We start from the raw sequence: 230,686 nt of genomic DNA, 5'->3' as shown, positions 1-230,686 counted from the left end.
ATAGATTTTATCCAGCTGATGGGAGTAGAAAAAATTGGTTATCATGGCCAACTATTTAATTCTCAAGTTTTAGAGAGGATAAAAACCTTACGTGAAATGTCACCAAATGCTACAATACAGATTGACGGTGGAGTGACGATGGAGACAGGGAAACAATGTCTCGAGGCTGGTGCGGATATTTTAGTGGTTGGTTCTGGTATCTGGCAAGCCCAAGATCACACTGGTGCTTTGCAAGAGTTTTTGAAGTTATAATTTCGAATTTAGCTCCTTTCGCAAAACACACATAAATTTCTGCTGAAATTTTGTTATGCTCGGCCCGTCGGCCTTGCGCAATATTTTGCTCAAGGACTAAATTCTTCATATTTAAAGTGGAACATTTTCACGAAGACAAAATAAAAATCCTAGAGGAAAAGGCGAACTTAATTCGTCGCTCTATTATTGAGATGTTGATGGTGGCCGGTTCTGGCCATACCGCTGGACCTTTGGGGATGGCGGATATTTTTACTGCTTTATATTTTCATATTCTAAAACACGATCCCAAGAATCCGACCTGGGCTGATCGAGATCGTTTGGTTTTATCTAATGGTCATATCTGTCCGGTTCTCTATGCCACCATGGCCCATGCTGGCTATTTTCCACTGGAAGAATTGAAAACTCTGCGTAAGTTCGGCTCCCGACTCCAAGGTCACCCCCATCGAGAGTATTTGCCAGGTATTGAGACCAGCTCTGGTCCGCTTGGTTCTGGGCTATCGCAAACAGTCGGTATGGCTTTGGCGGATAAAATAGACAAAGGCACAGCCAGTGATCGATTTTTTTATTGTTTGATGTCCGATGGGGAACTAGACTGTGGTAACACTTGGGAAGCGGCGATGCTGGCTGGTAAACATGGTTTTCATAATCTCATTGCCATTATCGATCGAAATAATATTCAGATTGATGGTTTTACGGAAGATATTATGCCGGTGGAACCATTGGCTGATAAATGGCGGGCGTTCAATTGGCATGTGATCGAAATTGATGGTCATAACTTTGAAGAAATTGTTGATGCGGTGGGGCAAGCGAAAGCGGTGTTTGGTAAGCCGACGATGATTATTGCACACACGATTCCTGGTAAAGGGGTAGCCGAATTTGAGCGTCGCTACGAATGGCATGGTAAACCACCAAATAAAGAAGAAGGGGAGAAGGCGTTAAAAGAATTGAGAACTCTGTGGGGAAAAATTAAAAGCGAACATGAATAACGCTCGCTTACTGAAAAATGCACACAGACAATATAAAAAAATATTATAGTTTAGTAGATCAAAATAAATTTGAAGAATTAACAGATCTATTTAGTGATGATATTGTCTATAATCGAGCGGGATTGGTTATTAAAGGAAAAAAAGAGTTTTTAAATTTCTACGCTAATACAAGAACTATTAAAGGTAGTCATACGATAAACAAAATTCTTGGTAATTCTGAAGTAGTGGTTGTCCAAGGAGATTTCAATTTTATAGATTATCGGATAACTTCTTTTGTAGATATTTTTTCTTTTGATCATCATGGTAAAATAAAAGAACGAGAAACATACTTATTATCTGGTAGTGAGGACATACAATGATTAACAACTTGCAAAAACTAAATCCGAAATTATTTGACCTGGCCGTGGAACAATCACCGGTGCGCAAAGGCTATGGCGAAGGTTTGTTGGAGGCGGGGAAGTTGGATAAACGAATAGTGGCTTTGTGTGCCGATCTAACTGAATCAACGCAAACACATTTATTTGCCAAAGAATTTCCAACTAGATTTGTAGAGATGGGAGTAGCTGAGCAAAATCTCGCTGCCGTGGCTTCTGGTATGGCCGCTATGGGTAAAATCCCTTTTATCACTTCTTATGCCATGTTTTCTCCTGGGCGCAATTGGGAGCAGATTCGAACGACGATTGCTTACAATAATCAACCGGTAAAAATAGTTGGTTCTCACGCTGGAGTGTCAGTTGGTCCTGATGGAGGGACTCACCAAGCGATCGAGGATATCGCTATTATGCGGGTTGTTCCTAATATGGATGTGGTAGTGCCTTGTGATGCTATTGAAGCCAAGAAAGCCACTCTAGCGATCGCTCAAACTACTAGACCAGCCTACTTACGTTTAGCGCGCGAAAAGACGCCGGTTATCACTACCGAAGCCACGCCGTTTGTGCTCGGTAAAGCCAACATGTTGTGGCGCGGTGATAGTGCTCAGGTAGCGATCATGGCCTGTGGGCCGATGGTATTTAATGCTCTGGCGGCGGCTAAAAAATTGGCCGAACAGAAAATATCTGTGACTGTGACCAATGTCCACACAATCAAACCATTAGATGAAGAAACTATTTTACGTGTCGCGACCGAAGCCGGAAAAGTGGTGACAGTCGAAGAGCATCAAATTGCTGGCGGTCTAGGTAGTGCGGTAGCTGAACTATTGTCCGAGAAAAAACCAATGACAGTTGTTCGTTTGGGTGTTCATGATCAATTTGGGCAATCCGGTACTCAGCCAGAACTAATCGATCACTATGGTATGAGTGTTGATGATATTGTTGAAGCGGTCAAAAAAGTTTGCAGAAAATAAGATTTTTGTAAAATTGTCTAACAAAAAATACCCAACTGCTTGGGTATTTTTTGTTAGATTATTTGCGCTTTATAGTCAGCTGGAGCTTTGGTAAGCCAATCTTGAATTTGTTCCATTGTTAGTAAACCAGCTTGAGCGCCGACATGCTGAACGACATTCATGGAGTTGATCGGCGCCAGAGTGAGAGCTTCTTCAACTGATTTGCCCAAAGCGATCATGGCGGTGAAAGTGCTAGCGAAAGAGTCGCCGGCGCCAGTTCGTTCGAGAGGTGGTTTTGGATCGGGATAAATAGGCATAAACAATTTAGTGGTACCATCGAAACAGTAAGCTCCTTTGGGTCCGTCGGTAATGACTACAATTTTTGGCCCTAGTTCGTGAACTTTTGATAGTAAATCAGCTACAGTATCTTCCGGGGCGTCGATAATTCTTCTGGCCTCCTCAACGTTGCAGAAAAATATTTCCGTTACTGCATAAATATCTTTCAAAGTTTCCGCTCCCAGTTTTATCTGAAAAGTACCTGGCTGAAAAACTAGTTTAGTCTCTGGGTGATTTTTTATGTATTCGGCAATAGTGTGATGGAAAGGGAGAGAATTTTCACCTAACGAACTGAGATAAATAAAACGAGGTGGCTCAAAGGTTGGTAATTCGTAATCAAATTCTTCGTGCTTGATCAAAATAGTGCGGTCATCTTCGTACCAGAGAACGTAATGATAGTTAGAACTTTTTCCAGGATTTACTTTTACTAACGAAGTTTCGACCCCATTTTTTTTCAAAGTAGCTAGGTCTTCTCGGCCGTGCTCATCTTCACCAATGTTGGTCACCACAGCTGAAGATAAGCCTAGTCGAGTGGCTGAGACGGTAGCATTAGGACTATTACCCACCGCTGATACCACTGTGGCCGACTCATAAGGTATTTTATCGCCAAAACGCATACAAATCTGGCAATTTTGACGGTCTATTTGGCAGTTAACGTGAGCTTCTTTAATTCTGATAAAGACGTCGGTGGTAATGTCGCCGATAGCTATAAAATCAAATTTAGACATGGTAGAATTGTAGCATGAAAACTTTACGCGAGGTAATTGGCGAGGCGCAGGCTCAAAAAGTAGCGATTGGACACTTTAATATTTCTAATACAGAGGGTTTGTGGGGGGTTTTTAGAGCGGCTCAGGCCCTAAATGTTCCGGTCATTATTGGGGTATCCGAAGGGGAACGAGATTTTATTGGTGTTAAGCAAGTGAAAGCTTTGGTTGATACTTTAAAACAAGAGTTTAACTACCCGGTTTTCTTAAATGCCGATCATACTTATACTTTTGAGCGAGTTCAAGAAGTGGTGGATGCTGGCTATGACGCAGTGACTATTGATGGCAGTAAAATGTCTTTTGAAGAAAATGTGGCCTTCACCAAAAAATGTGTAGAGTACGCCAAAAGTAAAAATCCAAACATGATTGTTGAGGGAGAACTTGGTTATATCGGCACATCTTCCAAGTTGCTGGACGAGATTCCTGAGGATGTAGTCACTTCGGGGGAAGGTTTGACCACACCAGAACAGGCTCAAGAGTTTGTCGAGAAAACTGGAGTAGATCTTCTTGCTCCGGCGGTGGGAAATGTTCATGGAATGTTAAAAGCTACCCATGATCCTCGGCTGGATATTGACCGAGTGAGTAAAATTTATCAATCAACCAATGTTCCACTGGTACTTCATGGCGGATCAGGGACTGTTAATGAAGATTTTACCAATGCCATTAAGGCGGGAGTGGCGATTGTTCACATTAATACTGAAGTACGCGTGGCGTATCGTGATGCGCTTAGATTGTCATTGCAAGAATTTCCAGATGAAGTGGCTCCATACAAAATATTAAAACCAGCTGTCCAAGCAATTGAAAAAGTGACCAGCGAAAGATTAAAACTTTTTAACCAATAATTTTTTATGCCAATTGTTTTTGTAACCAGACAAATTCCAGCCAAAGGAATCGATTTATTGAGAAGTAAGGGATATGAAGTTGATGTCAGCTCTAAGGAAGGGGTTTTAACTAGAGAGGAATTATTGACCGTTCTAAAAAATAAACCATATGATGCGGTCCTGTCTCTTTTGACAGACAAGATAGATAAAGAGGTGTTTGAAGCAGTACCAACAGCTAAAATTTTTGCCAATTATGCAGTTGGTTTTGATAATGTCGTTTTAGCTGACGCCAAGGAAAAAGGGGTGGTGATCACAAATACTCCTGGAGTTTTGACTGATGCAGTAGCCGAGTTTGCTATGGCGCTAATCTTCTCTACTACCAAAAGACTAGTTGAGGCAGATGATTTTGTGCGGGCGGGTCAGTACACAGGTTGGGCCCCAATGCTTTTATTAGGCACAGAACTTAAAGGTAAAACGTTAGGGATTGTTGGGACTGGTCGGATTGGTTCAAGGGTGGTTCATCACGCGGTCAAAGGATTTGATATGAAGGTGGCCTACTATGACGTGGCTCGAAATGAAGAGTTAGAAAAAAATTATGGTGCTGTTTTTTATCAAACTGTCGACGAGGTGATGAAAATTTCCGATGTGGTTAGTGTTCATGTACCACTGTTAGATTCCACTAAACATTTGATTAACGCTGAAAGATTGGCTCTTATGAAGTCGACAGCTGTTTTGGTTAATACTTCACGCGGTCCAGTGATTGATGAGCAAGCTTTGGTGACCACCTTAAAAGCCGGCCAGATTCGGGGGGCGGGATTGGACGTATTTGAATTTGAGCCTGAACTTGTTCAAGGTCTTAAAGATTTACCTAATGTCGTTTTAACTCCCCACATTGCTTCGGCCACTGAAGAAGCTCGTGATGCTATGTCGGAAATTGCAGCCAACAATATTATTGAAGTATTAGAGGGTCGAACTGCTCTCAACCCGGTGGTTTAATTGTTTAATCTGTTATGCAGGTAGTTATTTTGGCCGCGGGGCGGGGAATACGGATGGGTGATTTGACTGATATGATACCCAAACCGATGCTTAAGTTCGGTGACAAAAATTTAATTGAACATAAACTAGAGTCTTTGCCACCAGAAGTGGATGAAGTAATTTTGGTGGTTGGTTATTTAGCTGATGTAATTAAAAACTATTTTGGTGATCATTTTGCCGGCCGAAGAATTAAATACGTTTATCAGGAAAAATTAATGGGCACCGCTCACTCGTTGTGGCAGGCTAAACACTTACTACAGGGGCGATTTTTAGTTTTGGCTGGCGATGATATTTACGATACCCAAGATGTGGTAAGGGTGTTGGAGGCCACTGATTGGGTTATGATGTTTGCTCAAGTTCCCAGCCTCTATTGTGGCGGTAAAGCGATAATTGATAACGATGGTCACCTGGTCGATATTATTGAAGGCACCAATCATGGCGGTGAGCCAGGGCTTGTTTATACCAGTTTGTGTTTGTTGACGACGGATATTTTCCAGGCTGATCCCGTTAAACTGTCAGGTAAGGAAGAATATGGCCTACCTCAGACAATCTTAACCTTTAAGGAAACTAGACCAATTAAAGCTGTTTTAGCCACTAAATGGCGCCAAATTACCTCACCTGAAGACTTGCAAATCTCTTAATTTGTTATATACTCTATCACCATGACTATCACCCTTAAAGCGGAGTCCCGGACCATCTTTGGTAAGGCTCTCAAAGGACCAAAAGAAGCTGGTAAATTGCCAGTGGTTATTTATGGTCCTAAAGAATCACCTCAAAACTTTTTTGTAGAAACTAAAGAATTTAAAAAAGTATTTCGTAATGCTGGTGAATCTTCGGTTGTTACTTTAGATACACCAGAGGGAGAAAAAGATACTCTTATTAAAGACGTAGCAATGCATCCAGTTTCTGGCGAGCCTGTTCATGTTGATTTTTATGTCATCGAAAAAGGTAAGAAAGTGGAAGTGGCGGTGCCTCTAGTGTTTGTAGGTGAATCTCCAGCTGTAAAAAACCTTAACGGTACTCTAGTTAAAGTTATTCACGAGTTAGAGATTGAAGCGATGCCTAAAGATCTGCCTCACGAAATTGAAGTTGATATTTCTAGTCTAGTTGATTTCGATAGTCGAATTTTGGTTAAAGATCTAAAAATTCCTCAGGGGGTTGAAGTAATGGTTGACGGTGAAGAGACTGTGGCTTTAGCTGGTGAGGCTGGTGAAGAAGTGTTAGAAACGGCTGAGCCGGTTGATTTATCGGCTATTGAGTTGACTGAGAAAAAAGGTAAGAAGGATGAAGAAGGGGAAGAAGGAGCTGAATAATCACTCTAAAATTTAAATATATAGCAAAAACCACTGGTCAATTTTCAGGACCGGTGGTTTTTGCTATAATAAAGGTTCATGATTTTAAATTTAAAAAACCAAACCTGTTTGTTTAGCTTACTTGTGGGACTGTTATTATTTGGTATTTACACACCAGCTAATGCTCAACTAACCCCTGAACGGAAAGCTCAACTAGAAGCTCAGTTGGTCCAGGTGGAAAAAGATATCGCAGCTAATCAGTCATTGTTGTCTAGTAAGCAAAAAGAAGCTTCAAGTATTAGTCGTGATATTGATATTTTAACTTATAAAATTAATCAAGCTAAATTAAATATCAAAGCCAAGCAGTTGGAAATTCAACGTTTGGGTGGTGACATCAATAAAAAGTCACAGGTGATTACTTCTTTAAGTCAGAAAATTGATGCTGAGAAATTATCTCTAGCTGAGTTACTTCGTAAAACCAGAGAATTAGATAGGGCTTCTGTAACAGAAGTTGTTTTAGGAAATAATAATGTGTCAGACATTTTTGCCGACTTAGATTCGTTCAACTTTGTCCAAGAGACAATGCATCAGTCATTTGCGGCTATTAGAAATAATCAAAATCAAACCACGAAAGAAAAAGTTGGTTTAGAAAAAAAACGTGACGCTGAACTGGATGCTAAACAAGTAATTGAACAAGAAAAGAGAAATATTGAACAAGCAGAAAAAGAAAAACAACGACTATTGTCAGTTAGTAAAAGTGAGGCTAAAGTTTATCAATCTGTTTTGGCTAGTAAAGAAGCAGAGAGGGCTAGTATTAGAAGTGCTTTGTTTAATCTTCGTGATAGTGGGCAGATCCAGTTCGGTCAAGCTTTAGAGTACGCAAACGTGGCATCAAAGGGGACAGGGGTTAGAGCGGCTTTTATTTTGGCTATCATCACTCAAGAGTCAAATCTTGGCCAAAATGTAGGCACCTGTAACCGGCCAGGTGACCCGGAGAGTAAAAATTACAAAAATGTAATGCATCCGACCAGAGATATTGCTCCATTCTTGGCCATCACTAAAGAGTTAGGAATTGATCCATCCACTCAGCCAGTTTCTTGTCCATTTGGCGGAGGTTATGGTGGAGCAATGGGGCCATCACAATTTATTCCTTCAACCTGGATAATGTATAAAGACAAGATTGGAGCTATTACGGGTAATAAGCCACCTAGTCCTTGGAATGCTAGAGATGCCTTCACAGCTACTTCATTGTTGGTCCGTGACTTAGGGGCAGCCACTCAAAACTATTCTGATGAACGACGAGCTGCTCTTCGTTATTACGCTGGAGGTAATTGGGCTAATCCTAAAAACGCCTTTTATGGTAACTCGGTGATGCAAATTGCTACCAAATACCAGGCTCAGATTAATGTTCTGCAGGGGAGCTAGGCCGGATTAAACTGATAAGCTAAATTCTTGCCAAAAATAGCCTTGTTTGCTATAGTTCCATCTATGCAAAAGGAAATACATCCAACCTATTTCATTAATTCTAAGGTCACCTGCGCTTGTGGGGCCTCTTTCACTGTCGGTTCTACTAAGGAGACAATTCAAGTGGAAATCTGCTCTAACTGCCATCCTTTCTTTACTGGTAATGATAAAGTTATCGACACTGCTGGCCGCGTTGAGAAATTCAAGGCTCGCCGAGAAAAAGCTGTCGCTCCCACTGTTAAGAAGCCTAAAACTAAGAAAGTCGAAGCTTAACTACTTAGAACACCCCAATTTTTCCTAAGGAAAAATTGGGGTGTTCTGCCTATTCTTATGGACCTCGACGCTTATCGTCAAAACCCAAAAACTACTTATTTGATGGCCGAATACGATCGGTTGGTTCTTAAAGTTGCTGAGGTGGAAAGTCTAGCTCAGGCTGATGAATCTTTTAAAGAACTGGCTGTAGAGGAACTACAAACTCTTAATCAGGCTAAAGATGAGATGTTAAAACAGGTAGAAGAAATTGCCAACAAGAAAAAAGAAAGCACTGGCACTGATGGGGCCGATGACATGATTATGGAAATCAGAGCTGGGGCTGGTGGTGATGAAGCTTCGCTATTTGCGGCTACTTTGACTGAGATGTATGCTCGTTATTGTGAAGGTAAGGGTTGGTCTTTTTCTATTGTCGACGAATCTAAGAGTGCGGTTGAAGGCTATAAAGAGGTATCAATCGAAATTTCAGGTAAAAATGTTTATGATGAGTTTCGTTATGAGACGGGAGTACACCGGATTCAGAGAATACCCTCAACAGAAAAACAAGGCCGGGTTCATACCTCGACAGCGTCAGTGGCGGTTATGCCAATCAAAGAGTCGGCTGATATCTTTTTAAATCCATCTGATCTAGAGATTGATTTTTCGCGAGCGGGTGGGGCTGGTGGTCAAAATGTTAACAAAGTAGAAACAGCGGTGCGAGTTCTCCATAAACCAAGTGGGATCGTGGTTCGCTCTCAAGCAGAACGTTCTCAAGGTCGAAACAAAGAGAAGGCCTTGGCGATCTTGCTCAGTAAGTTGATTGCTTTAAACGAACAAGAGGCCGCGAAATCAGAGGCGGCTAACCGCAAAGCTCAAATTGGAACGGGGGATCGCTCTGAGAAAATTAGAACCTATAACGTTCTTCAGGACCGAGTTACCGATCATCGGATTAAAGAGTCTTGGCATGGGATTGAGAGGATCTTTGAGGGTCAAATCGGTCCTATTCTAGAAGCTTTAAAAAGTGCTTCCACCGAGCTGGAAAATCAAGGATAATACTATTGTCAAAGCCATATTTGTTTGCTACAATACCCCCCATGCCTCAAAACACTAAAGAGAGTAAAGAATCTATCATTCGCGAGCTTTTTAAAGTTGGCGCTCACTTTGGATTCTCTCGTAAACGCCGCCACCCTTCAGTGGAGCCGTTTATTTTTGGTTTTAAAAACAAAACCGCTGTTATTAACTTAGAAGAAACTGTTAAATCTCTAGATCAAGCTAGTGAATTTATTACCAAATTGGCTAGTGAGGGTAAAAAAGTTCTTTTCGTTGGTAATAAAAACGAAGCTCGAGATATCATCAAGCGCTACGCCGAAACAGTAGACATGCCTTATGTGGCTGAACGTTGGATTGGTGGTACTTTTACTAACTTTCCTGAAATCAAGAAACGAGTTAAAAGACTGGCCGATATTACTGAACAAGATAAAAAGGGTGAGTTAGCAAAATATACTAAAAAAGAACGAGGAGTAATTGCTCTAGAAAAGAAAAACCTAGAACGTTATTTTGCTGGGATTGCTGATATGGATAAGTTGCCGGCTGCGATTGTTGTGATTGACCCTCAAGCTGAAAGTATTGCTGTGGCTGAAGCTAAACAAACTCGAGTACCAATAGTGGCTTTATGTGGTTCTGATTGTGATATCAACAACATTGCTTACCCAGTAGTAGCTAACGACTCTCAAGTGGCTAGTATTACTTTTTTCATTAAGGCTTTGATCGAAGCCTACAAGGAAGGTAAAAAATTAGTGAAAGCTCCAGCTCCTATTGTGGAAGAAGGGGCAGCTAGTCAGGCAGTTTAATGCTATTATTAGTGTAACTTTATTTTTATGGTTACTACGGAACAAATAAAAGCTCTTCGAGAAAAAACAGGAATTTCTATTTCTGAATGTAAAAAAGCCCTTGAAGAAGCTCAAGGTGATGAAGCAAAAGCGTTAGAAATTTTGAAAGCTCGAAGTGAAATAATTGCTGACAAAAAAGCCGATCGAGAATTTGGGGCTGGGGTAATCTCAGCTTACATTCATGGTGGAACAGTGGGTAGTTTGGTTGATGTTCGTTGTGAGACTGATTTTGTGGCCAAGAATCCAGAATTTAAGGCTATAGTTGATGATGTGGCTATGCAGATTGCAGCTATGGCGCCAACCTCTCCAGAGGAATTAATGACCCAGCCTTTCATTAAGAATCCAGATCAAACAATTGGAGATTTATTTAAGGGGGCTAGTCAAAAATTTGGTGAACGAGTGGAATTGATTAAATTTGTTCGTTTTGATGTGGCTGAGTAGTAGTTTTTCTTTCTATGTCTTTAACATTATTATGGATTAGTGTCGCTTGTTATGCGATAGTCGCTGGTTCTTTGATGTTTAAAGTCTTAACCATGAGACGTCGACGAGTGTCTGTTTTGGTCGAAACGTCGGTTAGACAGGTGATTGATTACAAGGTTGACTCCTTGGCTTTTCATTTAACAGTGATTGGTCGAGATTTGGCTCACCACGCTTACTTGTATTTTTTGGTGATGGGTCAAAAGACAGCTTTGATTGTTAAGTACCTTGCTCACAAATTAGAGAAAAGATTTGGTCGGGTGATTAATTCAGTTAAAGGGAAGCAGGAGTTGTCTAAACAAGGAGATGCCTCTCATTTTTTACGAGAAATAAAAAATCACCAAGACCGGATTCGTTCGCAATCAGTAATGTAATTTGGTTTTTTGAGATTTTTGTGTAGAATATCTAGGTGAGTTTTAACCAACATGTTTGCCACCTTAGCTCAGTTGGTAGAGCTCCCGTTTTGTAAACGGGTGGTCGTCAGTTCGAGTCTGACAGGTGGCTCTGGAAGAAGAGGGTGTGAAGGGGCCGACATTTCCCTTATAAATTTGTTATACTGTAGTTTAATATGTCTAAACATAAATTAACTTGGAGGTACTTAACTAGCAATATGAGTATTGCGATTGGTTTGGTTCTGATTTGGCGAGGGATCTGGTATGTCTTGGATGGGGTTGATAAGCTGTTTTTTAGTGGTAGTCCGATTATTACGGCTTTAGGTGGTATTGTGGTGGGGTTAGCTATACTTTATTGGCCAGACCATGATTTAAAAGAGTTGCAGAAGCTGTAAAAACAAAATCCGCCGATCTGGCGGATTTTGTTTTTACAATCAGACTTTTTTCAGTATACTAAACCAGATGGAACGATACCCAGACCAGAAGCTTGGACATCTACATCCTTTGTCCAAAATTATTACCGAGTCAGCGGCTATTTTTGCTGAACTTGGCTTCAATGTAGCCGATGGCCCTGAATTAGAAACCCCTTTTCATAACTTCGACGCTTTAAACATTCCAGAAGGTCATCCGGCCCGAGCCATGCATGATACTTTTTGGATTGACCCGGAAAGATTACTACGGACCCATACTTCACCAGTTCAGATCCGTTATATGCAGTCTAATAAGCCACCACTTAGAATTATTGTGCCTGGTAAGGTATTTCGTAATGAAGCAACTGATGCTACTCATGGTGCTCAATTTTATCAACTTGAAGGTTTGTATATTGATAAACAAGTCAGTCTTGGTCATTTGAAAGGTACGTTGCAAACTTTTTTTAGTCGACTGTTTGGTAGAGAATTGGCCATTAGGTTTCGACCTAGCTTCTTTCCATTTGTGGAGCCTGGAGTAGAGGTTGATGTTAAATGTTTTAAGTGTGCTGGACCCGGTGCAACCTGCTCGGTTTGTAAAGGGACTGGTTGGATTGAAATTTTAGGGGCTGGTCTGGTGCACCCTCATGTTTTAAAATCAGTTGGTCTAGAGAGTAATCAGTGGCAAGGCTACGCTTTTGGTGTTGGTTTAGATCGTCTGGCAATGCTTAAATACGGCATCGATGATGTGCGACTATTGTATAGTGGTGATTTAAGATTCATAAACCAATTTTAGTTATGAAAGTTTCCTATAATAAACTCCAAACTTTTTTTGACCAACCACTGCCTAAAGTGGAGGATTTGGCGCAGGGAATTATTTTTCACGCGTTTGAGGTGGAAGAGTTAATTAATAGTGGGGAAGACACTATTTTAGATCTGAAGGTTTTACCTGATCGCACTTTTGATTGTGCTGATGAGTTCGGGATTGCTAAAGAAGTCAGTGCTATTTTTAAGCTACCACTTAAGACAGAGTTTGGGGTGGTTTCAACGGGTGGCACCAGAGAAGTGACTGTTAGTCTGCAGTTAATAAATGAGCGATTGGGGGTGGAGGTGCCGGAAGGAGTTGTGGTGGAGATCTTAACTAGTCTCAATTTAAAACCACAAGTCGGTAGTGGGGTGGTAACTTGTGTTGTTCCAGCTACTCGTCCAGATATTGTTTTGCCTGAAAATTTAATCAAAGAAGTGGGGAGGATTTATGGTTACGATAAAATAGTGGTCACTAATTTACCTGAGACTAATAGAGTCACGGATGCTGACAATTTTTTGCGCACCCAGATTGTTCGGGCTAAGTTGGTGAAATTAGGTTTTACTGAAATCTATGGTTACTCTTTTGCCGAGACGGGAGATCTGCAGGTCTTAAAACCATTACAACAAGATAAGCCGTTTTTGCGGACAAATCTAATTGATGGGTTAAAAGAAAAAATCGAATTAAATCTAAAAAATATTTTATTTGATAGTGAGTTAGTTAAAGTGTTTGATATTGGTAGTGTTTTTCCTGGCAGTGGAGAAGAGGTGAGGGTGGTAATTGGTGTTGGTTTTAGTAAGGCTAAATTTAACAAGTCTGATTTTTTAACTGAAGCTCTAGCCAAATTGGGTGTGAATAATATTTCGCCGATTACATCTGAAACGACGGCTATAATTGAGTTTCCGTTAACCTTAATTACAGTTGATCAAAAAGATCTGGAATTATTAAAAAATTATTGTCAGTCGGTAATCTACAAAAAATTCTCGGCTTTCCCGAGGATTACACGTGACATAGCATTGTTTGTTCCAGAGGGTACTGGTCCAGAAAGTGTAGCCGAAATGATTAAAAGCCAGGCTGGCGATCTATTGGTTAGGGGACCAGTCTTGTTTGACGAATTTCACAAAGACGGCCGGGTATCATTAGCTTTCCGTTTGGTCTTTCAATCACCAGAGCGAACATTGTCCGACGGAGAGATTAAAGAGGTGATGGATAAGGTAGAATCCGAGCTTAAAAACCAGGGTGGTTTTGAGGTCAGAAGTTAACTTTTTAAGCTTTCTTCTTAACCAGAAATATGCTAAAATCAGAGGAATAACCTAGCTTGTCTAGTGTAGATTTTTATGGCTAAAAAAGAGGAAAAACAACCAAAATACGGAGCGGACCAGATCGTGGTTCTTGAGGGTCTCGAGGCGGTCCGGAAGCGTCCGGGTATGTATATTGGGTCTACTGGTCCTGACGGTCTTCAGCACTTGTTGATTGAGATTTTTGATAACTCTCGTGATGAAGCGATGAACGGTCGTTGTGATGAGATCGAAATTGCTATTTTGCCTGGCAACATTATACGAGTGGCGGACAATGGTGTTGGTATTCCGGTTGATATGCACAGCAAGACAAAAGTGTCAGCGTTGGAGACAGTTATGACCGTCCTTCACGCCGGCGGTAAGTTTGAAGGTGATTCATATAAAATTTCTGGTGGTTTGCACGGAGTAGGAGCGTCGGTGGTGAATGCTTTATCAACCGATCTACAAGCGGTGGTTCACCGTGATGGCGGAAAATATGTTCAAGAGTATTCTCGGGGCAAGAAAAAAGCACCAGTAAAGAAAGTGGGGCCATCAAAATTGCACGGAACCATCATCACTTTTAAACCAGATGCCGAGATTTTCTCTGAGACTGTCTATGATTGGGACCGAGTAGTCAACCACATGCGAGGTCAAGCTTACCTAGTTAAGCAGCTAAGAATTCGAGTGATCGATGCTCGAGAGCACACAGGTAAGATTGATCCTGACAAGGCTTTTTTCTTAACAGAATTAAACCTAGAAGTACCAACCGAATCTTTCTATTTTGAAGGTGGTCTTTTGTCACTAGTTAAATTCTATAACCAAAAACAAGCCACTGTTCACAAAAATATTTTTTATGTCGAAAAAGAAGCGAACAATATTAATGTTGAAGTGTCGTTACAATACATTGATGACATTGTGGCTAAGGAAATTAGTTTTACCAACAACACCCAAACTCCAGAAGGTGGTACTCACTTAACTGGTTTCCGGACCGCTCTAACTCGTAGTCTAAACGATTATGCTCGTAAGAATGGTTTCCTAAAAGACAATGATGATAACTTTACTGGTGATGACGTGCGAGAAGGTATTACTTCAGTCGTGTCAGTTAAACTACGTGATCCACAATTCGAAGGTCAGACTAAAGCGAAGCTTGGTACAGTGGAAGCTCGAGGAGCGGTAGAAACGGTCTTTGGGGAAGCGTTTGGGATGTTCTTGGAAGAGAATCCAGATGATGCTAAAGGGATCATTAACAAAGTTATTTTAGCTCTTAAGGCCCGTAAAGCAGCTAAGGCGGCTAAAGATTCAGTTCTTCGTAAGGGCGCTTTGGAAGGTATGACTTTGCCGGGTAAATTGGCCGACTGTCAGACCAAAGACGCGTCTGAATCAGAACTCTTTATTGTGGAGGGAGACTCGGCGGGTGGTTCCGGTAAACAAGGGCGTGATCGTCGTACTCAAGCGGTTTTACCTTTGAAAGGTAAAATTTTAAATGTGGAACGAGCACGCTTGGACAAGATGCTTGATTCTAAAGAAGTGAAGTCGTTGGTGATTGCTCTCGGTACAGCCATTGGCGATGTGTTTGATATTAACCGTCTTCGCTACCACAAGATTATCATTGCGACGGATGCCGATGTGGATGGGGCTCACATTCGTACTTTGTTATTAACTTTATTCTATCGCTATTTCAAACCCTTGATTGAAGCTGGTCATATTTATATTGCTCAACCACCTTTGTATAAAATTAAAAAAGGGAAAGACGTTCAGTATGCTTATTCTGATGAAGAAAAAGCCAAAGTTATTTCTAAAATGGGTGGCGTAGTTGAAGAAGCTGCACCTGACGAAGTGGCGGAAGTAGAAAATGAAGAAGAGGAAGAAGTGGCCACTGCGAAACGCGCTCAAAAGATTTCGATTCAACGGTACAAAGGTCTTGGAGAAATGAACCCAGAAGAATTGTGGGAGACGACCATGAACCCTGTCACTCGTATTTTGAAACAAGTGGGGATTGAGGATGCGTCTGAAGCAGATAAAACTTTTGTTACTTTAATGGGTAGTGAAGTAGAACCTCGCCGTATCTTTATCCAAACTCACGCCAAAATGGCCAATTTGGATATTTAACATATTGCCCACAAAAAATTGATTATATATCAGAAATGTGGGAGTCTTTTATATAGGAGTTTTAGAAGTGGTTTTCTGAGACAAAAGTACAAGGAAAGGATTTGGTTGTGGATTATCTTGGTGTTAATCGTGTTGTTCGAAAGAAGGGGGACGGAGGAATTCAATATGTGGTAGTCTCTAGGACAAATCGCATGGCGACAATCCAAACGCTTGATGGAGGAGTTACAAAGAAATGTCGAGTCACGAGCCTTCGTGTCTGGACGAACAAGTGATTTTTTACCGCCACTTAACTGGAAAAACCGCGTTGAGGAGGCGGTTTTTCTTTATACTCTAACTTTTATTTCCGTTTCTAATTTTGTAATCAAGTCTTCAAGACTTAGTTCTAATTTTTCACCACTGCGCCCCTCGAGAGTTAAATTGCCAGAGTCTTTTTCTTTGTCACCGATGACGATGAAGTAAGGTGTCTTTTTGACTTTGGCTTCCCGGATTCGTTTACCGAGACTATCGTTACCGCTTAGAAGTTCGACGCGGATATCTTTTTCTTTCAAAGTTTTTACTACTTGTTCAGCATACTCTTCTTGAGCGGAACTGACCGGTAAAACGCTAACCTGAACTGGGGAGAGCCATAAAGGAAAGGCACCGCCGTAATGTTCAATTAAGAAAGCCATAAAGCGTTCATGGGTGGACATTGGAGCACGGTGGATGACGAACACTTCATTATTTTCCTTACCTTCACTGTCGGTATATGTTAAACCAAATCGTTCGCGGGCGATAAAGTCTAACTGAACAGTAGACATTGTTTCTTCACGTCCGATGGCTGATTTGAATTGGACATCGACTTTCGGTCCGTAAAAAGCCGCTTCATCATCAGCTTCTTTAAATGGTACGCCAAGTTCTTCTAATACTTCACGAATTACACCCTCAGTATATTTCCAGTTATCTGGTTGGTTAACATATTTATCTAAATGGTTAGGATCCCATTTTGAGAGGCGGAACCAATAGTCAGACAAATTAAAGATTTTGAAATAGTCTTGGATCATCGACAAAACAGCTTTAAACTCATCTTTGATTTGATCTTTACGGCAGTAGATGTGAGCGTCGTTCATAGCTAAGCCTCGTACTCGCAACAGGCCAGCCAGGGTGCCAGATAGCTCGTTGCGGTAAACGGTTCCGTATTCAGCAATACGCAAAGGTAGTTCACGGTAACTGTGAGGCTTGTGAACATAGATGCGGTGGTGGTGGGGACAGTTCATGGCTCGTAGGTAGTAGGTGGCGTCGTCCATTTCCATACCAGGGTACATCCCATCTTTGTAGTACGGTAAGTGACCAGAGGTGAGGAATAATTCTTCGCGAGCAATGTGGGGAGTAGTCACTCGGACATAACCACCAGCGGCTTCTTTTTCTTTGGCTAGTTTTTCAATTTCTTCCCGCATAATGTTACCGTTTGGCAACCACATCACCAAACCTTTACCCACCATATCGTCGATAAAGAATAAATCTAGTTCCTTACCAAGCTTACGGTGATCTCGTTTTTCCGCTTCTTCACGTTGTAGTAGACAATTTTCTAACTCTTCCTTGGTGTCAAAAGCTAAACCATAAATTCTGGTTAAGGTTGGGTTTTTCTCACTACCGCGCCAGTAAGCACCAGCTACCCGGTCGAGCTTGAAACTGTCGGGTGCGATATCTGAGGCTGGATTATCACTATGTCCACCTCGGCATAGGTCAGTAAAGTTTCCTGAAGTGTACAAGGTGATCACTTCACCCTTATCAGCTATTTCGTTTACTAGCTCTAACTTAAATTGATTGTTAGTATATTTAGCTTTTGCTTTATCGGCAGATACTTCAACGTGACTGAATGAGGTCCAGGTTGGTAAGAGTTCTTTCATCTTGGCTTCAATTTTAGCTAAATCTTTATCAGAGATAGGGGAAGTAAACTTAATATCATAGTAGAAACCATTATCGATCGCTGGCCCGATAGTAGTTAGAGCGTCTGGATAAAATTCCAAAACGGCGGCGGCTAGTAAGTGAGCTAAAGTATGTCGTTTGTGTTCAAGATTGGCCATAAATTTATAAATTACTGGATAAAAGTTATTAATCTTATCTTAGCTTCCTCGGCTCGGAAATAGAAAGGATTACTTTTCCATTTCGCTCGCTCTACGTCGCTAATAAAAAAATCTCTCGTCCTAAAAAAGCAAAAAATTGCTTTCTTGGGACGAGAGACATCTCTCGCGGTTCCACCCAAGTTTTCGCCAACTGGCGAACCCTTCGTTTGTGTCGAGCTTAGCACAGAGTCTGTGATCCAAGGAGGATGAGTGCTTGGTAGGCACTCCAATTACTGACTTAGCTAGTATAATCTCGTTTGTGCTCCAAGTAAAGAAGTGATCAAAGTTCTTTGATGGCTTCGACTAGGAGGCTGGGTTCATTGTTGCGGTAAGAGATTTTACCTCGGACGGCCACACATTTGTCGACTTCGAGGAGATTTTTATATTGTTCGTATGGTTTGGAAAAGACAACCACTTCTAGCGAGTCAGTTAGATCGGCCAAGCGAACGAAAGCCATCTGGTCGCCTTTTTTGGTGAAGATTTTTTTCACTTCTTCGATGATGCCGCCAACAGTGGTGGTGGTACCATCAGCTAAATGTTTATTATGGCGAATACTGTTTTCCAGCTTGGTAAATTTATCAGCGTAAGCTTCGAGGGGATGACCGGAAATATATAAACCTAACAATTCTTTTTCCCAAGTCAAAATATCTTTTTGGTCAACTGGAGGAACTTCTTTTAGTTTGAGTGATGGGACGGTTGATTTGTCTTCCATGATACCAAAAAGGGAAGCCTGCTCTTTTTCACTTTTTTGCATATCACGATTATGGCCCAAAGCCTCCTCAATATTGCCGAGCATGGTCGAACGGTTAAAACCAAGATCGTCTAGAGCGCCAGATTTAATAAGAGCTTCTAATGATTTTCGGTTTACATTTTTATGAATAATTCGTTCGAGGAAATTGGTGTAGGAAGTAAAAGGTCCACGCGTTTTACGTTCGGCGATGATGGCGTCAGAAATGTCGGTGCCCAGGTTTTTGATAGTGTATAAACCGAATCTAATAAACCGACTATCAGCAACCGATTTGCCTGGTTCGGCTACAGCGGTAAAGCCGCCAAAACTGTCGTTTACATGTGGGGGCAGAACTTTGATGTTCATCCGCTTAGCTTCGTTGACGTAAACAGCAATCTGTTCCACATCTCCAGATTCAGCGGTCAGACAGGCAGACATGTAGGCTACTGGATAATTGGCTTTCATATAAGCAGTTTGATAAGCGACCCGGCCATAAGAAGCTGAGTGAGCTTTGTTGAAACCGTAAGCGGCAAAAGGCTCAATCCAAGTCCAGATTTCAGTCGCTTTTTCCTTGCTCCAACCGGTGTGCTTAATACAACCGCCTATAAACTTTTCTTTTTGAGCCAACATTTCTTCTGGAATTTTTTTACCAACCGCTTTACGAAATTTGTCGACTTCGCCCCAAGTATATCCAGCCAAGTCGTGGGCCATAATCAAAAGATCGTCTTGATAAACGAGAACCCCATAAGTTTGGACGAGAATGTGTTCTAGAGATGGGTCCAAATAAGAAATTAATTTTGGATTATGTTTTCGAGCAATGTAATCAGGGATAAATTGCATTGGGCCGGGTCGATACAAAGCCACCATTGCGTTAATATCGTGGATAGTACTTGGTCTTAGTTCTTTTAACCACTTAGTCATGCCGGCGCCGTTTAACTGGAATAGGCCTTCAGTCTCACCGCGAGCCAGCATTTCAAAAGTTTTTTTATCATCCATGGGGATCGTGTCCAGATCTACTTTTTGATTGTGGATTTTTTCAACCAACTTTATAACGTCAGCCAAAATCGCTAGGTTGCGTAAACCTAAGAAATCAAATTTAGTTAAACCAACTCCATCTTCACCAACACTGTACATGTCATATTGAGTAATCAGACTCTCGCCTTTAGGGTCATATTGTAGGGGGGTGTAATCAGTCAGAGGAGCGGGAGAAATAACCACTCCGGCGGCGTGAACAGAAATGTGTCTAGCCCCACCTTCTATTTTTTTGGATAGGTCAATGATTTGTTGAGTGTCACGCTCAGTGTCGTAAGCCTCCTTTAATTCCGGTACTAATTCTAAAGCGCGATCAATGGTCATTGGGAAGCCTTGAGAGCCCATGGGGATCATTTTGGATAGCCTGTCGCCGATGCCATAAGGATAGCCTAAAGCTCGGGCGACATCCCGAACCGAACCACGGGCAGCCATGGTACCAAAAGTTCCGATTTGAGCTACTTTGTCGGCGCCATATTTTCGTTTAGCGTATTCAATAATCTCATCCCGCCTATTGTCGGCGAAGTCCATATCGATATCGGGTGCCGACGGTCGTTCAGGGTTAAGAAAACGCTCGAAGGGAATTTTATAATCAAGTGGGTCGATTTTGGTAATATCCAAAACATAGGTTGTAATTGATCCAGCCACTGATCCTCGAATATTGTAATAAATACCATTTTCCCGAGCGTAACGAATAAGATCTTCCACCACTAAAAAGTAGGAAGCATAACCTTTCATTTTGATAATATCGAGTTCGTATAGGAGGCGTTCATTAGCTGCTGGGCTATCAGCTAGGCCTCTTTTGGCGAGACCGGCTTTACCTAGATCTAATAGTATTTCATCAGCGGTCGTGCCTTCTGGGATAGCAAAATTAGGAAAAACAAATTTACCAATCGTTAGTTCTAAGTTACAACGTTCGGCTATTTTTAGAGTGTTGGCGACAGCGCCAGGAATATCTTGAAAAATTTTCTCGGCCTCAGCTGGACTGATAAAAGAGTAGTTTCCACCTTTCATCGACAAGCTGGCTTTACCGACTTCAGCTCCAGTGTTAATAGCGATTAGAGTATCTTGAGCCTCGTTATCATCAGGATGTAAATAGTGGGAATCCCAAGTGCCTACGATCGGTAAATCAAACTCTTTGGCCATAAGCTGAATATTTTTGACAACGTTAGCATTACCTTCTACTTCCTCATGCTTCATTACTTCTAGGAAATAGTTATCTTTACCAAAGATATCAATAAATTCAGAAATGATATGTCGACTACGGTCTAAGTCTGAGACTGCTAAGGCTTGGGCTAGTTCACCAGCTGGGCAACCGGATAAACAAATAATTCCTTCGTGGTGTTTTCTTAAAAGTTCTTTATCAATTCTAGGTTTATAGTAGTAACCTTCAAGATAAGAGGCGGTAATCAGTTTAAGTAAATTTTGGTAACCAGTAAAATTTTCGGCCAGCAGTGTCAGGTGGTAGCGCTTACTATCAACACCAGCGTCTTTATCAAATCGAGAGCGTAGGGCGACATAAGCTTCAACCCCAATAATCGGTTTTATTTCCGCTTTTTTACAAGCTTTATAAAATTCGATCGCTCCATATAAGTTTCCGTGATCAGTGACCGCTAGGGCCGACATACCGAAAGCTTTCGCTTGTTTGACTAATTCATCAGTCTTGGAGAGACCGTCTAGTAAACTGTAATGAGAGTGGGTGTGTAGGTGAACAAATGACATGAATGGTTAGAGTATAACAGAACTCTGGCCAGTGGTGGAGTTTGACCTGATGCCTAATTTCGGTTATAAATTACTCTCGGAACGTTGATCTTAGTGCGAGGCGGTAGCTCAGTCCGGATAGAGCGCTAACTTTAGCAAGTTGGGGGTCAGAGGTTCAAATCCTTTCCGCTTCGCCATTTTAAAACACGGAGTCCCTGGAAATATCTGGGGACTTTTCTTTTGTTATACTTAAATTATGACACCAAAATGGTTGATTGGAATAGATGAGGCTGGTCGTGGGCCAGTAGCTGGTCCGGTGGCTGTCGGAGTGGTGGTGATAAAAGGTGAGTTGCCGGAAGATTTAAAACTAACCAAAGACTCTAAAAAATTAACTTCCAAAGCTCGGTCAAAATGGTATGGGAAAATAAAATTGGCGGCCAAAGATAACTTATTACAGTTTGCTTGTGTCTTAGTGTCAGCTCAAGTTATCGACCGATCTGGAATTGTGGCTGCTATTAATCAATCACTTAAGTCTGGGTTAGAAAAAACCGAACATGAACCAACTGATAGTTTGGTTTTGTTGGATGGGGGACTGAAAGCTCCCAGCTACTACCCACAACAGAAAACTATTATTAAAGGTGATGAGAAGGAGTCTATTATTGCCCTGGCTTCTGTAGTGGCCAAAGTCAGTCGTGACTTTTATATGACCAAAATTAACCAAGAGTATCCACACTATGGTTTTGCTAAACATAAGGGGTATGGAACCAAAGACCATTATTTAGCCATCAAAAAAAACGGCTTAAGTCTATATCATCGCCAAACCTTCTTGAGAAGGGTCCTTGACTAGAGTTGGTTTTTATGTAATACTCTAAGGTAGACCCCCGGGCGTCTTACCCTCCCTCCCAAAGCCTCCAGGCGCGCTCCCTCCGTGCGCCTGGAGGCCAGGGAAGGAAAGGACTCCCTATCTGCTCTTCTCCCCACCCTTTTTATCGGGGTGTTGCGAATAGGATCGGACGGTAAGCTTGCTTACTGGACCGATCTATTTTTTTACCCCAGATTTTTCTTGCCTTTTTTAGATAAATAAGTTATATTTACACCCATGTCAGTACGAATGCGACACACCAGAGCCCATACGGGCAACCGCCGTTCTCACCACGCGCTTACCGCTCCACGTCTTTCGGCGTGCGCGAAGTGTGGTGTCCCTCACTTACGTCACCGTATGTGTGAAAACTGTGGTACTTACCGTGGTAAGGAATTGGTGGATGTGGTAGCTAAAGCCGAAAAGAAAGACAAAAAGGCTAAAGCTAAAAATACCGTTCGTTAAAATTCTCAGTTTTTTCGTTTAGGTTGCGGGCGTTTTTTATAAAAAGATCTTTCATTATCTCAATATGGCTAATCGGCACTTATCTCGAAGTCTTGCGATGCAGTCGCTTTTTGAGTGGGATTTTTATGATGATAAACATCCAGATATTACGGAAGTCTTAGAACGAGACGCTGAAGAATTTGCGCCTGGTTTAGAGGAAATTATTTTTGCCAAAAAATTAGCGGAAGGAGTAGTGTCTCGATTGGAAAAATTAGATTCTATTATCGAAAAAGCCGCTCCGGATTGGCCGATTGATCAGATTGCGGCTGTGGATCGAAATGTCCTACGTCTTGGATTATTTGAATTATTGTTTGGTGATAAAAATGAAGTGCCGGCTCGAGTGGCGATTAATGAGTCTATTGAATTAGCTAAAACTTTTGGTGGAGAAAACTCTGGCCGGTTTGTGAATGGAGTGTTGGGAGCGGTGTATAAAGAAATGGGTGAACCGGGTAAACATGACGTTCCAGCTAAGAAGCGACGATTTAAAGATGTGTCATATGAAGAGATGCCAATTCAAAAATTAGGTGGAGCGGTAGTCTATCACCAAACTGGTCAGCAAATTAAAATTGCCTTAGTGCATGATATTTTTGGTTATTGGACTTTATCAAAAGGGAAAATAGAACCAGGAGAAAAAGTGGAGGATGGAACCGTTAGAGAGATAAAAGAAGAAATGGCTTTAGATATTACAATAGGTGAAACTTTAGGCACTAACGAATACATTGCTTCCAATCCAGAGTTAGGTAAAGTGCGTAAACAAGTGTCTTATTTCCTTGCTGTAGCCAGCAATCCGGAGGAGATAAAACTCGAGGAAGGTAAGGGTGGGTTAACCGACGCCCGCTGGTTTCTGTTGTCAGAAGTGCTGGATCTGAAAATGTATGACGATGTGGTGCCGTTGGTAACCAAAGCGATTAAGGTGTTGTTGTCAAACAAGGCTTCTTAATGCTAGTAATGTTCAGAATATGTCTTTAGACCCCAATCAATTTGCTAAACGTATCGGCCTGACTTTTAATGACAAAGACTTGCTCAAACAAGCCTTTATTCATCGTTCTTATCTTAATGAGCATCGAGATGTGACTTTGCCTCATAACGAACGGCTAGAATTTTTGGGTGATGCGGTGTTGGAATTGGTGGTAACTGACTTTTTATATAAACGCTATTCGACTAAACCAGAAGGAGAGTTGACCGCTTTGCGAGCTGCTTTGGTTAATACCAACTCTTTATCTGACGTGGCTACGGAACTTGGTTTGAATGATTATTTGCTTCTATCTAGGGGAGAAGCCAAAGATACCGGCCGAGCTCGTCAATATATTTTAGCCAATACTTTTGAATCGGTGGTGGGGGCTATCTATTTGGATCAAGGTTATGAGGTGGCAGCCAAATTTATTGCTGATAATCTTTTTAATAAAACCGATAAAATTGTCGAAGGGGAATTATGGCAAGACTCAAAAAGTTATTTTCAAGAAAAAGCCCAAGAGCACTTTAGTGTGACCCCTGCTTACCAAGTCTTAGCTGAAGTTGGTCCGGATCATAATAAAAAATTTACCGTCGGTTTGTTTATTGGTGAAGAGCAGGTGACGACTGGTGAAGGTCACTCTAAACAAGAAGCGGAGCAGGATGCGGCAGATAAGGGGTTGAAGGAGAAGGGGTGGGATTAAAAATCGTTCACCCCTGCTTTTTGGGAGTACGGATATTTTTCTGCTGAAAAATTCCTCAAGTCTCGACTACCCGTCTTGCGAAGCCTCCCAAAAAGCAGGGGTTCACTTGGCCCAAAAATGCAAAAACCGGCTAGTCGACTGTTGTGCGAGCCTTTGTCTGAGAACTTGTTTCGCTTACTTCAAAAACCCAATTCCTTGACAGAAAGACTATTTGGGTGTATAATTAATTACAGAATAAATGGGTTTAGTTGGCCTTATGGTCTGCTTTGTGGCAGTTTATGGTCAGTCTAAATTCTAACAAGGAGTAGAAAAAATGTCTTCTGTAGCCAGTTGGGTCACAAAAAAACATCCAACCAGAGTACTTTGGTTGGTAGGCTCGGCCAAGACCTTGCCTGGGACTGTGGCCGTCACAACCCAAGAGTTGATGGATTTGGCGAAGACCGCTTTGCCATCCGAAGTGGCAGCTGGTTGTGATTCGTGGAGTGGTACAGCGTTTGTCTGTCGTGAGCAGTTGCGGCCGGTTCTTCTGGAATTGTTCCCGGATTTGGCCACGATTGATTACAAAGGTGCCATTTCGCGTTTTGGCGAAGTCATGGACGTACCTGTCCACCAAGACTAAATCAGATTTCACACCCGCCCCGACAATGAACACGTCGCGAGGCGGGTTCATTGTTTCTAGGGAAGATAAGCTTATGGTATTATTTACCCATGCGTCTCACCAGGCTAGAAATAAATGGTTTTAAGTCTTTTGGTAAAAAAACGACCTTGTCTTTTGACGCGCCGGTTACATCTATTGTCGGTCCTAATGGCTCTGGTAAATCAAACGTGGCCGAAGCCTTTCGTTGGGTGCTCGGTGAGCAGTCTCTCAAATCTCTGCGTGGTAAACGTGGAGAAGACTTAATTTTCAACGGCACTAGTTCCAGTGGTCGGCTCAATCGAGCCTCAGTCTCGGTCGCTTTTGATAATACATCGAAGCGTTTCAATATTGATTATGATGAAGTAGTTATCACCCGTACTGTCCATCGCGATGGTTCCAACGAGTACGCGATCAATGGTTCAGCTGTGCGATTGAAAGATATTATTGAGCTACTTGGTTCAGTCTCGCTTGGTTCGACCGGTCATCATATTATTTCTCAAGGCGAAGCTGATCGAATTTTAAATTCCAGTATTAAAGATCGGCAAGAAATGATTGAAGAGGCTTTAGGTTTGAAAGTGTATCAATGGAAAATTACCGAAAGTGAAAAGAAATTAGATAAGACCGAGCAAAATGTTAAAGAAATAGAATCACTCCGTCGCGAGATTGCGCCGCATATTCGGTTTTTGAAAAAGCAGGTCGAGAAAGTGGAGAAGGCTGACGAAATGCGTCGGGAACTCAAGAAATTATATTTTGAATATTTAAAACGCGAATCAGTTTATTTAATTGAAACCGCCAATAGCTTGACTCACAAAAAGTCTGGACCGCAAGCGGAACTAACAGCTGTTTTGGCTCGTTTAGCTGATGCGGAACAGGCACTTAAGCGCGATATTAGTGAATCAGCGGCCAGTGGAGAATTGGCGGTGCTGGAGCGCCTCCTTCGCGATATTCGCACCAAGAAAGACGATATTGCTCGGCAACTTGGTCGTCTAGAAGGTTTGATTGAAATAAAGACGGAACAATTGGCGGAAATAAAAACCGAAGAAGATGCCTCGGTGCCGATGTCAGAGTTGAAATCAGTCTTGGCTAATATTGAAGCGCATATTGATAGTCGGGCTCAGCTTGATAATATCTCAGTCTTACGCTCGGCCTTGATTGAAGTCAAAAGTTTACTGAGAAATTTTGTTGATAAATTTAAACACCAGATTAAGAGAGAGGATAATAAAGAAGAAGTTTTAGCTTCACTGAAAAATCAGAAAGTAGAACTTGATCAGGAACTGGCTCAATTGATTGCCGACGAAGAGAAAAACTTGGGTCGTCAGTTAGAACTTAAACAAGCGATAGAAAAAGAGCGCGAAGCGACTCGCGGCGCCGAGCGAGAAGTGTTTGAATTACGCTCTAAGAAAATGGAGTTATCTTCTATTCTTGATGCCACTGAAGCGGAATCTAGGACTTTGGCGGTTCTTCAAGAAAACTTCAAACGAGAGCTAGATGAGGCGGTGACTTTAGTGGATCGGGAAGTGCTGGAGTACGATCGCTTTATGGCTTCTTTTGTGCCAGATAATGAACCTCGCGATAAACAAGAAGACCGTCGTCGCACGATCGAGCGCATTAAGATTCGCTTGGAAGATATGGGTATGGAAGGGACTGATGTACTGACTGAATACAAAGAGGTGACTGAGCGTGATGAATATTTAGCCAAAGAATTGGAAGATTTGTTGACCGCCTCTGAAAGTTTGAAGAATGTGATGAAAGAATTGCGCGAAAAGCTGTCACACGAATTTGCTGAAGGTATTGGAAAAATTAACAAAGAATTTAATAACTTCTTTGTGCTGATGTTCGACGGGGGATCGGCTTCGCTAGAGTTAGTTCAAGAAGTGAAGCGCAAGCGTAGCGTCTTCTCTGATGATAGTGGAGAAGAGATGGAGGGTGATATAACTGAAGGCGATAAAGAAGTGGAAACGGGGATTGATATTAATGTGAACTTACCACGGAAGAAAATAAAAGGTCTCCAGATGCTCTCTGGTGGTGAGCGCGCTCTGACTTCTATCGCTTTACTCTTTGCGATGTCGCAAGTTAATCCGCCACCATTTTTGATTCTTGATGAAACTGACGCGGCCCTTGATGAAGCCAACTCTCGCAAATACGGTGAAATGGTGACCGCTCTCGCCAAACACTCTCAACTAATCGTCATCACTCACAATAGGGAAACAATGTCTCGAGCCAGTATCCTTTATGGTGTGACCATGGGTTCTGATGGGGTATCTAAACTTCTATCAATTAGATTTGATGAGGCAGCTGGATTTGCTAAGTAAGAATCCAGAATCACTTAGATCCGTAAGTATTGATAATCATTGCTATTTTTAAATTTGTGTGGTATGAAATGGTCTGGTTGTGGGTTAATTATGTGGTTAACCTATGACGTGGACTTTAAAAAGGAGCTTCTTAATCGTGAAAAACAATGTACAGAGAGTGGGCGTTGTCCCACCCGGTGATCCAGCTGGACTTCTTTCTGGGCCGAATAGTAAGTTGCCCGGACTGATATCTGGGCCGGTCTTTCGGGTCAGGTACCCAATTCCCAGTCCCGAGGACTATGAACAGTTGGCCGATTTGGTCAAAGAGATGGGGCTAAACCTCTGTTTCAGCGACTTATGGCACATACCTCTTCGCTTTAGACGGGGAGATGGTGGTGGTCACCATCGCTTGTATTCGCACAGTCACCAAGCTCGGGGGGCGGAAGGGATTATTGCCCAGTTGCTACTTCAGCCACAAGGCGATGTCTTTGATATGACTTTTGTCGAGGTATCTCTTGAAGACCTTGGTTTTGACAAGGACGACAAGTCGATGTCTCTGCAGGATGTCTATTCGCGGGGTTTGGAAATGGGGCTACTGGAGTGCCCCTACACGATCATCCCGATTCTGGGAATCTGTGGCTATCAGACCACTTATCACCAACCGGTGCTGGTGGCAACGGAGGGGGTCGTTACTAACTGGTACGGAGAACATCACTTCTATGTACTTGAACATTGGAGTAAAGATCGCGGCATCAGCGGAAAGACAAGGGTCTGTTACTCTAGTGTGGAGCCTGAAATGTCTGTGAAGGAGGAACTGCTCTACTGCTGTCATTCGGAGGAGATTTGTTGGAAGGTCCTCTTCCGCTTGCCTGAAGGACAGCCAGCGAACGGGAGATCTTTGACTGCTGTAGACTTAGAGCGGCAGAGCTTGCCAGCCAAGCTGGATCTTTCACTGACTCAGCTTCAATTCACCAGCCAGGCGGGCGGAGATCTCCTGTCCCATCTATTTGGTGGAAAAAGGGAGGCGTTCCCGTGTTTGAGATAAAAGAGGGGATGATTCTTCGTCCAGATTGTGTCACCCTGGTCCCACCAGAAAGCGGGCTGGCGATATCCTCAGGCTTCGCTGTTTATCGAGCAATGGGCGATGGCAGTTTTCTGGACCTCTTTGGTTCGGTGGGGATTAGCTTGGAGAAGCTCTGTCTATCTGGGTCCTTGATCGATCTCTTCTGGCGGGAACAGAGAGGATTACCTGCTGGCAAAAAGGTCTTCCTGTTCAACTATGAAGGACGGCCGGCTGTTGATACCAACAGTGGTGTTGCTTATGACTTCTGGGATGATTATGTGTGGAGCGCCAGCGGCGGACTCTACCTGTTCACACCAGTGGTTACTATCTAGCGACTTCTATCAGCTTGGGATTTTGACTTTCGAGAGGAAGACAAAATTTTATTTCTAAACCCCCCGATCAATTATCAATTAAGTTTGATGAATGATCCGGGGGTTTTCTTTTATTTAACTATTTCAAAATCAAGTTGGCGTTTTGGAACGTCGGCTTTGAGGAGTTTGATTTTAATTTTGTCGCCCAGGCGAATTCGGTTTTGGGAGGCGCGGCCAACTAGACTGAGAGTAGCTTCGTTGAATTCATAATAATCATCAAGAGTTGAGAGACGGACCATTCCTTCTGATTTAGAATACTCATCTTCAACAAACAGACCAAACTCGGTGACACCAGCCACAATACCAGCGAAGGTCTGACCGATTTTGGTCGACATATATTCCACTTGCTTGAATTTAATTGATTCACGCTCAGCATCCGCGGCGCGGATTTCCATGTCAGTCGAGTGAACAACTTGGCGGCTAATATCGGTAATCATTTTTTCGGTTGGAGTCCCGCCAGCTAAATATATTTCTAATAAGCGGTGCACCATTAAGTCGGGGTAGCGACGGATCGGGGAAGTGAAGTGAGTGTAGTAATCAAAAGCGAGGCCCCAGTGACCAATGTTGCGAGTCGAGTAGACCGCTTTAGCCATCGCTCGGACCGTGGCCCGGTTAATGATGTGACTTTCGGCAGCGGCTTCGGCTTTGGCGAGTAGTTTATTTAAATCGAGCGAGGAAATGGTGTCGTTGTCGATTTGGAGATCATAACCAAGTGGTTTGAGGAAAACGGCTAAACTTTGTAATTTCTCTATATTTGGTGTGTCGTGGATACGGTAGACGAAAGAATGATCTTTGCCATTATTTTTATTATGAGCATACTCAGCCACTTTACGGTTGGCGAGAAGCATAAAGTCCTCAATCAGGAGATTGGTGTCAGTACGGACTTTTTTGATGACATCGATTGGTTTATTATTGGCATCGAGTTTGAATTTGACTTCACTATCTTCAAAAGAAATAGCGCCAGCGGCTTTGTTTTGGGCGCGCAAAATCTTAGCTAGACGATTCATGGTATTGAGCTCGTCTATATGGAGACCTTTTCCGTCAGTTAAAATTTGTTGAGCTTCTTCGTAGGTAAAGCGTTTGTCGGAATAGATAATTGTTTTACCGTACCATTCATTTTTGATGTCACCTTCGTCAGTAATTTCAAAAACCGCGGAAAAAGCCAGGCGGTCTTCGTGAGGCTTTAGACTACAAATTTCATTCGATAGCACTTCGGGCAACATGGGGATGGTTCGATCGACGAGGTAGATCGAAGTGGCTCTTTTAGATGATTCGCCGTCGAGAATAGTGCCAGGGCGGACATAGTGCGATACGTCGGCAATGTGAACACCGATTTCCCAATTACCATTTGCTAATTTTTGAATAGAGAGGGCGTCGTCAAAATCTTTGGCGTCAGCTGGGTCGATAGTGAAAGTGAGAATTTTTCTAAAATCACGACGAGTTAGAGCTTCCCGAGCCATATCTTCTTTCCAGGTTTCGGCGATTTTGGACGCTTCAGCGTCAACTTCAGGTGGAAAGTCGACGGGTAGTCCGCGTTCGGCAACGATGGATTGGATTTCAACTTCGTGTTCACCCTGCTTACCAAGATCTTTAATAATTGTAGCCTCTGGTAAATCTAATGGATCTAGCCATTGATCAAAATTAATGATTACTTTCTCGCCAGGTTTGATGTCGGTTGGGGGTGTCTTGATCCAAAAAGGAGCGTAACATTTGCGGTCATCGGGGATAACAGTTAAACGGCCGTCATCGCGACGATAAACTAGGCCCACAAATTGAGTCTTAGCTCTATTCACGATAGAGATTACTTTATTATCTGCCACCTCAACAGTGTCGTTGTGCATGGCAGTGCCTAGGTTTTCCACTTCTATTTCAATAATTGTTTCTGGGTCGTTTTCTAAGGTAACGAACCCTCGGCCTTTATAGCCTATTTTGAGGGTACCTGTTTGTTTAGTGTCAGACATGGTGCGAGTATAGCACTTCAGGTGGGCACTAGAGAAGGGTACAGATTTTTTGAAGCTTAAAAAATCCTGAAGTTGCCTCGTCGCCACTCGGCAAACCCCCTTCCTTAGTGCCCACCTTCCGTTTGACGGCGTTTAGAAGTGTTTCTACTTGCCTTTAGCCGGCCTTTTATGTTACTATCTCGTGGTCATGTTAATGATCCGATTACAACGTGTTGGCCGCAAAAATGACCCGTCTTTCCGGGTGGTTGTGACCGACTCTAAAAATGGTCCACAAAGTGGCAAGTTTTTGGAAGTACTTGGATCTTACAATGCTCGTTTTGGTAAACCACAACTAAATGCTGACCGTATCAAACACTGGTTGGCTATGGGGGCTGGTATTTCTGATACAGTTCACAACATGTTGGTTAAATTTAAGGTGGTAGCTGGTAAGACAGTTAATGTGCTTGGTCAAAAGCCAGTTAAACCAGAAGAACCTAAAGTAGAAGAAAAAGCTCCAGAAGCACCAGTAGTGGAGAAGGTAGAAGAAGTGAAGGTTGAGGAGGAGGTGGCTACTGAGACTCCAGTAGTAGAAGAAGCGCCTGTTGAAGCTCCAGTTGAAACCACTCCAGAACCAGAAGTAGTAGCTGAAACTCCTGCTGAAGAAAAAACCGCTTAAATATTTTTTAAATTTTAAAAAATAAAATCCCTTTGATAAAAAAATCGAAGGGATTTTATTTTGACAAAGGTATTGGCCTCGTCTACAATTAACTGGTCGGCAGATATTCTGCCTGGTCATTTATAAGCCTTAGTTTATAGATTTTATAATGGACGCTCACAAAGATCAGGAATTCTTAGAAATGCTTGTTAAGGCCCTAGTCGATCATCCAGAAGAGGTTAAGGTTGGTCGCAAGGTAGATGAAATGGGAGTATTGATTAGTCTTGATGTTCATCCGGAAGATATGGGTAAAATTATCGGTCGCCAAGGCAATACTGCTAAAGCCATCCGTACTTTACTCCGAGTGGTGGGAATGAAAAATAATGCTCGCGTAAACCTAAAAATAAACGAACCAGAAGGTAGTACTCGGGCTCCCGCTCCAATGTCAGCTTCTCGATCTGTGGATCAAGCGATGGAGGATTTGAAATTTTAAAAAACGTTCACTATCTCCATCTTAGGAGCACGGATATTTTCTTGCTAGAAAATTCCTCAAGTCTCGATCCGTCGATCTTGCGAAGTCTCCTAAAATGGAATAGTTCGCTCTACTGGAACTCAGTTTCAAAAAAACACCTTACATAAGGGTGTTTTTTTGTTGATTTGCAAAACAATTAGGCTCACTTGGCTTGTGAGTGCTTGGCCTTGCATTTTTACTGGTTATATGCTATAATAATAATTAGAACAGGGTACTTGGCATTTCGCTAATCTACTGCTGTGGCACCTCGAAAAGATAAAAGAAAGGAAGGCTGACCATGTCAAACATGCTCGGCAGCCCAAGAGCGAACCTCTTCGGCCTCGGTCTTGATTTCATGAACAAGTTGAATACTGCGGCTATCACCCCATTACAAGCCAGGCGGTTTCTCAGGCGGGAAGATCCATGGGTCTACCCAATGGATACTGATTCTCAGCTCAACCGGGTTTGTTCGGTGTATGCTGATTTTGGAGTGAAGATTAAACCTTCTTCTGTGATTGTTCCAGAAAGGAAGTCGGGTTTCGAGCGGCTTCTCGTGTTGCCAGGAGGCCTGTTGGAAGAAAATCTCATCGTGATATTGCGACAAATGTTCAGCGTCACTATCATTAGCGCCGATAATGAACGCCCGCTTCCGCCGGTGGCGAAGAATAATCGTACAGCGGAGGAAACTTATGGAGTTTGGGTTCGTGATAGTATCGAAGCTGACCCCTTGTTGGCAGGTCTTCCAATTAAAGAATTAAAAGAAAGAGGTGTTAACGGAATGACTTTGCGGGAGCGTCTTGTCTACGAACTAGTATATTTTTCGGAGACAGGGCAACATCTCGATGTTAAAACCAAAACACTTTGTTCAGGTTCATACCACAGAGACCACAGAGAGGACAGTGACTACTCCATGTTCTATTCAGCTGAATGGTGTGAGAAAAAGAAGACTTCCCAAAGCAGTTTACTGATAGAGCTGTGGGGTGCTCGGGACTATGGTCATCTTTGTCGTGGTCGTGAAGTGGTAGAGTGAATATGTGAGGTGAATTCCATCTTTTAACTTTTTTGAAACCTGTCGCCGCTAGAATTTTCTGGCGGCGATTTCTTTTTAAGTTTTTTAATGCTAGGATTTGGCCAATGGTTACATTTCATATCGTTACAATTTTCCCGGAGATGTTTACCGGCTACCTGGGCGAGTCGATGATCGCTCGGGCTGTGAAGGGTAAAAAAATTGCGGTCAAGATTTATAATCTGCGCGATTTTACTGTCGATAAACATCAACACGTTGATTTCAAACCATATGGCGGGGGACCAGGGATGGTTTTCAAACCAGAACCACTAATTAAAGCCATTGATAAAATAATTAAAAACAAAAAGAAGGTGAAAGTCGTTTTGTTCGCTCCAGGAGGAAAATCTTTCACGAATCCGTTAGCTAAAACTTATGCTCAAAAATTTGATCATATTGTCTTGGTGGCTGGACGATACGAGGGGATTGATGCTCGAATTAAAAAAATATTTAAAGCGGAAGAATTATCTATTGGTCCGTATATTCTAACTGGTGGGGAACTACCGGCCATGATTGTGGTAGATGCGGTAGCTCGTCAAATCAAAGGCGTGTTGGGGAAAGAGGAATCACTCGAAGAAGGGCGCCCAGCTGGGACTGAAATCTATACTAGACCAGAAATAGTGGCTTATAAAGGTAAAAAATACAAAGTTCCACCAATCCTTTTGTCGGGCGATCATAAAAAAATAGAAGAGTGGAAAGTGGCTCAAATAGCCAAAACCACCAAAACCATTAAAAAGACAGTCTAAAACCAACTACACAGGGCATTGTTTTTTTAGTTCCATGATCTTATAATCGAATTAGTATTCTCAAAACAATAGGGTTTTGAGTTTTTGGAGGTATTTGATCATGTATATGGATCCGTTTGGCCGAAGACTTAATAATGGTTGGGTGCGTCCTGATCCAGCACCACCCCAGACAGTCTCGATTTTGACGGGTCGGGGCAATCTCGGTTATCCGGGCCAAGGCTTGCTGAAGCCGGAGGACAAGAAAGACTGATTCTACCCTTTGGGCCAAGTTATCGTTTAAAGCGCTCTTTATGGGCGCTTTAATTATTTGACAGGGTTTAGATCTTGGATTATAGTACTTAGCGACATACAGCCTGATTGAGTTACGATTGATTGTCCAGGCCCTAGTTTTAGTTTGGTTTTAAGATCCTCACGATCCAATAGTGGACGCGGGGTTTTCTCGTGTTGGATGGTCCCCAGCCGAGATTTTTAATAATCGATAAGTCATCAATACCCATGGCTATCACCCAAAAACGTTTTGCTCGCTATAAAGAGCCGTTCGCTGAAATTCCGGATTTAGTGGAGTTGCAAACCAATTCTTATAATTGGTTGATCAAAGAAGGAATCAAAGATTTGTTTAAAGAGTTTTCGCCGATCAGAGATTATTCAGAAAAGAAATTTGAATTAGAATTTCTTGGTTTTCAACTAGACGAGCCTAAATATGATGAGCACTATGCTAAGGAAAATAAACTATCCTATGATGCTCCTTTGCGAGTTCGAGTTAAATTAAACAACAAGACTCTCAATCAGGAAAAAGAACAAGAAATTTTCTTGTCTGATTTTCCATTGATGACTGCTCACGGTACTTTTATTATTAGTGGTATTGAGCGTGTTATTGTGCCACAACTAGCTCGTAGTTTCGGCGTTTTCTTCACTGCTAACGATATTCGAGGGATCAAACACTTCGGCGCTAAGATTATTCCAGCTCGTGGGGTATGGGTGGAAATCGAAACTGAAGTAGATGGCGCTCTGTATGTTCGCATTGACCGTAAGCGAAAATTCCCAGCCTCTGCTTTATTGAGGGTATTTGCCGATTTGGCTGGTAAACAACTAACTGATGAGCAAATCTTAGATATTTTTGAAAAGAAGGGAGTATCAACTATGTACATCAAGCAAACTTTGGCTAAGGACCAAGCCAAAACCGCTGATGAGGCTTATCTTGAAATTTATAAACGTCTTCGTGACTCAGACTTGGCAACAGCGGCCAACTCTCGTGAGTTTGTGTCTGGTTTGTTTGGTAAAGAAAAATATGACTTTTCCGTTGTCGGCCGCCTTCGTTTTAATGAACGATTTGGAGGCTCTTTGGATGCCAAGGCTCGTGAGAATCGCTTGGTGAGTTTTGACGACTTGGTCACTATTATTGTTAATATCATCAACCTTAATACCACCAAAGGAGCTAAAGAGGATGATATTGACCACTTAGGTTTCCGTCGTGTGCGTTGTGTGGGTGAAATGTTACAACAAAAATTGAAAGTGGGTATGACTCAGATGAAGCGCAACATTCAAGATCGAATGTCGACGGTTGATTCAGTAACAATGTTGCCGATTCAATTGATCAGTCCGCGTCCACTACAAGCTCGTATTAAAGAATTTTTTACAACCAACCAATTGTCCCAATTTATGTCTCAGGAGAACATTCTCCAAGAGGTGGAACACTTGCGAACTTTGTCTGCTCTCGGACCTGGTGGTCTAACTCGCGAACGAGCTGGTCTAGAAGTGCGTGATGTACACACTTCTCACTATGCCCGTGTTTGTCCAATTCACACACCAGAAGGACCAAACATTGGTTTGATTTTACGTCTATCTAGTTACGCGAGAATTAATGAGTTTGGTATTATCGAAGCGCCATATCGCAAAGTAGTAAAAGGTAAAATTACTTCCGAGTTGGTGTACATGAACGCCCTCGAAGAAGAAAAATATCATATCGCTCACGCTGGAGTTGCTTATGACAGTAACCACAATTTGGTGGAAGATTTGATTGAAGCTAGAACTGCCGGCAAACCAGGTTTGGTGCCAAAAAATGACATCTCTTTCATTGACGTAGCTCCTAACCAGGCTTACTCAGTAGCGACTTCTATGATTCCATTTTTGGAACACGATGATGCTAACCGTGCGTTGATGGGTTCGAACATGCAGAAACAGGCGGTGCCTTGTATTGTGCCAGAAGCACCACTAGTAGCGACAGGCATCGAAGGTAAAATTGCGATGGACTCTGGTCGTTTGATTTTGGCTCGAACTGCCGGAACAATCACTCAAGTTGATGGGTCTAAAATTGTGATCAAGACCGACGCTGGAAAAGAAGATAATTATTCTCTTATTTCTTTCTCTAAAACTAACGACAACACTTGTTTCCACCAACGACCAGTGGTTAATCCTGGTGATAAAGTGAAGAAAGGTGATTTGTTGGCCGATGCTTCTTCAACTGTTGAGGGTCAAGCAGCGGTTGGTCAAAATGCACTCGTCGCTTTCATGTCATGGCACGGAGCTAACTATGAAGATGCGATTATTTTGTCAGAACGACTGGTTAAGAACAGTAAGTTTTCTAGTATCTATATTGAAGAGTTTGAATGTAATGTCCGCGACACTAAACTAGGACCAGAAGTAACAACTCATGATATTCCAAATGTTGGTGAGACCAAACTGCGAAACTTGGATGTTGACGGTATTGTTAGAATTGGTGCTGAAGTTAGTCCAAACGATATTTTGGTGGGTAAGATTACCCCGAAAGGTGAAACAGAATTAACTCCAGAAGAAAGATTGTTACGATCTATTTTCGGTGAGAAAGCACGTGATGTTAAAGATTCATCACTTCGTGTACCACACGGTAAGAAAGGCCGAGTAATTGGCGTGAAAGTTTTCTCTCGCGATCATGGAGATAAATTAGAATCAGGTATTATTAAGAGAATTTATATTCAAGTAGCTCAATTGCGTAACGTGTCAGTAGGTGACAAGTTGGCTGGTCGTCACGGTAACAAGGGTGTTATTTCAAAAGTGTTACCAGAAGAAGATATGCCATACATGGCAGATGGTACACCGGTGGATGTTATTTTGACACCGTTGGGCGTGCCGTCTCGTATGAACCTAGGTCAAATTTTTGAAATGCACCTTGGTTTAGCGGCTCACACGTTGAACTATCAAGCGATCACTCCAACGTTTATGGGTGTTGGTGCTGACGAAATTAAACAAGAGTTGGTGACTGCTGGTTTCCCGTCAGATGGTAAGGTTAATTTGTTTGATGGCCAGACTGGAGATAAGTTTGAACAACCAGTCGCGATTGGCTACATGTATATCTTGAAGTTGGCCCACATGGTAGAAGACAAGATTCACATGCGTTCAATTGGACCGTACTCACTTATTACTCAACAACCACTCGGTGGTCGTTCCCAAGGAGGAGGTCAGCGTTTTGGAGAAATGGAAGTCTGGGCTCTCGAAGGTTATGGTGCGGCCTACACTTTGCGTGAAATGTTAACTATTAAATCGGACGATATTGTCGGTCGTTCGCAAGCGTTTGATTCGTTAGTGAAAGGCGAGCACATCAAGCATCCAAATATTCCAGCTTCGTTCAACGTGATGCTTAATGAATTGCGTGGTCTGTCATTAGATGTCGAACTTAAGAAAGAAGACTAATCAAATAACGATCATGAATATCATACCTAAAAAACAAGCACCAATTGCTGACTTCAATACCATCTCACTTCGTCTGGCTTCACCAGAGCGAATCTTGGAATGGTCTTATGGCGAAGTAACAAAGCCAGAAACTATCAACTACCGCAGTGGCCGCTCAGAGCGTGGCGGTTTGTTTGATGAACGAATTTTCGGACCAGAAAAAGATTTTGAATGTTACTGTGGTAAGTACAAGCGCATTCGTTACAAAGATATTGTTTGTGAGAAGTGTGGAGTGGAAGTTACTCGATCTATTGTTCGTCGTGAACGCATGGGTCACATTGAGTTAGCTAGTCCAGTAGCTCATATTTGGTTCTTACGTAATATTCCATCACGAATGGGAACTTTGTTAGACTTGTCTATTTCTGACTTGGAGAAAGTTATTTATTTTGCTGGCTATATTGTGACCGCTGTTCACGAAGACGAAAAAAATAGTATTCTCAAAAAACTAGATGAAGAATTTAAATCTAAAATTAAAAATCTAGAAACTGAAGAGGATAAAGATAAACTTAAAGAATCTTTACTAGAAGCAAAACGCCAACTGGAATCTATTACCAAATGGCGAGTGATTGATGAAATGTCTTATCACCGCTTGTCGTTGAAATTCGGTACTGCCTTCGAGGCTGGTATCGGAGCTGAAGCTATCTGCCAGATTTTCTCCTCGATTGATCTCGATGGAATGTTGGTTGACCTGGAAACTTTGATGGAGAAAGCTAGTTCGGTTGAAAAACAACGCTTACAACGACGACACAACTTAGTTAAATCACTTAAGCGTTCTCGAGTTCGTCCAGAGTGGATGTTTATGAAATATGTACCAGTTATCCCTCCAGCTCTTCGTCCAATGGTGGCTCTTGATGGTGGTCGTCACGCTACTTCAGATGTGAACGATCTTTATCGTCGAGTGATCAATCGTAATAATCGATTGCGAAAACTAGTAGACTTGAATGCTCCGGATGTTATCTTGCGTAACGAAAAGCGTATTTTACAAGAAGCAGTTGATGCTTTGATTGATAACTCTATTCGCCAAAGTGGTAACGATAGTGTTATGAACCAAGCTCAACGTCGTCCACTTAAATCTCTAGCCGACTCTCTTCGTGGTAAACAAGGACGCTTCCGTCAAAACTTACTTGGTAAGCGAGTAGACTATTCTGGCCGTTCAGTGATTGTTGTTGGTCCGCACTTAAAATTATCTCAATGTGGTTTGCCTAAACATATGGCTTTGGAATTATTCCGACCATTTGTGATTGCTAAGATTTTGGAACAAGAATTAGCTTTCAATATCCGTGGCGCTGGACGCTTAATTGATGAAGGTATTCCTGAGGTATGGGCTATTTTGGAAGATGTGATTAAAGATAAACATGTTCTTTTGAACCGCGCACCAACTCTACACCGTCTTGGTATTCAGGCTTTTCAACCGTTATTGATCGAAGGTAACGCGATTCAAGTTCACCCGTTAGTATGTACTGCTTTCAACGCTGACTTCGATGGTGACCAAATGGCTGTCCACGTACCACTATCAGCAGCGGCTCAAAAAGAAGCTCGCGAGTTGATTGCTTCTCGTAAAAACTTAATGAAACCAGGTTCGGGAGATCCAATTGTGAACATGCGTATGGATATTGTGTTGGGTGTATATTGGATGACTAAAATAATCGCTGGCGCTAAAGGGGAAGGTAAGATCTTTTCTAGTCCAAACTCGGCGATCATGGCTTACGATTTTGGTTATGTTGACTTGCAGGCTCAAATTAAAGTGAAGGCAGGTAAACCAGAAAAATACAAAGAAGCTTCCGGTACTATTATTGAGACAACCGTTGGACGTATTTTGTTCAACATCAACTTGCCAAGTGATTTTCCTTTTATCAACAAAGAAGTGACCAACAAAGAGATTGGTCGTTTGGTGGAGGATATGATCAATATTTATGGAGTTGATCGAGTGCCAGACATTCTTGATAACGTTAAATCTTTTGGTTTCAAATATGCGACTAAGTCAGGTATTACCTGGGGTATTGATGACGTTGAAGTACCGGAAGGTAAAAAAGATATCATTACCGAGGCTCGTAAGGAGGCAGTTCGAATTGAAACTGAATTTAGCGAAGGTTTATTGTCTGAAGGTGAACGTTATCGTATGTTGATCGAAATCTGGACTAGAGCTAAGAGTCGAATTGAAAAAATTATTCCAGCTAGTTTACCAAAAGGTGGTTCAGTGACTGATATGTTGGTCTCTGGGGCCCGCGGTTCGACTAGTCAGGTGACTCAGATGGTTGGTATGAAAGGTTTGATTGTTAACCCAGCTGGTCGTCAAATTGAATTTCCTATCATTCCTTCATACAAAGAAGGTCTATCTCCACTAGAATATTTCATTACTACTCACGGTTCTCGTAAAGGTTTGGCGGACACGGCTTTGAACACCGCTCAAGCTGGTTATCTAACTCGTAAGTTGGTGGACGTAGCTCAAGATATGGTAACCAATGAAGAAGATTGTGAAGATACTCAAGGTAAGGTGATGACGAAAGAGCACATTCTTGGTTTCGATAATGGTATCGGCAATTCAGTTCGAGGCCGTATTCTATTGAAAGGAATTAAAGATGCTGATGGTAAAGTTTTGTTTGATAAGGGTCACATGATTACTCGAGCGGACGCTCGTCAGATTGAAGAATTGGGTTTGACCGATATTCACGTTCGAACTCCATTGACCTGTAAATCAGTGAAGGGTGTTTGTCGAGCTTGTTATGGTGAGGATCCGGGTCGTGGTGGTATGGTTAAACTTGGTGAGCCGGTTGGTATTGTAGCGGCTCAAGCGATCGGTGAACCTGGTACTCAGTTGACTATGCGTACGAAGCACGCGGGAGGTGTCGGTTCAGGAGCGGGTGACATCGTCGGTGGTTTGCCTCGAGTTACAGAAATTTTCGAACGACGCAGTCCAAAAAACCCAGCCATTGTTTGTGAAATTGATGGCGAAGTATTGGATGTTAAAAGTGATGCCAAAGGCCACACTATCACTATTTTGGTTGATATTGAGAGTAAAAAGAAAGGAGCTAAAGCGGGTGGATCGATTGACTACGCTGTGCCAGCCTTTAGAAATATCTTAGTGAAAAAAGGTGAACGAGTTAGTCGAGGTCAAATAATCACTGATGGTTCAGTAGATTTGGTAGATCTTCATAAGTTGGCTGGTCAAGAAAAAACTGAAGATTATATCATCAAGGAAATTAACTCTATTTACGAATTACAAGGTGTATCGATTGCTCGTAAACACATTGAGTTGATTATTCGTCAAATGTTCTTCCGTCGTAAGATTAAGACACCTGGTAGTACAACCTTCACTGTTGGTGAAATTGTGGAGTGGGTAGAAATGGTTGAGGAAAACAAACGAGTAGCAGAGAAGGGAACTGAGGAATCAAAGGGCGATCCTGTCTTGTTGGGTATTTCTGAAGTAGCTTTGTCTACCTCAAGTTTCTTATCTGCTGTTTCCTTCCAGCACTCAACTCGAGTACTTATCGATACTGCTGTTAAGGGTGGTGAAGACAAACTGCGTGGTTTGAAGGAGAATGTTATTATTGGCCGGTTGATTCCAGCTGGTACTGGTTTGATTCCTGGTTATAGTGATACCGCCATTGCCGAAAGCAACTAGTTTTAGTTTGTAAATTAGTAGCATGAGTTTTGGTCTGTCGGTTGAACGATAGGTCAAGCTTATAATCTATTTACTATGGCAACACCCGTCGAACAAATCAAAGATCGTTTAAGTATTGTAGACGTGGTTTCTGGTTACGTGAAATTAGACAAAGCTGGTTCCAATTTTCGGGGCCGTTGTCCTTTCCACAACGAAAAAACGCCTAGTTTTTTTGTGTCGCCTGGTCGTCAAAGTTTTCATTGTTTTGGTTGTAATAAAGGGGGAGATATTTTTACCTTCACTCAAGAGATTGAAGGTTTGGATTTTCCAGAAGCGTTAAAGATTTTGGCTAACAGAGCTAACGTTAAATTAGAATCTCGGTCTGGTGAAGTTCGTGATAACAACCAAGGTGAAAAAGAATATTTACGTCGGGTGTTGGAGGTGGCTACTCGTTACTTTGAAAAACGGTTATCTGAATCAAGAGAAGTGACCGCTTATCTTAAAAAACGAGGCTTAACCGACGAAACGATTAAAAAATTTAGACTTGGTCTTGCCCCTGATGGTTGGCGGAATTTAACTCAGTTTTGTTTAGAGCAAAATATTCGTAAGGATATGTTAGAGAAAGCTGGTTTGGTTATTCCGAGTCCTAAGAACCCGGCTGAACATTACGATCGGTTTCGCGGACGAGTGATGTTTCCAATTATGGATAGGGAAGGGGTGGTAATTGGTTTTTCGGGTCGAGTGTTTGATCCGGAAGGGTTACGTGATAAAGAGGCTAAGTATGTTAATAGTCCTCAGACTCCACTGTATGACAAGTCTCAAGCTCTTTATGGTTATCATCTAGCCAAGACAGCTATTCGATCTAAAGACCGCTGTGTGTTGGTTGAAGGTCAGATGGATTTGGTTATGTCTCATCAAGCTGGTCTAGTTGAAGCGGTGGCTGTTTCTGGTACCGCCCTGACGCAGTGGCACCTAACCATTATTAAGAGGATTGCTTCTAAACTGGTGATGGCTTTTGATGCTGATGCTGCGGGGATCAATGCCTCTAGACGAGCCCTACAGTTGGCTTTAGCTTTGGGTTTTGAGGTAAGAATTGCTAAATTACCTAACGGTCAAGATCCAGCTGATTTAGCCCTGGCTGATCCGTTGGCCTGGTCTAAGGCGGTAGACGAAGCGGTTCACGCTATCGATTTTTATTTGGAAGTGATTAAGAATAAGTTTCCTGGTGATGTTCGAGCTCAAGGTAAAGCGATGCGCGAGGAAATTTATCCACTAGTATCAGTCTTAGCTCACAAAATAGATCAAGCCTATTTTATTAGTAAGATTAGTGAAATGCTGGGTTTAATGGAAGATATTATTTGGCAGGATGTTCGAGCGACCGCTTTACTCGACAACAAATTACCAGACGCTCCAAGTATTATTAAAAGTATTAATCTACTACCAGAAGTTTTACCGTCCAGTCGTTTGGATAAAATAGAGGAAAGACTGATTGGGCTTTTGTGGTGGCTAGCTGAAAAACCAGAATCATTAACGGCTGTAAAAAATTGTCGTGATAAATTAGAGCAAATGGAAGAAGGTGAATATTTGTCTAATTTAGAACAGAGGCTAAGTGGCAAAAAAGATTCTCTGTTACTGGAAGTTGATATTTTATACGAGGGCAAGGAAGTTTTGATAGAATTTGATCATTTATTAACCCAACTAGAAGAGTCCTTATTACGCAAAAAATTAGCGGATCTGACTCGAGATTTGAAACAGGCCGAAGTTGATCAAAATCTAGAACTCGTAGACAAATATATCAAAAAATGCCAAGATATTTCACAACAGATTAGAGACTTAACTAATAAAAAACACTATGCCAATTAAGAAAAAAAAGACAACCAAGAAACCAGCTCCTAAAAAGAAACCAGTGGTTAAAGCTAAGGTGAAAAAGACAGTTAAAGCAAAACCAGTCAAAGCTAAAAAGGTGGTGACCAAGAAACCAGTCCCTAAAAAGAAGGTAGTGATTAAAAGTAAAAAGATGGTCAAGCCGGGAATTAAGACTGTTACTGGTGAAAAATCTAGTCCAGAAATTTTAGCCCAAAAGGTTAAAAGTTTAATTAGTCGTGGCCGACAACGAGGATTTATTACCTTCTCGGAACTTCTGAAAGAATTCCCGTCCATTGAGTACGATGTTATTTTCTTAGAAAGTTTATATGTTCAGTTAGAGGATGGTGGGGTAGATATCTTAGAAGAGGGTAGTTTGCTTGATGATAATAAAGAAGTGTTGGCGAAAGCTAAACCTGGTCGCTCATCTGATTCAGCTCTAGATTCAGTTCAAATGTATTTGAAAGAAATTGGTAAACATAAACTATTAAACGGAGCGGAGGAAAAAGATATTGCTCGAAAAATTTTGGAAGGAGATGATGATGCTCGGAAAGCTTTGGCTAATGCCAACCTACGTTTAGTGGTCTCGATTGCTAAAAAATATATTGGTCGGTCATCTGACTTAACACTACTTGACTTGATTCAAGAGGGAAACCTGGGTCTCTTTAAAGCCGTCGAAAAGTTCGACTGGCGTAAAGGTTATAAATTCTCAACCTATGCTACTTGGTGGATTCGTCAGGCGGTCACCCGTGCTTTAGCTGACCAATCACGGACGATCCGTATTCCAGTGCACATGGTAGAAACGATCGCTAAATACAAACAAGTAGTTCGTCGCTTGTCGCAAGACTTAGGTCGTGAACCATTACCTCAAGAGATAGCCACAGAGATGGGCTTGGAGGTAGACAAAATTCACACCATTGAAAAAATTGACCAAAGTACCGCTTCACTTGATCGGCCGACTGACGACGACGATGAAAAATCATCATTAGGTGAATTTATTGCGGATGATAAAATTCCACCGCCAGACCAAGAAGTATCACGTCGAATTTTACGTGATCAGATTGAAGAAATCTTGAGTGACTTAACTTTGAAAGAAAGGAAGATTTTGGAGATGCGTCATGGTTTGGAAGATGGAGTGATGAGAACCCTGGAAGAAGTGGGTAAAGAATTTGGAGTGACTCGTGAACGTATTCGTCAGATTGAAGCTAAAGCTCATGAAAAGATTCGGTTGCATGATAAGGCGAAGAGGTTGATGGGGTACTAACAAAAAAACCGCCAGTTATACTGGCGGTTTTTTTGTTAACCAATTAATTTCCTTTAACAATCTTTTCGTACTCGGCGTATAGATCAACCACGAAGGCTTTAGCTTCTGGGGATATCTGAGCTGTGTCAGGGTTAAAATTTGATTCGAAAATGGCATGAGCTCGGCCGTCGGTGTCGATCAAAATTGGGTAAGGGGTACCACTAACATCTATCTCTTGGCCGGTAGCATAATCAGCGTCAACTATTTTTTTACCATCACCGTTTTTGACGCAGTTTTCTAAATCAGTTTTATTGATACCTATTTTTTCAGCTAAAATTGGTAGTTGGGCTGGGTCTAAACCATCATTAGAAGGAGTGACGGTAAAAATGCTGTCGATGTAGGCCCAAAACTTATCGTTACCAGCTAATTTACCAACACAGGCTGAGTACTCAGCTTCGTTGCGGGCTTTGGCGTGAAGAGAGTCTAATGGGAAATGTCGGTAAACCCAAGCGACAGTTTGATTGTTGGCTAGAGAGTTTTTCATTGCTTGGTGAAAAACCTGACAGAAAGGACATTCTAGGTCGGAATACTCAACGACAGTAATAGTTGGATTTTCAGCGCCGGTAATATAATCAGAAGCTGAAACAGGGGTCAGATTGGTAACCAAGGTTGAAGTAGTATCTGTTTGGTCTGTGTCAGTCAACTTAAATAAAGATCGGTCACTGTTACCGCCAAACAAGACAGCGCCAGCGATTAAAAGACCCGCTACGACTATAGCGATAGGAACAGCATAATTATTTTTTTCCATAAGGGTTAATTAAAAAAAGATTAAATTTGTAATGGATACATTTTACCATACAGGTCGGTATCTGCTAGTCAGGGGTTATTTCTTGATTACAACTGGGATAGATAGCTCGTCATCGTGTTCTGGTAAGCCTGAGGGGTTATCTTTTCGAAAGATCAAAGTGCCGGTTGTATCTGCTGCTACCTTAAAATTAAGAGTAGCTTCGAAAGGAACAAAATCGGTCGTCATCCAATCACCTTGAGCCTGAGCGATGACGATAGTCACATCTTGGCCGTCTTGGTCTTTTAGGAAAATAGGGAAACTACTTTCGAAAAACCAGTTACCCTTGGCTTGGCCAGTGATTTTTAAAGGACTAGTAATAGCAGCTCCGGGTTTTAATTTATCAATGATTATTTTATTGCTTTGGAGAGAGGTGGTTGAAGTATTTTGAGTATTAGTTGTATCAGGTTTAATACTTGTTTTGATGAAATTTCGGTTGTCCGATGTTTGGCAGTAGCTTTCGCCTTGATCAGATTTTAATACTGGATAGCCGATTTTAACGCATTCTTCAAAATTGGTGACAGTTGGTGGTTGAGTGGTTATATAAATCCAGCCAAATAATAGAAGGACTACCACCCCAAATGAACCGCCAAGGATAATATTAGCTTTAGTCATTATTATTGGATGTTAGCACCAGGTAGAGAATCGTGTTCAGTGGTAATAATAATTGGACCAGCCTCACTGTTGGCAGCTAGGAGCATTCCTTGGCTTTCTAAGCCCATTAACTTTCTTGGTTCTAGATTGGCCACAATAATAATTTGTTTACCAATTAAAGTTTCTGGTTCATAAGCTTTGCCAATACCGGCAATAATCTGACGGTCTAGAGCTTGGCCGGCTTCATCTTGGTCGCCGGCGTCAACAATTAGTTGTAATAACTTGTCTGAGCCATCAACCCGGGTGGCACTTTTAATTTGGGCTACTTTTAATTCAGTTTTTTTAAACTCGTCGTAATTAATAGTCATAAGATTATAGTTGGGTAATAAAAGGTGTTAAACCTTTTCTTAGTCTCCTCGGCTTGGAAATAAAAAAGAGTGCTTTTCTATTTTTCTCGCTCTACGTCGCTAATAATAACTTGACCTTGTCTTTTTATCATAAACTGTCCGTTTTCAATTGCAACTAAGGTTGATGGTTCTCCAATCAGGGTGTCTTCGCTAGGAAAATAATAGTCTACCTGGTCACCAAAATATTTTTTAGCTTGGTCTATTGTTTGAGCTGGTGGTTGCCCTTCTGGGTTGGCGCTGGGTGCGATCAGGGGTCCTACCTTAGCTAGAAATTGTTGCAAGTCTGGTTTCGCCGGCCAGCGGAAAGCGAGGGTGTTAGTGTCTCGGTGGAGGTAGTTTAGTTCTTGATTAGGGCAGGACAAGATGACACTAACTGGTCCTGGCCAAACTCGGCTTAAGAGATTTTTGGTTGGATCGTCGAGATTAATATCAAATAGTCTGAGTTGTTCCAGATCAGCAATTAAAACGATAAATGGTTTAATAGGGTTACGACCTTTGATTTGATAAATTTTTTCTACAGTTAATTTATTGTCGGCTTTAGCGACTAAACCATAAATAGTATCTGTCGGAATGATGGCTACTCCACCGGTTTGGATGGTGAAAATAAGTTGAGAGTCCTGATCTAGAGTCATTATCTAATTTTGAGTTACGGATGGTTATTTCTAAATTTCTTTGAGTTGATTATACGTAGGGGATTGTACCAAAAAACAAAAGCCCCGACCAGCCTCGTGGTAGGTGGTCAGGGCTTCAAGGACTGTTTAAGGTCCCGGTCTTTTTTTAGCTCATCCAACGCTATCGAATAGCAGTTTGGACAGTAGGTGTGGGTTATGGGTAATCCTTCAACGAAGGATTCGGTGCAAGGTGTAACCCATCTTCCCTCGAGCTCGACTTTTTTGCAATCACAGCACTGTCTAATCATGACAAGGTCTCCTTCTATTCACTATTCTAACACTTTTTTAACTTTTTGGCAAGTTTTTCTGTCTCGGCTAGTAAATCCCGGATTTCTTTGACCCCACTGGTCCAGAAATCAGTCTTGGTAATATCGATGCCAATATTTTTGAAAATATTTTTTGGAGAATTGGAAGTGCCGGCGGAGAGGAAGTACTTTACCTTCTCGACAAATTTTTTATCTGCCTTCACTTCGGCTTGTAAAGCTTTAGAGATAATCAAACCTGAAGCGTAAGAATATACATAAAAGAAATTACGAATGTGACTCCAATACACCCACCAATTTTCTGAGCCTGGATCTTGAGAGACACTTGGGCCCATGTAAGCTTTCATGTGTTTTTGGAAAATCTGCCCGATCTTTTCTTTGGGTAAAAAGCCCTCCTGTCGAAAAGTCTCGTGCAACTCTTGCTCAAATTTATAACAAGCCACTTGGCGGAAAATAGTGGAGATGTCATCGTTTAGTTTGGTCATCATTAAACCTAAACGTAGTTCATCATTAGCTTCTTTGGCTATTTCTTGGAGAACAAAATCTTCCATAAAAGTACTAGCTACCTCAGCGGTCGAGAGAGGGGTGCTGTAATAAAGAGAGTGTTGTTTTGGTTTGATTAGTTCATTGTTGATACCGTGACCAGCTTCATGGGCTAAAGTTAAAGTATCGCGCAATTTGTCGGTATGATTGAGAAGAATGTAAGTAGGTAGACTCGGTAGTTCGCCAGTGCCAGCACAGAAAGCCCCGTCAGAGCGGTTTTGTTTAGGGTAGACATCTATTTGACCATTAGTAGCGAAACGGTCAAAAATGGTGCCAAATTCCGAATCTAGGTTGTGTAGAGATCGACTAACTAGATCAACAGATTCCGAATAGGTGATTTTTTTATCGGTTTGTCCGTAAGCTAAGTTGCGTTCGTGATAGGCGAGTTTTGGTAGCTTGGCTAGCTTGGCTTTCAATTTATAAAATTTGTGAGCAATATCAAAGTTGTCACTAACAGCCTTGATCATGGCATCGACTACCTCGGTATCAATGTCATCAGATAGGTGGCGACTCTGATCTGGTCTGGAGAATCCTCGCAACTGATCATTTATTTTCTTGTCCTCCAAAATAGCGTTTATTTCGTGTTCAGCAATCCGGGCGTAAGTTTTCATTAATTGGTGGACTGCTTTAGCTGCTTCGTCGCGGACAGATTTTTTGGCACTAGAAGACAAGTTTAAGGCTTCACTAAAAGGTCGAGATCGTCTAACTCCTTGTTCGTCTTTGACGGTGAGCATTTCCTCAGCCATCAAGTTAGAGCGCATTTCCGTCCAGTAGCCATGAGCCGGAGCACTCTTAAGATTCATAATCTTTTCTTCTGGTTCGGATAGAATATATTTGGCGTGTTCGAAAAGCTTTTTTAGAAAATAGTGATAAGGAGCTAAGTTTTTATCAACCAAGAATTTTTGTTGAATACTAGTTGGTACTTTGGCTAAGCGGATAGTGAAAAATTCGATTTCGTTAGCCAGACCAATCGCATGATCTTTTAATTTGCTAGCCGCAGCTTTTAGTTTGGGATTGTTTTCTTCTTGAGCTAAACGTAGAGACAGGTAATAACCGTAACCACTAGATAGGCCGGTAGTTCGTTCGAGTTCCTCGTACTCATCCAGGGCTTGTTTGAGTCTGGTTGGGTTTGATAAGTAAGATTCATCAGCTTGCCAGGTCTTAACAAAGATTCGAACCCTGTCCGCGGAGCGTTTGAGATCCTGGGCAATTTTGGGGTCAGTGTCACTTTTGTAAAAAGGGGAGAGGTCCCAGGTGGTTGGTAATTTATGTCTCATGGTGAGGCTAGTATAGCACTGAGGAGGGGATTTTTAGAAGGATTAGACCTTTTGCTTTTTTCTCTATTTTTGGTATGATTTTGCTGTTGTCTGGAAGGCAATATATTCCGCGATAGCTCAGTCGGTAGAGCGCCTCGCTGTTAACGAGGATGTCCCAGGTTCGAGCCCTGGTCGCGGAGCTTTTGTAAAGCAAAGTAAAGTTGTTGCGTTATGTCAGTATTGACTGATACCTATATCCGTGTTAGTAATTAAATCAGAAAAACTATTCAACTGAAACCAAAACCCTACGAAAGGAGGGAGGTCAAATGGCGAATGTGAGAGATTGTGCTAGTCCTGGTGACGAAAGAATGGATCCGTCTCGGACTCATAAGCACAAATGTCCAAAGTGCGGAAACATTTGGGAACATAGTGATAATTGTGTAAACAACACCGAAGCACACACGTGTTCTGAATGTGGTACCGAACAATGGGGAATATTTGGAAGCATCTGGTGTCTCCTGTTATTTTAATCCCGCCCCGACAACGAACCTGAATCGTCGTCGCGAGGCGGGTTTGTTGTTTTATATAAAACTAAATTTTTCTGTATCTAACTTAACCTTCCTCCAGTCCACTGTTCTAAACCTATCCAACCAGGGGAGCTTTTGTAAAGCAAAGTAAAGTATTCAGACTTAGATTTGATAATTTTTTGCGCTTGCTTTTATTCCATAAATCTGGCAGTTTTTAATGCAGAGCCGAATTTCTCAGCTCATTGACGCAACTACTTAACAGTATCAAGGGAGGGTTCTGGCTTATGGCCAAACCAAAACAAGTTGGTGTGATCTGGGAGATTGATCCAAGTGTGATCGATCACTTCCCCGATCAACCTCGGAAACACTTCGGCCTTGTGGCACTCCAAAATCTCGGTAATTCAATGAAGACGGATGGACAGAAAGATCCCATCATTGTCTGTGCCGCCTACGGAAAGAGGAACAAAGGCATCGAGTATTTTCTGGTTGACGGAGAGCGTCGTTGGAAGTCTGCTAAAGAGGTCAAGATTTTGCTCAAAGCAATAGTGATCTCTGTCAAGGATGCCAAGGAACACTACCTGGCCTCTGCGACCGCTAACTTCCACCGCGAACCCCATACGGAAATGGAAATTGCCAAGGTTGTACAACGGTTCCTCACCGAATACGACATGAAGTGGCCAGAAATCGTGCGACGGTTGGGGATCGGCGAACAAACGCTCAAGAAATATCTCGAACTGCTTGACTTACCGTACGAACTCCAGCAGAAATTCCAGCCCAACACTCCGCGGGATCAACGTTTGCCGATCTCGGTGGCCTCTGAGTTGTCTCGTCTCCCTAAAGAGGAACAACTCAGCTTGGTGCCGAGAATCAAGGGAAAGCGAGCTGATGAAGCCAGGGAAATCATTCGTCGCTCCTACACGGAAGTCGAGGCCCGCGGCGGAGAAGTAAAGAGGGCTGCACGGGGGCGAGATCGTCGGCCATCGGACGACATTGAACTGGTTACGACCCGTATTGCTCGGATTATTGCGGACATGAAGTTCCTCACAGAACAGATTGCTCCTGAACGTCTGAGAAAGGCTCTTGCGGGTCGGAACCTCGGAAACAACGTTGGCCTTGTCAGTGAGTTGGGAGACATCTGTACGGGTGCTGCCACGTTACGGACAAAAGTTCGCGCCGCCATGCCCGATGATGTTAAGCAGAGGTTGCCGAAGTGAAGTTGGATTCAATGTTGTGCCGCCAGGCCAGAAGACTGCCCAATGCAGTTTCAGGTTGGGCGGTTTTTCTTTTTATACAAAACTAAATCTATTTAATTCATTTTCAACTTCTTTCCAATTCACTGTTCTGAACCTATCCAACCAGGGGAGCTTTTGTAAAGCAAAGTAAAGTGTTTTTTTTGTTCCGGTAAGCTATACTTGACGAATACATAAATTTGTGTTAGTAATCAGTACAGAAAAAGCCATACAACCATGGCTAAAAGGAGGTCCCTTGCCGAGTGATCATAAGCCTTTCCACGAGTCTATCGTGGATGCAATCAACAGTGCTTCATCGGTTGGTGAAATGATAGTTCTTGGGCAGCTCATCGAGGCAACCAAGGTGCCGAAGGGGCATCAGGCTATTATCGAGGCCTGGACAGCGAAGTCTGTTGCGTTCGGGATCGATCAGCAGTGCCGTGTTGCCAAGAGTGTCCAGCTCCAGATCACAGACCAGGAGCCAGCGGAAGTCGCAGCGACCGTCACGAACTGAACCTTTTTCATTCAATCGCTACACGTACCGCCCCTCAACAAGGAAACCCGCGTTGAGGAGGCGGTTTTTCTTTTACCTGAATTTCTGTTAGTAATATGTTCAGAACAACAACCTTCGGAAAGGAGGTGGAATATGCCCGTAGCGTTTGTTACCAGAGATCCGTCAAAAATCAGCGATGGACTACTGCTGCTTCTCCGTCAGAAGTTACCAGTCATTATCGCCCAACATCTTTCGGTTCCTGAGGGTGCTCTTACTCCGGAAGATATTGAACTTCGCTTCATGGACATTGGCCGTTTTGATGTTGTGAAGCGACCTTTGGAAATTCTGATCTTCGCCAATGATTATCCAACACGTCGCGAATCTCTGGAAAAGCGTAGCCAGGCGATTACCGATGATGTCTCTGAAATGGCGCCAGGCAGACTGACAAATTTCTGGGTCTGGATCTTGCTCGGCCAGGGAGGGTTTTCTAAACTTGAGAAGTAATTTGCCGTCCACCACGGAAACCGTTGGGGGGCGGTTTTTGTTTTTATACTAAACTAAATTTGACAATGTCTCTTCCTTAAGACTATTCTGAAATATAGAAAGGCCCTTAACTTAAAGGAGGTTTGGCCATGAGCGAGCGAGAAGTCCTGATTCTCAGCCAGATCGACTTTGTGCGGTCTCTGGCTCTTAAAGTGTGTGAAAAGTTGCCACTTCATCTGCGGTTTGAAGATTTCTATTCAGCTGGGCTTGAAGCCCTGATTGAATCAGCGGATTGTTTTGATAGTAAAAAATCGAAGGCTACTTTCAAAACTTTTTGCTATCGGCATGTTCTGGGGGCTATGTACGACTGTTTACGACCAGGTTTGGTGTTAAGTATGCGCACTCAGCGTAGTCACAGGAAAGATCTGGATAAGGTAGAAGTTCAGCTCAGCCATAAATTATTGAGGCGTCCAACGCTCAATGAAATGGCTGAAGCGATGGGTCTAACCCTGGAGCGGGTAGAGGAAAAGATAGGGAAATCCCATGTCGGAATTCTGTCTCTAAATGCACACTTAGGCGGAAAACAACACGAAGAAGAGTTGTCGCCTCTGTCTGAAGTTGTAAAAGATGATCAGACGCATGATCCCATAGCCCAAATATTAAGGGAAGAAAGGAGGGATATCGTCAGGCGAGCCTTAGAAGATTTAAAACCGATTCATCGACAATTGCTGGTTTGGTACTATCTCGAGGGTTTGAATCAGGAACAGATCGTTGCTATGTATGGCCGATCATCCTCATCGGCTGTTAGTCAGCAACTTAAAACAGCGAGAGGAAGACTTAAACAAAGTTTGCAAAAATACAAGAAACAAGATGTGCTCTAAGCAACTCCGCGCCCCTGAGGGTACGGAGTTTTTTCTACCAAACTCAAAATACTTAATTCTTCCTCAATCTTCGTCCAGTTTATTGTTCTAAACCTATCCAACCAGGGGAGCTTTTGTAAAGCAAAGTAAAGTATTAGAATTATACAGTTTTCTTTTTCTTAAATTTTCTGCTAGAAATACTATTAGTGTAGTACATAATTGAAACCGAAACCTTAGTCCTACGAAAGGGGTAAATCATGCCAAATGTGAGAGCAATATATGTTGCCTCTGATAAAGGGCAACCAATGGTATCTGTGCAAGCAGTTAATGCCATTACGGGTCGCGGGTTGGAGGGCGATCGGTACAAAGACGGAAGGGGAGCTTTCTCAAAACACAGAGTAGGCGAAACCTTTCGTGATGTTTCTCTGATAGCTGTCGAGGCAATTGCAGAAGCAAACAAGGAAGTCGAGATTCCTTTTTCTCCAGAAGATACCCGTCGCAATATTCTAACCGAAAGGGTTGATCTAAACACTCTGGTCGGCCAAGAGTTCTCGGTCGGAGATGTCAGGATGCTCGGAGTAGAACTCTGCACTCCGTGCAATCGACCTTCAGCTTTGGCGAAGAAGCCTGGATTCGAAACTGCTTTCCAGGGCAGAGGGGGTCTTCGGGCCCGCATTCTGACCGATGGTGTAATCATCGTCGGAGATGTTATCAGTTTCTAAGTTTGAGGTATGTCCGTCCACGAAAGTCTCCCGACTCGTTGGGCGGCTTTTGTTTTTATAAGTAACTAAATTTTAACTATTTTGTGCTAGAATTATTTATATGAAAGAAAACTATGAACAGGGAAGTCTAGAATCCATTCCAAACCAAGATGAAATATCAGCTGTTTTTGGAAGACATATAGAGGGAGAGTATAAAACTACTCGTTGTCTTGAAGATGAACAAGGTATTTATCTGTGGGAAGTTGAAGTACCTGGGGCATCAGATGGAGAAGTAACAGAATATAGGTATACCAGAAAAGGTCAGTACCAAGAAGCTTCCAGTTTGGTTACAACCATCCAGGTAGCTTATTATGAAAATGGCGACTGTGTTGGAGGAACTTCCGTAGTCAATTTTTTAGATGGACAATGGGTAGAGTGTTAAATTTAGACAAGTTAATTCATTTTTAACCCTCATTCAATCCAAAGTTCTAAACCTATCCAACCAGGGGAGCAATACTTTACTTTGCTTTACAAAGAGCAATAAAATTAAATCTGTGATAATCTTCGGGATTTTCTTTTCTTTCTTCCATATCAAATATATCCGTATATATCTGACCAAACATTTTTTCTATAACAAAACTTTTTGACAATATATCCCTAAAACTCTCTAAAGAAAATTCTACGGTGTGGTATGGACTTCCATGTGGTTTTCGAGGGGTAGAAATGATTAAGTACCCATCTTTATTTATAAGTTTAGAAGCGCTACTTAAAAATTTAGTTTGGTCTTTTATATGTTCAATTCCTTCAAAACTAACAATTAGATTAAATTTTTTACTGTCTGGAAAATGAATTTCTAGATTTTGCATATCAGCCACAAAAAAATCTATTTTATCATTGTGAAAAAACTCTTTAGCGTGTTGAATTGCTCCAGGATGAATATCTATTCCCGTAACCATTTTTGCTTTAGTGGATAATAAATTTGAACCGTAACCACTTCCGCATGGAGTATCTAATATAATGTCTTCATTTTTTATAAATTTTAGCGCAAATTGATAGCGGGCTAAATGAGAAGGTTCCGCTTCTAAAGTTTTAGTTGGAGCTTGTCGTTCTTTGTCCGAAGTTATCATTAATAGTAGATATTAATTCAAATTAGGTAAATGTAAAGATATATTATTTAGATTTTTTTAATTACTGACCACTCCACTGTTCTAAACCTATCCAACCAGGGGAGTGAGTAGAAAAAATCACCCAAGTTTTTGGTGATTTTTTTGTATTAGAGGCTTAGTTATAATTTTTATTATTGATCTATATTTAAAAAATTCAACCCCGCCACTTCTGAATGAAGCGGCGGGGTAAGGTGTGTTATAGCGATTTTGACTGTTACTTGTACAGCCAGCTACCGGTTCCGGTAGAGACCAAGGCCTGTGTCTGGTTCAGGCTCAAGAACGTGTTCTCGGGCCGGATGTCGACAAAGTGCTGATAGGTGTCTGGCAGATCTGACCTCTTTACCGCCAACTGAAAACTGACCGTTGTGCCTGTCGGCAGATTAGTGAAGTCAATGTTCGTAGCCGGCTGGCCCGAACAATCAAGCACCCCTTCGCCGTCGAAACTCACGACGTTGGCCTCGTAAATCCCGGTCAGCAGTGGTTGGTAATTGAATACCCCCACATCCGTGAAGCACTTGTCACCAACCTCAATAATGACTTTGAGGCCGATTACCACTTCGCCATCTTGAAGTGGGGAAGCCAGTAACTGGCCAAGGCTCAACCCGTTTAGGCTGAAGGCTACCGCGAGCCAGGGACCGTTGTTGGGGTAGGCGATCAACTGTAAGTCGGCCACCCCAGTGACCTTAACGAAGAAATACTCACCACTGGTTGACCGGTAGAAGTACGCTCCAGTGTTTACCGGAGTACAATTGGTAAGTGTCAGACTCGGGGTTTGGCTAGAAATCCAGTAGCCAAAACCCAAGGCTGCGTACCAGTTGTAGGGCTGTACCGTAGCACCCACCGTTGTTGGGTTGAGGGTGACCGAGCCGCCGTACGGCACCGTGATCGAATTATAGCCTTGGTCGCATTCGCCAGGAGCAAAACCGTCTTCGGTGCCGACCTTGGTGTGGTAGGCACTCCCTTGGCTGTTGTAGATCTGGATGACCCGTAACACTTCTGGCAAGTTGATCCGGCGGTCGCCGTTGGTGTCGGCCGAGTGACTTCCGCCAAACAAGCAATCGTCGGCTGGAGCCACTCCCGATAGACAGATAAGACACATAACAAAGAGCTTGCGGAACATGGGAACGTCCTTTCTTGGGCTTAGCCCGGTGTGACCTATTGCTAGGTCGGTTTTTATTCCTGATTAACTATATCATATTTAGTCTTAGTTGTAAAGGGTAAGTGTAACCGACCTTGTTAAATAGGATTGACTTTTTTATTTCAATTATTTACACTCAAAATATGAATTATACATACAAGAAAAATACTTTTTGGTGGACTGCTTGGCGTAATAGGCGGTTATTTTCTAATGTGTAAGTAAAAACTTATCTCTGACATTAATAAAAAAACTGCCTGTGGGCAGTTTTTTTATTAAAAATTAAAATCATTAATTAAAATAATATGGAAAAAATTAAAACAACAGATATTGTTATTGTGGGTGCTGGGTTTTCTGGTCTTTATTTGGCTCACCATCTTATTGTGGGTGGTAAACATGATTTTCTAATTGTTGCCCCTGATATGAAAACGGTTAGTGATAAATCCTACTTTAATATCAGGTCACGAGGAGTAAAACAGACGTCATTAAAAGAATCGATGAGTTTGGCTAGTTACGGCAAAAGTAACAAGCAATTAGTTAGTATATTTGTAAACAATATTGATGACGAACTTACTTATTTGAGTCACCTAACAAAAATGGAACCTTCTTATCTGGGTGCAAAGGTTAGCAACCCCAAGTTACTGCTTAATAAAATAAAAAAAGAGTCTGATTTCAGTCGAATTTATGCCGAGGTTATTTCCGTTAAAAAAAGTCGTAAGTATGTAGAAGTTGTGACATCTCAGGGTGTTATTCATTGCCAGAAAATTGTTTTTTGTTTTGGTGGGCTAAGAGCAAGATTATCAGATAAATTTGTTGATGAAAGAGTGCAAAACAATATGTTTGAGATTGTTAGGGCGGCTGGGTGTACTGTTATGTATCAAGATTTAGTAATGAGGCACCCGTTTTACTCTAAAGGGGTATGCATCCCTAGTGATAATTTGTATAGTTTTGATTTTATTGATGAGAAAAATAAAAGACTTAAACTAACGCACGACTTAGTGAGGGCTCATAACGCTCACCATCGGTTCGACGATATTTGTAAAGAATATCAAAAAACAGCCAAGAGGTATGCCGTAAATGGAAAACAGAGAATAGAACTTGATATTGAACCCCATTTTGTTCTAGGGGGTATCCGTATAAATAAACGAGGAGAAACGAAAGTAAAAAATATGTACGCCCTCGGTGAATGTGCTTATGGTATGCATGGAAAGGGCCGTTTAGGAGGAGGTTCAATAGGAGAAATACTGGTTATGTCTAGGGTTATCGCAAAACAAATTATAGGATAAGTTCTTCAACTTCTCTTTTAACCCTCATCCAATCCAAAGTTCTGAACCTATCCAACCAGGGGTAAATAGAAACCACTTTATTAAATGAAAGTAATTTGATAGCCTTAAAGTATGACAACAATAAATCCTTGGATTAACTTCAATGGCAACGCCGAAGAAGCTTTTACCTTTTACAAATCAGTCTTTGGTGGAGAATTTACCAAAATTGTTCGTTTCAAAGATTTGGCGAGTGCTGAGTTCCCTGTACCGGAAAACGAGGAAAATAAAATTATGTATATTGCCTTACCTATCAGTACGGGCAATGTGTTGGTTGGAAATGACGTTCCAGATTTTATGGGGAAAGTAAATGAACGGGAAAACCGAAGTAAAATTGTTATAAGTGCAGAAAGTAAAGAAGAAGCGGGGAGATTATTCGACGGTCTATCTATTGGAGGAGAAATAGAAGGACCTATGGGAGATAGTCCTTGGGGATCATATGCGGGTATGTTCAGAGATAAATATGGTATTGAGTGGCTAATTGAATTTTCTCCTAGTGAATAGGATTCTCTTTCGAGTATTATTCCAAGCTAAAGATTTTTATTAGACTAATCTGTTCAAAATTAATTGCCGTAACCAGGTGGAGGTAAGAGATGAAGGGTGGTAGCCAGAATAAGGTAAAAAGAAAAGTGGATTACATAGTTATAAACAAATCCACCCCTGACTCGTATTAATAAGTAAGGGAAAAATAATCCAGAAACTATAGAACCTAGGGTCATAAATATGGCGTAGGGAGTGGGGGAGCTGTTGAGAATAAATAAAATAATATGAGCGCCACCAAAAATGAGAATATAACCCACTGCTACTTTTTTAAGACACTCGAACCGGAAATGAAAAGCCAGTATTAGAGCGGTGATGAGTACTTGTTGAAGTAAGATGTCGGTTGCTTTAGGAAGAAAGTACCAAGGTGTAGCAAATAAAATATCTGTATAGGGAGGAAATCTAAAACCTTGTAAGACGGGCAAAAAAGAAAATCCGTATAAAAGAACTGAAATGGTGGCGCTAAAACCGAGACTTAATAGTATGTATAGCCAGATGTGATAGTCGGGTTCGACCCAACTACTAAATAAATCCCAAAAAAGAAAGATACTAATCACGGCGAAGATGAGGAAGTATAAGGCTATTATTATGGGGGTGGAGTTGTAGCTCAACTGATAACCAAAGAGAGGCAGAAGCCAGTAATAACCAATATTAGCGCCGGACCAGAGGATGGTTATTTGACCAAGGACTTTATAGAGTGGCCAATTAGGAAGGCTGGTGATTTTGTCTTGGGTCATATTTATTCAATACGACCTTGCCAGTTTTCTATAAACTCAAAGTGATGGATAAAGTTAATAATATTAAGAGTGAGACCGTCTCGAATAAAGTAGCCAGTAAAAATTTCCATAATTAGAGCCAGAGTAACAGTGACTCGGACAGGTAATCGCCAAGCTAAAACAAAGCCAGTTATCATGGCTAAGGTGTCACTGACTGAGTTAATAATACTGTCGCCCATATAACCTTGAGCCAATGCTTGCTCACGATACAGATTGATTACCCATGGGGTGTTCTCTAGTATTTCCCAGCCAATTTCCAAGCCGATGGCCAGCAGTAGTCTTTGTGGCGCGGCCATCCGAGGAAACAAAATCCAAAAGAACAGGTAAAAAATAAAACCGTGAATAATATGAGAAAAGGTATACCAGTCGGTTATTTGCTGAGAGTTGCCGATAGAGTAGACTGCTCCTTCCCACAACTTCAAACCACATGAGCACAGAAAAGGTTGACCTAGGATAATTAGAGTTATGATTTGGACGCCAATAAATAGCACAGCCAAAGCAATATAGATGGATAAAGGGGTTTGAATAAGTCTCCTAAGCATGTATTACTAGTCATGGTAGCACCCTTTGTTTAATATAGAGAATAGCTCTGGGAGTTGATGTATTCTGAATGGGGTCGTTTTTAAGTTAAGAGACGAGATGCTTTTATTGGTATTCCTAATAAATCTAAGGTGATAGAATGGGATTGTTGGTTTTTATCATTAACAAAAAAAATAACATAGTATTAAGTAGCTAATTTAAAATTATGAAAAAAGATAAAATAATTTTTTGGGTGACGACGGGGGCGATATTTTTGTTTGAAGGGGTGATGACAGCCCTGACCTCACAAAGTGAGATGGCAGTTCAAGGGATTACCCATCTTGGTTATCCGGTTTATTTTGGAACAATGTTGGCGGTCTTTAAAGTTCTAGGGTCTTTGGCTTTAATCATTCCCCAAATACCAAAACGGGTGAAAGAGTGGGCTTATGCTGGTTTTGCTTTTGATTTTATTGCTGCTTTTGTTAGTCTCGCGGTGGTGGATGGATTTACTGGAATAACCTTCTTCCCATTGGGAGTCTTGGCGGTTTTAGCAGTATCGTACATTTATTATCACAAACTGAACGACTAATTGTTCCTAAGTTTAATGATTAGACTGGGGGAGTTTGTCTAATAGTTTTTTGTGCTACAATCATGTCCATGAAAGATATTCTAGATGAATTGAAAACGGGCAGTTTCTGGTTCACTTTGATCTCAATGATAGTGGTCGGAGGAGTTTTTGCTTATGGGTCTTATCAATATCTTTTGTTGGATAAACAAAACGTTCTCCAGAGACAAGTGATCAATCGATTAGAGTTATCTTTGGCAACCACCACTGACAGTAACTATAAATTAGGAGAAGCTTTACGGACAGCTCAAGTGACGGTCGAAGATTTTGGTAAAAAGGTTAGTGATATTAGTAGTACGGTTGGTACCCTGGAAAAACTAAGCCAAACAGATAAGCAGTTACTAGAAAAGTATTCAAAAGTTTATTTCTTGAATGAACACTATGTTCCAGCTAATTTGGTTGATATAGATGAAGATTATCTATTAAATAAAAAAACTCCACTTCAAATTCAAACTCAAGTAGCTTCATATTTGAATCGTTTACTAGAGTCAGCTGAAGATGATGGTGTAAAACTACAAATTGTTTCTGCTTATCGATCTTTTGCCACCCAGGCTTCTTTGAAGTCTCAATATAAAATAATTTATGGAGCGGGGACAGCTAACCAGTTTTCGGCCGACCAGGGTTACTCGGAGCATCAACTAGGAACGACGGTTGATTTTACGACAATCAAAACTGGTCCTGGTTTGGTTGGTTTTGAAAAAGATTCAGCTTATATCTGGTTGGTTGAAAACGCTCACAAGTATGGTTTTGTTCTGTCTTATCCTAAAGGTAATACTTATTATAAATACGAACCATGGCACTGGCGGTTTGTGGGAGTTGATTTGGCGAGGATGTTGTATTCGGAAAAGAAAAATTTCTATGATTTAGATCAGCGAGAGATTGATAAATACTTGATTAGCTTGTTCGATTAAAATTATTTTGGAGTAAAAAATAAAGCCAGGGCGCGGACACTGTGGTCCGGCTCCTGGCTATAAGGGTCGAGAGGGTCTGTGGGGGTTCTAGACACCCACCGTTTCTGCCTCTTCTGCCGCTCCTGGCATTTGCAGTGGGGTTTTCCTGGTATGGATCCTCTCCCTGCAGTCCGGGCAGGCATAGACGGGGTACAAGATCCGGCTGATCCGCTCTGCAGCATCAAGTACTCGCCAGACCTCGTCTGCCACCTCTACCTTGCTACACGTGAAGCATTTCTTGTGCAGAGTGTGATCGGGTTTGGGCCAGGGCTCGCCAAGGGACTCGGCGTGTGATTGGGCCACTTCACCGCATTCTCGGCAAAGCTGAGGCACATCCGGATGATTTCCAGCTTCTGAGTATGTCCGGTTACAGCCGGGACATTTTGTCTCAAAGATACCCATGTAAAACTCTCTCCCTGTTTTTCCTGGGTGATTCCAGGAAGTTAATATTGTAGAACAAATCCCACCCCCTCGGCAAGAGGGGGTGGGATTTAAGTTTTTATTTGTAGTTGTTATTGAATTTTAACTCCGAATTGTTTTAAGGCTTGTTCAGTTTTTTCGAACACTAGGCCAGCCTGAGTTAAGCGAGAGAAATGTTCAGAACCTTCAGCTAATAACTTGGCTACAAAATTGTTGGCGCCGGTGATAGCTACTTGTTTACCTTTTTGCTCGATTAACTCTATTAAGTCATCAATAGCGTCCACGCCATCGATGTCGATAAAATTTAATTCTCGGAGACGAAGAATGACAGCTTGATAACCATTTAAACCATTTTGGAAACGTGATAAGTGGGCTTGGCTATTGATATAAGCTAGCTGACCTTTGATAGAGTAAACCAAAACATGATTGGTCTCACCCAAGCTTTCTTCTTTGGTTAATTGTTCACCAGAGACCGAAGAAACTAGACCATCGGCCGGGGTATTAACTTTCAGATCAAATTGTCCTCGAGACAACTTTTCAACTAATAATAAGAGGGAGATGGTGGTTCCGAATAATAGACCAAAAGTTGGATCTTTGTAAACAGTAATAGCGGCTACTGCCATAGCGATCCAGAAACCTCTACGATCGTGACGGTAAAAACGAACAAAGTGCTCACTTTCCACCATTCGAATAGCGGAGAAGATTAGCATGGCTCCGATCACGGCCATTGGTAGGAACTTGAAGTAAGGGAACAAGATCAAGGAAATCAGACCAACAAAAATAGCATTTAAACCTTGAGAAGTTTTATGATTGGCGCCAGCTTTAATGTTGATAGCCGTTCTGACTAAAACACCAGTTGCTGGTAGTCCACCAGTGACACCAGAAGCGATGTTGGCCAAACCAAGGCCCACCATTTCCTTACGGTCGTTGTAAGTGGTCTTGGTCATACCATCGGCGATTTTGGCTGAGAGCATAGTTTCTAAAATAGCTACAAAAGCGACAGCGCCAGCACTAATCAAGATGGTGGAATTGAATGATAAGTCTGGAAGGGAGATTAAAGTGGCTTTAATATCGCCGAACTTACTACCAATAGTTTCAAGAGGAATATCGATTATTCCAATCGTAGTTAAATAGCCAAATAAAATACCTAAAGGGGCCACAGTCAAAGCCCCAGGAATTTTCGGGGTTAGTTTTAGAAGTAAGAAGAGGGCAATAAAAAACAAAGCAAAAACGCCGTAGGTGGGCAGAGATGACTGACCAAGATGAGTTAATGTTTCCCAGACGTTTTTAATAAATTCTTCATGTTTAGGTAAACCAGATAAACCAAAAGCAAAGTTTAGTTGGTTGAGGGCAATAATAATACCAACCCCTAAAGTGAAGCCGTGGATAGTACTACCAGGTACAAAAGCGATAAAACGCTCTAGTCTAAAAGCGTAGGCGATTAAAATCATAACTCCAGCGGCGATGGCCACTAACGGTAAAGTGGTGTAGCCATGGACTAGAGCATAAGCGGCTAAAATACCAGACAGGGCACCAGCTGGACCAACAATATTAAAATTACTGCCACCAAAAAAAGAGGCAATGAGTCCCGCCCAAACAGCGGTGATAATACCCATGATCGGAGTAGCTCCAGAGGCGATGGCTAAGGAGATAGATAGGGGGATTGAGACTAGAGCGACAGTCAAACCAGATTTCCAATTGCTTTGAAAACGACGGAGAAAAACAGACATAGTTGTTGACATAAAGTTAGTTTAGTTGGTTAAGTGAGCATTCCAGATTGTACTCCTGTTTACTTTTTTGGTAAAGTGAAGGGCGTCACATATTTAATCAAAAAATTATCAAAATAAAAAATACAAACCTATGCCTACCATCACTAAAATTAAAGCCCGTGAAATATTAGACTCTCGTGGTAACCCGACCGTTGAAGTTGATTTAACTTTAGCTGATGGTTCTTTTGGCCGAGCCGCGGTACCGTCTGGAGCCTCAACCGGGAGTCATGAGGCGGTGGAGTTGCGAGATGCTGGAACTCGTTATGGTGGTAAGGGGGTAGAGCAAGCAGTAGGTAATGTTAATAATGAATTAGCTACTAATCTGGTTGGTAAAGAATTTGATCAAAAAAGTTTAGACGACGCCATGATCGCTCTAGATGGTACGGCGAACAAAGGACGTCTAGGTGCTAATGCTATTTTAGGTATTTCATTAGCTTTTTCTCATGCCAAAGCTAAAAGTGAAGGGAAACCCCTCTATCAATATTTTGCTGATATTGCTGGTAATACTGACATCAAGTTACCGGTCCCAATGATGAATATTTTAAACGGTGGCAAACACGCCGAGAATTCAACTGATTTACAAGAGTTTATGATTATGCCGTTGGGAGCCCCGTCATTTAAAGAAGCGCTACGCTATGGGGCGGAAGTTTTTCATGCTTTGAAGAAAATTTTGATTGCTAAAAAATTAAATACTTCAGTCGGCGATGAAGGTGGTTATGCACCAAGTTTGCCTAGTAACGAAGCGGCGATTGAAATTATTTTGGAGGCGATCATGAAAGCGGGTTATACCCCTGGTCACGACATTTCGTTGGCGATCGATGGAGCCGCGTCAGAACTTTATGAAGATGGAAAATATAATTTGAAAACTGAAGGTCGAATTTTGACTTCAGAAGAGATGGTGGATTGGTATGCTGGCTGGGTAGCTAAGTATCCAATTGTTTCAATCGAAGATGGTTTACATGAAGATGATTGGGAAGGTTATAAACTTAAGACAGCTAAATTGGGTGATAAATTACAGATTGTCGGCGATGACTTGTTTGTGACCAATATCGAACGTTTGAAAAAGGGAATAGATGAAAAAGCTGGTAATTCAATTTTGATTAAACTAAACCAGATTGGGACCGTGTCTGAAACCATTGATGCGATCAATATGGCGAAAGCGGCCGGCTTTACCGCGGTCGTATCTCACCGCTCTGGTGAGACTGAAGACACAACTATCTCTGATTTTGTGGTGGGCTTGGGTACTGGCCAGATCAAGACTGGGTCACTGTGCCGTAGTGAACGAACAGCTAAGTACAACCAACTGCTTAGAATTGAGGAAGAGTTGGGTGGCAAGGCCGTGTTCCCAGGGAAAGGAGCTCTTAACTAATTAAATTTGAAACCACAGAAAACCCCTCCAGTGAGGGGTTTTCTTATCTCTGGTGTCTGTAGTACAATATTTGAATTATGGAATCACTAAATACTAAAAAACCAGTAGTCTTGATCGTCCTTGATGGTTGGGGTTACAGAGAGGAATTAAAAGATAACGCGATTGCCGAAGCCAAGACGCCTAATTTTGACGCTTATTGGGATAAATACCCACACACCTTGTTGTGTGCGTCTGGTGAAGCAGTGGGACTACCTGAGGGGCAAATGGGTAACTCCGAAGTGGGTCACATGACGATCGGCGCTGGGGCGGTGATGGATACTGACTTGGTTAAGATTAAAAAAGCGATTCAGTCTGGCGAGTTTGGTAAAAATCCAGCTTTCCGGGCCCTTTTTGATCACGTCAAAAAAAATAACTCCGTTTTACATATTCAAGGCTTGGTGTCTGACGGGGGAGTGCATAGTCACAAAGACCACTTGATTGCTTTTCTGCAAGCCGCCAAAGAAGCAGGGGTCCAAAATGTAGCGATCCATGTTTTTACTGATGGACGAGATACAGCTCCGCAATCAGCGGCTAAATATTTAAAAGAACTTGAGGAGGTGATTGCTTATACGGGGGTCGGTTTTATTGCCACTTTGTCTGGTCGGTTGTACGCCATGGACCGTGATAACAATTGGGACCGAGTCGAGAAGGCAACAGATGCTATTTTTGAGTGTAAAGGTAATATTTGTCATTTGAAACAACCGTCAATTTATTTGGAAGAGCTCTATAGTCAGGGTTTGGTGGATGAAAAGTTGGAGCCGATTGTTTTTACCGACGAGAAAGGAGAAATGCATAAACTGAAAGAAAATGACGGTGTTTTCTTTTTCAACTTCCGACCTGATCGGGCTCGGATGATTTCTCATAAAATTGCGGAAAAAGCACTCCAAGCTAATATTTTGTTTGTGACTATGACGGAGTATGAACCAACCCTTGTTTGTCAGGTGGCTTTCAGGCAATCTAACATTGAAACAACAATGGCCGAGCAAATTTCGAAAGCGGGTTTGACTCAAGCTCATATTGCTGAAACCGAAAAATTCCCCCACGCGACTTACTTTTTAAACGGCGGTAAAAATGATCCCTATCAAGGCGAGGAAGATATTATGTTACCTAGTCGCAAAGATGTTTTAACTCACGACTTGGCACCCAAAATGCAAGCGGAGGGGATTGCTAATAAAGCGATTGAACAAATAAATAAAGGAACGGATTTTATTTTCATCAACATTGCTAATCCGGATATGGTGGGTCATACCGCTAACGTGCCAGCGATTGTGGAAGCGGTGGAGGAAACAGACAAACAGTTGGGGCGAATTATTGAGGCTTTAGATCAAAAAGGTGGGGTAGCTTTTATCACCGCTGATCACGGTAACGCGGAAGTAAATATTGATGAACAAACCGGTGAACGCCACACTTCCCATACCTGTAATCCAGTGCCAGTAATTATAACTGACACTAATATTAAATTTATCTTGGCGGAAAATGAAGGGTCGCTCGCGGATATTGCTCCGACTATTTTAAGACTACTCAACATTACTCAACCAGTTCAAATGACTGGTCGGGTTTTAGTTCAATAATTTAAAAACAACAAACCCGCCTCGTGACAGACTAAGCGAGTTAGTTTTCAGTGGGCGGGAATTAATCTTTGAAGCCAATGTTTATTTTTTCGTTGCGACATTCTTGGGCAATGTGCAGTTTGGCTAACTGTAAATCGCTCGAGTAGATAATGACTTCTTGGTGAGAGGTATTGTCCCTGATAGACAATAACACCCCCCCCATTTTTGTCGGTGATCTTGACCCGCCTTTGGCCGTTGACTGAACGTAGGCCAGCCTTCAGAAAACCGGGGGATATTTTGGTTACGACATCACACTTGTTGGCGATATCACAAACCGTGGCGGCAAGAGGGCTTAAGGTCGTGTGGTTGCCGGTGTATTTTCCACCCGACCGGGAATATTTGTCGCTCATAGTTATTGGGTTCCTTTCTACCTCTAATAATAACATATTTGTCTATTTAAGTCAAGTGTATTGAAATGGCTCAAAATAAGCATTTCTGATACAATCTGATTAATGCTTCAACGCTTCAATCATTTTTTTATATCAGTCCGAGTTGGTTGGTTTTTAGCTATACGACAGCTTAAGCGTTCCAGTAAGTGGACGACAGTGTTGATTACGTTTGTGATGACGCTGACTTTTCTTAATTTGGTAGTAGTGACTGGTATTTTGGTTGGTTTGATAGAAGGTTCTAGTCGGGCTTTTCGAGCTCAATACTCAGGTGATATTTTAATTATTAGTAACGAAGACAAGGACTATATTGAGCGTAGTACAGACTTTATCAATCGAGCGAAGAGTTTACCTCAAGTTGAATCTCTGACAGCTCGTTATTTGAAGGGTGGGACGGTTGAAGCCAACTATCAGACTAAGAGTCGCGAGATAGATGCGGTGGATAATACTGGTTCTAATATCACGGGTATCAACCCAACAATGGAAGATGAGACTACGAACTTAAAATCGTTGTTGGTGGAAGGAGAGTATTTAACTGATCAAGATTTCGATCAGGTGTTGGTTGGTTCGCGGTTATTAGCCAAGTATTTTACGGGGCCTGAATTTTTGAGTCTATCTAATGTTGGTCTTGGTGATAAGATTAGAATTAAGGTTAATGGTCAGACTAGAGAAGTGACGATTAAAGGAGTGGTCAAAAGCAAGATTGATGATGTGGGTGGCCGAGTTTATTTTGTTGATAGTCAATTGCGGGGGATGCTTGGGCGGACTGATTACAATGTGGGAGAGATCGCGATCAAATTGAAACCCAATGTCGACCCTCTGGAAGTAAAAGTTATTTTACAACAAGGTGGTTTGGGAGAATTTGCTAGAGTTCAAACTTGGCAAGAATCCCAAGGTGAATTTTTCCGTCAGATATCCAGTACTTTTCAGTTATTAGGCAATTTCCTCGGTTCAATTAGCTTGGTGGTGGCTTCAATTACTATTTTTATTGTTATTTTTGTTAACGCGATTACCCGGCGAAAATATATTGGGATTATGAAGGGGATTGGGATTTCTAGTCAGGCAATTGAGATCTCTTATATTTTGCAATCAATTTTCTATGCTGTGGTTGGGTCAGCTGTTGGCTTAGTTATTTTGTATGGTTTATTACAACCATTTGTAGCAGCTCATCCGATTAACTTCCCATTTTCTGATGGAATTTTAGTTGCCCCACTAGGTGGTACCTCGATTAGAGTGTTGTTGTTGTTAGTGACGACAGTCATTGCCGGTTTTATTCCAGCGCGGATGATTATTAGACGCAATACCCTTGATGCGATTTTAGGTAGATAAAATAATATGTCTATGATTAAAGCAGAAAAATTAGTAAAAAGTTATCACAACGGTGAAGCTGATTTCAAAGTGCTCAAAGGATTAGATTTTGAAGTTAGTGAGGGTGAGTTTGTGACTATTACCGGCCGATCTGGTTCTGGTAAGAGTACTTTACTGTATCAGTTGGGATTGTTGGATCATCCTACTTCTGGGGCGGTTTTCTTGGATGGAATAAACACTGCCGAACTTGATCGAGTAGAGAGGATTCAATTTAGATTGAATAAGTTGGGTTATATTTTTCAAGACTATGCTATTTTACCTGACTTGTCAGCGGTAGAAAATGTCATGTTGCCTTTGCTTATGCAAGGCCTCGACCAATTTCAAGCTCATGCTAAAGCGGCGGTGGCTCTTGAGCGAGTCCAAATGGGCCATCGGTTGGATAATTTGCCTAGCCAAATGTCTGGTGGTGAGCAACAAAGAGTATCAATTGCTCGAGCCTTAGCTCATGCTCCTAAGATCATGTTTGCTGATGAGCCGACCGCCAACCTAGACTCGGAAACGTCGGAAGTGATCATGCAAACTTTCATAGATTTAAACAAAGCTGGTCAGACTATTGTGATGGTGACCCACGAACCAGAATATGCGGAGATTGGTCACCGAACTATTACGTTATCGGATGGAGTTATAGTAGATACTGACGTCAATAAAATAATCTAAAATAAAAATACCCCTGATTCAATCAGGGGTATTTTTATAAGGGTTGTTAACCGTTATTATTTCCTTATCTTTTTATAAATTAGCAGGCTGGCTTTGTATAGACCTAGAATGATAAGGCCGAAAGTGGTTAACCAAATAATAAGGACTGGTAAGTAAAGAATCACCCGAATAATGGTTTCTAGGTAGTTAATAATCCCTGCCACCATATCGCGTAAAGCCTGTTTGACAATGATAAGAGGTTTCCAAGTTAGACCAAAAACTTGAACGTCGGCAACTGCTTTAAGATCGACAGAAATAGTAGCCATATCAGTGGACTGGCTCAAATATTTAAGTTGAGTCTCCAGGCTTTCGATTTGTTGGCGAACAATGTTTAGTTGATTGGTAACCTGAAGGATATCTTCAATCTTGGTGGCTTTCTTGAGAATGTCGCGGTACTGGGTTTCCAAAGCTTCTAAATTTTTAATACGGGTGTCAGTATCAAAAACTTGATCAGTCACATCATCACTGCCAGTTGATTCACGCTCGATTTTTACTGCCAACTCTTTGATCTCCATTACAGTGACGTCAAACTGATCAACTGGAATTCTAACTGTAATAGAGCCAACAATCGTGTGATTGTCAGATTCATAAATACTAGACTGACTGGTAAAACCGTTAGAAGTGTCGGCGATAGTTTTAATGTTGTCGATAGTTGATTCAACGTTGTCGACAAAGAGTGATAGTGAACCGTTAATAATTTTTTGTCGAGGGAGAGTAGAGCCCATCTCTGGACTGGTTATCACTGAATCAGCTGCCATGCTAGGGGATGAAGATAAGTCCATCATGATTCCTTTGGAAGAGACAGTTGATTCACCTCTAAAGCCGGGGGTGCTGATCATAGAACCACCAGAGAGAGTGCTAAGAGCTTTGACGCTGATCAATAAAACTAAAAAAATAACTATCAGTAAAATAATAGGAGCTATTTTTTTGAGAGGTAATTTAACTGGAGAAACTTTTTTTGGGCGAGACATAGTAATATTTTTTTAATTAATAAAATTTATTTAAGCAAAGTTCTAAAACTTTTTATTACTCATTATTATATTCTTGTTTGAGGTAAAAGTCTGCAAAGTTATACACAAATTTTTTTAAAAAGTAAAAAATTTATAAAGGAATAATTTATTGTGACTGCTTTTACGGTTTTAGTAGTGATAGTTATCTTAAAAAGTCGTTATGATATAATGGAGTTATTAGAATATTAACCACCTTTGTAAGATTATGATGTTAAACGAATTTTCAGCCAAAAAACTAGGTGAGGTCCTCGCTTTTTCAAGGGTAGGGATAGAAACCTTAGTTAAAGGCCGTAATGCCTTGAGTCCGATCTTAGAAGTAGGAAAGACGATTACTACTTTGGAAGAAGATGAAAAGAAAGTTTTAGCTCTGGCGGATGCTTACGCTGTGACGGAAATTGTGACCACTAAAGCTGAAAGTACTGGTCAAAAACTAAGGGCGATGAGAGATCTATATGTAGCTGAACAGTGGGACAATCAATCAGAACTACTGGAATGGTTTGGTTTTTTTCAAGGAGCGGCGATCGTTCATTGGGGTTTGGTGTTAGGGGTTGGTGAGGGTAAGACAGACGAAGTGATCCGTGATCTAGCTTCTCAGGCCTTGCGGGTGCATGAAGAATTGTTAGAAAAAGTCAAAACCGAATTGGGTAAAATTGGAAAAACTAAGGCAGTAGTTTAGACAGTATGAAATTACATCGGTTTATTGTTGGTAGTTTAAGTTCTGGTCAAGTTAAGTTGGATGATTTGGAACTGTACAATCAATGGAAAAATGTTTTAAGACTAGAAGTTGGAGCGCTAATTTTACTGACTGATGGACAAGGTCAAGAAGCTCAAGCAACCATTGTGTCTTATCAAGGTAATAAAATATTAGTTGAGGTTGGAGAAGTGAAGACAGTTGATTCTGGTGATAGCAATCAGGTGTTTTTGTGTTGTGCGGTCTTGAAAAAAGAAAACTTCGAATTAGTTTGTCAAAAGGCGACTGAAATAGGTGTTAGTCAAATTATTCCGGTCTTAACCACCAGGACAGTCAAGCTTGGTTTAAATGAGGAAAGATTGAATAAAATTATTAAAGAAGCAGCTGAACAATCTGGACGAGTGGTAGTCCCAACTTTAAACTCGATCACCACTTGGTCTGAAGTTCTTTCCGTGTCTAGTTTTGATCACAAGATAATATTTGATAAACAAGGCGATAGTTCAGAAATAAGAGCTGGAGATAAAAATAAAAAAATAGCTATTTTAGTTGGTCCGGAGGGTGGTTTTACTAATGAAGAGATAATAGAAGCCAGGCAGGCTGGTTGGGAAATAAAATCACTAGGTCAAAATATTCTAAGAGGGGAAACCGCAGCGATTGTCGCTACTTACTTAGCTGTCAATAATTTGATTTGATTTTTTCTATTTTAAAATCTGATTGATTTCGCCATTCAGTCCAGTTGCCTCACCTTCAACACCGGTAGCATTACCTTCAAGGCCAGAGACATCACCGATCAAACCAGAGACATTACCAATTAAACGACTAACATTGCCGCGTAAGTTACTGACGTTGCCGGAGATATTAGTTACTTCACCTTTAATGTTGGAAACGTCGCCGATTAAATCTGTCACTTGGCCATTTAAATCAGACACGTTGCCGCGAATGTTTGTGACGTCGCCTCTAAGTCGGCTAACATTACCGATTACGCTAGAAGCATCTCCTGATATGTTGGAAACATCACCCTGTAGATTTGTTACGTCACCACGGATGTTTGATAAGTCGCCTAATATTTTGTCAGTCTGACCAAAAACACCAGCAATACTGCCACTGATCCGGCTGGTATCACCTGAGATGCGGTGGAGACTGACGTCACCGTAAATTTTGGCTACACTGCCTTTGAGGTTAGTAAAATCACCCCAAATATTAGGGTGGAGGTTGGTGACGTTTTGGGTATTTAATTGTTCGTGGGTACTAGTTCTTTGAAGGGTCATAAAGGTTAGTTAATTATACCACAAGATATGCCCAGTTTGCATATTGCCTAGCTGAAAAGGGGTTGATATACTCCTGGCACCAAGGTCGTCCAATATTATTTAAACTTATAAAATATCAAAACCATGGACGAAATCGATGAAGTAAAAGAGGTGGATGAAAACGGTGATCCAGTTGAAGTGGAAACTGATACTGATGCTGAAGAGTCTGCAGACGAAGAAGGAACAATGTAGTTAGTTTTAAATTTGATTTTCAAAAGATACACTCGCGGTCTCTGACTGGGGGTGTATTTTTTTCTGCTTGAGGTTGTGAATTATTTCTGCAATTAAGCTATAAACTAAAGGTAATAAGAGAATCAAAAAGTTAAGATAAAAGAAAAAAAGAAGGAGCCAGGTTTTGGTAGATAGGACGATTGAGTTATGTTTGGTAAGGAAAATAAGTAAGCAGAAAAGAGGGCTAATCATTATTAAGCCGACTACAGCTGATTCGATATAGACCAAACTAGGTAGTTTTTTATAAAAGTTGAGCATATTTAAAAACAATCAAAGTGTTGGCTAAGATTAAGATAATTAGAAGGACTAAAGATAGAATTTCTAAATGAGTGATAGGTTGTTGGTTATAAATTTTTAGTCGATGGCGCCAAATAAAAACAAGAGCTAGGAGTGAGATGATGCCGACGGTAATAAGAGTTCGCCATAAAAAGGAGGCGGTGACTAGGAGGCTTAGAATATTTAATCCTTCAAGATTGATCATGATGGCAAGTATAGCAAATTTAATTAGTGGAAAAAATACGGGTGTCGTCGCCTAAGGCGACGACACCCGTACTGGGTTTGGTGACAAGTCATTGGCTGTCACCCTTCTTAGTTCGACCCTTTTGACGCCCGAGACGGTCGTACTGGCCGTCATTGGGTGGGTTAGTTCCAAGAATTTCAACAACCGGCCTTATCCTCTTTGGAGTAACTGGTCTCAGTCTTTTTTCGTCAGAAACAAGACCGCGTGGTGGTGGAGGAATCATACTGATTCCAGTCAAAATAATGGCAAATAGGCTGATCTCTTTCATAGTTTTGCCCCCCTTCTATATTACAAATTATCACATCAAATACTAAAGGCAAGGTTTCTGAAATTGGTGGGTTCCTAATTTAAATAACCGGATTGATTGTTCTTTTACTCAGAGCTTTGTATTATAGTTAGGTTAATTCAGTCAATGGTTAATAATTAATTTCTTAGTCTTATTGCTTATGATTTCTTTAACTAGTTCCGTTTTTAATCATACCGGTCTGATCCCATTACGTTATACTTGTGACGGGTCCGATAGTAGTCCTGCCCTAGTAATAGCTAATGTACCGGCGAATACTAGAAGTTTAGCATTGGTGGTGGATGATCCAGATTCGCCAACAAAAAATTTTGTTCATTGGTTAGTTTGGAACATTAAACCTGTTGATCAAATCATTGAGGAGGGGAAAGTGCCTGAAGGAGCTGTTCAGGGTAAAAATAGTTTTGGAAAAGTTGGCTATGGTGGACCGTGCCCTCAGTCAGGAGCCCATCGCTATTTTTTCAAGTTGTTGGCTTTAGATGTGTCTGATTTAAATTTACCAATAGGTGTGAGTATTAATGATTTTAACAAAGCTGCTGAAGGTCACGTTCTCGATTATGCTGTGTTGATTGGTTTGTATAGTCGTTAGATTAGTATTTATAATTTGTTATACTTAAGTCACCTATGAAAATTTTTACTAACTGGTTGATATCAGCACTGGCAATCGTGGTGACAGCTTATGTTTTACAAGGAGTGTCTGTGGCTAATTTTTGGGTAGCTCTAGTTTTGGTGGTGGTGTTAGGGGTGATAAATGTTTTTGTTAGGCCGGTTTTGCTAATTTTAACTTTACCTATTAATCTAATCACTTTGGGTTTATTTACTTTTGTTTTGAATGCCTTACTGATCATGTTTGCTGGTGTTATTGTACCTGGCTTTACGGTGACCAACTTCTGGTGGGCTTTAGCCTTTAGTTTGGTCTTGTCTTTAGTTAACGTCTTTTTAGGTCGTTTGGCTAAATAAAATATGAATTTTCTTAAACATTTATCATTAAGACACAGGTGGTCATTGTTAGGGTTTGTTTTTTTGATGGTAATTATTGTGTCTTATTTATTGATACCAAGTAGTAATCAAATAGACTTTACAGATGAGAGGGTTGTTTATCTGAGAAGTATTGATAGAGAAAATTTAACTTATTACGCAGTTGTTGATGAGGTTAGTGCTTCCCTTGATGAGTCAATAGACGATCAGTCTGGAGCTAGGGATTTTTCATCAATCCAGAGAATAAATTTGTCGACTGATGCAGAGGTGTCCCTTATTGATCAACCTGAAGTTAAGTCAGTATCGGATCTGCAGTCTTTATTGGTTGATCAGCCGGTTTATACCGGTAAGGTCTTCACTATTAAACTGGTTGATGGTCAGATTACTAATTTAATAGAAGAAAATTTAGAATAAAATATGACTTTAGCAACTCATGGTGTGGTTGGTTCTTTAGTGGCTCAAAGCTTGGCTTGGAATCCTTTTTTGGCTATACCAATTGCTTTTCTAAGCCATTTTGTTTTAGATGCTATTCCACATTGGGACTATCAACTTCACTCTGTTAGTGGTGATTATAATGATTCGATGACTTGGAAGTTTTCGTATGGGGTTAGTTTTATTAGTGATTGTTTGAAGGTGGGAATTGATTTTATTATTGGGGTAGGATTGAGTCTGGTGGCCTTTAAGATTTTAGGACAGGAGTTGTCTTGGGTTGGCTGGTTAGGTTTATTGGTGGCTGTGTTCCCAGATTTTTTTCACTTTATTTATAGTCATTTTCCAAACAAGGCAATTAACTTGTTACAACGGTTTCATAAATTTGTTCACTCTAAACGTCGGATTGAAGGTTCACCGGTTTTTGGAATAAGTTTGCAGGGACTACTAATCTTTGGTTTTGTTGTAGTTTTCAGTTTTATCTTGTAAATTGACTTATAACTATGAGTAACAAGGCGATTATTGTAATTATTGTTTTTCTAGTTTTGGCTAGTTTACTCTGGTTTTCTTTTGCGTTGTATACTTGGTTTTCTAAAACTCAAACTAATTATCGTATTTCATCAACTGGTAAAATTGAATTGGTGGCAACTTCAACAGATGGTGAGCTTGTGACGGAGGGTCTTTTGAAGTCTGATTTCTTCAGTCAACCAATCTCTAGTTCTTCTACTTCGGTGAAAATTGATCAACTAACAGTTAAAGCTCAGGGCTTGGTTGGGCCAAAAGGGGTGGCTGTTATACCTGATGGGCGGTTGCTTATTATTGAGAAAAGAGGAGTTGTTAAGTTGGTTGGTTTGGATGATAAAGTGAATGATATTTTTACCCTAACCGATGTTGACTCGGTGGGTGAGGCAGGATTGTTGGGAATAGCTTTAGATCCTGATTTTGTTACTAACCGTAAAATTTATCTTTTCTATACCTATCATAGTCAAGGTGGTGAATTATTTAACAAAGTAGTTAGTTATGATTTAGTGTCTGAAATAGATCGGGTGGCTAGTTCCAGTGCAGCCACCTCTACTAAGTTAGATAAAATTTTTACTCCATTAGTTTTTGTTAATGACCAAATTGTAATTGATCGTATACCAGCTGGTTATACGAATAACGGCGGCACGATCGCGTTCGGTCCAGATAATAACTTATGGGTTTTAGTCGGTGATGTCGGTAGAGCTATTTTAGCTCAAGATAATCAATCCTTAGCTGGGAAAATTTTACGAGTAACCAACAAAGGTCAGGTACCCGCCGATAATCCAAACAAAGGATCCTTTATTTATGCTTCTGGTCTGCGTCAGCCGACCGGCATAACTTGGACTAAAACAAATCAATCTGTTACTGGCTTAGTTTCTGAGGTTGGCACTAATAACAACGACGAGGTTAACCGGCTGACTCCTGGGTCTAATTACGGTTGGCCGGTTGCTGGTGGTTGCTTGTCGGGCGACGGTCGTTTTAGTGATCCAATCATTTGTAGTGGAACCAAAACTTGGGGTCCAACTGGTTTAGGGGTGATCTCCGCGAGCTCAGCTTCTAGTTCGTTGGTAATGTCGATGGCCGCTGGACGAGCATTGATTGCTTTCGACTTGAACCGGTATCTTTCCGCCACTTCGTCGCCGGTTGATTTTGGTACTGTTCTTAGTGGTTATGGTCGTTGGGGAGGAATGCTTAGTTTGGGTGATATTTTGTATGCTTGGACTAATAATCGTGACGGTCAGAACACTTTCAAGACTAACGATGATCAAGTTATTAGGATTGATTTAAAATAAAAATGACTTTTGTTGATGCTTTTATTTTAGCGGTTGTGGAAGGTTTAACTGAATTTATCCCAGTGTCTTCGACTGGGCACTTACTGGTGGCGAGTAAGATTCTTAATCTAGAGTGGTCAGCTTTTTTATCGAGTTTTGTTATTACTATTCAACTAGGGGCTATTTTAGCGATCGTCTGTTTGTATGCTCGCAGACTGATTTTGCAACCCGCTATTATTTATAAAGTTATTGCCGCTTTTATTCCGACAGCGATCATTGGTTTCTTGGGTTATTCTTTATTTAAACAATTTTTAACTGATGGACTATTGATAGTTGGTTGGTCGCTCTTTATTGGTGGTGTTGTAATTTTATTATTCGAAGCTTGGTATGAAGAAAGAGGGACTGATACCAAACAAGTTGAAGATATTTCTTTTAAGCAAGCTGTCATTTTGGGTGCTTGTCAGGCTTTAGCTATGATTCCAGGGGTGTCACGATCGGGGGCGACTATTATTAGTGGTATGTCGTTGCGTTTATCTCGTCAAACAATAATGGAATTTTCTTTTCTTTTAGCTATTCCGACCATGATGTCAGCGACAGCTTATGACTTACTAAAATCTGGTGAGGGGTTTTCGGTTGGGGAGTGGGAAGTGTTACTTTTTGGTTTTATAGCTTCCTTTGTGGTGAGTATTGCGTCAGTAAAGTGGTTTCTTAATTTTGTGGGGCGACATAGTTTTTCTTGGTTTGGTTGGTACCGGATTGCTGTTGGTTTGATTATATTGTGGTTTGTGGTCTAATCTTACACCCTGGTCTTTAGGGTCAATTTAAGCTAATATAGACAAATATTAGCTTAATAAATACTATTAATTACATGGTCTACTCACAAGAACAGTTGAAGAAAGTTTTTACAGTTGTCAGTATTTTAGCGCTCGTGGTGGGGGCTTATGCGGTACTTATTTATGCTCGAGCTTACTCGTCATCTGTTGGTCCGACTTCTTATCGTAGTTTTGGGGTGACGGGTGAAGGTAAGGTGGTGGTGGTGCCCGATGTGGCTAACTTTAGTTTTGGTTTGATTACCCAAGGAGGTAAAGATGTCGCTAAATTGCAGGCTGACAACTCGACTAAAGTAAATAAAGCTATTGATTTTTTGAAAGAATCGGGTGTTGATGAAAAAGATATTAAAACCACTAATTACTCCATCAACCCTCGTTACCAAGGCTATAATTGTGGAATGGGGGAGCTGTGTCCGCCAGCACAGATTATTGGTTATGAAATTAATCAAACTATCGAAGTCAAAGTTCGGAAGTTTGATAAAGTGGGCGATATTTTGGCTGGAGTAGTAACTCAGGGCGCTAACTCTGTTTCTGGTTTGCAATTTACTGTTGATGATATTAAAAAATTAGAAAGCGAGGCTCGTGGTTTAGCTATTAAAGAAGCTGGAACTCAGGCTAAGTTGGTAGCCGAAGCGGGTGGTTTTGGTTTGGGTTCACTTTTGTCTGTTGATGAAATGACTAATAGCCCTTATCCATATGCTATGGGTTCCGCCATGTCAGAGGCTAAGGTGATGAACATTCAAGCGCCATCGATCCAAGCTGGCTCTCAAGAAATAGTGGTTAGGGTGAATGCTCGCTATCAGATCAGATAAATCTCCAAAACTTAACTTCAAGTTTTAAAACAAAGACCGCTCCTAATTATCTAGAGAGCGGTCTTTGTTGTTTAGATTGTAATTTATAAGCTTATTCTGTATAATCACTTTCATTAACAACTGCCTTTAGGCAATATTTTTTTGTTCAAATATATCTATGTTTACTAAAAAAACTAAAATTGTAGCAACGATTGGTCCGGTGACTTCTAATGAGAAGGTTATGACTGAATTGGTGAAAGCTGGTTTGAATGTGGCTCGGTTAAACTTTTCTCACGGTGATTTTGCTGAACACGAGCCTAAAGTTAAAATAGTTCGCAAGGTGTCTGATAAGTTGGGTATGCCGGTAGCGATTCTTCAAGACTTGGGTGGTCCCAAGATTAGAATTGGAGAATTTGATACCGAGTCTATTAATCTAAAGCCTGGGCAAACTTTCACTTTAACGACTGACAAGATTGTTGGTAATGATAAAAAGGTGTATGTAAATTATCCACTTTTACCTAAAGAGGTGAAAGTTGGAGGGATGATTTTACTGCATGATGGTAAGAAAAAACTACAAATTACAGACATTAAGGGTAATGATATTATTTGTAAAGTGCTAGTAGGTGGCGACATGAAGGCTCGTCGGGGGGTAAACTTACCGGGAGCTTATTTGTCGATAAGTTCAATTACTGAGAAAGATCGAAAAGATTTAGAGTTTGGTATTAAACATAAGGTTGATTTTATTGCTTTGTCTTTCGTGCGTCGTCCGGCTGACATTACTGAATTGAGAAATATTCTAAACAAGCGAAAGTGTGACGCCAAAATCATTGCTAAGATTGAAACACCAGAAGCTCTGGAAAATATAGACGAAATTATTCGGTTGGCTGATGGGGTGATGGTCGCTCGGGGTGACCTAGCAATTGAGATTCCAGCTGAGGACGTACCTTTGGCTCAAAAAATGATGATCCGTAAATGTCATGAAGCGGGTAAACCAGTTATAACAGCTACTCAAATGTTGGAGTCAATGATTAAATCACCAATCCCAACTAGAGCAGAAGTGTCAGACGTGGCTAATGCTATCTTTGATGGCACTGATGCGATTATGTTGTCTGAAGAAACCACGCTAGGTGATTACCCTGTTGAATCAGTGGCGATGATGGCTACTATTGCCAAGAGAATAGAACCGGAGTTGGATGGTGGACGTTTCGCTAATGATATTGATCATGGGGTAACTGACATTGTCTCTGATGCCGTAGTTGAAGCTGCTTATCATGCTAAAGCTAAGTTTATTGTGGCTTTGACTAACTCCGGCTTCACCGCTCGGATGATTTCTCGTCATCGACCAAGTCATAATATTTTAGCTCTTAGTCCTAATGCTCGACCCCTGAACCAGTTGTCATTATCTTACGGAGTGGTGCCGGTAGTTATTCCTAAATTCAAAAACTTGGATGAAGTACTTAAGTTTGTGCGTACTTTTGCTCTAAAATATAAAATTGCCTCGAAAGGGGATGCAATTGTTATAGCGGGCGGTATGCCTTTCGCTAAAGCCATCGGTACTAACATGATGGTGATTGAAACTATCTAACACTTTGTTTGTTAAGGTTAAAGTTATACCAGGGTCTCATCGACAAAAACTAGCTATCCTCCAACCGGATAGTCTAGTTTTGTCGGTTAAAGAGCCAGCTGAAAATAACCTAGCCAACCTAAGAGTTGTGGTTATGGTGGCTGAGTACTATCAAGTTTTACCGAAACAAGTCAAAATCATCTCTGGTCACCATAGACCAAATAAGATGTTAGAGGTCAAGGTTTGAAACTGACTAAGTCGGGGTTATAATGTAAGAGAGAAATAAAAAGTCGTTATTTATTAGCCTAATTAATATCTTATTATGCGTTTAAATATCAAGGCGACAGGAATGGAGTTGACTGGGGCTTTACGTCAGTATGTGGAAAATAAAGTGGGCTATTTAGAAAAGTTTGTTAATCCTAATGATGCTAGCGCGATTGCCGAGGTGGAGATTAGCAAGGTCTCCAACCACCATAAATCAGGTGATATTTTCCGAGCTGAAATAAATCTCACTAGAGCTGGTACTAAACTGGTACGAGAAGAGGTGACTGATGAAGATATGTATGCCGCGATCGATATGGTTAAAGACGCCTTGATTGAGACTCTAAGCAGTGAGGCTAATAAAAAGATTACTTTGTTTCGTAAGGGCGGGCGGGCTATTAAGAATTTAATTAAAGGTTGGAAATCTAATTAGACATGAATAATTATACTCTTTGGGCGATTGTCGCCACAGTCCTAGTGGTGCTTGGTTTGGGTGTTTTTATAACTCAAACTAAACCGGTTACTATTAATACTATAGCTACTTCAACTATTAACATGACAGATTTATTTTCATCATCAACACCGAGTGTGCCTGATAATCAGAGTCAAACAATGTCGGCGGGTGCTCAAACTAATTCTCAACCAGTGGTGACTATGACCACAAGTGTGGGAGTAATAAAATTGGAATTATTTGCCGACAAAACTCCAAATACAGTAGCTAATTTTTTGAAGCTAGCCCAAGCTGGTTTTTATGATGGCACACTATTTCACCGAGTGATCCCTAACTTTATGGTCCAGGGTGGGGATCCGTTGACCAAAGCCGAGCCAAAGAATTGGGGTATCCATGGCACTGGTGGTCCAGGTTACAAATTTGCTGACGAGATTGGACCAACGAATAGTAATGCGATAGGAACGATCTCTATGGCTAATGCTGGACCAAATACCAATGGTTCTCAGTTCTTTATAAACGTGGCCGATAATAGTTTTTTGAATCCTAAACACACCGTGTTTGGCAAAGTTGTTGCCGGTATGGATGTCGTTAATAAAATTATTGCTGTCAAAACTAATGAAAATGATCATCCGCTTGAGGATGTGAAGATTGAAAAGATTGAGATAAAGTAAAACTTCGTCTCGCCAATAATTTTGGAATGCGCATATTTGCTTGTTTGTAAATTGCCATGCTCGGCTGACCGTCTGCACAATATTACAAAATTACTGGCGAGACTTTGTTTTTCTTCCACACAGGAAAGTTCTGTGTATAAAAATGCCCAGGTGCCACATCTCTGTGACTCCTGGACAAACCAACCTTTTTCGGCAACGTTGATCTCTAGATGCCGATACTCTCAGATACTAGAAGGCTTTTGCTTCGGCGCCAATCATGTGCGCAACGAGAGGTTATACCTCTAGCACAGAGAGAAAGACTTTCTCTCTCGATACTAACTGCTCTGGCGGCTGGGAACCAAAGGTAAATTAATTCTTGCTTTTTGGTTGATTAAAGTCAAGTTTTCAGCTTTTCCAATTCATCTCGGATTTACCTTCAGGTACAACCCGGTCAACGACTAAGGACTCACCATCGAGGTGGGCCTTTTTGATTATAGTACGAACATTTTTTCCATCTCTAGTATCAAAGAAATAAGCACTCGGCCACGGAGTGAAAGCGCGAATTTTGTGGAAGTTTGTAATTGGGTCATCATTCAAATTGATCAGCCCGTCTTCTTTGGTGATTTTTTTGGTGAAAGTTGCTTGAGTGTGATCTTGATCGGTAGGAATAATTTGGCCAGTTATAAAATCAGGCAAAATATTAGCCACTAGATTGGCACCAGTTTCAGCCAATTCATCCCGGAGTTCTACATAAAATTTATTAGATAATAGAGTTTTAGTTTGAGCGACAATGGGTCCATGGTCCATTTCGGCATCTAGAATGATAATGGTTACACCGGTTTCCGTGTCGTCAGATAAAATAGCTGATTCCAAGGGCGTAGCCCCGCGAAACTTAGGTAGAAGTGAGGGGTGGATATTGAGTGTCCCAAATTTAGGAGTATCTAAAATAGTTTGGGGAATAATTTTGCCATAAGAAGCTACGATGAAGACATCCCAATCACCATTAGGGAATTGGAAATCTTTTAATTTAGGTGGCTGCATAAAATCAATATTATTTTCGGAGGCCCACACTTTAACCGGCGGGGGAGTTAAAACCATTTTTCGCCCTTGTGGTTTGTCTGGTGTAGTTATGATTAGACTCGGCAAAAAGCCACGCTGTTTCAATGTGTTTAAAGCTTTAACGCTAAATTCGTCAGTTCCAAAAAAGGTGAAGTTCATATTGTAAAATATAGCATTTTAAGTAGTCTTTCAGCACTACTTGACAAACTTACCTAGTAGGTGTATAATATAGATATAAGGTGGTTCTTTGATAGTATCAATACTTGCATGTAGTCATAGCGAAAAGTGGCTTATGGGAATAAGTCATTTCTCGCTGTGACTACTATTGTAGTGGTCAATCAGCAACCAAAAACTTAAGTTGTCCTGAAAAAGAATCAACAATAACGGAAGGGTTACTGACATGACTAATGCTAATGAAAACACGATTGTGGCTCCCGAAGGTGCTCGTATCGTTAACCTTCATTGTCGTGTTAATCACGGGCGTGACTGGAAGGAAGCGATCAGTGCTGGTTTTTTACCCCACAAACGGATTAACGGTGAAGTTCAAAAGGTTGGTGACCTCTATTTACCTACCAGTACAGAAGAAATCCAAGGGGACTATATCATCTTGAACTTCCTGCCAGGTTGTGGTAGCTGGGACAGAGCTTTGGTCTGGGCCCAGAGCGTCGGCCTGAAGATGACGGTTCCGCGCGAAGTTTTCGCGATTGGCGAGCAGTACCCTGGCCTCGAGCGGACGCTGGGCCAGAATCCTTTATACTTGGTGGCTACAACTGACTGCATCTTCGGAGGCAGGCGTAAGGCTTGCTTTGTCTGGTGGGGTAGATATCGTTTCTTTTTCTGGTCCATCGGGCGTCGCGTAGTGGGTCTGCGCCCGACGATTGACTTCGACCACAACTGCGCTTGGTTTCTGTTCCGCAAGTAGGACACAATTTCAGCCCCACATGAAAGCTCCGCTTTCATGTGGGGCTTTCTGTTTTTTTATATTTATAAGTTCTCTGGTTTTATTTCCTCGACATCGGTGGCATGGTCAATAAAAAGAATACCATCAAGGTGGTCTATTTCATGTTGGTAGATTTGAGCAAAGAAACTACCGCCTCCCATAGTGAACTTTTTACCAGTTTCATCATAAGCCTCCACTGTTGCTTTTTCGGCGCGTTTTGTTTTGCCATATAACCAGCGGACAGACAGACAGCCTTCATCCCTGATTAATTTTTTTCGAGAAACTTTTGTTAGTTTGGGATTGATAAAAACTTTGTCATTAGGGAGTGGGTCGCTATCTTTTTTGCGTAGAATCTTGCCAGCGATAATAAAAATTCTTAAGGAGATATCAATTTGAGGGGCTGCTAGAGCGACACCGTCATCACAAGTGGCTAAAGCCTGACTCATATCAGCTAAAATCTTTTTCAATTTTGGGGTACCAAATAGAGACTCGTCCACTGGTTGGGCGATCTGGCGTAAGGTTTTATGGCCGGTTTGGATAATGGGTAACATGAGATTTATCTTATTATTATACTACAAGATTGACTCAGGGTCAACGTCAATTAACCAGGCTGGTGGTAAACTGCTTAATATATTTAGTAAGTCAGGATCTAATGGCGTCATCGGTAACTTTAGAATTAACGAAGCTCGGTAGTGAGAGTGGTGGGCTTCTAAATTAGGGATCACCAGGGGTTTATATTTTTTTAAGTCAGTCGCTAGATGATTTATCGAATTTAGGACGGTTTGTTTGGAGCCACTACAACTAACTTTAATGAGCTTGCTGAAGGGGGGATAGTTTAAAAGTTGACGTTCTTCTAGCTCGTTGCGGAAAAAGTCTGAGAGATTACCGGTCAAAGCTTGGTTAAATAATTGATGGTCAATCAGTCTCGTTTGGATAATAAAATGTTTGGTGGCTAACTTGTGGGTTTCGATGACTAAATTTAAAATCTTCTCATTGATTCTAAAATCAGGAATAGCGAACAAAGAGTCGATTGATAAAAGGGCGCTGTATTCCAAGGGTTCTTTAAGATAGTGGAGAATCATTTCAGTTCCTATTAAAACTGAGCCTTTGGTGGCTAGAAACTTTTTGATTTCTTCCTTGGCTTTTTTCGGGGTGACGCTATCACTATCAACTTTAAACATAGGTGTAGCTGGAAAGAGGTGGTTGATAGTTTCGGCGATTTTTTCAGTTCCTGTACCCAAAAGAGCTAAACGCCAGCCACCACAATAAATACATTTATCCTCAGCGGGCTTAATACTGCCACAACGGTGACACATGAAAGCAGCCCCCTCATCGGTTTTATGGATAGAGACAGGGTTGGTACATTGGTCGCAGGTGACGACGGTGCCGCAATCATTACAGATAGTAATAGGGTAGAGACCGCGTCGACCACTAATAATTACCAATCTGTTGTTATTGGCGATACTGTAGTCAATCATTGATAATAATTCTTCACTAAAAATATTAGCTGTTGGATCAGTATTGTTTTTTTTAGGTGGAACAATCACCAAACTTTCAGCTTGGCCTTTATTTCGTTGTTTAATAATACTGGTTGGTAAATATGTATGCTCGTTAATTTTGTGAATTGTTTCGGTCCGGAGGAGGGAGTCGCCTAATATTAATTTACCGTTGGTCGCTTCAGCTAAGTGTTCAATAAATACCCGAGCGTCGATAAAAGGTCGTTGGAGGTGTTTGTAGTAAGGAGATCTTTCTTGGTCAATAATAAAAATTTTGATATCCGCTCGGGGGAGAGCTAAGAATAAAGAGGTGCCTAAAATCACGATCGGTTTCTGATTGGCCAGGGCTTTATTCCAATTAGCTATCAGGTCGGTTTGGGTTAGTTTGTTGTGGAGAGTAAAAGTGTGATCTTCTATTCCTTTTGATAATTCAGACTTTATTTGGTCTATATCTAAAGACGAAGGAAAACAAATAAAAACAGATTTTTTTTGAGCAAACGCTTCTCTAATAGTTCGTTTGTAAAAGCCTAAACGCTCATTATTGTCATCTTGAAGAGCATATTTTTCAGTAATAATATTTGAATTGTTTGGAAGATTGTTTGACTTGGCGAATACGGGCTGGCTGTGAATCAAACTATAATTTTCCAAGATTATTTTTGGAGTAAATTCTTTTATGATATGACCAGTCGGAGCTAAAAAATAACTAGCACTTTTTTGACAGGCTTTAATAAAGTCTGGTTGGAAAAAATGGTCTTGTTTAATTTGGGTGATTTTTTTGAGGCTAAAATCTTCTTTTTTTAAAGAAGATTTGACGCTAGAAGCGTCTTTGACTTCGACGACCAGGGCATCCGTTTCTCCTTGTCTAACTGGCACAGTAACTAAAGCGCCCGGGGTTAAGTTGGCGGTAGTAAAATAGGTGAGGTGATCTCGAAAAACACCCTTTGATAATGGAATAACAGTGACGACTTTCATCTTGTTAAGCAGTATACCGAAAATAGCGTTTTATGCACTTCTTGATTTAAGGTTTTTTTTGTATACTAATCTTATCTTGTTTATAACTAAATATGGTATCTAATTTTTCTCCTAATCCTCAAAATGACATTTGGACTCAAGCACTGTTTAACAAACAAGTAGGGTCTTCTGACACTCAGACAACAACGCCAGCCGACGCTAATAGTTTGCCTGTCTTAAAGGAGTCAGGAATTGTAAATAGAGTATCCTTAATCCCGGTGGACTATAAATCCAAACTACCGGCCTCGCATGCTGTTAATGTTTTGGTACCGCTAGCTGGACTATTTTTAGCTTTTGGTATTTTGGGTGTAGGACAGTATTTAATACCATCTTTTCGTTATGTTTACATTGCTCCAGATGATTTTATTCGTGACCGAGCTTATTCATTGATAACGGTGCCGGTTAGCTTTTTGGTGGATGAAACAAAAATGGCCTCTAGTTTAGTGGGTGATAATGCTTTGTCTGTTTTAGCGATAGCCTCTATTTTCCCCGGAAAAGTGGTAGAAGCTGTTGGTGAGGCTTTTGGAACTATGTCGACTGATACCTTTAACCAGCCCAAAATTTTAGCCTCTGGTTTGGCTGATAGTTTTACTAGTCTGTTAAATAAACCAGTGGTTGATCAAATTTATCCCACCGAGATAACTTCTGAGGTAGTAAATAATCCAATTGAATATAATCAAGTAGCGGCCATTGGCAGTCTGACTGGGTTGGCTACTGGTTTTGATGATTTTATTACAATGATTAAGTCTTGGTCGGTAGGGGTACTTGATTTTGTAATTTACTATGTCGACCTGATCTCTAACAACTGGTATAACTTTTTCTTTGGTCCAGACGAAAAAGTAACCGCCAATCCGATTATTGATGAAGTGGCTTTGCGGGAACAAATTAAAGCCGAAGTGTTGGCGGATCTCAAAGGGACTCTGGCAGAAGCCTTTAAATCAACGGGTGGTGGACAACCTGTTTTAATTCAAGATTCTGGTGGTCAAGGGGTGGTGGTGGTTCCATCGTCAGCCTCAACTACTGATGAAGCCATCAAGAATCAAATTAAAAATCTTTTTTCTGATCCAGTGTTAGTTGATTTTGATAAATCACGACAATCTGGGATTATTACTCCAGTTTTTAATAACACCACCGGTGAAAATTATATTTTCGTTTTGACGCCAGTTAAATCGAATTAAAACATGATTAAAAAAATACTCATTACAACTTGGTTGGTGGTTGTTTTTTTCATACCAAACACCTCTCAGGCGGTTGAACCGTCGCTAACTTTAGGTCCAGGAAAAATAGAAGTAGAATTAATTCCAGGCGGTCAGATTAGTAAAGATATTTTTATTGTTAACAATTTAGGGCGAGAGAGTGTTTTTGATATTTCATTTGAAGATGTTGAAGCCTCTCCAGCCGAAGAAGGGGGAGTTAGATTTTTAGGTAGACTGACTAGTCGGTTTTCTCTAAAAAATTATTTTTCTGTACCGGAGCAGTCTTTTGTTTTAGCTGAAGGTGAAGAAAAGACTATCCCAGTAACGATTACTTTACCTGACCAGGCGCCTGTTGGTAGTTTACATGCAGCGGTTTTGGTTACACCTAGGTTAGAAACGGTAACTGCTAGTCCCCAGACTAAACCCCGATTAGGTTTGTTGGTTTTTGTTAAGGTGGCAGGTGAAAAACAAGAGTCTGGTTTTTTGGCCAGTTTAAATCAGGGCAGATACGTTAACTTTGGTTCGCAGGCTATTAAATTTTCGATGTTGTTTAATAATAAGGGTAATACTTATTTGAATCCGTATGGTTTATTGTCTATTAAACCTTTGTTCGGCGGGCAGTCAAAAGAGATAGTGATCAAGCCTTGGTTTGTTTTGCCTCAGTCAGCTAGACAGAAAATAGTCTTGGCGCCTGAGTTGAAAACTGGTATTTACCAAGCGGAACTGCAATTAAATAGAGGTTATGAAAATATAATAGACAAAAAAACAGTCTGGTTTATAGTGCTTGGTTGGCTAACGGGTTTAATCATTGGAGGGATAATTATATTGTTAATTGGCGGTTTGATTTATCGTTTTATGATAAAATTAAAAACATGAGAGTTGTTATTTTTTATTCAACCTATCTTATAGTTTGCTTGGTTTTAGCTGGTCCGGCCTGGGCTTATGTAGCGAGTAGTACTAATTACAAACTAGAAAAAGATAGTATTAATTTTGCTGGAGCTCGATCTGTTTCTGGTACTTACATAATAGAGGATACTTTAGGTGAAATTAGTACAGGAACGAGTACGAGTTCATCTTATAATCTCAATGCTGGGTATCAAGCCATGGAATCTAGTGGGGTAACTATTAGTTTAAATTTGAGCTCACCTAGTGATGTGTCGATGTCGCCAGCTATTGTTGGTGCTAGTGGTGGTACCTCTGATGGTTCAGCTAGTTGGACGGTGGTGACCAATAATCCAAGTGGTTATAGTTTGTCGGTGGCAGCTGATACGAATCCAGCTTTGAAATCAGGGGCTAATAGTTTTGATGATTATACTCCAGCTGGCCTCGCACCCGATTTTTCTTTTTCAGTTGGTACATCTGAGGCTAAATTCGGTTTTAGTCCTGAAGGGGTCGATATCATTAATCGTTTCTTAGACGACGGGTCATCTGTTTGTGATAGTGGATCGTCAGACACTAGTGGTAGTTGTTGGGATGGTTTTGATACTCTTGGTAAAACGATTGCAGCTAGCGCTTCAGCTAATAATCCAGCTGGGTCTGCGACGGTATTGAGATTAAAAGCGGTAGTGGGAGCAACTAAAAATCTAGCGACTGGATCATATGGGGCCATTATTACAGCAACAGCGGTAACTCTTTAGATTTTTTAATGAAAATATTTCTTTCTTTGATAAAGATCAAACTAAATATTTTTTTGCTAGTTTGTTTTTTATTGCTGGGGATCGGTAGTTCTGTCTTAGCTGTCACGGACACAGATTCTTTAAATGTGACTTTAGATGTGACTAGCGCTAGTACAACTGATGGTGGCGGTGGTGGTACTGACCCAATCAATGGTTGTATGGATCCAGTAGCTGTTAATTTTAATGCCTCATCTACTGTAGATGATGGTAGTTGTACTTATTTATCTGTCTCAGTACCAAATGTGACGAATTTTATTTCTAATTACTATGATACAGCCCCTAAAAGGGTCGTTTTAACTTGGACTAACCCAACTTTTACCGACTTTCAAGCGGTTAGATTGGTTCGTAAACTGAACTCGATTGCGGTATCTCCAAACGAGGGGACGCTTTTGTACGACGGGGTTAATCAATCTTTTACGGACACTAATGTCGCTCAGGGTGCTACTTACTACTATAGTATTTTTGTGCGTAGTGCCTCTGGTGATTATTCTTCTGGGGTGATTACGTTTGAGGTCTTGCCTGGTACTGGGATTGATAATAATCCACCAGTAATCGGTTGTCTTGATGTGCTGGCTAGTAACTATAATCCGCTAGCGACCGTTAGTAACGGTAGTTGTACCTATGCCACTTCGACTCCTCCTGTTGTTGGTTGTCTTGACCCAGAGGCTAATAACTATGATCCGGTTGCTACTATTAGTAGCGGTGCTTGTACTTACGGTGAAGACGAATTACCAGAAGAAGAATCACCGGTAGATCCTTTTAGTCAATTTCCTTCGACTGACACGGAAGATCCAGCTCTAGTAAACTTATCATTAGGAGATTTTGTTTTTATTCAAGATGGTGAAGCACGACAATTTTTTACTTTTGGAACAACTGTAGTGGTTAATGGCAAAAAAGACCTCACTGTCTACTTACCAGCCGATCGAGTACCGGGAGTTTTAAAGGCGATTGGTGTAACTGTGGCAGACCCAACTGATCCTAATAAGACATTTTCTTTCTTGCTAAGACTAAATACTGAAAGAACAGCATATACGGCTAGTATCGGTTCTCTAGGTAAAGATGGTTTATATCCAATTTTTGTCTACATTATTAATTATAAAGATCAGACTATTAAAAGAATTGTTGGTTCTTTGAAAGTTACTGGGGTTACTCCGGTTAATAAGGTTAATCCTCTGGATTTGCTTTTAAATAGTTTGGTGCCTGTGTCGGTGGGGACCGGTTTGTTGGTGGGAGTGGCTCAGACAGTGGCGATTGCTAGTCAGGTGACTTCTTTTGTTGATCTCTATCTCTTGATTCTGCGTTGGTTTGGTTCATTTTTGGGTTATTTTGGTTTTCGTCGCAAAAATAAACCTTGGGGTACTGTTTATGATGCAGTGACCAAAAGACCAATTGATCCAGCTTATGTTAGTGTTTATCGTTACCTAGATCCTGCAACAGAAGTATCCTCAGCGATTACGGATATCGACGGTCGCTACGGCCTCTTTCTTCCATCGGATACTTATACCTTAAAAGCCGGTAAGACTCACTATGCTTTCCCATCAAAATTGTTAGCTGGTAAACAAGTAGATGAGCTTTATGATAACTTGTATTTTGGTGATCCGTTTATTACCTCTGGTAATGAAGTGGTTAATTTAAATATTCCATTAGACCCAGTTGGTTTTGATTGGAATGAATTCGTGAAAGGGCAAACAGAATTCTTCAAAGTTTATTCTGCTCGAGAAGCAAAGAGAGTTAAAATAGTTCAGCTTATTGTTTGGGTTGGTTTAATTTTTTCAAGTATTTCTACTTTTGTTAGTCCAAGTTGGAGTAATATCGGTATTTTGATTTGTTACGGTTTAATTTTTGCTAGTCGAGGTGTTTATAATTATCGTCACCGTCTAGTGGTGGTCAAAAGGCGTGATAATAATGAGCCAATTCCGTTTGCTATTGTTCGAGCTTTCTATGCTGATATTAATCAAGAGGTTAAACATGTGGTGACTGACGTTGTTGGTCGTTTTTACATGCTCGTTCGACCAGGGGTTTACTACTTTACAGTTGAACATCGCCAACCTGATGGAGCTTACGCTAAGGTCTACCAAAGTGAACCAATCAATTTAACAAAAGGGGTCTTGTCTGAGGATATTTTGATCTAAACATATACACAGTTTGCTCAAAAACAGGTCAGGCCCTACAATAGGGTTCTATGGCTAATGAGCAAGACTATTTTGAGATTAAAGGTTTGTCTGGTCAAAGAACCTTGGCTGGTTCTATTAAGGTTGGTGGAGCTAAAAACGCTGTTCTGAAGGTGTTAGCGGCTTCTTTGTTGTTTAAAAACGAAGTGACTATTTCCAATGTGCCGGACATTGAAGATGTGAAGAGAATCTTGGAATTGTTAGAAGATTTAGGGGTGGTAGTTGAAAAGATAAGTGATGATACTTATCGGTTGTTTACCCAAGATGTTAAAACTCATGTTATATCGCCAGATATCGCAAAAAGGATTAGAGCTTCAATCGCTTTAACTGGGCCACTGTTGGCTCGGTTAGGTAAAGTTTCTTTTCCTCATCCTGGTGGTTGTGTGATAGGTAAACGGCCAATTGATATTTTCCTGAAAGGTTTTACTGATATGGGGGCGGTCTTTAGTGAAAAAGAAAAAGAATACATTTTTAAGGTTAAAAATAAAAATAAGCGTTTGCATGGGGCGGAGATTTTTTTGCGTGTGGCTAGTGTGGGTAGTACGGAAGCCTTGATGATGGCCTCTGTTCTGGCTTCCGGGGTGACAGTTATAAAAAATGCTGCCCTAGAACCAGAGATTCAAAGTTTAGGAGAATTTTTAAATCAGTGTGGCGCTAAAATTTACGGTTTAGGGACACCAACTTTAACAATTGAAGGTGGTGGTTTATTGGATGGTTCCGGACAAGTTTATCAAACTATTCCCGATCGAATTGAAGCTGGTAGTTTTATTATCTTGGGGGCACTAGCTGGTAAAGATTTAAAAATAACTAATTGTGAACCAGATCATCTAGATTCATTATTATTGTCTTTAAGATCGGCGGGAGTAAAATTAATTGTTGGTGAAGATTTTGTGCAAGTTAAAGGGGTGCAACCTAAAAAATTTAAAGCCTTGGATATAAAAACTCATGAATACCCAGGCTTCCCAACTGACTTGCAAGCACCATTAGCTGTCTTTTTGACGCAGACTGAGGGACAAAGTTTTATGTTTGAAACTATTTTTGAAGGTCGGCTGCAATATTTAGAAACATTAAACCGAATGGGGGCTAATGCTCGCATTCTTGATTCTCATCGAGCGATTATTGAGGGCCAAACTAAATTATTTGGTAAACATGTGGAGAGTCCTGACCTGAGAGCGGGTTTGGCTTACGTTTTGGCTGGTATTATTGCTAAAGGGGAAACTGTGGTCCATAATGTCCACTATATTGATCGTGGTTACGAAAATATAGTTGAACGACTAAAAAAGGTGGGTGTCAATATTACCCGCCAACACTAACTCTTTATTATCATGGCTTTTTTTACCAGAAAACTCGGTATCGATCTCGGTACCGCTAATACTTTAGTTTTTCTACCTGGCAAGGGGATTGTATTAAACGAACCATCAGTAGTGGCGGTGTCACAGATTGATAATAAGGTGGTGGCAGTGGGCGTGGAGGCCAAGGATATGATTGGCAAAACACCCGATAATATTATTGCTTATCGGCCTATGAAGGATGGGGTGATTGCTGACTATCGAGTAACCGAAGCCATGCTTAAATATTATATTAGTAAAGCTTTAGGAAAGTGGAGTATTTGGAAACCAGACGTCATGGTGTCGGTGCCGGCGGGAGTTACTTCAACGGAAAGGCGGGCGGTGATTGAGGCGGCGATGAAAGCTGGGGCTCGTAATGCTTATGTAGTAAAGGAGCCAATTTTAGCCGCTATTGGAGCTGGTATCCCGATTTATGAAGCTAAGGGTCATATGGTAGTAGATATTGGTGGAGGGACCACTGATGTGGCTGTCATCTCTCTGGGCGGTATTGTAGCTTCGACTTCGGTGAAGCATGCGGGTAATAAAATTGACCAGGCGATTGCTGACTATATTAAGAAAACTTTTAATTTGGGTGTCGGTGATAAGACAGCAGAAGAAGTGAAGATTGCGATTGGGTCAGCGGTGCCGATGGAAGAAGAGTTGGTTCATCAGATCAAAGGGCGAGATTTTATGACCGGCTTACCACGTGGAGTTGAAATAAAGACTAACGAAATAGTAAAAGCGATTGATGTAGAGTTAAGGGAAATAGTAAAAGCAATTAAGGCTGTCTTTCAGGATACACCACCAGAACTGGCTTCTGATATTATTGACCAGGGAATTATTATGACTGGTGGATCGTCTCAGTTACGAAATTTGCCTGAGTTGATTTATCGTCGAACCGGGGTTAAGGCTTATTTGGCCGACGAAGCTTTATTTTGTGTGGCGAAAGGGACTGGTATTGCGTTGGAACACTTGGAAACTTATAAGAAGAGTGTGATTGCTAAGCATTAAAATTTCGAAATTATCACTACTCGTTCAACGCGCGTAAAATTTTGCTAAATTTTCGCTATGCTCGGTCCGCCGACCTGCGCAATGTTGATCTCGTACTATAATTTCTTCATACTCAAAGTATATGGATATTTCTTTATTACAAAAAATCTTAAATTCCAATCACCATGCTTTTGCGGTAGTGGGGGAGCCGAGTCAGCTAATAGTTGAATTTAAGGCCTTATTACCGGTTAACTCAGCTGATGTCTGGTGTGAATTATTTGATAACTTTAGTGTGGACGATAGTCATAAAGTAAAAACTTGGCAGTCAACACGGCCTTTGGGTGGAAAAATAAAATACGCAGTTTGGGGAATTGTTAGTGCAAATCTTGAAGCCCAGAATTCTTTGTTAAAGAGTTTAGAAGAACCAGCTACAGACGTTAAGATTATTTTAGTTATCGCGCATGAGGGAATTTTGTTGCCAACAGTATTATCTAGATTGCTAGTTTTAAAATCTGAGACAAATTTCCAAAAAATTGAAGATAAATCACTGGCCAGTAATTTTTTAAATGCCGATCCTCACCAACGCCTAGAATTGATCGAGTCTAATTTTAACTACAAAGAAGATGGAGTTAAAGGTCAATTAATGAAATTTTTAACGGATTGCGAGGCGGTGGTTCAAGATGGATTCAATCAAAATAGATTACCAAAGGTTGAGGTTATAGAAATAATAAAAGCTAAGCGAAACTTATCTGATCGTTCGGCGGTGCCTCGTTTGGTGATGGAAAATTTAGCCACTATTCTTTAGATATTGACTTTAGTTGTATTTGTTGTATTATCTTGAGTGGATATTTTGATAAATTCTCCCAACTAAAAACTAACCGCAACCTTGGGGTTGATAAACAAGAATTGGAGGTGTGTTTTGACTAAGGAACAGATTGGGCTCTTGTCTGGAGTTCTGGTGGCCATGAGCGTCATGCCTTATATCTATCGGGTGTGGCGTGAGGAAATCCATCCTAACGTAACTGGGTGGATTCTTTGGTCGGTGATTGGCCTGTCCCTGCTTTTGACTTACCGTTCTTCGGGGGCCGAAGCTAATGCCTGGCCGGCTTTGTTTGGGTTCATCAATCCAAGCGTGGTCACCATCTTAGTGATATGGCGACACGGCAAACTGAGTTGGCCTGACAAGGTAGAGTGGGTCTGTATCATTCTCTGCGTCTTGTCTCTGGTTCTCTGGTGGTATGTCCGGTCTGATAAAACCTTGGCCCAATACGCTTTGTATATTTCCTTGGTCGCTGATTTGTTTGCTGTTTGGCCAACAATTAGGTGGGTATGGGAAGATCCAGAGAGGGACAGACCGTTTGCCTGGGTAGCCTTTTCGTTGGCGTATCTTTTGGGTATCTTTGCGATCCCAGAAAATACCTTGGCTAACTGGGCTTTACCTATCTATATGGGTATCGCTGGTACCGGTATTGCTATACCTTTGTTGTATCGGCGAATAGTTCGTCGTGCGCCTTGGTACGAATGGATTTAACAGGGGGATGAAAAGTTTCTAATAGGCAGGTGACTCATGGTCACCTGCCTATTTTCTTTTTTTATAATGACCAAATAAAGAAAACATGTTAGGATAATCTTCGTATGGCTTACAATTTTTCACCCTTTAAAACTCAAATTGAAGAAATTAAAACCTGGTTACTAGGCGAATTTGCGATGTTAAGGACGGGACGGGCAACTCCGACCCTGCTCGACTCGGTGATGATTGACTCCTATGGCAGTAAAATGCCGATTAAACACGTAGCCAATATTAGCTCTGAAGATCCTAAGACTCTTCGCATTACGCCGTGGGATGCTAGTCAAATTAAGGCGATTGAGACGGGGATTGCGGCTAGTAATATTGGAGTGTCTACTTCACCAGACTCCACCAGTATTCGAGTAATTTTTCCTGATTTGACCGAGGAACGTCGAAAAATGCTGGTTAAGTTGGTAGGTGAAAAATTGGAGGATGCCCGGGTTTCTCTCCGTAAAGAACGAGAAAAAGTGACTAACGATCTTAATAATCAGAAAAAAGAGGGTGAAATTAGTGAGGATGATTTACACCGATCAAAAGAAGAACTTCAAAAATTAGTTGATGAAGCAAATCGGGGTTTAGAAGGTCTGGCTGATAAGAAAGAGGTAGAAATAATGGAGATCTAATGACAATTGTAATTTTTATTTTAATTTTAGCTCTTCTGATCTTCGTTCACGAACTTGGTCATTTTTTGGTGGCCAAAATATCTGGGGTACGAGTGGATGAGTTTGCTATTGGTTTTCCACCTAAATTATTTTCTTATAAGTATGGTGAGACAATTTATGCCCTTAATCTAATTCCGTTTGGTGGTTATGTAAAAATTTTTGGAGAAGATCCAAACCAAGATTCATTAACTGGTCCAGATAAAAATCGTAGTTTGGCTAGTCAGTCAAAAAAAATACAAGCTAGTGTTTTGGTGGCTGGGGTGACTTTTAACTTAATTTTAGCTTGGGTTTTGTTTAGTCTGGCTTTTGTTTTAGGTTTTCCGGTGTCAGGTGATTTAGCTACCAAATTTCCTGTTACTGACGCTAGAACTGTCATCTCAGGAGTTCTGCCTGACTCACCAGCTCAGCAAGCTGAATTAAAAACGGGAGACATTGTTGCTTATGTCCGCAACTTGAGCGGGGATAAAATTACAGTCAGAACCGTAGATGACTTAAAAACAATTATTAATCGTTTGGCTTCCCGACCCTTGGTTGTTGGGGTAGAAAAAGAGGATGGTCAGATAAAAGAAGTTAAAATTTTAGCTTCTCAAGATATTATTCCTGGTCAGTGGGCTATTGGTCTGGGCTTTGAGCAGGTTGCTATTGTGGATAGTCGTTGGTATCAGGCGCCTTGGTTCGGTGCTCAGATGACTTATGAAACAGTGGTGTCCATGGTGGGTGGTTTAAGTGATTTGGTTGTTAAAATTGCTCAAGGTCTACCCATTAAGGAGGCTGTGGTTGGACCAGTAGGAATTGCTGGAATGGTGGGTGATGCTCGTGCTTTAGGTTTGGTTTATTTAGTTACTTTCACTGCCTTTATCTCGATTAATCTAGCGGTTATAAACTTGGTACCATTTCCTGCTCTTGATGGTGGCCGCCTGTTCTTCTTGATAGTTGAAGCCATTAAAGGTTCGCCGCTTAATCCTAAAATAGCCAACACTCTCAATTTGATTGGTTTTGTTATCCTTATTTCTTTTATGCTCTACGTGACGTGGGGTGATGTCATTAAGCTCTTGTAAGGCGTTTTAAATTTCAAGACAGTATCTACCTTAAGTCAAATTAAGTAGTTAATACGTAATTTTGACCCCAAGTCACTTATCGTTTATGATTGGGTGATCTATGCGTCAATCACAACTCTTTACTAAAACTCGCCGGGAAGACCCAAAAGATGAAGTATCAAAAAATGCCAAGCTTTTGATTAGAGCTGGGTTTATTCATAAAGAAATGGCGGGTGTCTATTCTTATTTACCATTAGGTCTTCTATCATTAAAAAAGATTGAAAATATAATTCGTGCCGAGATGAATAAGCTTAGTGGTCAGGAAGTAGAATTGACTGCTTTGCAAAATACTGAAGTCTGGCAAAAAAGTGGACGTTGGGCTGATGAGGTGATTGATGTTTGGTTTAAAACTAATTTACAAAGTGGGGGTGAGATAGGTTTAGCTACTACTCATGAAGAGCCATTATCTTCTATTATGGCTGAGTATATTCAGTCGTATCGAGATTTACCTCGAAGAGTGTATCAATTCCAAACTAAGTTTCGTAATGAACTACGAGCCAAAAGTGGTATTATGCGTGGCCGTGAATTTTTAATGAAAGATTTATACTCTTTTGATACTGACCAAGAAGCTTTAGATGGTTTTTATGAAGAGGTGGCAGATAGTTATAAACGTATTTTTGAAGCGGTTGGTATTGGGCATTTAACCTATAAAACTTTTGCTTCAGGCGGTTCTTTCTCTAAATATAGTCATGAATTTCAGACTCTTAGTGAGGCGGGGGAGGATAAAATTTATATCTCTGACAAAAAAGGTATTGCTATCAATGAAGAGGTTTTTACGGACGAAATACTGGCTGAACTGGGTATTAATAAAGAAGAGTGCTACGAAGCCAAGTCAATTGAGGTGGGTAATATTTTTAAATTGGGAACCAAGTATTCAGCGCCAATGAATTTAATGTATAAAGACGAAGCTGGAGCTTCTTATCCTGTAGTGATGGGTTCTTATGGAATTGGTCTGGGTCGTTTGTTGGGAACGGTAGTGGAAGTCTTGGCCGATGATAAAGGGATGAGATTACCAAAAAGTATTGCGCCGTTTACTGTCCATCTCGTTTCTTTAGGTGGTAGTGATAATGTTAAACAAGAAGCCGAAAGACTTTACAAACATATTTCCGATCAAGGTGTAGACGTTCTTTACGATGACAGAGATCTTGGTGCTGGTGAAAAATTAGGCGATGCTGATTTGTTGGGCTTACCAACTCGAGTGGTGGTGAGTGAAAAAACGATTACAGCTGGTAGTTTAGAGGTTAAAGATAGGATGACGGGGGAGGTCAAAAACTTATCCGAGGCTGATTTGTTGGCTAGTCTGAAATAATTTTTCATGTTTAAAAAACTCTATGAAATGTTTTCGAGTGATATTGGTATTGATTTGGGTACTTCTAGCACCTTGGTTTATGTTAGCGGTCAAGGGATAGTCCTTAACGAGCCTTCTATTGTGGCAGTTAATCAAAAAACGGGTCGAGTGGTGGCGGTTGGGAATGATGCCAGTATGATGATTGGACGGACTCCGGCTCACATTACCGCGATTAGGCCACTTGAAAATGGGGTGATCTCTAACTTCGAAGTAGCTGAAGAGATGCTGGCTTATTTTATGAAAAAAGCTACCGCTTTGACTCCTAAGCGATTACTGGGACCGAGAGTGGTGATTGGTGTACCGTCAGGAGTTACTAACGTGGAGCGTCGGGCGGTTCGTGATGCGGCTCGTAATGCTGGAGCTCGGGAAGTTCATGTGGTAGAAGAACCTATGGCTGCAGCGATTGGTATTAGAATTCCTGTCTACGAACCAGTTGGTAGTATGATTGTGGATGTTGGTGGTGGAACAACTGATATTGCGGTTATTTCTTTAGGTGGAGTAGTAAAATCTAAAAATTTACATATTGCCGGTGAAAAGTTAAATCAGGATATTAGTGCTTATGTGAGAGATGAGTTTAAAATTTTATTAGGTGAGAAAACCGCTGAGGAAGTTAAAAAAGCAATTGGTTCAGTTATCAAACAAGTTGAACCAATGGAAGCAACGATCAGAGGTCGTGATTTAATCACTGGGTTGCCTCGAGAGGTGGTTATCACTGATAGTGATATCAGAGAAGCGATTATGCCGGCGATCGACCTGTTGGTTGATTCTATTAAAGAGGTTTTAGAGTCGACCCCACCAGAAGTAGTTTCAGATATTATGAGGCAAGGAATTGTGTTGGTTGGTGGAGGGGCAGAAATGATAGGTCTGGCTAAATTATTTGAAAAGGAATTAAAATTACCAATTCACATGGTTGAAGAACCTCATACTGCAGTGGTCAGGGGGGCGGGAATTGTCTTGGAGAATCTAGACTTGTATCAAGACTTATTAATCGACAACGATGATGAATTACCTCCTCGATAAAAATACTGTTTTTAAAAATCAAAATCGTCCACGACGGAGTAACAAAATTATGATTACTCTGGTTTTGATAGTCGGTTTGTATATTATGGGTCCACTAATTTACCGTGGTTTGTCTGGGGTGGCTGTAATTGTGGTTCGACCAGTTTTTGTGGCTAGTGAAAAAAGCCAAGGATTATTATTTAGAACAGTTAATTTTTTTAGAACTCAGAGGTCTTTGGTTTTACAGGTAGAAAATTTAAAAAAAACAGTTGAAATACAGAGTGAGCAACTCAGAGCTAATAAATTACAATTAGCAGAGTTGGCTGTTTTACAAAAAGTAGCTAGTCGTTACGAAAATAAAGAAGCACCGGTGGTGGCTCGGGTTTTTGATCGACCACCACGGACTATGTATGATACTTTTTTAGTCGATATTGGTCGTAACCAGTCAGATAGTATTAGGTTGGGCGATAAGGTAGTCGTTCAAGAAAATTTATTGTTAGGCGAAGTGGTTCAGATTTTTAGTAATACCACTAAAATAAAGTTTTATTCATCACCTAGGACAGATATGAATGTGGTGATTGGACCTAATAGTGTTCCAGCTGTTGTCAGCGGGGCTGGAAATGGAAATTTTACTACCAAGTTGCCTCGAGGGTTGAAGATTGAAAAAGGGGATCAGGTAATAGTTCAAAACCCAGAATCATATTTGATCGGATTGGTTGGTGGGGTAGACAATGACCCTCGTAATCCACTGCAAACCATTTACATTGCCTCACCAATTAATATTTATGAATTATCTTGGATTGAAATTATTCACTAAAGGAATAGATCGTCTAATTTTCGGTCTACTATTAATATTGACGGCTTATTTTTTGCCTACATATCTATTAATAGTGGTGGGTGGTCTAGGGCTTATCATCTTTTCTTATTATTACGAAATAGCTATAGTTTTTTTTGTTATGGAGTTAGTTTTTGGGATACCGGTTTTGGGCTGGTCTCCTTATTATTTTGCGGGGACAATAGGTATGTTGTTGGGGATAGTGGTTGTCGAAGAAATCAAAGTTCGTGTTATGGTGTAAATTCTTATGTGGTCAATCTTTAGATTATTTAGACGCCAAAAAAAGAGTCATTATATTGATCCGGATGAAATATTTTTGGATTCGCGTAATTTGCCGTCTTTTAACACGCAACAATTTGAGGGTCGGATTGAATCACCGATTAGTAAACGAGCGATATATTTTTTAGGATTATTTTTTTTGGTAGTTGGTCTAATTTTTACTTATAGAGTAGGAGTGATTCAGGTGGTAAGAGGTCAAGAGTTTGCTAAAAGAAGCGATGATAATAAATTAAATCATACTCCTATTTTCCCTGATCGCGGAATTGTTTATGATCGTAAAGGGGTCGAATTGATTTGGAATGATAATGGTCGTAAATATTTACCTAAAGAAGGATTTGGTCATTTACTTGGTTTTGTTGGTTACCCCACTGATAATCAAATAAAAGAATTCAAATATAATCCTAAACAACCAGTTGGTCGTGATGGGGTTGAAGAGTTTTTTAATAATGACCTCTCTGGTGAACCAGGCCTAAAAATTGAAGAAGTTGATGCCAAGGGGCAGATAGAATCAGATCATGTTGTTAAAGAATCCTTACCAGGCAGGAGTATTAACTTGTCGGTTGATGCTGTGGTCCAAGAAGGTCTGTATAAATCGATTAAAGATTTGGCCATCGCTCAAAATTTTAAAGGTGGGGCTGGGGTGATTATGGATTTAAAAACCGGTGAAGTTTTGGCTTTGACCAGCTATCCTGAATATGAGCCTAACATTATTGTGGAAGGTAAGGATGAGGCGAAAATAAGAGGTTATGGGATAGATCCTGGTAATCCTTTTCTAAATCGAGCTATTTCTGGCCGTTATACTCCAGGTTCAACGGTTAAGCCTATCTTGGCCATGGGTGCTTTGGCAGAAAAAATTGTTAGCCCAAATAAATTTTTTCAAACTAACGGTAAGTTAACCCTGCCAAACCCGTATGACCCAGAGCGTCCGACTATTTTCCCAGATAACGCTGACCACGGGTCGGTTGATATGCGTAAAGCTATCGCCGTGTCGTCTAACGTTTATTTTTATATCATTGGTGGTGGGTTTAGGGATCAGAAAGGTTTGGGTATTTATAATATTGAAAAATATATGCGTTTGTTTGGTTTAGGAGAGAAGACCGGAATTAACTTAGGTGGTGAGGTGGATGGAATTATCCCTAACCCAGAATGGAAGGAGGAAACCTTCAAAGGCGAACAATGGCGGATCGGAGATACTTATCATACTGCTATTGGTCAATATGGAGTTCAGGTGACTTTACTTCAAGTCTTAAGAGCTTTTGCGACTATTGCTACCAACGGTGACGTGATAGTGCCGACTGTTTTAAAACAACAAGACAACTATACCACTAGACCAATTCGCCAACTTGGTTTAGAAGAGAAAGATTTTAAGGTGGTACATGAGGGGATGAGAATGACGGTGACTGATGGGACAGCTCAGATTTTAAAAGACTCGGAGATAAAGCTAGCAGTCAAAAGTGGAAGTGCTGAAATTGATGCCGGTAAAAAATATGTTAACTCCTGGTTGAGTGGCTATTGGCCTTATGATAATCCTCGTTATGCATTTTCCATTGTCATGGAACAAGGGCCTCGTAATGTAACTTCTGGTGCTGGTCGGGTGATGCGCAATTTTGTTGATTTCATTAAGATTTATGCTCCAGAGTACTTGGACGTACCCACTGTTTAAATAGCCTATTTTGACGTACTGGCCAAAATAGGCTATACTTTTGGCCATGAATAATGACACTCAATACCTAAGTAAGGAGAAGTATGACGCTTTACAAGCTGAGTTAGTAAATCTTAAAACCGTCGAACGTAAGGAGGTTGCTGCTCATCTAGAGTATGCCAAGTCCCTCGGTGACTTATCAGAAAATGCTGAGTATCAAGAAGCTCGAGATCGACAAGCTGATATTGAAGACCGAATCAAGGAAGTTGAAAATATTTTAAAAAATGCCCAGATTGTGTCTGGCAAGCATAGCGGTACTGTTGATGTTGGTTCGGTGGTGGTGATTAAGAAAAAAGGTGGGGAAGAAAAAGAATTAACGATTGTTGGTTCTGAAGAAGCTGATATGTTGTTGGGTAAGATTTCTCACTTATCTCCCATTGGTTCAGCTTTGATTGGCCGAAAAAAGGGTGACAGTGTGGAAGTGTCTACTCCTAGTGGGGCTGTGGAATATAGTTTGTTAAACGTTAAATAATAAAACAATGGCATCGCTGGACGACATCCGAAGCGAGCGGTTAAAAAAACTGGAACTCTTAAAACAGGCTAACCAGAACCCTTTTCCTATTCATTGTGAACGATCACATAGTTTAAAAGAGGTGGGTAGTGAATTTGATCCGTTAAGTGAAGCAAAAACTGAAGTAAAATTGGTAGGGCGACTGATGGCTCGTCGGGGTCAAGGGGCGCTTATTTTCTTTGATTTATTTGATGGAACTGGCAAATTTCAAGCGGTAGCCAAGAAAGACACATTAGGTGAAGATAGTTTGGGATTATTTGATACGACTGTCGATGTGGGTGATTTTGTGGCGGTGACTGGAACCCTATTCACCACCAAACAGGGTGAAAAAACTTTAGAAGTGACTAGTTGGCAGATGTTAGCAAAATCTTTACGACCATTACCAGATAAGTGGGCTGGTTTGCAAGATGTGGAAGAACGGTTTCGTAAACGTTATTTAGATACTTTGACCGATGAAACTGTCCGGACACGATTTATCACTCGATCTAAAATTATTACCGAAATTCGCAACTTCTTAAATAGTGACGGTTTCCTAGAGGTAGAAACCTCAATGCTTCAGCAACTAGCTGGTGGCGCTACGGCTACACCATTTGTCACTCATCACGAAGCCTTAGATATTGATCTTAGTTTGCGGGTGGCCCCAGAACTTGATCTGAAGAAAATGATGATTGGTGGTTTCCCGATGATTTACGAAATCGGACGCTCATTTAGAAATGAGGGAATTGATCCAACTCATAATCCAGAGTTTACTTCACTGGAAGCCTATGCTGCTTTTTCTGATGCCACTGCCGAAAGAGCGCGAGTTGAGAAATTATTTAAACAGGTTATTCAGAAAGTTTTTGGTTCAGATATATTAACTTATGATGGCCAGACTATTAGTTTTGCTGAACCTTTCGCCGTGGTTAAGTATCTAGATTTGATTAAAGAATACACTGGTCTCGATAACGTGATGGACATGTCAGAAGGTGACTTACTTAAAGAGGCGACTAAGCTTGGTTTGAGTATCGACCCAAATTTACCAAAAGAAAAAATCATTGATCATATTTATAAAAAAGCTTGTCGACCAAAAGTAATTCAACCAACTTTCTTGGTTGATTATCCAGTTGAATTTGCGCCATTGGCTAAACGCCGTGAAGATGATCCAAGACTGATTGATCGGTTCCAACTTCTGGTTGGTGGGACAGAACTGGTTAACGGTTTTTCTGAACTTAATGACCCTATTGACCAACGAGCTCGCTTTATGGAGCAGGAGAAGAATAAAGCCAAAGGGGATAATGAAGCTCAACCAAAAGATGAAGACTTTTTGGAAGCAATGGAGTATGGTATGCCACCAGCTTGTGGTTGGGGTATTGGTATTGACCGCCTTGTGATGCTTTTAACTGATGTCCAAACTATTAAAGAAGTGATCTATTTTCCAACCCTGAGACCCAAAGGAGAATAATCATAAGTTGATAACCTAAAAAGCCCCTCGACGGAGGGGCTTTTTAGGTTATCAACAGTTTTAGTGGTGGGGTGGTGTTGGTCAGTGGGAAGAAGTGGAGTAGAATAGGAGAGTAGTGGGAAAAAGTGGCAGAGATCGTTGGCTCCACCAATGATCAACACCCTAGTTAATTTATCTTCTTATTATGCTTATCGGCGAATACCGGCACACTATTGATACAAAAAAACGCCTAGCGTTGCCGGCTAAATTTCGCAAAGAGCTTGGTAAGAAGGTGGTCATTACGCATGGTCTCGACAACTGTTTGTCGCTTTACCCAGTCAAAGCCTGGGCCAAAGTGGCTGAGAAGTTAGCTGGTCTTTCAATGGGCCAAGCTGACACTCGTCGGTTCAACCGGTTTATGTTGGCTGGCGCCGTCGAAACAGATGTTGATGCTATGGGGCGGGTTTTGATCCCAGATTTTCTGAGAGAGTTTGCTGGTCTCGATACCAAAGTGGTGGTCGCTGGCATTCACGAACGACTGGAGATTTGGGATGAGGACCGCTGGAAAGCTGATAAGGATAAAGTCCAAAAAGAGGCTGATCAATTAGCCGAAAAGTTGGGCGAAATCGGAGTTTTCTAGGATGGCCCATATACCTGTTCTTTTACATGAAGTAATTGAAGGCTTGAATCTCAAGTCTGGCGATGTGGTGGTGGACGGCACTTTAGGTGAGGCTGGACACGCTAAGGCACTAGCGGACATTATTGGCCCAACTGGCCATTTGATTGGTATAGATGCTGATGGTCGAGCGTTGGCTCGAGCCACTAAAAATTTAGCTGAGTGTGAGGCTAAATTTACACCGGTAGTTGGTAATTTTCGTCAGATTGAGACTTTGGTCACTGTTGGCAAAGTTCAAGGCATCTTGCTTGATTTAGGGGTTAACTCTGGTCAACTAGATGATGACGAACGAGGCTTTTCTTTTCGAACTGATACACCTTTGGTGATGACTTTATCTGATAAACCAGAAGAAGCCTTGGTCACTGCTTATGATGTGGTCAATAGCTGGGGTGAAGAAAATTTAGCCAATGTGATTTATGGTTACGGCGAAGAACGTTTCTCCCGGCAAATTGCCGAAGCGATCGCCAAAGCCCGCCAGAAAGGGCCAATCAAAACTACTTGGCAGTTGGTGGATATTATCAAAAGCGCGGTGCCTAAGTGGTATCAAAAAGGCCGACTCCATCCAGCTACCAAAACCTTTCAAGCGATTCGGATTGCGGTCAACGATGAATTAGAAGCTTTGAAAGAAGGTTTGGCTGGTAGTTTTAAACTATTAGATCAAGGGGGTCGGTTGGCGGTGATCAGTTTCCATAGTCTTGAGGCTAGAATTGTTAAAGAATTTTTCAAAGAATTACACACTCAAGAAGTTGGTCAAATCATTACCAAAAAAGCCATCAAGTCAACTCGCGAGGAACAACTCAGTAATCCTCGGTCCCGGAGTGCTCAATTACGGATTATCCAAAAAATATAATTTATTAATAACTTTATTACCATGTACACTAAAACTCTTAATCATTTGGCCGCTGTTGAAAATATCGAACAAAAAATAGTAGGAGTTTTGGGGGTGCTAGTAGTATTGATGGGTTTTGGTTATGTTTACTTAATAAATGACTCTATTTTTCATGTGGCTGCTCGCAAAGAATCAGAAGAAAAGATAGCTACTGTTGAGACGGATATTACCGCTTTAGTTAGTGACTATATGGCAATTTCCGCTACAATAAACCTAGAGAGAGCTAAAGAAATGGGTTTTATGGAAACTGGTGACAATGCTCACTTTGCGACTCGTAACACTGATACAACTTTGACTCTCTCACTTCAACGTTAGTTTTCATGTCACAACAAAAAGGTAGAATCAGAATTAGGCTAGTTTTAGGTCTAGTCCTCTTAATGGGAGGTCTTTTTATGGTGAGGTTGTTTTTTCTGCAAGTAATTAAGGGTGATTATTATGCTGAACAATCTGACCGTCAATATTTAAAATCAGCCACCACTTTTTTTAATCGAGGGTCAATTTATTTTCAAAATAGAAAAGGAGATATAGTATCGGCGGCTACTTTAAAACAAGAATTTTTGCTGACAGTAAATCCTAAGATGATTAAAGACAAAGAACAGGTTTACACTGAACTGAATAAAGTAACCGCTGTAGATAAGGATCTGTTTATGGATAAATTGAATCGGCCAGGTAGTTTGTATGAAGAAATTAAAGATAGTTTAAATCAAGAAGAAGCGACTGCCATTAGAGGTTTAGAGTTAGCTGGTGTTTATTTGATTAAAGAAAAGATTCGTTTTTATCCAGCGGGACCAACAGCGTCGCATGTGCTCGGTTTTATGGCTTTTAAAGAGGAAGATTATGTTGGTCGTTACGGACTAGAAAAATATTATCAACCAGTTTTGGATCACAAAGAGACAGGATCGTTTGCTAGTTTTTTTGCTGAGATTTTTATGGGTTTAGGAAAAAGTATATTGAGCGATTCGCCAACTACCAGGGAAGGTGATTTAGTCTTATCGATTGAGCCAGTCGTTCAAAATACAGTTGAAAGAGAATTGAAGGGGGTTTTAGATAAATGGCAAGCTGATTCTGGCGGGGTGATTGTGATGGATCCTAATACTGGCGCTATTGTGGCTATGGCTTCTTATCCGAACTTTAATCCGAACGAAAAACAAAAAGATATCACAAACTTACCAAACCCAATTGTGGAGAGGGTATTTGAGATGGGTTCAGTCATTAAACCGTTGACGATGGCGGCTGGTTTTGATGCGGGAGTGATCAAACCAGAGACTACTTTTGAAGATAAAGGTTTTGTTAAATTAAATGGTAAAACAATCATGAACCACGACAAAAAAGTGCGTGGGGTGGTGCCGATGCAAACTATTATTGATCAATCTATGAACACAGGGGCGGTTTTTATTGAACAAAGGTTGGGTCGAGATACTTTCCGTAAATATATGTTGGCTTATGGTTTAGGTGAAAAAACAGGGATTGATCTACCAGATGAAATTCCAGGCCTGACACGGAATTTAAATAGTAAGGAAGAAGTGAACTACGCTACTGTTTCCTTTGGTCAAGGAATCGCTCTAACTCCTATTGCTACCATCAAGGCTTTTGCGTCACTAGCTAACGGGGGTAAATTGATTGAACCCCATGTTGTTAAGGAAATTAGATACAATGATGGTGGAAACTATATTGTCCAACCTAAGGTGACTAGGGAGGTGCTTGGTCGTCAGGCGACCGATGATATGACTCAAATAATGGTTAATGCTGTTGACCACGCTTTGCTTAATGGGACTAAGCGGATGGAGCGTTACGCGATAGCGGCTAAGACCGGAACTGCTCAAATGGCAGGTCCTGGGGGCAAATATTATGATGATCGTTTTTTGCATTCTTTTGTTGGTTACTATCCAGCTTATCAACCCCGATTTGTTACTTTAATTTACATGGTTTATCCTAAAAATGGGGCCAGATTTGCCTCTGATACTTTGACGGATCCATTTATGAATATTGCTAAATTTATGATTAACTATTATGAATTACCTCCCGATCGAGAAACTGTTAGTCGAGATAAAGTATCAGCGACAATTTAACAATGATAAAATTATATCTTAAAAACTTCCTGAAGCCGTTAATTATTGGGGTTATTACTTTTGAAGCCAAATTAATGCTCAGACGTCATCGACCGAAGGTTATCGGCGTCTCTGGGAGTGTAGGTAAAACTAGTACTAAAGAAGCGATTGCGGTTGTGATGGCTTCTCAGTACCAAATACGAAAGAGTGCCAAAAGTTACAATAGTGATTTTGGGGTTCCGCTGACTATTTTAAATTTAAAAACTGGATGGTCTAATTTTGGTTTATGGTTAAATAATATTATTTGGGGGGCTTATGAAGTTGTTTTTTCTCGAAATTTTCCTGAATGGTTAGTGTTAGAAGTGGGAGCTGATAAGCCAGGTGAAATTAAAGCCATTGCTAAATGGTTGCCTTGCAATATAGCAGTCCTAACTGCCTTTCCCGATAACCCAGTCCACGTTGAATTTTTTTCATCAGACTCGGCTTTGTTTGAAGAGGACCTTCAGTTGGCTTATAAATTAAATACTTCTGGTCAGACAGTAGCCAATGGTGATGATAAAAATATTTTGAAATATTTACCAAACCTTAAAGGTGTGATAACGACTGTTGGTTTTGGTAAAAATAATGATTGGCAATCGTCGTCGGAAGTAATTGAATATAATCAAAATAACACAGTCAGAGGAATTGGTTTTACTATTAAACATAATAATGAAAGTTACCAAGTTCACTTACCTGGTTTAATAGGGGGGCATCAGATTTATGCTATTTTAACCGCTTTAGCAGTGGGGGAGTTAAATGGTATTAGTCCTGAGCAAGGAGTGCAGGCCTTGGCTAATTTTGTTGGCCCAGCTGGGCGATTACGGGTTATTCCAGGGATCAAAGAAACAACTATCATTGATGATACCTATAATGCCTCGCCAGCGGCGATGGAAGCTGGGTTGATGGCTATGTCCAAAATTAAAACTAAAGGCCGTCGAATTGCTGTTTTGGCTGATATGTTGGAGTTAGGAGATAGGACCATCGAAGCCCATCGGTCTGTTGGTGAGCATGTCGGCACCATTTGTGACTTATTGCTGACGGTTGGTCTACGATCCAAATTTGTAATTGAGGGTGCCAAAGAAAGAGGGATGAAAGATAATCAAATTTTTAGTTTTGATGATTCGGTTCAAGCTGGTCGAAAACTCCAAGAATTATTAAAAGTGGGTGACTTGGTTTTTGTTAAGGGTTCGCAGAGTATGAGAATGGAAAAGGTGGTGGCCGAGGTAATGTTAGAACCAAATCGAAGAGAAGAATTATTATGTCGGCAAGAAACTATCTGGCAGGATAAATAATGTGCTTTATTAAAAAAAACAGCCTTAAGTGATCACTTAAGGCTGTTTTTTTAATAGAGAGTTATTATTTTTTCTTGTTATCAGTGTCTGATTTAGGTTCATCTAAATCTTTGAAGGCTCCTCTAATGTGTTTAATTGCATCAACTAAACTTTTAGCTAATTCCGGAATTCTTTTGGCACCAAACAATAAAATAAAAATGACTGCTATAATAATTAATTCTTTTGTTCCAAGTCCAAACATATTATTTAAATGGGTTTTAATTTATAAATTTTCTTTAACGCCCGGTATTAAGCATGTTATAAATGATTGTTGCTTCATACATAACAATAAGTGGTAATACCATTAATAATAATGATATACCATCAGTTGGGGGAAGTAAAGAAGTTAAAATAAACATCACAAAAAAAACATGACGCCTCTTTTCTTTTAAAAAATTAACATTAAACATCTCAAATTTAACCAAAACTGTCATCAAAATAGGGAATTCAAAGAGGAGGCCAAGTAAGACTGAGGTGGAGATTATTTGTGATAAAAACATACTAATATCCCAGAGATTGGTAAAACCGAAACCAACATTAATGGTGGCGAGGGTTTGCATTGTAAAGTAGAGCATAGAGAAACAATAAGCAAAGCCAAGTAAAAAGAGTATTAGGCTGAGAGGTAGGATGAGTAAAATCATAGTCCGCTCCTTTTTTCTTAAGCCAGTCCCAGTGAATTTATAGAGATGATAAACACATAATGGGATACAAAAAATCATCGCAAAAAACAAACCGGCATCCATAGCTAGTCCGACAAATTGAAAAGGGGAAGTGGTGGCTAGGGTGACGTCTTTGAAGTCAAAAAAACTGGTCAACAACTTAATGATTGGTCCAGCTAGAAAAAAACCAACGACAAAAAAACCAATAAAAGCAATAGTTATGATGTAGATTCGGCGGAATAAATCCTCGAGATAGGGACTGTATTCTTTTAATTTTTCTTCAAATTCATCCATTGGCGAAATTACTTCAGTCAGACACAATAGTTATTCTGACATGATAAAGATATTTCCACCACCTCCAGTCACTTCTGGTATTTCGACACAAAGCAAAGAGCCATCGTCTTCAACGAGGGTGTCAGCGGGAACATAACTAGCATTGCCGGTGGGAATTTCTAGAATAAAATCCTGAGCGTCTCCTGATTGTCCAACAATATCAATAATCGCCATAGGTTATTTATAAATTACTAGTGGTGTCGGTCGATGTACCTACAACAGAATCAATAGTGACTGGGTCAGTGGTTGCGGTTTGGGTAGCTTCTATTACGTTGGTTGGAGAAGTGGTTGAAGTGGTCTCTAAAGGAGTAATAACTTCTGGGATAATAGCATCTGGTGTGGTAGTTGAAGTGGGGTCGGTAATCTCACTATCTTCAGTTTCAATCAAAGGGTCATTGATGATTTCTTCTTCGGTTAAAGTATCTGTTGGATCAACCTCCTCTGTTGTTGCTTCTTCAACTACTTCACCGGGTTCTTGGGGTACTATTTTTTCCACCATTTTGTCGACGGCGACTTGTTGACTGTCCTTACCAAACAAACTAGCCGGATCTATTTTTATTATTTCAGTCATTAAATCATCCGGGTTAGAGATAGAATAGACCATTCCGCCATAAAGAACATATTTGGCTTCATAACGACAAACTGGCTCTTCTGGTAACCCGATTGAGGCACAGATCACGGAATCTCCATCGTTATAATAACCAGTTGGATCATAAACTACCAAGTTTGGGTTATCTAGTAATGGCTGACCTTTAGTTAAATAAATCATAAAAAGTTAAAAAAATTATTGGGTTAATACTGCTCTTACTTTTATATTATCACCTAATGACGCTGGTGTGTAGCGAATATAGGTGGTTTCATTACCTTTATCGGTCGTATTGTACGATCCCCACGCGCCACCACTGTTGGTCGACTTTGCCCAGGTGCCACTGTTGGTAGAAGTAGTGTAGTCGTCGACAAGCAGATCATTAGTCACGGCATTGTATAGTCTAATTCTTAAGGTTGGTACGGTTCCACCAAAAGCCGTCGCAAAGCGCCACACAAATTGTTTACTGCTCGCATTTGATAATCCTGGTGATGGTTGATAATGAGAATCGGTGGTGGTGCCGGTATCATCATAGACGACCGTGAGACTCATGATGCGAGCCGGAATGCAGAACGTACCAACAGTTGAAAATTCAAACATGAATTGGATGCGTGGCGCTCCGACAAGGCCAGTCAAGTCACCATCAGGATCGATGAGAGTCCATTCACCAGCGTTGTTGATAATGCCCTTTGTTCTAAAATAAATACGATATGGTTCGGTATTGATGGCAAATTCTCCTGTTCCAAGTCTATCATCATGAGTAACTGCCACATTACGAAACTGAGTACAGTCGGGGGTATATAAGGCAGGAGTGATTACTCGCTGGTTAGTCGATGCTGCGTATGTCCAATGTGCAGAAAGCGGTAATGAATACATTTGTGATAGGGCGGTGGTGGTGCCATGTTTGACGATATGAGCAATACCATTTTCACTCCATAGAGAAATGATTTGAGAAGCGGTATTAAAATGAGGCACCGTATAGCTATTCCAATCAATGACATAGGCCGAGCCTGCACCGATTGTGCCGGCGCCCGATGAAAGGGTAATAGATGTCAGAGAGGTAAAAGCGGAAATGGTATACCAAGTAGAAATCGCGGTTGGATTGGTTGATCCGAATCCGATACGATAGCCCACCATGGCGGCGACAAAGAAGGTGTTGGTGCCGGTGACTGCCGTGCCTGACACGGCAACAGTGCCAGAAGAGATGTAGGCATTGCCCAGAGACGACGCTTGGTCTTGTTGTTTATCATCTACACCCCAGATGTGGTCAAAAGGATCTCCGGCTGCAGTGGGGTATTTGGTGATATAGTGTCTGACCCCAGTAGCGCCAGTAGTGGCGACAATAAGTCGATCCATATTGTCTGCGATCTCGACACTACTCAAAAGTGATGTCGCCGGGAAGGTGCTTGCTGATCCTGGTGGAATTTCTGGGCGGTTATCAGAAATCCAGCCCAAATTGCCGGCAAATATTTTGGCGACATTGGCGCGATAAATACGGGTGGTAGTGACAAAAAACAAGGACGCTTCTCCTGCCCATGGGCCATGATTGAGAGTGCCGTATCGGCCGTTATTTACTCCTGATAACGTACCGGTTACCAGTTGGGGGGCGGTAGAGACAACATCAGCTGTATCAATAATATATACCGCGCCAGCACCAATTGTTCCTGCTGATGTTGTCAGGGTAATGTTTGCCGCATCAGTAAAAGAGGCGATCGTATACCAGGTTGTGACCGTGGCCGGGCTTGTCGCATTAAAGCCAATTTTCATTCCAACCATGCTTGAAGTGAATGTTGTGCCCGATCCAGTGACTGCGGTGCCGGCTACTTGCACGGTGCCAGTTGTATAATAGGCAATCGACATGGTCATTTTGCCTGAAGCGATAGTACCGGTGGCGCGGAGGTTGTAGCGGTAGACGCGCGCAAAAGTCGAACCAAAACCATCAAGGACATACGCATAGTGCAAGCCCTTGCTCACTTCAGGAGCGACGGTGAGTCCACACGCTGATTGGTTGGTAACGACGTTACCGGCAGTGCCGGCGTCAGAGAGCCAATACGTCGCTTTGATATTGTCAGTCGTCGTTGCGACGGCAATCGTGGTGCCTGTAGGCACGAAATCATCATAATTTACTCCTTTGACGAGGTGTAATCCGCCATTGGCGACGGTGGCGTTGGTGGAGGTGATCGCAAAACGGAGTTCCTCGATTACGTATGCGGTGCCAGTGGCAAGAGTGCCGGCAGAACTTGCAAGAGTGATTCCTGTCTCACCGCCAATGGCTGAGATAACATACCAACTAACAATAGCTGTTGGGTCGGTCGATCCAAAACCAATACGCGCACCGACAGCAATACCTTCGTCGAGCCATGCGGTGCCTGATCCGGTAACGGCAGTGCCTGAGACTTCAACGGTGCCGGTGGTGTGTAGATATCTCAGTGCTCGAAAGCCACGCAAAGTGTGCGCTGCGGCTGAGGTCAGTAGGGTTGCGACAACGAAACCTTTCCAAGTGTAGACCGAAGTAGTTTTATTGTATTCATACAGACAAATCTTTCTTGGTGCAACAGAGGTGGCCAAGTTCTCAATCATAAACACCCAGTCAATAGTCGAGCTATATGTCATGACATGGGGATACATCATGGGTGTGTTATAGACGACAACATACGGCGTAGTGGCGCCGATAGTTCCCGCTGAAGAACCCAGAGTGATGCCGGTAGTTGATGCTCGAGCTGAGATGCTGTACCACGCTGTTACTTTTGCAGGGTCTGTTGAGCCGAATCCGATCGCCATACCGATCATGGACGTTTGAAAATTGGTGCTATTGCCGGTAACTGCTGTACCAGATACAGAAACAGTGCCCACAGTATCGACTACTTCTTGCATTGGAGTTGCAACGGCCATTGGAATTGGCCCGACGTATTTGTCAGTTGCGAGCGATCCAGTATTTTGCACCATTAATGTTCCCAAATTGGTTTTGGTGTAATCGTAGGAAGTAATAGGAGTGGTGCTTCCGGTGAATGTATGTTTTACGGCGCGGTATGGCATGGATTAATTTTGAGTTAGCAGTGCCCTGACAGTTATGCTCCCAAGGGTGGAGTTAGGGGTATAGCGTATGTAAGTGATCTCGTTGGTCTTGTCTGTATCATTGTAGCCTATCCAGTTGCTGCCACCATCAATTGATTTTGTCCAAGCACCATTGGTTGGCCCGACGGTGGGATCGGTAAAAATAGAAGCGTTAGTAGCGGCGTTGAATAGCTCAATTTTTAATTCCGGCACCGTGCCACCAAAAGGTTGAGCGAACCTCCACGTGAAGTGCTCATTGGTGATATCTGATAGGCCAGCTGATAATTGGTAATGCGAATCGGTTGAGCCATCTTCATAGGTGACTGCCACTTTCATGATGCGTGATGGCAAGCAAAGGGCGCCAATGGTGAAAAACTCAAACATAAACTGAATGGCGTTGGCTGGAGTCACGGCCGATAAATCTCCGCCCTCACCAACAAGTGCCCATGAGCTGGTGGCGTCGCTCCCGATGTCGGCTGTGCGATAATATATTCGATATGTTTCAGGAGGTAATCCGAAGACATCCTCGCCAAGATGATGAATGTCGTAGGTAAGTACTTGATCAAATTTAACACAATCCGTAGTAGTAATTGATGGGGTGATAATTCTCTGGCTAGTTGCTGAAGCGTATGTCCAATGAGCTCCAAATGGCAGTGCGTATAATTGGTTTAATAAGGCGGTAGCACCCATTCTCACGATATGCATAACTCCTTCACTGCTTGCTACCGATAAGAGTTGAGCGCCAGTATTGAAATGAATTGCCAATCGAGGATCAGAAAGTGATTGGTCTTGTTGTTTGTCGTCGATACCAAAAATATGATCAAATGGTGTTGTATCGGTCTCGGGGTATCTTGTAACGTAATGGCGAAGTGATGTGTTGGCGGTATAATTGGTAATCACAAAACGATCAATAGTGTTGAGATAGGCGATGTTGGTCATTGTTGCGGTGGCGGGGAAAGTAGCCACCCCTCCTGGAGGGATTTCTTGTCGAGCGGCAGCTGCTACAGCAAAAGGGGTGTTGCCGGCAGTGATGGCAGAGACTGCGGCGCAGTATAGGCGGGTGGTGGTAACAAAATATAAATACGATGAGCCAGACCCCGGACCATGCGACGTAGTAGCAATTTCCAAGTTTTGCGCTGATTGGTTGGGGATAGTACCGGTTATCGCTTGGGTACCACTGATAACAATGTTGGCACCAGCGAGTTGCATTTTTCCAGTGGCTACAGTGTTGTTGGCGCGTAGATTATATTTGTATATAACTGCATTTGATGTGTTGGTGCCATTCAAGACATAAGCAAAATGGGTTTGCTTATCTACTTCAGTAGCGACAGCAAGTCCGTTGGCGGCGGTGTTGGTGACGGCTCCAGCTCCGGCATCACAAAGCCAATATACGCCACGTTGATTGGTGACTGAGGTGGCGATCGACGGAAATGTTGATCCAGCAGTAGTGAAATCATGATACCCGGCACCCTTAAGTAGGAAGAGGCCACCGTTGGCAGGAGTCGTGTTGGTGAGGGCAATAGCAAAGCGAAGTTCCTCAATCACATAGGGTGTGCCTGCAGGTATCACGCCCGGTGAAGTGGTGAGACCAATGGAGGTGTCGCTGTTAATTTGCCCGATGTGATACCACTGAGTAATCAACTCGGGGTTAGTTGAGCCAAACCCAATACGCGGTCCGAGACCGCCAGCAACTGCGGTAGCGCCGGTGCCGGCGGCTACCAAGTCAGTCGTAAATAAAGTGCTTGTCCCCGTCACAATACAGTCAGCAATCACAAACGCGGTACCAGCTGCATACGCGCTCGAGGCGCCCAAGATGTTCATTGTAGCAGTAGTAGCAAAAGAGATGATTGGGTACCAACAATTGATCTGAGCGACGTTCGTGCTTCCAAAGCCGATCATTTTTCCCACATACGTCGCAAGAAAGCCGGTAGCAGAGTGAGTTACTAGTCCAGCGATCGTGACTGTTACTGTTCCAGTTGCGTAGACTGAAACAGGAGCAGCGACAGCGACGGTGCCGGTCGTGTGTTGGTATCTTAGGGCGCGGAAACCACGAGCAACGTTGGTAGCGGCTGGCGTGGTAGCTGTGATAAAACCCTTCCAATTGTAGGTCGCGAGTGATTTATTGTATTCGTAAAGGAAGATACGTTTTGCTGCTGATGCAACGTTTTCTATCAAAAAAACCCAGTCCACCGTTGAGCTAAAAGTAATTACTGATGGGAAAATCATTGTCACCGCTGTCGATTCTTCCATTGGTCTCGCTACTGCCACGGGTAGTGGCCCCACGAAATTATCTTCTGGGTTGGGGCCACTCTTTTGAATCATCAAAGTACCCAAATTTGTTTTGGTAGAATCGTAAGAAGCGATTGGGGTCGTATCTCCGTTAAAAATGTGTTCGACAGCGCGTAGCGACATGGACTAATTCTGTGTCAGCAAGGATCTGACTTTAATGTTATCTGGCAAAGTTGCTGGTGTGTAGCGGATATAGGTGATCTCATTGCCTTTATCGGTAGCATCATACGATATCCAATTAGTGCCACCATCGACTGTTTTTTCCCAATCACCGGCCTGAGTGACTGAATCGTCATCGACAAGTAGTCCACCAGTAACTGCGTCGAAGAGGCGGATTCGTAATGTTGGTACGGCTGAACCAAAAGCAGTGGAGAAACGCCACGCAAATTGTTTATCAGCCTCGACCGTCTTACCGCTTGATGGCTGGTAATGAGAATCGGTTGAGTAATCATCATAGAGCAGTGCCAGAGACATAATTCTACCAGGAACACAGAGCAGGCTAATGGTGGTAAATTCAAACATAAATTGAATACTACTTGAAGGTGAGAGGCCTGATAAATCGCCATCTTCTGGTAACCGAGTCCAAGAACCAGTGTTGTCGGTGATTCCACTCGTTCTATAAAAGGAGAAGGTTGACGCTGTTGGAATACGGAATTCCTCGCTCCCTAAGTGGTCGACAACCGAAGTTAGCATTCTTCTGAATGAGCTACAATCAGGAGTAAATATCTCAGGTGTTATTACTCGCTGGTTAGTTGATTCTGCATAAAACCAGTGAGCACCAAGTGGTAGGGCATACATCTGACAGAGGGCTGCTGTCGCACCATGTTTTACGATATGGGCGATGCCATTTTCACTCCAAATGGAAGTTACTTGAGAGGCGGTATTAAAATGAATCGGAGCATTAGGATCAGCGAGTGATTGGTCTTGTTGTTTATCATCAAGTCCAAAAAACCGGTCAAACTGGTCTCCTGCTACTGCCGGATAGCGAGTGACATAGTGTTTTATACCTGCAGCTCCTGTAGTAAGCACAATCAGTCGATCAATAGCATCTGAAATTTCAATTACGTTAAGTAAAGATGTGGCAGCAAACGTGCTCACTGAGCCCGGTGGAATTTCTGGTCGATTGTCAGAGATCCAGCCCAAATTGCCGGAAAATATTTTAGAAATTGCCGCTCGATAAATACGAGTTACGGTCAAAAAATACAATGATTTTTCATTGGCGCCTGGGCCATGAGTAAGGGTCCCAACACGACCATTATTTACGCCGACGACAGTACCAGTCACTAATTGAGGGGCGGTCGAAATCACGTCGGCTGAGTCGATAATAAAAGCCGCTCCTGGTCCAATACTTCCGGCAGAAGAAGAAAGGGTGACAACAGTAGAAGAAGTAAATGAGGCAATTGTGTACCACGTGGTTACGTTGGCAGGGCTAGTGGTGCTAAAACCTATTTGCATGCCTACCATTGATGCTGTAAAGACGGCGCCTGAAGCAGTTACACCTGTGCCTGATACGGTTACGGTTGTGGCTGATGAAGTCGAGGTCGTATAAGCAATGCTCATTAACATTTTACCTGAGGTGATGGTACCAGTCGCGCGCAAGTTATAGCGGAAACAGCGCATAAATGTAGAACCAATACCATCCAGAACGTACGCATAATGTAAGCCTTTATTGAGCTCAGTATCAATAGCGAGACCACAGGCCGCTTGGTTGGTAACAACGTTACCAGTGGTGCCGGCGTCGGAGAGCCAATACACACCTCTCTGGTCATTGACCGAACTTGTAATTGAAGGAAAAGTCGAACCGGCAGTGGTGAAGTCATGGTAGCCAGCACCTTTAAGGAGATAGAGTCCGCCGTTGGCGACAGTGGTGTTGGTTAATGTGAGAGCAAAACGAAGCTCTTCGATAACATAAGCGGTACCGGCAGGAATGACGCCTGGTGAAGTGGTGAGGCCAATTGAAGTGTCACTGTTAATCTGTCCAATATGGTACCACTGTGTGATTTGGGTTGGATCAGTTGAGCCAAAGCCAATGCGTGGCCCGAGACCACCGGCGATGGCGGTGGTAGCGGTTCCTGCAGCAATACCATCTGTCTGAAACAGGGTTCCGGTTCCAGTCACAATACAATCCGCAATCACAAACGCAGTACCAGCGGCATACGCACTCGAGGCACCCAAGATGTTCATGGTAGCTGTGGTGGCAAAAGAAATAATTGGATACCAACAATTAATCTGAGCCACGTTGGTACTGCCAAAACCAATCATTTTACCAACGTACGTAGCTAAAAAACCAGTAGCAGAGTGAGTGACCAAGCCCGCGAGAGAAACTGTGACTGTACCAGTAGCATAAACAGAGACTGGAGCAGCGACAGCTACTGTGCCGGTGGTGTGTTGGTAGCGAAGGGCGCGGAAGCCACGGTTGACGTTGGTAGCTGTGGGAGTGGTCATGGTAATAAATCCCTTCCAATTGTATGTCGCCAGTGATTTGTTGTATTCGTAAAGGAAGATACGTTTCGCGGCGGCAACACCGTTCTCGAGTAGAAAAACCCAGTCTATCGTATCACTGTAGGTGATAGCATGAGGAAACACCATTGCAACACCAGTTGATTCTTCCATTGGTCTCGCTACTGCCACGGGTAGTGGCCCCACGAAATTATCTTCTGGGTTGGGGCCACTCTTTTGAATCATCAAAGTACCCAAATTGGTTTTGGTTGAATCGTAAGAAGCGATTGGGGTCGTGTCTCCGTTAAAGATGTGTTCAACAGCGCGTATAGCCATAATAATTTACAAAACTAAACTTCTAAATAATCAATATTAATCTGCACGGTTGTTGTTCCTGCAATATTGCAGTATAACACTTCATCCACCCCACCCTCGACATAATTAGGATGATTATTTGATCCGTACAGTCCGCCAGTTTTTGGGGCTAAATATTTTTCATAATCTGTGCCACCAGCGGTGAAGCGAAAAGAAACTGAAGTGGCGTCGGCGGTGAGGGAGAAGCGTGAGGCATAGACGCGAATCTTTTTGCCCGAGGCTGGAGTGCGCACGTTGCCGGAAGCGGCGAGACTGGTTGTTAATTTGGTCACTCCTTGTCCGGTGAGTAGGGAAGTCAGAGTTTCTTCAGTGGCCGGATTAATTCGAGTATTGGTGTCATCTTTGATACCAACCACACTTGATGACGGGGTGCTACCCATGATGAGTGCATCAGCTTTTTTGGGTAGAATTTGTGAGGCAACTAGACCAAGACCAGCAATACCAGCAATTTTTAGAAAGTTTCTTTTATTATTGTCTATTTCTTGATCGGGAGAACTAGTCGCTGGAATTGTTTCTGGAGAAATTTCAAGGCCACTGCTTACAGCTAAAGAATCTTTCGAACTAGAAAGATTCTTTAGCTCCGATAGAGAGACTAATTTGAAGGAATATTTTTCCGGAATTTTTTTAAGCATCTGGGGATTAATTCAATGTTTAAATTATACCCAACTTTTTTGATTTTCGTACATAAAATATGTTGATAACAAACTCAATATAAAGTATTATTATGAGTAATTAAATTTCTAATTTAAATGTCTCACCGAAAATTTAATAAACTGCGTTATCTTTTTTCAACCAGATTTTTTCTAGGAATATTTTTTCTATTTTTAATTGTTGGTTTTTCTACTACCGTTTATGCGGCTTATGAGAGATTTGCTCCTGGTACCACTGCGACAATAGGGGAGTTTGTCTATGAAGATGATTTTACGCCTTCGACTGAAGATTGTGTCGCTAATATTTATGATCCAAGTGGGGGTGCTGTTGTGACTAACGGGGCGATGAGTGAGGCGGCAAGTGGATGGCATTGGTATGATTATTCTATTCCCGCGATCGGTCCGGAAGGTATTTGGCCAGCCAGTATGAGTTGTGGTACTGGTGGGGAATTGGTCAAAGTTGATAAAACATTTTCAGTAGGGGCGGTGATTGTATCCAGTAGTACAATTTCTTCGGCTGTATGGGCGAGTTCAACCCGTACTTTGACTGACGCCACTATTAACGGTGGATCATTGGCGACGACAGATGAATTAAATAGTAATGATAATATTCTTTATGACACTATTAATAACGCTTCCTCCTCACTCTTTGCTACTTTACCGGGATCTATCTTCTCACTGGGGCTGGTCTAACTTCTGGATCACTCGCTACTTTGTCTGATGTTAACTCCGCTTCATCATCACTCGCCGCCGCCATCACTACTAGTGAATCAAACATTAATACCAACACTAACAGTTCAATCTTAACGGCGTCATCATCACTCGCTTCAACTCTCGGTACTCGCTTCACCACAGTTGATGGAGCTATCGCTTCCGCTTCATCTAGTGTGGTGGCGATCTTAAATGGCGCTCTTACCACTTCTCAAGGGGTGATCACTACTCAAATCACAACCGCTTCGTCATCACTGCTTGCTACCATTCCAGCTGCTATCTTGCCAACCGTCACTTCAGCGTCGTCATCAATCTACGCGATGCTTAACTCAGTTATCCTAACTTCATCTTCTTCAATTGGTTCATTAATTGCGGCCGGTGACAACAGTGGGGTACTAAGTGCTATCGATTCCGCTTCATCATCACTCGCCGCCGCCATCACTACCAGTCAATCAGCAATCAACTCCAACACTAACAGTGGTATCCTAACTGCGTCTTCATCATTAGCGGCCATCATCAACGCTAACACTAACTCTCAAACAGCGGCTGTCACTTCAGCAGTGAATGCTAATACTGACACCGTTTCTCACTGGGGCTGGTCTAACTTCTGGATCACTCGCTACTTTGTCTGATGTTAACTCCGCTTCATCATCACTCGCCGCCGCCATCACTACTAGTGAATCAAACATTAATACCAACACTAACAGTTCAATCTTAACGGCGTCGACCAGTGTTGCTGCGGTTGTAAATAGTAATACCAATACTCAAACTGCTTCTGTTATTTCATCTGTAAATTCTAATACCAACACAGTGGTAGGTAATGCCTCATCGTCACTATTGGCGACCCTACCAGGTTCAGTTTGGGGTTATTCTAGTCGAACATTAAGTTCATTTGGTGCTTTAGCTACAGATGTTTGGAACGCCACAACCAGAACTCTAACTTCACTGACATTGTCATCTCAATCACCGTGGACAGTTTCTACTTCTGACTTTGGTAGTATCACTGCCGGCAGTAATTACTTAGCAACTATTACTACTATCTATAACGGCACATTAACAGACTCACTCGTCGTGCCGACTGTTACTATCTATGATCCTAGTCGTAACGTGATTGCTAATGCGGTAGCCATGACCAGAACAGCGACTGGTACTTATAGTTATTCTTACACCACCGCTGGTAACGCTCCGGCTGGTACATGGGAGAGTGTCTTCTCAGCCAATGTTGAAACCGGTAAAACTTTGCCAGGTAATGATTATTGGACTGTCGTAACCGCTCCAGCCCAGGTGATCATTAATAGTATCTCTGATTCTGTTACTCCTCAGGTAGCAGCCAATGTCACTATTACGAACGAAGGTTCGACTGGATATGAATATCAATATGAATGGTGTGTAGTTTCTGGTGCTAGCGACGTCTGTGGCGGAGGAGATGACATCTTCCACGGGGTGGCAGCTAAATACATAAATGCTGGTGAAGACTTCAATACCACTTTGACAGCTGATGTGCCGACCGCTGGTAATTATTACTTCAAGATGATTGTTTACTTCGGAACAGAAAGTTCTGGAGCTTCACGTAGTTTTACAGCCACCGCTCCAACTAGTGGGGGAGGTGGTGGTTCTGGTGGCGGTGGAGGAGGAGGTGGTGGTGGAGGCCCATCTGGTGGTACTGTGACCCCTGGAACATGTAAAGGAGCCGATTTTAACGGTGATAGTAAAGTTAATTCGGTCGACTTTTCTATTCTGCTATCGTTCTGGAAAAAACCAGCGCCATTTAAAAACACTTGTGTCGATATTAATCGTGACAATATTGTTAACTCGATCGACTTCTCTATCTTGTTGTCGCAATGGGGGACGGCTGGCCGAGCTATTTAATACTTAAATTATATGGATATTAAAAACAAAACTTTGTACCTCACTAGCTTACTGGCTGTTTTCTTGTTGCCTGTTTTTTATCTTCAAGCTCTAACTATCACTGTTCAACCACCTCAACAACCACTACAAGTTGGTAAAACTAGTTTGGTCAAAATTTTATTAGAGAATAAAGATAAAACTAGAGAAATTAATGCTCTAGAAGGAAAGATAAAAATAAGTTCTTCTGATGATGTTGTCTCTATTATTACCGGTGGCTCAATTTTTAATCTGTGGCCAATTAAACCGTCTCTAGATAAAAATATAATTGCTTTTGCTGGTGGTACTCAATCTGGGGTTTTTGGGGGAGCCTTAAATGTTTTTACGATCGCGATTAAACCAAAAACAACGGAAGCTATTCAGTTGGATTTTGAGGGGGTCAGTGCTTATCTAAATGATGGTCTTGGGACTAAAGTGGTGGTGGCGGGTTTGCCGGTTAAGTTATCAGTTCTAAAAACTCCAAACAACGATGACGAGTTATCGACTTTGGTATCGTCTGATGACTTGGCTCCTCAGAGTTTTAATATTGATTTAGGTAAGGACCTAACTCTTTACGATGGTAAATATTTTATTAGTTTTTATAGTTCGGACAATGAGTCGGGAATAAAAGATTATGAAGTGACCGAAAGTGGATTTGAGACGGTTAAGTCGGGTAATGTTTACGTTTTACAAAATCAAAAATTAACCAGCACAGTTAAAGTCAAAGCGATTGATAATGCTGGTAATGAACGAATTAAAACAATCAAACTGAATAGTGGTTCTAATTGGTTAAAAACAATTATCTTTGTAGTCTTGGTTATAGTTGCTGGTTTAGTCGGATATCTGATCATCAAAATAAAACGTCGAAAATCATGAGGAAATTAATTAACTTAATTTTAACTTTAGGATTAATATTAGCCCCTGGTTTAGTTTGGGCGGCTGATATGTATTTTATTTTAGATAAGACCCAGGTAGCTGAAAATGGAACTTTTTCTGGAACAGTTTATCTCTCGACTGGCGGTGTTGCTATCAATAGTGCTGAAGGAACGATTCATTTCCCAACCGATTTAGTCAGTGTTGATTCGGTTAGCAACACTGGCTCTATCTTTAACATTTGGGTCGAACAGCCAACTTTTTCTAATACCAGTGGCACCGTTAACTTCAATGGTGGTTTACCAACACCTGGTTACTCTGGTCAAGCTGGTAATTCATTGCGAATAAATTTTAGAGCCAAAAAAGCGGGGGTGGCTAAGCTCTCTTTTGGTTCTTCGGCGATCAGGGCTGATGATGGCAATGGTACCAATGTACTATCGCAAACTAGAGATTCTTCCGTAACGATTACTGGTGTGACTCCAGTAGTGGTACCACCGCCAGTAGTTGTGCCAACAACACCAGTTCCACTACCGGTTGTTTCTCAAGGGGCGGTACCTGGTGCTCCAGTCATCACTTCTGATGATATGTCGGATCAAAATAGTTGGTATAACAATACAGAAGGCACTTTTAGTTGGGAATTATCTTCAGGTGTCACCGCGGTACAACTAGTGTTGGCAAAATCAGCTAGCACCTTACCAACAGTCACTTATGATCCACCGATTAAGAAAAAAATACTGACCGGCCTAACTGAGGGAACCTTCTATCTCAATGCCCGATTAAAGAATGAGGCTGGTTGGGGCAAGATCACTAGTCGTAAAATAAAGATTGATACTAACGCTCCGGAAAACATTACCGTTAAGGCTGAGAAGACTGAAGAGGACTTGATTTCTTTGGAAGCTTGGGCAAAGGACACTTTGTCCGGTGTTAAGAGTTATGTAGTTTATAACAACGAAGATAAACTGATCGAGGTTCCAGCCACTGCTAATGGACCAACCAAGTTTAACTTACCACCACTAGCGGCTGGTAGTTATAAGTTAGAATTGCGAGTTTATGACCGAGCTGGAAATTATGACAGTACAGATGTCCTAGTCGACTCACCAGAAGTTCAAGCGCCTAAGATTACACATTACCCAGAAGCTGTTAAGGTAGGCTCTTCGGTAGAGATTAGGGGTAAGTCTCCTTATGCTGATGGCGAGATAGTCTTATGGTTCCAAGCAGAAGATCAAGAAGCTAAAAGTTATTTAGTGAGACCAGACGAAGATAAAATCTTCTTCTATAGTAGTGATTCAATAGAAACAGTCGGTATCTTGAATGTTTGGGCTGAGACGGTTCGTGGTTCAGGAGCTAAGAGTCTGCCAACAGGTAAGGTCTACATCACCGTCAAACAATCTGAGGTTATGTCTCTAGGTACTAGAGCTATCCAAATAATTTCTATCGCGATCACCTTCTTGGTACTACTCTTCCTATTGTTGCTGATGATTTATCTTGGCATCAAAAAATTAAATTCACTGAAACGAAAATTAAGACGTGACTTGGTTCACACCGAACAAGAAGTCCATAAAGTATTCCAAATTCTTAAGGGTGATACCAAGCGTCACTTGAAGATGCTTGAAAGAGCTAGTACCAAACGTAAATTAACCAAAGAAGAGAGTAAAATCATGGCTGAAATGACCGAGAATCTAGATGAAGCTGAGAAATACTTGGCCGAGAAAATAAAAGTGATCGAAAACCCAGATTAGGGTGGGGTGTTTGGTCAAGCTTGAGTCTTGGTGGGGAGGTGTTAAAATTAGATTAATTAAAATTAATAAGAATATTGTTATATGAGTCCAAAAAATAAAAAAATAATTATTGTGGTGGTTGCAATCCTGATCTTGATTGGTGGGGGATACTACTTTGGTTCTTCCAAGCAAGACGTCAATAATGCTGAGGCTTTAATCGCCAAAGAAGCGACCGATCTGGTTGAACGAGTTAGTTTGATTATGGAATTGCCAGCTGAAATACCAGCTGTGGCTACGATTGTGGATGAAACTAAAATAATGAATGAACCTTTCTTTGCTGGCACCAAAAATGGTGACAAGATTTTGGTCTTCATTCAGTCACAAAAGTTGATTATTTATCGTCCATCAACTAATAAAATAATAAACTCCACCACTCTAGCCCTACCAGCTAAATAGGTTTTAAAAAAATAGAAACAATTTACCCCGCCCGGCGACTCGTGTCGCTGGGCGGGGTGTGTGGTTGGCTGGTGAAGTCGATGTTGGACTTAGGCAGCGGCCTGCTCGTTTCGCTGCTGGATTTCCTGCAACTCCTTCAGGCTCGGCGCGCCGGCCGGGTAGAAGTTGAGCTCGATCCACATGCGAAGATGCAGTTGGTTGCCACCAAGCGTTTCTTGGAGATGGGACTCGACTGCGTCGATGACGCGAATCAAACTCCAGCCTCCGGACGGCCAGCTGTACTTCAGCTGCCCTTCTGACGAAAAGGTCAGTTCGTGATCGCCGTAATTTGCGATCCGGATACCGTTCTTGCCGTCGCGGCGCTCGTGTTCGTACCAAATGTCGACATGGCCGCTGGTTTGGTCGGTTTCGGGATGCCAGAGCTTCATGCGATCATCGCCAGTCCACTCGACCAGGGCGTGCCCGGGCAACTGGAAGTGCTGGCCGTTGCCCTTGACTCCAGGGTAATCCCAGACGCTCTGGTGATCGCGCCCGATGGGCTCTACCTGGCCGGTAACGAGGTTGGCTTTGTAATACAATGTTCGCTCCTATAGACGCTAGTTATACTAGTCGTCCGGTTGTCTAATATTAATAATAGCATATATAATATAAAAAGTCAATACTGACTGGAAGTCAATAAAATAATGTGTTATTTTGTAAGGGTTAAAGTCAATTTGGCCCTATCGTCTAACGGTTAGGACGGAGCCTTCTCAAGGCTTAAATCGGGGTTCGATTCCCCGTAGGGTCACCAGTTGGGTTTTATTACCCTTAAACTCTTCAGAAAGCTTGAAAAGAGCCGTTAATTTTGGTGTTCCATTAAGTATTTCGTTATAGGTCGGGGTTTGTTCAAAGAACAGACCCAAAAGAGCACGGCGACCCTGTAAATCACAAGCTTCTGTAAGGATTTCCGCCGGGTGTTCCATTACGTATTTTGCATAGCGTACAAAGACACGGATACTCTTCTCATTTACTTCAATTTCCATTCGTTGGCTCTCTGCTCCCTTTATCTGTTCATCCAGTTCAGCAATTTGCTGTTCAATCATTTTCCTAGTGATTGGACTTTCAGCAAAACCGAATGCTTCCAACTTTTGGGCCAACTCTGCTTTTAAATCAGATACCGTTCGGCTTATTGCAGAAGATTCGAGTACAACTTCTTTTTCTCTTTCTCGATATTCGCTAAGTAGGTGCAATTCCAATCCTGCTAAAAATCCATCCTCGAATTTCAAACTGTCTAAGTAATTTTTCACATTACTCTCAAAAGTTTTCTTATCAAGACGGAAATATTCATGTGCTCTGTCGCCTGATTTTGAACCACCACAATGATACCCATGGAACTTAGCACCCGACTTTCCAGTAGACGGACTACCGAGCATTGATTTATTGCAGAAAGGACACGCTATACATTTCCATGGGTACATCGGATTGTCTCTTAGACGCTTTACACGGCCCCAAGGAGAGTAGTTGTAGAGCACTTCAATCTCGTCACCCTCTGATACTTTTATGTAAACTTTTCCACGATTGGCTCGATTGAAAGTGTCTATAGAAACAATGCCGTCAAAGTACTGCGTTCTGACCGGCTTGTGTTTATTCCACTTCTCACAACTTACACCGGCATACTCTGTTTGGAGTAAATATCGTTGCATCTGCTTTACAGTAAGAACCTTACCGCCTCTGGTTCCAATTTTTCGAGGATGTTCTGGGTCACTCCTATCCCACCGTGTATAGATATTTGTTTTGAAACCTGTGGCATTTAAAATGTTGACGATTTGCGTATCATCAATACCATCTGCTCGGAGTTCATACATCTTTTGAAAATAATGAGCTTTTTCTCCGGCTTCTCTAATGACCCTATCTTTTCCATTAATAAAAATACGCTTGTTATGTAATCCATCAGGTGCGCGTCTTACAGCAAACCCCTCTTGCACAAGACGGATTTCGGCACCTACCATTCGAGTTAAAATCTCTCTTGCTTCTGCTTTTCCTTGATATGCCGAAATCATTTCAGCAATTTCACTTGGAGAATACATGCTCCATTTATATTTTTGACCAAGGTGGTCGAGTGTGTTTTGTATCGGCTGAATTACGCCGTAGGAGTCAATAATTTGAACTCCTAGTTTTTCTAATTCTGCTTTTCTTCTTTCGTATTCGGGATAGCCGGCACGGGTAAATCGGTCAATGCATTTAAAAATATAGTAATGAATTTGATGAGGATATTTCTTAATAAAATCTATGACTTCATCCAAATCATCTCTTTCTGTAGTTGTTGCTGAATGTGGTTTTCTAAAAACATGCGCAACTGTTGCGTTGTAGCGCATTGCTGTTGCACGACCAATAACCTCTTGGTCTTCCAAGCTTCCACCTTTCAACTGTTGCGGGTCACTAACGCGACAGTCAATTATTGCGTATTTGGTCGTTTCCATAAATTATTGGTTTCTCATTCTGCCTACTCTCTTTTAGTTTTCGGCTCCACATATTGAAAAGAGAACCAGCAAGTTGAGCTGAAAGAATATTGAGACGCTCAATCTCTTTTTCTGTGAGTTTGTCGCCAAGAGGTCCAAGTGCTTTTTTAAAATCGGGCAACGATACCATGCCCTAACTCTATTGAAGCCACCCCGTACCTCCGCAATCCCTCGTGCGTACGGAACGAGAAAACCTAAAATCCCTTGTTTGCTTAGTTCTCTGCGAAGTTGTTAACAGCTATAGCCGTAGTAGTTTCGGTGAGGTATACCTCTTTAGCTTTCTTGGAGAGTGACATTCGTTACTCGGTAACCGGAAGCATTGTCACTTTCAAACAATGCTTCACGCGACAACTCCCACTTTTTGGCGATAATGTTTCTAATCTCACCTATCCTTTTTCTCACTATTGGAGCCGAGACATTCAGCTTTTCCGCAAGTTCCTTTGTTGCAATGTATCTGTTTTCCTTAGCTAACAAGTAAAGCAACTGGTAACGGTTGCTATTTCTTTTGAGTGAGTGCCTATTCTCTGGCCCCGTACCCTCTGGGTAGAAGAAGCCCTGACTGTCGAGAATGAATTGGACCGCCTTGGTTTCTCTCTCAATTCTTGACCTCACAGAGCTTTGATAGTCCCTGAACTTATTTTGGTCCTCAACATAGAACCAAACATAAAGTTCGTAACTAACATGGGTCGGGTCAGCTGTGTTTCGTTCGGGTAATCCTTGCCGAAACTCAATCTTTACATTTCCCCCTGTGTCGTCAGTGATTTTCTCAAAACCCATTTTTAGCAAATCCATATCGCTTAGAAGTGGGTCGAAGCGGAAAATCTCACTGGCACCCAAAAAGAATGTTTCCTTGTCCGCGTGTGACCTGTATTGCGTCTCTACAAACTCTAAGATTTTTGCAAGACGATTAAGGGTCTTGTTTTGACTATGGGACGCTATCATTCTCTAATTCTAGCTTATTCTAAGCTTAAAGAATATTGAGTTTGTCGTCCGCGATTTCCGTTGATTTCTTGTCAGCAAGTATCTTTGCTTTCAATCCAACGAGCTTTTTCTTTAACACACGCTTGGCATTTTCTTTTGCCTCCGGCGTCTCGAAGCTTTGTGCCTCGAACGCTTCAATTAGCGTGTCCATTTGCTTCAACTTCTTTTTGTTCGCCATTATTTGCACAGGGGCGGCGATTGCAAGAAGTAGTAAGAGCAGAACAATAATTACTACGAGCATAATTTATAAAACTAGGTGGGTAATCAGCCCAACCCCTTTTCTGTTCGACAATACAAAAAGGGAGACACTCGGAGCCGGCGTCCCACAGTACTGAATTGCACGAGGCAACCAATTGTGGCGGTCGAATGCCCCCCTTTCAGCCCGCAATTGGGCTTCCATAGGAAGCAAAAGACCTCGTACATTATTCGACTACTGTGGGACGCATGATTACTATACCATTTTCTTACGGTTAGAAAAAGCATCTTTCCTAAAAGAGCTTGCAGAATATAGGTTTTGTAAAAATGCCTAACCTTAAAATCTCTTTATTTATGCAAAACCCTTGATTTATTGGCTTTAGAAAATCGTAAAAGTCGAAAATACATTGAAAGATATAGGTTTTTTGAAAATGCCTAACTCCAATTAACGCCAAATATCTATTATTCTGCAAATACCCTATGATATAGAGACAATGTCAAACCCGAAGAACCAGCACACCATTCCGAAATGTTATTTAAAGCAGTTTGTAGACCCAAAAGTACCGAGCAACTTCGGGCCGTGTGTTTGGATTTTTGAGCGTAAAAGTAAGCGAGGCAAAAGGCAGAATATCCGTAGCGTGCTCACGGAAACAGATGTTTATACATTCCAAGGTGACTATTCTATTGAAAAGTCGTTGGCGCAACTTGAAAGTGAGTATGCCGACATATTTGAAAAAAAGATTAAGCACAAGCTCCCGCTTACACCTTACGAGCACGCTATTTTTTGTGCGTTTGTCGCCGCCATGCTCCAGCGAACCTTGAAGCAGAAAGAACACGTTGAGAACCAAATGGACCAAATGATTGGTTGGGCAAAGCAACTCGAAACAGTGCACGGAGCACCGGCAAAATCTTCTAAGGAATGGGAGGAAGCAAAGAAAGATGCTCACAAAATGAGCGTAATAGAAATGGCCCCTAAAATTGCGGAAATCCTATCTAAAATGAATGTTGCATTTCTCTGCACGAAAAATAAACGCGTGTCTTTCATTACGTCAGATGCACCCGCATACCTATTCAACAGTCAGATGCAATTTCAACGTTTTTTCCCTCCTGCGTTTGGACAGAGAGGGGTCGAAGTGCGAATGCCACTCTCACCTGAAATCTCTGTTTGTTTCAGTTGGATAAACAATGTTCGTGGATATTTGTTTGCTACCGAAGATATGGTGCACAATGACAATCGAATGGTCTACGGATACTCACATCAATACTTCATTGCAAACTCGCCAAAGTTGAAGAGGCGCTGGTTCCGAAGATTGCCACTTGACCCCGTTTTCCTACTACGCTTTTTAAGGCATGAAATTCCAGCTCGTATCGCGCGATTTCGACAACGTGAATACTATGCCAGACCAAAATAAACTGAAAAAAGCAGTCGAGCTGTATAACCTCGGCGAATATGATGAAGCGAGAAGCTTGCTTGAGACAATAACAACGCAAGACCCCTCTGTTCGGATTAATGTACTCCTTGCAATGCTAGGAGTTTTAGACCATGTCACCGAGGGAGACAAACTACTCGCTGTCGCAAATGAGGGGATAGAAATTGCTAAGCGGACGGGAAACGAAAGTGTACAAAGCTACCTGTTGGGTAAAAAATGTTTCTTTCTTGGACTTAAATTATCTGATGCAATCTACAGGCAAAAAAACTTGATGCTTGCTTCAGAGGTCTTTGGATGGATAGGTTTTTCGACCGAGAAAGATAAGAAAGAATATGAAGCGTTAGGCGAAAAGCGTAAAGAGCTTGAACGTGAGGCAGACACGACCCTTGCACTTGTTATTGAAAGAGCAGAACAGGGACTGGACCACGAGTTTCGAGGTCATGCATTCTCCACGATTGGAGATGTATACAGCCACAAATATCTGACTGATAAACTCGATTTTCAGAAAGGCGGAAAATTTAAAGCCAAGATTGCAAATACACATTTCGTTCGTCGGTGGAACCTAGACCTTTATCTTTATCGTCGCGAAGAGCGCAAAAAAATTAACCTGTCTCGCGACAAATGTATTCAGTATTTTGAGAAAGCAATTGTAGAGTTCAAACTTGCGAATAAGCCATCGGAACAAGCACATACTATTTACAACCTTGCGACAAAAATGCCCTCATTCCAGCGTTTTCGTCGAGCAAATAAACTTCTTGTTGAAGCAAGGGCCATTGCCAATCCGGCAACTGATAATCGCTTGATAGAAAAAATTGATAAGTTTGAAAAAGATATCGTTCATAAAAATCGAAAACTCCGCGATTACGTCCGAGAAATGGGATTAGATATGCCAGACGGGCAACACCCATCGCTTTAGTGTTCTCGGATTAGCCCAATAAACAAAATGACCCCGCAATTTGCAGGGCCATTTTTACCTTATCTACTTTTAATTAGTTGTTGGTCTCGCTCCCATACCATGCTTCTTGCCACGCTTTCATATCTGCAATTTCTTTATTTTGTGCAGAGATAATTGCGTTTGCCAGAGTTTTAATCTCGGCGTGCTTAGCGTTCTTCAAAGCCAATTGCGCCATCTCTACCGCCCCCTGATGGTGCATTATCATTTCACTGATAAATGCCTTATCGAACTCGTCGCCTGTCTTACCGTTCAGTTCAGCGTTCATTGAAGCCATCATTTCGGCCATGCTCATAGAGCCACCGCCATTACCCATCATTGAGCCGTCAGGCATCATATGACCCCCTGCGGCGCTTTGTGGGGCCGTAGGAGCTTTGTTTGTACCTACGACATAACCAAGTCCGAGACCTACAATGAGAGTAACAATTGCGATAATAATTCCTGTATTTTTTTGCATGTATTTTAAGATTAATTAATAAGAGAGATTACAAGTGGCTAGGGTGCTTTTGGGTTAAGTATGCCGCTAGAGAATAGTTCTTGGTATAGATTAGGTCTGTTTAAACCGGGACTACTCCTAGGACCAACCTTGCCTCGCAAGTCGGGCGGTTTGTCGTAGTTAAACCAATGTACAAAGAATAAAGCGGCTATAAGAACAAGTATAAAAATGGACGGCAAAACTCCTGTAAACGCACTTTGCCAAGCGGAAATATGGTCAAAGATATTCATCTCGCATATTGCTTGCTCTCCCGGCATGAATGGACACCCCGGCTCGTGGTGATGTCCGGTCATTGCAAACATTCCAAAACCCGCCATTCCTACAAAGGCAACGAGTGCGAGAGTTAAAATTGTTTGTTTTAGAAATTGCATACTACATTAAGAAAAACATTATCCCTGCAAGTGCCGCCATTCCAAAATCTTCAATCAAAGTTACTTTCGTGAGAGGAACTTTTAGGAACGTACCGAGACACGCACACATAAACTCCTCTTTCTTAGCAATTTTGATTGCTACCCCAAGACCACTAAATGCCATTACAACGAACTCTGCGACTAAGAGTTCACGAGAGAACGGTATAAGTATCATTGCTAGCCCAAAGAATAATTCTATAAACGGATAGACATATCCATACCACGGCGCTTTTGTCGCCAAGAGGTCATAGGTTTGATACCCGTGTGCAAAACCGGGTAGGTCCATCAGTTTGAAAGTGGCAAACGTAAGGAAGAACCCAATCATGAAATAGGACATGCTCTTTTCAATTGCAAAGACACCTAAATTAGCATCGTGAATTGAAATGGTAACAGATGCAAGGAGAAGAACGGCTCCAATAGCAATAAGGGGCATGTAGCTTTTCCACGTGAGATTTCCAAGGCCTTTGTCGTCGGTCATATGGTGGACTTTTGGCGTTGAGTTTTGCGGTACGAGGTCCATATGACACTTCGGGCATTTGCCCGGTTTATCGCTCACTACTTCTGGGTGCATGGGGCATGTATACATAAATTATTTTTTGCGTTGGGCTAGCTTATAAACTTTAAGTATTTCGGTTGCGGCCTGTTGCTCCTTACCGTGTTTTATTTGATGTATAACGTGGGTAGTGAGGTGATTTTCAAGTATTAAATCTTCCACACCAGTCAATGCTTCCTTAATAGCAGAAGCTTGGGTGATGATGTCTATACAATATTTTTCCTCCTCAACCATTTTCTGTAGTCCCCGCACCTGACCCTCAACGATTTTTAAGCGGCGGGCGGCTTTTGTTTTAATATCTTGTCTCATATCTACTAGTATACCCCTAGGGGGTATACGTAATCAAGCATAGATACGTGCTTTCTTGTTCTAATACCACTTGGGTAAGTTCAAATGATTCCGAAAGCTTGAAAATCCCTCTAAGTAAGGACTAATTCTCGCAAATTACCCAAGCTTCCGAAAACCTCCTCCCATCTAAGGACGGTGCTTTTCATGGTGTTCCATTCAAAGTACAATGGGCTCACAAAAGCGCGCCTTTAAAAAGGCTGGACTGCCTCAGGCTTTTTCGCTTTTGTGAAGCCGGAGACATGTTTTTGTAGCAACAAAAAAGTCGAGGCCGGGTCTGGAAAATTTGTTTTTGACGAAAAACAAATTATTGTGGACCACAACAAATAGAAAATCACCAACAACAGCTAGCACGAGAAGTATGCAAAATATACTTCATTTGAGGTTATTTTTGTTAGAATATAAATGTGAAAATAAAGAAAATCCAAAATATCAAATGTGGTGCATTTAAGAACTTCATCTGGGATGCGACCGTTGGAGATTTTCACGACAAGGTAAATATTATTTTGGGATGGAATGGTTCTGGAAAAACAATAGTTTCTAGAATAATTAGGTCATATGAAAAAGGGATAATTAATTCTGAAGATAAAATTAACGGTGCACAATTTACTACTCAATTTGATACCGGCGCTAAGAAACACAGTGAACTTTCAGGTTTCACTGATAAGATTCGCGTTTTTAATGAAGACTATATAAAAGAGGCAATTGACCAAACCCATCTCCCATATGTTGTAGCAATTGGTTCCGCTGGTGTTGATTTTTCAAAAAAAGAAAAGGAACTTGAAGGTGCAAAGGAAAAGCTAAGTAAACTAAAGGCCTGCAAGAACGAGTACGATGACATATCAAAAGAAGTTTCTGAAAACATACGAAAAATAAGTGGAATTGGACATTTAAGGAAAGATCCTGTGGTAGAAAGTAATGGTTTATATAATTCTTATATCAAATCTTCTTTTGAAAAAAGAATAGAGTGGCTATCAAAAGCAATCATCGAAGGAAAACAAGTTGATGACTTTATAAGTGAGGAATCTGAACTAAAACAAAGAATATCTACTTTATCTAATCTATCTGTAAAGGAGAGAGAGTATAAGACTTTGAAAAAATGGAATGATTGGGTGGTTGAAAAAACAGATAAAATTAATAAATACCTCACTTTTATTCCTGTTTACAAAGAATCAAAAAGACTAGCAAAATATTCTGACGGAAGTCTAGAAGAAAAATGGGTAAGGGAAGGAATTGGTATTCATAAACTAAACGAAACCGAAAAGTTAAACCACTGTCTTTTTTGTGAGTCAGAAATTACCAACGAAGACGAGTTATTGAAACATTTTTCTGAAGATGTAATGGAACTCAGTAACGCCTTGGATGGAATAAGTGCAAAAACTGAGAGCGCAATAAGTGAGATTGGAATATGCGAGAGTTTTTACGTTACTAAAAAGGAAACCTTAGAGACTCTATTTCTCACATTACGATCTAGAGTGGAAAAAAAGAGAAAAGACATAAAAAAAATAGTCGAAAAAATAACCTTTGATGATCTTTTTGTCGAAGAAGAAACTTTCGACGTTGGTTCAATTGCTTGGAGTATCGAAAAAGATTATGTCGCAAGGGCATATATAAAATACACCTCAAAGAAGAAGGAGTATGAAGACTGTCAAGCAGAAAAGTCAAAGCACGAAGGAGATATAAAACTAATTGAAGAAGATTTAAAAGAGCTTAAAAAGGTGGCTAAAAATGTTCAAATTCCTGCAGATAGAATAAACAGACTACTCAAATCGACTTTCCCATATAAAGAAATATCTTTGGATGATTCAGATGGAGAAGTTGGTTATGTGCTCAAACGTGATGGTGCTAAGTGTGAACTCAGTTCCTTGAGTGAGGGAGAGAGAAACTTCTTAGCTTTGGCATATTTTCTTTTAAGTATCAATGATGAAGATAATCAGATTGATAAGAATTCCGTTATAGTCATTGATGATCCTGTTTCAAGTCTTGATTCTGACTCACTTTTTCAGGTGTTTGCAATACTATCGGGAGAAATTGAAAGTCGTCCTGACAGACAATATTTCATTCTTTCTCACAATTTAGATATTTTTGGCCACCTTCTCCAAAGTTACAGAAAAGACGGAAAAATTAGAGACGATTTAGTTAAATTTTTTCAAATCTCACTAAAGAATACCGGCTCAACAATTCAAGAGTTGGATGACAACCTTAAAAAATATAGATCTGACTATTTATATTCAATAACAAAATTGAATGAAGTGAAGGACAGTATAGACTTAGACGATGCTATTTTGGCCGCAAACTTACTCAGACGAGCTTTGGAAACATTTCTACACTTTAAGTATGGACACGGCGACCTGAAAAGCAAACTTGCTCAGCTGTACGCCAAATACAAAAAATATAGACTAGACAACTCAAATCCCGCAGACAAGGATGTTATAGAACAAGAAGTCGCTCAAGAAGAGAAAGTGATGTATCGATTTATAAATCATGGTTCACATGAATTTTTAGGGTTTGATAAATATGATGTAACTGTCTTGCAGGCAAGTTCACAAAGAATTAAAAATTTCTTTGAAGTGATAAAAAGTGTTGATAAAGACCATTATGCAACCTATAATATTTAATCTATCTATGACAAATTATTTATATGAACAATCGGGGAGTGCTATAGGTTTCTACAGGGATAAATTCATTTACGACATGAAGGGTAATCCTGTGGGTCAAATTAATGGTACCCATGTGCACAAATTAACTGGTCAATACGTTGGTGAACTCGAAGGAGATATGGTTTTAGATAAGAGGCTCGGAAATTATGGGAATATTGGAAATCCAGGGAACCCAGGAAGTCCCGGTTCACCAGGAAATCCTGGGAACCGTGGTAATCGTGGCTATACAGGATATGAAGAAGTCTTTAAAAGGCTACTTGAATAACTAACGCTCTAAAAGGCTCATTGGGATCTCTAGATTTATAGTCGAAATGACCTTATTTGGTAACACATCGGCTGGGTTCTATCTCGAAAAGGTTCACTCGTCAAAATATCTATTAAAAACCTGAAGCTAAAAAGGTTTGATAATAAAAAAGTAAAAGAAAAACCGCCCCACCTGGAATTGCGCGGGGCGGTTCTCGGGAGGGGCGGGGGTCACAGATTGTAAAGTTCAATTAAGCATCGAGTGGTAATTTACACTACTGACACGTCCACCCTCAAGGTCTTCGAGATCGGCCGGTCGTACCAGGTAGGAGACGTTGTTTTTCACCCCCGCCTCGGATTCAACGACGGCGCTGAAGACGTATCCACTGACTCCTCCCATTCGGGCCCAGTCTTTCTTCGTGGTAACCACCCCCTCGAAGTCGTCATTTCTGACCAGCTTCCGTTTCAGGTCACGGCGGACCATTTCCTGAGCAGTATCGAAGAGGATCTGGCGAATCAAGTCTGTTAAACCAGGACCATGATTCATCAAGCAATAAATGGTACCCATGTCGTCCCTTTCTGTTATGGAGTTAGTAACGTAATCACCAAAAATCCTGACCAGTATTATATACAATAATATCTATTTAGTCAATGGTATCTTAAGCTGTTACATTTAGAATCCTTCACACCTCCAAACTCCCTCAATAACCCATACCACCCAACCAGTTCTCTGGTAAGTTGGTCCCAGTTCCGTCTAATTAGGGTCACAAAAGCGCGCCTGTAAAAAGGCTGAACTACTTCTTTTTATATTATTAATTTAGGTATAAAATAGTAGGTATGAATACAAAAATACTCATCTTTACTGTTGTGCTAGTTTTTGCTTTTTTTGGTGGAGCCTATTTTATTTTATCCCCAATAGCTAAGCAGGAGCTTGATGGTCCGGTAGTAGAACAGGAAGCTTCTAGTACTCCAACCACTATGGTTGTTGAAAAAGTGTTGGAGAAAAAACCTGTAGACAAAGAGCCTTCAAAGGCGCCTAGCCCTGTTTCTGTTACAGCTCCACTAGTCGTTCCGGTTAATACTAGTACTGACACCCCTGCGTCGCCGGTGGTTGCTTCTGGTTATACTATGGTAGAAGTAGAGGCTCATGCTTCGGCTGACTCGTGCTGGTCCGTGATTGCTGGAAATGTGTACGATCTAACCGCTTATATTCCCAAGCATCCAGGTGGTTCAGGTAAGATTCTAAAAATTTGTGGTAAAGACGGGTCATCTCTATTTGAAGGTCAACATGGGGGTGAGTCAAAACCAGAAGCGATTTTAGAAAATTATAAAATAGGAAAATTACAATAAATAAAAATATGGACTTTGGCTTTCTTCATCTAGTCTCTCTTATTATCACGGTTCCGGTAATTCTATATGCCGATCATATGGGTTTTCAGTATTTTACTGGACGCAAACTAGTTCTCGATCGAAAAAAAGTAGAATGGTCTCATTGGTTGGTTATGCTAGGAATAAGTTTGTTAATTATCACAGGTGTTGCGGTAATGGTACCAATGTGGGCGGTTATCCTTACCAAGCCTTTATTTTATGCAAAACTTGCCTTTGTTTCTACGCTCTTAATTAATGGTATTTTTATTAGCCAGCTGATGCGCAAAGCCACTATCACTCCATATATAGAGCTTTCTAAGGAGGAGAGGAGACTATTGTTGTTATCAGGGATGCTATCTGGAGGCGGTTGGGTGGCGTCTGTTCTTATTGGTTTTTTCGGATTATAAAATTTCTGTCACTTTTGTCACTTTTTGTGTTTCCTGAAAAGAGTTCTGGATGCGGGTCTATCTGTAATTTTGTTAAAATAAAATAAATATGAAACCAGAAGCTCCCACCAAAAAACACCGTATTTATACAACCAGTTTTGTCAGTGTCTACCCCCATTATGTTGCTAAAGCAGAGAAAAAAGGTCGGACTAAAAAAGAAGTCGATGAGATCATCTGCTGGCTGACAGGTTACAGCCAGAAAGGATTAGAGGAACAGCTAAAAAAACGGACAGATTTTGAAACTTTCTTTGCCAAGGCACCAAAACTCAATCCTTTACGGACTTTGGTTAAAGGGGTGATTTGCGGTGTGCGAATAGAAGAGATTAAAGAACCAACGATGAGAGAAATTCGATATTTGGATAAGCTGATTGATGAGTTGGCTAAAGGAAAAGTGATGGAGAAGATTCTACGACAGTAATATATAATAATTACTATTCCGGTGTTATTAATTTTATTATGCTCTTGGGAGCTGTCTTTTTAGAGTGGTGTAAGTAGAATAGATGAGTTTGTAATGTTTTGTTACACTTACTAGTATGACCAAAAAGACGACAAACTCTGATACTATCCACCGAGTTCCAAAAGATCTCACAGCAGTACTTCAATCAAATAAAGATATTTTAGAGTTGTGGAATGGGTTAACACCACTGGCTCGTAATGAATGGATTTGTTGGGTAACAATAGTCAAAAAAGAGGCAACCCGGACAGAACACTTAGCTAGGCTAAGTGAGGACTTACGAAGAGGAAAAAGACGGCCTTGTTGCTGGCCCGGCTGTCCTCATCGAAAACCCAAAGCTCAAAAGTGGTTTGATAAGAAAAAGTAGATTTACGACTCACTGGAGCAAAAAATGGAAAACAAGACAAAAAACTTCTCACTCAAATTAGCACTAAATTTATTTATAGAATTTGGACCAATAGTACTTTTCTTTATTATTTTTAATTTGGTTGATTTTGTAAACGCAACTATCGCCCTGGTAGTTGTTGTTTTGATTGCTTTTCTTTTATCAACATATGTCGAAAAAAGAATCGCCATTTTCTCTCTTTTTTCATCTGGTTTAATTATTATTTTTGGGGGAGTGACTGTTTTCTCATCAAACCCTACCTATCTGATCTTTAAAGACACATTATTCTGGGGTTTATTATTTCTGATTATACTTGGATACTATCTTAAAGGGGTTCTGATATTGAAAAAACTTTTTATTAGTATCTTCGATATTACAGATAATGGGTGGAGGATTGTCTCTATAAGATGGATGGTGTTTGCTTTTCTATTGGCTTTCTCTAATCAGCTGGCGTTGTGGTATTTTACGACGGAGCAGTGGGTTAACTACAAGATGGTGACCTTGCTTGCTTTCATTCTGTTTTCGATGTGGCAGTTTCTGCTTTCTCGTAAAGAACGAAATCCAAATGCAAACTCGTGGGGTATGAAAATATGATTGTGCTATAATTACATAATTATCAGTTAGGCTTTTGTATACTACTGGCAATAGCCTTACCGGTGTTTATTACTATAGACTCGGTTTCAACTAGTGCCTACTTTGGTCCCTAGTAAGATTGAACAATGAACTATTATTTAACCCTTGGTCTAATCCTGTTTGTCTACATGAGCCTTTGGTTCGTAGTTTCTTTAGTGAAAAAAAGAAACGATGTGGCTGATGTGGCTTGGGGCTTAGGTTTTGTACTTATAAGTTGGATATCATTTTTTCTTGTTGATTATTCTGGACCGCGAGAGATTCTAATAAATATCTTAGTAACTATTTGGGGGTTGCGCCTCGCTTGGCATATCCACACTCGCAATAAGGGAAAGAGTGAGGATTATCGCTATTTGGCGTGGCGCAAAGAGTGGGGTCAGTGGTTTTATCTACGTTCGTTTCTACAGGTTTATCTTTTGCAGGGCCTGTTACTATTCTTGATTGTTTTACCAGTGCTGGTGATAAATAAAAATTCAGAACCAACCCTAGGTGTGTTGGATTTTTTGGGGGTGCTGGTCTGGTTACTTGGTTTTTATTTTGAAGTTGTAGGTGATGCTCAGTTGGTTCGATTTATTAAAAACCCAGCAAACAAGGGTAAGTTAATGCAAGGTGGTTTATGGGCTTACACACGCCATCCAAATTATTTTGGGGAAGTGGTACAATGGTGGGGTATTTGGCTGGTCGCGTTGTCTGTCCCAAATGGTGCTTTTGCTATAATAGGACCTCTAACTATTACTACCTTGATTTTAAAAGTTTCTGGCATACCAATGTTAGAGAAAAAGATGGCTGAGAATCCTGAGTTTGTAGAGTACAAAAAAAAGACGAGTATGTTTATTCCTTTGCCTAGAAAATAAATTGACCGCCTATTTTATTGACTATGTTTTTTGGTGTTTTTTATTGCGAGTTAAGATTTGAAATATGATCCCAGGTTATTTTAGAAATATCCTTGATGACTGATTCAAGTGTGTCGAAATCATTTCCGCGAGTCATAACGCAAATAAAATAGGGTGCATTTTTATTATAGACGATACCGCAATCATGGAGCTCTCGATATAAAGGAGAAGTTGAAGAGTTGTCAGTCAGGACAGTGCGTACACCAAATTTGTGAGAAACAACTATGTCAGCTGGTACTCCCGCCACAAGGCCTTGTGTAAATTTTGTTCGGCTAAGAAGCTCTAAAACTTGTTCTGAAAGAGTGCGTGACAGGTATGTGCCGTTATAGAGAGCTCTCCAAAGATGGGAATATTCTCGGGCGGTGTAGGTATTACCTTGAGAGCGTGGTCCTGGTTCCGGAAGCTTAAGATCATGATAGGTCTTTAAAATTTTATTTTCTCCAACAATGTTTTGAAGAGCATTGTCCGCGGCGTTGTCTGAGTCTATTGCGAGGCGGTCAACTAGTTCTTTGATGGTGTATGAATAACCGCTTTTTACTGGGTTTTCTGACTGGTACTTTGTTTGACCTTCCTTAAGGAAACTATCATCACCATTTAAGCTAACGGTGCGAGAAAGAAGGTGGGGATCTGATTCGGCCACTCGAAGAACAGAAATTAGAGTTGCCACTTTAAGCATGCTGGCTGGGTAGAAAGTTTCTTCTGGGTTGATGGAGATCCATTGGCTTGTGTTTAGGTTGCGGTAATATACTGACATTTCACTAACCTTTTTTTGATCAATTACATTTTCTACGTACTGGCCGATTATTTTTTTAAGTGATGAGTACTCAGAGTCAGCTGGATCTTCGGGGACTTTTACAAACAGGAGGGGATTGATAAACTTGTAACTTGATGAAGTTTCCCGAACACTTTCTATTGTTTGAGGTTCGTCTGGTTTATTAATAATCAAACCCAAAGTGATTCCTGCACACAAAATAAGGACTTCAAAAATAATTCGAAAGTAGTTTTTATTAATTTTTGTGAACGCCATCATTTGAGAACTATTTCCTTTAATCTAAAAATACTACCATTTTAAAACAGGACTGTCGCCCCTGTTTTTTGATTTTTATTAGAGCTCGACAGGGATACTAAAATCATGGTATACAAGGAAATACTGTTTTAATAATCTAAAGTATTTTATAATTAAATAATGATTAATCTTTTAGATTTTATTGGTCTATTTTCATTATTAGCTGGTTTTATTATCGGCTTAGGGGCGGTCACAGTTATCGATTTGCATGGTTTTTTGGGCCGAAAGTCTACTTATTGGACCGAAGCGACCACTAGAACTCATAAAGTGACCAAACCATTAATTTGGTTGGGTATTTTCTTGGCGGTGGTTGGCGGGTTTATTTTTTATCGCGGATCTTATGGTGAACTAATTCCGCAATTGCATGCTTTGATTGCGGTGGTATTGATTTTAAATGGAGTGCTTTTGTCTTTTATAGTTAGTCCGTTTTTGCTAAAACGAGAAAAAGAGGGTAGATCAGCGGAGTTACTACCCAACAGTTGGCAGATGAAAATAATGGTTGGTTTAGTGGTTTCTGATCTAGGCTGGTGGAGTGGTCTGGCCTTGTTGGTTTGGTATATAATACAAATATAGTATATAGGGAGCCTTGCCCTCAGACTGTCATTTTTAGCTGTAACCTGGTAGTATTTTGATATACAAAATGGAAAGATTAGATAATGAAATTCAATCAGAATTAACAGAAGAAGATCGAAAAGATCGTGAAGACTTTTTGTATCTCCTGTCAATTATGGATAAACAAAGAGCAGTAGGGGTGACCCAACCTTTAGACTATCAGGACGCTATTACATATCGAGATACTGTAGAATCTTTTTCCGAACACCAAGAACGTGAGGGATCAATCACGACACTTTTTAATGATATAATTTTTGATTTTGACGGCGTTTTGTATGACAGTACATATTCAGTTTATCGAGCTTTAGAGCTTACATTGGACAAGAAAGCAGATAAAAATATACCAACACCAACGAGCGTTGAGGATATCGCCAACTCTTATCAAGCTCCTTTCCAAGATTACTATAAGCGTTTTGGTATATCGTTAAATACGCCAGAAGAGTTAACAGACTTTAAGGATACCTATCGGGAAGTTCAAACTCAAGTAAATAATGAACACCATACTCCAGCTGCTCTGTATCCAGAAGTTAAGGATGTTTTGAATAAACTTAAAGAAGCGAAACAGAATAATCCAAATCTGAAAATCCACATAATCTCAGCTGGGTCGGAGAAGTATATTAAAGAGGTTTTAGCGAAAGAGAATATTGCTGAAGATTTTGATGAGATACATGCAGACTGTCATGATAAATCGGGAATGATACAGATTATTGCGGATAAAGGAGAAACCCGGGAAAAAACAGTAATGATTGGCGATTTGCCGAGTGATATTAAAGATGCCAAGAGAGTTGAAGGGGTCAAGACAATAGCGGTAGCTCGAGGAGACAATGAATATAAAAGATTAGGAATGTATCTACCTGATTATATTGTTGAGGACTTAGAAGGTGTACTAGATTTGCGTTCATATAGTAAAGAATTACGTCAAGAAGAAGAACATGAGTAAGGGTAAGATTGTTGCCGTCATCGGGGCCCCTCGTAGTGGAAAGTCATTTTTAGTAAACAAGCTGGCTGAGACTTTAGATTTCTACCCATTTTTAGAAGGCCAGGGGGATGTTTTCCCAGATTTTATAGAGAACGATATAAAAAATAATCAAAATTCCTTACGAAGGATTTTATGGTTTCGTAACAAGCAAATTGACCATTTTCTAGAAGCAATAGACCTACAGGAATCTAAATCAGGAATCTTACTTGATACATTTTGGATTGATTACCAAATGTATGTTGATGTCTTACTGGAAGGTTATGACAAGAGTGTAGCTCAAGAAATGGCTCAGATAGATTTAAAAAGTCTTCAATGGCCTGATATTATTTTGTATTTAAAAAATAATGAAGCAGGAACTAGAAAATTTATAGAGTTGGGTGGTAGGGATTTTGATACGGGCAACTTTTATAAAGATATTATCGTCCCACTACAAGAGAAGTATGAAAGAGTTTTTGATCTTGTTCCGTCGACCACAACTCTGATTACCCTTGATCGGAGTGAGATGGATTTTGAAAATAAGGAAGATATTATTAAGCTGATAAAAAAGATGGATTTGTAAGGGGTATGAATATACTCAACAAACACCCTTTTGAAATTTGGCAAAGTCCAGCTGTGACGAAACTGCTGGCAGATTTCTTTGTGACTAACTACACTTGGGCGGGGATTCCCAAAGACCAGGCGGAAGAATTTGTGATGACAGCCTGGAAAGGAAAGGGGGTTATTGATACTGATGTGTTACGGAAAGAATGTGCCAAATTGTTGTTACAGATAAAGGATGATATTAAAGTTAAAGTGACTGAGAATGAGGAATTTAGCCTAATTAAATTAGACGGTGTAGAAACTTTTTTGGATATCGGAGCCAATCGATTAGCGGCAATTAACTACTATGCTCGCCGGTATGAGGCGGTGAAATTTATTGGAGTAGATATTATTCCGCAAAACGGCGATTTCATGTTTCCAGATAGGGGAGAATATTATCAGGTTGAGCCAGACGCCACTTCGTTTCCTATACCTCCAGGATCCGTTGATGTGATCTTGATTCAACATACCTTTCATCATTTTCCTAATGAAGAAGTTATTCGGAATACGTTAAATATTTGTCGTGGTTTATTAAAACCAGGTGGGAAGTTAGTTTTGATGGAAGAAACATTTACTAAGGATTTTGATTATTCCACTATTCCTAATATTGTGACTAATTTTGGTTTGCAAACAGATGCTGATCTAACGAGACGATTTTATGATCTAACTCCGGCCGAGCGGTGGGAATTTATTATTGCTAACGACTGGCTAATTAATGTCCACAATCCACACATGCAGTGGACGGGCCAGTACCGGACTTGGGAAGATTGGACTAAATTAATCTCGGAGTATGGTTTAAATTTACAAACAAGCTATAACCTAGGTCTTCGTCTCAACGGCCGACTCAAACAAGGTGTTCATATGGTAGGCGAGTTTCAGAAGTAAAAAATGCCCGGGCTAAAGGGTATTAGGGCAAACTTATTGACTTTAATATATAAAATGTTATAATACAGAGTGGAGGGGGTCTATAGCATTGGGCTATAGTTATCCTGTTGTATTGAATCAAGATAGGAGGGTGTTTACCGTGATTGTTCTCGTTGTTGGAAACAATATTGTTCTTGTCTCTGGAGGGATTGACCCCCGTCTGGCGACGCCAAGTTGCACGCCGGGTAACCGTCTGGTTGACCAGATGGTTTGGGATGAAAATCCCCCCAATGTCGGTCACCATACTTTCCGCTTGGCTGAAAAGCGGGAGGAGGGCGGCCGTACTTACGGATATTTCTACGGCCGCTGTGGCCGTCGGCTGGACATCATGGTTGATTCCGTTGATGCCGCTGAGGGCCTGCTTGGCCGAGCTGTTATCGAGCAGCTCGTGTCGAGGAATACGAAAGATCTCCTTATGGAAGAGGTCCGGCAGTCCGGACTTCCTCAGCACTAAACTAACCGCTCAAACCAAACGAACCGTCAAGGAACCGTTGGAGGGCGGTTTCTTGTTATTTGACAAAAGATATACTTAGTTATAGAATACTAGTGGACCTTAGTACCTATTTGACCTTAGAAAAAGAGTCGCGGACTGTCTCGCGCAACTTTTCATCAGGTTAAAAAACAAATAAGATAGTCGACTCGATTGTCTTGAGGAGTGTTTTGTCGTGAGTAGTTTCTTCCTAGTGATGTGGATTGGTTTTGTCGGAGGTCCGGCTTCTTCGGATCAGACAATAATTGATTCTCAATCAAAGGCCAAGATGGTGGTGGTGAGTTGGTATGGTGAGGAGTTACATGGTAGCCCTATGGCCAACGGGGAGCGCTTTGATAAGCGCGATCCAACGACAGTTGCCCATAAAGAGCTTCCATTTGGGACGCTCGTAGAGCTGACCAACCCCGAAACCGGTCAGACTTTGACGGTTGAAGTTAGAGATCGGGGCCCGTTTGCTCGCGGCCGAACATTTGACTTGTCGGAAGCTGGAGCTGAAAAGCTCGGCTTTAAAGACAAGGGTGTGACCAGTTTGGAGTCTAGGGTTGTCCTTCAACCCGATTAGGCTTCAACAATACCGTTACTCATGTGGGCCGTCCGATTCGTTTGGACGGCCCTTTCTTTTTATATTTGACAAGTTTTTTATAATAGTTACACTAAAATTATGAGTAATACAGGTTCCCAAATTTTGACTGGCACACGACAAACCTTCACAAAGGTTTGCTATTTTACTTTGCGCCACCTATTTGGCCAATCATTGGGGATACCTATGTACAAAACTTCATCTAATTTTTAAGGAAAATAATTTAAGATCAAGACAAGCACAGGCCTCCCCACAAGGGAGGTTTTTGGTTGGGGTGCTGATATGAGAATGGTGACGGCGAACTCATACCAGCATCTGAACACAAAGTTTAGAATTGTCTGGGTTGATTAGGTCTTTGTTAAGGAGGTTGAATGGTATGTCGAAGAAGGTCTTATTTTTTGCCGTGGTTGGGGGTGGTGGCTTAAATGTGCCGTTAGTTCTTAATCAGATTATCGCCCGTAAGGTGGAGCGTGATGACCAGGAGTCTGGTTTGGCTGACCAGGTGACAGTCGAAGTTGCCATGTTTGAGTCCGAGGGTGATGCTCGATCTGGGCTGGCGAATGGTTTTGCTGGCCACACCCAGATCGCGGTTTACGAGTCTAAAAGGGCGGATAGATCTTTCACCTGGCGTCGGAATGGCCGACCAAAGGAGGAGGTGCCCGATTGGGCTACGAGGAACACTTGGATTGTGGCGATTGGCAATCTTCTGCCAGAGGCTCGGGTGAAAACCTGTGCTAATCAGCTCTTGTCTGATGTGATTGCTTGGGTTTCTAATCCTGATAAGCGGAATTACCCGTGGGGTCAGGCGAAGAAACCTAAGGAAGAAAAAGCGCCAAAACCGCGGCGTCGTCGGCGTAATCAAGGCGCCCCTCGGTGTCTATGAGGTGTTTTCTCTGACTATTGTTTGTGTGTAGTCTAGACCGGCTGGTCTCCAATGCGAGACCGGCCGTTTTTTTTATCTTGGTTAAACTGGAGCTTATTGTTATGATATTGGCATGATTTTATATATTACTTTAGGAGTTATTGTTGGTGTGGTGGGTGGCGCGGTGGTGGTCTGGTTGTTGTTGAATAAAACCAAAGAGGGAAGTCAGGTGGCGGATCAATCCATGCTTTTATTACAAAATCAACTTCAGGATTTGATTAGAACGGTTGATCAAAAATTGTCTGATTCTTCGACCATGATCCAAACTTCGATGCAGGGGCAATTTGGCGAGTCGCAAAAACTAGTTAATCAATTTTTGGGGGAGATCACTAAAATGACCGAGAAGGTGACCAGAGTAGAGGAGACCGGTAAACAAATGATCGGCTTTGCAGATCAACTCCAAAACATGCAGGATATTTTCAAAAATCCGAAACAGCGTGGAGTGATTGGGGAATATTATTTGGAAACCTTGTTAAAAAATGTCTTACCGACTGGTAGTTACCAAATGCAGTATCCATTTTCTGATGGGACGATTGTGGATGCGGTTGTGTTTGTGAAAGATAAAATAATTCCAGTTGATTCCAAATTTTCACTTGAAAATTATAACCGGTTAGCTGAAGAACGAGATCCACTAGAGCGAGAGCGACTGGAAAAGTTATTTAAGACTGATTTAAAAAACCGAATTGATGAGACGGCTAAATATGTGAAGCCCAACGAGAAAACAATGGACTTTGCTTTCATGTTTATTCCTCACGAAGCGGTTTATTATGATTTACTGGTCACCCAAGTGGGGGCGGTCAAGGTTAATACTCGCGATTTGGTGGAATATGCTTTTAAAGAAAAACACGTGATCATTGTCTCGCCAACTTCCTTCTTGGCATATCTACAGACCGTCCTACAAGGCCTAAAAGCCCTCCAGATAGAAGAACAGGCGGTCGAGATCCGGAAGCGAGTCGAAGACCTGGGGAAGCATATTGGGGCCTATGATGAGTATTTAAAGAAGCTAGGGAATGCTTTAGGGACAACTGTGAGCCACTATAATACGGCTTATAAGGAGTTTAAGAAGGTGGATAAGGATGTGTTGCGGGTGACAGGGGTAGGGGGTGAAATAGAGCCAATTGTGCTTGATAAGCCCCAAATTGAGGATTAATCCCTTGCCTTGAAAGGGTTTTTCTGGTAGGATACTGGAATTATGTCATTTGCAGTTATTAAAACCGGGGGCAAACAATACGTGGTCCGAGAAGGGGAGGCTCTTACTATTGAAAAGCTTCCACAACCAGAAAACGGCAAGATTACCTTTACTGAGGTGCTTTTGATGGATGATGGTAAGAAGACTACTGTTGGTACTCCGACTATCGCTGGGGCAACTATTGAAGCTGATTTTGTCGCTGAAGGCCGAGCTAAGAAAATCACGATTGTTAAATATAAAAACAAGACTCGAGCTCGTAAAAAGCAAGGTCACCGTCAACCTTTTACTAAAGTTAGTATCAAGAAAGTTTAATTAAATAAAGAAAAAGCCCTGAGTAAAGTCGGGGCTTTTTCTTTAGACTCTGCGACCGCGCAGGGCTTCACGAATCGTGTCTGGGTCAGAGTATTCAAGCTCGGTGCCGGTAGACAACCCTCGCCCGAGGGTGGAAATAGTAAGGTTATTTTTAGTAGCTAGGTCCCGCAATTCCGCATGAACATAGTCAGCGGTGTTGTCACCCTCAACGCTAGCACTGAGGGCTAAAATCAACTCTTTTAGTTGGTTGTTTTTTAATAAGGTCTCGATTCTTTTTTTGAGAGCGCCTATCCGAATCCGAGCTTCAGGATTTTTGTCTAGAATAGGCACCAAGCCACCAAGGACGAAATACAAGCCGTTATAACTACCAGCTTTGCGAACATTTTCTAAATCAGCATCCTTTTCAACAATAATTAAAGTGGAATGATCAGCGGTTTCGTCACTACAAATCTCACACAAAGCCCCAGCTTGGTTGTAGTTCTTTTTGGTGAAGAAACGAAAACAACCAGAGCATTGAAGAGTTGAAGCTTTTAATTCTTGAATCGCTTCGATTATTTCTTCGGCTGTTTTACGGTCATGGTGGAGTAAATAGTAAACAAACCGCCGAGCTTGGCGAGGACCAATGCCGGGAAATTTTACAAACAACTCAGATAATTTAACGATAGGGTTGGACATATTTTAGAAACCACCAAAGCCGTTGGTGTTGTTGTTGGTATAAGCTGGGGCTGGTGGACCACCAAAGCCACCGAAGTCACCTTTTTCAATACTTAGGAAGCGAGTGCGTTCAGCGTCGAAGAAGAGTTCTACTTCACCAGTTGGTCCGTTGCGGTGTTTGGCAATAATAATCTCGGCAATATTTTTCCGATCAGAACCTTCGTTGAGACGGTCTTCACGGTGAATAAACATGACCACGTCGGCGTCTTGTTCGATCGAACCAGAGTCACGCAAGTCCGATAGACGAGGCTTACCGCCACGTTTTTCCACATCTCGAGAGAGTTGTGACAAAGCCACAACCGGGACCTCTAATTCACGAGCCAAGGCTTTAAGGGAGCGAGAGATTTCGGTTACCTGTTGGACCATCGAGTCCGTGTCGCGTTTTGGAATCATTAGTTGTAAGTAATCAACAATGATTAAATCAAGACCGAATTCAGCTTTAATACGTCGGGCCGAGGCTTTCATTTGAGTAATATTAATACTAGGTGAGTCATCAACGATTAGTTGAGCTTTAGATAAAGTTTCTAAAGCATCGCGCAGGCGAATCAGGTCATCTTCTTTGCCAACTTTGCCATTACGCAAATGCCACAAATCAATACCACTTTCACCAGAGAGCATACGTTCCGCCAATTGATCTTTAGACATTTCCAATGAGAAGAAAGCGACTGTCTTGCCTTGATGGCAAGAGACATTCCGAGCGATATCGAGAGCAAAAGAAGTTTTACCCACCGATGGTCGAGCGGCGAGAATCACTAAGTCTGATTTTTGGAGACCAGAAAGTTTGTTATCGATATCTTTGTAACCAGTTGGCACTCCGCGCATACCGACATCGGTCCCGTTGAGTTTGTCGAATCGTTCCCAAACTTCTGATAAGGTTTCGCGAATCGGGGCAAAAGTTTTTTTGGTAAAACTAGCAAGGTTGAAAATCAAATGTTCGGCTTTGTCGAAAATACTATCAACGTGATCGCGTTCGTTGTAACCGAGTTCCAGTATTTTATCAGCCGAAGCGATGAGGCGACGGAGAGCAGATTTCTTGGCGACAATTTCACCATAGTACTCGGCGTTAGAAGCAGAGGGGACGGAGTTCATTAATTCCGCCAAATAACTAGCGCCACCGGCTTGGTCTAGTTGTTTATTATCTTTTAGCTTGTTGCCAACTGAGACAGCGTCGATCGGATCGTGGTCGTCATAAAGAGCGCGAATAGTTTTGAAAATAATCCGGTGTTTACCGGAATACATATCGTCTGGGTAAACCACGTCGACCACCTCGTGCATCACTTCTGGGCGAAGCATAACAGAACCTAAAAAGGCCTGTTCAGCAGTCAGGTCGTGTGGTGGTACCTTTAGTCCCGGTGAGGCAAAAGGTTTGTCGTTGTTGTCACTCATGGAGCAATTTTAGCACATTAGATATAGGGGGAGAATTAGGAAAAAGAGACAGAAAGGGGGATAGGGAGTGGAGAACTTTCATAAACAACAAACCCGCCTCACAACTGACAGCGGGTTTGCTGTGCTGTGGGCGGGTTACTTCTGCTCAAGACTTTCGATTTTCTTCAGGATGCGGTCTACCCGTTCTTCGATGAATGCCATTCCAGCCCAAAGCATGACCATTCCCACCAAGGTGGTCCTCTCGTTGCCGGTGACGACATACATAAACAAACTGGTAATAATAAAAAACAGTAAGGCAATCATGTCGTGATCTCCCCAATTAGTCAGCTTCTCAGCTGGGTTGTATATAACTATAATATTAACATAATTTGATTGAAAAGTCAACAAGCTTTGTGTTGTGGCTAGGTGGAGAATTTTTATTTGCGGAAAACTTTCTGCCCATTTGGGGTGTCTTTTAATTCAAAACCGAGAGAGCTTATTTCATCCCGGAGGCGGTCGGATTCGGCCCAGTTTTGGGCTTGGCGGGCGACTTCACGGTCGTTGATGAGGTTTAGGATATTTTCGGGGATTCGTTCTGATTTAATGTCGACTAAACCTAAACCTAGGACTTGGTCGAAGTCGAGCAAGGTCGCTTTTTTATCCGCATTAGAAATAGTGCTATCTGATAGTAATTCCCAAATGAGAGCGATAGTTTGAGCGGTATTTAAATCATCCTCCAAACTTTGGGTAAATTTATCATGATAGGTTGCTATTATTTCTCCAGTTGGTTCATTGGATAATTCTTCCATAACTCGTACTAATTTTTTGTAAGCTTCTTGAGCCCCGTTTACCGCTTCAAAGGTAAAATTAGTAGTCGTGCGATAGTGAGAAGTTAAGACCCAATAACGGAAGGCGAGTGGGGAAATATTTTCTTCTTCCAGAGTTTTCAAATTTACGATATTACCGAGGGATTTAGACATCTTTTCATCGGCGATATTGATATGCCCAGAGTGCAACCAATAATTCACAAAGTGTTCACCAGTCGCCCCTTCGGATTGAGCGATCTCGTTAGTGTGGTGGGGAAACATTAAATCGATACCTCCGGTGTGAATATCGATAGTATTACCTAGTAGTGAAGTGGACATAGCCGAACACTCGATGTGCCAACCTGGTCGGCCTTTACCAAACGGCGCATCCCAAACTACCTCACCATCTTCAGGTTTATAAAATTTCCATAACGCAAAATCTTGAGGATTAGTTTTGTCATACTCATCATTTTGAATTCGCGATTGAGTGTGGGCGTCTAGTTTTAGATCAACCAGTTGTCCATAGTTTTTAGCCTTAGTGATATTGAAATAAATTCCATCTTCGGTTTGGTAAGCTATCTCTTTGGCTAGTAAATTACCAATCATGGTAATCATTTGTTCAATATAGTCAGTAGCGTGAGGAGTGTGGGTTGGCTCAAGAATGTTTAATTTTTTTAGATCTTCCCGCCAAATAGCTTCGTATTTTTTAGTGAAGTCAGATAGTGAAGAATTTTCCGCTTGAGCACCGCGAATAGTTTTATCATCCACGTCGGTAATATTCATGACTTGGTCCACCTTGTAACCCAAATACTCAAAAGTGCGACGGACTGTATCAGAGAAGATAAAAGCCCGGAAATTGCCAATGTGGGCGTAGTTGTAAACTGTTGGTCCACAAGAATATAGCCTCACTTCTCCAGCTTGAAGAGGAGTAAAGTCTGTTTTGGTTTTAGTAAGGGTGTTGTAAAGTTTTAGAGCCATCGGTTTCTCTTGGCTAGGGCGTACATACCCAAGACTACCACAGCCATAAAGACCAAGACAATAAAGAAGCCAGAAGGCTCACTCATCAGAGGAACAAAGGTGGTACTCATACCGAAAACACCAGAAATTAAAGTTAGAGGGAAAAAGATAAAAGCGGTGGCGGTTAAGACACGCATAGTTTCGTTGGTTTTAATGGAAAGGAGGGATTCGTTGGTTTGGCGAATATCGTAGAAGGTGTCTCGGTTGCTTTCGAGCATATTCCAGATACGTTCGTATTCACCACTGATAACTCTAAGTTGAAAACTGAAATTTTGGCCAAAAAACTCTTTAGCTACCAACTCTAGAGAGGCGAGAATTTCGCGGTGAGATTTGAGAGACCAGCGGAAGTCGATTAAACTGCGGTTGATGTCTGATAAACGAGACACCATTTCTCGTTCGCGACCAGCAAAAACATGACCTTCAACATCTAGGAGTTGGCGATTGATGTATTCCAACCCTTCTTCTAGGTGTTGGTACATAGTCCGCATGATATGGAAAAACAAATAACCAGCGTGAATATCTTTTTTATTTTTTTCTGGACCGAAGTGAGCCTCTAAAATCTTGGATAACTCTTCTAGTTGAGGGATTTCCTTGTAGTGGGTAGTAATTAAAAAATCCTTACCAAGAACAAAATCTATTTCTTCTACATCAAGAGTGTGTTTCTCGTTTGGTCCATAACAGACAGCACAAGGTGGAAAATGGAGAATTAAATAAATATAGTCTTCGTAGGAGTCGACCCGAGAACGAGCACTAGGAGTGACTAATTCTTCGGCGACTAAGGAATGAAGTTTATATTTGTCGGTTAAACTAGCAATATCTTCTTTGGTTGGTGACTCTAGATCGATCCAAGTAATATTTTTGTATTTTAGTTGTTTAATCATTAAGACTATTATACTAAGCCAATATTTGACCACAAGTGGATAGTTTGCGATAATTGTGTTACATATGAACATCAATTTTTCTCGTAGTTTGGGAGCTTTGCTTATTGTTGGAGCTCTTGGTGTCGGTTTTGTGGCCGGCGCCCAATATGGTTATGATCACGGATCAGCTATTAAGGAAGTGAAGGCGGTAACCAATAAAGAAAACACGGTTAGTGATCAGGTTGACTTCTCTCCTTTCTGGGAAGTGTGGACAGAATTAGATCAGAAATTTGTCGGTGGGGCTAATGGGACAACAACCAAAATTGCTACTGATCAAGACCGAGTATGGGGAGCTATTTCTGGTATGGTCGCCAGTGTGGGGGACCCTTATACAGTTTTTATGCCTCCAGTGGAAAAGAAAAAATTTGAAGAGGAGATTGCTGGTAATTTTGGCGGGGTGGGAATGGAACTGGGAATGAAAGAGGGTAAGATTACCGTGGTGGCTCCTTTACCAAATAGTCCAGCCAAAAAGGCTGGTATAAAATCTGGTGACAAGGTGGTTAAAGTCGATGATAAAGATATTTCAGGTTTAGCTATTGATGAGGTGATTAGTAAGATTCGTGGCAAAGAGGGAACAGTGGTTAAGTTAACTATTTCCCGAGCAGGTGAAAAGGAATTAAAAGACTTTACACTGATTCGAGATATTATCCAGATACCAACTATTGCGACTAAGAAATTACCAGATGGTGTTTTTGTGATTAGTTTGTATAACTTTTCAGCTCAATCTCCTAATCTATTTAGAAATTCTCTACGGGAATTTGTGGAATCAAAAAGTGACAAGTTAATTATTGACTTGCGTGGCAATCCTGGCGGTTACATGGAAGCGGCGATCGATATGGCCTCTTGGTTTTTACCGGCTGATAAGGTGATTGTGAGAGAGACTCGTAAAACAGATGCAGAAAAAACCTACCGTAGTCATGGTTACAATATTTTTACTGACAGATTAAAGATGGTCGTTTTAATTGATCAGGGAAGTGCTTCAGCGGCAGAGATTTTAGCGGGCGCCTTGAAAGAGCAGGGCAAAGCTATCTTGGTGGGTGAGAAGTCTTTTGGTAAAGGATCGGTTCAAGAGCTTATTCCAGTAGGCGGTGACGCCTCTTTGAAGGTGACTATTGCTCGCTGGTTGACTCCAAGTGGTCACTCCTTGTCTAGTAATGGTCTAGACCCAGATTACAAAGTGTCTATGACAAAAGAAGATTTAGAAGCTAATCGGGATGTCCAAATGGCTAAAGCAATTGAAATATTGACCGGTAAGGTGTTAGCGACTAGTAGTATTCCGAAAATTAAATAATTCTTATGTCTTTAGAAAAGAGGGAAATTTCTAGACAATCAAAAACACCAATATTAACAAAGGAGGTAGTAGGCTTACTTACGAAGTTGTGTTTTAGGCCGGATGATATATTAACCCCAGCGGAGTTGTTGTTTGTGTTTGGAAATAGTCAGACTGAGAGAATGGCAGAGTTAACTAAAATAGTTTTAAACAGGAAATTAGTTTCCAAAGTGGTGCTAACAGGGGGAACTCCCAAGTTTGAGGACAGTGTTATAGTCCCTAAGCCAGAATCACAATTGGTTTTGGATTCTATTAACCCTAACTTGTTTCCCGATGTAGAGTTTTTTATAGAATCTGTTTCAGATAACACCCTAGCTAATGTTACCGAAGCATTAAAAGTTTTAGATTTTAGTAGCTATAAAAAAATAATATTTCTTTTTAAAAAACATGATTCCAGAAGAGGTTATCTAACCCTTAAGAAATTATTACCCAAAACTGAGTTATTACAAGTGACATTTCCTGGTGTATATAAAGACGGGATTACTATTACTGAAGATTCTTGGTTTAAAAATGAAGTTGCTATTTCGCGCGTTTGGGGAGAATATCTACGAATCAATAAATATGGCAGAAGGGGTGATATTGCCTTTGATGAGGTAGCTGATATAGTAGAGGCAATTGAGAAATTGACCGAATAAATATAATAAAAATATGAAAATAGTTTTACTCCAAGATGTGCCAAAAGTTGGTAAAAAATATGAAGTGAAAGAGGTGGCCGATGGCTTTGCGCGTAATGTTTTACTAAAACAAAATAAAGCAGTGATCGCTAGCCCAGAAGCTCTTAAAAAGGTGGAGGCTTTACAGAAAGAAAAAGAAGCTTCAGATATGCATAATATTAGAGTTTTTAAAGAATTAACCGAGAGTCTTAAACAGGTGGTTCTAATTATAGAAGCAAAGGTGGGTAAAGAAGGTCACTTGTTTGCTGGTCTACACAGTAAAGATGTAGCTGAACACTTAGCTAAACAAACTGGTATTAAAATTGATCCCAAGTTTATTATTTTAGACAAACCACTAAAAACAGTAGGGGAGGTGACTGTTAAAATAACAAATGGCGAGTCAGGGACTCGCCATTTGGAAGCTTCTTTGAATATCTCGATTAAACCTTTGGAATAACGTTTGCGACAGTGATTCGTTTTACTTTACCAGTAAAACTCATTTTGCGTTTAGTGGAGAATTTTACTTGACCTTCGGTAGCTGAGTATAGGGTGTGGTCCTTTCCAACTCTCACATTTTTACCAGCAGCGATTTTAGTGCCTCGTTGACGAACAATAATAGAACCAGCATTAGCGTCCTGGCCAGCATAAAGCTTGGTACCAAGGTACTTAGGGTTAGAATCGCGTAGGTTTTTGGCGGTACCGCCAGATTTTTTTGTTGCCATGGCTTATAAGTGTTAAAATTTAACGTATTGAATTTACCGTATGAGTATAAAAGAATTAAGCCAAAAAATCAAGGGTTATCTGGCTTTGGGTTGGAATAAGCTAGTAGAACACGAAAAAGACCTCTTTTTGACCCTGACGGTGATTGTGGTGGCTGTTGGGGCTTTTGGTTTGGGACGTCTGTCGGCCACAACTAACACTCAAGAACCGGTCCGAATCGAGCAGGTGGATTTAGATAAAACCACTATGGTAGTCACCACTGAAAGATCGGGGGTGGTGAGTGATCAGGTGCCGAAGGTTAATTTGACTGCCTCGGTGGGTAATTTAACAGGGGAGGCACAACCCGTGAATTCCCTGGCTAATACTGGTAAGGTGGTAGTTTCTAAAAATGGCACCAAGTATCATTTACCAGAGTGTTCGGGGGCTAAAAGAATTAAAGAGGAAAACAAAGTTTGGTTTAATTCTATCGCTGAGGCTCAGAAGGCTGGCTACACCGCCGCCGCTAACTGCCCTGGGTTATAATTTTTTTTATTTTTTCTAAAATTTAAAATGGGAGTCTCCCCTAACGGGGGAGAGAAAAAGGGGTTAAGGGCTTGATGTCATTTTTTATAATTATCGATTAGTTTCACATTAGAGTTAAAGAGGGTGAGAGGTTGAGAGTTTGGTAGAGGTGAGTACAAATAATTAATTCAGGGACAATTTTGTTTAGACTATTTTTTAGATATTAAAGGCCGGGGTAGTACCAGCTGTAAGAACAATAGAACGTCGCACAACATAGATTTTGCGACGTTGATCTATAAATAAAGCCTAGGTTAAATATCTATAAACAATCTGGCTAAACTCTATTCTCCTCTCTATTTAATTAAACAAAGGAAAAAGCTGACGGATTACTCCAGTCAGCTTTTTCACGTAGTACCTATCTCTCTCATTATCTGAGCTTAGGCGTTTTTATCGAGTCTAGGGCTCCAGCAAGGTTTGCTCCAGTTCCAGTGCTTACTACCTTCGTTTTTAAGAAGCCATAAGCCGTAATCGATATTACCTTCTGAGGTGTAAATATCATATCCCAACTCTTTACTCTTCTCTAAGTGGTATTTTTCATTAATTTGAAAAACGCCAACGTCGGCAGGATTGTGCACTCCACGGAGCACTACAGGAGTACCATCTTCGGCCTTTTTTGTAGAATCATATTGCCGATTGGTACTCTCACAGAATGCAATTGCTAAGGCTAGATCTTTAGAAACTCCAAATGTACCAGCGCGTTCAGTAATCAGTTCTGGGATGACCTGCTCTATCACTTTAGCTGATGGTGTTTCTACAGCTTGGTTTGATAAATCAGGAACAGTCACCGGAGATGAATTTCCTAACGCTATGAGGCCAACTAGACCTATTTGTAGAGTTTTAAAAATACGCTTTAACCAAAAAAATCATCAGCAAGCTAATGATCTTTTTGATAATAGTTATCTTAATATGCAGGCTGACCATAACACCGTTTTGCCCTGCAATTTTTTTATAGTAGCAGTTTTGTCATCAAAAGTCAATGACTATGCAATATATCTAATTGTAATGTCAAGGTCAGAGGTTTAAAAGCTATATATTATAAGGGTTATTTCAGACTGGACTTTTTGTTGACTATTGTGGTGTGGTTTTAGCATTAGTTAGAATTAGGTCCCAAAGATAGATAGCTGGTTCTTTTAGGTGGTCATTCCAGAAGCCTAAAAACCAGTCCCAGCCTTGCTTGGCTAAATCCCCTACATAAGCAAAGTTAGTTTTAAAGGCTTCAGATTCAAGTAAAGACCGGATATCTATCTTTAATAGACTCAAAATAACTACCAGAACGACTACCGCTAAAATAATCTTAATAAAACCGTCGTTAGGGCCTTGTTCTGGAGAGTTTTTTTGGGTGGACATGACTTAATTATAACTTACTTAGGCTGGTTTTTTAAAGATAAGATAGTGGATTAAGATAAGCACTTGGTGGTGATAAAGGGATACGATAAGTACCACAACCCGGGACTTTACTCTTCACAAAGCCAACACTAACTCCAGCTGAAGCTAAGACAGAAAAATGAAGATGAGGACCGGTGACATAACCAGTCGCTCCACTATAGCCAATAATATCTCCGGTATTAACGGATTGGCCTTCGACTACTTTTATTAGTGATAGGTGGGCGTAAATAGTAGCTAGGCCGTTGTTGTGCTTGATCATGATCCAACGACCATAGGAAGCACCTTTACAGACTAGGTCGGTATCACCCGCACCGGTTACGACACCAGACAATGGGGCTTTGATAGGTGTGCCGACTGGGGCACCTAAGTCTATCGCGTTATGGCCATTGCCTTTATAGACCTGAGCATTGGCTGTGGCAAAGGGAGTGTTGCCAAAGTATTGAGTAATTACCACCTTATCAAATGGCCAACGTAAGATGCCTGAGCCGGTTTTGGGGACACTGCTTGGGTTGATGGTTATCTTGATAGCTTCCTCGGCCTGACGAATCTCAGCTTCAACTTGTTGTTTTCGTTGTAGTTTTTGGGCAACCAAAGCGCGGTAGTTAGCCTCTTGGTTTTTGGTTTCGGCTAGGAGACTCGCTGTACTCTTACGGTTAGCATCAGCAATCTTTTTTTGATCAACCAATTTACTTTTTAAAATAATTAAATCCGCTTTCGCTTTTTCGGCTTGTTTTTTTCTTTCTTCCTGTTCAGTTTTTATATCCCGTAGGTCCTCAACCTTATCTTTAAGTTTGGTGGATAGAGAGGAGAGTGACGCTAGACTATTCCAAAAATCCCCAGTTGTCTTCCATTGTAGTAGGGCAGTCAGCGGTGTTGTATCCCCTTCTTCTTGTTTTAAGCGACGAAGAGTTTCGGCAATGACTTCCCTATTACTACCAATTCCCTTGGCGCTGGCTTGGATTTCCAGTTCTAATTTTTCTATTTGTAACTCAGTGGAGGAGATTTTTTTTGTCGTTAGGGCGCTATCGGCGTCTAGTTTTTTAGTGGTGGCTTCTAGTTGTTTGACGGTTCCCTGAAGAGTGGTGGCTTGCTTGTTGGTTGAAATAACCTGGGCTTGATATTTCATTATCTCCGCCTCAAGTTTTTGAATTTCACTAGTCTGATTAGAAATCTGGTTTTGCAGGTCTGATACCCGATCGGCTTCGGCCAGATGGGGGTTCAAAAAAATAACCAAAGTTAAAATGGTTACAATGGTAGACCAAAATGAACGCCGATAATTAAACATTTAGTCTTATTGTACACTGGAAGACTTATTTTGTCTGTTTATGGGGTGATATCTATCAAGTAAATAATCCCGAAAAAGTATTTGGTTGATTTAAAATTTGTGAAACCGGCTTGTTTAATAGTGGCTAGGTGGTCCCTATTGAGATGGCATTGGTATTTTTGGAGATGTTTGGGGGCTCGTAGTCTTTGAAACCAAGCTATTGGTTTCAAATTACTTAAACCATGCTCTAATAGTAAGATGTGACCAGCTGGCTTTAAAACCCGAGCCATTTCCGTCAAAGCTTTAATCGGGTCAGCGAAAGTGCACATAGCCAGGGTGGATACCACTGTATCAAAAGTGTGGTCAGCGAACAGTAACTTCTCACTATTCATTTTTTGTAAATCAATATCCAAGCCTAGTTTTTTGGATCGATTGTAAGACAATTTCAACATATTCTGACTTAAATCAATCCCAACTAAATTAACACCACTAGAATAGTGGCTAAAATTTATACCAGTCCCAACCGCTACTTCCAGAGTTTTGCCTTGGGCTTGGCTGATTAATTTTTTCCGCAAAGGAGTTAAAAACCAAACTTCCAGAAAAGAAACGAGAGAATCGTAAATAGGCGCTTCAGTATCATAATGTTGTTCTATTGATTCGTTAGTAATTTCTTTATTGTTGGTTGGCATAAGTTAGACGGCTGATTGTTTCATCTTTACCTAACAGTTCAGCAACAGTAAAAGGGTCTGGTGACTTTTCTTGACCCGTTAAGGCGACTCGCATTGGCCATAAAACATTACCCCTCCCCTTCTCGGTGGCAAAATCCCAAACGATTGTTTTAATATTTTCGGCAGTGAAATTATTTTCTACGGTAGTCTGCAAAAGTTCTATCAGTCCAGTTAGGTGTTCCGTGGTCTTTAGAAGTTCTTTGCTTGGTTGGGGTGTTGTTAAGAGAAAATCAAATTCACCACTAGACCAAATATGTTCTACTTCGTGAATAGTTGAGATCCGATCTAGTAGTATCTTACTAATGATGCCTATTTGGGCTTCAGTCAGTCGACCGATTGGTAGATATTGTTTGATAGCTGTTTGCATTTCAGCGGCCGGTTTTAGTTTTAAATACTCCCTATTTAGCCATTGTAATTTTTCAATATTAAAAACAGCACCACTTTTTTGAATAGCGGCTATATCAAATCGTTTTACTAGTTCATCTAATTTAAAAATTTCTTCATTAGTACCTTCGGTGGTGCTAGTACTAGCCTGAGGTGACCAGCCAAGTAGGGCCATAAAGTTGATAAAGGCTTCTGGTAAGTAGCCTTCTGTGCGATAGGAGGTCACAGCTACGGCGCCATGTCTTTTTGACAACTTGGATCGATCTGGAGCCAAAATGAGCGGTATGTGGGCATAAGTTGGACGTGTTCCACCTAAGGCTTCAAGCATCAAAATCTGTCGAGGTGTATTAGAGATATGATCTTCACCACGAATTACGTGAGAAATATTTAAATCAATATCATCTACCACAGAAGCAAAATGGTAGAGCGGATTATCCAGATCTTTTGCAATGACAAAGTCTCCAAGTTCAGTAGTATCGAAAGTGATTGGACCGTGAACTAAATCTTCAAAAGTTACTATTGTGCCTGGATTTCTAAAACGGATCACTTCATCCCTATCTCCTTCTTTAAGTACGGCTTCTTTGGAAATATAAGCTTTATCTTGGGAGATCAATTCTTCAAGCTTCTCTCGGTATAATATTGACCGTTCGCTTTGTCGATATATATTGTCGTAAGTTAGATTTAACCAATCTAAACTGGCGACAATATTGTCAGAAAATTCTTGGGTTGACCGTTCTTTATCGGTGTCATCAATACGCAGAATAAATTGCCCGCCATGCTTTTTGGCGAATAGATAATTAAATAAAGCTGCTCTAGCGGTACCAATATGTAGGAAGCCGGTTGGACTAGGGGCGATGCGAGTTATAACTGGTTGAGAATTAGGCATGACTTAAAGATATTTTAACTAACTCATCAGCAATAGTTCTGGCGGCGTTGGGACTAGAGAAAGATTTGGCGTTATTTTTCATATCTTCCAATAACTTAGGATTTTGAAATAATCGATCGATTTCTGACAATAAAACAGAAGCTGATAAGTTATTTTCTTCAATAACTACACAAGCCCCAGATCTGGCGTAAGTGAAAGCATTGGTTCTTTGGTCGTGACTGATTGCTTCAGGGATTGGAATAATGATCGACGGTACTCCCCATTGGGCGATTTCAAAAATAGCTGATCCAGCCCTAGAAACAACTAGATTGGTGGCTCCCGCCGCCATACGAGAAGCTAGGTCGTTTAAATATGCAAAGGGTTTGTAACGATTTTCTCGGCCAGTTCCTTCTAGTAAAATTTTTGACCGAATCTCGGCATTAGTGAAATTATTTTTACCTGTTTGGTGAATTATTTGGTAACGCTTTGTTAATTCTGGGAGTAGATCTAAAACCAGATCATTAATACGAACGGCCCCTTGAGAACCACCTAAAACCAAAATGATTGGTAATTCCTCGGTTAGTTTTAAATACTCTTTAGCACCTTCGGCTATTGGGTATAGTATTTCTTTACGAATTGGGTTGCCGGTGACAGCGGTTTTATCTTTAGGAAAATATTGAACGGCTTCCGGATATGATACGGCAATCCGTTTGGCAAACTTAGCTGCCCACAGATTGGCTCGACCTGGATGGGAGTCTGACTCGTGAATAACAACTGGAATGTTAAGAATTTTTGCCGCCCACAAAGCTGGTACACTCGAGTACCCACCTTTAGCAAAAATGACATCAGGATAGATTCTGTAGATTTTAATAATCGCTTGGAAAATACCAATGATGGTTTTAGCAACATCAAAGATATTAGCAATTGAAAAGTAGCGACGAATCTTCCCAGCGTTAACTGGAATGAAAGTAATTTTATTTTCTAGTAAAGCTCGTTCATTATAAATGTCAGCTGACATGAAATAAAACTCCGGTTCTAAGAGTTTTTTCTCGTAAACTATCTCTCTTACTTCTTGAGCAACAGCAATAATAGGATAAAAGTGTCCACCTGTGCCTCCGCCTGTAAATAGGATTTTCATAAAAATTAAGCGTATCTTGAAATATTGAGAATAATACCTGAACCGGTTAGAGCAAAGAGTAAAGAACTACCACCCTGGCTGACGAAAATCAAAGGATCTCCGGTGAGGGGTATAAGACCCAGCATGGCTGAAATATTCATGAAAGACTGGGTTAAAATCATTATAACAATACTCATCGACAGAAGTCTACCAAAGGTGTCTGGAGCGTTGGCGGCGATTTTGAAACCCCACAAAGCAAATAATAAAAACAGACTGATCAGTAAACTAGCACCAATAAAACCGAATTCTTCTGAGGCTACAGCAAAGATTGAATCCCCTATTGGTTCTGGTAAAAAGCTAAATTTTTGAATACTTTGGCCAAAACCACGACCAAATAGACCGCCTGAACCGATGGCAATTAGAGATTGGTTTAATTGGTAGGATGAGGCCAGAGTGTCGGCGGTTGGATGGATATAAGTTATGATACGCTCCCTAATGTATGGCTTGTAAATAGCCAACCCACCGGCTCCAATAGCTCCAATTAAGGCTAAAATAGCTAAATCTCGATAACTAGCTCCACTAACGAAGTACATACTTACCAAAGCGATAGCGACCACAAGAAAAGTTCCAATGTCTGGTTGAGTAATTAAAACGCCAGCTGATAGACCTAATAAAACTAGAAGTGGGACTAATCCCCATTTGGTCGTAGTCACTTTATCTTTGACTGAGGCAATCCAAGCAGCAAAATAAATCACCAAACCTAATTTAAAAAATTCTGAGGGTTGAAGTGAAAATAGATATAGATCAATCCAGCGCTTAGCTCCACCCGATTGAATACCGATACCAGGAATAAAAACCAACAAAGTGACGAGGACTGTTGTAATTAATATTGGCAAAGCGTATTTGCGCCAATTTTTATAATTTATCTTACTCACAACCAACATGATTACAAAACCAGTTAGTAAGACAGCTAATTGTTTTGAAGCCAGTTTGGCAAAAATACTAACATCTTGATTTAATTTACCTAAAGAAGCTGAGCTAAAAATAAAAAAACCAGATACCAATAAAGACAGAACAATCAAGAAAAAAACTCGACTCACCTGCTTTTGGTGATGTTGGGCAGACATAATTATTTTCCGATTATAGTTATAATCATACCTACAATAGCCACAATAATACCTATAACCCAATAACGCATGACTACTTTATAAGGAGGCCAACCCAGGGCTTCAAAGTGGTGGTGGAGTGGGGCGACAAGGAACACTTTTTTACCCCTTATTTTTTTAGAAGTTAACTGGATAACGACCGAAGCCGAAGTAGCAACTAAAGGCAGAGCGATGATTGGTAACGTTAAAACTGAGTCAGTTAGGAAGGCTACCACGGTCAAGGTGGTTGTTAGACCTAATATTCCAGTCTCAGACATATAAAATCTGGCTGGCGGAATGTTAAACCATAGAAAAGCGAGAATTCCACCAGCAATCACAGCACAAAAGGCGGCTAGATCTATTTGATTTTGAACAAAAGCAATGCCGGCATAAGTTGAAAAGATAATAGCCATAATCCCCCCGGATAAACCGTCTATCCCATCAATACCGGAACTGGAGAATAAGGCTAACATTACGGTCATAAAAATAGGAATGATTAGGAGACCAACAAAGAAATCACCCCAAAACGGAATATGAATAGCATCAACTCCTAGTTTAAAATAAAACCACCACCCCCCGGCTAAACCTAAGAATAAGACTACTCCCAACCTCTTAGAGAAAGATAAGCCTCCAGCTTGAGGGGTGCCACTGGTACTAATTTGTAACCAATCATCAAGTAAGCCTAACAGTGAGGCAACAATTAGAGTAAAAATTGGTAGCCAGGTTTGATTACGACTAACAAAAGTTAGTTTGGTGGTTAAATCGGTTGGAAATAACCAGGCCGTTAAAGAGATAATTAAAATGGATAATAGAGCACTAGTCCAAATAATAATACCGCCCATGCGAGGAGTGCCTACTTCTTTGTCTTTGTGTAGTTGATTAAATATGGGTGTTTCTTTGCCGTCAGGTGATATTTTTCCAGCCTTTTTTTTCCACATTTTGTGTTTGTATAAAAAATGAGTCAAAGCTGGAGTCATGGCGATACCAACGAAAAAGGCGATGGCTGTTGGAGCAAAAACTTTGATTACAGACAGTAACATATGACTTGTAGTATACGATATTCCTCTTATTTGGCCAAGATATTTAGGGTTTCAGTAATTAATTTTTGCATGTCAGTAAATCGCCCGTTTGGTGATGAACCTAAGACGACAACCACTACTGGTCTATTAATACTAACGTCAAAGATGGTGGTTAAATTTCCACCCGCCAAATCAGTAAAACCGGTTTTCGAACCAATAAAGCCGGGAATGGTTTTTACTATCAGATTGGTGTTTGTGCCGTAAATAGTGGAACCATCGGTGGTTGTTTTTTTGAGGCTAGACCATTTAGTGCTCGATAATAAATCTACTTTGTAGGTGGCTACATAAGACATCAACTTGGCCACATCGGTGGGTGAACCAATCGCTCCTGGTCCACCGTTTTGGTCTAAACCGGTCGGGTTGCGATAAGACAAGCTGTTGAGATTAAGTTCGCGTGCTTTGTTGTTAGCTAGAGTTTCAAAGGATGTTCCGGTTTTAGATGTCAAAGCTGTGGCTATAGCTACCGCCGCTCCATTAGAAGAAGTGGTAAGCATAAAGTCGGCCAAATCGTGGTAGAGCCAAGTCTTGTTGGCTTCTAGTCCCGCATTACTACCCATAATGAGGTCTTGATTGGTGATAGTGATCTTCTGTTCAGGGTCTAAGTATTCATAACCCAACAACGCGGTCATTATCTTAGTGATCGAAGCTAAAGGGAGGGCTTTGTCTTCATTTTGACCATATAAAACTTTGTCTTGTTTTGAATCATAGACGACGACCCCCTTGGCTTCTAGTTTGGGGGTTTGAAAAACTGGTGGAGTAGTCGAAGCGGGCTGTTGCTGATTGATAATATCAATAGATGATTTTAAATTGGCCCAAGGTAAATATTCAAAAACAACAAACAGGGTTGTAATAACAATAAATAAAACTACGAGTCTAAGTTGGAAAGGAGAGATTGTCACGCTAGATTAGTTGGTTGGTGTTTCATCCTGGCTTGGTTTAGTGACTTTAACTAACTCAGCCAGAAAAGTATCATAGTTTGGCAAGCCAGTAACGCTGGTTAAACCGAGGTGAGCTAGTAATTCAAAAGTGGGTCGATATAGGAAGGTTCGATTATCTCCTTCCTTATTTATTTTTTCTACTAAGCCTCGGACAGTTAAATTTCTTAGGATAAAACTAGAATTAACTCCGCGGATGTAGTCTATTTCTGCTCTAGAAACTGGTCCTTTATATAAAACAATGGCCAGAGTTTCCAACCCAGCTTTACCAAGATCTTTATTTAATTCTTCTTTGATAATGGACTCAATTAGCCCGCTAACTTCGGGGGCAGTCCCTAAAATAACAGTATTATCTTTTTCCAACAAAGCGATTCCCCTACCCTGGAGAGTTTGTTTTAGTTCGCCAAGGGCTTGCTGAATCGTTTCTTCTGGTTGATTGGTTAATTCCGCTAACTTTTTAATGGTCAACGGCTCAGCTTTAAAAAATAGAATAGCTTCAATGGTGGCTGATAAATTCATGTTGCTTAGTATAGCTAATTTGTAAAATTAACACCAAATTACTGGTATCTAGGTACTCCAGTACTCGAACTCTCTATATTAATATCCTGGTAGAGTTCATCCTGTTTAACGTCAATAATCCCCTGTTTGACGAGTTCTAACATACCCAAGAAACTAACAATAATTCCCACTCGATCACCGCCTGTCGTTTTGGCGAAGTCAGAAAATTTCATTGATAAGGCTGATTGGATACGTTTGGTGAGGTTACCGATCACTTCCTCGAGGCTGATCACTTTTTTGACAATCACTTCGGGAATTTTCTCTGGTTTTGGTAGATTGGCTAGCACATTTCTCATTGCTAAACTCAAAGAATCTAAACTGGTATCAGTCGACGGTGCAAAAACAGAAATAGTATGTTTAGTTTCTTCCCGCCAAAAGATGTTGTTTTTACCAAACAAGTTTTTGATTAGTTCGCTAGCCGATTTAAATTTCTCGTAAAGGGCTAGGCGAATTTGTAAATCATTAATATCCTGAGTTTCTTCCGGGGTGGTTTCAAGAGTAGGCAGTAAAGCAATCGATTTAATTAAAATCAAAGTAGAAGCGATCACTAAAAAGTTGGCCACCTCGTGTTTAGGTAAGTGTTCAAATTGTTTCAGGTGGGCAATATAGTCATCAGCTACTTGAGCCAGGCTGACTTCACTGATGTGCAGTTTTCGTTTTTCGATGAGCTGAAGAAGAAGATCTAAAGGCCCCTCAAATTCGCCAGCTTTAGTTGTGAATTGTGGTTCTGGTTCCATTGAAGTAATAATAACTTTTTATTAGTTAAAAGAAAAACCCGGAAAACCGCACTCAAGGGTTTCTTGTTTGGAAGGAGACAAGAAGTCTGCTCAACATAGCTCCGAATGGCTAATTTGAGTAGTTCAACCCAGAGAGGCAGTAAACCGGGGAAGATGGTAAATCTCGGGCGCGTATTCATTTGCAAACGCAGAATTCGCAAACCAGCTTGGTTTTGAACACGCACCCGATAAGAACTCAACTTATTTGATAATACGCCCTTTATTTATTTTGACAAGAGAGTGTCGATTCGATTTATATCACGAGGGAAAAGGGTGGCTTCTTTAACGTTGGCTATGTTTAAGAATTTGGCAGTTAGACGTTCTAAGCCCATTCCCCAACCGCCGTGCGGTGGAATTCCGTATTTGAAGGCTTGTAAATAAAAAGAAAAGTTGTCTGGGTTCAGCCCTTTCATTTTGGCCCCCTCGATCAAGTTGTCGTAATCGTGGCGTCTTTGCCCTCCAGTTGTTATCTCTACTCCTCGGAACAGTAAGTCGAAACTTTTAGTGAAGCCGATATCTTGATCATCTTCAAAGGTGTAAAAAGGTCTTTTACTAACTGGGTAGTGAGTAACAAAACAGAAGTCAGAGTCATGTTCTTTTTTAGACCACTCACATAACCAGCGCTCATCTTCTGGTTCAAGGTCTGGTTCGTTAGTCTTGTCTTTGCCAGTTTCTTTTAAAATTAAAGCCTGGGCTTCTCGTAGTTTTAGACTAGGGATTTTATCAGGCACGTTTGGTATCTCTGCTCCTAGTAGTGTAAATTCAGCCTGACAAGTTGTTTGAAGGTGGTTGGTTATATGCTTCATTAATTTGTTTTCCATGGACATGATGTCGGTGTGGTCTTTAATAAAGCCCATCTCGATATCGATAGAAGTGTACTCATTTAAGTGGCGAGAGGTGCTGTGTTTTTCTGCTCTAAAGACGTTGCCAGTTGTGAAAACTCGCTCGAAAATACCCACCATAATCTGTTTGTACAACTGAGGACTGGTGGCTAGATGAGCTGTTTTATCGTAGAGATATTTAACTTCAAAAACCTCCCCACTTCCTTCAGCGTCATCGCCGATTAGTTTTGGAGCTTGAAATTCAGTAAATCCTTCCTGATTTAGAAAAGCTCTGTAGGCTTTGATGATTTCTGATTGAACTTTAAAAATAGCTCGTGATCGGTCGGTGCGTAGAGTTAAGGGTAGGTTGTCTAGGTAAGTATCTAGATTCAGTTCGGTATCTTTATCAAACGGTAATTCTTTAGCCTTACCCAAGATTTCAATGTTTAATATTTCAATTTCTAGATTGCCGTTTTGAGCCCCTTCTTTAATATTTTTAGGTGGACGTTCGTTAACTTTACCAGTGACTTGGATCACCCATTCTGGGCGAACTTGGTTGGCTACAGCAAGAGCTTCTTCGTGATTTGGGAGAGCGACCATTTGGACTTTGCCGGTCACGTCGCGGAGGTCAATAAAAATCATTTTGCCTTGGTCTCGGCGAACATCTACCCAACCAGAAATACTAACCTCCTGGCCAATTTTGCCTTGTAAGTTTTTTATGTAAGTTCTTTCCATAATAAATATTTTGTTTTTGGAGAAACAAAAATGCCCCTCCAAATTTATTAACAATCTAATAAATTCGCAGGGGCGACTTCGTCGCGGTGCCACCCTGATTTGTTACTTTTGAACTGCTTGTCGGAGCAGGACCGGAAGAGTCTACTAACCTAACAGGTTTTCTTTCTTCACCTCACCGGTGTCAGCCGGATCGCTGGTGTAACTAAAGTATAAATAGTTGAGCCAGAAAAGCAATAGCTAGGCATGGAGGCCAGTTTGAAGTTCATAGAGGTTGCGATAGACTCCGTTTTCCTTGGCAGCTAATTCGTCATGGGTACCAGTCTCTACTATCTGTCCTTCTTTGAAAACTAAAATTTTATCCGCTCGACGAACAGTGCTAAGACGGTGAGCAATAATAAAGGTGGTGCGACCACTCATTAGTTCCTCCAAAGATTTGGTAATGAAATTTTCTGATTCTGCATCAAGGGCAGAAGTAGGTTCATCCAAGATTAGGATTCTAGGGTTTCTAAGGATGGCCCGAGCGATAGCAACCCGTTGCTTTTGGCCCACGGACAATTTCACTCCCCGTTCCCCGACCACTTGTTTCCATTTTTTAGGAAACTTCTCAATAAATTCTAAAGCGTGAGCTTTTCGAGCGGCTTCAGCTACTTGTTTCTGGGTGGCTTTAAAATTACCGTATTTTATATTGGTTTCAATAGTGTCACTAAAGAGAACCACCTCTTGAGGTACTACTCCAATTTGAGAGCGTAAAAATTTCAAATCAAGTTTTTTAACATCGATTCCGTCAACTAGTACTTGTCCTTTTTTGGCAAAATGGTAACCAGACAGGAGATCTATCAGGGTGCTTTTCCCTTCACCGGACTTACCCACTAAAGCCACTACTTCACCGGGGTTTATTTGCAAGTTTATATTTTTTAGAACCATCCGGTTGGCCTCGTAAGCGAAACTGACATCTTTAAATTCTATTTTCCCATCAATATTTACTAATGACACATGGTCTGCTGGGGTGTAGTTTTCCTCCGGGTAGGTCATTGTTTTTTCTGACTCTTCTAGAGAAATAAAGCCGTTTTGGATGGTTCTCCATTGTTCACCAAGGGCAATAAAGGGTGCAAAAATCATCCCAGTGTAGCTGGTAATTGTAATCAGTTGACCTAGGGTCATTCCACCAGATTTAATCAACCAGATGGAGATAATAAAAATAGATAACTGTGTCCCCAAAATTATCATTCTTTGATACCAGTAAATTCTAGTCAGTAGCAGAGTTTGGGCTATATTGGTCTGAATAGCCCCAATTAAAAAGTTTTTGAGATTTTTTTTCTCGGCGTAATCCTCAGAGGTTGTTTGTTTAACGGTGGTGATATTTTCAACACTATCGTAACCGTGTCTCCAAGCAACATTCCATTTTCGTTGGATTTTACGTTGTAAGTTGGCGCTTTGGTCGATTGTTTGAGTTAGGACTATGATGTAAATAATAACTCCAACAAACATAATTAGACTCAGCTTAGAACTGATACTTAAAGTAAAAATAACTGTGATGATAATAGATATAAATTGAGGTGCTAAATCTACAACTACCCTTGATGAAATATCTTGCAGATAACTAGCACTCCTGTTTATAGCATTCATAATTGCGCCCATTTTTTTATTCTTGTGGAACTCTAAAGGCACTAAAAGTAAGTGATTGTAACCTTGAGTGACATAGTCCCCATATAGTTTATGGGCTAAGATATTTTTTTTGCGGCTGGTGAGTGAGTCGATACTATAAATGCTTAGTTGGGTAACAAACCAGAAAATTAACCAAATATATACCCAGGAAATAGATATTTCTAACCAGGTTAATCCTCCGTCTTTAGCTATAGAGTCAAACAATTTACCGGTGATCCAAGGTATAAGTGGATTACCAATAGACAAGACTATAGTTAATAAGCCGAGTAGTTTAATATCGGCTTGATGGGCGTTTAAATATTTAAAGACAGTGCGAAAGCCGGTCAGGTAGTCGTCTTTACTGAGCTTTTTATTTTTCATTAGTTAAATTAGGTTTAGGATTTATATAAGACAAACAAAACATAAATATTCTTTATATTTTCAAACTTAAGAAACTAAAAAATCTTTCTGTCTTCTTACAAATCAATCCCTACAGCATGTTTGATGGTCTGGAGTTTGGTGTTGGTGACTAGACGAGCCTTTTCCGCTCCGGCTTTCAGGATGGCGATAACTTGATCAGGATTTTCCGCTAAAATTTTTCGTTTCTCTCGAATTGGGGTAATAAATTTAGTAATATTATCAGCTAAGATTTCTTTGGATTCTTTGTAACCGATCTCCCCTGCTCGATATCTTTTTTCTAAATCTGGCAACATTTCAACGCTAAATAATTTATGTAAGGCGAAAATATTGTCGGTGGTCGGGTCTTTGACTTCAGTTGGTGTTTTGGAATCAGTGACGATTTTCATGACCAGTTTTTGGATTTCGTCATCCTCGGCAAATAAAGGAATAGTGTTGCCGTAGCTCTTCGACATTTTTTGACCATCAATCCCTGGGACAGTGGCGACTTCTGAGACGATCAACGGTTCTGGTAATTTAAAAGTTTCACCAAAAGTGCGATTGAATTTTTCCGCAATATCGCGAGCATATTCGACGTGCTGTTTTTGGTCTTGGCCTACCGGTACCACATCGGCATCATAGAGTAGTATGTCCGCCGCCATTAGGATCGGATAATTGAAGGTTCCCACATTGATCTCTTTATTTTTGGCCTCAGCATCTTTGAAAGCGTGAGCGCGCATCAGGTACGGCATAGTAGTAATACAGTCAAAAATCCAAGCTGTTTCAGTGTGGGCTGGCACATCGGATTGCTTAAACAAGACTACTTTGGCTGGATCTAGACCAATAGCTAGATAATCCAAGACAACATCTAAGGTGTTCTGCTTCATCTCGGTGGCATTATTTATCGAGGTGATAGCGTGAAGGTCAGCTATCATGAAGAAACAATCGTACTGGTCTTGAAGATCAACAAACTGGCGTACAGCCCCAAAATAATTGGCAATATGGAGTTTGCCGGTTGGTTTGACACCTGATAAGACTATTTTCTTTGGGTTAGTCATAGATTTAGTATTCTATATCGTACCATATTTACTAAATCTAGGTAAATCACTACCTCTTGCGCGGGCGACCAGGTTTTGGTTTAGGAATAGCAATAAGAACTATCATGGTAGCCAAACAAGAAACAACAGCTAAACCGGTAGCGATCAGGGTTTGGGTGTTGCTGTGAGCGGTAAAGAAGACTAGGCCAGAAGCACCTAAGGTGAGACCATTGCCAGCAAAAGTGAGTAGTTTAATTTTTTGCTTAGTTTTTTTGACCATTGTGCTACTGCGATAAAAACCTAGACCCCAGATGATACCGTAAAGAAGAGATAGTCCCCCGGTGAGCCAAGCCGCAACAGGATTCATTTGCCAGAAGATAAAACCATTATCTAAAACTGGATTTTGAAAATCGAACATTTGCAAACTAATAACAGTCGCGCCTATAAAAGTTAAAATACACTCCAACCAGATCAAGCCTTCACCACGAAGAAAATTGAAGATGGAAAAGACTGGTAAACGTAAACCGATTAAAAAAATACAGAACAAACAAGTGATGGCTATATTATAAAATATACCTAAAACAAAAGATCGATCAGGAAAGAAGATAAAAGGGAGAGCTAAACAGAGCGAGTAGACTGCTATTAGAAAGAAGACGACTGATAATGACCAAACAGACCTTTGTTTTGATTCTCGGTAGTTACTATATAAAATCAACGCCACCGCGCTTGATATTGTACCTAAAATCAAATTAAAAATTGGAATAATCATCGGAGGAATTCCGAGTATACTCTTCAAGATTTATTCAGGCAAATTTTTTCTGTGGATAAACTAAATAAAGTCTTTTGTTTTTTTTATAAACTGTCAGCAAATTCTGAAATATCTTCTTGAGTTTCTTGATCGGATGTTTCTTGATATGAATTTAGAACTATGGAGAAGGTTGTGCCTTTACCAACACCAGGAGATTCTATGCTAATGGTGCCTTTGTGAGCGTCTAATATCTGTTTAACGACGTATAAACCAAGTCCTGTGCCGGTAATATGAGTCTTTCCTACTTCGTCGGCCCGGATAAATTTCTTGAACAATTTTGGTATTGATTCAGCAGCAATTCCCACCCCAGTATCTTTAACATTGATATGAATATGTTTGGAGTCCCCTGATGGTTTGGTTACTTCGACTGACACACTACCGGCAGGTGTATATTTAATAGCGTTGTCGATTACATTACTGACCACTTGGCTCATTTTGCCGTAGTCGGCTGACACCTGGTAAGCTCCCCGACCCAAGTTGACGACTAGGTTTAATTTCTTACGCTTAGCAAAAGGAATAAGCTCATCGGTAACATTTTTGACCAAGTCGCGAATATCAAAGATAGTAACATCGTATTTCATCTTACCGAGTTCAATTCTGGTAATGTTTAAGAAGTCTTCAATCACACTGACGAGACGTTGACTGGATTGATAAATAACATCAACTGCCCCTTTGGTTTTTTCAGATAGTTCACCAAAAGATCCTTCTAAAAGCATCGAAGAATAACCTTTGATTGCCGTGAGTGGGGTTCGTAGTTGGTGTGAAGCCATCGAAACGAATTCTGTTTTCTGACGATCTAGTTCCTTTAGTTTTTTGTTTAACTCAAATAATTTGTCATTGGATTTAGATAGGTCTTCCGCCAGACTTAATGCGTATTTACTAGTCTCAACTTCTTTATTAACACTCTTGATAAGGAAATATCCAAAAAATGAAGTAAACAAGAGTGTTATTACTGACAGGATCTGGCTGGTTGTATTTCTAACAAAGAATAATTGCGAGCCGGTTAGTATTATAAGGGCAATTACAAGGAATTGTCCCGCAATTACTTTTATGTTGAAAGCTTGTTTAATTATTATCAAATAAACTAGAGTCCCTATAAAAACAATCATCCCAAACAGACCATAAAGTTCATATCTATAGTCGACTGTTTGATCAGAAATAATGGAAGACAAAAAGAAAGAATAAAGGAAAACTAATGAACCGAGGGTCAATATGACAATTTCTCGCCGCCTATTTCTTAAGATATAAAATTTGTAACTCGAATAGGTGATTATTATTAAGGATATAGAAATCTTTAAAAACTTAACATAAGTCATGTAAGTTTCGGCTTCCACAGAGATACACTCTTGGATATCATAGCTTTGCAGGTGAAATGGTGTCGCTGCGTAAATTACTGCTGGCAAAAGTAATAACATAGCCAAAGCTTTCCATCTTATGTTCAGGTCGCGATCTTCGATGAATACATAAATAAAGTAGAAAGATAAAAAAAATAAGGGTATTGAAAATACTTCAATTTGTGACCAAGCAAACATTATTAAATTTCCGTGTGCATAACCACTCCATATCATTAGATTTAGGAACGCCCATAACAAATAAAACACAGACAGAGATAATAATATTCTACTCAGAAGAGATTTATCATTTTTCCAGTAAACAAACAGTCCTAAGCAGATAGCAACTATCGCTGAGGTGGCATGAGAATAGTAAATAAGACCTGATGCAGCCAATACAAACTCTTGGCAGTATTTGATATTTTCTAGTAAATTATAATTCATAAGCTCCATCTATTATATACTGTTCTATATTTTTTTTAATACCTGGAGAATAACTTAGCCAATTAATAGATTTTTCATTTTCTAAAGGTAGCAAAGGATAAATTAGAGGTTTAACACCAAAATAGTCGCTAACCTCTTTAAAACTTGATAGTAAATGGTCTTTTATAAATTTTGCCTCTTCGTTATCTTCAATAAGGAAGTTGTCAAATAGCACTCCTTGGTAAATAAACATGGAAAGAAAATAAAAATAGTAATGGTTTGTTAAATATCTGGTATCGTTAAACCAGTCATAAAAATCAAAAATATGGCAATCTTTAATTTCTGGATACTCTTCTTTAAGTAGTTTGTGATGAAAGTCTACTAAGGATTCACCCCAAACGGTTTTTACCTCGCCAAATTTATAACCCTCATATTTATTAAAATCAACTATCCTTTTAGTTGAGTAGTTAGTTCCATATTTTTTACCAATTCCATCTGCAAAATAAAGTTTACATAAATGATATTTTTCTAAATTCTTTCCTACAAATTTTCCATCGTATTCCAAAAGTAAAGGAGATAGATTTGTAGTTTTAACCAAATCCATAAAATATTGAAACTCTAGATTGGGTGTAAAAATACTCCTCGAAAAAACCGCCTTAGGTTCATTATTAAACTTTTCGGTATACCACTCGCCTAGCAAATCAGCAGTTTTTTTCTTAAGGATTTCGTCAGTCTGTCTCCTTTTTAACTCTTTTTTTATTTCCGAAATCGTGGAGTAAACTGAATCTTTAAGAGTGTGTATCTCGGCTGAATTAAGTAGCATAACAAAATTTCTTAACTACAATAATCAGTGCTTTGGTATTCCGATTTATTGTCTTCGGAACAGGTTATAATATAACAATCCTCAGTAGGTTCACATGTCAACTCGGCGCATCCGATACTATCTAGAGGATTACATGTTGGTATATCATATGCCTTTTTGTAAATTATCTTATAAAAATACCTCTCACCCTCTTCTTCTAATTCTAAGTTAAAACAATCCTCGATCTCTGGATTACAGGAGACTTGTGCGTATATATAAAAATCACCTTTAACAACATACTTATAATAGCCAAAAGCTGTAGAAAAAAGAATCAAAAGAGATGTTAGAACAAAAACAACTATAGATAGTTTATTTTTAGACTGCTCCATAAGTTAATTTATAGCATACAAATTACTAGAATACTATAACACATATTTAAAGAATACAGCCGCGTCTCCTTTCGGGCGCGGCTGGTTTAGAACAAGGTTTTTGCGATTTCGATTATTGTACCCAATCCTATTATCCAGTACAGATTGGATACAATTGTGGCGGCTGTGAATATCCACCAATCTCGACGGCCGAAACCGTTGAAATGGAAGGCTCCTTTTCTCAAATACAGTGTTGTGGTAATTGGATCATCCATACAGAGGACAAAAAATGCTACCACATCACCTTTTTTGAGAATATATGAGAGGAATCTTTTGTAGACACCTTCCGGTTTACTTGGTTTTTCTTTGAGATCTTTTAGTCTCTCAATTAGAAACCAGTCGACCTCTACCCAATCATATGCCCTTATAATAAGGATATTTACTATGATTGAGAGTAGGGTCATGAAAACCCCGCCCGCCATGTTACCCAGATACAAAAGTGCTGCCGGGTACATAATGTAATCAAAGGGCCAGTCGACGGCCCTTTTAAGAATAAGGCCAACTCCAAGAGTGACCCCGTGCTTTAGCATTTTCATGCTGAGATCCTCCTGTTGTTAATGTCACAAAGTACTACCCTACCCATTAGTATAGCACTTTATATATTATATGTCAAGTATGTAAAATAACGATATAATCGAGTTAAATTTATGTCTAGGGAAAACTTTACCTGATTTTCCTATAGTAAACGTCACCACCCTCTTTCATTTTAAGATATCTGAGAGTAATTTTTATACTACACTATTATAATTAATTGACTTATTTGCTATGGTTTTTAGATCAATAAAAGAATGAAAGCCGCTCATTGCTGAGCGGCTTCGGAAGTTGGGACATTGATTGCGGTGATGAGATATTTCTCGGCACCCTTTGGTAATACGGCTGTTACAGTATCTCCTATTTTGTGGCCAATAAATGATTTACCGACAGGACTTTGGTACGAGATGCGTCTCGGAGATCCCTCTGAAGAATCCATAGGTACCCAGAAGCTACCAATCAATACCGACCGCTCTTCTCCCGAAGATTGTTGTTGATAATGAACCTCGCATCCAATGCATACGTTCTTTGGTGGACTGGCTGGGCATTCCACTAAAGAGGCTCGGGCGATCATCTCATTAAAGCCGGAGACTTGGGTGTTCAATCCTTCTGCGGCTCGCTTAGCCTCATCATATGGAGCATTATCGTGCCATGTTTCTGAGGACTGTTCACAGGCTTCGCCCATCGCTTTACTGGCCTCCAAGTAGGATTCATACAGAGTGTCCCTCCTTTTCTTGAGTGCCTCAAGATCCTCTTTTAAGAAATAAAGCATTTTCACTAGAATATTACCTCCAAATTGTTCAAAAACCAAATAACATTATACATGAGTTTGGTGATTTTTGCAATGGTATTTACATGTCTAAAAAGCTTTGTTTTTATTAGTCTTTATGGATATAATTAATTTTATTGCTTTAATTAAGTAATCAATTTTATGGAAATCTATTTAGTTACACAAAACACTGATAAAATCGCGGCTGCGAATAGTGTATTTACTGGTACGGATATTGTTATAAAAGGGGTTGATAAAGACTATGAAGAAATCCAAGCAGATACAAGTGCTAAGGTTGCACAATTTACTGCTCTTGAAGCAGCAAAGGATATTAATAAACCCACTATTAGAGAAGATCATTCTCTCTACATCAATGCAATTTCGGTGCCGGGACCTTACATGTCTTATTTCAATAAACATCTATCAGTTGATAATCTGTTAAAAATTTTAGAGAACTTTCCAGATAGGACAGGATATCTCGAATTAGCTGCTTGTCTCGCATATCCCGACGGAAAAACAGTTGATTTTTCATATAAAGTTCCTATTCACTTCAAAAGTGAGGTTGTTGTGGCCGATCCTAGAAATGGTTGGGACAGTTTAATTTGTTTGGAGGGAGAATCACGAGCGTTTACAGAATATCCAAGCTCCGAAAGGGTTGGGATTTGGTCTCAGAATTTTAAAAAAATAGCAGAATATTTAAAGAAATAAGTCTATGATATTTATCGTGGGTCATCATGGGGTGGGAAAATCGACCTTTGGTAATTGGCTAAAATCGAAAGGTTTTATTCATCTTGAAACGAGTAAATTAATAAAAGACGTTTTCACAAAAAGTGGCAGCAATCTCGGTTTTATTGATTGGGTACTTGAACAAGGAGACGACAATATAAACCAAATCATTGTTGATAATATTAATGCAGAATACAGTAAGGCTGGATCTGGGTTTATAGATATCGTAATAACCGGCAATCGTCAGTTTAGTGGGATAGAATATATTAAAAATCACGTTGAAAAATCTGTTTCATCTGGCAATACAATTATTTATTTAAATTCACCAGTAGAGGTTTTATACGAAAGATATCATGGAAGAAACGACGGCCGAAAATCATATGAAAGTGTAAATAGATTTCAAGAAGAACTAATTACATTTGATAAAACTATGGGGGTTGAGGAAATTCAATCTAAAGCTGATTATATTATCAACACCGACAAGGAACTGGATGTGACATTAGAAGATTTGGCAGTTGTAATTAAGAAGGTGTATGGCTCGGTATTGTAATGTTAAAATTATATTTTTATGAAAGAACAATTTGAACAAACAGAATCTCAACCTGAACTATATAGTGGTTTTGAAGATAAAATTAAATTAAGTATAGAAAAAGATGTAAGAATCTCTGAACTCGATCCATTTAATGCGGACTCGTTCTTTTCACAAGAACTTCCTGAACTAAATACTTCAAAAGATTCACAAAAAATTATTAAGGTTACTCAAGAATTAATTAATTCAAAGTCTGATTATACTGAAGTCGGTGAATTAGAAGCTAAAGCTATGGTTAGAGATTTGGGTATGGTAATTTCTTCCCTTAAACGCCATGGAATTGGTTTGGAGGGTGTTCCAGGACTAGAAGAAAAATTATTAGAATTAGCTTCTTTTACTAATGAGGTTCCTCGAGATACGGTTTTTAGCTACGGCCCAAGGAATCCGATTAATCCAAGCAGAACAAGGTATTTCACAAAAGTGCCTGAGGAAAAGATTTTTATTGAAAGTTTTAGAGAAGGAATGAATCATCTCTCCCCCGCCGTTGCTGGCTTGTTGCAAGCTCATCAAGTTAGTCCGGAATCTAATAATTTTTCAGGTCTAGTTGAAAGGTCTACCAAAGAGTTTCAAGGGATGATCGACGCTATTTTAAAAGTAAGACGAAATATTTCTCCTGAAGTATTTACTAACGATCTTAGGCCTTATTTTGATCCTATTACTATTGGAGGTATAGATTACTCTGCTGCTGGAGGCGCTCAGATGCCTGTTTTACTTATCGATTTGATCGCTCATACATCTGACAAGATACCTGAAACGACCACCTACCAGACTTATTTCGAAGATAATATACGCTATTTGCCTTATGAATTGAGATCTATAGCCGAAGAAATAAGAGGTAAAAAATCACTTCTAACAACTATAATAGAAACCGGCACTGCTGAGGTGCCTATGGAAAATCTTGAAGCATTAAGGGAGTTGTTTACTAAATTATTACAATTCAGGATGCCTCATCTAAGAATTGCTAAAGATAACATGGCTAAACGAGATGTTGGAGCTCGAGGTAGTGGCGGGTATCAAACAGAGATTTTAGAGTTATTGATTAAACAAACACAAGACTCAAGAAATAAACTAGGAGAAATATTACATATCGATGAAGACTGATTTTAAATTATTCCCAATAGGAACCGTATTTAATCCTTTAAAACAAGTGGTTTCTAGGTCTCTGGATTACACTATACAAGAAGTAGATATCAAGTTTCCTTCTAGGCTCAATGCGATGGCTATTGATCCATCTAAGATAGTTTCTAACAATAATTTAGTATATACGCCTGGTGAAATTACTTTTGTTATAGACATTTTTACCAATGTCTCTATTAAAAAATCTTCAACTGCTGGTTTGAGTATAAGTGATACTACACAACGAAAATCACTAGTTAGTCATGCTTTTTTACTAATGCAGAAAGCAATCGGATTTGAAGACGGTCTTCATATCTCTGTCTCTAAGAGTCTAGACATGAGACATTGCGGTTTAGGGTCAAGTAGTAATCTAATCGCCTCTGTCTCCGTTGCTATTAACGAGCTGTATGGAAAACCAATTGATGACAAAGAACTTGTTAGATATTGTGCTCAAAATCATGGGGAGGAAATAGATGGAAATGACGAAGAACTTGTTCCAGTTCAAAGTATTGGGGGCTCTGCAGCTGCCGGTTTAGTCTCAGGAGGTATGCAAGTTTTGGCTGGAGAAAGTGTGGTAATAAAAAATATGAATATCTCTGATGAGTATTCTGTAGTCATTGGTATACCTAAGGATTACGTACCATTAGATGCTAAAGAATCTTTAGACAAAGAACTGTCTGCTCTAGATGGTTTTTTAAATACAGGCAAGGTGTATGGTAAAGAGATAGCCTATAACATTTTACATGATGGATTACCTGCTATGGAGTGTGGTAATTTAATACCTTTTGGAAATATAATTTTTGAGTATAGATTTAATATGGGAAGTATTAATAATTGTTCTTTCTGTTATCCTCCAATAATGAATATTGCAGAAAAAATTTCTTTTCTAAAGCATGATGGTTATGCGGATGTGCTATCTCTATCTTCAGTAGGTCCTGGATTCTTTGCTATTACAAAAGATCCTGATTTCTGTACAAAAACTTTTGAATCATTAGGGATGAATGTATATCATCATAAAATTTATAATGGAACATATATTTATGAACTCAAAAAATGATACCTCCTCATCCTTTTGGAACAATGATCAGAATATCAATTGGTTTAAAACTAAACCTTCTTCGGAATATTGGAAGGATTTTTTAGTTGAGATAGAAAATAAGAAAATTAAAAAAGTTCTTGATTTGGGTTGTGGTGCTGGTAGGAATACCGAGATGATCTGGTCTTTAGGATTTAATGTTTATGGTGTGGATTTGCATGAAGATATGGTTAGTACGACAATGACCAGGATGAAGACCTTAGCTCCTGAGATAAACTGGTCTTTAAGGATTGTCCAAACAGACATGACTTCTCTACCATATATGGATGGATCTTTTGATGTAGTTTTATCAAATGGTGTATATCACAATGTCTCATCTGTTGAAGATCTTGAGATAGCAATTCAAGAAAGTGCTCGAGTTTTATCAAATAATGGATTTTTATGTATCAATATATTTACTTCAAAATATATTGATCATAATACACTAGAAAAAGAATCATCCAATCATCTTTATACTACAAAGGAAGGACTTGATATGATCCTTATTTCTAGTGAAGAACTGATAGCTATATGTGATAAGTACAACTTAAAATTACAAGAGAATCTGACTGAATACGTAAGTGAAGTTTCTACAGGTAAGAGGTCTGTTGCTAGGGGTGTTTTTAAAAAATCTTAATTATAAAATTACTTACCCCTGAAATAGACTCAAAATCTGGGGTAAATCTTTTTGGTTGAAGACGAAGATGATTTCGGTGTGGGTGGTGATGGTTTCGGCTAAGGTGATACGCTTTTGGGCGATTTTTCGGATAAGGGAATAAGTAATGTTGGGCAATTCGTAATATTTTGGATCGAAAGAGATACAGATAGCTGATAATTTTGGTTGGATTAGGACTGGCTTATCTTCTAAATGTTTTAGAACAGTTTCTTTGATCCGATCAGAACAAATCACAGTTACTTCGCTAGTACTTAAGATAATAGTAAAGAAGTCATCGTTGGTCGTCTTGATCTTTTTGTAAAGTGAGGAGAGTTTATCTAAAACAGACGATTTTTTCTCAAACACGATTTCCGACAAGGGCGATTTCGTGGTGATGTTATTGATAGCCACGTCGACTACCATTGGATTGACCTTGCCTAAGTCTTTCTGAATCCGAGATAGAGAAACAACAATGCCAGGTACTACTACCTCTTTCATGGTCTCGTCCTCTACTTTCTGTCTGATTTGTTTGGCGTAGGCCGATAGGTTCATAAAGCCTTTAGATAAGGCATAAAGAGCCTCTTCGTCGCTGTAGACTATATCGCGCACGACATCCTGGATTTTGATCATAAGTACATTTCTACCATATATAACAAAAAGATACAAATTTATTATATATGTTTTAAAATTTGATTGATCGTATCCCCTACCTTTATACTCCTACTCAGAGGCAATAACGCCACTAGAACCAAAACATAAGGAATAGAAAATTGTCAGGAACAGTCACCACGCACATCATCGAGGTAAAGGGTTATGGTATCGAAGTCCGTTGCTTGAAGTGTCGGAAATTGATCCAAAGAATCAGTGGAAAATTCTTGTTGGGTCTAACAGTTAAGGAGTTGACTCGTGAATTTCAGTACCTACTTAGCCAAAAGGAACCGACTGTCTGTTGTGGGGAGAGAAAAGATCCACTTCAGTCGTTCGACACGGAAGTGGAAGCGGAGCTGGCGGAAAAAGAGGTCCTTAGCCATCTGGAACAACATGGCACCACTGAAGGACTTAATCTAATCTGCTTATCCAGGCCCGATCTGAACTGACGAGAGTCTGTTCCTTTAATTAGGCGGTTGCTGGCCCTATCGGGATGCCAATCGCCTTATTATTAGTTAAGCTATATAAATATATGAGTCTACCAACTAGAGAAGAAGCACTTAAATTATTAGATCAACATGTTAGTGATCCATACCAACGTCATCATGCGGTAATGGTGGCCCAAGCAATGGAGGGTTATGCCGGACTTTATGGTGAAGACAAAGACTTGTGGTATATCACGGGTCTGCTTCACGATCTGGACTTCACCGAACATCCTCATGAACACCCAGGACCGTCTTTAAAGTGGTTTAAAGACTGGCAGTATCCAGAAGCCTTGATTCACGCCGTGGAAGCGCATGCTTATGGTTATAACGGCTTCTCTACCCAACCAGACACTCCTTTGGCCGGAGCGCTGATGGCTTGTGATGAAATGTGTGGTATCTTCTACGCCTATCAAAAAATGAATCCAGTGTCGTTTGGCGAAATGAAAGTCAGTTCAGTCAAGAAAAAGTTTAATGAAGAAAGTTTTGCTGCCAAAATCGACCGCAGTATGATCACTCGTGGTTGTGATATCTTAAAAATCAGTATTGATGATGATATTAAAAACCTGATTGAGTTTTTGAAGGATTTGAAATGAAAATAATAATGAATCTCAATATTTTAAAAACTTTTTTTAACCATCTACTAGATACCTCCAATACTGTAATATAAGCAATAAAGAATATAAAACTTGAAACTAACTTTGATCCAAAAAGAGGTCTTGCCCCATAATTATTGTCAGCCTCTATTTTAACCTCTCTCTTTGCTTCTTCTAGATTTTGAATCATTTTAGGGGAACCGTTTTCTAGTATAAATGTTGGTAAATTGGGAGATTCTATTCTTCTTCCAACTGAAAAATTTCTAGAGTGGGTTACAGTACAAATCCTACTCCCTTTTTCAAAAAGTCCCGCATCCCAAACTATATTCCCTTGATCATTCTTCATCACTATATCTTTAAGTGAGTAGTCTGATTTATTTATTAGACACACTTCTAAAATTGATAGGTCAAAAGGAACTTGTAAGACATTCCTCACATAAGTAAGGAATCCTGGATTATCAATAATTTCTACCTTAACATTACTCCAATTGTTTGTATTTTTAAGTTGTAGGTTAACACTACTTCCCCAAAATATGTAGTAGATCAAAGGAATGGGGATTATTACAAAGAAAAAAAAGTTACTAAAAAATTTAATTCTTGCTATTATCTTTTTCCAATTCCAATTTAGGAGTTTAATTTTATTTTTATAGAATTGAAATTCCATGGTTAAAAATAGATTAACTATAGATTATATATGTTTACTGTCTAGGCATACCTAAATCCCCTCTTCTTTCAGTTTTTCGACCAGGTTTTTGGCGTTTTTGGAGAGTTTGGTTGGGGTTTTTATAATTATAGTCACCAACAAATCACCTCGTCTATTACCGACAGGCACCCCTTTGTTTTTGACGCGTAAAATTTCGCCACTGGAAATACCTTCTGGGATTTTGATAGAAACATCCCCGTCTAAAGTTTTGATATTATAACTGGCACCCAACAAACTATCAGTCAGCTTAATTTCTAAATGCATGGTCAGGTTGTGACCATCGCGCTGGAATGTTTTGTCGGCTTGAATGTGAACTTTGATATAAAGATCACCGGCCTGGCCGTTGCTGATAGCTTCGCCTTGGCCAGTCATGCGGATCATTTGACCCACCTCAATGCCGGCGGGAATATTGACCTCGATTTCTTCATTGTGTTTGTTGACGCCTTGGCCACCACAAGTCTTACAAGCTTTTTCGGGGATTTGGCCTTTGCCATGACACTTATCACAAGTGACGACTGTGTTGAAAGAACCCATGATCGAACGTCTGGTTTCTTGGATTTTGCCTTTGCCCTGACATTTATCACAGGTTTTGGTTTTGCTACCTGGTTCGGCACCAGAACCCTGACAGGTCTGACACTTACCAACTTTATTGATCGTTATTTTGCGGCTGGTACCAAAAATAGATTCAGCAAAGGTGATTTGTGTGTCGACAGAAATATCACGGCCACGCTTGGCTCTAGCGCCACCACCAAAAATGTCACCGAAGATATCGCCGAGGTCGAATTCAAAACCACCCTGACCTTGGCCACCACCGAAACCAGAGAAATCAAAATCCCAGCCCTGCTGACCAGGGTTGAATCCGCCACCACCTCCACCCATAGGGCCATTAGCCCCAAAACGGTCGTATTGGGCTCTTTTAGAGTCATCTGAGAGGATTTGGTAGGCTTCGCTCGCCTCTTTGAATTTAGCCTCATCACCGCCTTTATCCGGGTGATGTTTGTGAGCTAACTTATGGAAGGCCTTTTTGATTTCTTCCTTGGAGGCTGTCTTCGGCACCCCTAAGGTTTCGTAATAATCTTTGGCCATAGGTTAAGTTTTAAGCAGTTGGTTGGTCTGGGTTAGAGTCACCAGTTTCCGCGTCGCGAATATTTGGATCAGTAGCTTCTGGGTTTGGAGTAGCGCCTGCTTCAGAGCCGGCGGCTTTACTCATCGCTTCACCGATTTTAGACATTTCGGTTGATAGATCACCGGTCGCTTTGGTGATAGCTTCTTTGTCAGCGCCTTCTTTGACTGCTTTCAAAGCCGCTACTTTATCTTCCACGCCTTTCTTCACATCGTCAGTGATCTTGCCCTCAGCATCTTTCAAGGCTTTCTCAGCGGTATAGATCATTTGATCGGCCATGTTCTTAGCTTCCACCGCTTCTTTTTTAGCCTTGTCTTCGTCAGCGTGAATTTCGGCTTCCTTTTTCATCTTTTCAATATCTTCTTTGGACAGACTTGATTGCGCTTCGATCCGGATTGATTGTTCCTTGCCACTCGTTTTATCCTTGGCCTTCACTGACAAGATACCGTTGGCATCTATATCAAAAGTGACTTCCACTTGTGGCATGCCGCGAGGAGCTGGTGGAATACCATCTAAGATAAAGCGACCAAGTGTTTTGTTGTCGGCGGACATTTCTCGTTCACCTTGCACCACGTGAATCTCCACACTAGTTTGATTGTCGGCGGCAGTTGAGAAAGTCTGACTGCGAGAAGTTGGAATAGTGGTGTTACGTTCGATGATCTTAGTAGCGATACCACCCATAGTCTCAATACCAACAGACAGTGGTGTGACATCAAGAAGTAGGACATCTTTAACGTCACCTTGGAAAATACCCGCTTGCACAGCGGCACCAATAGCGACCACTTCATCTGGGTTGATAGATCGGTTTGGTTCTTTACCGAAAAACTTTTTAACCGCTTCTTGGATAGCTGGCATACGAGTTTGACCACCGACGAGAATGATTTCATTGATGTCTCCCACTTTTAGGCCAGAGGCTTCGACAGCACGCTTGGTAATCTCGATTGAGCGGGCAATATATTCATCAGCTAATTCTTCGAGCTTAGAGCGAGTCATGGTCTCTAACAAGTGCACTGGGCCAGAGGCGTCAGAACTAATGAAAGGAATATTGATTTCACTTTGAGCGGCGGTAGAAAGTTCGTGCTTCGCTTTTTCGGCGGCTTCCTTCAAACGTTGAAGAGCTAATTCATCTTTGGTGACATCGATACCAGTTTTGCTTTTGAAAGTATCAGCTAGCCATTTGATGATTTTTTGGTCGATATCTTCACCGCCCATGTGGGAGTCACCATCGGTTGATTTCACTTCGATGCTTTGTTCGTCACTACCACCACTGATTTCGAGCACGGACACATCAAAAGTACCACCACCGAAGTCGTAGACCGCGATCTTTTCATTTTTCTTTTTATCTAAACCGTAAGCGAGCGCAGCGGCGGTTGGTTCGTTGATAATACGACGAACTTTAAAACCAGCGATTTCACCAGCATCTTTAGTAGCCTTTCGTTGAGAGTCGTCAAAGTAAGCTGGGACAGTGATCACCACTTCCTCAATCTTTTCACCTAAGTGAGCCTCAGCATCACGCTTGAGCTTACTGAGAATCATAGCGGAGACTTCTTCAGGACGATTGTGCTTGTCGCCCATAGTTACTTTGACTCCACCATCTTCAGATTTTTCGATCACGTAAGGCACCAACCCTTTATCTTTCTGAACGTTAGGATCTTCAAATTTGTGACCCATCAAGCGTTTGATACCAGAGACAGTGTTTTTAGGGTTAGTGATAGCCTGACGTTTAGCCAACATACCAACTAGTCGTTCACCAGTTTTGGAAACCGCGACGATAGATGGAGTAGTCCGAGCGCCTTCACTGTTTTCAATAATTTTTGGTTGACCGCCCTCGATATAAGCCATTGCGGAGTTGGTTGTACCCAAATCAATACCTAGAATTTTTGCCATAAAAATATTTGATGAATTAGTTGATTATAATGATTGACCTTTTTATTTTAATTCGCCTGTTTTCACTTGAGCGGGGCGAATCAATTTCCCTTGTAGTATATAACCTTTTTTAACGACTTCAAGTATTTTTCCGTCCTCACTCTCTTTATCTGTTGCCGTCAGACCGATCGATTCGTGACGTTGTGGATCAAAATCAGAACCAAGGGGTGGAACGACCGGCTCCAGTCCATTATCTTTTAAAATACCTGATAGCTGGCTGTAAATATATTCAATCCCCTTGCGCCAATTTTCGGGCGCTTGTTCCCAGACCGCTTTATTGGCAAAAGCCATATCAAAACTGTCGACTAGTGGTAACAAATCTACCAACAAACTTTCCTTAGCATACTTAATTATATCTGTTCGGTTTTTATCCTCAGTATTTTGGAGGTTGATATAGTCCGCCTTCGCTCGTTGCCAGCCAGAGAGATATTCAATTTTCTCGGAGTTAGCTTGTTTTAGGTCAGCTCGCAACTTTTTAATTTTAGCTTGAGCATTTTCTTCTAATCCTTCATCGTCAGTTGATGAAAACTCTACTTCTTCTACATCTAGATTGTCATCGTTGTGATTAATGTTGTCAGTCATAGAAAAATAGTTTACTGATTAAAGTTTTGAACTAAATAGAAACTAAATTTTAAAACAATTAACCGCGAGCCCCAATAGGAAGAACCTCAAATGAATCCATTACCCACTTACCTTCAGAGTTGGTGATCGGTAAATCTTTTTTGTAGTCAAAAGACATCACCCCGTCATCAGAGTTTACTACCGCGTAATAAGTTTGACCAGCAACAGTTCTAACAAAAATTTGAACTGGAACATTAGCGTAGTCACCAGCTGTTAAATATTGAGCTCCGATAATACTACCAGGCTCGCCTTCGTTGTCTGAATAAATAGCAATCCAACTGCCTTTAGTGATAACTACTTTTTCGATATTGATTAAGTCACTAGGAGTTTGATTGGATGTGCTGATGGAGTTTGTTAAAACAGAATCAACACTAGTTGTAGCGGTTGACCCCGCTTTTAAATCTTTTTGACTAGGAGCGAAAGCTTCCTTACCAAAGAAAAAATAACCAACAGCAATTACTAAAATTATAGCTAAAATAGTGGTAATGGTCTTACCTTTGTTCTCTTCAGAGAAGAATGATTTTATTGTATCCATAAGCATTATCATAGCTCTTTTTTAGGAGTAAGGCAAGACCTTTTAAAGCAACAAAAAACCTCCCGAATGGGGAGGTTTTTTGTTGCTTTTGATGTCTAACGCTTACTCCATTGAGGTGTCTGGCGCGCTCTTTTCCGTACGATCGGAATTTAGATTATTGAAATGAATACGGACTCACCCGAGTTCTATTTTGTGAATCCGTATACTTACTTGTGAAAAAACTTTGTAACAATAAAAGTATACTTGATCAGTGGCCAGTACGTCAATTATGCGCTAGACGTGTGCGGGTCTTAGAGAAGCCTCCTGCTCCTTCACGTGGGCTAATAAATCGGGTGAGATTTCATCATTACGGAGAGTCATCCAGCGTCCCTGATTCTCTGTCATTCGTACTTGTACTCTGCCTCCGGTTTCTCGGCATCGGCTGGCAAGTTCATCAACGGAGAATCGAGACAAAATATAGTGATGAATTAATTGGGCTCGTTTCTTGTTTACCCTGATGTAATGCTTCACTGTTGTTCTCTCCGATTCGTGATCCATTATAGTTTGGACCGACTTTATATCGGCGCCATTCTCTATAAGATATGTTGCGAGTGTTCTTCTGAACGTGTGACTTTTGAGTTTTGCTGCAATGTCTGGATAACCAGTATCTCGCAACTTTCTCTTGAGTCTTTCAAAGTAGCTTCTTGCTGTCGCCATTATGAGACGTTCACCACAAGAATTTACGAACATGGCATCATTTGTGTCATTACGTCTTCCATAATATTCTTCAAGCTTTTTGATCGCTCGCTCTGAGAACGAAACTTCGCAAGTCTTCCCTCCTTTTCTAAGAACCATCAATCTTCCGCTTTCTTTAATGCTGTTGAGATCAATTCTATTTAATCTCAAGGCTTCGTGAATACGCAGACCGGTGCCGAATAGTGTCTCGAAGAATGCCTGCATCGTCCATGCCATTCTTCGGCCGTGGACACTTCCCGCTTCCATAGTTTCCATGACATGGAACAATGTCGCTAATTCATGATCTTCGAATACCGGCTGTTCTTTCTGTCTTACTACGGGGACCCTTATATCTCTCCAATCAAACGGCATTTTCATACCGAGATGGGACTGCATAAAGTCAAAGTATCTTCGTAATGTGACAACCATCCTTGTGGCTCCATGTTCGCCATGCGTTCGGCCGACTTCCTTCAGAATGTCTATGTCCGCACGGCTTACATTCGACAACCACTTCCTTCGCAAGCTCTCTGGGAAATACTCGTAGAGAAACTTCCTGTGTTCCGCTATAGTTTTCGCCTTTCTCCCTTCCTTCTCGAGGTGTAAGAGGTAATCCTCGTACTTATCCTCAAATCGTGTAAACATACAATTTGTTTAGATAACACAAAGCCCAGTATATTAACCCTGGGCTTGTGCGACGCTTTTTCCACCCACCTATTACTAGCTGGGCAACCTCCGATTGCTCAAAGGAGAAAGCTTGAAACAGATACTATAACAACCTCGAAGGCAATGCTAGGCCTTGGATGATGTGGTTATAAAATCTGAAAATCGTCAACACTTGGGTTAATATATGCCCTTTCGAGGGGCAGGTTCCCGTAGGAACACCAAGGCTCATTAGACTATTAATTAATTCGAAGCTTTTTGGGTGGCTTCTTAATGCAAATACTAGCGCCGCTGGTTTTGATCGTCAATGAATTTTACATGCCTTTTCATCCACAATTAATACACAGATTTATGCACCATTTATTTCTTGCATACCAGACATTTTTAGTATATGTGGCCTAGTTTTTTGTTTTATGACATAAAAATCGAAGGCCTTCAAATGAGTAAAAGTTTCTGTTATAATGCACTCACAACTGAATATAAAGTAGCCTAAACTAGTGATATCACTGGCATGGCGAAAAAGTCCTGACGGACACAAAGAACCCATCATATGGGGTGTCCGTCAGGCCATACTGGGAAACTGGTATGAGGGGCTTCGGCCTCTACTCATGTGGTGGGCTTTTTGTGTATCATAGTCATTCCATGAAGAATCCAATTTACGAACCCCCAAAATTTAATACGAACAAAGCTCTCCTTTTCGGACACACACCTTTTGCAGTTTCGTTGAACGACTCAACTACGCTAGCAGATTCGAAAGATGAAGTAAAAAGAAAGATCAAAGACCAGATCATGGTTCTTGCTAATTCTTACGTCTCCTTAGCCACTTTTGTCACACCAGAGGAACTTGAAATCATAAATTCAGTCAAAGAAACCTTGAGTAATCCTGACTCTATAAATAAACAGGAGTATGAAAAGGCTCTCGGCATCTACAACAGGGTTCTGGCGGACATAGAAAATCTTAAAAACGAAGTTTCAAAAATAGATTTTATCTAGCAGAACATTTTCGAAAACATAATATCTGTAGCCATATATTTTCTGTAAATTCTTTACAGGAATACATACCTATGGTAGGGTGATCGAAATCGGGACATTTTGGGCGGTTCTCGGACATTTTGGGACGCCATGGAAATACTTCCCCTTTTATATATGGATACACACAAAACCTTATTCAAAGAGCTCCCTTTGGAGCACATAGAGCCTGATAGTAATCAGCCTAGAAAATTAGAGTATGCAACTCCTCGAGATAAGGAGAAGCTTATGAACTCTATTAAGCAATTTGGGCTGGAAGAGCCGTTAATGGTTATGGAGATTGAGGATGGTCGATATTTAATTATTGACGGTCATCGCAGATATGATTGTTTAAAGGATCTCGGATTCAAAAGTGTAATGTGCCAAATTTATCCAAATCTTGATGAAGGAGAACTCCATTTAAGACGATATGAGAAGCAAAACAATCGACGAGCATGGAAGCCTCAGGAAAAATCAAACGCATTGCATAGTATTAAGACAAGTCTGAATTTAAAAACCATAAAACAGCTTGCTGAACTAATAAGTATGTCAGCAACTGTGGTATCAAATTCCCTACAGCTGAGAGAGCAGAAATTGGAATATCTTCAAGTAATGGAAAAGTATGAGCTTACTGAGGCATACCGCTTAGAGTTCGTAAGATTACGTCCAAAGCTTCGCAGGGTTAAGCAGTATGAGGTACACGATATTATTAAAATTATCTTTGAGAAGGTAAGGCATAAAGTTATACGAAGTTCAAAAGATTTTCGAAAGATCGCCAAAATTTTTGCAAGAGCAGCTGCAAATGAAAAAGAGATCATCGAGTTTCTTTCTGATCCTGACACAACGGTTGCTGCTTTAGATATAAAAACAATTCAGTCAGGCTTTTCTCTTCATATCGAGCAGCTTATTCAAGAAATCAGCGCAAAAAGAAAGAATGGTACGCCATTCAGTTCAAAAGAAGAAACCCAATTACGTGAGCTCAAGAAGCTTTTATAAGTATGAAATTCCTTAATCCCAATTCAACAAAAAAAGCTGTTGCCTACTATCGACACTCTGCTGAAGACAAACAAGAGAATTCGGTTCCTATTCAACGTGAACATGCCCAACTCTTTGCCGCAAAATTTAACATCCAAATAATTCACGAAGAATCAGACGAAGGAGTTAGTGGACTTACTGCCAATCGTCCAGGTTTCCAAAGTCTTTTAAATAATTGGGTATTGAATCCTGACGCTCCACATTTCGACTTCATTTTAGTATATGACGTATCTCGCTGGGGTAGATTCCAAAACCAGAACGAAGCAGCTCACTATGAGCATCAATGTGAACAGAACGATAAGAAAGTAATCTATATCTCCAGAGGTTTTCCTAGAGAGGGTCAGGAGATGACGGAAAGTATCATTACTCCGATGGAGCGTTGGATGGCAGCTCAGTACTCTCGCCAACTTAGTGAAAAAGTTTGGTATGGCTGTATTAGAGTCTCAAAGGATGGATATTCAGCAGGTGGTACGGCAAGCTACGGCATGGCGCGATTACTTTTGGATGAAATGAAAAAGCCTATTGGAATATTGAAAAAAGGCCAACACAAACTTATTTCTAACCAACGTGTCACCTTTACTCCGCTCAATGACGAGACGACTCAAACAGTAAAAGATATCTTTCAACTATTTTTAAGAGAATGGAAAACACCTCAAGACATCGCAGAAATTTTAAATGAAAGAGGTATCCTCTCTGCAAATGGTAAGCAATGGTCGAGAGACAAAGTTTTACGAATTCTAGGAAATGAAGTTTATACTGGCTCTCGAGTTTATAATAAGACATGGAGTAGGCTTAAACAGAAGCAGGTTGAAAATCCAAGAAGTGAATGGGTCATTACTCCCAACGCCTTCCCTGCTGTAGTAGATCCTAAGATGTTCTGGGAAGCACAGGAACGTCTCTATTGGCTGATGCCATCACGATGGAAGAAAGGAATCTGCTCAATAAACAAAGCAAAAAGACTAGTTGAACAAGAAATTAAAGAGTTATTTACTGAGAAGGGCTTGTCAGAGGATGATATTGAAAAAGAAATAAAGAAGATTCCAATTACCTACAGCGTAAGCTTCCAGCAGGAAAATGTACCCTACCGATGCTTCGTAGTTAAAGAGGAAATGAGAAATTATAAAGACGTATTTGCAGTAAGTATCGCTTTAAACAAAGCAGAACCCATCGACCGTATTTTTCTAATACCGAGTGATGAATTCAATGGCAGTAATTTTATGGTTTTCTCCGAGGCAGATGAGGGCTTTGTAAAATATCAAATAGACAATAACAAAGTTCACGAAAATATATTATCTTTAATTCATAAGTAAGATGAACAAACCAAATCCTAGTTTGATCAAAAAATATACTTCGCACAAAAAAGAGTTAAAGTTTTTGCCTCGCTATTTTGAAATTTTTGAATTTAGGAATGGTTTAACTGATGGGAACTTTCATACCCAAGAAGAAACCGGCCGTAAGTTTAAAATCAGCGCTACACGAGTCTATCAAATAACTGCAAGGGTTGAGTACGAAGTAGAAAAAATATAAAAATAGGGACCAACGGTTTGAACGTTGGTCCCTGTACTAGCATTCCATCACCTTTCCGTCAAAATCGACCGGAATGAATCGCTGTTCTCGCAATAAGAAGGCCACAACCTTTTTCGAGTCCTCCTCGTTGACGCCATGCTCTTTATACAAACGCACGATAGGAGTGGTGAAGCCGTCGATCTCCGAAAAGATCAGTCCAGCCATTATGCGCCACTTGACCCGATACTCGGCATCTTCGTCGTGGTTCTCGGACCCGTTCCTTCCCTTCTTGAGCTCCTCGATTACTTCAATGCGACGAGCCAGCATATCCTTCGCCATGTGATGCTCGCCGAAGCGATGCGTCACATAGGTTTCCAGAGTCACTGGATCAATGGCGATGCCGTTTACATTCTCGCCACATGATGCGCGAGTCACATAAACGCCCCCACCTTCAGCTGGCATGTGGCCTCTTGCTCGATCCAAAGAGTGATCGAATTCCTTCCGCTCATCATCACTCATCGCCTTGATCTTCTCTACTTCCTTTTGATACACCGAAGGCTCTGCGGTGACAAACACTCGAGTCTTTCTCTCAATCGTGTCGTCAAACTCGGCCTTTAGGCAAATCGAGGGAAGCAGTTTGAGTCGTAGCGCCTCGGCAACGATTTGATGGTTACGATCGGGAGTACCGAGCATTCCATCGTCTTCATCATCAAGGTAGTGCTTTCGATAAGCGTTTTCCAGTTGAGCCATAAGGATCACCTGATCCTCTGTCGTCTGTGCGCCGAGCCAATTAAGGCCAGGCTTCCAGACGCTGATCAGGTTGTTGATCAGCTCCACTAGTTCGGGACTGCTGTGGTCGTGCGTGTAAACGAGCAGATCGTCTGGAAGTCCGTTGAACCTCTCCTCACCTCGCCAATCGGGAATTACCACGACAGGTAAAGTTTTGGAAACATCCAAACGAACCTTTTGAATCACTCTCGTGTGCTGATCATCATATTCTTGCTGCTTCACGATGACCGCGATCAGCTGACTACCTTTCGAGAGTTTTTGAACTCGCGCTAGGTCTTCCTCAAAATCACGATCGTAATCGTAAATGATGACTTCACACCCAAGATGCTGTCTCAGAAAAAAGCTGAGGGCATCACGGTAGTGATTATCATCACTCATTCCGCTATGACTACTTTCAATGTATGCAATGACAGGCTTTTGGGCCATATGGACACCCTCCTTTCGTGTTGTTGGTTAAAATTAACTGACTACTGTGCTGCGACAAAACATAACACGATTTTATCGTATTAGCAAGTAGAAAGAGAAAGGACTGGCAGAAACGCACCAGCGCTTCCTCTCCAGTCCTTAGTAATTGATTGCACACCCGACCATTAACGCCACTAGGAGCAGAGTCATGAGATGTTTCCAGCGTATTGCTGAATCCCTCCTGATCCTACTATTCATGACCAATGCGAGCGTTCGTTTCTTGCCACGATCGACCTCCATGTCCTCCACGTCCTTCATATACTCCCTTACGGTTATTATGAGAACGATAAGGACTGCCATGATCCACAATTCGAAAACCTTACTGCCTGCGAGCAAAGGAAATAAAATTGTTGCCCCGACGTTTATGCTGACAATTATATTCTTTGCCACAGGATTCCGCTGAGCTTTGTTGTAGGCTATAGATGTGATCCACATGCCCACGCACAGCATTCCGAAATGTGAATTACGTGACCAAACAACAAGACAGAGTCCGAGACTGATTACTGCAAACGCCACAGCATAGCGCAGAAACCATACTGGTTGACTGCTTGCTAAAAGTTTCCCCTTAGCAACATCAATTTCTCTGTCATGGTAATCGTTGATCAGCATTGCCATTGAGGTTATGAAAAACACCGCAACAACAACACTCCAGTCAATTGGCTGGTGGCCGTAGAGAAACCCCGAGATCACTAAAAGAGCTGTTAACGTCCCGCAAGGGGGACGCATTGCACTAATCCATTGCATGGTATCCTCCTTTTGTTTAAGTTAACTTTAATCTTAAATTACCATACTTTTACCTAAAAGCTATATAAAAGTAAGAGATAATCTTTTAAAAGAAAAACAAGAATTACAAAGATCAGGGTTCCAAACAGTGAGACTTTAGAATAATTATCCTGATGATTTTTTCCTCTCATGAGAAGATATGTCAGTTCATCTATGAAAAGGCCCCATCCTATTGCATATACCACGAGCCAATGTGTGAGAAGACCGACTATAATTCCCAAAATTCCGAACATGTAATGATGCGTTCTGAACTTCCCTATTGTTGGTGCAGGGATAGGATTAAGAAAAAGAAATAGACGTGTGATTATGATCGTAATGATAAATGCTAGAAAAAAATAATTACTCATTTATTTATTAAAAAAGTAGATTACTGCTATACCAATAAAAATAAGAGATGCCCCTATACCTGTAGGTAAAGTTAGTTGATTTTCCTTAAAAAGGAGATAGGAAAATAATGCAATGAAAATTGGGTACGAAATTTCGATAAGTCCCGATAAGGTTGCGTTTTTAGAACTGATAGAAAGACCGATGAAAACTTCTGCAACAATAAGTGTGACTACCCCACCACCCACAAGCCATAATACAGCCTCGGAAGAAACAATTGTATGAAGGTCTTTCTGTAGATTTCGAGTAAAATAGGAGACTAATCCCAGAGTTACAAAAGCAAAGAAGGAAGTGATCACTAGTGAGGTGAGAAAAGAGATATGTTTGTAGACCCGTTCATTTAGAACATAGGTTAATCCCCAAAAAAGCGAAGCTGCTAATGAATAAATAAGCCACATAAATATTAAGAAATATTACTTATATCCCCGTTTAAGATGATTGGATCAAAGGAGAGAAGTTCGTCACTGATATATTTCTGATCAGGCAGTGTATTTAATGCAAAAATCTTTTTACCTCTGTAATGAGCAAAACCCATCTCGAGAAATGTATTTGCCCCAATGTAATTTTTTGAATCTCCTTTTGTATAGTTTGCAACCAGAATAGCTTCTGATTTTTCGATTTTATCCATGTGGGTCGCTACAAGATTTTGTCCTTTCTTCGCTTCAACTCGTTTTGCTCCGTCTTCCTGCCAATAATCAAGATTTTCAATTGCAATTGGCATATAAACGGTATGACCAGCCGATTCCAACTCCTTCTGAAGTGTAATCATCTCATTATTAAATTTCATTGATCCGCAAATTGTAATTATCATATTGGTTATTTTATTTTTGTTAAATCTCCTTGTAGACAAACAGGGTCCATTGCCTTAATCTCATCAAGATATGGCAAGGTGAGCGGAATATCCATGAGCAAAAAAATTTTCTTATCAGTCACGTATGCCTGACCCATCTCAATCAAACAATTGCCACCTATATAGTTTTTAACTCCTTTCTTTTCAAGGTTTACGATAAGAACAGCGTCACTTTCCAAAATATGCTTATAATGGGTCTTGATGTAGTTGTTTGCCCGTTTGAAGTCGGCGCTCTCTCCTGGGACCGTAGTATCAGGAAATGCTCTCTTTTCGCCTCGGACGTGTGCTTCGTAATCAGGATGAATCCAACCATCGTGACCAATTCTGCAAAGCTCATCTTTGCACATGACCATTTCTTCAACAAAACTATTACTTCCTAATACGTAAATTTTCATAAATTATTTTAAATTTAATACCCTCTGACTTTCCTCAAAAAGATCGAGAAATTCTTTGGAGAGGATTGCGGGAATAAATTTAGACCTATCTTCTTCAGTTAATTTTGATAGAGAATCAATTGGCCATGCCTCAAACCCAATTGCCTTACCTGTCTCAATCTGTAAATCACTGATACCTCCCTCAAAGAGATATGCATATTGGGACCGGATTGTATTATTTGTGAGCCCTGTATCCTCATCAAAAGTTTTCTTGTGTATCTTTCTCACCAACTTCAATTTCGCTAAATCAAGAGTGACTCCAGTTTCTTCCCTACCTTCTTTTATTGCAGTATCATCATATGTCATACCAGGATCAACGTGTCCTCCAACTGTCGCATCTAGTTTGTCTGGATAAGTATCTTTGTCTTTTGCACGATGCTGGAAAATGATCTTTCGATCAGGGGTAATAAACCAGATGTGAATCTCTCTATGAAGCAACCCTTTTTGATGGATAACCTTCCGTGATTCAAGTCCGATTACCTCATCATTTTCATTTATAATTTCTAGCTGTTCTTCTTTCATATATTTTAATTACTTCCTGAAAGCAGAGTCTTTACTCGCCCTTTAATATTTTCATATACCGAAGACAACTTTGCTTTTGCTGCATCTGTCAAAATGGCAGTGTGCATCACTGCATTTCTCAAAGGTTTATACTCCTTGGCATCTTGTCTCATTGAGTTCGCGCTTCCAGGAGCGGGTGGCACATCAACCAAAAAGGTTAAGGTATCCATGCCAAGGTAGCTCAGGTCTTCACCATTTTCCATTATGTCGATGCTTATATTACCCTGCCTCTTATTTTCCGCCTCCCTGGTTTTCCATTCCGTTATTTGATCATTGGCGACCGATGTGAGAGCAATGCCTTGATCCTTAACATATTTCCTGATCAGATTTTCTCCTAAAAAACACTCGGCGTAGGAAGAAAAGTTATACTGAGCGTCGTCGGCCAAGCCGTTAACCCATCCATCAACTTTTTTCTTGTTGGCAGAATTAGTGGGCATGGTGTACTCATCCGAAACAGCGTTGTAAAGCTCTCGGGACTTCCTGTCCTTCTTTGGAATAGCGTCATTTTCAGAATCACCATCCTTCCTGTGCGCGATTCTCCACTTATCCCAGTCATCGATAACGGGACCAATCACTTTCTTTCGGAAAAGATCGAGAAATTCTTTGTAAGTAGGGTCGTCGGCAACTATTCCCTCTCTGCTGCTGGTAAAACGATCCGCGCCTTCATCAAGATCGTTATAATGAATTTGTCCGTAGAGATAGCTTTCAGCCACTCGAGAGGTCGGGATGTGCTTCAATATGTCTCTTTCACGTAATCTTCCGTTCACGAAAAGATCAATACCGATACGTTCCTCGGTCGTCATTATTTTCAGGTCTCTAGGGCGCTCGACGGAAGCGATGAATCCTTTGATATCTGGCTTATCGACACTGATAGTTCTTTGTTCATTATTTTCAGGAGTGAATCGATTCTCCAAACCCTTCACATAAGGATCATCATGGGCATTGATCCTCCAAAGAAACTCTGTTTTTTGAGCAAGGTCGTCAAGACATTCGTGAGTAATCTTCTCATCGTCTATAAAAATATTAAAAGAATTATCGAGCAGAGAAAATCTGAAATACAGAGCGATTATTTTCTTCAAAAACTCCAAACTGTTTTTTATACCGTCATTCAATCCTTCAAAATATATTAAGGTTCCCTGCTCATGTCCTTCAATGTGTTTTGCAAAAACTTCCTCGGACCATTCTCCGAGCGGATATTTGTCAGGAGTGAGGTCTTGCTTGATTGCGTTATCAAGACCCGAGTTATCAATGATACCTCCGACATATTTGCCTCCTTTTTGCTTTGATATGATCGTAATTTTCTTTGCGCATGAAAGGAGCGCCAGTTTCCCGATACCTTTTCTGCCTATATAAGGACGTTTTTTCGCTGACTTTGATCCCCCATCCTTCCTTTTTGAGTAACCGATCCTCAAAAACTTATTTTGAAAATCGTCTTTCGACATTCCTATACCGTCGTCTTTTATGAAAAAACTGCTGTTTTCTCGGTCTATGAAAATTTGGACATTTTCCGCATCAGCATCCCAGGCATTTGAAATCGCTTCGCCCAAAACTGTGGCAAAACTACGATAAAGGTTTCTTCCGAGGTGGTTTAGAACGCTTAGAGATATTTCGAAGGAGAATTGGTCATTAGTTTTTTTCATAGGATTTGAGGTGGCTCTTGATACTCTTGCCGATTACCGATCCGAGTCTTACTGGTACTGCATTGCCGATGAATTTTGCCACACGAGCTACGACGATCGGCTCGTTTGAAGGTACGAACTTGTAATTTTCTGGGAATGTTTGAAAAATAGCGGCTTCTCGAAGACTGATCGCTCTATCTTGCTTCGGATGCCCGAAACGTCCGTTTCCGAGACCAATACACTGTGTGGTCATAGTTGGTGCAGGCTCATCCCATCGCATTCGGCCATATACGGTGCTACTGTAGGTCTTTCCAGACTCTTTCTTGTGGCACTCTAGCATCAAATCGTCAGACCAGCTATCAGAATTACCTCCATTGTGAGGCGTAGCTTTTATGCGCTTTAGATTTATTGGAGCGAGTTTTCGAGTTCGATGCAGGGGGTCTTTTTTGCTAACATCGCCATCTTTTATTGGTTCAAGGTGACTGATAACATCTCGAACCGTCACACGTTTGTCTTTGTGAGTTCTTTTTATCAAGGATATCTCTCCAAATTTTGAAGCGAGAAGTACGAGTCTCTTTCTCTTTTGAGGCACTCCGAATTCCGACACATCGACAACCTCGTATTTATATTTATAGCCGTTATCGTCAAGAGTCTTGAGGAAGTTTGCGAATACGGGATATTTTTTCACGTCTGCGAGCCCGCTTACGTTTTCCATTGATACGATATCAGGCAGAGTCTCGGCAATAAGTTGGGCAAATTTACCCAGAGGTTCAAGTTGTTTTTGTGTGACCTCTTTGAGGTTTAATTTTGAAAATGGCTGACATGGAGCGCAACCCGCAAGCACTCTGATTGAATCCTTTTTGGGACCGAACAAACCGTTTACCTGCTCGGCGGTTACTTTGAGAATGTCTTTATCAATAAACTGGGTTTTGTTGTTGTATTCGTATCCGAATTTGCATGACGAATCGTTGTCGATTCCTGCCACCACATCCAACCCCTCCTTGATGAGTCCATGAGTCAAACCGCCGATACCGCAGAATAAATCTATAACTTTAATTGTTTTACGATTTGAACTCATTAGTATCATTATTATAAACTTTTTTTACGCTGTTGGCGACAGTTTGCCGAGTCGTTATTTGATGAATCTGATTTGCAAATTTAATTTCATCATCAGATTGTCGCCCTCTTTATAAATAGACCCGTATCCGTGGCGCGTGGTACTCGGCGTTTCCAATTTGGTGTTCTTATAGAGATAGTTCTGAAACTCGTCTCTGTTGTAGAGGTGATAGCAAACGATTTCTCCGTCTTCTTTTACTACAATGTATCCGCCGTGAGCTTTGGTGAATCCGTCCCATTCTTTCTTCGGAGTCATGCCCAGCGCCACCGATACCAAAAAATTCTTTATTTTGTATTCGTAATCGCCCCTGTCGAGGTTATACTTGGTTTTGAACTCGTCGTTTTCGAGAATTCCCGTCACCAATTCTTCCATGGTCGAACCCTTGCCCGAATAGTACGCTTTCATTATTTCCGCAATTATCTCGGGGAAAATCGTATCGATTTTGGACAAGTTTTTCTTGAATACCGGACTGTGCACTCCTTCGAATTTCACAATTCCTCCGTGTGTGGCGATATGCTTCATTCGATCTCTCATCTTCGACTTCCCTTCAATCGCGTTCACTTCCTCGATATTTCCTTTATATCCCTGAACTGAGAAAATGAGATTGGTTGCTCCCGAAGCGTTAAGGAGAGTCGAGGGCGATCCCAACATTGATTTGATGCTGAATCCCAACTCGGGTGTCGTCGGGGTTATTCTGTCGTGTATCATAAGCATCAAATCGGCTTTGCTACCGCTTGAAGCCTTGATTTGAGTGCAACCCAATTCTTCAATGAGACTGTCTGCCACCGATATTGAAAATGCAGCGGTCTTAGCTTCCTCTTTCATCTTTGAAAAAATGGCGGCTACCTCTTTTTTGATATTGTCGGATTTGGCGGTTCCGATTTTATCTCCTTTCTCGTTATAGATCGCTATTTCGTTTCCATCGGATTGTAGATCGTAAGTTATCTTTCCGTTCTTCGCTTCCTCTCTGATTATTTTGAGGACCGTAAAAAATTTATCGCTGAGTTTCTTCAAATTTTCATCCGCTGCAAAAATCTGCCTGTCGGCAAGTATTTTAATGAATGCGTAAAATTCGCTCCATTCGCCCTTATTACCCTTTATGGTTTTATGCTCGTTCATGTTCGTCCAATGTTTTTATTATTTGCTTGGCAACTGCGGTAATGGCTGGTACGACCACCGCATTCCCCAACTGCTTCATCGCCTGTATGTCGGTAACAGGAAAAATAAAGCTTTCAGGAAGTCCCATCATTCTTCGTCCTTCAACAGGAGAAAGTCTTCGGACTTTTCCGTCCACTATATAAGAGTCCCAATTTCTCCGATCTGTTATCTTGGAACCTCTCCCCCCGACACGCAAAGTAAATCCCACTTCTCTGGAACATTTCCCTCCCCAAATATCCGACATGGTTTTTGTCAGTTTTACGGGCTTCGGGAATTCAAAATTAATTTTTTTGTCCTTGAATCCAACCATGAACAATCTCGGTCTGAACTGTGGCACATTGAAGTCAGTGCCTTTGACAATTTTATAATAGAAAGAATACCCGAGGTCTTCCTCGATTATTTTCTTGATAGTTGCGAAAGTTTTACCATCATCGTGTTTGAATAGATGACTGACATTCTCAAGAAAGAAAGCTTTCGGTTGCTTTTCTTTTATGATTCTTGCAACATCGTGGAACAGAGTCCCTCGAGAGTCGGTAAATCCTTTCTTGAAACCCGCATGACTGAAAGGCTGACACGGGAATCCTCCCGTTAAAATTTCATGATCTGGAACTTTCTTTGCATCAACTTTGGTTATGTCGCCTGCGAAATTTCCAGATTCAAAAAGCTCTGGGTCTGTTTTTCTATGATTCGCTTCATAAGTTTTCCTAGCCTTCTCATCCCATTCGCTCGCAAATACACATTCACCCCCAGCTTTATTGAAAGCAATGTGAAAGCCTCCTATTCCTGCGAATAAGTCGATGAATCTATATTTGTTTTTAGTGGTTTTCTTTTTCATTATATTTTGACATAGCGAGTTCCTGGGCCTCGGCCAGTTCTTTTCACCTTTTCAAGTTCGACAAGGCGACCCAATGCTTTGCGTACTGTAGTTATTTCGATCCCTGCCGCCTTTGCGATATCACCTGGGCTAGTTTCTCCGTTGCCCGAGAGATACTTCCATACCTCGAGTTGCTTCGGTGACAAGGTATCTTCAAACTTTTCTTCTTGAAGATAAACAAGAGCCTTGGTTGCCTGTTCTTTTATGACCGCCAAGAAGAAATTAAGCCAAGGTGCGATAGTGTCATTTTCCTTGCCAAAAGTATCCTGGGACTTTTTGAGAGCAAGATAGTATTCGTCTTTTCGTCTCTCGACAATCTGCTCATGGGAGACATACTGCACGAACTGATAGCCTGATCGAAGAAGCAAAAGATTGGTGAGGACACGTGAAAGTCTCCCATTTCCGTCTTCAAATGGGTGAATTTTGAGAAAATCAACGAGGAAATTGGCAATTACTAGAAGCGGATGGTAGCGATTTTCTTCCAATGCCTCAAAAGTCCAATCAACAAGCTCTTTCATCTCTTTTGGAGCAAGCCAAGCTGGTGTTGTATCGAAAACAATTTTTGCAATCGTGCCATCTGCCCTCTGAACACCTACGATGTTCTCCTTTTGCTTGTATTTGCCACGATGAAGATCATCCTTACTCGAGTATTTGAGCAATTCTTTGTGCAATGACGAAATTACACCTTCTCTGAGCGGAAGATTTTCAAAACTATTGAAAACATTTTGAAGTGTTTCAAGATATCCCTGCACTTCTTGGTAATCTCTCTCAGCAAATTTTGAGTTAGCGAGTCCTTGCAAAACTTCTTCAACTTCTTTGTCATTAAGTTTGGAGCCTTCAATACGAGTAGAAGCTCCGGCAGATGTAACAAGCACCGATCTCTTGAGACTAGTGATTGCTTGTGGTGTCATTCTAAGACCCGATTTAAATTCTCCTCGAATACCATCGATCTCAGCCAAAAGACCCACGATATGAGGCTCGGGTGTTTGAATTCTTTTATTAAATTTTGCCTTTATTTCGTCCATAGGTATGTAATACTCAGTACGTATCACATTGTATCAGATAGTATTAGATAAGGCAACAACCACACCAATGTGGATAAATACACTAAAAACAGCCCTATATAGGGCTATTTTTAGGCTCTATTTTGCTCTATAAGCCCTTATTTACCTGCGAAAGGTTCGTTACTCTCCCCTTTGTTGGCAAAGTAGAATGAGAAAGCCATAGACGCCAGAATCATGAAATCCTTCGCATCTACCTTTCCATAAAACATTCCAACAATCACTGCGACTGCCATGAGAATGAAAACGATCTTACTTGCTGATGTATAAATTTTACTCATAAATATTTTTTAATTATTAATGCACATGCTCGAGCCAGACCGCATACGCAAACAGAAATGCTGCGATCGCTATGAGAATTTGTGATACATATCTCATAGTTGGTTTAGCAAGCTGATAATTTGAGACTTGATCGCTTCTTTATTTACTGGCTGGACCGGAAACAATCGCTTGAGAAGTTCGGTACGAACAATCTCAGGCTTTTCTTTGTAGTCAGCGATATCTCCATGAATGATGATATTCTTCGGATCAAGAATAAATGCAGTTTCTGGATTATTTACGAAAGACTTCACAAGCTCAGTGAGCTGTTGATACTGCCATTCGGTGACATCATTCTCATTCGGCTCGACCAATCCGTCCTGATCTACGTCATATCCGGCCGCAAGCTCGATACCAATGGTGTATTGGTTGGGATTCACATATGAGCCGTCCAAATTCTTGAGCATAATCTTTTTTGCTCGATCATTTGGATTGCTTATGCCTCCTGCGTGCCATGCAATATCAGTTACTTTTACAAGCTGCACGATCTCTCCCTGATTTCGGCCGATAACAAAATGGGCTGATGATCGATTCGGTCTGTTGGCATTTGAGAGCCACTCTACCGCTCCCCTATATGCTCCTAGTGTGAAATGAAGTACAACAACGATCTTCTTTGTAGGACCAGTTGCATAGTTTAAAGTCTGTTGAAATGGAATATTCATAAATTATTTTTTAGATGGTAATCGTTCCTGAAGAATCGTCTCAATTTTTGTCAGTCGATCGCTTGTATCCTGATATTGTTGGGTGTTAGTTTCGTCTATACGCTTTACGTTTTCCTCTATCGTATGAATGTGGTTGTCTCTGATATTGTTGAGAGCCTCAATCACCTGAATATCGCTCTTGGGAGCTTGGAGCATATTAAAAATTCCAAAAGATACGCCGACAATCCCGATCACCAATGAGACTTGGTTATAAAGAAATTTCTTGAATCCATCTGTTTTATCCATGCCATAAGCTTAAATCCGCTTTTTGGCAAAAAATGGTGCATTACTTTAAGGAGTAATGAGTGCTCGTATGGCCTCAATTTGGCGTTCTGGGGTGATATTTCGGACCAGATTGATACCTTTACGGAGAGCTTTGGACATAAGACCGCTGGCATTGCCTGTGGCGGCATCAGTAAGAGCTCCCGTAGCTTCCTCAGCTGCGTTTACACCCTTTGTCATCTGGCTTTGAAGACTCTGTGTCTGAGTCGTACCAAAGAGATCTTCTAAGAAGCTTGCAAAAAGAATCTGACTGCGAGAATCAACATTTGGGTTATATCCGTATGTTCGAGCAAGGTCTTGGATATTTTCAACTACAGCTAATGGACGTGATGCAGCGTTGCCAAGCATTCGTCGGCCGACTTCGCCTGCTTTCAGTGAAGAATTAATATTTGTTGCATCAAAATCTTTTCCGAGTGCTCGTTGGAAGTAATCCATTGCACTTGAAAGTTTTGAATATTGGTCAGAGAGCTCTGCATACTTTGGATCAATGTAAGTGATATTTTCTCCGAGGCCTCCGTAAACCTTTTGAAGAATTCTTTTTGCACTTTTATCGAGATTCCCTTCAAGAGTTCCGAGATCAACTTCAGTACCAAGCTGCTGTCGAATCATATCTACAGTTTTTACGTTCGGTGTATCCCCTGCGCTCACTAATCGTTGGTGAACACTTTCAATTAATTTCTGAATCTTTGGTACATTCGCATATTTTGATTTTGAGAAATCGAGACCATCATTGCCGATCGTGATACCGGCATCAGATAGATCGTCATAAAAGTTTTGTGCAGTATCAGTAACATTCACTGGTACAGCCGCAAGCTTCGACCTGACTACGCCAAGCTCAGACCCGACTGTCATACGAGCATTTTCTACAGTATTTGCTTGATCGATAATTACCCTACCTGCCTGCTCAACTGGCTGACGCGCATAAGTTTTATCTTTTGATGCTTGCTCAGCAACCTTCATAGCTTTTTCGAATATTTTCTTATCATCTTTAGAAGCATTTTTAATGAAAGCAATATCTTGATCTGCAATACCCGCTTTAAGAGCTTCATTTGCTTTTGTATCGACAACTTTCTTACCCTCAGCATTCACTGTGTACTTGATTGCCTCAGCAGGAATCTTCCTGCTCTCGTCGATCACATCATCAGCTTTTGAAATGAGTTCATCGAAGCTCGTATTGTTTGGATCAATGAGAGTTTTGTATTTCTCTCCTGCTCCTGGGACCTTAAGGTCAAGATTTGCTGCGATGTCGTCTATCCTTCCTTTCGCAAGTTCAGGATTAAGAGCACCATTCTTTTGATACACCTGATCAATAGTAAGGTCGCCTTTCTCGATAGAAGTTTTAAATGATGTTTCGTCGGCATGAGTCGCAATTTCTTTATGGAGAGAGTTCATCGTCTCATCCGGTGTCATTGAAGGTTTGAGCATTCGATTAATCTCTCGTCGACGATTGATGTATCCGCTTGTGCCTCCGACAATTGCACCAACAGTTCCACCCGCCACACCTCCGACCACGCCACCAGTAATAGCATCTGAGGCGATGTCGACATTGCTTTTGTTATCCTGCATCGCTCGAGTAGCACCTTGAGCAGTGCCCCAAACAGCACCAGAGGTAAAACCTTGTTTTGCACCCTGCCATGCACCTTTGAGAGCTGCTTGGGCTTTTGTACCTCCACCGATGATGCTTGGAAGTGCTCCGGCTGCAGGAGAGACTGTGCTTCCGATACCGGCTTTACCGAGCACAGTTGCGACCTTGCCTGAGGCTTTTCCTGCGATAAGTAACTTACCGCTCTGTGCGCCTTGAGCAGCTTTGCCGTATGATCCAGCCGAAAGAATATCTGCAGCCACACCAAGACCTTCACCAAATACCTGCTTTGCAGTTTTATTTACCGAAGCATTCGTCTCGTTGATATCAATTGCAGGTTTACTCATCTGTTCCTGCATATCTTGGATTGCAGCATCGATTCGTGAAGTATCTTTGCCTTCTGCTTTGAGTTTCTTTCTTTGAACAAGAAGATTTTCCATCATGGCATGTTGATTTGCCATAATTTGTTCGTTTTGTTTATTCGTCCATGCAGCACTTCCTGGCACGAAAGATGGCATCGCATCAGCAATGCTTTTTCCGAATTTAAGCTCACTTGAAATGACAGCTTTACCTATCTTTTTAAAAATTCCCTCTTTCTTCGGAGCTTCAGCCGATGCTTGAGAAGATTGCTTAGGTAAACTATCGAGCCATTCCTGAATCTCGTCATGACTTGCGCCCTGTTCTTCTAACGCATCGATATTATCTTGTATTTGTAATCGTGTGAGCATAAATTAATTTGGAAGGTTATAGGTCTTTCCGCTCTTACTTGTGAAAGCTGCAGATTCTGCTGCCGGAGCTTGTCCGACACCGAGTTGAGATTTGATTGAAGAAGCTTTTGCATTAAGACCTGTGTAGATTGATTCAAATTTAGAGACATCCCTCCCACCGGCCGATAGAGAGTTCAATTGATTTGCGAGAGATCGAGTTGCAATCTCAAGTGTCATTGCCATCACTGCTTTGTTTACGTCCGCAGTATTCTTGAGGCTTGCGATAGTGCGAGAATAATTCTCGATATCAGCATCAGTGAGCACACCTACTTCTCCGTACACACCTCGAGCAAGTTTAGGCACGATAGCTGTGATCTCTGCTTTCATAAGCTGAGCTTTTGTATCGTATGGATTTGCACTTTTTACGATTCCAACAATTGGACCAGTATCAACACTTCCAATAAGAGTTGAAAGTGCCTCGGTCTGACCAACAATTGTTTGAATATCCGTAATAGGTTTGAGTTCACCCTGAGTAAGGAATCTTCCGCCTTTTGATTTACGAATTGAATCCAGTGTGTAATTTGGATCATCGTATCCGAGAGTAGAGCCAGGAGAGTCAGAGCCATCACCCTTGGGTGCATAAGTCTTTGCTCGAGCTGCAATAAGTTTTGCAGTACCAGTTTCTGGATCATAAACATAACGAGCATCACCTTCATTGAGGCTGAATTGGTTTGCATCATTCTTAGCTTTATCGAGATCAACCTTGGCTTTCTCAGTCGTGATTGCTGTCTGATCTTTTTCTGCTTTGGCATCGTTATATAGAGTTGAGAGCTGATCCTTAGTGAATCCATATTGATCCTGAAGCTTCTGAAAGTCAGAGTCACTAAGGGATGTCGGATCAACGCCGAGTGCAAGCATGTTTTTGACGAATGCCGACACTTGGTCACGCTTTCGTTTCCCTTGGTTATCCAAAAATTCAAAATATTTATCGATTCCCTGCTGAATCGACTCTTTTCTTGCTTTGATTTCAGTATCAGCATCTCTGTTTGCCTGACCAAACAATTGAGAAACTTTAAGATTTGCCTCATCACGATAAGTCTGCTCCTCACGATTATTGTAATCTTCAGTGGTTTGAAATTCTGACTCACCAGTTGCACTACCGATTCGACCACCGGCAGCAGCAAGAGCATAACTTTGCCCTTGGCGATTCTTTCCTGTCGTATTTCTGAAGTTTATAATCTGATCTTGAACGGCGGCATTTATAGCATCAATTTGACCTTGAATACGGGACCTCGTTGCTGCTCTGATGGCTTCCTCATTTATCTGCGATGTAGCTGTGCTTTTATAACTATTTCCAATCTGTGTAGTGGTCGGGTCTTCGACATATGATGGAACCGATACCTTTGCTACTTGAGCGATGGTTTGTTTTGCTGCAGGAGTCGGTGCTGGTGCGGGAGCTGGTGCTGATGTTCCTAACGACAAAGTACGCCCAGCATATATTTTGTTGGGATCAGTAATAGACGGATTAAGACGCATCAGTTCTTGGATGCTCTTACCGGTCTTTGATGCGATTCCGCTCAGAGTATCGCCGTATTGTATCGTGTAAGAATTCATTTATTTTTAATCGATTAACAAGTACAGGTGATCCACCTGAACAGTTCGAGCAACGCTGTCATTGCTTTTTATTTTTATGCCGAACTCCTCTTTGTAGATTGGAAGGTCAACATTTATTTTTTGCATGAATCCGAGATCGGTTTTTGTGTATGTACCGACAAGGTCATCGCCGTTGTATAGGTCAAAACTGAATGCTTTATCACTGAATATGGATATTGCTCCATTCGCATTGTTGTCAGTGCAAATAAAGAACATGTTTCCATTACAGTTCACTGGGTCGCCGATTTCAGGAAAGGTGTTGTAGATTTGGTACTTGTAAATTTGCTGGTCGCCCTGATTCTCATTCCAACCGAAGCTTTTGTATGTCATCTGTGGGAAAGTAAGTGTGGTTCCAGAGAGCGTAACTTTTGCACCAGTCAGACGATTACTTTCATAGCCGTACATGTAGAAGCTCGTGGCATCAATTGGTTTTACATAGAACATGCGATCTCCCCACCATCCAGCAGGCAGATAGTTGCTATTTGCAAGAGTGGTGTTTGTACCCGAAACGGTGATGAGACCAGCTCGATATCGATCACGACCCTGATATAGAATCTGTCCCCAATGACTCCAAAACATGAACGTGTCTGTCGTAATTTGGTAGAGCAGGTTATATCGGTAAGAGTAGTTAGTGTCGTAGCTGATTTGGAGACCTGCCTGAACAGTGATTGTGCTTCCTGAAGTTGTGACGACGGCCGAATACCATCCACCGCTTCCGATGTATGCCAGCTGGCATTTGTCAGTGCCATTTGCTGCAAGAAGTGGTTTTGAGGTCGAAGCTATGCTCGCAAGAGTTCCGTATGACGGCACTGTTCCCGATACTGAAACACAGTAAAGATTGATGGCAGACCCGTTTTCGAAAGCTAGGATTGCTTTGTCAGTTCCAACTTTTACGAGCTGTTTATAGCTTGGTGCTACCGCCACAATCTGGACCGGTGTGTTGAGAGCGATACCCGTACCTGAAATAGTCACGACTGCGGTATTGATGTAGTTTGATCCACCAACTGGAAGTGCAATAAGAACCTTGTCAGTGTTGATGAGGCACGCATCGAAGTTTTCGTTGTACCAGTCGACTGTGTACATGATGAGTGGCGCGCCCCATGTGATGGTTCCGTTCGCATTTGTATTTCCAACCACGGCATAGATACCAGTTGTACCTGCCTGCTGCCGATAAAAAGTAATGAATCGGGTAGAGTCGAGTTCAATCGTTTTAAAGACACGATTACTTGTAGTTTTTGCAAAGGGTGATGAAAGAGTCTGTGCCTCCATATCACGAAGTTTTGTATATAGGGTCAGAGATCGAACGGTCTTGATTCTTCTCTCAAGGAAATTGGGAGAATACATCTTACGAGTAGCTCCTGCAGCAATCAGAAAATCATGATCAGGACATTCTCGGATCAGTTCTTCTTGAATACCGAATCCTCGGTCTTGATCGCCGTCCCATGATGACCGACCAATGTAGAAATTTTCTCGAGGATTATATTGGTTGTTCACATAGTTGTTAAAACAGCCACGATATCCAGGGACAATGATCGAGTCTGCATCGCTTGCAGCTGCACCGGCTCGGTATGTTCCGAGAGTTGCCGCATCAAATGCGTTCGGAGCTATAAGAGTTGATGTTGTAGCAATTGAGTTACCAGCAGTACCACCAACTTTTGAAGTGAAAATAACATCATTGCCGATGATGGCAGTTGCCTCCACATCACCATTGAGAGAGGTTGCCGATGCGTACTGACTTCCTGGAAGTCCGGAGAGATTGATTGCAGCTAGAATATTTGCTCGAGTTGCCGCAACGCTTCCACCGATCACAATCTGTCCGTCAGTGTTGGTGACAAGACTAGCTACAAAAGAGTAAGTCTTTGTGCCGATGGTAATGGTTTCTCCTGGCGATGGCTGGTTTTGGATGGTGAGCTTCCCTTGAGCTTTGACTGCTGGCCACTGGACCATTCCCTGTCTGCTCCATTCAGCGAATTTAGTAACCGGAGCAATATTTAGTCCCTTTACGCTCGTCGTCCTATCCAGTCTTCGATCTACTTGTAAATTAATCATGATAAAAAATTAAATTAATGAATAATGCTTGCGATCCTCTCTCCGACATCCCGAATAGACCACTTCTTCGCTCCGTCGTAGATACTTCGGAGTAGTCGGTTGTCGTCATACTCGAACACGAATGTTTTGCCATTCACGTTGTCATGAAGCGATCTCACACTTCCGTCTGCATTTATTGCGACATCCACATACTCAAGTCCTGCTTGAATACCACTAAGCGCAGCGGCCATGAGCTGAGACAGTGTTACTGGCTGTGATGCGCTTACAGCATTCGGAATATTTGGAGAATTAATAAAATTATTGTTACCGGAGAAAGTATTGTTTCCATTTGTTGATGCTTTACCAGCAAGATTAGTGTCTACATATCCTTTTGAAACAACTTGTTTTGAATCATTGAAAGTTGGGTCGGCATCGTACTTAATTGGTTTTGTTGAATCGAGAGAGTCGTCACCATTCAAAATGTCGACAATGACTTTCAGGTTTACGAAATCAGTCAGGTAGCATTTCGAGCCTGCACGATGTCCATTCAAATTCTGTACTCCGGCAGTCTGGACTCCTTGTCTCGATACACTAAAGATATTGCTTATGGATGTGCCGGAGAGATCGAATAAAAGATGTTCTTCATCGCCAGTTCCTCGGTCGACAATCATGCAGTATTTGCCTGCCGGCAGAGCTACACTGTTCTTGTCAGTGATGCTCGTAAGAGCTCCTGCTACAGCACCATTAGCAAGCTTCGTGGCAAGGGAAGTTTCAAAATTTGCGACTACTTTAGTGAGTTTGGATGCCATGTTAGAAGTATGAATGTGAAAAAATGCAAAATTGCGTGCATTACTGGTTCACGCTTTTGCCATCGAGACTTACATGCTCTTTTTGCCTATAAACCTTCGGTAATTTGTCCTCATAGGTCAGAATGTCCCAATCGACCGATTCCATCACGCTTACGTAGCCGATACCTTTGGCTATAAAGCGGATGCTGCGCCTTCGGAACTTCGGAATCTTCATTGCCTTGATCTGAAGCTCATATGGATACACCTGAGCTGACCCATCACCTCCAACGGCCGAATCTCCAATCATGGTCGTACCGACACTAGAGGGACTTGTACGATTTACATAAGTTCCATCGCCTCGGATTGTCCCAATAAGGGAATATCCGGCTCCATCAAAGTCTGCGTATACTTCCACATATTGAGCGGGGTCAATCTCGCCTCGGTATCGCAAGCGTCGATATTTTTTGAGTCTTCGGACTCCATATGTTTCGTATTTGCTATCCCAATTATTTTGAATCACATAGCCGTCATCATCGAATCCGTTTAGAATTTTATAAACCGTCTGAGTGTGCGGACTTCCGCCATACAACACTCCGGAGTCTTTAATGAGAGCTTTCATTCCATAATTTGAAATGTCGACAGTATTTTTTACTATGTCAATAATAAGCGTGCGATCGTTTACGATGCTCGACTGTGCTCTGCATGAAAGAACAATAAATTGCCCGTAGGTTTCCATGACTGCATCTGAGTAATCAAATTTCTCCCATGCAAAATGTGGAATGAGTTCGGTTGCGAGAATGTCATCACCAAGAGGGTTCTTTTCAAGGACTGTGAGCTGTGGTCTATCCGGATTGGCTGTGTTTATAAAGACAACACCTCGACCAGTAGTGACTGAGCTCTTTCGAGTAAGGACTCCGATATTTCTTCGAACTACTTGGTTATTAAAAGTCTTATCGTCATCAGTATATTTGTGCTGATACGCACTTTGCTTTTTGAGTGAGTAATAGTTTCCATCAATACCGATCACGAGTTGTTGGATTGCATCACCTCCTTCATCTTGTCGGATCACATCGCCCTCACCTGCAAGACGTGATGCGCTGTATGTAAAATCTGCTACACCTTTTGCTGTACTGTTTTCCCAGACATAATCAGCTTTGATATTGTTTGCTGATGCTGAGGGCACAGTGACAAAGGTCACACCCCATACACCTGTAATGTAATTTATAGTTCCGATACCACCAGCACTTCCCTTCAGGTTTCCGTTTTTGTCATCAGTGAATATTTCCCCACCGCCATCGGTACACTTAATAGTTACAAGTCCACAGTTTCGTTTTGGTTGACCAGATTTGAATAAAAGTGTTCCTGAGAATACTGTTTGTGATCCGTTTCCGCTCGCAGCATTCTCATTTGAAATTTGAGTAAAGCTTGTGCCATCACGTTGAACATCGATATAACTTCGATAAAGTGCAGTTGTATCTTTGGCAATACCCCATAGGTACATTCGAGCTTTATCAATCAGCGGAAATCCGCAGAAAAAATCTGTTGTCGTGTAGAGTTGGATGTAGCTTGTTGGATTTGCATTGGCAAACTTGAAAAGTCCCCCAGGACCACCAGCAAACGTCCATGCTCCGGTGAGCGAGCTATAGTTTGTAAAAACGTAGATATCATTCGGATTGAGTCCAGTAACTACATCAATCCACACCAAGCCAGTGAAATATTGAATTGCTGTCGCTACTTTTCTCCAAAGAACACCTGTACCATTTGCTTTGTAACCGACATGAATTGCGGGACACGTTCCTGCCGGACCCTCGGGACCTACTGTGACCTTCCCACGAGCAAGTTCGATACGTCCATCAATTGTGAGCCAGTTTAAAGAATCCTTCGCACTGTCTTTCGGCGTATCTTCATTGTCTTCACGATTGTGTACTCCTGATCCAAATTTTTTGATCTCATGGTCTGCCATAAATTATGAAAGTTTAAAGCGAGCATCTCGCAGTTTTAGGTTCTTCATGTATCGCTGATACTGCACTGAATTGTCCTGCATGTTGCTACGTGCTTTTTCTGATTTTTTGATAATATCTTCATCGATAAGCATTGCGAATATGATCATTGGATGATACTCGGCAGGTAATTTAGGAGATGTGCCGACAGCAATATCATCAGGGCTAGTCTTATAGTCGAATTCGTAAGCTGCACCAGTACCTGGATTCTGAGAAAAGTTTATTTTTCCATCTGATGGATCAATCCAACATACATTGCTGAAATTATTTGCATTTCTCTGACCCATTGGCACTACGAGGTAAGGAGATTTTTGACCTCCCACGTAAACAACTTTCATTAATGGTTCTCCAATAGTTGGGTCATCACTGAAATTCTCCATAAGCTCATCAAAATCTGTTGGGAGTGTGATCTTTCCATCATTTTCAACAACACCGCTCTTTTTCCTACGCAAAAATTCCCAAGGCTGTTCCATGTAGACCAAACGAAGCTTGTCATTCGCAAGAATAAGCTCCTCATCACTCGAGAGATCAGTCGTATCATCGGTATACAACTCGAATCTTTCAATAATTTGTTGTCCGGTAAGTGGTGTTGCCATAATTGTTTATTTCTCAGTGCCAGAGGCAGGGATTAGCCCCTGCGCCTGACACTGAGCCCGAACTTTCGCTCGGGTCAGTGCAGCATTTACGACTGGAGAAGAACGTCGAGGAACTGAGGCTTTCCATCGGCAAACGTGAAGATGCCGTAGATAGCGTCCGCTCGGATGATCTTTGCACGCTGGTATGGGTCATCAACCATTTCCATCTCGGCGAGGTCTTGAATAACCACGTCGATCGCACCCTTCTTACCGTAGTAAGCGTGTACGAGGTTCTTGGTGACTGTGTACGTAGCGTTTCCGCCGAATACAAGTCGACCTGAACCAGTTCCGGTAATGGTGATGGTGTCCGCACCATCGTTATCGACTGCAGCAAGCTGCAAGTCGACCCAGTTGGACTGATCGTATCCAGGATCAACATCAGTCCATGCGATGTACTTCGATCCGGCAGTACCGGTCGCCTGATGAATCGCATCAATCAGGTTATCTCGGGTCGCATCGACACCAGCTTCAATCAAGACATTACCTGGCGTAGCGCCGATTGAAGTTACGAAGGTGTAAATGAAGCCATTGATCGAGAATGTCTGTCCGTTTGAAGGGTTTGCAGCCATTGTGATAATCGCTTCTGCGAGAAGGTTCTCGGAAAGGTACAACTCGGCGCCACCCACAGGACCGGCGTAACCATTCTTGAACGCTGCTGCAGCAAGGTCGATGTTCTTTGACATCACGTACTGCTCGATAATCGAGCCTCCGTAGCTGTCGAGAACCAAGGCAAGACTCGTAAGGTCTTGATTCGCCTTTCTGAGCTTCGCACGACCCTGAGCTAGAAGCTGAGGGATATTCGTAGTAGAAAGTACGATGGCCGTTCCGTTCGAACTCATCGTGGTCAAGTCTCCGGTATCGAATGTCTGAAGGGCATTCTTTACCTGAGCGAACACGTCGGCATCGATGTAACGAGAGAGCTTCTTTGCTACCTCTGCACCGATAGTCTCTGCCGGATTCAGTGGGCCTGCCTGAATCATTTCTTTCTTCGAGACTCGGAAGTCTGCACCCTTGTTCTTATTGACCAAGAGGGTCTCACCGGAGTCATTGAGCGAGTCAATGGTTCGGTTTACACCTATCGTGATATTACGCACACGAATCGGTGCGAGAGAATACTTCACACGTTTTACGGATGCTCCGTACTCGAGTTTCTTCTCGAGGCGCGTGTTGGCAATCTCCATTGCCACGAGCACTTTGTCGAATACCGCTTGATAAGCGTTATCGAACTGTTCTTTGAATACTGCTAACATGGTTGGATAAAATTAAGTGAATAAATTTACCCTTCCAAAAATCAATTACTTTCGATGACGTGATCGATGAGTCAGTCGGTCAATAAGACCTTCTTGGTACTTATCAAATTCCTGACCACCCTTTTCACGAGACTGAGCGATGCGCTTGTGGTCTTCCTCGCTTGGAGCCTTGTAGTCCGGCTCCTTCTGATGATTGCTTCCCTGAGAGCTGTAGCCTTCCATGCCTGGTTCTGGCTTTTCAGAGTCGCCATAAAGTTCCTCGAGAATATCTTCCATCGTGCGACCGAGGTTTTCCTCACTCGACATGATGTATTTCTTGACGGCTTCTTTTTTGGCGACCTTGGCAAGATCAGGGTTATCAGCAATCACTCGATCAAACTCTTTCGAGATTGCTGAAGTGATTTGAGCGTTGGAGATTTCCTTGGACTGCGCTTCAGTCTTTTTCTTAATGTCTTTGATGTCTGAAAGGTACTCGTCTTCGAATTGCTTCTTAGACTTGGTGAGGAGAATACTTGCGAGCTTCTGGACAAATTTCGGCTCGAGTTCCCACTCTTTGGCGAGTGCGTCTAGCTCATCGAGAGCATCGTCGGCACTTGTACCTCCTTTCTTGATCTGCTGTTGCAAATCACGAATGGTAGGAATAACCTCGTCACGGATCATCTTTTTCATCTCACGATTCTCTTTCTTGAGGTCGACTATGAGACTGTCCCTCTCATCGCCATCTTTTGGCTTGCCGTCCTTAGAATCGCTAGACTTGGAGTTTTCACCCCCTGCAACCTGTGCAATCGATTGACCATTTGAAGGGTTGTCTGAATCTTTCTTGCCACCCTTATCGGCTGGCTGAGATTCCCCTGCAGCTTTTCCTGACTTATCGTCAGCGGGTGCTGCTTCCTGATGTGGTTTTGGCATATACGTTTTATATTTCGATGGTTTCGCCCCATTGATGCTCGATTGTGGAACGCAGAGCATTAGCGCATTAACCTTTTTATTAATAAGAGGTTGGCCCCTCTATGCTGATAGTTTGATGTATGAAAAATACAAAATTGCGTGCATTACTTTTACAAAGAAAAATCACCGGTTTCCCGATGATTATTTCTTGATAAATATTTTACTTTTTCTTTATCTTTTCTTTACTTAGCAACCTTAGCTGCCGCACTCGGACGCTTCCTTGCGAGTTCATCTAGCAAAGTATCCAAGTCTTCATCTGCTCCAATGAATCGCCTAAGCATCTGTACTGACGCTTCGAAACGAGCGACGACAGATATAAGCTTTCCGAGCTCAGGGCTGTCATGGAGAACTGCAAAGAGCTCATTCATCGCCTTACGAGACTCAGTTTGAAGACGCTCTATGGTGTCCTTACCGGCAGGAGTCTTAGACCATGAGACTAGGTCGCTTGTTACATCAATCGCATCGTTGAGTTCTTCGATCTCTGCGTCTTCAGCTGCTTGCTTCTCCGGATCAACCTCCTCATCAGGATTGTGCGGACCAGTAAGCTCAGGTTCTTTTTCTTCTGGTGTTTCGCTCATAGCTTTAATTGGTTACGGACTTCCTTGTCCTCGCTAATAATCATTCGCAGGATTCGTTTCGACTCTTTTTCCTGATCCTTGAACTGCTTTGCTTTGTTTTCCTGAATGGAAAGCATGATGAGTGCATGACGCTTTTTAGGTGATAGTTTCTTCATGTACGAAACAAGATCAGGGTTCGTTCTGCGAATATTCTCTGCAAGAGCTTCTTGAAGCTTTGCATTGGCTTCCATTTCCCTTGCCTGCTTGCGAACTTGCTCAATATTTCGATTAAGTTCACGCAAAGAAAACTCTGCCATCTGTCCGTGCTTGGTGATACGAAAATCACCCTTATCCTTTGCTCGCTTTTTGACTTTGTAGGTGAAGGTCAACATGGTATGACAATGAGATCGTATCTCGTTACGATACCAGGCCAGCTTCTGAGTCTGCTGGAGATGCTGTACCGGCATTTACTTCTCCCTCAGGAGCAACATTGCCGACATCATTAGGTGAGTCGACACTTGGAGCTGTAGGCTCTGATGCTTGAGTGTTATCTGGCTGTGACGGAGCTGTGGTTTGTCCCTCATTCCCATGTGCCTGATAATCCTCTCGAGCTTCTCTTTCGGTATCGAATAATTGGCTGCGAGAAATAACCGACCCTTCGGCGCTATATCGCTTCCATAACCACTTGCCATTAGCTTCTACGAATTTCACATTGTTTGATTCAGACATAAATTTATATTGATTATTTTGTTAATGTTGCGGTTTTTGCCGCTTCTGCCACAGGATCACCTCGCATGGCAGGATCAATCTTGTCGTCTGTGGGTGTAATATCGACCGCACCACCAGGACCGCTGATCATGCCTTGCTTTGCTGCCTGAGCTACAACCGAACGTGCTGCGTTCTGCTCTACAACTGGTGTTATTTGCTCGATGTAGGCAAATACGGCACTGTGTTGTTCGGAAGTAAGCTCATGGTCGTATTTATCGGATAGATCATGGAGTCTTTGTAGGAATGCAGTGTTTGCATCTTTGTAGAGAGGAGCTTTATGACCACCAATAATTAGTTGGAATGCTTCATCTGCTTGTGCTACGACTTCGATTGCATCGTAATCACTCGTATCGAGTAGTCTTTTAACTGTGTCATCATCAACGCCTGCGATAGCCGCTTGTGTTTCAAATAAAACTTTCTGATTGATTGTTTGATCTCCTTTGTATTCACTGAGAAATGTTATTTTATTCTTGCTTTCTGCTGCATTGTTTTGTGCTTCAGCGCTACTTGATTCAACAAGAATGTCATAATCGTTTTGGTACGGCTTTAAATCTCGAGATGTGACCATTTCTATCTCAAGACCCATAGGACCGAGAATCTGGACAGCTGTTTTCTTCTTCAAATCTTGCATCACTCCCTCTTTATGTAGAACTGCAAATCGATAGTAGCCTTCGGCATAGCTCTTATTCAAGAGTCCGAAACGATCACCTGCTTGTGCAATATTTCCTTCGTAAATTCCTAGAGTATCTTCATTTCCTACTCCTTTAACCCCTGCCGTCACACCGCTTTCACCCTCGACAATCGTTTCTAGTTTGTCATACACCATGAACGGACCTTGAATCGGCGGAGTCTGACGTGTTTGAAGCACTTTGTTCACATCAATATTTCCCTCAATCTCGATGTAGCCGTCCTTTCGATATCTAACTTGAGCAAGATTACGTACATAGTCTACGTTTACCGCAGTTTGAGGACGATTGATTTGCTCTGAGTTATCAAGTGACTGATTGATACTCTTTTCCTGAGCCATAAAGATGCCCCGTGCGTAATCACAGTATGAGGGTGTCCAGAATTCTCGAGGGTCGGGGAAAGCTGCCCATGTCCATATCGGATATTTTCCGCTCTTTCGTATGTCTACCCATTTCTCACACCGAATACAATCACCAGATGGAGTCAGAACCAAGTAATACCGATCATCGTTCTCGTCAGTAGTAATCCATGTATAGAAAATAAATTGATTCTCATTCTTGAAACGCTCTCGAGGAGCTCCGCTCATCTTTCGATTGTCCTTATCGATATCCTGTTGAGTTTTGGTTGTATTGTTACCTCCACCCTCAAGCAAATCCTCGACAACCTTTTTGTAATAAATTCCATCCTTGACTCCTTGTGTAAGCTGAGCACGAGTGAGCTTTGTATTCCACCATCCGAGATACAGGGCTTTCTCAACTCCGCTCCCGTCTTCTTCTTCAGTGCATAGACCACCTACGTCAGGGTCGATGAGAAAGTCTTTTGGATCAATGAGATTGAGGAGACTCTTGTACGCTCCCTTATCATTTCGAGTCATGTACAGATAAATTGTTCTGCCATAAATAGCAGCATCTCGCTTACCCATCAAGTCTTTGAAATTCCACCTTCCAGTTTTAGAATCTTTCTCCTTGATTGCGTTCATCAGCTTTGCCTTCTTCAAATCTGCTGACTCACCTTTTATGTATTTGAATGTGAGAGGACTATCTATCTTCGAGAGAATCGTGTGTACGAATCCGTGCATCTTGTAGAGAGGCACTTGAGCTCGGGTATCACCCGCTTGTTGGAAAGTATTGCCTCCATATGGAGAAACAACCGAGGGACTTACCCGATCAGGATTCATCATGTCCTCGTTCTTGTTCCACGAGCTCATTCGAGCTTTCTTGTATCGATACGAGTAGTCGATCTCTTTGAGAGATTGAGATGAAAGTGTGTCTCGTTTTTTATAGTGGGCTAATGCCATATTGAGTTCAGTATGATGCTCGAAAATTGCAAAATTGCGTGCATTACTTTTTCTTTAGATGCCAATGTCAGGGTATTGAGGACCTTCATCGACCAATTCATCCTCGTATGCAGGCTTTACCTTGCCATAAGGAGTCTCCATTACCCTTTCTGGTCTAGGGTCTCTCGGTTTCTCTACTCCAGCAGGACGTGCAATGTCGCTTTGATATGCCGTAGCATCGCTTGTGTCATCATGTTCTGCATCAGGAAAGCGAACTAGCTCGTTTTCAAGGTCTCTGCATTCGCTTTCGAGATGGTAGATGCTTCGAGTTTCGTATCGATAGAGTAATCCGGTACGAATTCGGTCTTGCTTTGATCTGCCCTCGTGTTTGAGCCACATGAGAGGTAAGAATATTTGTCGCATTCTCTGTTCATGTCTAAGCATCGGTTCAAGCCCTCGAGTAAATGCGGTATCTTCCCATCCAAACTTGATCGGTGGAGTACCCGCTTGAATCAAGAAGTTATAGACTCCGAACATCTTCTCGATGATGGCAGTGGGACCAAGCTTTTCTCTCCAAGCTTTGAGATGCCATTTGCCTTCTCTGTCGACCCAATTCACACAGATTCCTACGAAGTCTCCGTCCTTGCTGACTCCGCCATCTTCCTTCCTACTTGGAGTATCGATAGTCACATACACAGCAAGTTTCTTTTGCATAAGCGCATCCCATGTAATCGGCATATACCATTCACGCTTGAATATCGTTTTGGTCTCATCGATTGGCTGACAGAGCATTTCAGCCTGGAAGTCAGTGTCACCTTCTTCAGGTGTCCACATACTTCGCTGTTTCGATTCGATGCTGGCTTTAGCAGTATTCTCTGCTTCTTTATCAGTCAGTACCCAACGCTGAGGCCACGTAGGGTCATATAAATCTCCAAGTGTTCCTTGGCAGATAGGTACGATTCGTACTCTAAGTTTCGGATCATGATCTGCCCGATTAATGATGCTTTGAATATTTCCATACTCGCTGAAGTAGTTCCCAAGATAAAGAATTCTTTGAGCTTCACTGGCGATACCTCCTTTGAATTCTCCGATGTGATCTCGAACTGATTTCGTCATGACTTCACTGCGTACACTTTTCTTTGTCTCAAAGTCATCGAGTAACAGAAAGTCTGGACGTTTGCTATTGTGTTGGAATCCTCTAGCATCTTCATTCGTTGTGTGAGCTTCTACACGAGCTCCTATTCTAAGAATATTTCCCTTCTCATCGAACAAAGGGTTAGTGACAAAGTTCGATACTCTTTTTTGACTGACTTGGTCTTGCGTCCTTTTACCTACATGAAGCTCTCCGAAATCGTCAATGAATCGCTTATTGGTTTGCAGCTCCCAAGTAACGTCATAGAGAATTCTTTCGCTATTATCACCATCAAGAGAATCGACATTTGGATATTCAGCCAAACCATATGCAAGGAGATATAAAATGCCACCCTTTGCAAAACTTGTTTTCGCACTTTCTCGATACATAAACCATGCAAGCTCATTGATCTTTAATTCGACGAGATCATGAAAGTCACCCATCATATCGTAGTGATACGGAGCAAATTCACTACGAACATAATGTGGCAGATAGTATGCGAGGAAGTATCCGAAATGTTCTTTAGCGTGTTTCGTACGCGCCTCCTTCCGTGCCATCCTGAGAGTCTTTAACCCCTCCGCTGTCACTGGTTTTAATGTTGTTGTCGGTTGTTTGTTTATCATCTCGTTTAAATATCGACTCATGATCCTCAGCCTCTTTCTCGTTGAAATCGAATAAACCTCTCATACGCTCACCTTTTGAGGTGTGATCGTGCTTACCGATTGTTGTAGGCTCACCCAATTCGGTCTTGATAATCTTCCAGGCCATCTCTATTTCCTTATGGTCGGGACCAAGGGAGTAAAACATGGGCTGGCCATCAGCATCCAATATCAGGTCTCCTTGCTTATTCTTGAGAGGAATTTGGCGTGTTTCGATGAGGTGTATAGCCTGCTGAATGGCTAGAATCTTTGAATCCTTGAGAGAATCGATTAGTTTTGTGGCTCTTTCTAGCTTTATTTGGCTGTAGCGTTCGTGAAAATGATAGAAGGCGCAATAGTATTTTATTTGGCTGTAGGCCTTAAATTGGGACTCTCTGTCACGAGACATCGCAATCATGTTCCCATTGTGCTTATCGTAAAAGGCAAACAAGAGATCCTTTTCAGGGATCGAAAGTGGTCGATAAGGTTCTCTTTTTTGCAATTTCTCACTCATGCTAAGTTTTATTTCTCCATCCAGCCCACCATGCTCGACTCGTTGCAGGCGCCGACCTTGCCGTCGTCATCAATGTACTCGTAGGTTGGTTTTTTCTTTTCTGTCGGCTGAATACCGATGACGAGTCGTTCTACACCTTTTCGATTTCGACAAATCGTGCCGAAGGTATAGGTGAGCTTCTGATCCGGATATTTCTTCTCCCAATGATGGCGGAGTGCCGCAAAGAATTCTCCTTGGACCGTCTCAAGATATGCGATTAATGCTTCTTTATGCTCAGACTTAAATATTCCAATGAGACTATGAGCCCCGATAATCCACGCACTCACGAGATCAGGGCGGGCGGTCAGAAAGCGAGCTGATAGGTTGATGGGGTTTGGTGTATGTTTTACTTCTGTTTTTATTTTTTCTTTTTTCATAAATATTTTAATTAATGATTATGTGTGGCATCTGATCCTAAGATTTCGCCACAGAGACTGCATCGTTTGACCCATCTGATATGTACGCAACTGTTCATCTTGTTCTGCTCGGCCGACCGCTTGATGTAATCGTAGGACCCTCTGAATTTATTCTCGTATTTCTGTTTTCTTCTCAAGCGATATATTTCAGCAATCTCCTTTGGCATGTGTCTGAGCACTTTCATGCGCCGGACCCAGCCATTGAATCGAATGTGAAAGATTATCGAGCTGCGGTGAACCTTGAAGAAGACTGAGAGCCAATTAAGTCTCCACCCCTCATCTTCGAAAAGCCTTTGCAATTCTTGAACCTGTTGCGGGACCAGTTTGTGTCGAGGATTATTAATGTTTTGCATGGCATCAAAGTGAGGAGATTATTTTTCTGATAATCACTTCGACCACATTGACTGTCACCGCATTGCCCAAGGTTTTATATTTCTGCGAATCACTCACGCCATCCGTCCACCCATCCGGAAAGCCTTGGAGTCGTTCACATTCTCTTGGAGTGAGTCTGCGGATTTTCATGTCAGGAGTCAGCGTATGTTGCTGCATTCCTGTATCCAATGTCTGTGCCACATCACTTACTCGCCCTCGTCTTGTCTTGCTATTCGGGACCGCCAGATTTATTGCCTGACCAGGTCTAGCTTCGGCATAACCCTTCTTTGTTGCTTCCTTGATCTTCACCGCATACAAGCCTGTTTTTGCCCCCAGACCGCCTGCCTGGGACGCCAGAGTGACCGAAATCCCACTTGGGTCATACACTCTGTCGCCTTGGCTTCTGGACCCGATTATTTGACGTGGCGATCTTTTACCAACATAAGTTCCGTTTGAGTCGGCGGTAACTCGTGTCGTGATGGTTGGTAGGACAATATTCTCGCTGTTGTTTTCGGTGAAAGGAAATACTTTTGGTCGGGTTGTTCCTCTAAGATGTCCAATAATGAACACTCGCTCCCGATTCTGAGGGACTCCGAAATTCTTAGAGTTAAGCACCTGCCACTGAATGTCGTACCCCAATTTTGCAAGCGTGGAGATAATGGTCTTAAAAGTATTGCCACTGTCATGAGATAGCAGTCCTTTGACGTTCTCCAAAAGGAAAAGCCTTGGCTTCTTACTTCTGAGAATGCGTGCGATGTCAAAAAAGAGCGTACCTCTGGTGTCTTTGAAGCCTTTCCTTTTTCCAGCAATCGAGAAAGCCTGGCACGGAAATCCTCCGACCAATAGATCGAAGTCGGGGAGCTTACTTGGTTTGATTTTTGTGATGTCTCCATAATTTTTATGTTCGGGGAATCGCTTTTGGTAAATCTCAACGGCGTACTTGTCGATTTCTGAGTAACCCACGCAAGTAAGCGGTTCTTGTCGTGAGCCGCCGAAGTGATCGTGTTGGCGAGCTCGTCGTCCCTTGGGACCAGAACCTTCAGACTCCGAGTATCTTTTACCACCCCGAGTCTTCTCAGTTGCTTTGCCTGCTCCGATCGCCTTTCTGTGAGTTGCTTCCACATGCGCGTTAAGAATTCCTAGCTCGAATCCGCCTATACCGGAAAACAGGCTAAGATATTTCATTAGTCGATAATGATTACTGTCTGATAATTTCGACCTTTCAAGGTGCATTTGGTATTTGGATTTATTTTCATTTTTATTGTTAGTGATTGAAGCGATTAATGGTCATCTTTTTCGTGAGTTCTCTCATTTCTGTGGATAACTTATTCACAGGGTCCCTAATACTAGGTTTCTCTTTTTTCACTAGGTTTTGTGTGTTAACTTCGTTAACTACTTTTGGTAATCTTCGTTTACCACTTCCAGTTAACTTTCTTAACTGGTTAATTACGTTTACTACTTTATCCACATCTATTTCAAGATTGAGTCGGTATCGATTCCCCATCGATCTTTTTTGCACGAAAATTACCTCCGCCTTTTTTAAGTTTTGGAGTGCGTTATTAACCGCTGGTCGAGACATTCCTGTACCCAAGTCGAGCAATCTTCCCTGGCTTGTTCTGATGCCGTTTTGAAATTGTGTAAAACTGATGTTGTCTTCTTCCTTATGAAAACCGAATGTCCGGCGGCATATGTATAAAAGACAGCGCGCTTCTCCCTCGGGAATTTGAGGGATCAGCAAATCCAGAATCAAGTTTGGGACCTGCGTACTATTGGGTATCAAGTTTTGCTTTTTTTCTTCTTGCATAGTGGGTGTGATGAGCTAACTCAATACCCGTACAGTGCAAGGACTTGATGCGCTACAAAGAGCCAGATAACCGCCTTAGTCGCCAGAAAGACCAAGGTAATGAATCCGACCCAGGCGTAGAGCCGCCTTATGGGTGTATATGTATTCATAGATCACGTTTATTAGCTGATAATTGGACCGTACTGCCACGACCAGCAGTAAGCCGACCGCAATCATCTCTGGCTAAGCCAAGTGATCTGTGGTCGATTTACTGACCACAAAATAGAAAAGACACCCGATGGTGTCGGGTGTCTTTCCGTATTCATTCTTTAATCTAGGTAGCCTTCTTTGGACCGAAGGGTTAGCGCTTTGACCACTGAGGGGTGCGTCCAGCGCTTTTACTTACGATCTCCGGATTAGCGCTTACTCCACTGTGGAGACTTGCGGGCTTTTTTGAGACCGAACTTACGTCGTTCTTTAGCACGAGGGTCACGGGTCAAAAGTTTAGCTTGTTTAAGAGTGGTTCGTAGTTCGCTGTCAGTTAAGATAATAGCGCGAGCGATACCAAGTTTAGCCGCATCAGCTTGGCCGTGAACGCCCCCACCGATTGTTTTAATACTAACAGCAAAGTGAATGTTGGGAGTAGTAGCTAAAGAACTCTCTACAGAAGCTTGAAGTTCTTTGGTTGGGAAATATTCAGCCAAAGGTTTGCCGTTTACTACGTAAGAAGTTTTAGTACTAGGAGTTAAGCGCACACGAGCAACAGCGGTCTTGCGACGACCGACAGCTTCGAAATATTGATTGTCTTTCTTGGTAGCCATATTGAAAATTAATCGTTAATAGTTAAGCGTTTAAGCATTAAAGGTCGCAACTTATTGTTAGGTAGCATTCCTCTAACAGCTTTTTTGATTAGTTCACCATAACCTTTTTTAGTGATAACCTCAGCGGCTGTTCTTTCTTTCATACCACCTGGGTAGCCACTGTAACGGTGATAAAGTTTGGTATTCAGCTTAGTACCAGTTAGTTTTAGATCTTTAGCGTTAAGTACTTCCACAGCCACTTTTGGATCAATATGTCGTTCGAAAGTTGCTTTGTCTTTGCCGCGCAAAAGGACCGCTATTTCAGAAGCGAGTCGGCCTAATGGTTTGTTTGTGGCGTCAACAGTGTGGTTCATGGTCAATAAATTATACAAATTCGATAAAAGCCATTGGACTAGCATCCCCTGCTCTAGCTGGCAATTTGATTACTCTAGTATAGCCACCATTACGGTCTTTGTACTTAGGAGCAATATCGTCAACTAATTTAGCGGCTCGTTTTTCAGTTCCTAGACGAGAGATTATCAGACGACGGGCAGTGACGGTATTTTTCTTGGCAATAGTCACCAATTTCTCCACATAAGGTCGCAAAGCCTTGGCTTTGGTTTCTGTGGTCTTGATTTTACCACGTAAAATCAAGCCTTCAGCCAGACTGCGCATCAAAGAAGAACGAACTTTTCGCTCTCGGCCTAATTTTTTGATTGTTACGTGGTGTCTCATAATCTTAATTTAAAAGCCTCATTACTTTAGCACAATTCCAAAATTACTCAATGATCGCTTGATTTCCTGCACCCCTTTGTCTCCTAAGCCAGGAATCTCTAATAAATCATCTTCTTTTTTACGAGATAAGCCACCTACTGTTCGGATACTGGCTGTGGATAGAGCTTTAAGAGTTCTAACAGATAGATCCAGGTCTTCGATTCTGGTTTTAAGAACGTCGTCGTCGTTAGCTGAGTCTCCATCCTCATTAGGTACTGCCTCCAAATCACTTTGGTGAGGCATTTCAACAGTATCAACATCTTCTTTAAAGCCAACAACTGCTTTCAGTTGGTGAATCATGATAGTGATAGATTTCTCTAGAGCTTCACGAGGAGTGATGTCGCCATTGGTTTCGATTGTCATTCGAAGTTTGTTGTAGTCAGTTCGGTCACCAACACGCATTGGTTCAACCTCATAACTAACACGACGAATTGGAGTAAAGATAGCATCCAAAGCAATCATACCGATATCTACTTTGTCGTTTTGAAGAGTTTCTTTTGGTACATAACCAAGACCCTTTTCAATAGTTAGCTCAATATCTAGAGTAACGTTTTTGTCTGTCAAATTACAAATATAATGATCAGGATTAACAATTTCCACATTACCAGGGGCTTCAATCAAACCAGCAGTAATTTCTTTTGGTCCAGTCACTTTTAGACGAAGAGTAACTGGTTCATCTCCAACTACTTTGAAGCGAACTTTTTTCAAGTTAAGGATGATAGCAATAACATCTTCTTTCACACCATTGATAGTTGAAAATTCATGAGCTACCCCGTCTATTTTAACGGCAGTAACAGCAAAACCAGGTAGAGATGACAAAACAATTCGGCGTAATGAATTACCCAAAGTATGACCGTAACCTGGATATAAACCTTCGATTTCGTAAACACCAAGTTTATCGTTTTCTGAAACGATGATTGGTTTTGATGGTAAAATGATGTTGAATTCTGGCATGGTTATAAAATTAAACTCTAATAACGCTTGGTGACTTTTTAAAATAATTAGACCCGACTATAGAACTCCAAGATCTTACCGAAATTCAGATTAATCTCACCTTGACTGACTGTTGGTAAGGCTTTAATCGTCGCTTCTCGTTTATCTGTATCAAAACTAATCCAGGTTGGTACGGTGTAAGTCTTAAGTCTTTCATCCAATTCGTTAAATAGTGGTTTATCTTTACTTTGAGGTCTAACAGTTACAATATCTCCAATACGGACGATAGCTGACGGGATAGTCAAACGTCGGTTGTTGAGCAAAATATGGCCATGAGAGACCATTTGACGAGCAGCAGCACGAGAACTAGCTAAGCCCATGCGGAAAACCACATTATCCAATCTGGTTTCTAAAGATTTGAAAATCTCATCAGCTGGGTTACCTTTCTTAATTCGAGCTTTTTTAATATAGCCAGAAAACTGTTTTTCTGTAATACCATAAGTGTAGCGAGCTTTTTGTTTCTCAATCAATTGAGAACCATATTCACTCATTGAACCGCGACCTCGTTTACCTTTAGGTTTTTTATCAGAACCAGAAACAGTAAATTTAGTGGTCTGAGTCTTTGGAAAAACTCTTTCACCTAGTCGACGAGCAATTTTGTATTTTGGACCTACGCGCATGGTATTAAATGTTTATTGAAATTAGTAACTTTGGTATTTTAAACGCGACGTGGCTTAGGTGCTTTTGGGCCATTGAAGGGCACTGGAGTAGCGTCCTTAATGGAACTAATATTAACTCCCCTAGCCACAAACGCTCGGATTGAAGACTCTCGACCAGCTCCAACTCCTTTAACTATCACGTCAATCTCTTTCAAACCCATTGCTTCAGCTTTTTCTGCTAAAAACTCACCCACTTTACCAGCGGCATAAGGGGTACCCTTTTTAGAACCAGAAAAACCAAGCGCACCAGCTGAGGAGGCTAGAAAGATATTACCTCGACCGTCAGCTACAGACATCATAGTGTTGTTGTAGGTAGCATTAACAAACAAGATACCGTGATCTAGTTTCTTTTTGTTGGCCCGACCAGCTCCACGACTACGTAAGTCGTCTTGGCCTCCCTTTTTAATTACTCGTTTTTTTCCCATGTTATTGATGTAAGTTATTTATAGTGAGCTGGTTGAACTATTTCTTATCAGTGGCTTTTCTACCAGAACCCATCGTCTTACGAACGTTACCACGGCGAGTTCTAGAGTTGGTTTTGGTTCGTTGACCACGTGAAGGCAAGCCACGAGAGTGACGAGTACCTCGGTAAGCTTTGATATCTTTTAGACGCTTGATATTGCCAGCCACCTCTCTTTTCAAGTCACCTTCAATTTTTAATACTTCAACTGATCGACGAATTAGATTTTCTTCATCAGGAGTTAAAGCCTCAGGTTTCTTACCAAGATCAATCTTGTTGTCTTGTAAAATCTTTTGAGCTAAAGGACGACCAATACCATAGACAGCTGTTAAAGCAATCTCTAAACGTTTGTTATTAGGAAGTGTAATACCAGCAATACGCATATTTAAGCTTGTTTTTGTTTATGTCGCGGTTTGTTTTTACAAATAACGTAAAGATGGCCACGTCTTTTGACCATTTTACATTGCGGACAGCGCTTTTTAATTGTTGACCTAACTTTCATGAAAATAAAATTGGAGCCCGAATTTAAACTTTTTATAGCCTCCTAATAATTCGGCCTTTACCACCATAAGGATCAAGTAGAATTTCTACTTTGTCTCCCACTAGAACTCTGATTCGATGCAACCGCATCTTACCAGCTAAATAAGTGAGGATGTTTTGATCACCTACTTGAACTCGAAAATGAGTATTAGGTAAGGCCTCTGTGACCACTCCAGAAACAACACTATTCTCGCCCTCAGGCGAGGTTTTATTTTTGTTATCTTCCATTGATTGGTACCCGGGCTATATTAGCAAATTAAACCTATAAAAGTCAAGCAAAATATGGCTATTTAGCTAACTCCTTCTTAATCTCAATCTTATTAATGTCTGACGGGATGCTAAATATCCACGGTGGACGGAAAGAAATGGAAGATTTTTGAATTGCTGGGAAGCCAGCCAACTTCTCAGAATATGTTGATTTTGAAAGGCCTTTTACACTTTCTTTGAAATTATTTTCGTCGAAAGTCCAAACTAAACGAGCCTTGCCAGTGATAGTAAAAGAGATGGTATTTAAGCTAGTAGGATTGAGTTGAGTTTTGTTCTCTAATTTGAAAGTTAGGTCATTTATGGCGTCGATATCCACAGGGTCACCCTTGTATTCTGGGACATATTTTTGCGCTAAAAATTTAGCCAAATCAGCCCTCTTAAGTAAGATACCGGTGTTGGTCATTTTTAAAGATAATAAGGCCTGATTACTAGATGTTGCTGACTCCACCTTTAAAGGACTAAAAGAAGTCAGATTTCCATCAGGAAGTAAGATCTGATCAGAAGGTATATCTAAAGCAATTGACCCAGACTTTTTAGTCAAAGCGTCTTTCAATTCAGCTTCCGCTGTTTTTCGATCAGCTTCAGAGATGATCTTGGTTTTACCAACGAAACCACCAGTCATTGGTGTTTTTGATCGAGCGTAAACTTTATTAAAACGAGCCGCATCACTCTTCAAGCCGGGAACGGTAAAGTCAGACAGGGCAATATTGTACTCACTACCCGCCTTGTCAGCATAAACAACCGCTTCTACAGAACCAGGTGTGGTTCCTTTCATACCAGGAATAGTTACCGCGTCTTTAATCCGATAAATTTTGCCATTAGCTGTTTCGAATCTAGTGGTGGCTACCAACTTGGCTGGCTTATCATCAAAAGCGTTGTAGATAATAATAGTACCTTGAGCCTTTTCGGAGATATCTTTTTCACCGGTAGCTTGAACAAGTTTTGTTTCTACGAAATCCTTATTTACTGTACCGAAAACCAAATCACTATCTTCAGCCGCTAAACTTTTTGTTTGAAAAACAGTACTGCCATCCAAAACCACATCTGCCTGACGCGGAGTGATATTAATAACCGCTTTAGCAAAAGTGGTTGATACGATAATTCCAAAAATTACAACCAAAACAAGAGCTAAGGAGATAATCATACTCTTAACCGGTACTCCTGTTCGTCTAGGAGTTTTGTTGGTGATTGGATTAGGTTCTGGAATAGTAAACATTGGTTTAATTTCTAAGTGAGAAGAAGCTGATTCTTGCCCATGTTTGGGTAGAACCTCACGCAAACTTCTTTTGTTGTTAATATCATCCATAATTTATAAAGAAATTTATACTAATAAGTATATCACTGGACAAAACGGCGAGCAAACAAGGCCCCAAAGGCTAAAGTCAGATCTTCTTTTTTGGTGGCTGATAAGTCACAAAAATTAGCCAGGGTGGCGGGGGTTAATAAATTAGCGGTTAGAGGTTTTCTAGCTAAATTGCACTCTTCAAACCCGATTTTATTTATCCACATAGCAAAAATTTTAGCTACTGGATCATCCGCTAAAATAAATACCTTATTAGGAATAAAACCGTTTTCTGCTAAGTGTTTTAAGCTGTGACTAAATAATTTCTGCCAACTTTTTTCCAATTCACTTAATTTCTGTTCCAGTTTGCCAACTTCACTTTTGGTTAGTTTATTTTCGGCGTATAAACGTAAGGTCGAAAAACGATCATTAAAACCAACATCATCCAACTGGTTACTACGGGTTAGGATGTTTTTCCCTAGGGGAAATGAGACGTGGTCTTTAAATACCCCTCCCGAAACGAATAAAACATCACACAACTCTCCACTGGGATCAATTAAGAGATAATCTGTTTCGTCCGGCATAATTTCAGCCAAAGTCTGATACTGCGAGAGAACACTGGTCGCCAAGAAAATATCCCGACCGTGAGTATAGTTGGCCATTTTGTTTTTAATCATATCTAAAATCTGTTTAGAGCCGGCACTAGTATAGACTTCTAGCTCTAATTTAGTAGCTTTCTTTTTAGGGTAATCTATAACTTTATAACCATTGAGTTTTATTTCTAAAATGTGACTCTCAAGTAAAATATTTTGGTCAGTTGGTAGGTCAGTGTATAGAGTATTGTTGCTATCCAGCCAATCTTTTGCCTGTTTGGAGACCATTCCCTGAACCATCTTAGTCGTTACGATAAATTCTTTTTCATCCTCGTAGGTTAAAGTAGTGGTTTTGTTGTTAGTTAAAATAGACGGCAAAAAACAAAACCAGCGATCAGGAATAATTGATTGGTCTTTAACAGTTTTGGCTAATACTTGATCTATTCCATCACTGATACTTTTTAAATAGCGTTTGAGGCTGGCTGGATTGCCATAAACAATCGGTGTGTGAGTAGTAAATTTTACCTGAACGCACGGTAGAGTATTTTTTGGTCCAATAAAAACCAAAGAAGCGCTAACTTTATCACCACTGATATCTAAAATACCAATATAATTATTTTTTCGTGTAAAAGGAAATAAACCCATGATTATTTATCAAGGATTATATCACGAGGTGACAAAAAGTAGACAGTGAATTACTGCAAAACTGCTTTGATGCGACGAATACCAGCTGCTACTGCTTCTTCTTTAACAATTTTAAATACACCGAGGGTGCCAGTGTGTTCAACGTGAGGTCCGCCACAAAATTCTTTGGAGTAAGCTGACTCAAGAGTGTCACCAATAAAATAAATATTTACTTCATCACCATATTTATCAGCAAAAGCATGACGAGCACCTGTTTTTTCGGCTTCGGCTTTTGGTAGAACCACAGACTGGACTGGTAAATCAGCTTTAATTTTGTCATTAACTAGCTGTTCTACTTGGGCGATTTCTTCGGGGGTCATTTTGGCAGTGTGAGAAAAATCGAAACGTAAACGTTCGGTGGTGATATTACTACCCTTTTGATCAACATGATCGCCCAAAACATCGTGCAAAGCCTGGTTGAGAAGGTGAGTGGCGGTGTGATATTTGATAGTTTGTTCAGAATGATCAGCTAATCCCCCTTTGAATTTCTGCTCAGCTCCGGCTCGAGACAAATCCTGATGCTCCTTCATTTGAGTTTTAAAGGCTTCCTCATCAATAATAATTCCTTTTTCTTTAGCTAATTCTTTAGTTAATTCAAAAGGGAAACCATAAGAGGTAAATAAAGTGAATGGATCAAGACCTCGGTCGAATTCTTTTAATCCTTTTTCTAAGGTGGATCTGAATTTGACCTCTTCCTCCTGGAAAATAGTTTTTATTTTTTCTTCAATTACATTTGGATAAATATCTTTATATTTATCTTGAATCACTTCTACGATATCAACCAAATTACCTGTAATTCCTAAACTATCAGCATAACGAACCGCCCGACGAATTAAACGTCTCAAAATATAACCCTGATCTGTATTCGATGGCGAAACACCGTCACTGATCAAGAAAACAGCTGTCCTAAGGTGGTCGGCTACAATTCTTTCAGCGGTTGTATTTGAGGTATTACTTAATTCATGAATCTTGGCAAAGATTGGCTCAAACACATCAATATCAAAAATATTATTTTTACCTTGAACTACAGCTGTAATTCGCTCCAAACCAGAACCAGTATCAACGTTTTTCTTAGCTAACTTACCTATCACTTTCCCCTCTTTTTTCTCATATTCCATGAAAACGTTATTCCAGATCTCCACCACTTTTTGAGTATCATTAGCCTCAACAAATTGCTCATGAGTTAAATCCCCTAGTCCTTCGGGGGTTAAATCGTAAAACATTTCAGTATCCGGACCACAAGGACCATTGTCACCAGGACTCCACCAGTTATCCTTGACGCCTAGAAAGTAAATTCTGTTTTCAGGAATATATTTTTTCCAAATCTCTACCGCCTCAAGATCACGCGGAGCATTATCATCACCTTCAAACACTGTGACATACAAACGATTAGGATCGAGACCCAAACCTTCTTCTTCATTGGTCAAAAACTTATAACTCCACTCGATTGCCTCTTCTTTAAAATAATCACCTAATGACCAGTTACCTAGCATCTCAAAAAAAGTAGCATGAGTATTATCACCAATATCATCAATATCAACAGTCCTGACACATTTTTGAGCGTTTACCAGGCGAACACCCTGGGGGTGTGGTTGGCCAAGTAAATAAGGAACTAGGGGTTGCATCCCAGCTGTATTAAAAAGAACCGACGGATCATTTTCTGGCACTAGAGGTGCTGAAGGTAAAATGACGTGTTCCCGTCTGGCAAAAAAATCTAAAAATCTTTGGCGTATTTCGTTACTAGTCATATGGGAATCCTAACAAAAATATGACTAAAAAACAAAAAGGACCGACGGTCCCTTTTGGTACCCCGGTCCTGACGGTCTACTTCTCTTTTTTTCCTCTCTTTCTTCTGTTTCCGTTTATGCTGTTTAAATTTCTTGTCTTTAAGCTTATTGGCCATAAAAACCTCCTCGAGTAGCTTACCCAAAATTATTTTATCAGTCAATAATCCCCCCACCGAGGCATTGAGTATCAGAATAGACAACCAAAGACTGGCCAGGAGTTAATGGTTCAACCAGATTATCAACCCGAGCTTGCCAGAGGTCATTTTGAGAACTTAAATGACCTGGTTTAAGGGCTTGCCGATAGCGACCACGAACTTGGTAAGTTTTTCCTATATCAGGAGCCTGGTTAGTGTTCCAATTAACTTCTTTCAAACTCACTTGATTATTAGTTGTCTCTCCGCTTAGTTTCTGATGAGATACAATCAGGATATTTTCTGTTACATTTTTGCCAACCACAAAATAAGGTTCGTCATTTGGAGTTTTTTTGGTAATCGTAAATCCTTGGCGCTGACCTAAGGTATAAAACATCACTCCGTCGTGAGTACCAATTATTTCACCAGCTTCGTTAGCCACCTGTCCTGGTTTAAGATCAATAAATTCTTGTAAAAATTCTTTGGCATCAATTTGGCCAACGAAACATAGACCCTGACTGTCTTTTTTGTCAGCGTTTGGCAATTTAAACTTTCCTGCTAATTCTCGCACCTTTGGTTTTTCTAAGTGTCCAATCGGAAACATGGTGTGAGACAAAACTGCTTGAGATAAAGTCCATAAAAAATAACTTTGATCCTTATTTTGATCAACTCCCATGTGTAATTCAAAAATATTATCTTTATTTTTTTGCACTTGAGCATAATGACCAGTGGCCACAAAGTCCGCCCCTTGCTCCCGAGCCCAATTATAAAAAGCACCAAATTTAATTTGACGATTACACATGACATCAGGGTTTGGTGTTCGTCCGGCCTGATATTCAGCAATCATATAATCAACCACATCCTGCTTGTATTCTGTTTCTAAATCCAAAGACAAAAAAGGAATATCTAAAAGGGCGGCGACTCGCATCGCATCTCGCCTATCATCTCGCCAAGAACAACCAACCGGCAACAATTCAGCTGGTGGTTCCCAAACTTTAATAAAGACCCCTACCACATCAAAACCAGCTTGTTTTAGAAGGCAAGCTGAAACCGAGGAGTCTACTCCTCCACTTAGTCCAATAAAGACTTTTTGGGACATGTTGGCTATACTAACCCACCAAAAGTAAACTGACTAGACATTTAAAAGCTTTTTATAAATTTCGTAAGTGACTCTAATATCAGCTAAAGCGGTATGAGCTTTGTCATTTTTGAGGCCAAAATATTCGGTAATTGAGCCCAGATTAAACCATTGCACTTTAGGATCATGGTAAGTCCGAGCGAAGAAAATCGGCATGATATCGATTTTATGATAATGCATCGGGTTCGGTAAATCTGATTTTAGAAAGCCTTGGTTAACAAAGTTCCAGTCGAAATTTACATTT

The 230,686-nt window shown here is 41.1% G+C and carries 239 protein-coding genes and 4 tRNA genes (2 of these 243 running past the window's edge); 127 read left to right on the top strand and 116 right to left on the bottom strand.

Annotation, left to right across the window (positions count from 1 at the left end):
• From K8Q91_02795 to K8Q91_02780, 4 genes are all read left to right on the top strand, one after another.
• Window positions 1-252, top strand: partial view of a hypothetical protein gene (locus tag K8Q91_02795; GenBank protein ID MCE9628902.1) — the end only. The gene continues 381 nt to the left of window position 1, outside the view; 252 of the gene's 633 nt are visible here — the last part of the coding sequence; the start codon falls outside the window, past its left edge; its stop codon occupies window positions 250-252.
• A 116-nt stretch (window positions 253-368) separates the two neighbouring features.
• Window positions 369-1,238 (top strand): transketolase, encoded by an 870-nt coding sequence (locus tag K8Q91_02790; GenBank protein ID MCE9628901.1) that lies wholly within the window; start codon window positions 369-371, stop codon window positions 1,236-1,238.
• 17 nt (window positions 1,239-1,255) lie between these two features.
• Window positions 1,256-1,597 carry a nuclear transport factor 2 family protein gene (locus tag K8Q91_02785; protein ID MCE9628900.1) on the top strand — a complete coding sequence of 114 codons (342 nt, stop codon included), beginning with the start codon at window positions 1,256-1,258 and terminating at the stop codon, window positions 1,595-1,597.
• Window positions 1,594-2,580, top strand: coding sequence for a transketolase family protein (locus K8Q91_02780; GenBank protein ID MCE9628899.1), 987 nt, complete (start codon window positions 1,594-1,596; stop codon window positions 2,578-2,580). Before K8Q91_02785 ends, K8Q91_02780 begins: the two co-directional genes overlap by 4 nt.
• 53 nt (window positions 2,581-2,633) lie before the next feature.
• Here the strand turns inward: K8Q91_02780 and K8Q91_02775 are convergent, their stop codons facing one another.
• The gene (locus K8Q91_02775; GenBank protein ID MCE9628898.1) at window positions 2,634-3,623 is read right to left on the bottom strand and encodes a carbohydrate kinase family protein; all 990 of its coding nucleotides are present in this window, start codon (window positions 3,621-3,623) and stop codon (window positions 2,634-2,636) included.
• Between the two features lie 14 nt (window positions 3,624-3,637).
• Here K8Q91_02775 and K8Q91_02770 point away from each other — a divergent pair, with 14 nt between their 5' ends.
• From K8Q91_02770 to K8Q91_02700, 15 genes are all read left to right on the top strand, one after another.
• Window positions 3,638-4,501 (top strand): class II fructose-bisphosphate aldolase, encoded by an 864-nt coding sequence (locus K8Q91_02770; protein ID MCE9628897.1) that lies wholly within the window; start codon window positions 3,638-3,640, stop codon window positions 4,499-4,501.
• Between the two features lie 6 nt (window positions 4,502-4,507).
• Window positions 4,508-5,476, top strand: a complete 969-nt coding sequence (locus tag K8Q91_02765) for a D-glycerate dehydrogenase (protein MCE9628896.1) — start codon at window positions 4,508-4,510, stop codon at window positions 5,474-5,476.
• Window positions 5,477-5,529: 53 nt separating this feature from the next.
• Window positions 5,530-6,156 (top strand): hypothetical protein, encoded by a 627-nt coding sequence (locus K8Q91_02760; protein ID MCE9628895.1) that lies wholly within the window; start codon window positions 5,530-5,532, stop codon window positions 6,154-6,156.
• A 21-nt stretch (window positions 6,157-6,177) separates the two neighbouring features.
• Entirely contained in the window at window positions 6,178-6,828 is a 651-nt protein-coding gene (locus K8Q91_02755; protein MCE9628894.1) for a 50S ribosomal protein L25, read from the top strand.
• Window positions 6,829-6,906: 78 nt separating this feature from the next.
• Window positions 6,907-8,232 carry a lytic murein transglycosylase gene (locus K8Q91_02750; protein MCE9628893.1) on the top strand — a complete coding sequence of 442 codons (1,326 nt, stop codon included), beginning with the start codon at window positions 6,907-6,909 and terminating at the stop codon, window positions 8,230-8,232.
• A gap of 63 nt (window positions 8,233-8,295) precedes the next feature.
• Complete coding sequence (gene rpmE, locus K8Q91_02745; GenBank protein ID MCE9628892.1) at window positions 8,296-8,544, top strand: 50S ribosomal protein L31; 249 nt, start codon at window positions 8,296-8,298, stop codon at window positions 8,542-8,544.
• Between the two features lie 57 nt (window positions 8,545-8,601).
• Complete coding sequence (locus K8Q91_02740; protein MCE9628891.1) at window positions 8,602-9,573, top strand: PCRF domain-containing protein; 972 nt, start codon at window positions 8,602-8,604, stop codon at window positions 9,571-9,573.
• A 41-nt stretch (window positions 9,574-9,614) separates the two neighbouring features.
• Window positions 9,615-10,370 (top strand): 30S ribosomal protein S2, encoded by a 756-nt coding sequence (gene rpsB, locus K8Q91_02735; GenBank protein ID MCE9628890.1) that lies wholly within the window; start codon window positions 9,615-9,617, stop codon window positions 10,368-10,370.
• Window positions 10,371-10,397: 27 nt separating this feature from the next.
• The gene (locus K8Q91_02730; protein MCE9628889.1) at window positions 10,398-10,850 is read left to right on the top strand and encodes an elongation factor Ts; all 453 of its coding nucleotides are present in this window, start codon (window positions 10,398-10,400) and stop codon (window positions 10,848-10,850) included.
• Between the two features lie 14 nt (window positions 10,851-10,864).
• On the top strand, window positions 10,865-11,260 hold the full coding sequence (locus K8Q91_02725) for a hypothetical protein (protein ID MCE9628888.1): 396 nt from the start codon (window positions 10,865-10,867) through the stop codon (window positions 11,258-11,260).
• 57 nt (window positions 11,261-11,317) lie between these two features.
• A tRNA-Thr gene (locus tag K8Q91_02720) sits at window positions 11,318-11,390 on the top strand.
• A 64-nt stretch (window positions 11,391-11,454) separates the two neighbouring features.
• Window positions 11,455-11,673 carry a hypothetical protein gene (locus K8Q91_02715; GenBank protein ID MCE9628887.1) on the top strand — a complete coding sequence of 73 codons (219 nt, stop codon included), beginning with the start codon at window positions 11,455-11,457 and terminating at the stop codon, window positions 11,671-11,673.
• 67 nt (window positions 11,674-11,740) lie between these two features.
• Complete coding sequence (pheS, locus tag K8Q91_02710) at window positions 11,741-12,481, top strand: phenylalanine--tRNA ligase subunit alpha (protein MCE9628886.1); 741 nt, start codon at window positions 11,741-11,743, stop codon at window positions 12,479-12,481.
• 2 nt (window positions 12,482-12,483) lie between these two features.
• On the top strand, window positions 12,484-13,752 hold the full coding sequence (locus K8Q91_02705) for a hypothetical protein (GenBank protein MCE9628885.1): 1,269 nt from the start codon (window positions 12,484-12,486) through the stop codon (window positions 13,750-13,752).
• Window positions 13,753-13,827: 75 nt separating this feature from the next.
• The gene (locus tag K8Q91_02700; GenBank protein MCE9628884.1) at window positions 13,828-15,876 is read left to right on the top strand and encodes a type IIA DNA topoisomerase subunit B; all 2,049 of its coding nucleotides are present in this window, start codon (window positions 13,828-13,830) and stop codon (window positions 15,874-15,876) included.
• 323 nt (window positions 15,877-16,199) lie between these two features.
• On the opposite strand, the gene thrS is transcribed toward K8Q91_02700, so the two are convergent.
• Window positions 16,200-17,939, bottom strand: coding sequence for a threonine--tRNA ligase (gene thrS, locus K8Q91_02695; GenBank protein MCE9628883.1), 1,740 nt, complete (start codon window positions 17,937-17,939; stop codon window positions 16,200-16,202).
• Between the two features lie 319 nt (window positions 17,940-18,258).
• Window positions 18,259-21,456, bottom strand: a complete 3,198-nt coding sequence (dnaE, locus tag K8Q91_02690; GenBank protein ID MCE9628882.1) for a DNA polymerase III subunit alpha — start codon at window positions 21,454-21,456, stop codon at window positions 18,259-18,261.
• Window positions 21,457-21,553: 97 nt separating this feature from the next.
• Between dnaE and K8Q91_02685 the strand changes: the two genes are divergently transcribed.
• From K8Q91_02685 to K8Q91_02645, 9 genes are all read left to right on the top strand, one after another.
• Window positions 21,554-21,632 (top strand) — tRNA-Leu (locus K8Q91_02685).
• Window positions 21,633-21,691: 59 nt separating this feature from the next.
• A complete protein-coding gene (locus tag K8Q91_02680) occupies window positions 21,692-22,282 on the top strand; it encodes a ribonuclease HII (protein MCE9628881.1) in 591 nt (196 codons plus the stop codon).
• 252 nt (window positions 22,283-22,534) lie between these two features.
• A complete protein-coding gene (rpmF, locus tag K8Q91_02675) occupies window positions 22,535-22,759 on the top strand; it encodes a 50S ribosomal protein L32 (GenBank protein MCE9628880.1) in 225 nt (74 codons plus the stop codon).
• A 64-nt stretch (window positions 22,760-22,823) separates the two neighbouring features.
• The gene (gene nusB, locus K8Q91_02670) at window positions 22,824-23,738 is read left to right on the top strand and encodes a transcription antitermination factor NusB (protein MCE9628879.1); all 915 of its coding nucleotides are present in this window, start codon (window positions 22,824-22,826) and stop codon (window positions 23,736-23,738) included.
• 19 nt (window positions 23,739-23,757) lie between these two features.
• Window positions 23,758-24,453: a ribonuclease III gene (rnc, locus tag K8Q91_02665; protein ID MCE9628878.1), complete on the top strand. Its 696-nt coding sequence runs from the start codon at window positions 23,758-23,760 to the stop codon at window positions 24,451-24,453.
• Between the two features lie 313 nt (window positions 24,454-24,766).
• Window positions 24,767-25,072 carry a hypothetical protein gene (locus K8Q91_02660; protein ID MCE9628877.1) on the top strand — a complete coding sequence of 102 codons (306 nt, stop codon included), beginning with the start codon at window positions 24,767-24,769 and terminating at the stop codon, window positions 25,070-25,072.
• 89 nt (window positions 25,073-25,161) lie between these two features.
• Window positions 25,162-27,402: an AAA family ATPase gene (locus tag K8Q91_02655; GenBank protein MCE9628876.1), complete on the top strand. Its 2,241-nt coding sequence runs from the start codon at window positions 25,162-25,164 to the stop codon at window positions 27,400-27,402.
• A 286-nt stretch (window positions 27,403-27,688) separates the two neighbouring features.
• Entirely contained in the window at window positions 27,689-28,426 is a 738-nt protein-coding gene (locus K8Q91_02650) for a hypothetical protein (protein ID MCE9628875.1), read from the top strand.
• Entirely contained in the window at window positions 28,414-28,776 is a 363-nt protein-coding gene (locus K8Q91_02645; protein MCE9628874.1) for a hypothetical protein, read from the top strand. The genes K8Q91_02650 and K8Q91_02645 overlap by 13 nt, the downstream gene beginning before the upstream one ends.
• Window positions 28,777-28,886: 110 nt before the next feature.
• On the opposite strand, the gene rnr is transcribed toward K8Q91_02645, so the two are convergent.
• Window positions 28,887-30,776 (bottom strand): ribonuclease R, encoded by a 1,890-nt coding sequence (rnr, locus tag K8Q91_02640; protein MCE9628873.1) that lies wholly within the window; start codon window positions 30,774-30,776, stop codon window positions 28,887-28,889.
• A gap of 187 nt (window positions 30,777-30,963) precedes the next feature.
• Between rnr and rpsP the strand changes: the two genes are divergently transcribed.
• The 8 genes from rpsP (at window position 30,964) to K8Q91_02600 (ending at window position 44,163) form a co-directional block, all read left to right on the top strand.
• Window positions 30,964-31,431, top strand: a complete 468-nt coding sequence (rpsP, locus tag K8Q91_02635) for a 30S ribosomal protein S16 (protein MCE9628872.1) — start codon at window positions 30,964-30,966, stop codon at window positions 31,429-31,431.
• A 148-nt stretch (window positions 31,432-31,579) separates the two neighbouring features.
• The gene (locus K8Q91_02630; GenBank protein ID MCE9628871.1) at window positions 31,580-31,903 is read left to right on the top strand and encodes a KH domain-containing protein; all 324 of its coding nucleotides are present in this window, start codon (window positions 31,580-31,582) and stop codon (window positions 31,901-31,903) included.
• 316 nt (window positions 31,904-32,219) lie between these two features.
• Window positions 32,220-32,951, top strand: coding sequence for a hypothetical protein (locus K8Q91_02625; protein ID MCE9628870.1), 732 nt, complete (start codon window positions 32,220-32,222; stop codon window positions 32,949-32,951).
• A gap of 104 nt (window positions 32,952-33,055) precedes the next feature.
• Window positions 33,056-33,730 (top strand): tRNA (guanosine(37)-N1)-methyltransferase TrmD, encoded by a 675-nt coding sequence (trmD, locus tag K8Q91_02620; protein ID MCE9628869.1) that lies wholly within the window; start codon window positions 33,056-33,058, stop codon window positions 33,728-33,730.
• 495 nt (window positions 33,731-34,225) lie between these two features.
• Window positions 34,226-37,396: a DNA-directed RNA polymerase subunit beta gene (locus tag K8Q91_02615; protein MCE9628868.1), complete on the top strand. Its 3,171-nt coding sequence runs from the start codon at window positions 34,226-34,228 to the stop codon at window positions 37,394-37,396.
• Window positions 37,397-37,409: 13 nt separating this feature from the next.
• A complete protein-coding gene (rpoC, locus tag K8Q91_02610) occupies window positions 37,410-41,057 on the top strand; it encodes a DNA-directed RNA polymerase subunit beta' (GenBank protein ID MCE9628867.1) in 3,648 nt (1,215 codons plus the stop codon).
• A gap of 75 nt (window positions 41,058-41,132) precedes the next feature.
• Entirely contained in the window at window positions 41,133-42,899 is a 1,767-nt protein-coding gene (dnaG, locus tag K8Q91_02605; protein ID MCE9628866.1) for a DNA primase, read from the top strand.
• Window positions 42,889-44,163, top strand: coding sequence for a sigma-70 family RNA polymerase sigma factor (locus K8Q91_02600; protein ID MCE9628865.1), 1,275 nt, complete (start codon window positions 42,889-42,891; stop codon window positions 44,161-44,163). Before dnaG ends, K8Q91_02600 begins: the two co-directional genes overlap by 11 nt.
• A 43-nt stretch (window positions 44,164-44,206) precedes the next feature.
• On the opposite strand, the gene K8Q91_02595 is transcribed toward K8Q91_02600, so the two are convergent.
• The 5 genes from K8Q91_02595 to K8Q91_02575 form a co-directional block, all read right to left on the bottom strand.
• Window positions 44,207-44,950, bottom strand: coding sequence for a DsbA family protein (locus K8Q91_02595; GenBank protein ID MCE9628864.1), 744 nt, complete (start codon window positions 44,948-44,950; stop codon window positions 44,207-44,209).
• A gap of 75 nt (window positions 44,951-45,025) precedes the next feature.
• Window positions 45,026-45,601, bottom strand: coding sequence for a Gmad2 immunoglobulin-like domain-containing protein (locus K8Q91_02590; GenBank protein MCE9628863.1), 576 nt, complete (start codon window positions 45,599-45,601; stop codon window positions 45,026-45,028).
• A 2-nt stretch (window positions 45,602-45,603) separates the two neighbouring features.
• Window positions 45,604-45,948 carry a methionine--tRNA ligase gene (locus K8Q91_02585; protein ID MCE9628862.1) on the bottom strand — a complete coding sequence of 115 codons (345 nt, stop codon included), beginning with the start codon at window positions 45,946-45,948 and terminating at the stop codon, window positions 45,604-45,606.
• Window positions 45,949-46,025: 77 nt separating this feature from the next.
• Window positions 46,026-46,619, bottom strand: coding sequence for a threonylcarbamoyl-AMP synthase (locus K8Q91_02580; protein ID MCE9628861.1), 594 nt, complete (start codon window positions 46,617-46,619; stop codon window positions 46,026-46,028).
• A 313-nt stretch (window positions 46,620-46,932) separates the two neighbouring features.
• Window positions 46,933-48,741: a M3 family oligoendopeptidase gene (locus K8Q91_02575; protein ID MCE9628860.1), complete on the bottom strand. Its 1,809-nt coding sequence runs from the start codon at window positions 48,739-48,741 to the stop codon at window positions 46,933-46,935.
• 106 nt (window positions 48,742-48,847) lie between these two features.
• Between K8Q91_02575 and K8Q91_02570 the strand changes: the two genes are divergently transcribed.
• From K8Q91_02570 to K8Q91_02545, 6 genes are all read left to right on the top strand, one after another.
• Window positions 48,848-48,920 (top strand) — tRNA-Asn (locus K8Q91_02570).
• Window positions 48,921-49,531: 611 nt separating this feature from the next.
• Window positions 49,532-50,461, top strand: coding sequence for a ParB/RepB/Spo0J family partition protein (locus K8Q91_02565; protein MCE9628859.1), 930 nt, complete (start codon window positions 49,532-49,534; stop codon window positions 50,459-50,461).
• 661 nt (window positions 50,462-51,122) lie between these two features.
• Window positions 51,123-51,473: a hypothetical protein gene (locus K8Q91_02560; GenBank protein ID MCE9628858.1), complete on the top strand. Its 351-nt coding sequence runs from the start codon at window positions 51,123-51,125 to the stop codon at window positions 51,471-51,473.
• A 128-nt stretch (window positions 51,474-51,601) separates the two neighbouring features.
• Entirely contained in the window at window positions 51,602-52,333 is a 732-nt protein-coding gene (locus K8Q91_02555) for a sigma-70 family RNA polymerase sigma factor (protein ID MCE9628857.1), read from the top strand.
• A gap of 245 nt (window positions 52,334-52,578) precedes the next feature.
• The gene (locus K8Q91_02550) at window positions 52,579-53,034 is read left to right on the top strand and encodes an MOSC domain-containing protein (GenBank protein ID MCE9628856.1); all 456 of its coding nucleotides are present in this window, start codon (window positions 52,579-52,581) and stop codon (window positions 53,032-53,034) included.
• Between the two features lie 100 nt (window positions 53,035-53,134).
• Window positions 53,135-53,455 (top strand): hypothetical protein, encoded by a 321-nt coding sequence (locus K8Q91_02545; GenBank protein MCE9628855.1) that lies wholly within the window; start codon window positions 53,135-53,137, stop codon window positions 53,453-53,455.
• Between the two features lie 76 nt (window positions 53,456-53,531).
• Here the strand turns inward: K8Q91_02545 and K8Q91_02540 are convergent, their stop codons facing one another.
• Both K8Q91_02540 and K8Q91_02535 read right to left on the bottom strand, forming a co-directional pair.
• Window positions 53,532-54,140 carry a class I SAM-dependent methyltransferase gene (locus tag K8Q91_02540; protein MCE9628854.1) on the bottom strand — a complete coding sequence of 203 codons (609 nt, stop codon included), beginning with the start codon at window positions 54,138-54,140 and terminating at the stop codon, window positions 53,532-53,534.
• Window positions 54,141-54,393: 253 nt separating this feature from the next.
• Complete coding sequence (locus K8Q91_02535) at window positions 54,394-55,299, bottom strand: hypothetical protein (protein MCE9628853.1); 906 nt, start codon at window positions 55,297-55,299, stop codon at window positions 54,394-54,396.
• A 320-nt stretch (window positions 55,300-55,619) separates the two neighbouring features.
• Here K8Q91_02535 and K8Q91_02530 point away from each other — a divergent pair, with 320 nt between their 5' ends.
• On the top strand, window positions 55,620-56,600 hold the full coding sequence (locus K8Q91_02530) for an FAD-binding protein (GenBank protein MCE9628852.1): 981 nt from the start codon (window positions 55,620-55,622) through the stop codon (window positions 56,598-56,600).
• Between the two features lie 111 nt (window positions 56,601-56,711).
• Window positions 56,712-57,140: a VOC family protein gene (locus K8Q91_02525; protein ID MCE9628851.1), complete on the top strand. Its 429-nt coding sequence runs from the start codon at window positions 56,712-56,714 to the stop codon at window positions 57,138-57,140.
• A gap of 59 nt (window positions 57,141-57,199) precedes the next feature.
• Here K8Q91_02525 and K8Q91_02520 read toward each other — a convergent pair whose 3' ends face one another.
• Both K8Q91_02520 and K8Q91_02515 read right to left on the bottom strand, forming a co-directional pair.
• Window positions 57,200-57,913, bottom strand: coding sequence for a hypothetical protein (locus K8Q91_02520; protein MCE9628850.1), 714 nt, complete (start codon window positions 57,911-57,913; stop codon window positions 57,200-57,202).
• 2 nt (window positions 57,914-57,915) lie between these two features.
• Window positions 57,916-58,494, bottom strand: a complete 579-nt coding sequence (locus K8Q91_02515; GenBank protein MCE9628849.1) for a DUF2585 family protein — start codon at window positions 58,492-58,494, stop codon at window positions 57,916-57,918.
• A 203-nt stretch (window positions 58,495-58,697) separates the two neighbouring features.
• Here K8Q91_02515 and K8Q91_02510 point away from each other — a divergent pair, with 203 nt between their 5' ends.
• Both K8Q91_02510 and K8Q91_02505 read left to right on the top strand, forming a co-directional pair.
• Window positions 58,698-59,060 carry a DoxX family protein gene (locus K8Q91_02510; protein MCE9628848.1) on the top strand — a complete coding sequence of 121 codons (363 nt, stop codon included), beginning with the start codon at window positions 58,698-58,700 and terminating at the stop codon, window positions 59,058-59,060.
• Between the two features lie 68 nt (window positions 59,061-59,128).
• On the top strand, window positions 59,129-60,007 hold the full coding sequence (locus K8Q91_02505; protein MCE9628847.1) for a M15 family metallopeptidase: 879 nt from the start codon (window positions 59,129-59,131) through the stop codon (window positions 60,005-60,007).
• Between the two features lie 551 nt (window positions 60,008-60,558).
• On the opposite strand, the gene K8Q91_02500 is transcribed toward K8Q91_02505, so the two are convergent.
• The gene (locus tag K8Q91_02500; protein ID MCE9628846.1) at window positions 60,559-62,208 is read right to left on the bottom strand and encodes an STAS domain-containing protein; all 1,650 of its coding nucleotides are present in this window, start codon (window positions 62,206-62,208) and stop codon (window positions 60,559-60,561) included.
• Window positions 62,209-62,326: 118 nt separating this feature from the next.
• Here K8Q91_02500 and eno point away from each other — a divergent pair, with 118 nt between their 5' ends.
• The 4 genes from eno to K8Q91_02480 all read left to right on the top strand — a co-directional run bounded on the left by eno (window position 62,327) and on the right by K8Q91_02480 (window position 67,664).
• A complete protein-coding gene (eno, locus tag K8Q91_02495) occupies window positions 62,327-63,604 on the top strand; it encodes a phosphopyruvate hydratase (GenBank protein ID MCE9628845.1) in 1,278 nt (425 codons plus the stop codon).
• Between the two features lie 77 nt (window positions 63,605-63,681).
• Entirely contained in the window at window positions 63,682-65,214 is a 1,533-nt protein-coding gene (gene gpmI / locus K8Q91_02490) for a 2,3-bisphosphoglycerate-independent phosphoglycerate mutase (GenBank protein ID MCE9628844.1), read from the top strand.
• Between the two features lie 491 nt (window positions 65,215-65,705).
• On the top strand, window positions 65,706-66,968 hold the full coding sequence (locus tag K8Q91_02485) for an FtsX-like permease family protein (protein MCE9628843.1): 1,263 nt from the start codon (window positions 65,706-65,708) through the stop codon (window positions 66,966-66,968).
• A gap of 12 nt (window positions 66,969-66,980) precedes the next feature.
• Window positions 66,981-67,664, top strand: a complete 684-nt coding sequence (locus K8Q91_02480; GenBank protein MCE9628842.1) for an ABC transporter ATP-binding protein — start codon at window positions 66,981-66,983, stop codon at window positions 67,662-67,664.
• 56 nt (window positions 67,665-67,720) lie between these two features.
• Here the strand turns inward: K8Q91_02480 and K8Q91_02475 are convergent, their stop codons facing one another.
• Window positions 67,721-68,674 (bottom strand): DUF4349 domain-containing protein, encoded by a 954-nt coding sequence (locus tag K8Q91_02475; GenBank protein ID MCE9628841.1) that lies wholly within the window; start codon window positions 68,672-68,674, stop codon window positions 67,721-67,723.
• 244 nt (window positions 68,675-68,918) lie between these two features.
• Here K8Q91_02475 and K8Q91_02470 point away from each other — a divergent pair, with 244 nt between their 5' ends.
• Together K8Q91_02470 and K8Q91_02465 are read left to right on the top strand one after the other, a co-directional pair.
• Complete coding sequence (locus tag K8Q91_02470) at window positions 68,919-69,389, top strand: hypothetical protein (GenBank protein ID MCE9628840.1); 471 nt, start codon at window positions 68,919-68,921, stop codon at window positions 69,387-69,389.
• A 5-nt stretch (window positions 69,390-69,394) separates the two neighbouring features.
• The gene (locus K8Q91_02465) at window positions 69,395-70,096 is read left to right on the top strand and encodes a 16S rRNA (uracil(1498)-N(3))-methyltransferase (protein MCE9628839.1); all 702 of its coding nucleotides are present in this window, start codon (window positions 69,395-69,397) and stop codon (window positions 70,094-70,096) included.
• A 6-nt stretch (window positions 70,097-70,102) separates the two neighbouring features.
• Here the strand turns inward: K8Q91_02465 and K8Q91_02460 are convergent, their stop codons facing one another.
• The 3 genes from K8Q91_02460 to K8Q91_02450 form a co-directional block, all read right to left on the bottom strand.
• A complete protein-coding gene (locus tag K8Q91_02460) occupies window positions 70,103-70,672 on the bottom strand; it encodes a hypothetical protein (GenBank protein MCE9628838.1) in 570 nt (189 codons plus the stop codon).
• 511 nt (window positions 70,673-71,183) lie between these two features.
• The gene (locus K8Q91_02455) at window positions 71,184-71,423 is read right to left on the bottom strand and encodes a hypothetical protein (GenBank protein MCE9628837.1); all 240 of its coding nucleotides are present in this window, start codon (window positions 71,421-71,423) and stop codon (window positions 71,184-71,186) included.
• A gap of 88 nt (window positions 71,424-71,511) precedes the next feature.
• The gene (locus K8Q91_02450) at window positions 71,512-71,730 is read right to left on the bottom strand and encodes a hypothetical protein (protein ID MCE9628836.1); all 219 of its coding nucleotides are present in this window, start codon (window positions 71,728-71,730) and stop codon (window positions 71,512-71,514) included.
• A gap of 178 nt (window positions 71,731-71,908) precedes the next feature.
• On the opposite strand from K8Q91_02450, the gene K8Q91_02445 reads away from it, so the two are divergent.
• From K8Q91_02445 to K8Q91_02395, 11 genes are all read left to right on the top strand, one after another.
• Window positions 71,909-72,352, top strand: a complete 444-nt coding sequence (locus K8Q91_02445) for a YbhB/YbcL family Raf kinase inhibitor-like protein (protein ID MCE9628835.1) — start codon at window positions 71,909-71,911, stop codon at window positions 72,350-72,352.
• Between the two features lie 35 nt (window positions 72,353-72,387).
• Window positions 72,388-72,723 carry a phage holin family protein gene (locus K8Q91_02440; GenBank protein ID MCE9628834.1) on the top strand — a complete coding sequence of 112 codons (336 nt, stop codon included), beginning with the start codon at window positions 72,388-72,390 and terminating at the stop codon, window positions 72,721-72,723.
• 3 nt (window positions 72,724-72,726) lie between these two features.
• Window positions 72,727-73,155 carry a hypothetical protein gene (locus K8Q91_02435; protein ID MCE9628833.1) on the top strand — a complete coding sequence of 143 codons (429 nt, stop codon included), beginning with the start codon at window positions 72,727-72,729 and terminating at the stop codon, window positions 73,153-73,155.
• Window positions 73,156-73,158: 3 nt separating this feature from the next.
• The gene (locus K8Q91_02430; GenBank protein MCE9628832.1) at window positions 73,159-73,659 is read left to right on the top strand and encodes a hypothetical protein; all 501 of its coding nucleotides are present in this window, start codon (window positions 73,159-73,161) and stop codon (window positions 73,657-73,659) included.
• A 14-nt stretch (window positions 73,660-73,673) separates the two neighbouring features.
• The gene (locus tag K8Q91_02425) at window positions 73,674-74,984 is read left to right on the top strand and encodes a PQQ-dependent sugar dehydrogenase (protein MCE9628831.1); all 1,311 of its coding nucleotides are present in this window, start codon (window positions 73,674-73,676) and stop codon (window positions 74,982-74,984) included.
• Between the two features lie 2 nt (window positions 74,985-74,986).
• Window positions 74,987-75,757: an undecaprenyl-diphosphatase UppP gene (gene uppP, locus K8Q91_02420; GenBank protein MCE9628830.1), complete on the top strand. Its 771-nt coding sequence runs from the start codon at window positions 74,987-74,989 to the stop codon at window positions 75,755-75,757.
• A 74-nt stretch (window positions 75,758-75,831) separates the two neighbouring features.
• Window positions 75,832-76,605, top strand: a complete 774-nt coding sequence (locus tag K8Q91_02415; GenBank protein ID MCE9628829.1) for an SIMPL domain-containing protein — start codon at window positions 75,832-75,834, stop codon at window positions 76,603-76,605.
• A gap of 157 nt (window positions 76,606-76,762) precedes the next feature.
• On the top strand, window positions 76,763-78,169 hold the full coding sequence (pyk, locus tag K8Q91_02410) for a pyruvate kinase (protein MCE9628828.1): 1,407 nt from the start codon (window positions 76,763-76,765) through the stop codon (window positions 78,167-78,169).
• Complete coding sequence (locus tag K8Q91_02405) at window positions 78,156-78,395, top strand: DUF167 family protein (GenBank protein ID MCE9628827.1); 240 nt, start codon at window positions 78,156-78,158, stop codon at window positions 78,393-78,395. Before pyk ends, K8Q91_02405 begins: the two co-directional genes overlap by 14 nt.
• 75 nt (window positions 78,396-78,470) lie before the next feature.
• A complete protein-coding gene (raiA, locus tag K8Q91_02400; protein MCE9628826.1) occupies window positions 78,471-78,842 on the top strand; it encodes a ribosome-associated translation inhibitor RaiA in 372 nt (123 codons plus the stop codon).
• 122 nt (window positions 78,843-78,964) lie between these two features.
• A complete protein-coding gene (locus K8Q91_02395) occupies window positions 78,965-79,531 on the top strand; it encodes a peptidylprolyl isomerase (GenBank protein MCE9628825.1) in 567 nt (188 codons plus the stop codon).
• 384 nt (window positions 79,532-79,915) lie between these two features.
• Here K8Q91_02395 and fmt read toward each other — a convergent pair whose 3' ends face one another.
• A complete protein-coding gene (gene fmt, locus K8Q91_02390) occupies window positions 79,916-80,728 on the bottom strand; it encodes a methionyl-tRNA formyltransferase (GenBank protein ID MCE9628824.1) in 813 nt (270 codons plus the stop codon).
• Between the two features lie 241 nt (window positions 80,729-80,969).
• Here fmt and K8Q91_02385 point away from each other — a divergent pair, with 241 nt between their 5' ends.
• A complete protein-coding gene (locus tag K8Q91_02385) occupies window positions 80,970-81,491 on the top strand; it encodes a hypothetical protein (GenBank protein MCE9628823.1) in 522 nt (173 codons plus the stop codon).
• A 62-nt stretch (window positions 81,492-81,553) separates the two neighbouring features.
• Here the strand turns inward: K8Q91_02385 and def are convergent, their stop codons facing one another.
• Both def and priA read right to left on the bottom strand, forming a co-directional pair.
• Window positions 81,554-82,060: a peptide deformylase gene (def, locus tag K8Q91_02380; protein ID MCE9628822.1), complete on the bottom strand. Its 507-nt coding sequence runs from the start codon at window positions 82,058-82,060 to the stop codon at window positions 81,554-81,556.
• A gap of 21 nt (window positions 82,061-82,081) precedes the next feature.
• Window positions 82,082-83,977 carry a primosomal protein N' gene (gene priA / locus K8Q91_02375; protein ID MCE9628821.1) on the bottom strand — a complete coding sequence of 632 codons (1,896 nt, stop codon included), beginning with the start codon at window positions 83,975-83,977 and terminating at the stop codon, window positions 82,082-82,084.
• Window positions 83,978-84,069: 92 nt separating this feature from the next.
• Here priA and K8Q91_02370 point away from each other — a divergent pair, with 92 nt between their 5' ends.
• From K8Q91_02370 to K8Q91_02265, 22 genes are all read left to right on the top strand, one after another.
• A complete protein-coding gene (locus K8Q91_02370; protein ID MCE9628820.1) occupies window positions 84,070-85,194 on the top strand; it encodes a hypothetical protein in 1,125 nt (374 codons plus the stop codon).
• A 3-nt stretch (window positions 85,195-85,197) separates the two neighbouring features.
• Window positions 85,198-86,088, top strand: coding sequence for a DUF916 domain-containing protein (locus K8Q91_02365; GenBank protein ID MCE9628819.1), 891 nt, complete (start codon window positions 85,198-85,200; stop codon window positions 86,086-86,088).
• Entirely contained in the window at window positions 86,085-86,849 is a 765-nt protein-coding gene (locus K8Q91_02360; protein MCE9628818.1) for a hypothetical protein, read from the top strand. Before K8Q91_02365 ends, K8Q91_02360 begins: the two co-directional genes overlap by 4 nt.
• Window positions 86,850-86,857: 8 nt before the next feature.
• Window positions 86,858-89,020, top strand: a complete 2,163-nt coding sequence (locus K8Q91_02355) for a hypothetical protein (protein ID MCE9628817.1) — start codon at window positions 86,858-86,860, stop codon at window positions 89,018-89,020.
• A 50-nt stretch (window positions 89,021-89,070) separates the two neighbouring features.
• The gene (gene murA / locus K8Q91_02350; protein ID MCE9628816.1) at window positions 89,071-90,372 is read left to right on the top strand and encodes a UDP-N-acetylglucosamine 1-carboxyvinyltransferase; all 1,302 of its coding nucleotides are present in this window, start codon (window positions 89,071-89,073) and stop codon (window positions 90,370-90,372) included.
• A gap of 12 nt (window positions 90,373-90,384) precedes the next feature.
• On the top strand, window positions 90,385-91,398 hold the full coding sequence (locus K8Q91_02345) for a rod shape-determining protein (GenBank protein ID MCE9628815.1): 1,014 nt from the start codon (window positions 90,385-90,387) through the stop codon (window positions 91,396-91,398).
• Window positions 91,399-91,519: 121 nt separating this feature from the next.
• Window positions 91,520-92,182: a hypothetical protein gene (locus K8Q91_02340; protein MCE9628814.1), complete on the top strand. Its 663-nt coding sequence runs from the start codon at window positions 91,520-91,522 to the stop codon at window positions 92,180-92,182.
• A 159-nt stretch (window positions 92,183-92,341) separates the two neighbouring features.
• Entirely contained in the window at window positions 92,342-92,908 is a 567-nt protein-coding gene (locus tag K8Q91_02335; protein ID MCE9628813.1) for a hypothetical protein, read from the top strand.
• Window positions 92,909-93,012: 104 nt separating this feature from the next.
• Entirely contained in the window at window positions 93,013-93,567 is a 555-nt protein-coding gene (gene frr / locus K8Q91_02330; GenBank protein ID MCE9628812.1) for a ribosome recycling factor, read from the top strand.
• Window positions 93,567-94,664, top strand: coding sequence for a site-2 protease family protein (locus K8Q91_02325; protein MCE9628811.1), 1,098 nt, complete (start codon window positions 93,567-93,569; stop codon window positions 94,662-94,664). Before frr ends, K8Q91_02325 begins: the two co-directional genes overlap by 1 nt.
• Before the next feature lie 100 nt (window positions 94,665-94,764).
• Window positions 94,765-96,012, top strand: a complete 1,248-nt coding sequence (locus K8Q91_02320; GenBank protein MCE9628810.1) for a prolyl-tRNA synthetase — start codon at window positions 94,765-94,767, stop codon at window positions 96,010-96,012.
• A gap of 6 nt (window positions 96,013-96,018) precedes the next feature.
• Window positions 96,019-97,071: a rod shape-determining protein gene (locus tag K8Q91_02315; GenBank protein MCE9628809.1), complete on the top strand. Its 1,053-nt coding sequence runs from the start codon at window positions 96,019-96,021 to the stop codon at window positions 97,069-97,071.
• Window positions 97,049-97,867 (top strand): hypothetical protein, encoded by an 819-nt coding sequence (locus K8Q91_02310; GenBank protein ID MCE9628808.1) that lies wholly within the window; start codon window positions 97,049-97,051, stop codon window positions 97,865-97,867. Before K8Q91_02315 ends, K8Q91_02310 begins: the two co-directional genes overlap by 23 nt.
• The gene (locus tag K8Q91_02305; protein MCE9628807.1) at window positions 97,836-98,126 is read left to right on the top strand and encodes a hypothetical protein; all 291 of its coding nucleotides are present in this window, start codon (window positions 97,836-97,838) and stop codon (window positions 98,124-98,126) included. The genes K8Q91_02310 and K8Q91_02305 overlap by 32 nt, the downstream gene beginning before the upstream one ends.
• 6 nt (window positions 98,127-98,132) lie before the next feature.
• Window positions 98,133-99,827: a hypothetical protein gene (locus K8Q91_02300; GenBank protein MCE9628806.1), complete on the top strand. Its 1,695-nt coding sequence runs from the start codon at window positions 98,133-98,135 to the stop codon at window positions 99,825-99,827.
• Between the two features lie 46 nt (window positions 99,828-99,873).
• On the top strand, window positions 99,874-100,338 hold the full coding sequence (gene greA / locus K8Q91_02295; protein ID MCE9628805.1) for a transcription elongation factor GreA: 465 nt from the start codon (window positions 99,874-99,876) through the stop codon (window positions 100,336-100,338).
• A 7-nt stretch (window positions 100,339-100,345) separates the two neighbouring features.
• Window positions 100,346-101,818: a lysine--tRNA ligase gene (lysS, locus tag K8Q91_02290; GenBank protein ID MCE9628804.1), complete on the top strand. Its 1,473-nt coding sequence runs from the start codon at window positions 100,346-100,348 to the stop codon at window positions 101,816-101,818.
• Between the two features lie 184 nt (window positions 101,819-102,002).
• Window positions 102,003-102,437 (top strand): division/cell wall cluster transcriptional repressor MraZ, encoded by a 435-nt coding sequence (mraZ, locus tag K8Q91_02285; protein MCE9628803.1) that lies wholly within the window; start codon window positions 102,003-102,005, stop codon window positions 102,435-102,437.
• 1 nt (window position 102,438) lies between these two features.
• Entirely contained in the window at window positions 102,439-103,323 is an 885-nt protein-coding gene (gene rsmH, locus K8Q91_02280; GenBank protein MCE9628802.1) for a 16S rRNA (cytosine(1402)-N(4))-methyltransferase RsmH, read from the top strand.
• A 21-nt stretch (window positions 103,324-103,344) separates the two neighbouring features.
• A complete protein-coding gene (locus tag K8Q91_02275; protein MCE9628801.1) occupies window positions 103,345-103,677 on the top strand; it encodes a hypothetical protein in 333 nt (110 codons plus the stop codon).
• 5 nt (window positions 103,678-103,682) lie between these two features.
• Window positions 103,683-105,431 (top strand): penicillin-binding protein 2, encoded by a 1,749-nt coding sequence (locus K8Q91_02270; protein MCE9628800.1) that lies wholly within the window; start codon window positions 103,683-103,685, stop codon window positions 105,429-105,431.
• Between the two features lie 2 nt (window positions 105,432-105,433).
• Entirely contained in the window at window positions 105,434-106,741 is a 1,308-nt protein-coding gene (locus K8Q91_02265; protein ID MCE9628799.1) for a UDP-N-acetylmuramoyl-tripeptide--D-alanyl-D-alanine ligase, read from the top strand.
• Between the two features lie 64 nt (window positions 106,742-106,805).
• Here the strand turns inward: K8Q91_02265 and K8Q91_02260 are convergent, their stop codons facing one another.
• From K8Q91_02260 to K8Q91_02225, 8 genes are read right to left on the bottom strand one after another with little or no spacing between them, the layout of a single operon-like run.
• Window positions 106,806-106,982: a twin-arginine translocase TatA/TatE family subunit gene (locus tag K8Q91_02260; GenBank protein ID MCE9628798.1), complete on the bottom strand. Its 177-nt coding sequence runs from the start codon at window positions 106,980-106,982 to the stop codon at window positions 106,806-106,808.
• A gap of 34 nt (window positions 106,983-107,016) precedes the next feature.
• Window positions 107,017-107,733 carry a twin-arginine translocase subunit TatC gene (locus K8Q91_02255; protein MCE9628797.1) on the bottom strand — a complete coding sequence of 239 codons (717 nt, stop codon included), beginning with the start codon at window positions 107,731-107,733 and terminating at the stop codon, window positions 107,017-107,019.
• A gap of 30 nt (window positions 107,734-107,763) precedes the next feature.
• Entirely contained in the window at window positions 107,764-107,946 is a 183-nt protein-coding gene (locus K8Q91_02250) for a hypothetical protein (protein MCE9628796.1), read from the bottom strand.
• 7 nt (window positions 107,947-107,953) lie between these two features.
• Window positions 107,954-108,541 carry a hypothetical protein gene (locus K8Q91_02245; protein ID MCE9628795.1) on the bottom strand — a complete coding sequence of 196 codons (588 nt, stop codon included), beginning with the start codon at window positions 108,539-108,541 and terminating at the stop codon, window positions 107,954-107,956.
• A gap of 15 nt (window positions 108,542-108,556) precedes the next feature.
• Window positions 108,557-111,394, bottom strand: coding sequence for a hypothetical protein (locus K8Q91_02240; GenBank protein ID MCE9628794.1), 2,838 nt, complete (start codon window positions 111,392-111,394; stop codon window positions 108,557-108,559).
• A gap of 3 nt (window positions 111,395-111,397) precedes the next feature.
• Window positions 111,398-113,824: a hypothetical protein gene (locus tag K8Q91_02235; protein MCE9628793.1), complete on the bottom strand. Its 2,427-nt coding sequence runs from the start codon at window positions 113,822-113,824 to the stop codon at window positions 111,398-111,400.
• Between the two features lie 3 nt (window positions 113,825-113,827).
• The gene (locus tag K8Q91_02230; protein ID MCE9628792.1) at window positions 113,828-116,476 is read right to left on the bottom strand and encodes a hypothetical protein; all 2,649 of its coding nucleotides are present in this window, start codon (window positions 116,474-116,476) and stop codon (window positions 113,828-113,830) included.
• A 14-nt stretch (window positions 116,477-116,490) separates the two neighbouring features.
• A complete protein-coding gene (locus K8Q91_02225) occupies window positions 116,491-117,147 on the bottom strand; it encodes a hypothetical protein (protein ID MCE9628791.1) in 657 nt (218 codons plus the stop codon).
• Window positions 117,148-117,264: 117 nt separating this feature from the next.
• Between K8Q91_02225 and K8Q91_02220 the strand changes: the two genes are divergently transcribed.
• The 6 genes from K8Q91_02220 (at window position 117,265) to K8Q91_02195 (ending at window position 122,807) form a co-directional block, all read left to right on the top strand.
• The gene (locus K8Q91_02220) at window positions 117,265-117,858 is read left to right on the top strand and encodes a hypothetical protein (protein ID MCE9628790.1); all 594 of its coding nucleotides are present in this window, start codon (window positions 117,265-117,267) and stop codon (window positions 117,856-117,858) included.
• 20 nt (window positions 117,859-117,878) lie between these two features.
• Window positions 117,879-118,508: a hypothetical protein gene (locus K8Q91_02215; GenBank protein ID MCE9628789.1), complete on the top strand. Its 630-nt coding sequence runs from the start codon at window positions 117,879-117,881 to the stop codon at window positions 118,506-118,508.
• A complete protein-coding gene (locus K8Q91_02210) occupies window positions 118,441-119,745 on the top strand; it encodes a hypothetical protein (protein MCE9628788.1) in 1,305 nt (434 codons plus the stop codon). Before K8Q91_02215 ends, K8Q91_02210 begins: the two co-directional genes overlap by 68 nt.
• A 12-nt stretch (window positions 119,746-119,757) precedes the next feature.
• The gene (locus K8Q91_02205) at window positions 119,758-120,636 is read left to right on the top strand and encodes a hypothetical protein (GenBank protein MCE9628787.1); all 879 of its coding nucleotides are present in this window, start codon (window positions 119,758-119,760) and stop codon (window positions 120,634-120,636) included.
• A complete protein-coding gene (locus K8Q91_02200; protein MCE9628786.1) occupies window positions 120,633-122,372 on the top strand; it encodes a hypothetical protein in 1,740 nt (579 codons plus the stop codon). Before K8Q91_02205 ends, K8Q91_02200 begins: the two co-directional genes overlap by 4 nt.
• A gap of 81 nt (window positions 122,373-122,453) precedes the next feature.
• Window positions 122,454-122,807: a hypothetical protein gene (locus K8Q91_02195; GenBank protein MCE9628785.1), complete on the top strand. Its 354-nt coding sequence runs from the start codon at window positions 122,454-122,456 to the stop codon at window positions 122,805-122,807.
• 89 nt (window positions 122,808-122,896) lie between these two features.
• Here the strand turns inward: K8Q91_02195 and K8Q91_02190 are convergent, their stop codons facing one another.
• Window positions 122,897-123,385, bottom strand: a complete 489-nt coding sequence (locus K8Q91_02190; GenBank protein MCE9628784.1) for a hypothetical protein — start codon at window positions 123,383-123,385, stop codon at window positions 122,897-122,899.
• A gap of 137 nt (window positions 123,386-123,522) precedes the next feature.
• On the opposite strand from K8Q91_02190, the gene K8Q91_02185 reads away from it, so the two are divergent.
• Window positions 123,523-123,597 (top strand) — tRNA-Glu (locus tag K8Q91_02185).
• Here the strand turns inward: K8Q91_02185 and K8Q91_02180 are convergent.
• The 3 genes from K8Q91_02180 to K8Q91_02170 all read right to left on the bottom strand — a co-directional run bounded on the left by K8Q91_02180 (window position 123,557) and on the right by K8Q91_02170 (window position 126,527).
• Window positions 123,557-125,266 carry a recombinase family protein gene (locus K8Q91_02180; protein ID MCE9628783.1) on the bottom strand — a complete coding sequence of 570 codons (1,710 nt, stop codon included), beginning with the start codon at window positions 125,264-125,266 and terminating at the stop codon, window positions 123,557-123,559. The genes K8Q91_02185 and K8Q91_02180 overlap by 41 nt on opposite strands.
• A gap of 312 nt (window positions 125,267-125,578) precedes the next feature.
• A complete protein-coding gene (locus tag K8Q91_02175; protein MCE9628782.1) occupies window positions 125,579-126,247 on the bottom strand; it encodes an HTH domain-containing protein in 669 nt (222 codons plus the stop codon).
• Between the two features lie 25 nt (window positions 126,248-126,272).
• Window positions 126,273-126,527, bottom strand: a complete 255-nt coding sequence (locus tag K8Q91_02170) for a hypothetical protein (GenBank protein ID MCE9628781.1) — start codon at window positions 126,525-126,527, stop codon at window positions 126,273-126,275.
• A 448-nt stretch (window positions 126,528-126,975) separates the two neighbouring features.
• On the opposite strand from K8Q91_02170, the gene K8Q91_02165 reads away from it, so the two are divergent.
• Window positions 126,976-127,893, top strand: coding sequence for a DUF4238 domain-containing protein (locus tag K8Q91_02165; protein MCE9628780.1), 918 nt, complete (start codon window positions 126,976-126,978; stop codon window positions 127,891-127,893).
• Window positions 127,832-128,827: a hypothetical protein gene (locus K8Q91_02160; GenBank protein ID MCE9628779.1), complete on the top strand. Its 996-nt coding sequence runs from the start codon at window positions 127,832-127,834 to the stop codon at window positions 128,825-128,827. The genes K8Q91_02165 and K8Q91_02160 overlap by 62 nt, the downstream gene beginning before the upstream one ends.
• Before the next feature lie 73 nt (window positions 128,828-128,900).
• On the opposite strand, the gene K8Q91_02155 is transcribed toward K8Q91_02160, so the two are convergent.
• From K8Q91_02155 to K8Q91_02140, 4 genes are all read right to left on the bottom strand, one after another.
• On the bottom strand, window positions 128,901-129,200 hold the full coding sequence (locus K8Q91_02155) for a DUF305 domain-containing protein (protein ID MCE9628778.1): 300 nt from the start codon (window positions 129,198-129,200) through the stop codon (window positions 128,901-128,903).
• 158 nt (window positions 129,201-129,358) lie between these two features.
• Window positions 129,359-129,730 (bottom strand): hypothetical protein, encoded by a 372-nt coding sequence (locus K8Q91_02150; GenBank protein MCE9628777.1) that lies wholly within the window; start codon window positions 129,728-129,730, stop codon window positions 129,359-129,361.
• 1 nt (window position 129,731) lies between these two features.
• Window positions 129,732-130,340, bottom strand: coding sequence for a hypothetical protein (locus K8Q91_02145; GenBank protein ID MCE9628776.1), 609 nt, complete (start codon window positions 130,338-130,340; stop codon window positions 129,732-129,734).
• A gap of 18 nt (window positions 130,341-130,358) precedes the next feature.
• Window positions 130,359-130,631 carry a metal-sensing transcriptional repressor gene (locus K8Q91_02140; GenBank protein MCE9628775.1) on the bottom strand — a complete coding sequence of 91 codons (273 nt, stop codon included), beginning with the start codon at window positions 130,629-130,631 and terminating at the stop codon, window positions 130,359-130,361.
• Window positions 130,632-131,074: 443 nt separating this feature from the next.
• Here K8Q91_02140 and K8Q91_02135 point away from each other — a divergent pair, with 443 nt between their 5' ends.
• Together K8Q91_02135 and K8Q91_02130 are read left to right on the top strand one after the other, a co-directional pair.
• Window positions 131,075-133,285: an AAA family ATPase gene (locus tag K8Q91_02135; GenBank protein ID MCE9628774.1), complete on the top strand. Its 2,211-nt coding sequence runs from the start codon at window positions 131,075-131,077 to the stop codon at window positions 133,283-133,285.
• A gap of 7 nt (window positions 133,286-133,292) precedes the next feature.
• Window positions 133,293-133,592, top strand: coding sequence for a collagen-like protein (locus tag K8Q91_02130; GenBank protein ID MCE9628773.1), 300 nt, complete (start codon window positions 133,293-133,295; stop codon window positions 133,590-133,592).
• Between the two features lie 225 nt (window positions 133,593-133,817).
• Here the strand turns inward: K8Q91_02130 and K8Q91_02125 are convergent, their stop codons facing one another.
• Complete coding sequence (locus tag K8Q91_02125; protein MCE9628772.1) at window positions 133,818-134,120, bottom strand: hypothetical protein; 303 nt, start codon at window positions 134,118-134,120, stop codon at window positions 133,818-133,820.
• A 287-nt stretch (window positions 134,121-134,407) separates the two neighbouring features.
• Here K8Q91_02125 and K8Q91_02120 point away from each other — a divergent pair, with 287 nt between their 5' ends.
• The 6 genes from K8Q91_02120 to K8Q91_02095 all read left to right on the top strand — a co-directional run bounded on the left by K8Q91_02120 (window position 134,408) and on the right by K8Q91_02095 (window position 137,707).
• Window positions 134,408-134,920, top strand: a complete 513-nt coding sequence (locus K8Q91_02120) for a cytochrome b5 domain-containing protein (GenBank protein ID MCE9628771.1) — start codon at window positions 134,408-134,410, stop codon at window positions 134,918-134,920.
• Between the two features lie 8 nt (window positions 134,921-134,928).
• Entirely contained in the window at window positions 134,929-135,345 is a 417-nt protein-coding gene (locus K8Q91_02115) for a hypothetical protein (GenBank protein MCE9628770.1), read from the top strand.
• Window positions 135,346-135,433: 88 nt separating this feature from the next.
• Window positions 135,434-135,802 (top strand): DUF2200 domain-containing protein, encoded by a 369-nt coding sequence (locus tag K8Q91_02110; protein MCE9628769.1) that lies wholly within the window; start codon window positions 135,434-135,436, stop codon window positions 135,800-135,802.
• A 115-nt stretch (window positions 135,803-135,917) separates the two neighbouring features.
• Window positions 135,918-136,205 (top strand): YdeI/OmpD-associated family protein, encoded by a 288-nt coding sequence (locus tag K8Q91_02105; GenBank protein MCE9628768.1) that lies wholly within the window; start codon window positions 135,918-135,920, stop codon window positions 136,203-136,205.
• Between the two features lie 24 nt (window positions 136,206-136,229).
• A complete protein-coding gene (locus K8Q91_02100) occupies window positions 136,230-136,817 on the top strand; it encodes a septation protein IspZ (protein ID MCE9628767.1) in 588 nt (195 codons plus the stop codon).
• A 125-nt stretch (window positions 136,818-136,942) separates the two neighbouring features.
• Window positions 136,943-137,707, top strand: coding sequence for a DUF1295 domain-containing protein (locus K8Q91_02095; GenBank protein MCE9628766.1), 765 nt, complete (start codon window positions 136,943-136,945; stop codon window positions 137,705-137,707).
• A gap of 40 nt (window positions 137,708-137,747) precedes the next feature.
• Here the strand turns inward: K8Q91_02095 and K8Q91_02090 are convergent, their stop codons facing one another.
• Window positions 137,748-138,776 (bottom strand): class A beta-lactamase-related serine hydrolase, encoded by a 1,029-nt coding sequence (locus K8Q91_02090; GenBank protein ID MCE9628765.1) that lies wholly within the window; start codon window positions 138,774-138,776, stop codon window positions 137,748-137,750.
• Between the two features lie 156 nt (window positions 138,777-138,932).
• Here K8Q91_02090 and K8Q91_02085 point away from each other — a divergent pair, with 156 nt between their 5' ends.
• The 9 genes from K8Q91_02085 to rplU all read left to right on the top strand — a co-directional run bounded on the left by K8Q91_02085 (window position 138,933) and on the right by rplU (window position 145,399).
• Window positions 138,933-139,385 carry a hypothetical protein gene (locus K8Q91_02085; GenBank protein ID MCE9628764.1) on the top strand — a complete coding sequence of 151 codons (453 nt, stop codon included), beginning with the start codon at window positions 138,933-138,935 and terminating at the stop codon, window positions 139,383-139,385.
• Between the two features lie 67 nt (window positions 139,386-139,452).
• Entirely contained in the window at window positions 139,453-140,364 is a 912-nt protein-coding gene (locus K8Q91_02080) for an HAD hydrolase-like protein (GenBank protein MCE9628763.1), read from the top strand.
• Complete coding sequence (locus K8Q91_02075) at window positions 140,357-140,962, top strand: AAA family ATPase (protein ID MCE9628762.1); 606 nt, start codon at window positions 140,357-140,359, stop codon at window positions 140,960-140,962. The genes K8Q91_02080 and K8Q91_02075 overlap by 8 nt, the downstream gene beginning before the upstream one ends.
• Window positions 140,963-140,967: 5 nt before the next feature.
• Entirely contained in the window at window positions 140,968-141,867 is a 900-nt protein-coding gene (locus tag K8Q91_02070; protein MCE9628761.1) for a class I SAM-dependent methyltransferase, read from the top strand.
• A 112-nt stretch (window positions 141,868-141,979) separates the two neighbouring features.
• Complete coding sequence (locus K8Q91_02065) at window positions 141,980-142,360, top strand: hypothetical protein (GenBank protein ID MCE9628760.1); 381 nt, start codon at window positions 141,980-141,982, stop codon at window positions 142,358-142,360.
• 229 nt (window positions 142,361-142,589) lie between these two features.
• A complete protein-coding gene (locus tag K8Q91_02060; protein ID MCE9628759.1) occupies window positions 142,590-142,958 on the top strand; it encodes a septal ring lytic transglycosylase RlpA family protein in 369 nt (122 codons plus the stop codon).
• A 394-nt stretch (window positions 142,959-143,352) separates the two neighbouring features.
• Window positions 143,353-143,859 carry a hypothetical protein gene (locus K8Q91_02055; GenBank protein ID MCE9628758.1) on the top strand — a complete coding sequence of 169 codons (507 nt, stop codon included), beginning with the start codon at window positions 143,353-143,355 and terminating at the stop codon, window positions 143,857-143,859.
• A gap of 112 nt (window positions 143,860-143,971) precedes the next feature.
• Window positions 143,972-145,048, top strand: coding sequence for a DNA recombination protein RmuC (locus K8Q91_02050; GenBank protein ID MCE9628757.1), 1,077 nt, complete (start codon window positions 143,972-143,974; stop codon window positions 145,046-145,048).
• Window positions 145,049-145,090: 42 nt separating this feature from the next.
• The gene (gene rplU / locus K8Q91_02045) at window positions 145,091-145,399 is read left to right on the top strand and encodes a 50S ribosomal protein L21 (GenBank protein ID MCE9628756.1); all 309 of its coding nucleotides are present in this window, start codon (window positions 145,091-145,093) and stop codon (window positions 145,397-145,399) included.
• A gap of 42 nt (window positions 145,400-145,441) precedes the next feature.
• On the opposite strand, the gene K8Q91_02040 is transcribed toward rplU, so the two are convergent.
• From K8Q91_02040 to K8Q91_02020, 5 genes are all read right to left on the bottom strand, one after another.
• Window positions 145,442-146,074 (bottom strand): toprim domain-containing protein, encoded by a 633-nt coding sequence (locus tag K8Q91_02040; GenBank protein ID MCE9628755.1) that lies wholly within the window; start codon window positions 146,072-146,074, stop codon window positions 145,442-145,444.
• Between the two features lie 3 nt (window positions 146,075-146,077).
• Window positions 146,078-147,499, bottom strand: a complete 1,422-nt coding sequence (dnaB, locus tag K8Q91_02035; GenBank protein MCE9628754.1) for a replicative DNA helicase — start codon at window positions 147,497-147,499, stop codon at window positions 146,078-146,080.
• A 135-nt stretch (window positions 147,500-147,634) separates the two neighbouring features.
• Entirely contained in the window at window positions 147,635-147,886 is a 252-nt protein-coding gene (locus K8Q91_02030) for a hypothetical protein (protein ID MCE9628753.1), read from the bottom strand.
• Between the two features lie 29 nt (window positions 147,887-147,915).
• A complete protein-coding gene (gene cysS / locus K8Q91_02025; GenBank protein MCE9628752.1) occupies window positions 147,916-149,262 on the bottom strand; it encodes a cysteine--tRNA ligase in 1,347 nt (448 codons plus the stop codon).
• Entirely contained in the window at window positions 149,253-150,182 is a 930-nt protein-coding gene (locus K8Q91_02020) for a magnesium transporter CorA family protein (GenBank protein ID MCE9628751.1), read from the bottom strand. Before K8Q91_02020 ends, cysS begins: the two co-directional genes overlap by 10 nt.
• A gap of 64 nt (window positions 150,183-150,246) precedes the next feature.
• Between K8Q91_02020 and K8Q91_02015 the strand changes: the two genes are divergently transcribed.
• From K8Q91_02015 to rplI, 3 genes are read left to right on the top strand one after another with little or no spacing between them, the layout of a single operon-like run.
• Window positions 150,247-151,512 (top strand): PDZ domain-containing protein, encoded by a 1,266-nt coding sequence (locus K8Q91_02015; protein MCE9628750.1) that lies wholly within the window; start codon window positions 150,247-150,249, stop codon window positions 151,510-151,512.
• Between the two features lie 5 nt (window positions 151,513-151,517).
• Window positions 151,518-152,186: a hypothetical protein gene (locus tag K8Q91_02010; GenBank protein MCE9628749.1), complete on the top strand. Its 669-nt coding sequence runs from the start codon at window positions 151,518-151,520 to the stop codon at window positions 152,184-152,186.
• 13 nt (window positions 152,187-152,199) lie between these two features.
• Window positions 152,200-152,661 (top strand): 50S ribosomal protein L9, encoded by a 462-nt coding sequence (gene rplI / locus K8Q91_02005; GenBank protein MCE9628748.1) that lies wholly within the window; start codon window positions 152,200-152,202, stop codon window positions 152,659-152,661.
• Here the strand turns inward: rplI and rpmA are convergent.
• Window positions 152,645-152,926 (bottom strand): 50S ribosomal protein L27, encoded by a 282-nt coding sequence (rpmA, locus tag K8Q91_02000; GenBank protein MCE9628747.1) that lies wholly within the window; start codon window positions 152,924-152,926, stop codon window positions 152,645-152,647. The two genes, rplI and rpmA, sit on opposite strands and share 17 nt — an antisense overlap.
• Window positions 152,927-152,966: 40 nt before the next feature.
• Here rpmA and K8Q91_01995 point away from each other — a divergent pair, with 40 nt between their 5' ends.
• Window positions 152,967-153,446: a hypothetical protein gene (locus K8Q91_01995; protein MCE9628746.1), complete on the top strand. Its 480-nt coding sequence runs from the start codon at window positions 152,967-152,969 to the stop codon at window positions 153,444-153,446.
• 416 nt (window positions 153,447-153,862) lie between these two features.
• On the opposite strand, the gene K8Q91_01990 is transcribed toward K8Q91_01995, so the two are convergent.
• The 19 genes from K8Q91_01990 to K8Q91_01900 form a co-directional block, all read right to left on the bottom strand.
• Window positions 153,863-154,270, bottom strand: coding sequence for a hypothetical protein (locus K8Q91_01990; GenBank protein ID MCE9628745.1), 408 nt, complete (start codon window positions 154,268-154,270; stop codon window positions 153,863-153,865).
• Window positions 154,271-154,553: 283 nt separating this feature from the next.
• Window positions 154,554-154,832, bottom strand: coding sequence for a hypothetical protein (locus tag K8Q91_01985; protein MCE9628744.1), 279 nt, complete (start codon window positions 154,830-154,832; stop codon window positions 154,554-154,556).
• 31 nt (window positions 154,833-154,863) lie between these two features.
• Window positions 154,864-156,156 carry a peptidoglycan DD-metalloendopeptidase family protein gene (locus tag K8Q91_01980; protein ID MCE9628743.1) on the bottom strand — a complete coding sequence of 431 codons (1,293 nt, stop codon included), beginning with the start codon at window positions 156,154-156,156 and terminating at the stop codon, window positions 154,864-154,866.
• Between the two features lie 38 nt (window positions 156,157-156,194).
• The gene (locus K8Q91_01975; GenBank protein MCE9628742.1) at window positions 156,195-156,824 is read right to left on the bottom strand and encodes a class I SAM-dependent methyltransferase; all 630 of its coding nucleotides are present in this window, start codon (window positions 156,822-156,824) and stop codon (window positions 156,195-156,197) included.
• Window positions 156,808-158,133, bottom strand: coding sequence for a glutamate--tRNA ligase (locus K8Q91_01970; GenBank protein MCE9628741.1), 1,326 nt, complete (start codon window positions 158,131-158,133; stop codon window positions 156,808-156,810). The genes K8Q91_01975 and K8Q91_01970 overlap by 17 nt, the downstream gene beginning before the upstream one ends.
• Window positions 158,126-159,250, bottom strand: a complete 1,125-nt coding sequence (gene murG / locus K8Q91_01965; protein ID MCE9628740.1) for an undecaprenyldiphospho-muramoylpentapeptide beta-N-acetylglucosaminyltransferase — start codon at window positions 159,248-159,250, stop codon at window positions 158,126-158,128. Before murG ends, K8Q91_01970 begins: the two co-directional genes overlap by 8 nt.
• A 5-nt stretch (window positions 159,251-159,255) precedes the next feature.
• Window positions 159,256-160,356 (bottom strand): putative lipid II flippase FtsW, encoded by a 1,101-nt coding sequence (locus K8Q91_01960; GenBank protein MCE9628739.1) that lies wholly within the window; start codon window positions 160,354-160,356, stop codon window positions 159,256-159,258.
• 2 nt (window positions 160,357-160,358) lie between these two features.
• Window positions 160,359-161,414: a hypothetical protein gene (locus K8Q91_01955; GenBank protein ID MCE9628738.1), complete on the bottom strand. Its 1,056-nt coding sequence runs from the start codon at window positions 161,412-161,414 to the stop codon at window positions 160,359-160,361.
• Between the two features lie 26 nt (window positions 161,415-161,440).
• Window positions 161,441-162,352 carry a serine hydrolase gene (locus tag K8Q91_01950; GenBank protein ID MCE9628737.1) on the bottom strand — a complete coding sequence of 304 codons (912 nt, stop codon included), beginning with the start codon at window positions 162,350-162,352 and terminating at the stop codon, window positions 161,441-161,443.
• Window positions 162,353-162,358: 6 nt separating this feature from the next.
• Window positions 162,359-162,907, bottom strand: a complete 549-nt coding sequence (scpB, locus tag K8Q91_01945; protein ID MCE9628736.1) for an SMC-Scp complex subunit ScpB — start codon at window positions 162,905-162,907, stop codon at window positions 162,359-162,361.
• 38 nt (window positions 162,908-162,945) lie between these two features.
• Window positions 162,946-163,683 (bottom strand): segregation/condensation protein A, encoded by a 738-nt coding sequence (locus tag K8Q91_01940; GenBank protein ID MCE9628735.1) that lies wholly within the window; start codon window positions 163,681-163,683, stop codon window positions 162,946-162,948.
• Window positions 163,684-163,946: 263 nt separating this feature from the next.
• Window positions 163,947-165,278, bottom strand: a complete 1,332-nt coding sequence (gene aspS / locus K8Q91_01935) for an aspartate--tRNA(Asn) ligase (GenBank protein ID MCE9628734.1) — start codon at window positions 165,276-165,278, stop codon at window positions 163,947-163,949.
• Between the two features lie 237 nt (window positions 165,279-165,515).
• Entirely contained in the window at window positions 165,516-167,303 is a 1,788-nt protein-coding gene (locus tag K8Q91_01930) for an ABC transporter ATP-binding protein/permease (GenBank protein MCE9628733.1), read from the bottom strand.
• A 95-nt stretch (window positions 167,304-167,398) separates the two neighbouring features.
• Complete coding sequence (gene trpS / locus K8Q91_01925) at window positions 167,399-168,376, bottom strand: tryptophan--tRNA ligase (GenBank protein MCE9628732.1); 978 nt, start codon at window positions 168,374-168,376, stop codon at window positions 167,399-167,401.
• A 49-nt stretch (window positions 168,377-168,425) separates the two neighbouring features.
• Complete coding sequence (locus tag K8Q91_01920; GenBank protein ID MCE9628731.1) at window positions 168,426-169,124, bottom strand: hypothetical protein; 699 nt, start codon at window positions 169,122-169,124, stop codon at window positions 168,426-168,428.
• A gap of 83 nt (window positions 169,125-169,207) precedes the next feature.
• Window positions 169,208-170,938 (bottom strand): HAMP domain-containing histidine kinase, encoded by a 1,731-nt coding sequence (locus K8Q91_01915; GenBank protein MCE9628730.1) that lies wholly within the window; start codon window positions 170,936-170,938, stop codon window positions 169,208-169,210.
• Window positions 170,928-171,740 (bottom strand): hypothetical protein, encoded by an 813-nt coding sequence (locus K8Q91_01910; GenBank protein MCE9628729.1) that lies wholly within the window; start codon window positions 171,738-171,740, stop codon window positions 170,928-170,930. The genes K8Q91_01915 and K8Q91_01910 overlap by 11 nt, the downstream gene beginning before the upstream one ends.
• 454 nt (window positions 171,741-172,194) lie before the next feature.
• Window positions 172,195-172,683 carry a hypothetical protein gene (locus K8Q91_01905; GenBank protein MCE9628728.1) on the bottom strand — a complete coding sequence of 163 codons (489 nt, stop codon included), beginning with the start codon at window positions 172,681-172,683 and terminating at the stop codon, window positions 172,195-172,197.
• A gap of 263 nt (window positions 172,684-172,946) precedes the next feature.
• Window positions 172,947-173,450 carry a GreA/GreB family elongation factor gene (locus K8Q91_01900; protein ID MCE9628727.1) on the bottom strand — a complete coding sequence of 168 codons (504 nt, stop codon included), beginning with the start codon at window positions 173,448-173,450 and terminating at the stop codon, window positions 172,947-172,949.
• A gap of 159 nt (window positions 173,451-173,609) precedes the next feature.
• On the opposite strand from K8Q91_01900, the gene K8Q91_01895 reads away from it, so the two are divergent.
• Genes K8Q91_01895 through K8Q91_01875 form a run of 5 tightly spaced genes read left to right on the top strand, consistent with a single transcriptional unit; the run spans window position 173,610 to window position 177,590 of the window.
• Window positions 173,610-174,155: a hypothetical protein gene (locus K8Q91_01895; GenBank protein ID MCE9628726.1), complete on the top strand. Its 546-nt coding sequence runs from the start codon at window positions 173,610-173,612 to the stop codon at window positions 174,153-174,155.
• Window positions 174,156-174,159: 4 nt separating this feature from the next.
• Window positions 174,160-174,723, top strand: coding sequence for an AAA family ATPase (locus K8Q91_01890; GenBank protein ID MCE9628725.1), 564 nt, complete (start codon window positions 174,160-174,162; stop codon window positions 174,721-174,723).
• An 18-nt stretch (window positions 174,724-174,741) separates the two neighbouring features.
• The gene (locus K8Q91_01885; protein ID MCE9628724.1) at window positions 174,742-175,863 is read left to right on the top strand and encodes a DUF1864 family protein; all 1,122 of its coding nucleotides are present in this window, start codon (window positions 174,742-174,744) and stop codon (window positions 175,861-175,863) included.
• Window positions 175,853-176,935 (top strand): hypothetical protein, encoded by a 1,083-nt coding sequence (locus tag K8Q91_01880; protein MCE9628723.1) that lies wholly within the window; start codon window positions 175,853-175,855, stop codon window positions 176,933-176,935. Before K8Q91_01885 ends, K8Q91_01880 begins: the two co-directional genes overlap by 11 nt.
• On the top strand, window positions 176,919-177,590 hold the full coding sequence (locus K8Q91_01875) for a class I SAM-dependent methyltransferase (protein ID MCE9628722.1): 672 nt from the start codon (window positions 176,919-176,921) through the stop codon (window positions 177,588-177,590). The genes K8Q91_01880 and K8Q91_01875 overlap by 17 nt, the downstream gene beginning before the upstream one ends.
• A 12-nt stretch (window positions 177,591-177,602) precedes the next feature.
• Here K8Q91_01875 and K8Q91_01870 read toward each other — a convergent pair whose 3' ends face one another.
• Window positions 177,603-178,238, bottom strand: a complete 636-nt coding sequence (locus K8Q91_01870; protein MCE9628721.1) for a hypothetical protein — start codon at window positions 178,236-178,238, stop codon at window positions 177,603-177,605.
• Between the two features lie 140 nt (window positions 178,239-178,378).
• On the opposite strand from K8Q91_01870, the gene K8Q91_01865 reads away from it, so the two are divergent.
• Entirely contained in the window at window positions 178,379-178,705 is a 327-nt protein-coding gene (locus K8Q91_01865) for a hypothetical protein (GenBank protein MCE9628720.1), read from the top strand.
• A gap of 83 nt (window positions 178,706-178,788) precedes the next feature.
• Entirely contained in the window at window positions 178,789-179,334 is a 546-nt protein-coding gene (locus K8Q91_01860) for an HD domain-containing protein (protein ID MCE9628719.1), read from the top strand.
• Here the strand turns inward: K8Q91_01860 and K8Q91_01855 are convergent.
• The 6 genes from K8Q91_01855 to K8Q91_01830 form a co-directional block, all read right to left on the bottom strand.
• Complete coding sequence (locus tag K8Q91_01855) at window positions 179,297-179,998, bottom strand: hypothetical protein (protein ID MCE9628718.1); 702 nt, start codon at window positions 179,996-179,998, stop codon at window positions 179,297-179,299. The genes K8Q91_01860 and K8Q91_01855 overlap by 38 nt on opposite strands.
• 51 nt (window positions 179,999-180,049) lie before the next feature.
• Window positions 180,050-181,123: a molecular chaperone DnaJ gene (gene dnaJ / locus K8Q91_01850; protein ID MCE9628717.1), complete on the bottom strand. Its 1,074-nt coding sequence runs from the start codon at window positions 181,121-181,123 to the stop codon at window positions 180,050-180,052.
• A 10-nt stretch (window positions 181,124-181,133) separates the two neighbouring features.
• Entirely contained in the window at window positions 181,134-183,047 is a 1,914-nt protein-coding gene (dnaK, locus tag K8Q91_01845; protein ID MCE9628716.1) for a molecular chaperone DnaK, read from the bottom strand.
• A gap of 42 nt (window positions 183,048-183,089) precedes the next feature.
• Window positions 183,090-183,668, bottom strand: coding sequence for a nucleotide exchange factor GrpE (locus tag K8Q91_01840; GenBank protein ID MCE9628715.1), 579 nt, complete (start codon window positions 183,666-183,668; stop codon window positions 183,090-183,092).
• Between the two features lie 58 nt (window positions 183,669-183,726).
• Complete coding sequence (locus K8Q91_01835) at window positions 183,727-184,242, bottom strand: hypothetical protein (protein MCE9628714.1); 516 nt, start codon at window positions 184,240-184,242, stop codon at window positions 183,727-183,729.
• Window positions 184,243-184,515: 273 nt separating this feature from the next.
• A complete protein-coding gene (locus K8Q91_01830; GenBank protein MCE9628713.1) occupies window positions 184,516-185,598 on the bottom strand; it encodes a tyrosine-type recombinase/integrase in 1,083 nt (360 codons plus the stop codon).
• A 660-nt stretch (window positions 185,599-186,258) separates the two neighbouring features.
• Between K8Q91_01830 and K8Q91_01825 the strand changes: the two genes are divergently transcribed.
• From K8Q91_01825 to K8Q91_01810, 4 genes are all read left to right on the top strand, one after another.
• Window positions 186,259-186,609: a hypothetical protein gene (locus K8Q91_01825; GenBank protein MCE9628712.1), complete on the top strand. Its 351-nt coding sequence runs from the start codon at window positions 186,259-186,261 to the stop codon at window positions 186,607-186,609.
• A 153-nt stretch (window positions 186,610-186,762) separates the two neighbouring features.
• Window positions 186,763-187,620, top strand: a complete 858-nt coding sequence (locus K8Q91_01820; GenBank protein MCE9628711.1) for a ParB/RepB/Spo0J family partition protein — start codon at window positions 186,763-186,765, stop codon at window positions 187,618-187,620.
• Between the two features lie 2 nt (window positions 187,621-187,622).
• The gene (locus K8Q91_01815) at window positions 187,623-188,969 is read left to right on the top strand and encodes a recombinase family protein (GenBank protein MCE9628710.1); all 1,347 of its coding nucleotides are present in this window, start codon (window positions 187,623-187,625) and stop codon (window positions 188,967-188,969) included.
• A gap of 1 nt (window position 188,970) precedes the next feature.
• Window positions 188,971-189,186 (top strand): hypothetical protein, encoded by a 216-nt coding sequence (locus K8Q91_01810; GenBank protein MCE9628709.1) that lies wholly within the window; start codon window positions 188,971-188,973, stop codon window positions 189,184-189,186.
• A gap of 36 nt (window positions 189,187-189,222) precedes the next feature.
• Here the strand turns inward: K8Q91_01810 and K8Q91_01805 are convergent, their stop codons facing one another.
• The 45 genes from K8Q91_01805 to K8Q91_01585 all read right to left on the bottom strand — a co-directional run.
• On the bottom strand, window positions 189,223-190,380 hold the full coding sequence (locus tag K8Q91_01805) for a hypothetical protein (GenBank protein ID MCE9628708.1): 1,158 nt from the start codon (window positions 190,378-190,380) through the stop codon (window positions 189,223-189,225).
• Window positions 190,381-190,518: 138 nt separating this feature from the next.
• Window positions 190,519-191,109, bottom strand: a complete 591-nt coding sequence (locus K8Q91_01800; protein MCE9628707.1) for a UbiA family prenyltransferase — start codon at window positions 191,107-191,109, stop codon at window positions 190,519-190,521.
• 440 nt (window positions 191,110-191,549) lie between these two features.
• Entirely contained in the window at window positions 191,550-191,984 is a 435-nt protein-coding gene (locus K8Q91_01795; protein MCE9628706.1) for an EamA family transporter, read from the bottom strand.
• Between the two features lie 5 nt (window positions 191,985-191,989).
• Window positions 191,990-192,373 carry a hypothetical protein gene (locus tag K8Q91_01790; GenBank protein MCE9628705.1) on the bottom strand — a complete coding sequence of 128 codons (384 nt, stop codon included), beginning with the start codon at window positions 192,371-192,373 and terminating at the stop codon, window positions 191,990-191,992.
• A gap of 29 nt (window positions 192,374-192,402) precedes the next feature.
• A complete protein-coding gene (locus K8Q91_01785) occupies window positions 192,403-192,831 on the bottom strand; it encodes a hypothetical protein (GenBank protein MCE9628704.1) in 429 nt (142 codons plus the stop codon).
• A gap of 3 nt (window positions 192,832-192,834) precedes the next feature.
• On the bottom strand, window positions 192,835-193,392 hold the full coding sequence (locus tag K8Q91_01780) for an NUDIX domain-containing protein (protein MCE9628703.1): 558 nt from the start codon (window positions 193,390-193,392) through the stop codon (window positions 192,835-192,837).
• 5 nt (window positions 193,393-193,397) lie between these two features.
• The gene (locus K8Q91_01775; protein MCE9628702.1) at window positions 193,398-195,071 is read right to left on the bottom strand and encodes an ATP-binding protein; all 1,674 of its coding nucleotides are present in this window, start codon (window positions 195,069-195,071) and stop codon (window positions 193,398-193,400) included.
• On the bottom strand, window positions 195,058-196,128 hold the full coding sequence (locus K8Q91_01770; protein MCE9628701.1) for a DNA cytosine methyltransferase: 1,071 nt from the start codon (window positions 196,126-196,128) through the stop codon (window positions 195,058-195,060). Before K8Q91_01770 ends, K8Q91_01775 begins: the two co-directional genes overlap by 14 nt.
• A 54-nt stretch (window positions 196,129-196,182) precedes the next feature.
• Complete coding sequence (locus tag K8Q91_01765; protein ID MCE9628700.1) at window positions 196,183-197,286, bottom strand: HpaII family restriction endonuclease; 1,104 nt, start codon at window positions 197,284-197,286, stop codon at window positions 196,183-196,185.
• Entirely contained in the window at window positions 197,273-198,160 is an 888-nt protein-coding gene (locus tag K8Q91_01760) for a DNA cytosine methyltransferase (protein MCE9628699.1), read from the bottom strand. Before K8Q91_01760 ends, K8Q91_01765 begins: the two co-directional genes overlap by 14 nt.
• Window positions 198,160-199,224, bottom strand: coding sequence for a Fic family protein (locus K8Q91_01755; protein ID MCE9628698.1), 1,065 nt, complete (start codon window positions 199,222-199,224; stop codon window positions 198,160-198,162). The genes K8Q91_01760 and K8Q91_01755 overlap by 1 nt, the downstream gene beginning before the upstream one ends.
• Window positions 199,225-199,361: 137 nt before the next feature.
• Window positions 199,362-199,541 (bottom strand): hypothetical protein, encoded by a 180-nt coding sequence (locus tag K8Q91_01750; GenBank protein MCE9628697.1) that lies wholly within the window; start codon window positions 199,539-199,541, stop codon window positions 199,362-199,364.
• Between the two features lie 93 nt (window positions 199,542-199,634).
• A complete protein-coding gene (locus tag K8Q91_01745) occupies window positions 199,635-200,240 on the bottom strand; it encodes an N-acetylmuramoyl-L-alanine amidase (protein ID MCE9628696.1) in 606 nt (201 codons plus the stop codon).
• Between the two features lie 3 nt (window positions 200,241-200,243).
• Complete coding sequence (locus K8Q91_01740) at window positions 200,244-200,525, bottom strand: hypothetical protein (protein ID MCE9628695.1); 282 nt, start codon at window positions 200,523-200,525, stop codon at window positions 200,244-200,246.
• Window positions 200,526-200,570: 45 nt separating this feature from the next.
• Window positions 200,571-202,871 carry a hypothetical protein gene (locus tag K8Q91_01735; GenBank protein MCE9628694.1) on the bottom strand — a complete coding sequence of 767 codons (2,301 nt, stop codon included), beginning with the start codon at window positions 202,869-202,871 and terminating at the stop codon, window positions 200,571-200,573.
• 3 nt (window positions 202,872-202,874) lie between these two features.
• Window positions 202,875-204,464: a LysM peptidoglycan-binding domain-containing protein gene (locus tag K8Q91_01730; protein MCE9628693.1), complete on the bottom strand. Its 1,590-nt coding sequence runs from the start codon at window positions 204,462-204,464 to the stop codon at window positions 202,875-202,877.
• Window positions 204,465-204,470: 6 nt separating this feature from the next.
• Window positions 204,471-206,552, bottom strand: coding sequence for a hypothetical protein (locus tag K8Q91_01725; protein MCE9628692.1), 2,082 nt, complete (start codon window positions 206,550-206,552; stop codon window positions 204,471-204,473).
• A gap of 14 nt (window positions 206,553-206,566) precedes the next feature.
• The gene (locus K8Q91_01720; protein MCE9628691.1) at window positions 206,567-207,340 is read right to left on the bottom strand and encodes a hypothetical protein; all 774 of its coding nucleotides are present in this window, start codon (window positions 207,338-207,340) and stop codon (window positions 206,567-206,569) included.
• Between the two features lie 40 nt (window positions 207,341-207,380).
• Window positions 207,381-209,282, bottom strand: coding sequence for a hypothetical protein (locus K8Q91_01715; protein MCE9628690.1), 1,902 nt, complete (start codon window positions 209,280-209,282; stop codon window positions 207,381-207,383).
• A 3-nt stretch (window positions 209,283-209,285) separates the two neighbouring features.
• Window positions 209,286-209,915, bottom strand: coding sequence for a hypothetical protein (locus K8Q91_01710; GenBank protein MCE9628689.1), 630 nt, complete (start codon window positions 209,913-209,915; stop codon window positions 209,286-209,288).
• A gap of 86 nt (window positions 209,916-210,001) precedes the next feature.
• Window positions 210,002-211,204 (bottom strand): hypothetical protein, encoded by a 1,203-nt coding sequence (locus K8Q91_01705; GenBank protein ID MCE9628688.1) that lies wholly within the window; start codon window positions 211,202-211,204, stop codon window positions 210,002-210,004.
• Window positions 211,205-211,249: 45 nt separating this feature from the next.
• Window positions 211,250-212,113: a hypothetical protein gene (locus tag K8Q91_01700; GenBank protein MCE9628687.1), complete on the bottom strand. Its 864-nt coding sequence runs from the start codon at window positions 212,111-212,113 to the stop codon at window positions 211,250-211,252.
• A gap of 221 nt (window positions 212,114-212,334) precedes the next feature.
• A complete protein-coding gene (locus K8Q91_01695; GenBank protein MCE9628686.1) occupies window positions 212,335-212,730 on the bottom strand; it encodes a hypothetical protein in 396 nt (131 codons plus the stop codon).
• Window positions 212,727-213,101, bottom strand: a complete 375-nt coding sequence (locus tag K8Q91_01690) for a hypothetical protein (protein MCE9628685.1) — start codon at window positions 213,099-213,101, stop codon at window positions 212,727-212,729. Before K8Q91_01690 ends, K8Q91_01695 begins: the two co-directional genes overlap by 4 nt.
• Window positions 213,102-213,126: 25 nt before the next feature.
• Entirely contained in the window at window positions 213,127-213,438 is a 312-nt protein-coding gene (locus tag K8Q91_01685) for a hypothetical protein (GenBank protein ID MCE9628684.1), read from the bottom strand.
• A 13-nt stretch (window positions 213,439-213,451) separates the two neighbouring features.
• A complete protein-coding gene (locus tag K8Q91_01680) occupies window positions 213,452-215,344 on the bottom strand; it encodes a hypothetical protein (protein ID MCE9628683.1) in 1,893 nt (630 codons plus the stop codon).
• A gap of 171 nt (window positions 215,345-215,515) precedes the next feature.
• Window positions 215,516-217,129: a hypothetical protein gene (locus K8Q91_01675; GenBank protein MCE9628682.1), complete on the bottom strand. Its 1,614-nt coding sequence runs from the start codon at window positions 217,127-217,129 to the stop codon at window positions 215,516-215,518.
• On the bottom strand, window positions 217,095-217,724 hold the full coding sequence (locus K8Q91_01670; GenBank protein MCE9628681.1) for a hypothetical protein: 630 nt from the start codon (window positions 217,722-217,724) through the stop codon (window positions 217,095-217,097). The genes K8Q91_01675 and K8Q91_01670 overlap by 35 nt, the downstream gene beginning before the upstream one ends.
• An 8-nt stretch (window positions 217,725-217,732) precedes the next feature.
• Window positions 217,733-218,140 carry a hypothetical protein gene (locus tag K8Q91_01665; GenBank protein ID MCE9628680.1) on the bottom strand — a complete coding sequence of 136 codons (408 nt, stop codon included), beginning with the start codon at window positions 218,138-218,140 and terminating at the stop codon, window positions 217,733-217,735.
• A gap of 396 nt (window positions 218,141-218,536) precedes the next feature.
• Entirely contained in the window at window positions 218,537-219,736 is a 1,200-nt protein-coding gene (gene dcm, locus K8Q91_01660; protein MCE9628679.1) for a DNA (cytosine-5-)-methyltransferase, read from the bottom strand.
• A gap of 79 nt (window positions 219,737-219,815) precedes the next feature.
• Complete coding sequence (locus tag K8Q91_01655; protein MCE9628678.1) at window positions 219,816-220,355, bottom strand: replication protein; 540 nt, start codon at window positions 220,353-220,355, stop codon at window positions 219,816-219,818.
• Window positions 220,356-220,750: 395 nt separating this feature from the next.
• On the bottom strand, window positions 220,751-221,155 hold the full coding sequence (gene rpsI / locus K8Q91_01650; GenBank protein MCE9628677.1) for a 30S ribosomal protein S9: 405 nt from the start codon (window positions 221,153-221,155) through the stop codon (window positions 220,751-220,753).
• Window positions 221,156-221,163: 8 nt separating this feature from the next.
• A complete protein-coding gene (gene rplM, locus K8Q91_01645) occupies window positions 221,164-221,508 on the bottom strand; it encodes a 50S ribosomal protein L13 (GenBank protein ID MCE9628676.1) in 345 nt (114 codons plus the stop codon).
• Between the two features lie 10 nt (window positions 221,509-221,518).
• Window positions 221,519-221,869: a 50S ribosomal protein L17 gene (gene rplQ, locus K8Q91_01640; protein ID MCE9628675.1), complete on the bottom strand. Its 351-nt coding sequence runs from the start codon at window positions 221,867-221,869 to the stop codon at window positions 221,519-221,521.
• 21 nt (window positions 221,870-221,890) lie between these two features.
• A complete protein-coding gene (locus tag K8Q91_01635; GenBank protein MCE9628674.1) occupies window positions 221,891-222,862 on the bottom strand; it encodes a DNA-directed RNA polymerase subunit alpha in 972 nt (323 codons plus the stop codon).
• Between the two features lie 47 nt (window positions 222,863-222,909).
• The gene (gene rpsD / locus K8Q91_01630; GenBank protein MCE9628673.1) at window positions 222,910-223,521 is read right to left on the bottom strand and encodes a 30S ribosomal protein S4; all 612 of its coding nucleotides are present in this window, start codon (window positions 223,519-223,521) and stop codon (window positions 222,910-222,912) included.
• Between the two features lie 38 nt (window positions 223,522-223,559).
• Window positions 223,560-223,985 (bottom strand): 30S ribosomal protein S11, encoded by a 426-nt coding sequence (rpsK, locus tag K8Q91_01625; protein ID MCE9628672.1) that lies wholly within the window; start codon window positions 223,983-223,985, stop codon window positions 223,560-223,562.
• A 37-nt stretch (window positions 223,986-224,022) separates the two neighbouring features.
• Window positions 224,023-224,403, bottom strand: a complete 381-nt coding sequence (gene rpsM, locus K8Q91_01620) for a 30S ribosomal protein S13 (protein MCE9628671.1) — start codon at window positions 224,401-224,403, stop codon at window positions 224,023-224,025.
• 2 nt (window positions 224,404-224,405) lie between these two features.
• Window positions 224,406-224,522: a 50S ribosomal protein L36 gene (rpmJ, locus tag K8Q91_01615; GenBank protein MCE9628670.1), complete on the bottom strand. Its 117-nt coding sequence runs from the start codon at window positions 224,520-224,522 to the stop codon at window positions 224,406-224,408.
• A gap of 32 nt (window positions 224,523-224,554) precedes the next feature.
• Window positions 224,555-224,788 (bottom strand): translation initiation factor IF-1, encoded by a 234-nt coding sequence (infA, locus tag K8Q91_01610; protein MCE9628669.1) that lies wholly within the window; start codon window positions 224,786-224,788, stop codon window positions 224,555-224,557.
• A 58-nt stretch (window positions 224,789-224,846) separates the two neighbouring features.
• A complete protein-coding gene (locus K8Q91_01605; GenBank protein ID MCE9628668.1) occupies window positions 224,847-226,133 on the bottom strand; it encodes a hypothetical protein in 1,287 nt (428 codons plus the stop codon).
• Window positions 226,134-226,165: 32 nt separating this feature from the next.
• The gene (locus K8Q91_01600) at window positions 226,166-227,347 is read right to left on the bottom strand and encodes a hypothetical protein (protein MCE9628667.1); all 1,182 of its coding nucleotides are present in this window, start codon (window positions 227,345-227,347) and stop codon (window positions 226,166-226,168) included.
• A 50-nt stretch (window positions 227,348-227,397) separates the two neighbouring features.
• A complete protein-coding gene (locus K8Q91_01595) occupies window positions 227,398-229,134 on the bottom strand; it encodes an alanine--tRNA ligase (GenBank protein ID MCE9628666.1) in 1,737 nt (578 codons plus the stop codon).
• Window positions 229,135-229,326: 192 nt separating this feature from the next.
• Window positions 229,327-230,403: a tRNA 2-thiouridine(34) synthase MnmA gene (gene mnmA / locus K8Q91_01590; GenBank protein MCE9628665.1), complete on the bottom strand. Its 1,077-nt coding sequence runs from the start codon at window positions 230,401-230,403 to the stop codon at window positions 229,327-229,329.
• 33 nt (window positions 230,404-230,436) lie between these two features.
• Window positions 230,437-230,686, bottom strand: partial view of a 3'-5' exonuclease gene (locus K8Q91_01585; protein MCE9628664.1) — the final stretch only. Its footprint extends 302 nt past the window's final position; the window shows 250 of its 552 coding nt (coding positions 303-552); its start codon lies off the right edge, out of view; it ends in the stop codon at window positions 230,437-230,439.

The organism is Candidatus Vogelbacteria bacterium, from assembly GCA_021414225.1.
GTDB lineage: Bacteria > Patescibacteriota > Minisyncoccia > Phycocordibacterales > XYD1-FULL-46-19 > JAIOOX01.
Note: the sequence above shows the minus strand (reverse complement) of the source record. Positions and strands in the feature narration are given on the sequence as shown.

Bases quoted from the DNA above. Each gene is read 5' to 3' on its own strand.
- K8Q91_02785 (MCE9628900.1), top strand. From the start codon at position 1,256: ATGCACACAGACAATATAAAAAAATATTATAGTTTAGTAGATCAAAAT.
- K8Q91_02780 (MCE9628899.1), top strand. From the start codon at position 1,594: ATGATTAACAACTTGCAAAAACTAAATCCGAAATTATTTGACCTGGCC.
- K8Q91_02775 (MCE9628898.1), bottom strand. From the start codon at position 3,623: ATGTCTAAATTTGATTTTATAGCTATCGGCGACATTACCACCGACGTC.
- K8Q91_02770 (MCE9628897.1), top strand. From the start codon at position 3,638: ATGAAAACTTTACGCGAGGTAATTGGCGAGGCGCAGGCTCAAAAAGTA.
- K8Q91_02765 (MCE9628896.1), top strand. From the start codon at position 4,508: ATGCCAATTGTTTTTGTAACCAGACAAATTCCAGCCAAAGGAATCGAT.
- K8Q91_02760 (MCE9628895.1), top strand. From the start codon at position 5,530: ATGGGTGATTTGACTGATATGATACCCAAACCGATGCTTAAGTTCGGT.
- K8Q91_02755 (MCE9628894.1), top strand. From the start codon at position 6,178: ATGACTATCACCCTTAAAGCGGAGTCCCGGACCATCTTTGGTAAGGCT.
- K8Q91_02750 (MCE9628893.1), top strand. From the start codon at position 6,907: ATGATTTTAAATTTAAAAAACCAAACCTGTTTGTTTAGCTTACTTGTG.
- rpmE (MCE9628892.1), top strand. From the start codon at position 8,296: ATGCAAAAGGAAATACATCCAACCTATTTCATTAATTCTAAGGTCACC.
- K8Q91_02740 (MCE9628891.1), top strand. From the start codon at position 8,602: ATGGACCTCGACGCTTATCGTCAAAACCCAAAAACTACTTATTTGATG.
- rpsB (MCE9628890.1), top strand. From the start codon at position 9,615: ATGCCTCAAAACACTAAAGAGAGTAAAGAATCTATCATTCGCGAGCTT.
- K8Q91_02730 (MCE9628889.1), top strand. From the start codon at position 10,398: ATGGTTACTACGGAACAAATAAAAGCTCTTCGAGAAAAAACAGGAATT.
- K8Q91_02725 (MCE9628888.1), top strand. From the start codon at position 10,865: ATGTCTTTAACATTATTATGGATTAGTGTCGCTTGTTATGCGATAGTC.
- K8Q91_02715 (MCE9628887.1), top strand. From the start codon at position 11,455: ATGTCTAAACATAAATTAACTTGGAGGTACTTAACTAGCAATATGAGT.
- pheS (MCE9628886.1), top strand. From the start codon at position 11,741: ATGGAACGATACCCAGACCAGAAGCTTGGACATCTACATCCTTTGTCC.
- K8Q91_02705 (MCE9628885.1), top strand. From the start codon at position 12,484: ATGAAAGTTTCCTATAATAAACTCCAAACTTTTTTTGACCAACCACTG.
- K8Q91_02700 (MCE9628884.1), top strand. From the start codon at position 13,828: ATGGCTAAAAAAGAGGAAAAACAACCAAAATACGGAGCGGACCAGATC.
- thrS (MCE9628883.1), bottom strand. From the start codon at position 17,939: ATGGCCAATCTTGAACACAAACGACATACTTTAGCTCACTTACTAGCC.
- dnaE (MCE9628882.1), bottom strand. From the start codon at position 21,456: ATGTCATTTGTTCACCTACACACCCACTCTCATTACAGTTTACTAGAC.
- K8Q91_02680 (MCE9628881.1), top strand. From the start codon at position 21,692: ATGACACCAAAATGGTTGATTGGAATAGATGAGGCTGGTCGTGGGCCA.
- rpmF (MCE9628880.1), top strand. From the start codon at position 22,535: ATGTCAGTACGAATGCGACACACCAGAGCCCATACGGGCAACCGCCGT.
- nusB (MCE9628879.1), top strand. From the start codon at position 22,824: ATGGCTAATCGGCACTTATCTCGAAGTCTTGCGATGCAGTCGCTTTTT.
- rnc (MCE9628878.1), top strand. From the start codon at position 23,758: ATGTCTTTAGACCCCAATCAATTTGCTAAACGTATCGGCCTGACTTTT.
- K8Q91_02660 (MCE9628877.1), top strand. From the start codon at position 24,767: ATGTCTTCTGTAGCCAGTTGGGTCACAAAAAAACATCCAACCAGAGTA.
- K8Q91_02655 (MCE9628876.1), top strand. From the start codon at position 25,162: ATGCGTCTCACCAGGCTAGAAATAAATGGTTTTAAGTCTTTTGGTAAA.
- rnr (MCE9628873.1), bottom strand. From the start codon at position 30,776: ATGTCTGACACTAAACAAACAGGTACCCTCAAAATAGGCTATAAAGGC.
- rpsP (MCE9628872.1), top strand. From the start codon at position 30,964: ATGTTAATGATCCGATTACAACGTGTTGGCCGCAAAAATGACCCGTCT.
- K8Q91_02630 (MCE9628871.1), top strand. From the start codon at position 31,580: ATGGACGCTCACAAAGATCAGGAATTCTTAGAAATGCTTGTTAAGGCC.
- K8Q91_02625 (MCE9628870.1), top strand. From the start codon at position 32,220: ATGTCAAACATGCTCGGCAGCCCAAGAGCGAACCTCTTCGGCCTCGGT.
- trmD (MCE9628869.1), top strand. From the start codon at position 33,056: ATGGTTACATTTCATATCGTTACAATTTTCCCGGAGATGTTTACCGGC.
- K8Q91_02615 (MCE9628868.1), top strand. From the start codon at position 34,226: ATGGCTATCACCCAAAAACGTTTTGCTCGCTATAAAGAGCCGTTCGCT.
- rpoC (MCE9628867.1), top strand. From the start codon at position 37,410: ATGAATATCATACCTAAAAAACAAGCACCAATTGCTGACTTCAATACC.
- dnaG (MCE9628866.1), top strand. From the start codon at position 41,133: ATGGCAACACCCGTCGAACAAATCAAAGATCGTTTAAGTATTGTAGAC.
- K8Q91_02600 (MCE9628865.1), top strand. From the start codon at position 42,889: ATGCCAATTAAGAAAAAAAAGACAACCAAGAAACCAGCTCCTAAAAAG.
- K8Q91_02595 (MCE9628864.1), bottom strand. From the start codon at position 44,950: ATGGAAAAAAATAATTATGCTGTTCCTATCGCTATAGTCGTAGCGGGT.
- K8Q91_02590 (MCE9628863.1), bottom strand. From the start codon at position 45,601: ATGACTAAAGCTAATATTATCCTTGGCGGTTCATTTGGGGTGGTAGTC.
- K8Q91_02585 (MCE9628862.1), bottom strand. From the start codon at position 45,948: ATGACTATTAATTACGACGAGTTTAAAAAAACTGAATTAAAAGTAGCC.
- K8Q91_02580 (MCE9628861.1), bottom strand. From the start codon at position 46,619: ATGACTCTAGATCAGGACTCTCAACTTATTTTCACCATCCAAACCGGT.
- K8Q91_02575 (MCE9628860.1), bottom strand. From the start codon at position 48,741: ATGAGACATAAATTACCAACCACCTGGGACCTCTCCCCTTTTTACAAA.
- K8Q91_02565 (MCE9628859.1), top strand. From the start codon at position 49,532: ATGGCCAAACCAAAACAAGTTGGTGTGATCTGGGAGATTGATCCAAGT.
- K8Q91_02560 (MCE9628858.1), top strand. From the start codon at position 51,123: ATGCCCGTAGCGTTTGTTACCAGAGATCCGTCAAAAATCAGCGATGGA.
- K8Q91_02555 (MCE9628857.1), top strand. From the start codon at position 51,602: ATGAGCGAGCGAGAAGTCCTGATTCTCAGCCAGATCGACTTTGTGCGG.
- K8Q91_02545 (MCE9628855.1), top strand. From the start codon at position 53,135: ATGAAAGAAAACTATGAACAGGGAAGTCTAGAATCCATTCCAAACCAA.
- K8Q91_02540 (MCE9628854.1), bottom strand. From the start codon at position 54,140: ATGATAACTTCGGACAAAGAACGACAAGCTCCAACTAAAACTTTAGAA.
- K8Q91_02535 (MCE9628853.1), bottom strand. From the start codon at position 55,299: ATGTTCCGCAAGCTCTTTGTTATGTGTCTTATCTGTCTATCGGGAGTG.
- K8Q91_02530 (MCE9628852.1), top strand. From the start codon at position 55,620: ATGGAAAAAATTAAAACAACAGATATTGTTATTGTGGGTGCTGGGTTT.
- K8Q91_02525 (MCE9628851.1), top strand. From the start codon at position 56,712: ATGACAACAATAAATCCTTGGATTAACTTCAATGGCAACGCCGAAGAA.
- K8Q91_02520 (MCE9628850.1), bottom strand. From the start codon at position 57,913: ATGACCCAAGACAAAATCACCAGCCTTCCTAATTGGCCACTCTATAAA.
- K8Q91_02515 (MCE9628849.1), bottom strand. From the start codon at position 58,494: ATGCTTAGGAGACTTATTCAAACCCCTTTATCCATCTATATTGCTTTG.
- K8Q91_02510 (MCE9628848.1), top strand. From the start codon at position 58,698: ATGAAAAAAGATAAAATAATTTTTTGGGTGACGACGGGGGCGATATTT.
- K8Q91_02505 (MCE9628847.1), top strand. From the start codon at position 59,129: ATGAAAGATATTCTAGATGAATTGAAAACGGGCAGTTTCTGGTTCACT.
- K8Q91_02500 (MCE9628846.1), bottom strand. From the start codon at position 62,208: ATGTCAACAACTATGTCTGTTTTTCTCCGTCGTTTTCAAAGCAATTGG.
- eno (MCE9628845.1), top strand. From the start codon at position 62,327: ATGCCTACCATCACTAAAATTAAAGCCCGTGAAATATTAGACTCTCGT.
- gpmI (MCE9628844.1), top strand. From the start codon at position 63,682: ATGGAATCACTAAATACTAAAAAACCAGTAGTCTTGATCGTCCTTGAT.
- K8Q91_02485 (MCE9628843.1), top strand. From the start codon at position 65,706: ATGCTTCAACGCTTCAATCATTTTTTTATATCAGTCCGAGTTGGTTGG.
- K8Q91_02480 (MCE9628842.1), top strand. From the start codon at position 66,981: ATGATTAAAGCAGAAAAATTAGTAAAAAGTTATCACAACGGTGAAGCT.
- K8Q91_02475 (MCE9628841.1), bottom strand. From the start codon at position 68,674: ATGTCTCGCCCAAAAAAAGTTTCTCCAGTTAAATTACCTCTCAAAAAA.
- K8Q91_02470 (MCE9628840.1), top strand. From the start codon at position 68,919: ATGATGTTAAACGAATTTTCAGCCAAAAAACTAGGTGAGGTCCTCGCT.
- K8Q91_02465 (MCE9628839.1), top strand. From the start codon at position 69,395: ATGAAATTACATCGGTTTATTGTTGGTAGTTTAAGTTCTGGTCAAGTT.
- K8Q91_02460 (MCE9628838.1), bottom strand. From the start codon at position 70,672: ATGACCCTTCAAAGAACTAGTACCCACGAACAATTAAATACCCAAAAC.
- K8Q91_02455 (MCE9628837.1), bottom strand. From the start codon at position 71,423: ATGATCAATCTTGAAGGATTAAATATTCTAAGCCTCCTAGTCACCGCC.
- K8Q91_02450 (MCE9628836.1), bottom strand. From the start codon at position 71,730: ATGAAAGAGATCAGCCTATTTGCCATTATTTTGACTGGAATCAGTATG.
- K8Q91_02445 (MCE9628835.1), top strand. From the start codon at position 71,909: ATGATTTCTTTAACTAGTTCCGTTTTTAATCATACCGGTCTGATCCCA.
- K8Q91_02440 (MCE9628834.1), top strand. From the start codon at position 72,388: ATGAAAATTTTTACTAACTGGTTGATATCAGCACTGGCAATCGTGGTG.
- K8Q91_02435 (MCE9628833.1), top strand. From the start codon at position 72,727: ATGAATTTTCTTAAACATTTATCATTAAGACACAGGTGGTCATTGTTA.
- K8Q91_02430 (MCE9628832.1), top strand. From the start codon at position 73,159: ATGACTTTAGCAACTCATGGTGTGGTTGGTTCTTTAGTGGCTCAAAGC.
- K8Q91_02425 (MCE9628831.1), top strand. From the start codon at position 73,674: ATGAGTAACAAGGCGATTATTGTAATTATTGTTTTTCTAGTTTTGGCT.
- uppP (MCE9628830.1), top strand. From the start codon at position 74,987: ATGACTTTTGTTGATGCTTTTATTTTAGCGGTTGTGGAAGGTTTAACT.
- K8Q91_02415 (MCE9628829.1), top strand. From the start codon at position 75,832: ATGGTCTACTCACAAGAACAGTTGAAGAAAGTTTTTACAGTTGTCAGT.
- pyk (MCE9628828.1), top strand. From the start codon at position 76,763: ATGTTTACTAAAAAAACTAAAATTGTAGCAACGATTGGTCCGGTGACT.
- raiA (MCE9628826.1), top strand. From the start codon at position 78,471: ATGCGTTTAAATATCAAGGCGACAGGAATGGAGTTGACTGGGGCTTTA.
- K8Q91_02395 (MCE9628825.1), top strand. From the start codon at position 78,965: ATGACAGATTTATTTTCATCATCAACACCGAGTGTGCCTGATAATCAG.
- fmt (MCE9628824.1), bottom strand. From the start codon at position 80,728: ATGAACTTCACCTTTTTTGGAACTGACGAATTTAGCGTTAAAGCTTTA.
- K8Q91_02385 (MCE9628823.1), top strand. From the start codon at position 80,970: ATGACTAATGCTAATGAAAACACGATTGTGGCTCCCGAAGGTGCTCGT.
- def (MCE9628822.1), bottom strand. From the start codon at position 82,060: ATGTTACCCATTATCCAAACCGGCCATAAAACCTTACGCCAGATCGCC.
- priA (MCE9628821.1), bottom strand. From the start codon at position 83,977: ATGAAAGTCGTCACTGTTATTCCATTATCAAAGGGTGTTTTTCGAGAT.
- K8Q91_02370 (MCE9628820.1), top strand. From the start codon at position 84,070: ATGGTATCTAATTTTTCTCCTAATCCTCAAAATGACATTTGGACTCAA.
- K8Q91_02365 (MCE9628819.1), top strand. From the start codon at position 85,198: ATGATTAAAAAAATACTCATTACAACTTGGTTGGTGGTTGTTTTTTTC.
- K8Q91_02360 (MCE9628818.1), top strand. From the start codon at position 86,085: ATGAGAGTTGTTATTTTTTATTCAACCTATCTTATAGTTTGCTTGGTT.
- K8Q91_02355 (MCE9628817.1), top strand. From the start codon at position 86,858: ATGAAAATATTTCTTTCTTTGATAAAGATCAAACTAAATATTTTTTTG.
- murA (MCE9628816.1), top strand. From the start codon at position 89,071: ATGGCTAATGAGCAAGACTATTTTGAGATTAAAGGTTTGTCTGGTCAA.
- K8Q91_02345 (MCE9628815.1), top strand. From the start codon at position 90,385: ATGGCTTTTTTTACCAGAAAACTCGGTATCGATCTCGGTACCGCTAAT.
- K8Q91_02340 (MCE9628814.1), top strand. From the start codon at position 91,520: ATGGATATTTCTTTATTACAAAAAATCTTAAATTCCAATCACCATGCT.
- K8Q91_02335 (MCE9628813.1), top strand. From the start codon at position 92,342: ATGAGCGTCATGCCTTATATCTATCGGGTGTGGCGTGAGGAAATCCAT.
- frr (MCE9628812.1), top strand. From the start codon at position 93,013: ATGGCTTACAATTTTTCACCCTTTAAAACTCAAATTGAAGAAATTAAA.
- K8Q91_02325 (MCE9628811.1), top strand. From the start codon at position 93,567: ATGACAATTGTAATTTTTATTTTAATTTTAGCTCTTCTGATCTTCGTT.
- K8Q91_02320 (MCE9628810.1), top strand. From the start codon at position 94,765: ATGCGTCAATCACAACTCTTTACTAAAACTCGCCGGGAAGACCCAAAA.
- K8Q91_02315 (MCE9628809.1), top strand. From the start codon at position 96,019: ATGTTTAAAAAACTCTATGAAATGTTTTCGAGTGATATTGGTATTGAT.
- K8Q91_02310 (MCE9628808.1), top strand. From the start codon at position 97,049: ATGATGAATTACCTCCTCGATAAAAATACTGTTTTTAAAAATCAAAAT.
- K8Q91_02305 (MCE9628807.1), top strand. From the start codon at position 97,836: ATGAATTATCTTGGATTGAAATTATTCACTAAAGGAATAGATCGTCTA.
- K8Q91_02300 (MCE9628806.1), top strand. From the start codon at position 98,133: ATGTGGTCAATCTTTAGATTATTTAGACGCCAAAAAAAGAGTCATTAT.
- greA (MCE9628805.1), top strand. From the start codon at position 99,874: ATGAATAATGACACTCAATACCTAAGTAAGGAGAAGTATGACGCTTTA.
- lysS (MCE9628804.1), top strand. From the start codon at position 100,346: ATGGCATCGCTGGACGACATCCGAAGCGAGCGGTTAAAAAAACTGGAA.
- mraZ (MCE9628803.1), top strand. From the start codon at position 102,003: ATGCTTATCGGCGAATACCGGCACACTATTGATACAAAAAAACGCCTA.
- rsmH (MCE9628802.1), top strand. From the start codon at position 102,439: ATGGCCCATATACCTGTTCTTTTACATGAAGTAATTGAAGGCTTGAAT.
- K8Q91_02275 (MCE9628801.1), top strand. From the start codon at position 103,345: ATGTACACTAAAACTCTTAATCATTTGGCCGCTGTTGAAAATATCGAA.
- K8Q91_02270 (MCE9628800.1), top strand. From the start codon at position 103,683: ATGTCACAACAAAAAGGTAGAATCAGAATTAGGCTAGTTTTAGGTCTA.
- K8Q91_02265 (MCE9628799.1), top strand. From the start codon at position 105,434: ATGATAAAATTATATCTTAAAAACTTCCTGAAGCCGTTAATTATTGGG.
- K8Q91_02260 (MCE9628798.1), bottom strand. From the start codon at position 106,982: ATGTTTGGACTTGGAACAAAAGAATTAATTATTATAGCAGTCATTTTT.
- K8Q91_02255 (MCE9628797.1), bottom strand. From the start codon at position 107,733: ATGGATGAATTTGAAGAAAAATTAAAAGAATACAGTCCCTATCTCGAG.
- K8Q91_02250 (MCE9628796.1), bottom strand. From the start codon at position 107,946: ATGGCGATTATTGATATTGTTGGACAATCAGGAGACGCTCAGGATTTT.
- K8Q91_02245 (MCE9628795.1), bottom strand. From the start codon at position 108,541: ATGATTTATTTAACTAAAGGTCAGCCATTACTAGATAACCCAAACTTG.
- K8Q91_02240 (MCE9628794.1), bottom strand. From the start codon at position 111,394: ATGCCATACCGCGCCGTAAAACATACATTCACCGGAAGCACCACTCCT.
- K8Q91_02235 (MCE9628793.1), bottom strand. From the start codon at position 113,824: ATGTCGCTACGCGCTGTCGAACACATTTTTAACGGAGATACGACCCCA.
- K8Q91_02230 (MCE9628792.1), bottom strand. From the start codon at position 116,476: ATGGCTATACGCGCTGTTGAACACATCTTTAACGGAGACACGACCCCA.
- K8Q91_02225 (MCE9628791.1), bottom strand. From the start codon at position 117,147: ATGCTTAAAAAAATTCCGGAAAAATATTCCTTCAAATTAGTCTCTCTA.
- K8Q91_02220 (MCE9628790.1), top strand. From the start codon at position 117,265: ATGTCTCACCGAAAATTTAATAAACTGCGTTATCTTTTTTCAACCAGA.
- K8Q91_02210 (MCE9628788.1), top strand. From the start codon at position 118,441: ATGCTAATACTGACACCGTTTCTCACTGGGGCTGGTCTAACTTCTGGA.
- K8Q91_02205 (MCE9628787.1), top strand. From the start codon at position 119,758: ATGGATATTAAAAACAAAACTTTGTACCTCACTAGCTTACTGGCTGTT.
- K8Q91_02200 (MCE9628786.1), top strand. From the start codon at position 120,633: ATGAGGAAATTAATTAACTTAATTTTAACTTTAGGATTAATATTAGCC.
- K8Q91_02195 (MCE9628785.1), top strand. From the start codon at position 122,454: ATGAGTCCAAAAAATAAAAAAATAATTATTGTGGTGGTTGCAATCCTG.
- K8Q91_02180 (MCE9628783.1), bottom strand. From the start codon at position 125,266: ATGGAAACGACCAAATACGCAATAATTGACTGTCGCGTTAGTGACCCG.
- K8Q91_02175 (MCE9628782.1), bottom strand. From the start codon at position 126,247: ATGATAGCGTCCCATAGTCAAAACAAGACCCTTAATCGTCTTGCAAAA.
- K8Q91_02170 (MCE9628781.1), bottom strand. From the start codon at position 126,527: ATGCTCGTAGTAATTATTGTTCTGCTCTTACTACTTCTTGCAATCGCC.
- K8Q91_02165 (MCE9628780.1), top strand. From the start codon at position 126,976: ATGTCAAACCCGAAGAACCAGCACACCATTCCGAAATGTTATTTAAAG.
- K8Q91_02160 (MCE9628779.1), top strand. From the start codon at position 127,832: ATGAAATTCCAGCTCGTATCGCGCGATTTCGACAACGTGAATACTATG.
- K8Q91_02155 (MCE9628778.1), bottom strand. From the start codon at position 129,200: ATGATGCCTGACGGCTCAATGATGGGTAATGGCGGTGGCTCTATGAGC.
- K8Q91_02150 (MCE9628777.1), bottom strand. From the start codon at position 129,730: ATGCAATTTCTAAAACAAACAATTTTAACTCTCGCACTCGTTGCCTTT.
- K8Q91_02145 (MCE9628776.1), bottom strand. From the start codon at position 130,340: ATGCACCCAGAAGTAGTGAGCGATAAACCGGGCAAATGCCCGAAGTGT.
- K8Q91_02140 (MCE9628775.1), bottom strand. From the start codon at position 130,631: ATGAGACAAGATATTAAAACAAAAGCCGCCCGCCGCTTAAAAATCGTT.
- K8Q91_02130 (MCE9628773.1), top strand. From the start codon at position 133,293: ATGACAAATTATTTATATGAACAATCGGGGAGTGCTATAGGTTTCTAC.
- K8Q91_02120 (MCE9628771.1), top strand. From the start codon at position 134,408: ATGAATACAAAAATACTCATCTTTACTGTTGTGCTAGTTTTTGCTTTT.
- K8Q91_02115 (MCE9628770.1), top strand. From the start codon at position 134,929: ATGGACTTTGGCTTTCTTCATCTAGTCTCTCTTATTATCACGGTTCCG.
- K8Q91_02110 (MCE9628769.1), top strand. From the start codon at position 135,434: ATGAAACCAGAAGCTCCCACCAAAAAACACCGTATTTATACAACCAGT.
- K8Q91_02105 (MCE9628768.1), top strand. From the start codon at position 135,918: ATGACCAAAAAGACGACAAACTCTGATACTATCCACCGAGTTCCAAAA.
- K8Q91_02100 (MCE9628767.1), top strand. From the start codon at position 136,230: ATGGAAAACAAGACAAAAAACTTCTCACTCAAATTAGCACTAAATTTA.
- K8Q91_02095 (MCE9628766.1), top strand. From the start codon at position 136,943: ATGAACTATTATTTAACCCTTGGTCTAATCCTGTTTGTCTACATGAGC.
- K8Q91_02090 (MCE9628765.1), bottom strand. From the start codon at position 138,776: ATGATGGCGTTCACAAAAATTAATAAAAACTACTTTCGAATTATTTTT.
- K8Q91_02085 (MCE9628764.1), top strand. From the start codon at position 138,933: ATGATTAATCTTTTAGATTTTATTGGTCTATTTTCATTATTAGCTGGT.
- K8Q91_02080 (MCE9628763.1), top strand. From the start codon at position 139,453: ATGGAAAGATTAGATAATGAAATTCAATCAGAATTAACAGAAGAAGAT.
- K8Q91_02075 (MCE9628762.1), top strand. From the start codon at position 140,357: ATGAGTAAGGGTAAGATTGTTGCCGTCATCGGGGCCCCTCGTAGTGGA.
- K8Q91_02070 (MCE9628761.1), top strand. From the start codon at position 140,968: ATGAATATACTCAACAAACACCCTTTTGAAATTTGGCAAAGTCCAGCT.
- K8Q91_02055 (MCE9628758.1), top strand. From the start codon at position 143,353: ATGTCGAAGAAGGTCTTATTTTTTGCCGTGGTTGGGGGTGGTGGCTTA.
- K8Q91_02050 (MCE9628757.1), top strand. From the start codon at position 143,972: ATGATTTTATATATTACTTTAGGAGTTATTGTTGGTGTGGTGGGTGGC.
- rplU (MCE9628756.1), top strand. From the start codon at position 145,091: ATGTCATTTGCAGTTATTAAAACCGGGGGCAAACAATACGTGGTCCGA.
- K8Q91_02040 (MCE9628755.1), bottom strand. From the start codon at position 146,074: ATGTCCAACCCTATCGTTAAATTATCTGAGTTGTTTGTAAAATTTCCC.
- dnaB (MCE9628754.1), bottom strand. From the start codon at position 147,499: ATGAGTGACAACAACGACAAACCTTTTGCCTCACCGGGACTAAAGGTA.
- cysS (MCE9628752.1), bottom strand. From the start codon at position 149,262: ATGGCTCTAAAACTTTACAACACCCTTACTAAAACCAAAACAGACTTT.
- K8Q91_02020 (MCE9628751.1), bottom strand. From the start codon at position 150,182: ATGATTAAACAACTAAAATACAAAAATATTACTTGGATCGATCTAGAG.
- K8Q91_02015 (MCE9628750.1), top strand. From the start codon at position 150,247: ATGAACATCAATTTTTCTCGTAGTTTGGGAGCTTTGCTTATTGTTGGA.
- K8Q91_02010 (MCE9628749.1), top strand. From the start codon at position 151,518: ATGTCTTTAGAAAAGAGGGAAATTTCTAGACAATCAAAAACACCAATA.
- rplI (MCE9628748.1), top strand. From the start codon at position 152,200: ATGAAAATAGTTTTACTCCAAGATGTGCCAAAAGTTGGTAAAAAATAT.
- rpmA (MCE9628747.1), bottom strand. From the start codon at position 152,926: ATGGCAACAAAAAAATCTGGCGGTACCGCCAAAAACCTACGCGATTCT.
- K8Q91_01995 (MCE9628746.1), top strand. From the start codon at position 152,967: ATGAGTATAAAAGAATTAAGCCAAAAAATCAAGGGTTATCTGGCTTTG.
- K8Q91_01985 (MCE9628744.1), bottom strand. From the start codon at position 154,832: ATGTCCACCCAAAAAAACTCTCCAGAACAAGGCCCTAACGACGGTTTT.
- K8Q91_01980 (MCE9628743.1), bottom strand. From the start codon at position 156,156: ATGTTTAATTATCGGCGTTCATTTTGGTCTACCATTGTAACCATTTTA.
- K8Q91_01975 (MCE9628742.1), bottom strand. From the start codon at position 156,824: ATGCCAACCAACAATAAAGAAATTACTAACGAATCAATAGAACAACAT.
- K8Q91_01970 (MCE9628741.1), bottom strand. From the start codon at position 158,133: ATGCCTAATTCTCAACCAGTTATAACTCGCATCGCCCCTAGTCCAACC.
- murG (MCE9628740.1), bottom strand. From the start codon at position 159,250: ATGAAAATCCTATTTACAGGCGGAGGCACAGGTGGACACTTTTATCCT.
- K8Q91_01960 (MCE9628739.1), bottom strand. From the start codon at position 160,356: ATGTCTGCCCAACATCACCAAAAGCAGGTGAGTCGAGTTTTTTTCTTG.
- K8Q91_01955 (MCE9628738.1), bottom strand. From the start codon at position 161,414: ATGTTACTGTCTGTAATCAAAGTTTTTGCTCCAACAGCCATCGCCTTT.
- scpB (MCE9628736.1), bottom strand. From the start codon at position 162,907: ATGAATTTATCAGCCACCATTGAAGCTATTCTATTTTTTAAAGCTGAG.
- K8Q91_01940 (MCE9628735.1), bottom strand. From the start codon at position 163,683: ATGGAACCAGAACCACAATTCACAACTAAAGCTGGCGAATTTGAGGGG.
- aspS (MCE9628734.1), bottom strand. From the start codon at position 165,278: ATGGAAAGAACTTACATAAAAAACTTACAAGGCAAAATTGGCCAGGAG.
- K8Q91_01930 (MCE9628733.1), bottom strand. From the start codon at position 167,303: ATGAAAAATAAAAAGCTCAGTAAAGACGACTACCTGACCGGCTTTCGC.
- trpS (MCE9628732.1), bottom strand. From the start codon at position 168,376: ATGACTAACCCAAAGAAAATAGTCTTATCAGGTGTCAAACCAACCGGC.
- K8Q91_01920 (MCE9628731.1), bottom strand. From the start codon at position 169,124: ATGATTATTCCAATTTTTAATTTGATTTTAGGTACAATATCAAGCGCG.
- K8Q91_01915 (MCE9628730.1), bottom strand. From the start codon at position 170,938: ATGAATTATAATTTACTAGAAAATATCAAATACTGCCAAGAGTTTGTA.
- K8Q91_01910 (MCE9628729.1), bottom strand. From the start codon at position 171,740: ATGCTACTTAATTCAGCCGAGATACACACTCTTAAAGATTCAGTTTAC.
- K8Q91_01905 (MCE9628728.1), bottom strand. From the start codon at position 172,683: ATGAAAATGCTAAAGCACGGGGTCACTCTTGGAGTTGGCCTTATTCTT.
- K8Q91_01900 (MCE9628727.1), bottom strand. From the start codon at position 173,450: ATGCTTTATTTCTTAAAAGAGGATCTTGAGGCACTCAAGAAAAGGAGG.
- K8Q91_01895 (MCE9628726.1), top strand. From the start codon at position 173,610: ATGGAAATCTATTTAGTTACACAAAACACTGATAAAATCGCGGCTGCG.
- K8Q91_01890 (MCE9628725.1), top strand. From the start codon at position 174,160: ATGATATTTATCGTGGGTCATCATGGGGTGGGAAAATCGACCTTTGGT.
- K8Q91_01885 (MCE9628724.1), top strand. From the start codon at position 174,742: ATGAAAGAACAATTTGAACAAACAGAATCTCAACCTGAACTATATAGT.
- K8Q91_01880 (MCE9628723.1), top strand. From the start codon at position 175,853: ATGAAGACTGATTTTAAATTATTCCCAATAGGAACCGTATTTAATCCT.
- K8Q91_01875 (MCE9628722.1), top strand. From the start codon at position 176,919: ATGAACTCAAAAAATGATACCTCCTCATCCTTTTGGAACAATGATCAG.
- K8Q91_01870 (MCE9628721.1), bottom strand. From the start codon at position 178,238: ATGATCAAAATCCAGGATGTCGTGCGCGATATAGTCTACAGCGACGAA.
- K8Q91_01860 (MCE9628719.1), top strand. From the start codon at position 178,789: ATGAGTCTACCAACTAGAGAAGAAGCACTTAAATTATTAGATCAACAT.
- K8Q91_01855 (MCE9628718.1), bottom strand. From the start codon at position 179,998: ATGGAATTTCAATTCTATAAAAATAAAATTAAACTCCTAAATTGGAAT.
- dnaJ (MCE9628717.1), bottom strand. From the start codon at position 181,123: ATGGCCAAAGATTATTACGAAACCTTAGGGGTGCCGAAGACAGCCTCC.
- dnaK (MCE9628716.1), bottom strand. From the start codon at position 183,047: ATGGCAAAAATTCTAGGTATTGATTTGGGTACAACCAACTCCGCAATG.
- K8Q91_01840 (MCE9628715.1), bottom strand. From the start codon at position 183,668: ATGACTGACAACATTAATCACAACGATGACAATCTAGATGTAGAAGAA.
- K8Q91_01835 (MCE9628714.1), bottom strand. From the start codon at position 184,242: ATGGATACAATAAAATCATTCTTCTCTGAAGAGAACAAAGGTAAGACC.
- K8Q91_01830 (MCE9628713.1), bottom strand. From the start codon at position 185,598: ATGTTTACACGATTTGAGGATAAGTACGAGGATTACCTCTTACACCTC.
- K8Q91_01825 (MCE9628712.1), top strand. From the start codon at position 186,259: ATGAAGAATCCAATTTACGAACCCCCAAAATTTAATACGAACAAAGCT.
- K8Q91_01820 (MCE9628711.1), top strand. From the start codon at position 186,763: ATGGATACACACAAAACCTTATTCAAAGAGCTCCCTTTGGAGCACATA.
- K8Q91_01815 (MCE9628710.1), top strand. From the start codon at position 187,623: ATGAAATTCCTTAATCCCAATTCAACAAAAAAAGCTGTTGCCTACTAT.
- K8Q91_01810 (MCE9628709.1), top strand. From the start codon at position 188,971: ATGAACAAACCAAATCCTAGTTTGATCAAAAAATATACTTCGCACAAA.
- K8Q91_01805 (MCE9628708.1), bottom strand. From the start codon at position 190,380: ATGGCCCAAAAGCCTGTCATTGCATACATTGAAAGTAGTCATAGCGGA.
- K8Q91_01795 (MCE9628706.1), bottom strand. From the start codon at position 191,984: ATGTGGCTTATTTATTCATTAGCAGCTTCGCTTTTTTGGGGATTAACC.
- K8Q91_01790 (MCE9628705.1), bottom strand. From the start codon at position 192,373: ATGAAATTTAATAATGAGATGATTACACTTCAGAAGGAGTTGGAATCG.
- K8Q91_01785 (MCE9628704.1), bottom strand. From the start codon at position 192,831: ATGAAAATTTACGTATTAGGAAGTAATAGTTTTGTTGAAGAAATGGTC.
- K8Q91_01780 (MCE9628703.1), bottom strand. From the start codon at position 193,392: ATGAAAGAAGAACAGCTAGAAATTATAAATGAAAATGATGAGGTAATC.
- K8Q91_01775 (MCE9628702.1), bottom strand. From the start codon at position 195,071: ATGAAAAAAACTAATGACCAATTCTCCTTCGAAATATCTCTAAGCGTT.
- K8Q91_01770 (MCE9628701.1), bottom strand. From the start codon at position 196,128: ATGAGTTCAAATCGTAAAACAATTAAAGTTATAGATTTATTCTGCGGT.
- K8Q91_01765 (MCE9628700.1), bottom strand. From the start codon at position 197,286: ATGAACGAGCATAAAACCATAAAGGGTAATAAGGGCGAATGGAGCGAA.
- K8Q91_01760 (MCE9628699.1), bottom strand. From the start codon at position 198,160: ATGAAAAAGAAAACCACTAAAAACAAATATAGATTCATCGACTTATTC.
- K8Q91_01755 (MCE9628698.1), bottom strand. From the start codon at position 199,224: ATGGACGAAATAAAGGCAAAATTTAATAAAAGAATTCAAACACCCGAG.
- K8Q91_01750 (MCE9628697.1), bottom strand. From the start codon at position 199,541: ATGAGTAAAATTTATACATCAGCAAGTAAGATCGTTTTCATTCTCATG.
- K8Q91_01745 (MCE9628696.1), bottom strand. From the start codon at position 200,240: ATGAATATTCCATTTCAACAGACTTTAAACTATGCAACTGGTCCTACA.
- K8Q91_01740 (MCE9628695.1), bottom strand. From the start codon at position 200,525: ATGGATAAAACAGATGGATTCAAGAAATTTCTTTATAACCAAGTCTCA.
- K8Q91_01735 (MCE9628694.1), bottom strand. From the start codon at position 202,871: ATGCTCACACGATTACAAATACAAGATAATATCGATGCGTTAGAAGAA.
- K8Q91_01730 (MCE9628693.1), bottom strand. From the start codon at position 204,464: ATGAATTCTTACACGATACAATACGGCGATACTCTGAGCGGAATCGCA.
- K8Q91_01725 (MCE9628692.1), bottom strand. From the start codon at position 206,552: ATGATTAATTTACAAGTAGATCGAAGACTGGATAGGACGACGAGCGTA.
- K8Q91_01720 (MCE9628691.1), bottom strand. From the start codon at position 207,340: ATGGCATCCAAACTCACTAAAGTAGTCGCAAATTTTGAAACTTCCCTT.
- K8Q91_01715 (MCE9628690.1), bottom strand. From the start codon at position 209,282: ATGGCAGACCATGAGATCAAAAAATTTGGATCAGGAGTACACAATCGT.
- K8Q91_01710 (MCE9628689.1), bottom strand. From the start codon at position 209,915: ATGGCAACACCACTTACCGGACAACAAATTATTGAAAGATTCGAGTTG.
- K8Q91_01705 (MCE9628688.1), bottom strand. From the start codon at position 211,204: ATGTTAGCAGTATTCAAAGAACAGTTCGATAACGCTTATCAAGCGGTA.
- K8Q91_01700 (MCE9628687.1), bottom strand. From the start codon at position 212,113: ATGCCAAAACCACATCAGGAAGCAGCACCCGCTGACGATAAGTCAGGA.
- K8Q91_01695 (MCE9628686.1), bottom strand. From the start codon at position 212,730: ATGAGCGAAACACCAGAAGAAAAAGAACCTGAGCTTACTGGTCCGCAC.
- K8Q91_01690 (MCE9628685.1), bottom strand. From the start codon at position 213,101: ATGTTGACCTTCACCTACAAAGTCAAAAAGCGAGCAAAGGATAAGGGT.
- K8Q91_01685 (MCE9628684.1), bottom strand. From the start codon at position 213,438: ATGTCTGAATCAAACAATGTGAAATTCGTAGAAGCTAATGGCAAGTGG.
- K8Q91_01680 (MCE9628683.1), bottom strand. From the start codon at position 215,344: ATGATGAATCCTGATCGGGTAAGTCCCTCGGTTGTTTCTCCATATGGA.
- K8Q91_01675 (MCE9628682.1), bottom strand. From the start codon at position 217,129: ATGGCACGGAAGGAGGCGCGTACGAAACACGCTAAAGAACATTTCGGA.
- K8Q91_01670 (MCE9628681.1), bottom strand. From the start codon at position 217,724: ATGAGTGAGAAATTGCAAAAAAGAGAACCTTATCGACCACTTTCGATC.
- K8Q91_01665 (MCE9628680.1), bottom strand. From the start codon at position 218,140: ATGAAAAAAGAAAAAATAAAAACAGAAGTAAAACATACACCAAACCCC.
- dcm (MCE9628679.1), bottom strand. From the start codon at position 219,736: ATGAAATATCTTAGCCTGTTTTCCGGTATAGGCGGATTCGAGCTAGGA.
- K8Q91_01655 (MCE9628678.1), bottom strand. From the start codon at position 220,355: ATGCAAGAAGAAAAAAAGCAAAACTTGATACCCAATAGTACGCAGGTC.
- rpsI (MCE9628677.1), bottom strand. From the start codon at position 221,155: ATGGCTACCAAGAAAGACAATCAATATTTCGAAGCTGTCGGTCGTCGC.
- rplM (MCE9628676.1), bottom strand. From the start codon at position 221,508: ATGAACCACACTGTTGACGCCACAAACAAACCATTAGGCCGACTCGCT.
- rplQ (MCE9628675.1), bottom strand. From the start codon at position 221,869: ATGAGACACCACGTAACAATCAAAAAATTAGGCCGAGAGCGAAAAGTT.
- K8Q91_01635 (MCE9628674.1), bottom strand. From the start codon at position 222,862: ATGCCAGAATTCAACATCATTTTACCATCAAAACCAATCATCGTTTCA.
- rpsD (MCE9628673.1), bottom strand. From the start codon at position 223,521: ATGCGCGTAGGTCCAAAATACAAAATTGCTCGTCGACTAGGTGAAAGA.
- rpsK (MCE9628672.1), bottom strand. From the start codon at position 223,985: ATGGGAAAAAAACGAGTAATTAAAAAGGGAGGCCAAGACGACTTACGT.
- rpsM (MCE9628671.1), bottom strand. From the start codon at position 224,403: ATGCGTATTGCTGGTATTACACTTCCTAATAACAAACGTTTAGAGATT.
- rpmJ (MCE9628670.1), bottom strand. From the start codon at position 224,522: ATGAAAGTTAGGTCAACAATTAAAAAGCGCTGTCCGCAATGTAAAATG.
- infA (MCE9628669.1), bottom strand. From the start codon at position 224,788: ATGGAAGATAACAAAAATAAAACCTCGCCTGAGGGCGAGAATAGTGTT.
- K8Q91_01605 (MCE9628668.1), bottom strand. From the start codon at position 226,133: ATGGATGATATTAACAACAAAAGAAGTTTGCGTGAGGTTCTACCCAAA.
- K8Q91_01600 (MCE9628667.1), bottom strand. From the start codon at position 227,347: ATGGGTTTATTTCCTTTTACACGAAAAAATAATTATATTGGTATTTTA.
- K8Q91_01595 (MCE9628666.1), bottom strand. From the start codon at position 229,134: ATGACTAGTAACGAAATACGCCAAAGATTTTTAGATTTTTTTGCCAGA.
- mnmA (MCE9628665.1), bottom strand. From the start codon at position 230,403: ATGTCCCAAAAAGTCTTTATTGGACTAAGTGGAGGAGTAGACTCCTCG.